This is a genomic window from Serratia liquefaciens ATCC 27592, from assembly GCF_000422085.1.
In the GTDB taxonomy this organism is placed as follows: domain Bacteria; phylum Pseudomonadota; class Gammaproteobacteria; order Enterobacterales; family Enterobacteriaceae; genus Serratia; species Serratia liquefaciens.
Genome location: NC_021741.1, coordinates 3,316,985 through 3,547,670 on the forward strand (window position 1 = coordinate 3,316,985; position 230,686 = coordinate 3,547,670).

191 protein-coding genes, 6 tRNA genes, 2 pseudogenes and 1 riboswitch (2 of these 200 cut by a window edge) are annotated in these 230,686 nt (G+C 56.3%); of the genes and pseudogenes, 93 read left to right on the forward strand and 106 right to left on the reverse strand.

Features of this window, described 5'->3' with window-relative positions; all coding sequences use genetic code 11:
- On the forward strand, positions 1–23 hold the final stretch of the coding sequence (locus M495_RS15650) for a LysR family transcriptional regulator (protein ID WP_020827655.1). Its footprint begins 862 nt before the window's first position; only the last 23 of its 885 coding nucleotides appear in the window; the start codon falls outside the window, past its left edge; it ends in the stop codon at positions 21–23.
- 204 nt (positions 24–227) lie between these two features.
- Here M495_RS15650 and M495_RS15655 read toward each other — a convergent pair whose 3' ends face one another.
- Entirely contained in the window at positions 228–1,268 is a 1,041-nt protein-coding gene (locus M495_RS15655; RefSeq protein ID WP_020827656.1) for a LacI family DNA-binding transcriptional regulator, read from the reverse strand.
- A 219-nt stretch (positions 1,269–1,487) separates the two neighbouring features.
- Between M495_RS15655 and M495_RS15660 the strand changes: the two genes are divergently transcribed.
- From M495_RS15660 to M495_RS15675, 4 genes are all read left to right on the forward strand, one after another.
- The gene (locus M495_RS15660) at positions 1,488–2,516 is read left to right on the forward strand and encodes an ABC transporter substrate-binding protein (RefSeq protein WP_020827657.1); all 1,029 of its coding nucleotides are present in this window, start codon (positions 1,488–1,490) and stop codon (positions 2,514–2,516) included.
- Positions 2,517–2,622: 106 nt separating this feature from the next.
- Positions 2,623–4,851: an ABC transporter permease gene (locus M495_RS15665; RefSeq protein ID WP_020827658.1), complete on the forward strand. Its 2,229-nt coding sequence runs from the start codon at positions 2,623–2,625 to the stop codon at positions 4,849–4,851.
- The gene (locus M495_RS15670) at positions 4,848–5,909 is read left to right on the forward strand and encodes an ABC transporter ATP-binding protein (protein WP_020827659.1); all 1,062 of its coding nucleotides are present in this window, start codon (positions 4,848–4,850) and stop codon (positions 5,907–5,909) included. Before M495_RS15665 ends, M495_RS15670 begins: the two co-directional genes overlap by 4 nt.
- 24 nt (positions 5,910–5,933) lie before the next feature.
- Positions 5,934–6,722 carry an inositol monophosphatase family protein gene (locus tag M495_RS15675; protein ID WP_020827660.1) on the forward strand — a complete coding sequence of 263 codons (789 nt, stop codon included), beginning with the start codon at positions 5,934–5,936 and terminating at the stop codon, positions 6,720–6,722.
- Positions 6,723–6,795: 73 nt separating this feature from the next.
- Here M495_RS15675 and gap read toward each other — a convergent pair whose 3' ends face one another.
- The 3 genes from gap to M495_RS15690 form a co-directional block, all read right to left on the reverse strand.
- A complete protein-coding gene (gap, locus tag M495_RS15680; RefSeq protein ID WP_020827661.1) occupies positions 6,796–7,806 on the reverse strand; it encodes a type I glyceraldehyde-3-phosphate dehydrogenase in 1,011 nt (336 codons plus the stop codon).
- Positions 7,807–7,884: 78 nt separating this feature from the next.
- Positions 7,885–8,859, reverse strand: coding sequence for a GlxA family transcriptional regulator (locus tag M495_RS15685; protein ID WP_041415496.1), 975 nt, complete (start codon positions 8,857–8,859; stop codon positions 7,885–7,887).
- Between the two features lie 67 nt (positions 8,860–8,926).
- Positions 8,927–9,949, reverse strand: a complete 1,023-nt coding sequence (locus tag M495_RS15690) for an LLM class flavin-dependent oxidoreductase (RefSeq protein WP_020827663.1) — start codon at positions 9,947–9,949, stop codon at positions 8,927–8,929.
- 157 nt (positions 9,950–10,106) lie between these two features.
- Positions 10,107–10,209: riboswitch (TPP riboswitch) on the forward strand.
- A gap of 65 nt (positions 10,210–10,274) precedes the next feature.
- Between M495_RS15690 and M495_RS15695 the strand changes: the two genes are divergently transcribed.
- The 4 genes from M495_RS15695 to M495_RS15710 are packed head-to-tail and all read left to right on the forward strand — an operon-like array spanning position 10,275 to position 13,435.
- Positions 10,275–10,955 (forward strand): TenA family protein, encoded by a 681-nt coding sequence (locus tag M495_RS15695; protein WP_020827664.1) that lies wholly within the window; start codon positions 10,275–10,277, stop codon positions 10,953–10,955.
- The gene (locus M495_RS15700) at positions 10,952–11,707 is read left to right on the forward strand and encodes an ABC transporter ATP-binding protein (RefSeq protein WP_020827665.1); all 756 of its coding nucleotides are present in this window, start codon (positions 10,952–10,954) and stop codon (positions 11,705–11,707) included. Before M495_RS15695 ends, M495_RS15700 begins: the two co-directional genes overlap by 4 nt.
- Positions 11,704–12,471: an ABC transporter permease gene (locus tag M495_RS15705; protein WP_020827666.1), complete on the forward strand. Its 768-nt coding sequence runs from the start codon at positions 11,704–11,706 to the stop codon at positions 12,469–12,471. The genes M495_RS15700 and M495_RS15705 overlap by 4 nt, the downstream gene beginning before the upstream one ends.
- A gap of 28 nt (positions 12,472–12,499) precedes the next feature.
- On the forward strand, positions 12,500–13,435 hold the full coding sequence (locus M495_RS15710; protein WP_020827667.1) for an ABC transporter substrate-binding protein: 936 nt from the start codon (positions 12,500–12,502) through the stop codon (positions 13,433–13,435).
- 52 nt (positions 13,436–13,487) lie between these two features.
- On the opposite strand, the gene M495_RS15715 is transcribed toward M495_RS15710, so the two are convergent.
- Positions 13,488–14,219 carry an ABC transporter substrate-binding protein gene (locus M495_RS15715; RefSeq protein WP_020827668.1) on the reverse strand — a complete coding sequence of 244 codons (732 nt, stop codon included), beginning with the start codon at positions 14,217–14,219 and terminating at the stop codon, positions 13,488–13,490.
- Positions 14,220–14,510: 291 nt separating this feature from the next.
- Between M495_RS15715 and opgB the strand changes: the two genes are divergently transcribed.
- The 3 genes from opgB (at position 14,511) to M495_RS15730 (ending at position 19,476) form a co-directional block, all read left to right on the forward strand.
- Positions 14,511–16,814, forward strand: coding sequence for a phosphatidylglycerol--membrane-oligosaccharide glycerophosphotransferase (gene opgB, locus M495_RS15720; protein WP_020827669.1), 2,304 nt, complete (start codon positions 14,511–14,513; stop codon positions 16,812–16,814).
- 164 nt (positions 16,815–16,978) lie between these two features.
- Positions 16,979–18,439, forward strand: a complete 1,461-nt coding sequence (locus M495_RS15725) for an AMP nucleosidase (protein ID WP_020827670.1) — start codon at positions 16,979–16,981, stop codon at positions 18,437–18,439.
- A gap of 119 nt (positions 18,440–18,558) precedes the next feature.
- A complete protein-coding gene (locus tag M495_RS15730) occupies positions 18,559–19,476 on the forward strand; it encodes a bestrophin family protein (RefSeq protein ID WP_041415501.1) in 918 nt (305 codons plus the stop codon).
- Between the two features lie 49 nt (positions 19,477–19,525).
- On the opposite strand, the gene M495_RS15735 is transcribed toward M495_RS15730, so the two are convergent.
- The 3 genes from M495_RS15735 to M495_RS15745 are packed head-to-tail and all read right to left on the reverse strand — an operon-like array spanning position 19,526 to position 25,294.
- Positions 19,526–20,929: an efflux transporter outer membrane subunit gene (locus M495_RS15735; protein ID WP_020827672.1), complete on the reverse strand. Its 1,404-nt coding sequence runs from the start codon at positions 20,927–20,929 to the stop codon at positions 19,526–19,528.
- On the reverse strand, positions 20,926–24,099 hold the full coding sequence (locus tag M495_RS15740; protein WP_020827673.1) for an efflux RND transporter permease subunit: 3,174 nt from the start codon (positions 24,097–24,099) through the stop codon (positions 20,926–20,928). The genes M495_RS15735 and M495_RS15740 overlap by 4 nt, the downstream gene beginning before the upstream one ends.
- A complete protein-coding gene (locus tag M495_RS15745) occupies positions 24,092–25,294 on the reverse strand; it encodes an efflux RND transporter periplasmic adaptor subunit (RefSeq protein ID WP_020827674.1) in 1,203 nt (400 codons plus the stop codon). The genes M495_RS15740 and M495_RS15745 overlap by 8 nt, the downstream gene beginning before the upstream one ends.
- Positions 25,295–25,582: 288 nt before the next feature.
- Between M495_RS15745 and M495_RS15750 the strand changes: the two genes are divergently transcribed.
- Both M495_RS15750 and M495_RS15755 read left to right on the forward strand, forming a co-directional pair.
- Positions 25,583–26,290 (forward strand): heavy metal response regulator transcription factor, encoded by a 708-nt coding sequence (locus M495_RS15750; protein ID WP_020827675.1) that lies wholly within the window; start codon positions 25,583–25,585, stop codon positions 26,288–26,290.
- Positions 26,287–27,744, forward strand: a complete 1,458-nt coding sequence (locus tag M495_RS15755; RefSeq protein WP_041414742.1) for a heavy metal sensor histidine kinase — start codon at positions 26,287–26,289, stop codon at positions 27,742–27,744. Before M495_RS15750 ends, M495_RS15755 begins: the two co-directional genes overlap by 4 nt.
- A gap of 1 nt (position 27,745) precedes the next feature.
- On the opposite strand, the gene nac is transcribed toward M495_RS15755, so the two are convergent.
- Positions 27,746–28,669 carry a nitrogen assimilation transcriptional regulator NAC gene (nac, locus tag M495_RS15760; protein ID WP_020827677.1) on the reverse strand — a complete coding sequence of 308 codons (924 nt, stop codon included), beginning with the start codon at positions 28,667–28,669 and terminating at the stop codon, positions 27,746–27,748.
- Between the two features lie 347 nt (positions 28,670–29,016).
- Here nac and M495_RS15765 point away from each other — a divergent pair.
- A tRNA-Asn gene (locus M495_RS15765) sits at positions 29,017–29,092 on the forward strand.
- Between the two features lie 70 nt (positions 29,093–29,162).
- Here M495_RS15765 and M495_RS25075 read toward each other — a convergent pair.
- Positions 29,163–29,267, reverse strand: a pseudogene (locus tag M495_RS25075) (type II toxin-antitoxin system PemK/MazF family toxin); the annotation flags it as partial.
- Positions 29,268–29,791: 524 nt separating this feature from the next.
- On the opposite strand from M495_RS25075, the gene M495_RS15770 reads away from it, so the two are divergent.
- From M495_RS15770 to M495_RS15785, 3 genes are all read left to right on the forward strand, one after another.
- The gene (locus M495_RS15770; RefSeq protein WP_041415506.1) at positions 29,792–30,769 is read left to right on the forward strand and encodes a DUF1852 domain-containing protein; all 978 of its coding nucleotides are present in this window, start codon (positions 29,792–29,794) and stop codon (positions 30,767–30,769) included.
- Between the two features lie 27 nt (positions 30,770–30,796).
- The gene (locus M495_RS15775; RefSeq protein WP_041414744.1) at positions 30,797–31,828 is read left to right on the forward strand and encodes a methionine synthase; all 1,032 of its coding nucleotides are present in this window, start codon (positions 30,797–30,799) and stop codon (positions 31,826–31,828) included.
- Between the two features lie 592 nt (positions 31,829–32,420).
- Positions 32,421–33,020 carry a hypothetical protein gene (locus M495_RS15785; protein ID WP_041415508.1) on the forward strand — a complete coding sequence of 200 codons (600 nt, stop codon included), beginning with the start codon at positions 32,421–32,423 and terminating at the stop codon, positions 33,018–33,020.
- A gap of 34 nt (positions 33,021–33,054) precedes the next feature.
- Here the strand turns inward: M495_RS15785 and M495_RS15790 are convergent, their stop codons facing one another.
- Entirely contained in the window at positions 33,055–33,987 is a 933-nt protein-coding gene (locus M495_RS15790; protein ID WP_020827682.1) for a LysR family transcriptional regulator, read from the reverse strand.
- A gap of 144 nt (positions 33,988–34,131) precedes the next feature.
- Here M495_RS15790 and M495_RS15795 point away from each other — a divergent pair, with 144 nt between their 5' ends.
- Complete coding sequence (locus M495_RS15795) at positions 34,132–35,019, forward strand: SDR family oxidoreductase (RefSeq protein WP_020827683.1); 888 nt, start codon at positions 34,132–34,134, stop codon at positions 35,017–35,019.
- A 249-nt stretch (positions 35,020–35,268) separates the two neighbouring features.
- Positions 35,269–37,455 (forward strand): TonB-dependent siderophore receptor, encoded by a 2,187-nt coding sequence (locus M495_RS15800; RefSeq protein WP_020827684.1) that lies wholly within the window; start codon positions 35,269–35,271, stop codon positions 37,453–37,455.
- Between the two features lie 52 nt (positions 37,456–37,507).
- Here M495_RS15800 and M495_RS15805 read toward each other — a convergent pair whose 3' ends face one another.
- Positions 37,508–37,957, reverse strand: coding sequence for a DMT family transporter (locus M495_RS15805; protein WP_371078261.1), 450 nt, complete (start codon positions 37,955–37,957; stop codon positions 37,508–37,510).
- Between the two features lie 19 nt (positions 37,958–37,976).
- A complete protein-coding gene (locus M495_RS15810) occupies positions 37,977–38,495 on the reverse strand; it encodes a GNAT family N-acetyltransferase (protein ID WP_020827686.1) in 519 nt (172 codons plus the stop codon).
- A 39-nt stretch (positions 38,496–38,534) separates the two neighbouring features.
- On the opposite strand from M495_RS15810, the gene M495_RS15815 reads away from it, so the two are divergent.
- Positions 38,535–39,104 carry a helix-turn-helix domain-containing protein gene (locus M495_RS15815; RefSeq protein ID WP_020827687.1) on the forward strand — a complete coding sequence of 190 codons (570 nt, stop codon included), beginning with the start codon at positions 38,535–38,537 and terminating at the stop codon, positions 39,102–39,104.
- A gap of 33 nt (positions 39,105–39,137) precedes the next feature.
- Here M495_RS15815 and M495_RS15820 read toward each other — a convergent pair whose 3' ends face one another.
- The 3 genes from M495_RS15820 to M495_RS15830 all read right to left on the reverse strand — a co-directional run bounded on the left by M495_RS15820 (position 39,138) and on the right by M495_RS15830 (position 41,138).
- A complete protein-coding gene (locus M495_RS15820) occupies positions 39,138–39,425 on the reverse strand; it encodes a DUF2623 family protein (protein WP_020827688.1) in 288 nt (95 codons plus the stop codon).
- 156 nt (positions 39,426–39,581) lie between these two features.
- Entirely contained in the window at positions 39,582–40,169 is a 588-nt protein-coding gene (locus M495_RS15825) for a nitroreductase family protein (protein ID WP_020827689.1), read from the reverse strand.
- Positions 40,170–40,256: 87 nt separating this feature from the next.
- Positions 40,257–41,138, reverse strand: coding sequence for a LysR substrate-binding domain-containing protein (locus tag M495_RS15830; RefSeq protein ID WP_020827690.1), 882 nt, complete (start codon positions 41,136–41,138; stop codon positions 40,257–40,259).
- A gap of 121 nt (positions 41,139–41,259) precedes the next feature.
- On the opposite strand from M495_RS15830, the gene M495_RS15835 reads away from it, so the two are divergent.
- Entirely contained in the window at positions 41,260–41,895 is a 636-nt protein-coding gene (locus tag M495_RS15835) for a flavodoxin family protein (protein WP_020827691.1), read from the forward strand.
- A gap of 308 nt (positions 41,896–42,203) precedes the next feature.
- Positions 42,204–43,310 carry a glycosyltransferase family 9 protein gene (locus tag M495_RS15840; protein ID WP_020827692.1) on the forward strand — a complete coding sequence of 369 codons (1,107 nt, stop codon included), beginning with the start codon at positions 42,204–42,206 and terminating at the stop codon, positions 43,308–43,310.
- Here M495_RS15840 and M495_RS15845 read toward each other — a convergent pair.
- The 8 genes from M495_RS15845 to M495_RS15880 all read right to left on the reverse strand — a co-directional run bounded on the left by M495_RS15845 (position 43,291) and on the right by M495_RS15880 (position 52,902).
- Positions 43,291–44,466: an O-antigen ligase family protein gene (locus M495_RS15845; protein ID WP_020827693.1), complete on the reverse strand. Its 1,176-nt coding sequence runs from the start codon at positions 44,464–44,466 to the stop codon at positions 43,291–43,293. The two genes, M495_RS15840 and M495_RS15845, sit on opposite strands and share 20 nt — an antisense overlap.
- Positions 44,444–45,352 carry a sugar glycosyltransferase gene (locus M495_RS15850; RefSeq protein ID WP_020827694.1) on the reverse strand — a complete coding sequence of 303 codons (909 nt, stop codon included), beginning with the start codon at positions 45,350–45,352 and terminating at the stop codon, positions 44,444–44,446. The genes M495_RS15845 and M495_RS15850 overlap by 23 nt, the downstream gene beginning before the upstream one ends.
- Positions 45,353–45,610: 258 nt before the next feature.
- Positions 45,611–46,729 (reverse strand): alkylhydroperoxidase domain protein, encoded by a 1,119-nt coding sequence (locus M495_RS15855; RefSeq protein WP_020827695.1) that lies wholly within the window; start codon positions 46,727–46,729, stop codon positions 45,611–45,613.
- Complete coding sequence (locus tag M495_RS15860) at positions 46,726–47,772, reverse strand: putative FMN-dependent luciferase-like monooxygenase (protein ID WP_020827696.1); 1,047 nt, start codon at positions 47,770–47,772, stop codon at positions 46,726–46,728. The genes M495_RS15855 and M495_RS15860 overlap by 4 nt, the downstream gene beginning before the upstream one ends.
- Positions 47,762–49,438, reverse strand: coding sequence for a dipeptide ABC transporter ATP-binding protein (locus M495_RS15865; protein WP_020827697.1), 1,677 nt, complete (start codon positions 49,436–49,438; stop codon positions 47,762–47,764). Before M495_RS15865 ends, M495_RS15860 begins: the two co-directional genes overlap by 11 nt.
- Positions 49,435–50,325, reverse strand: coding sequence for an ABC transporter permease (locus M495_RS15870; RefSeq protein ID WP_020827698.1), 891 nt, complete (start codon positions 50,323–50,325; stop codon positions 49,435–49,437). Before M495_RS15870 ends, M495_RS15865 begins: the two co-directional genes overlap by 4 nt.
- Positions 50,322–51,266, reverse strand: coding sequence for an ABC transporter permease (locus M495_RS15875; RefSeq protein WP_020827699.1), 945 nt, complete (start codon positions 51,264–51,266; stop codon positions 50,322–50,324). The genes M495_RS15870 and M495_RS15875 overlap by 4 nt, the downstream gene beginning before the upstream one ends.
- Before the next feature lie 10 nt (positions 51,267–51,276).
- Positions 51,277–52,902 (reverse strand): TIGR04028 family ABC transporter substrate-binding protein, encoded by a 1,626-nt coding sequence (locus M495_RS15880; RefSeq protein WP_041414747.1) that lies wholly within the window; start codon positions 52,900–52,902, stop codon positions 51,277–51,279.
- Positions 52,903–53,077: 175 nt separating this feature from the next.
- Here M495_RS15880 and M495_RS15885 point away from each other — a divergent pair, with 175 nt between their 5' ends.
- Entirely contained in the window at positions 53,078–53,326 is a 249-nt protein-coding gene (locus M495_RS15885) for a hypothetical protein (protein WP_020827701.1), read from the forward strand.
- Between the two features lie 16 nt (positions 53,327–53,342).
- Here the strand turns inward: M495_RS15885 and M495_RS15890 are convergent, their stop codons facing one another.
- Positions 53,343–53,972 carry a serine-tRNA(Ala) deacylase AlaX gene (locus M495_RS15890; protein WP_020827702.1) on the reverse strand — a complete coding sequence of 210 codons (630 nt, stop codon included), beginning with the start codon at positions 53,970–53,972 and terminating at the stop codon, positions 53,343–53,345.
- An 84-nt stretch (positions 53,973–54,056) separates the two neighbouring features.
- Between M495_RS15890 and M495_RS15895 the strand changes: the two genes are divergently transcribed.
- Positions 54,057–54,992 carry a LysR family transcriptional regulator gene (locus M495_RS15895; protein WP_020827703.1) on the forward strand — a complete coding sequence of 312 codons (936 nt, stop codon included), beginning with the start codon at positions 54,057–54,059 and terminating at the stop codon, positions 54,990–54,992.
- On the opposite strand, the gene alkB is transcribed toward M495_RS15895, so the two are convergent.
- Positions 54,975–55,622, reverse strand: a complete 648-nt coding sequence (gene alkB / locus M495_RS15900) for a DNA oxidative demethylase AlkB (protein ID WP_020827704.1) — start codon at positions 55,620–55,622, stop codon at positions 54,975–54,977. The two genes, M495_RS15895 and alkB, sit on opposite strands and share 18 nt — an antisense overlap.
- A 139-nt stretch (positions 55,623–55,761) precedes the next feature.
- Here alkB and rarD point away from each other — a divergent pair, with 139 nt between their 5' ends.
- Positions 55,762–56,655, forward strand: a complete 894-nt coding sequence (gene rarD, locus M495_RS15905) for an EamA family transporter RarD (RefSeq protein ID WP_020827705.1) — start codon at positions 55,762–55,764, stop codon at positions 56,653–56,655.
- Between the two features lie 37 nt (positions 56,656–56,692).
- On the opposite strand, the gene M495_RS15910 is transcribed toward rarD, so the two are convergent.
- The 9 genes from M495_RS15910 to citC all read right to left on the reverse strand — a co-directional run bounded on the left by M495_RS15910 (position 56,693) and on the right by citC (position 65,620).
- Positions 56,693–57,388 (reverse strand): 4'-phosphopantetheinyl transferase family protein, encoded by a 696-nt coding sequence (locus tag M495_RS15910; protein ID WP_020827706.1) that lies wholly within the window; start codon positions 57,386–57,388, stop codon positions 56,693–56,695.
- Between the two features lie 104 nt (positions 57,389–57,492).
- The gene (gene agp / locus M495_RS15915) at positions 57,493–58,722 is read right to left on the reverse strand and encodes a bifunctional glucose-1-phosphatase/inositol phosphatase (RefSeq protein WP_020827707.1); all 1,230 of its coding nucleotides are present in this window, start codon (positions 58,720–58,722) and stop codon (positions 57,493–57,495) included.
- A 150-nt stretch (positions 58,723–58,872) separates the two neighbouring features.
- Positions 58,873–60,336 (reverse strand): anion permease, encoded by a 1,464-nt coding sequence (locus M495_RS15920; protein ID WP_020827708.1) that lies wholly within the window; start codon positions 60,334–60,336, stop codon positions 58,873–58,875.
- 39 nt (positions 60,337–60,375) lie between these two features.
- Positions 60,376–61,299, reverse strand: coding sequence for a triphosphoribosyl-dephospho-CoA synthase CitG (citG, locus tag M495_RS15925; RefSeq protein ID WP_051150531.1), 924 nt, complete (start codon positions 61,297–61,299; stop codon positions 60,376–60,378).
- Positions 61,280–61,828: a citrate lyase holo-[acyl-carrier protein] synthase gene (citX, locus tag M495_RS15930; RefSeq protein ID WP_020827710.1), complete on the reverse strand. Its 549-nt coding sequence runs from the start codon at positions 61,826–61,828 to the stop codon at positions 61,280–61,282. Before citX ends, citG begins: the two co-directional genes overlap by 20 nt.
- A 4-nt stretch (positions 61,829–61,832) precedes the next feature.
- A complete protein-coding gene (gene citF / locus M495_RS15935) occupies positions 61,833–63,338 on the reverse strand; it encodes a citrate lyase subunit alpha (protein ID WP_020827711.1) in 1,506 nt (501 codons plus the stop codon).
- A complete protein-coding gene (gene citE / locus M495_RS15940) occupies positions 63,338–64,258 on the reverse strand; it encodes a citrate (pro-3S)-lyase subunit beta (protein WP_020827712.1) in 921 nt (306 codons plus the stop codon). The genes citF and citE overlap by 1 nt, the downstream gene beginning before the upstream one ends.
- Complete coding sequence (gene citD, locus M495_RS15945; RefSeq protein ID WP_020827713.1) at positions 64,242–64,550, reverse strand: citrate lyase acyl carrier protein; 309 nt, start codon at positions 64,548–64,550, stop codon at positions 64,242–64,244. Before citD ends, citE begins: the two co-directional genes overlap by 17 nt.
- A complete protein-coding gene (citC, locus tag M495_RS15950) occupies positions 64,547–65,620 on the reverse strand; it encodes a [citrate (pro-3S)-lyase] ligase (protein ID WP_020827714.1) in 1,074 nt (357 codons plus the stop codon). Before citC ends, citD begins: the two co-directional genes overlap by 4 nt.
- Before the next feature lie 331 nt (positions 65,621–65,951).
- On the opposite strand from citC, the gene dpiA reads away from it, so the two are divergent.
- The 3 genes from dpiA (at position 65,952) to M495_RS15965 (ending at position 70,030) form a co-directional block, all read left to right on the forward strand.
- Positions 65,952–66,638, forward strand: a complete 687-nt coding sequence (gene dpiA, locus M495_RS15955) for a two-component response regulator DpiA (RefSeq protein ID WP_020827715.1) — start codon at positions 65,952–65,954, stop codon at positions 66,636–66,638.
- Positions 66,639–66,751: 113 nt separating this feature from the next.
- On the forward strand, positions 66,752–69,841 hold the full coding sequence (locus tag M495_RS15960) for a beta-galactosidase (protein WP_020827716.1): 3,090 nt from the start codon (positions 66,752–66,754) through the stop codon (positions 69,839–69,841).
- 113 nt (positions 69,842–69,954) lie between these two features.
- Positions 69,955–70,030: transfer RNA gene (locus tag M495_RS15965), tRNA-Asn, on the forward strand.
- Between the two features lie 163 nt (positions 70,031–70,193).
- Here the strand turns inward: M495_RS15965 and M495_RS15970 are convergent.
- The gene (locus tag M495_RS15970; RefSeq protein WP_020827717.1) at positions 70,194–70,529 is read right to left on the reverse strand and encodes a nuclear transport factor 2 family protein; all 336 of its coding nucleotides are present in this window, start codon (positions 70,527–70,529) and stop codon (positions 70,194–70,196) included.
- Between the two features lie 607 nt (positions 70,530–71,136).
- On the opposite strand from M495_RS15970, the gene katG reads away from it, so the two are divergent.
- The gene (katG, locus tag M495_RS15975; protein ID WP_020827718.1) at positions 71,137–73,335 is read left to right on the forward strand and encodes a catalase/peroxidase HPI; all 2,199 of its coding nucleotides are present in this window, start codon (positions 71,137–71,139) and stop codon (positions 73,333–73,335) included.
- A 130-nt stretch (positions 73,336–73,465) separates the two neighbouring features.
- On the opposite strand, the gene M495_RS15980 is transcribed toward katG, so the two are convergent.
- The 4 genes from M495_RS15980 to M495_RS15995 all read right to left on the reverse strand — a co-directional run bounded on the left by M495_RS15980 (position 73,466) and on the right by M495_RS15995 (position 78,573).
- On the reverse strand, positions 73,466–74,887 hold the full coding sequence (locus M495_RS15980; protein WP_020827719.1) for an MFS transporter: 1,422 nt from the start codon (positions 74,885–74,887) through the stop codon (positions 73,466–73,468).
- Positions 74,888–75,077: 190 nt separating this feature from the next.
- Entirely contained in the window at positions 75,078–76,268 is a 1,191-nt protein-coding gene (locus M495_RS15985; protein WP_020827720.1) for a sugar transporter, read from the reverse strand.
- A 161-nt stretch (positions 76,269–76,429) separates the two neighbouring features.
- Positions 76,430–77,371 (reverse strand): sugar phosphate isomerase/epimerase family protein, encoded by a 942-nt coding sequence (locus tag M495_RS15990; protein WP_020827721.1) that lies wholly within the window; start codon positions 77,369–77,371, stop codon positions 76,430–76,432.
- Positions 77,372–77,394: 23 nt separating this feature from the next.
- Positions 77,395–78,573 (reverse strand): Gfo/Idh/MocA family protein, encoded by a 1,179-nt coding sequence (locus M495_RS15995; RefSeq protein WP_041414752.1) that lies wholly within the window; start codon positions 78,571–78,573, stop codon positions 77,395–77,397.
- A 321-nt stretch (positions 78,574–78,894) separates the two neighbouring features.
- On the opposite strand from M495_RS15995, the gene M495_RS16000 reads away from it, so the two are divergent.
- The gene (locus tag M495_RS16000) at positions 78,895–79,929 is read left to right on the forward strand and encodes a LacI family DNA-binding transcriptional regulator (RefSeq protein WP_041414754.1); all 1,035 of its coding nucleotides are present in this window, start codon (positions 78,895–78,897) and stop codon (positions 79,927–79,929) included.
- Between the two features lie 37 nt (positions 79,930–79,966).
- Positions 79,967–80,653: an aspartyl/asparaginyl beta-hydroxylase domain-containing protein gene (locus M495_RS16005; RefSeq protein ID WP_020827724.1), complete on the forward strand. Its 687-nt coding sequence runs from the start codon at positions 79,967–79,969 to the stop codon at positions 80,651–80,653.
- On the opposite strand, the gene M495_RS16010 is transcribed toward M495_RS16005, so the two are convergent.
- The 5 genes from M495_RS16010 to M495_RS16030 form a co-directional block, all read right to left on the reverse strand.
- On the reverse strand, positions 80,650–81,366 hold the full coding sequence (locus M495_RS16010; protein ID WP_020827725.1) for an ABC transporter ATP-binding protein: 717 nt from the start codon (positions 81,364–81,366) through the stop codon (positions 80,650–80,652). The two genes, M495_RS16005 and M495_RS16010, sit on opposite strands and share 4 nt — an antisense overlap.
- A complete protein-coding gene (locus M495_RS16015; RefSeq protein ID WP_020827726.1) occupies positions 81,363–82,238 on the reverse strand; it encodes an ABC transporter ATP-binding protein in 876 nt (291 codons plus the stop codon). The genes M495_RS16010 and M495_RS16015 overlap by 4 nt, the downstream gene beginning before the upstream one ends.
- Positions 82,235–83,521, reverse strand: a complete 1,287-nt coding sequence (gene livM, locus M495_RS16020; RefSeq protein ID WP_020827727.1) for a high-affinity branched-chain amino acid ABC transporter permease LivM — start codon at positions 83,519–83,521, stop codon at positions 82,235–82,237. Before livM ends, M495_RS16015 begins: the two co-directional genes overlap by 4 nt.
- Before the next feature lie 11 nt (positions 83,522–83,532).
- Complete coding sequence (locus tag M495_RS16025) at positions 83,533–84,447, reverse strand: ABC transporter permease subunit (protein WP_020827728.1); 915 nt, start codon at positions 84,445–84,447, stop codon at positions 83,533–83,535.
- 230 nt (positions 84,448–84,677) lie between these two features.
- Entirely contained in the window at positions 84,678–85,796 is a 1,119-nt protein-coding gene (locus tag M495_RS16030; protein WP_020827729.1) for a branched-chain amino acid ABC transporter substrate-binding protein, read from the reverse strand.
- A 490-nt stretch (positions 85,797–86,286) separates the two neighbouring features.
- Between M495_RS16030 and M495_RS16035 the strand changes: the two genes are divergently transcribed.
- A tRNA-Asn gene (locus M495_RS16035) sits at positions 86,287–86,362 on the forward strand.
- 113 nt (positions 86,363–86,475) lie between these two features.
- Here the strand turns inward: M495_RS16035 and M495_RS16040 are convergent.
- The 5 genes and pseudogenes from M495_RS16040 to M495_RS16060 form a co-directional block, all read right to left on the reverse strand.
- A pseudogene (locus M495_RS16040) lies at positions 86,476–87,051 on the reverse strand (PhzF family phenazine biosynthesis protein); the annotation flags it as partial.
- 5 nt (positions 87,052–87,056) lie between these two features.
- The gene (locus M495_RS25350; RefSeq protein ID WP_020827731.1) at positions 87,057–87,599 is read right to left on the reverse strand and encodes a DUF3916 domain-containing protein; all 543 of its coding nucleotides are present in this window, start codon (positions 87,597–87,599) and stop codon (positions 87,057–87,059) included.
- 29 nt (positions 87,600–87,628) lie between these two features.
- Complete coding sequence (locus tag M495_RS16050; RefSeq protein WP_234530161.1) at positions 87,629–88,492, reverse strand: hypothetical protein; 864 nt, start codon at positions 88,490–88,492, stop codon at positions 87,629–87,631.
- 369 nt (positions 88,493–88,861) lie between these two features.
- Positions 88,862–89,653: a PhzF family phenazine biosynthesis protein gene (locus M495_RS16055; RefSeq protein WP_020827733.1), complete on the reverse strand. Its 792-nt coding sequence runs from the start codon at positions 89,651–89,653 to the stop codon at positions 88,862–88,864.
- A 215-nt stretch (positions 89,654–89,868) separates the two neighbouring features.
- Entirely contained in the window at positions 89,869–90,822 is a 954-nt protein-coding gene (locus M495_RS16060) for a LysR family transcriptional regulator (protein ID WP_020827734.1), read from the reverse strand.
- A 139-nt stretch (positions 90,823–90,961) separates the two neighbouring features.
- Here M495_RS16060 and M495_RS16065 point away from each other — a divergent pair, with 139 nt between their 5' ends.
- Together M495_RS16065 and M495_RS16070 are read left to right on the forward strand one after the other, a co-directional pair.
- Positions 90,962–92,131 carry a M20 aminoacylase family protein gene (locus tag M495_RS16065; RefSeq protein WP_020827735.1) on the forward strand — a complete coding sequence of 390 codons (1,170 nt, stop codon included), beginning with the start codon at positions 90,962–90,964 and terminating at the stop codon, positions 92,129–92,131.
- A gap of 35 nt (positions 92,132–92,166) precedes the next feature.
- Positions 92,167–92,955, forward strand: a complete 789-nt coding sequence (locus tag M495_RS16070) for an ABC transporter substrate-binding protein (protein WP_020827736.1) — start codon at positions 92,167–92,169, stop codon at positions 92,953–92,955.
- Between the two features lie 69 nt (positions 92,956–93,024).
- Here M495_RS16070 and tmaR read toward each other — a convergent pair whose 3' ends face one another.
- From tmaR to M495_RS16085, 3 genes are all read right to left on the reverse strand, one after another.
- Positions 93,025–93,342: a PTS system regulator TmaR gene (gene tmaR / locus M495_RS16075; RefSeq protein WP_020827737.1), complete on the reverse strand. Its 318-nt coding sequence runs from the start codon at positions 93,340–93,342 to the stop codon at positions 93,025–93,027.
- A gap of 161 nt (positions 93,343–93,503) precedes the next feature.
- Positions 93,504–94,571 carry an FUSC family protein gene (locus M495_RS16080; RefSeq protein WP_020827738.1) on the reverse strand — a complete coding sequence of 356 codons (1,068 nt, stop codon included), beginning with the start codon at positions 94,569–94,571 and terminating at the stop codon, positions 93,504–93,506.
- Positions 94,572–94,670: 99 nt separating this feature from the next.
- On the reverse strand, positions 94,671–95,438 hold the full coding sequence (locus M495_RS16085) for an N-acetylmuramoyl-L-alanine amidase (protein WP_020827739.1): 768 nt from the start codon (positions 95,436–95,438) through the stop codon (positions 94,671–94,673).
- A 214-nt stretch (positions 95,439–95,652) separates the two neighbouring features.
- Between M495_RS16085 and M495_RS16090 the strand changes: the two genes are divergently transcribed.
- A complete protein-coding gene (locus M495_RS16090) occupies positions 95,653–96,399 on the forward strand; it encodes a LexA family transcriptional regulator (protein WP_020827740.1) in 747 nt (248 codons plus the stop codon).
- A gap of 40 nt (positions 96,400–96,439) precedes the next feature.
- On the opposite strand, the gene M495_RS16095 is transcribed toward M495_RS16090, so the two are convergent.
- Entirely contained in the window at positions 96,440–97,549 is a 1,110-nt protein-coding gene (locus M495_RS16095) for an SDR family oxidoreductase (RefSeq protein WP_041415518.1), read from the reverse strand.
- 257 nt (positions 97,550–97,806) lie between these two features.
- On the opposite strand from M495_RS16095, the gene M495_RS16100 reads away from it, so the two are divergent.
- From M495_RS16100 to sbcB, 3 genes are all read left to right on the forward strand, one after another.
- Positions 97,807–98,013: a hypothetical protein gene (locus M495_RS16100; RefSeq protein WP_020827742.1), complete on the forward strand. Its 207-nt coding sequence runs from the start codon at positions 97,807–97,809 to the stop codon at positions 98,011–98,013.
- A 79-nt stretch (positions 98,014–98,092) separates the two neighbouring features.
- Positions 98,093–98,287, forward strand: coding sequence for a DNA polymerase III subunit theta (locus tag M495_RS16105; protein ID WP_020827743.1), 195 nt, complete (start codon positions 98,093–98,095; stop codon positions 98,285–98,287).
- Between the two features lie 100 nt (positions 98,288–98,387).
- Complete coding sequence (gene sbcB, locus M495_RS16110; RefSeq protein WP_020827744.1) at positions 98,388–99,815, forward strand: exodeoxyribonuclease I; 1,428 nt, start codon at positions 98,388–98,390, stop codon at positions 99,813–99,815.
- A gap of 53 nt (positions 99,816–99,868) precedes the next feature.
- On the opposite strand, the gene M495_RS16115 is transcribed toward sbcB, so the two are convergent.
- Positions 99,869–101,236, reverse strand: coding sequence for an APC family permease (locus M495_RS16115; RefSeq protein ID WP_020827745.1), 1,368 nt, complete (start codon positions 101,234–101,236; stop codon positions 99,869–99,871).
- A gap of 533 nt (positions 101,237–101,769) precedes the next feature.
- The gene (locus tag M495_RS16120; RefSeq protein ID WP_020827746.1) at positions 101,770–103,188 is read right to left on the reverse strand and encodes a glutamine synthetase family protein; all 1,419 of its coding nucleotides are present in this window, start codon (positions 103,186–103,188) and stop codon (positions 101,770–101,772) included.
- A gap of 394 nt (positions 103,189–103,582) precedes the next feature.
- Here M495_RS16120 and puuR point away from each other — a divergent pair, with 394 nt between their 5' ends.
- The 6 genes from puuR (at position 103,583) to M495_RS16150 (ending at position 111,313) form a co-directional block, all read left to right on the forward strand.
- Entirely contained in the window at positions 103,583–104,140 is a 558-nt protein-coding gene (gene puuR, locus M495_RS16125) for an HTH-type transcriptional regulator PuuR (protein WP_020827747.1), read from the forward strand.
- A 20-nt stretch (positions 104,141–104,160) separates the two neighbouring features.
- Positions 104,161–105,441: an NAD(P)/FAD-dependent oxidoreductase gene (locus M495_RS16130; protein ID WP_020827748.1), complete on the forward strand. Its 1,281-nt coding sequence runs from the start codon at positions 104,161–104,163 to the stop codon at positions 105,439–105,441.
- 121 nt (positions 105,442–105,562) lie between these two features.
- Positions 105,563–107,074, forward strand: coding sequence for a sugar ABC transporter ATP-binding protein (locus M495_RS16135; protein WP_041414757.1), 1,512 nt, complete (start codon positions 105,563–105,565; stop codon positions 107,072–107,074).
- On the forward strand, positions 107,071–108,066 hold the full coding sequence (locus tag M495_RS16140) for an ABC transporter permease (RefSeq protein WP_020827750.1): 996 nt from the start codon (positions 107,071–107,073) through the stop codon (positions 108,064–108,066). Before M495_RS16135 ends, M495_RS16140 begins: the two co-directional genes overlap by 4 nt.
- A gap of 246 nt (positions 108,067–108,312) precedes the next feature.
- Positions 108,313–110,307, forward strand: a complete 1,995-nt coding sequence (locus M495_RS16145; protein ID WP_020827751.1) for a ligand-gated channel protein — start codon at positions 108,313–108,315, stop codon at positions 110,305–110,307.
- 58 nt (positions 110,308–110,365) lie between these two features.
- A complete protein-coding gene (locus tag M495_RS16150) occupies positions 110,366–111,313 on the forward strand; it encodes a siderophore ABC transporter substrate-binding protein (RefSeq protein WP_051150515.1) in 948 nt (315 codons plus the stop codon).
- Positions 111,314–111,363: 50 nt separating this feature from the next.
- Here M495_RS16150 and M495_RS16155 read toward each other — a convergent pair whose 3' ends face one another.
- A complete protein-coding gene (locus tag M495_RS16155) occupies positions 111,364–112,152 on the reverse strand; it encodes an ABC transporter ATP-binding protein (protein ID WP_020827753.1) in 789 nt (262 codons plus the stop codon).
- Positions 112,149–113,231 carry a FecCD family ABC transporter permease gene (locus M495_RS16160; RefSeq protein ID WP_020827754.1) on the reverse strand — a complete coding sequence of 361 codons (1,083 nt, stop codon included), beginning with the start codon at positions 113,229–113,231 and terminating at the stop codon, positions 112,149–112,151. The genes M495_RS16155 and M495_RS16160 overlap by 4 nt, the downstream gene beginning before the upstream one ends.
- Positions 113,232–113,583: 352 nt before the next feature.
- Here M495_RS16160 and M495_RS16165 point away from each other — a divergent pair, with 352 nt between their 5' ends.
- Positions 113,584–114,696 carry a GGDEF domain-containing protein gene (locus M495_RS16165; protein ID WP_020827755.1) on the forward strand — a complete coding sequence of 371 codons (1,113 nt, stop codon included), beginning with the start codon at positions 113,584–113,586 and terminating at the stop codon, positions 114,694–114,696.
- Positions 114,697–114,736: 40 nt separating this feature from the next.
- Here M495_RS16165 and M495_RS16170 read toward each other — a convergent pair whose 3' ends face one another.
- Both M495_RS16170 and yieE read right to left on the reverse strand, forming a co-directional pair.
- Complete coding sequence (locus M495_RS16170; RefSeq protein WP_041414759.1) at positions 114,737–116,215, reverse strand: amino acid permease; 1,479 nt, start codon at positions 116,213–116,215, stop codon at positions 114,737–114,739.
- A 200-nt stretch (positions 116,216–116,415) separates the two neighbouring features.
- A complete protein-coding gene (gene yieE / locus M495_RS16175) occupies positions 116,416–117,288 on the reverse strand; it encodes a DNA-binding transcriptional regulator YeiE (protein ID WP_041415520.1) in 873 nt (290 codons plus the stop codon).
- Positions 117,289–117,549: 261 nt separating this feature from the next.
- On the opposite strand from yieE, the gene M495_RS16180 reads away from it, so the two are divergent.
- Entirely contained in the window at positions 117,550–118,638 is a 1,089-nt protein-coding gene (locus M495_RS16180; protein WP_020827758.1) for a YeiH family protein, read from the forward strand.
- A gap of 103 nt (positions 118,639–118,741) precedes the next feature.
- Complete coding sequence (gene nfo, locus M495_RS16185; protein ID WP_020827759.1) at positions 118,742–119,581, forward strand: deoxyribonuclease IV; 840 nt, start codon at positions 118,742–118,744, stop codon at positions 119,579–119,581.
- Positions 119,582–119,638: 57 nt separating this feature from the next.
- On the opposite strand, the gene fruA is transcribed toward nfo, so the two are convergent.
- The 3 genes from fruA to fruB are packed head-to-tail and all read right to left on the reverse strand — an operon-like array spanning position 119,639 to position 123,413.
- Complete coding sequence (fruA, locus tag M495_RS16190) at positions 119,639–121,330, reverse strand: PTS fructose transporter subunit IIBC (RefSeq protein ID WP_020827760.1); 1,692 nt, start codon at positions 121,328–121,330, stop codon at positions 119,639–119,641.
- An 11-nt stretch (positions 121,331–121,341) separates the two neighbouring features.
- Positions 121,342–122,283 (reverse strand): 1-phosphofructokinase, encoded by a 942-nt coding sequence (fruK, locus tag M495_RS16195; RefSeq protein WP_012145945.1) that lies wholly within the window; start codon positions 122,281–122,283, stop codon positions 121,342–121,344.
- Positions 122,280–123,413: a fused PTS fructose transporter subunit IIA/HPr protein gene (fruB, locus tag M495_RS16200; protein ID WP_020827762.1), complete on the reverse strand. Its 1,134-nt coding sequence runs from the start codon at positions 123,411–123,413 to the stop codon at positions 122,280–122,282. The genes fruK and fruB overlap by 4 nt, the downstream gene beginning before the upstream one ends.
- 247 nt (positions 123,414–123,660) lie before the next feature.
- Between fruB and M495_RS16205 the strand changes: the two genes are divergently transcribed.
- The 4 genes from M495_RS16205 to M495_RS16220 all read left to right on the forward strand — a co-directional run bounded on the left by M495_RS16205 (position 123,661) and on the right by M495_RS16220 (position 129,339).
- Positions 123,661–124,083 (forward strand): nucleotide triphosphate diphosphatase NUDT15, encoded by a 423-nt coding sequence (locus M495_RS16205; protein ID WP_020827763.1) that lies wholly within the window; start codon positions 123,661–123,663, stop codon positions 124,081–124,083.
- A gap of 259 nt (positions 124,084–124,342) precedes the next feature.
- Complete coding sequence (locus tag M495_RS16210; RefSeq protein ID WP_020827764.1) at positions 124,343–125,503, forward strand: NapC/NirT family cytochrome c; 1,161 nt, start codon at positions 124,343–124,345, stop codon at positions 125,501–125,503.
- 12 nt (positions 125,504–125,515) lie between these two features.
- Positions 125,516–127,996, forward strand: a complete 2,481-nt coding sequence (gene torA, locus M495_RS16215) for a trimethylamine-N-oxide reductase TorA (RefSeq protein WP_020827765.1) — start codon at positions 125,516–125,518, stop codon at positions 127,994–127,996.
- Between the two features lie 164 nt (positions 127,997–128,160).
- On the forward strand, positions 128,161–129,339 hold the full coding sequence (locus M495_RS16220; RefSeq protein WP_041415523.1) for a sugar efflux transporter: 1,179 nt from the start codon (positions 128,161–128,163) through the stop codon (positions 129,337–129,339).
- Here M495_RS16220 and M495_RS16225 read toward each other — a convergent pair.
- A complete protein-coding gene (locus M495_RS16225) occupies positions 129,336–129,590 on the reverse strand; it encodes a YkgJ family cysteine cluster protein (protein WP_020827767.1) in 255 nt (84 codons plus the stop codon). The genes M495_RS16220 and M495_RS16225 overlap by 4 nt on opposite strands.
- Positions 129,591–129,874: 284 nt before the next feature.
- On the opposite strand from M495_RS16225, the gene mtr reads away from it, so the two are divergent.
- Positions 129,875–131,119, forward strand: coding sequence for a tryptophan permease (mtr, locus tag M495_RS16230; protein WP_020827768.1), 1,245 nt, complete (start codon positions 129,875–129,877; stop codon positions 131,117–131,119).
- A 281-nt stretch (positions 131,120–131,400) separates the two neighbouring features.
- Complete coding sequence (gene yeiP, locus M495_RS16235) at positions 131,401–131,973, forward strand: elongation factor P-like protein YeiP (protein WP_020827769.1); 573 nt, start codon at positions 131,401–131,403, stop codon at positions 131,971–131,973.
- A 38-nt stretch (positions 131,974–132,011) separates the two neighbouring features.
- On the opposite strand, the gene uxuA is transcribed toward yeiP, so the two are convergent.
- The gene (gene uxuA, locus M495_RS16240; RefSeq protein WP_020827770.1) at positions 132,012–133,202 is read right to left on the reverse strand and encodes a mannonate dehydratase; all 1,191 of its coding nucleotides are present in this window, start codon (positions 133,200–133,202) and stop codon (positions 132,012–132,014) included.
- Positions 133,203–133,537: 335 nt separating this feature from the next.
- On the opposite strand from uxuA, the gene M495_RS16245 reads away from it, so the two are divergent.
- Entirely contained in the window at positions 133,538–135,019 is a 1,482-nt protein-coding gene (locus tag M495_RS16245) for a mannitol dehydrogenase family protein (protein ID WP_020827771.1), read from the forward strand.
- A 66-nt stretch (positions 135,020–135,085) separates the two neighbouring features.
- On the opposite strand, the gene M495_RS16250 is transcribed toward M495_RS16245, so the two are convergent.
- The gene (locus M495_RS16250) at positions 135,086–135,394 is read right to left on the reverse strand and encodes a type 1 fimbrial protein (RefSeq protein ID WP_041414761.1); all 309 of its coding nucleotides are present in this window, start codon (positions 135,392–135,394) and stop codon (positions 135,086–135,088) included.
- 317 nt (positions 135,395–135,711) lie between these two features.
- Between M495_RS16250 and M495_RS16255 the strand changes: the two genes are divergently transcribed.
- From M495_RS16255 to yejF, 8 genes are all read left to right on the forward strand, one after another.
- A complete protein-coding gene (locus tag M495_RS16255) occupies positions 135,712–136,686 on the forward strand; it encodes a CobW family GTP-binding protein (protein WP_020827773.1) in 975 nt (324 codons plus the stop codon).
- Between the two features lie 52 nt (positions 136,687–136,738).
- The gene (locus M495_RS16260; RefSeq protein WP_020827774.1) at positions 136,739–137,443 is read left to right on the forward strand and encodes a phosphatase PAP2 family protein; all 705 of its coding nucleotides are present in this window, start codon (positions 136,739–136,741) and stop codon (positions 137,441–137,443) included.
- A 415-nt stretch (positions 137,444–137,858) separates the two neighbouring features.
- A complete protein-coding gene (gene mepS / locus M495_RS16265; RefSeq protein WP_041414762.1) occupies positions 137,859–138,434 on the forward strand; it encodes a bifunctional murein DD-endopeptidase/murein LD-carboxypeptidase in 576 nt (191 codons plus the stop codon).
- 345 nt (positions 138,435–138,779) lie between these two features.
- A complete protein-coding gene (locus M495_RS16270; RefSeq protein ID WP_041414764.1) occupies positions 138,780–140,366 on the forward strand; it encodes a cyclic di-GMP phosphodiesterase in 1,587 nt (528 codons plus the stop codon).
- 89 nt (positions 140,367–140,455) lie between these two features.
- A complete protein-coding gene (locus M495_RS16275; RefSeq protein ID WP_020827777.1) occupies positions 140,456–142,264 on the forward strand; it encodes an extracellular solute-binding protein in 1,809 nt (602 codons plus the stop codon).
- 10 nt (positions 142,265–142,274) lie between these two features.
- Positions 142,275–143,369, forward strand: a complete 1,095-nt coding sequence (locus M495_RS16280) for a microcin C ABC transporter permease YejB (RefSeq protein ID WP_020827778.1) — start codon at positions 142,275–142,277, stop codon at positions 143,367–143,369.
- Entirely contained in the window at positions 143,366–144,391 is a 1,026-nt protein-coding gene (locus tag M495_RS16285; RefSeq protein ID WP_020827779.1) for an ABC transporter permease, read from the forward strand. The genes M495_RS16280 and M495_RS16285 overlap by 4 nt, the downstream gene beginning before the upstream one ends.
- Before the next feature lies 1 nt (position 144,392).
- Positions 144,393–145,985: a microcin C ABC transporter ATP-binding protein YejF gene (yejF, locus tag M495_RS16290; RefSeq protein ID WP_020827780.1), complete on the forward strand. Its 1,593-nt coding sequence runs from the start codon at positions 144,393–144,395 to the stop codon at positions 145,983–145,985.
- Positions 145,986–145,994: 9 nt separating this feature from the next.
- On the opposite strand, the gene M495_RS16295 is transcribed toward yejF, so the two are convergent.
- The 3 genes from M495_RS16295 to rsuA all read right to left on the reverse strand — a co-directional run bounded on the left by M495_RS16295 (position 145,995) and on the right by rsuA (position 148,904).
- Positions 145,995–146,339 (reverse strand): YejG family protein, encoded by a 345-nt coding sequence (locus M495_RS16295; RefSeq protein ID WP_020827781.1) that lies wholly within the window; start codon positions 146,337–146,339, stop codon positions 145,995–145,997.
- Between the two features lie 603 nt (positions 146,340–146,942).
- Positions 146,943–148,151: a Bcr/CflA family multidrug efflux MFS transporter gene (locus M495_RS16300; RefSeq protein WP_041415525.1), complete on the reverse strand. Its 1,209-nt coding sequence runs from the start codon at positions 148,149–148,151 to the stop codon at positions 146,943–146,945.
- A 39-nt stretch (positions 148,152–148,190) separates the two neighbouring features.
- The gene (rsuA, locus tag M495_RS16305) at positions 148,191–148,904 is read right to left on the reverse strand and encodes a 16S rRNA pseudouridine(516) synthase RsuA (protein ID WP_020827783.1); all 714 of its coding nucleotides are present in this window, start codon (positions 148,902–148,904) and stop codon (positions 148,191–148,193) included.
- A gap of 309 nt (positions 148,905–149,213) precedes the next feature.
- Between rsuA and M495_RS16310 the strand changes: the two genes are divergently transcribed.
- Positions 149,214–150,971: a DEAD/DEAH box helicase gene (locus tag M495_RS16310; protein WP_020827784.1), complete on the forward strand. Its 1,758-nt coding sequence runs from the start codon at positions 149,214–149,216 to the stop codon at positions 150,969–150,971.
- A gap of 162 nt (positions 150,972–151,133) precedes the next feature.
- Positions 151,134–151,418, forward strand: coding sequence for a 50S ribosomal protein L25 (gene rplY / locus M495_RS16315; protein WP_020827785.1), 285 nt, complete (start codon positions 151,134–151,136; stop codon positions 151,416–151,418).
- Positions 151,419–151,502: 84 nt separating this feature from the next.
- Here the strand turns inward: rplY and yejK are convergent, their stop codons facing one another.
- Complete coding sequence (gene yejK / locus M495_RS16320; protein WP_020827786.1) at positions 151,503–152,513, reverse strand: nucleoid-associated protein YejK; 1,011 nt, start codon at positions 152,511–152,513, stop codon at positions 151,503–151,505.
- 304 nt (positions 152,514–152,817) lie between these two features.
- Between yejK and M495_RS16325 the strand changes: the two genes are divergently transcribed.
- The 4 genes from M495_RS16325 (at position 152,818) to M495_RS26280 (ending at position 156,191) form a co-directional block, all read left to right on the forward strand.
- The gene (locus M495_RS16325) at positions 152,818–153,045 is read left to right on the forward strand and encodes a YejL family protein (protein ID WP_020827787.1); all 228 of its coding nucleotides are present in this window, start codon (positions 152,818–152,820) and stop codon (positions 153,043–153,045) included.
- A 9-nt stretch (positions 153,046–153,054) separates the two neighbouring features.
- Entirely contained in the window at positions 153,055–154,836 is a 1,782-nt protein-coding gene (gene yejM, locus M495_RS16330; RefSeq protein ID WP_020827788.1) for an LPS biosynthesis-modulating metalloenzyme YejM, read from the forward strand.
- A 78-nt stretch (positions 154,837–154,914) separates the two neighbouring features.
- Positions 154,915–154,991, forward strand: a tRNA-Pro gene (locus tag M495_RS16335).
- A gap of 828 nt (positions 154,992–155,819) precedes the next feature.
- Positions 155,820–156,191, forward strand: coding sequence for a DUF805 domain-containing protein (locus M495_RS26280; RefSeq protein ID WP_020827789.1), 372 nt, complete (start codon positions 155,820–155,822; stop codon positions 156,189–156,191).
- A 753-nt stretch (positions 156,192–156,944) separates the two neighbouring features.
- On the opposite strand, the gene M495_RS16345 is transcribed toward M495_RS26280, so the two are convergent.
- From M495_RS16345 to M495_RS16360, 4 genes are all read right to left on the reverse strand, one after another.
- A tRNA-Thr gene (locus tag M495_RS16345) sits at positions 156,945–157,020 on the reverse strand.
- Between the two features lie 6 nt (positions 157,021–157,026).
- Positions 157,027–157,114 (reverse strand) — tRNA-Ser (locus M495_RS16350).
- Between the two features lie 156 nt (positions 157,115–157,270).
- Positions 157,271–157,600, reverse strand: a complete 330-nt coding sequence (gene osmE, locus M495_RS16355; RefSeq protein ID WP_041414766.1) for an osmotically-inducible lipoprotein OsmE — start codon at positions 157,598–157,600, stop codon at positions 157,271–157,273.
- Positions 157,601–157,667: 67 nt separating this feature from the next.
- Positions 157,668–159,074 (reverse strand): PepSY-associated TM helix domain-containing protein, encoded by a 1,407-nt coding sequence (locus M495_RS16360; protein WP_020827792.1) that lies wholly within the window; start codon positions 159,072–159,074, stop codon positions 157,668–157,670.
- Positions 159,075–159,242: 168 nt separating this feature from the next.
- On the opposite strand from M495_RS16360, the gene M495_RS16365 reads away from it, so the two are divergent.
- A complete protein-coding gene (locus tag M495_RS16365; protein WP_020827793.1) occupies positions 159,243–159,683 on the forward strand; it encodes a DUF2946 domain-containing protein in 441 nt (146 codons plus the stop codon).
- Between the two features lie 60 nt (positions 159,684–159,743).
- Here the strand turns inward: M495_RS16365 and blaSPR are convergent, their stop codons facing one another.
- Positions 159,744–160,640, reverse strand: coding sequence for an SPR family subclass B3 metallo-beta-lactamase (gene blaSPR, locus M495_RS16370; protein WP_041414768.1), 897 nt, complete (start codon positions 160,638–160,640; stop codon positions 159,744–159,746).
- 79 nt (positions 160,641–160,719) lie between these two features.
- Between blaSPR and M495_RS16375 the strand changes: the two genes are divergently transcribed.
- The gene (locus tag M495_RS16375; RefSeq protein ID WP_020827795.1) at positions 160,720–161,622 is read left to right on the forward strand and encodes a LysR family transcriptional regulator; all 903 of its coding nucleotides are present in this window, start codon (positions 160,720–160,722) and stop codon (positions 161,620–161,622) included.
- Between the two features lie 6 nt (positions 161,623–161,628).
- On the opposite strand, the gene M495_RS16380 is transcribed toward M495_RS16375, so the two are convergent.
- The gene (locus tag M495_RS16380) at positions 161,629–162,096 is read right to left on the reverse strand and encodes a nuclear transport factor 2 family protein (RefSeq protein WP_020827796.1); all 468 of its coding nucleotides are present in this window, start codon (positions 162,094–162,096) and stop codon (positions 161,629–161,631) included.
- Positions 162,097–162,208: 112 nt separating this feature from the next.
- On the opposite strand from M495_RS16380, the gene M495_RS16385 reads away from it, so the two are divergent.
- The gene (locus tag M495_RS16385; protein ID WP_020827797.1) at positions 162,209–162,787 is read left to right on the forward strand and encodes a TetR/AcrR family transcriptional regulator; all 579 of its coding nucleotides are present in this window, start codon (positions 162,209–162,211) and stop codon (positions 162,785–162,787) included.
- On the opposite strand, the gene M495_RS16390 is transcribed toward M495_RS16385, so the two are convergent.
- Together M495_RS16390 and ompC are read right to left on the reverse strand one after the other, a co-directional pair.
- Entirely contained in the window at positions 162,781–163,197 is a 417-nt protein-coding gene (locus M495_RS16390) for a VOC family protein (RefSeq protein WP_020827798.1), read from the reverse strand. The genes M495_RS16385 and M495_RS16390 overlap by 7 nt on opposite strands.
- 154 nt (positions 163,198–163,351) lie before the next feature.
- Positions 163,352–164,482, reverse strand: coding sequence for a porin OmpC (gene ompC, locus M495_RS16395; protein WP_020827799.1), 1,131 nt, complete (start codon positions 164,480–164,482; stop codon positions 163,352–163,354).
- Positions 164,483–165,203: 721 nt separating this feature from the next.
- Here ompC and M495_RS16400 point away from each other — a divergent pair.
- From M495_RS16400 to rcsB, 4 genes are read left to right on the forward strand one after another with little or no spacing between them, the layout of a single operon-like run.
- Positions 165,204–165,608 carry a DUF4186 domain-containing protein gene (locus M495_RS16400; protein ID WP_020827800.1) on the forward strand — a complete coding sequence of 135 codons (405 nt, stop codon included), beginning with the start codon at positions 165,204–165,206 and terminating at the stop codon, positions 165,606–165,608.
- 55 nt (positions 165,609–165,663) lie between these two features.
- The gene (locus tag M495_RS16405) at positions 165,664–166,818 is read left to right on the forward strand and encodes an MFS transporter (protein ID WP_020827801.1); all 1,155 of its coding nucleotides are present in this window, start codon (positions 165,664–165,666) and stop codon (positions 166,816–166,818) included.
- Between the two features lie 22 nt (positions 166,819–166,840).
- Entirely contained in the window at positions 166,841–169,543 is a 2,703-nt protein-coding gene (gene rcsD / locus M495_RS16410) for a phosphotransferase RcsD (protein WP_020827802.1), read from the forward strand.
- Positions 169,536–170,186, forward strand: coding sequence for a response regulator transcription factor RcsB (gene rcsB, locus M495_RS16415; RefSeq protein WP_004947156.1), 651 nt, complete (start codon positions 169,536–169,538; stop codon positions 170,184–170,186). Before rcsD ends, rcsB begins: the two co-directional genes overlap by 8 nt.
- Before the next feature lie 50 nt (positions 170,187–170,236).
- Here the strand turns inward: rcsB and rcsC are convergent, their stop codons facing one another.
- Both rcsC and gyrA read right to left on the reverse strand, forming a co-directional pair.
- A complete protein-coding gene (rcsC, locus tag M495_RS16420) occupies positions 170,237–173,107 on the reverse strand; it encodes a two-component system sensor histidine kinase RcsC (protein WP_020827803.1) in 2,871 nt (956 codons plus the stop codon).
- Between the two features lie 164 nt (positions 173,108–173,271).
- Positions 173,272–175,923 (reverse strand): DNA topoisomerase (ATP-hydrolyzing) subunit A, encoded by a 2,652-nt coding sequence (gyrA, locus tag M495_RS16425; RefSeq protein ID WP_020827804.1) that lies wholly within the window; start codon positions 175,921–175,923, stop codon positions 173,272–173,274.
- Positions 175,924–176,135: 212 nt separating this feature from the next.
- Here gyrA and ubiG point away from each other — a divergent pair, with 212 nt between their 5' ends.
- Positions 176,136–176,861 carry a bifunctional 2-polyprenyl-6-hydroxyphenol methylase/3-demethylubiquinol 3-O-methyltransferase UbiG gene (gene ubiG / locus M495_RS16430; RefSeq protein WP_041415529.1) on the forward strand — a complete coding sequence of 242 codons (726 nt, stop codon included), beginning with the start codon at positions 176,136–176,138 and terminating at the stop codon, positions 176,859–176,861.
- Between the two features lie 60 nt (positions 176,862–176,921).
- Here ubiG and M495_RS16435 read toward each other — a convergent pair whose 3' ends face one another.
- Positions 176,922–177,650 carry a FadR/GntR family transcriptional regulator gene (locus tag M495_RS16435; RefSeq protein WP_041414771.1) on the reverse strand — a complete coding sequence of 243 codons (729 nt, stop codon included), beginning with the start codon at positions 177,648–177,650 and terminating at the stop codon, positions 176,922–176,924.
- A 287-nt stretch (positions 177,651–177,937) separates the two neighbouring features.
- On the opposite strand from M495_RS16435, the gene M495_RS16440 reads away from it, so the two are divergent.
- From M495_RS16440 to yfaE, 9 genes are all read left to right on the forward strand, one after another.
- Positions 177,938–178,624, forward strand: coding sequence for an RraA family protein (locus M495_RS16440; RefSeq protein WP_020827807.1), 687 nt, complete (start codon positions 177,938–177,940; stop codon positions 178,622–178,624).
- Between the two features lie 70 nt (positions 178,625–178,694).
- Positions 178,695–179,999, forward strand: coding sequence for an MFS transporter (locus M495_RS16445; protein ID WP_020827808.1), 1,305 nt, complete (start codon positions 178,695–178,697; stop codon positions 179,997–179,999).
- Between the two features lie 2 nt (positions 180,000–180,001).
- Complete coding sequence (locus M495_RS16450) at positions 180,002–181,015, forward strand: zinc-binding alcohol dehydrogenase family protein (protein WP_020827809.1); 1,014 nt, start codon at positions 180,002–180,004, stop codon at positions 181,013–181,015.
- 25 nt (positions 181,016–181,040) lie between these two features.
- Positions 181,041–181,802 carry an SDR family NAD(P)-dependent oxidoreductase gene (locus tag M495_RS16455; RefSeq protein ID WP_020827810.1) on the forward strand — a complete coding sequence of 254 codons (762 nt, stop codon included), beginning with the start codon at positions 181,041–181,043 and terminating at the stop codon, positions 181,800–181,802.
- Positions 181,803–181,875: 73 nt separating this feature from the next.
- Positions 181,876–182,202, forward strand: a complete 327-nt coding sequence (locus tag M495_RS16460) for a UxaA family hydrolase (protein ID WP_020827811.1) — start codon at positions 181,876–181,878, stop codon at positions 182,200–182,202.
- The gene (locus M495_RS16465) at positions 182,195–183,424 is read left to right on the forward strand and encodes a UxaA family hydrolase (RefSeq protein WP_020827812.1); all 1,230 of its coding nucleotides are present in this window, start codon (positions 182,195–182,197) and stop codon (positions 183,422–183,424) included. The genes M495_RS16460 and M495_RS16465 overlap by 8 nt, the downstream gene beginning before the upstream one ends.
- Before the next feature lie 608 nt (positions 183,425–184,032).
- Positions 184,033–186,321 (forward strand): class 1a ribonucleoside-diphosphate reductase subunit alpha, encoded by a 2,289-nt coding sequence (nrdA, locus tag M495_RS16470; RefSeq protein WP_020827813.1) that lies wholly within the window; start codon positions 184,033–184,035, stop codon positions 186,319–186,321.
- Between the two features lie 68 nt (positions 186,322–186,389).
- Complete coding sequence (gene nrdB, locus M495_RS16475) at positions 186,390–187,520, forward strand: class Ia ribonucleoside-diphosphate reductase subunit beta (protein ID WP_020827814.1); 1,131 nt, start codon at positions 186,390–186,392, stop codon at positions 187,518–187,520.
- Positions 187,521–187,523: 3 nt separating this feature from the next.
- Complete coding sequence (gene yfaE, locus M495_RS16480) at positions 187,524–187,784, forward strand: class I ribonucleotide reductase maintenance protein YfaE (protein WP_041414773.1); 261 nt, start codon at positions 187,524–187,526, stop codon at positions 187,782–187,784.
- A 294-nt stretch (positions 187,785–188,078) separates the two neighbouring features.
- Here the strand turns inward: yfaE and M495_RS16485 are convergent, their stop codons facing one another.
- The gene (locus M495_RS16485) at positions 188,079–189,275 is read right to left on the reverse strand and encodes a nicotinamide mononucleotide deamidase-related protein YfaY (protein ID WP_041414774.1); all 1,197 of its coding nucleotides are present in this window, start codon (positions 189,273–189,275) and stop codon (positions 188,079–188,081) included.
- A 244-nt stretch (positions 189,276–189,519) separates the two neighbouring features.
- On the opposite strand from M495_RS16485, the gene tyrP reads away from it, so the two are divergent.
- On the forward strand, positions 189,520–190,728 hold the full coding sequence (tyrP, locus tag M495_RS16490; RefSeq protein ID WP_041414776.1) for a tyrosine transporter TyrP: 1,209 nt from the start codon (positions 189,520–189,522) through the stop codon (positions 190,726–190,728).
- Between the two features lie 50 nt (positions 190,729–190,778).
- On the opposite strand, the gene M495_RS16495 is transcribed toward tyrP, so the two are convergent.
- A complete protein-coding gene (locus M495_RS16495; protein ID WP_020827818.1) occupies positions 190,779–191,321 on the reverse strand; it encodes a YfaZ family outer membrane protein in 543 nt (180 codons plus the stop codon).
- Positions 191,322–191,655: 334 nt separating this feature from the next.
- Between M495_RS16495 and katA the strand changes: the two genes are divergently transcribed.
- Positions 191,656–193,092: a catalase KatA gene (gene katA / locus M495_RS16500; protein ID WP_020827819.1), complete on the forward strand. Its 1,437-nt coding sequence runs from the start codon at positions 191,656–191,658 to the stop codon at positions 193,090–193,092.
- Between the two features lie 179 nt (positions 193,093–193,271).
- Here katA and menE read toward each other — a convergent pair whose 3' ends face one another.
- The 6 genes from menE to menF form a co-directional block, all read right to left on the reverse strand.
- Positions 193,272–194,657 (reverse strand): o-succinylbenzoate--CoA ligase, encoded by a 1,386-nt coding sequence (gene menE / locus M495_RS16505; protein ID WP_020827820.1) that lies wholly within the window; start codon positions 194,655–194,657, stop codon positions 193,272–193,274.
- Positions 194,645–195,616, reverse strand: coding sequence for an o-succinylbenzoate synthase (gene menC / locus M495_RS16510; protein WP_144079335.1), 972 nt, complete (start codon positions 195,614–195,616; stop codon positions 194,645–194,647). Before menC ends, menE begins: the two co-directional genes overlap by 13 nt.
- A gap of 11 nt (positions 195,617–195,627) precedes the next feature.
- A complete protein-coding gene (menB, locus tag M495_RS16515) occupies positions 195,628–196,485 on the reverse strand; it encodes a 1,4-dihydroxy-2-naphthoyl-CoA synthase (protein WP_020827822.1) in 858 nt (285 codons plus the stop codon).
- 11 nt (positions 196,486–196,496) lie between these two features.
- Positions 196,497–197,264, reverse strand: coding sequence for a 2-succinyl-6-hydroxy-2,4-cyclohexadiene-1-carboxylate synthase (gene menH / locus M495_RS16520; protein ID WP_020827823.1), 768 nt, complete (start codon positions 197,262–197,264; stop codon positions 196,497–196,499).
- The gene (gene menD / locus M495_RS16525; RefSeq protein ID WP_041414778.1) at positions 197,264–198,937 is read right to left on the reverse strand and encodes a 2-succinyl-5-enolpyruvyl-6-hydroxy-3-cyclohexene-1-carboxylic-acid synthase; all 1,674 of its coding nucleotides are present in this window, start codon (positions 198,935–198,937) and stop codon (positions 197,264–197,266) included. Before menD ends, menH begins: the two co-directional genes overlap by 1 nt.
- Positions 198,938–199,188: 251 nt before the next feature.
- Positions 199,189–200,481 (reverse strand): isochorismate synthase MenF, encoded by a 1,293-nt coding sequence (menF, locus tag M495_RS16530; RefSeq protein ID WP_041414780.1) that lies wholly within the window; start codon positions 200,479–200,481, stop codon positions 199,189–199,191.
- Between the two features lie 287 nt (positions 200,482–200,768).
- Here menF and M495_RS16535 point away from each other — a divergent pair, with 287 nt between their 5' ends.
- Positions 200,769–209,411, forward strand: a complete 8,643-nt coding sequence (locus M495_RS16535; RefSeq protein ID WP_020827826.1) for a GH36-type glycosyl hydrolase domain-containing protein — start codon at positions 200,769–200,771, stop codon at positions 209,409–209,411.
- Positions 209,412–209,454: 43 nt separating this feature from the next.
- On the opposite strand, the gene elaB is transcribed toward M495_RS16535, so the two are convergent.
- The 3 genes from elaB to idnO all read right to left on the reverse strand — a co-directional run bounded on the left by elaB (position 209,455) and on the right by idnO (position 211,673).
- Entirely contained in the window at positions 209,455–209,766 is a 312-nt protein-coding gene (elaB, locus tag M495_RS16540; protein ID WP_020827827.1) for a stress response protein ElaB, read from the reverse strand.
- 86 nt (positions 209,767–209,852) lie between these two features.
- Positions 209,853–210,884, reverse strand: a complete 1,032-nt coding sequence (idnD, locus tag M495_RS16545) for an L-idonate 5-dehydrogenase (protein ID WP_020827828.1) — start codon at positions 210,882–210,884, stop codon at positions 209,853–209,855.
- A gap of 24 nt (positions 210,885–210,908) precedes the next feature.
- Positions 210,909–211,673: a gluconate 5-dehydrogenase gene (gene idnO / locus M495_RS16550; RefSeq protein ID WP_020827829.1), complete on the reverse strand. Its 765-nt coding sequence runs from the start codon at positions 211,671–211,673 to the stop codon at positions 210,909–210,911.
- A gap of 269 nt (positions 211,674–211,942) precedes the next feature.
- Between idnO and M495_RS16555 the strand changes: the two genes are divergently transcribed.
- A complete protein-coding gene (locus M495_RS16555) occupies positions 211,943–212,926 on the forward strand; it encodes a LacI family DNA-binding transcriptional regulator (RefSeq protein WP_020827830.1) in 984 nt (327 codons plus the stop codon).
- 1 nt (position 212,927) lies between these two features.
- Here the strand turns inward: M495_RS16555 and M495_RS16560 are convergent, their stop codons facing one another.
- The 5 genes from M495_RS16560 to M495_RS16580 all read right to left on the reverse strand — a co-directional run bounded on the left by M495_RS16560 (position 212,928) and on the right by M495_RS16580 (position 218,424).
- Positions 212,928–213,422: a DUF1097 domain-containing protein gene (locus M495_RS16560; RefSeq protein ID WP_020827831.1), complete on the reverse strand. Its 495-nt coding sequence runs from the start codon at positions 213,420–213,422 to the stop codon at positions 212,928–212,930.
- Positions 213,423–213,687: 265 nt separating this feature from the next.
- Complete coding sequence (locus M495_RS16565; protein WP_020827832.1) at positions 213,688–214,932, reverse strand: MFS transporter; 1,245 nt, start codon at positions 214,930–214,932, stop codon at positions 213,688–213,690.
- Between the two features lie 170 nt (positions 214,933–215,102).
- A complete protein-coding gene (locus M495_RS16570) occupies positions 215,103–215,966 on the reverse strand; it encodes a DMT family transporter (RefSeq protein ID WP_020827833.1) in 864 nt (287 codons plus the stop codon).
- A gap of 112 nt (positions 215,967–216,078) precedes the next feature.
- Positions 216,079–216,504 carry a cupin domain-containing protein gene (locus M495_RS16575; RefSeq protein WP_020827834.1) on the reverse strand — a complete coding sequence of 142 codons (426 nt, stop codon included), beginning with the start codon at positions 216,502–216,504 and terminating at the stop codon, positions 216,079–216,081.
- A 90-nt stretch (positions 216,505–216,594) separates the two neighbouring features.
- Complete coding sequence (locus tag M495_RS16580) at positions 216,595–218,424, reverse strand: thiamine pyrophosphate-binding protein (protein ID WP_020827835.1); 1,830 nt, start codon at positions 218,422–218,424, stop codon at positions 216,595–216,597.
- A 338-nt stretch (positions 218,425–218,762) separates the two neighbouring features.
- Between M495_RS16580 and M495_RS16585 the strand changes: the two genes are divergently transcribed.
- From M495_RS16585 to M495_RS16595, 3 genes are all read left to right on the forward strand, one after another.
- A complete protein-coding gene (locus tag M495_RS16585; protein WP_020827837.1) occupies positions 218,763–219,638 on the forward strand; it encodes a LysR family transcriptional regulator in 876 nt (291 codons plus the stop codon).
- Between the two features lie 129 nt (positions 219,639–219,767).
- On the forward strand, positions 219,768–220,028 hold the full coding sequence (locus tag M495_RS16590) for a type II toxin-antitoxin system RelE family toxin (RefSeq protein WP_041415532.1): 261 nt from the start codon (positions 219,768–219,770) through the stop codon (positions 220,026–220,028).
- Positions 220,029–220,067: 39 nt separating this feature from the next.
- Complete coding sequence (locus tag M495_RS16595; RefSeq protein ID WP_020827839.1) at positions 220,068–220,433, forward strand: helix-turn-helix domain-containing protein; 366 nt, start codon at positions 220,068–220,070, stop codon at positions 220,431–220,433.
- A 62-nt stretch (positions 220,434–220,495) separates the two neighbouring features.
- Here M495_RS16595 and nuoN read toward each other — a convergent pair whose 3' ends face one another.
- The 9 genes from nuoN to nuoF all read right to left on the reverse strand — a co-directional run.
- Positions 220,496–221,953 (reverse strand): NADH-quinone oxidoreductase subunit NuoN, encoded by a 1,458-nt coding sequence (nuoN, locus tag M495_RS16600; RefSeq protein WP_020827840.1) that lies wholly within the window; start codon positions 221,951–221,953, stop codon positions 220,496–220,498.
- A 6-nt stretch (positions 221,954–221,959) separates the two neighbouring features.
- Positions 221,960–223,489: an NADH-quinone oxidoreductase subunit M gene (gene nuoM, locus M495_RS16605; RefSeq protein WP_020827841.1), complete on the reverse strand. Its 1,530-nt coding sequence runs from the start codon at positions 223,487–223,489 to the stop codon at positions 221,960–221,962.
- A gap of 100 nt (positions 223,490–223,589) precedes the next feature.
- Positions 223,590–225,437 carry an NADH-quinone oxidoreductase subunit L gene (gene nuoL, locus M495_RS16610; RefSeq protein WP_020827842.1) on the reverse strand — a complete coding sequence of 616 codons (1,848 nt, stop codon included), beginning with the start codon at positions 225,435–225,437 and terminating at the stop codon, positions 223,590–223,592.
- On the reverse strand, positions 225,434–225,736 hold the full coding sequence (nuoK, locus tag M495_RS16615) for an NADH-quinone oxidoreductase subunit NuoK (protein ID WP_012146014.1): 303 nt from the start codon (positions 225,734–225,736) through the stop codon (positions 225,434–225,436). Before nuoK ends, nuoL begins: the two co-directional genes overlap by 4 nt.
- Positions 225,733–226,293, reverse strand: a complete 561-nt coding sequence (gene nuoJ, locus M495_RS16620) for an NADH-quinone oxidoreductase subunit J (protein WP_020827843.1) — start codon at positions 226,291–226,293, stop codon at positions 225,733–225,735. Before nuoJ ends, nuoK begins: the two co-directional genes overlap by 4 nt.
- A gap of 13 nt (positions 226,294–226,306) precedes the next feature.
- Positions 226,307–226,849: an NADH-quinone oxidoreductase subunit NuoI gene (nuoI, locus tag M495_RS16625; RefSeq protein WP_004947256.1), complete on the reverse strand. Its 543-nt coding sequence runs from the start codon at positions 226,847–226,849 to the stop codon at positions 226,307–226,309.
- Positions 226,850–226,863: 14 nt separating this feature from the next.
- Positions 226,864–227,841 carry an NADH-quinone oxidoreductase subunit NuoH gene (gene nuoH / locus M495_RS16630; protein WP_020827844.1) on the reverse strand — a complete coding sequence of 326 codons (978 nt, stop codon included), beginning with the start codon at positions 227,839–227,841 and terminating at the stop codon, positions 226,864–226,866.
- Positions 227,838–230,576: an NADH-quinone oxidoreductase subunit NuoG gene (nuoG, locus tag M495_RS16635; RefSeq protein WP_041415534.1), complete on the reverse strand. Its 2,739-nt coding sequence runs from the start codon at positions 230,574–230,576 to the stop codon at positions 227,838–227,840. The genes nuoH and nuoG overlap by 4 nt, the downstream gene beginning before the upstream one ends.
- Before the next feature lie 79 nt (positions 230,577–230,655).
- A protein-coding gene (nuoF, locus tag M495_RS16640; RefSeq protein WP_020827846.1) for an NADH-quinone oxidoreductase subunit NuoF crosses the window boundary here: on the reverse strand, positions 230,656–230,686 show its 3' end. It continues 1,322 nt past the right edge of the window; 31 of the gene's 1,353 nt are visible here — the last part of the coding sequence; the start codon falls outside the window, past its right edge; it ends in the stop codon at positions 230,656–230,658.

The following is a 230,686-nucleotide window of genomic DNA, read 5'->3' on the forward strand; positions in this document are numbered from 1 at the left end:
TTATCGATACATTGAGAATTTAAGGGATGAAGATAAGGTTACACGCAGGCTGGGGTAAGAGTTGGAAAACAGCACCCGCTCCTGGCACAAAGCAGACTGTCAGAGCCCTTTGAATACGATCCCACTTCGCGCAAACTTTTTGAGGCTCGTTCTAGCTACCCTTCGCTTGCAGAGAACATTGTAGAACGATCGACATATGACAAGCCCGAATGGGTAACGGGTTTGTGTCAGGCACCGCGAATGGTGCCGCGCCAGACGAAATCGGCATGATACAGCCGGGTTTCACCCGGTATCTCCTGGCCCAGCGTCGGCATCGTATTCTCTTCCTTCTGCTCTTCCGCCATCAGCCAGGAAACCGCATCCTGAGCAAATAACGCCACCGGCTGGGTAAAGGTGGTGAGGTTATAAGAGGACCACGCCGCCTGCGGAATATCGTCGTAGCCCGCGACGCATAGATCTTGCGGAATGCGTAGCCCAAAACGATGGCGCGCCTCGTCCATAAAACCGCAGGCCAGCAAATCGGTGACGCAGAATACCGCGTCAGGGCGTTCACGCCGGGTCAGCAAGCGGTGCGCCAGGATCTGGCCGCTCTCATAAGAGGTGGTGCCAAAACGCTCGACGCTCACCTCCAGCCCCGCAGCTTCCGCCGCCTGCAGAAAACCGCGCTCACGCGCCATCAGGCTTGGCGTACCGGCCAATGAGTTGGCGAAGGCAATGCGTCGGCAGCCCGCACGGGCAAACGCCATCACCACCCTGCCAGCCGCCTCTTCGTTATCCAGCCGGATGCTGAGCGAGCCGGGCAAGGTATCGTTACGGTTGATCAGCACCAGCCGCTGTCCGTGTTTGTGGCACAGGCGGGCGATGCCGCTGTCCGGCATGCCGGAGAGTACAAAAGAAGCATCTGCGCGGAAGTTAATCGCCTGCTGCAATGCCTGGGACACGCTGTCATCGGAGCGATCGGTGTTAATCAACATGGCGATTTTTCCCGCATCCTGCAGATGCTGGGTCAGCAATCGCACCAGGCTGGCCCGATAAGGCGTCGCCAGCTCCGAAACGATCAGGCAGACAATGCCGCTGCGGTTGCGCACCAGTCCCCGTGCCAAATGGTTAACGTGATAACCCAGCTCTTCGGCCGCTCGCATCACCCTTTCGCGGGTTGTCGCCGACACGCTTGCGCCGGGCGTATAAGTTCGCGAGACCGCCGAACGGGAGACCCCGGCCAGTTCCGCTACGTCTTTCGCACTGATCATCGCCTTGTCCATCGCCATCTTCACTTCCATCCGTTACGCGCTCTGAGAAAAGTTTGCCGCATTTTGCAAAGCTGTGCAAATTTTTAGCGGTCAATTTGTTTCATTTTTGTGACGAGTAGGTTGAATTGTTTCATCACGCGATTGACAGCACAATTTTTATCCTCTAGTTATTTGCACACACGTGCAAAAAGAATAGGCGACAACGTATCGCCACCCTACACAACCAAGGAGAACACCATGCAACGCGTTACTCTGATGGCGGTCCTCGCCGCCGGCACAGCACTCTCTGCCCTGCCAGCTCAGGCTGCCGGGAAACTGAATATGATCTGCTCCGCCGACGTGGTGGTCTGTGAGCAAATGACCAATCTGTTTGAGAAACAGCACCCGGATATCAAAGTCAGTATGGTGCGCCTCTCCGCCGGGGAAGCCTATGCACGTATTCGTACCGAAGCCCGCAACCCGCGCACCGATATTTGGTGGGCAGGCACCGGCGATCCGCATATGCAGGCCGCCGACGAGGGGTTAACCCAGCCTTATCAGTCACCGCTGCTGGATCAGCAGCACGACTGGGCGCGTAAACAGGCCGAAAGTGCCGGCTACCGTACCGTTGGCGTCTACGCCGGGGCACTGGGCTGGGGCTACAACACCAAACTGCTGGCAGAGAAAAAACTCAAGGTGCCCGCCTGCTGGAGCGATCTGCTGGATCCGGCTTACAAAGGCGAAATCCAAATGGCCAACCCGAACTCTTCCGGCACCGCGTACAACACCCTCGCCACGCTGGTGCAAATCATGGGGGAAGAGCCGGCCTTCGACTACCTGAAAAAGCTTAACGCCAACATCTCGCAGTACACCAAATCCGGCTCGGCACCGGTAAAAGCGGCGGCACGCGGCGAAACCACCGTCGGCATCGTCTTTATGCACGATGCCGTCGCGATGCAGGTCGATGGCTTCCCGATCAAGGCGGTTGCACCTTGCGAAGGGACCGGGTTTGAAATTGGCTCCATGTCGATCGTGAAAGGCGCGCGCAACCTCAAGGAAGCCAAGGTGTGGTACGACTGGGCGCTCAGCGCTGACGCCCAATCGCACATGAAAGACGCCAAATCCTTCCAGTTGCCGTCAAATCGCAACGCGGCTATTTCCGAATACGCACCGCGCTTCGAAAACATCAAGCTGATCGACTACGACTTTAAAACCTACGGTGCGACAGAAAAACGCAAGGCCCTGCTCAGCCGTTGGGATAAAGAGATCGGCGCCAGCGCCCAGTAATTCAAGCCCTTCCCTCCCGCATGCGATGCGCTCTGTAATAAACCGGGCGAGGTCACGCTCGCCCATGCAGGGCGCGGTGAAGGACATATGAACTCTCGAGGTTAAGATGAATGCTCAAAACCGCCGCCTTGACGGGGCCCTCGTGCTGGGCGCACTGGCACTGTTGTTGCTGCCCTGGTACAGCCAGGAAGCCGGGTTCTTCGACTTTGGCTGGCTAACTACGCTGTGGCAGGATCAGGCGAGTGCACCCGCTCTGTGGCAAATACTGACGTTTCAACGCCCGTGGCTGGCGATTGCCCTGCTGATGCTGCTGGTTTGCGCACTGGCTCGCCTGCTGAAAATTGGCCGTTTTCGCTCGCAGTTGCTGATCGCTGCCAGCCTGGTCGGCGTGGTCTTTCTGCTGTTTGAAGGCCATGCCATTGGTTACAGCGGCTGGAACTGGCAGTGGAGCGAACACCTGTTCGGCGCACTCAGCGACGGCCAGCCCGCTTTTGGCGCCGGCGCTATTTTACTGATCACCACATTTTTGCTGCTGTTCTCTTTTGCGCTGGCCGAACGCGGCGTGCTGAAGGGCGATGCCTTTGTGGTCGCCGCCATTGTGCTGCTGGTCGCGCTGGTCACCACTTTCGTGCTTTACCCGGTGCTGAGCATGTTTGTCGCCTCGGTGCAGGACGTGGACGGATCGTTCAAGCCCGACGGCCTGATCGCCAATATGCAGGATCCAGCCATTTGGAGCCTGAGCTGCCTGAAGGGCGGCAGCTGCGGTACCGCCTGGCGCACCCTGACGCTGGCGCTGATGACCGCCAGCGGATCCACGCTGCTCGGCCTGGCTTTTGCCCTGGCCGCCACTCGTACGCCGCTGCCGTTCAAAAAAGGGCTGCGCATGTTGACGGTGCTGCCGATCATTACGCCGCCGTTCGTGATCGGTCTGGCGCTGATGCTGCTGTTTGGCCGTGCCGGGGTGGTGACCGAGCTGCTCGCCGGGGTGTTCGGCATTGAACCCGGCCGCTGGCTTTATGGCCTGACCGGTATCTGGATTGCTCAGGTGCTCTCCTTTACCCCGATTGCCTTTCTGGTGTTGATTGGCGTGGTGGAAGGCGTCAGCCCCTCGCTGGAAGAAGCTTCGCAAACGCTGCGCGCCAACCGCTGGCGCACTTTCCGCTACGTTTCCCTGCCGCTGATGGCGCCCGGGTTGGCCAACGCCTTCCTGATCAGCTTTATAGAAAGCATGGCGGACTTCGGTAACCCGATGGTGCTGGGCGGCAGCCACGGCGTGCTGTCGACCGAAATCTTCTTCTCGGTGGTCGGCGCGCAAAACGATCCGAGCCGCGCCGCCGTGCTGGCGATTATCCTGCTGTGCTTTACCCTCAGCGCCTTTATTTTGCAGCGCCTGTGGTTGGCAGGGAAAAGCTTCGCCACCGTTACCGGCAAAGGGGATTCCGGCACCCACTGTGGATTGCCGCGGGGCTTGCGCTACGGCGTGTACGCGTTGGTGATCCCCTGGGGCCTGTTCACGCTGGTCATCTACGGCATGATCCTGATCGGCGGCTTCGTGCAGTCATGGGGACTCGACAGCAGCCTGACGCTGGGCCATTACGCTCGCGCCTTCGGTTTCCACTGGAACAGCGGCCAGATCGTCTGGACCGGCGTCGCCTGGAACTCGTTCTGGACCACGCTGGAAATCGCGCTGATCGCCGCCCCGCTCACGGCCATCGTCGGCTTGCTCACCGCCTGGCTGATCGTGCGGCAGAAGTTTGCCGGCCGCCAGACCTTCGAGTTTATGTTGATGCTCAGCTTTGCCATCCCCGGCACGGTGATCGGCGTCAGTTACATCATGGCCTACAACCTGCCGCCGCTGGAAATCACCGGCACCGCCCTGATCCTGGTCGCCTGCTTTGTGTTCCGCAATATGCCGGTCGGCGTTCGGGGTGGGATCGCCGCCATGAGTCAGTTGGATCGCAGCCTGGATGAAGCCTCGCTGACCCTGCGCGCCAGCAGTTTCCGTACCCTGCGCAAAGTGATCCTGCCGCTGTTGAAACCGGCCATCAGCGCGGCACTGGTTTACGCCTTTGTGCGCGCGATCACCTCCATCAGCGCGGTGATTTTCCTGGTCAGCGCCCAGTACAACATGGCCACCTCCTACATCGTCGGGCTGGTCGAAAACGGGGAATACGGCGTGGCCATCGCCTACTCCTCCGTGCTTATCGTGGTGATGCTGGCGGTGATCCTCACTTTCCAACTGCTGGTGGGCGAACGTCGCCTGCGCCGTGCCATCCGTATTACCACACCGCCGGTGACGCCACCACCGGCCTTACATCAGGAGAATGCCGTATGACTGCCATTCGTTCCGGCTCGGTGGTGTTTGAGAACGTCACCAAACAGTTTGCCGATTTCACCGCCTTGCCTGGGCTTTCACTCACCGTCGAGCCCGGCACGCTGGTGACGCTGCTTGGCCCTTCCGGCTGCGGCAAGACCACTACCCTGCGCCTGCTGGCCGGTCTGGAACACCCGACCTCAGGCCGTATTCTGATTGGCGGCAAGGAGGTCACGCATCTGCCCGCCAACGAGCGCGACGTCGCGATGGTGTTTCAATCCTACGCGCTGTTCCCGCACATGAACTCTCTGGATAACGTGATGTACGGCCTGCTCGCCAGCGGCCTGTCGCGCAAAGAGGCACAGGATCGGGCACGCGAAGGGCTGAAATTGGTCGGTCTGGAAAGCATGGGCCAACGCCTGCCCTCTGAGCTCTCCGGCGGCCAGCAACAGCGCATCGCCGTGGCGCGTGCCCTGGTGCTGGAACCGCAAGTGCTGCTGCTCGACGAACCCTTATCCAACCTCGACGAGCGGCTGCGTCGCCGCGTCCGCACCGAGATCCGCGATTTGCAGCAGCGCCTCGGCTTCACGGCGGTCTATGTGACCCACGATCAGGAAGAAGCCCTGGCGGTCTCCGATAAGATTATCGTCATGAAAGAAGGGCATATTGCCCAACAGGGCGCGCCGCAGGAGCTTTACCATTCGCCGGCGTCGGTGTTTATCGCCGACTTTATGGGCGAGGCCAATATCCTGCCCTGTGACATACAACAAGTGGTCGGCGGCGAAGCGCTGATCACCCTCGGCAGCCGCCAGTACCGGGTACCGGGTGGTAAGGCGCGTCCCGGCGCAGCGCAACTGTCGGTACGCCCGCAGTTTATCACCCTACTGCCGGAGCAAAGCGGCGCCTTGAACGGCGAAGTCACCCATAGCACCTGGCTTGGGGACCATATCGAATATGAAGTAAAAACCGATCTCGGCGCGCTGTTTATTGTCGATGTGCAGATGGAACGCCAATTGGCACCGACCACCCGCGTGGCCATTGACTTCAAAACTCAGGGTCTGGCACTGATTACCCAGTGATCCTAACAACGTTAAGGAATGAAGATGAACGAACAGATTACCCAGCGCCTGACGCTGGCAGAACAGGCGGCCCGCGAAGCCGGAACCAAGGCGCTGGATTATTTTAACCGCCGCGAGAGCCTGGTGATTGAAACCAAACGCGATGCGCAAGACGTGGTTTCGATTGCCGATCGCGAGGTTGAACTGCTGATCCGTGAACACATCACCCGCCAATTCCCGCAAGACGGTTTTCTGGGCGAAGAGTTTGGCCTGCAACCCGGCGATTCCGGTTACACCTGGGTGGTGGATCCGATCGACGGTACCAGCCCATTCGTTAACGGCATGCCGAACTGGTGCGTGTCCGTGGCGGTGATCCATCTGGGCGAGCCGGTGATCGGCGTAATTGTTGCCCCCTGCCAGCAGGAGTGTTTTAAGGCCGCGCGCGGCGCGGGAGCTACCCTCAACGGCAAACCACTGCGGGTGGATCCCAAGCGCACCATGCAAAACCACGTCACCGGTTTTGGTGCCAACAGCTATGTTAAACCGGAACACGTCGGCGAAATTGCCGCCGCAATCACCGCCGTGGGCGGCAGTTTCTTCCGCAACGGTTCCGGCGCCATGATGTTGGCCTGGGTGGCGGCAGGACGGCTGGTGGGCTATTACGAACCCTACATGCACGCCTGGGACTGTCTGGCGGGTTATTGTCTGGTGAACGAAGCCGGTGGCTGGACCCACCCGTTCAATACCGAAGGGGAACGTTTACTGCGCGGCGGGCCGGTGCTGGCGGTGGCCCCTGGGGCGAAAGAAGAGTTAATGCGTATTGCACAGCTCTGAATTGACGTTGAATAGCCCCCTGATGGGGGCTATTGCTTGAGTGAAAGGACGAACATATTCGACCGCGAGGTATTTACAACCCGCGTTTTTCCATCAACACCGCCAGATCGACCAGGCGGTTAGAGAACCCCCACTCGTTGTCGTACCAGGCAAGCACCTTGACCAACTTGCCGCCGATCACCAGCGTGGAAAGCCCATCAATAATCGACGAGCGCGGATCGCCTTTATAATCGCTCGATACCAAAGGCTCATCGCTGTAACCGAGAATACCCTTCAGTGGCCCTGACTCCGCAGCCTGGCGGAAAGCGGCGTTGATTTCTTCGCTGGTCACTTCGCGTTTCAGCGTGACCGTCAGGTCGACGATAGAGACCACCGGCACCGGTACCCGCAGCGAATAACCGGTCAGGCGGCCATCCAGGCTCGGGATCACCTTGCCGAGCGCTTTCGCCGCACCGCTGGAGTAAGGCACAATCGACTCCGCGGCAGCACGGGCGCCCCGTAAATCTTTTTCCGGCTGATCGTGCAGCGCCTGGCTGTTGGTGTAGGCATGGGTGGTATTCATCAGGCCGTACTCAATACCAAAGGCTTGATGCAGCACCTGCGCGGCGGGCGCCAAACCGTTGGTGGTACAACTGCCGTTGCTGACCACCCGATGCTTGGCCGGATCGTACTGTTCCTGGTTAACGCCCATCACTATCGTAATATCGTCGTCTTTTGCCGGCGCAGAGATAATCACTCGCTTGGCGCCACCACGGGTGATGTGCACTTCCGCCTTGGCTTTGTCGGCAAAAAAACCGGTCGCTTCGATCACCAGGTCTACGCCCACGCTTTTCCATGGAATAGCGCCCGGATCTCTTTCAGAGAAGACATGAATTGGCCTGCCGTCCAGCAGCAGCTGGTTTTCACCGGCCTCGACGCTGGCCGCCAGCCGGCCCGAGAGCGAATCGTATTTCAGCAGATGCGCCAGGGTTTTGCTGTCGGTCAAATCATTGATCGCCACAACTTCAAAGTCGCTGCGACCTAACGCAGCGCGCAAAACATTCCTGCCGATTCTGCCGAATCCATTAATGCCTACTTTGACCATGATCTACTCCTTCGTTATTGGCTCTGGTGTAAATTTAAGCCGCAGGGAGCGTGTCGTAAATGACGTTTGTAGATCAATTTACGCCAAAGTGCGTGAATGGAAGCGATCGCGGTATTCGGTTGGGGTCAGTTGCAGATGCCGTTCGAAAACGCGGCGCAGATTGAGCGCATTGCCGAAACCGCTGCTGGTGGCGATTTGTTCAATGCCTTGTGAGCTCTGTTCCAGACGCTGGCGGGCGATGTACAAGCGCCCTTCTTCGACAAATTTGGCGGGTGAAATACCGGTTTCACGCGTGAACACGCGCGTAAAGTTGCGCGGGCTCATGGCAACCCGTTCGGCCAGTTTCTCAACGGAAAGATCCTCGGCCAGATTCTCCAGGATCCAGCTCTGCAGATCGCGGATAGGGCCCGGTGTTTTGGCCTGATTCAGTGGGTAACGGCTGAACTGCGCCTGCCCGCCGGGGCGGCGTAAAAACATCACCAAATCCTGCGCCACTTCGCGGGCCTGCACGAAACCGTAATCGTCCTCCACCAGCGCCAGCGTGAGATCAAACCCGGAGCTGACGCCGCCAGAGGTCCAGACCGCACCATCCTGCACGTAGATCGGCCCATTTTCGACCTTCACTTTGGGGAAACGGGCCTGCAAGGTTTCCAGCAGCCGCCAATGGGTGGTCGCCCGGCGGCCGTCCAGCAGACCGGCCTCGGCCAGCAGCATCGCCCCACCGCAAACGGAGGCCACGCGCCGCGCTTTGGGGGCCGCACGGCGGAGCCAATCCACCACAAAGGCGCTTTCTTCCTCGGTCGCCCCTTTGCCGGTAACGATGATGGTATCGCGTTCCACCTCAGGGTCGAGATCCGCCAGGCGATGATCGGCCAACAGATTCAAACCGGACGAGCCATGCACCACCCGGTGGGTTTGCGTGGTGACTATCGCCATCTGGTAGAGCGGCGCATCATCGGGCCGCAAGCGGTTGGCCTGCATCAGGATGTCGGCGATCCCCGCCGATTCGAACAGCATGCCCCCTTCGGGGACGATAATCAGAAATGTATGCATGGCCTTAAAATACAAAATCGACAAAATAAGTCAATAACGCTTCCCGGTTTGAGAAGCGTTTCTCTCATCAGCGCCAGCCCAGCGCCGGGGCGACATGAGTCAGGATCGACTCAATCACGTGGGCGTTGTAGTCAACGCCCAGCTGGTTGGGCACGGTCAGCAGCAAGGTATCGGCTTCGGCAATCGCTTCGTCCTGCGCCAACTGCTTGATCAGCAGTTCCGGCTCGGCGGCATAGCTACGGCCGAATACCGCGCGAGTCTGCTGATCGATATACCCCACCTGATCGCTGTCCTGGCCGCTGTTGCCGAAATAGCTGCGATCCTGCTGGTTCATCAGCGCAAAGATGCTGCGGCTGACCGACACCCGCGGCTGGCGTGTATGACCTGCGGCCTTCCAGGCATCGCGATAAGCGCGGATCTGCTTGGCCTGCTGCACGTGGAAGGGCTCGCCGGTTTCGTCGTTTTTCAGCGTAGAGCTTTGCAGATTCATACCCAGCTTCGCCGCCCAGATCGCCGTGGCGTTTGAGCTTGCGCCCCACCAGATGCGATCGCGCAGCCCGGCGGAGAAAGGTTCTACCCGCAGCAAGCCCGGCGGGTTCGGGAACATCGGTTGCGGGTTAGGTTCAGCAAAGCCTTCGCCACGCAGCGCTTCCAACAGGACGTCGGTATGGCGGCGCGCCATATCGGCTTCGGTCTCGCCTTCGGCAGGCGTATAACCAAAATAACGCCAGCCATCAATCACCTGTTCGGGAGAACCGCGGCTGATGCCCAGTTGCAGCCGCCCGCCGGAAATCAGGTCGGCGGCGCAGGCATCTTCAACCATATAAAGCGGATTTTCATAGCGCATGTCGATCACGCCGGTGCCGATCTCAATACGCTGGGTTTTGGCGCCGATGGCCGCCAACAGCGGGAATGGCGAGGCAAGCTGGCGGGCAAAGTGGTGTACGCGAAAATAAGCCCCATCCGCCCCCAGCTCTTCTGCCGCCACGGCAAGATCAATGGATTGCAGCAGCGCGTCTGCCGCCGAACGGGTGCCCGACTGCGACGAAGGCGTCCAGTGGCCGAAAGAAAGGAAGCCGATTTTCTTCATGGGGTGATCCTTAGATTCATTAATGACCGGATTACAGTGACAAAAATCGCCCCCTTCCGGCCAGAAATATCGTGGCCGATCGCACTAAACGGATCCTTTTACGCCACGACGCCACACTGCCTGAGCATTGTAATCAAAAAGTAAATATCGTATAACAGGCTCCTCCGAGGGGTGTCCTGTTACGGGCTGAGATGGCGCAAGCCGAACCCTTTGAACCTGATCTGGGTCATGCCAGCGAAGGGACGGTCGGCAATCCCCTCACGGCGGTTGCCTGTTCATACCTCACCTCAGCGCGCCCGGATCTCCACTCACTTTTGGAGGTCCCATGTTTACTCCCTTATTCGATAACGGTCTTTACGGAAAGCTGCGCCAACAGGCCGGCGGTCACTGGCAGGACTATGTGGCACACCCCTTTATTCAGCAACTGGCCGCCGGTACGCTGCCGGAACCCGCTTTTCGCCGCTACCTGACGCAGGATTATCTGTTCCTGATCCACTTTGCCCGCGCCTATGCCCTACTGGTCAGCAAACTGCGCACCCTGCCGGAAATGCGTGCCGCTACCGCTTCGCTCAATGCGATTGTCGCCGAACTGCCCCTGCACCTGGCCTATTGTGCCGACTGGGGATTGAGCGAACCGCAGATAGCCGCCGAACCCGAAGCGCCGGAAACCCTCAATTACACCCGCTATGTGCTCGATATCGGCCACGCCGGGGATGCCCTGGATCTGCTGGCAGCGTTAATGCCCTGCGTCGCTGGCTATGCCGAAATCGGCCTGCGCCTGCTCAACGATCCCAACACCGTGATGGAAGGCAATCCCTATGCCTCGTGGATCCGCAACTATGGTGATCCTGCCTATCTGAGCGGCGTACAAGCCTCCCTCGACCTGCTGGAAAACGTTGGCCTCCAGCGGGGTGCCCCAAGCCGCCTGAACGAACTGTCGGCGATTTTCACCACCGCCACCCGCCTGGAATCCGCCTTCTGGCAGATGGGGTTGAATGCCCAATGAGCCTCGGCGACACGCAGCACGGCAATGCCCGGCCCGGTATTCAGGTACGGGATCTGACCCTGCGCTTTGGTCAGCAGGTGATTTTCGATGGTCTGAATTTCGATATCGCCGGCGGCAGCTTCGTTGCCCTGCTCGGCGCCAGCGGCGCGGGGAAGACCAGCCTGCTGAAGATCATCGCCGGGCTGGCGAAACCCACCTCCGGTACGGTTATCGGCAGCGACGGCCTGCCGATAACCGGGCGTATCGCCTATATGGGGCAAAAGGATCTGCTCTATCCCTGGCTGACAATTGACGAGAATATTAGCCTCGGTGCGCGGCTGCGCGGCGAAAAGGTCGACCGCGCCTGGGCGGAACATCTGCGGGAACGCGTGGGCTTGACCGGCTATGGCCGCAGCTTGCCTGCCGCGCTGTCCGGTGGCATGCGTCAACGTGCCGCTATTGCCCGCACGCTGTATGAGCGCCAGCCGATTGTGTTGATGGATGAACCCTTCTCCGCGCTGGATACCATTACCCGCGCCATGATCCAGCAGCTGGCCGCCGAACTGCTGGCGCAGCATACCGTGCTGCTGATCACCCACGACCCCATGGAGGCCTGCCGCCTTAGCCACCGCCTGCTGGTGCTGTCCCGTTATCCGGCGGGGCTGGACGACAGTCATGTTATCGGGGGCTTACCGCCGCGAGCGCCGGACAATCCTCAGTTGCTGAAAAGCCAGAGCGAGTTGCTGCTGCAACTGGTGAGGGCCGCCGGATGAAAACCCTTTCTGAAAGCCGTCTGTCGCGGATGCGTCGCAGCCTGACGGTGTTCGCCGGCCTGTTGCTGCTGTGGGCACTGGCCACGCTGGGCGACATCCCCGCCTTCCTGTTGCCCTCCCCCTCGGCGGTGGCACAGGCGCTGTGGGACAACCGGGCGTACCTCGCTTATCACACGCTGATCACCGCCTCGGAGATCGCCTGCGGTTTGCTGGCCGGGGTTTTGCTCGGTGCCACGCTGGCGCTGTGCATGATCTTTTCGCCGCGCCTGCAGCGCTGGTTGATGCCGCTAGTGCTGACCAGCCAGGCGATACCGGTGTTTGCGCTGGCGCCGCTGTTGGTGCTGTGGTTCGGCTTTGGCATGAGCGCCAAAGTGGTGATGGCGGTGCTGGTGATTTTCTTCCCGGTGACTTCCGCCTTCTTCGATGGGCTGCGGCGGGTCAATAACGATTATCTCGATCTGGCCCGAACCCTGCGCGCTTCTCCCTGGGCCCAACTGCGTCACGTACGGCTGATGGCGGCGCTACCGGCTTTCGGTTCCGGGCTGCGGATGGCCGCCGCCGTCGCCCCTATCGGCGCCATCATCGGCGAATGGGTTGGCTCGGCGGAAGGCCTGGGTTACGTCATGCTTAACGCCAACGCGCGCATGCAGACCGACATCTGCTTTGCCGCGCTGTTTATTTTGGTGCTGATGACCGTCTTGCTATGGGTGACGGTAGACGCGCTATTGCTGCGCCTGATCGACTGGGCACCGGAAAATGATTGATCGCCTCACAACAACAAGGGTAACAACCATGCTTAAAAATACCGTCTGCGGGCTGCTGCTCGGCGCCACGCTGGCCAGCCAGGCCAATGCCGCGGAAAAACTGACGCTGGTGCTCGACTGGTATATTAACCCCGACCACGCGCCCATCATGGTGGCCGAGCAGATCGGCGCCTTCAAGGCCGAAGGGTTGGACGTCAAGATTGTGCCCCCTTCCGACCCGGCGCTGCCGCCGCGCCTGGTGGCGGCAAAACAGGCCGATTTGGCCATCACCTACCAGCCGCAGCTGCACTTTTTTGCCGATCAGGGCCTACCGCTGGTACGCGTAGGCACCCTGATTAACTCACCGCTCAATACCGTGATGACGCTGGATAAAAGCATCACCACCCCGGCAGGACTTAAGGGTAAAAAAATCGGCTATTCGGTCAGCGGCATCGAACAAGCCACCTTGGCGACCATGCTTGAGCATGAACACCTCAACCCCAATGAAACCAAACTGATTAACGTTAATTTCCAACTGACCAGCGCCCTGCTGGCGGGCCAGGTCGATGCGGTAATCGGCGGCTATCGCAACATTGAAGCGCTGGAGCTGAAACTGCAGGGCAAAGATCCGGTGGTGTTTAACGTGGAAGACTACGGTGTGCCGAGCTACGACGAGCTGATTATCGTCGCCAATCGCGATTCGCTGGCCGAGCCGAAAATCAAAAAATTCCTCGCGGCGCTGAAAAAAGGCAGCGACTATCTGCACGCCCATCCGCAGGAAAGCTGGCTGGCGTTCGCCAAAGCCCATCCGGAACTCAATACCGAGCTGAACAAACAGGCCTGGCAAGCCAGCCTGCCGCTGTTCGCAACCGATCCGGCGAAGCTGGATAAAGCGCGCTATCAAGCCTACGAACAATTCCTGTTCGACAACAAGCTGATCAAAAAAATCACGCCGGTGGAGCAATACGCGGTGGAGCTGAATTAAAGGTTATTTGCTTTATCAGGGGCGCAGTATGCCGCGCCCCTGCCATTCCCCCTCAGGCAGAAGGCGCGACGGTAACGTCACCCTGACCGCTGCGCTGCAAAGCCTGCAGCACCAGGCCACTCGCCTTGCACCGCTCCACAAAATCACGCACATAGGCCGCCCCCGACGCTTTTTGTCGCGGAACCGCCATGGCCTGCTGGATGGCAGTGAAATGCCCGGCCAGCACCCGATACCCCGGGTTTTGCGCTGCGGCAGCCAGCAACGGTTGACGCACGCCCGCAGCCGCATCCAACCCCTGTTCGAGGAACAAGGCGATCGCGTCGGCGGAGGTATCGGCACGCACCAGTTGCGCCTGCTTTAAGGTTCGCGACAGATACAGGTCGTAAGCCGCTCCCTGGCCTACGGCAATGCGCACCTCGGGCCGGTCAAGTTCGGCAACCTGTTGCCAGGGAGACGCCTGGGCCACCAGGTAGGTCCCCTCAATGATCGCATAAGGCGCACTGAACGCGATCTGCGCCGCCCGCACCGGTTCGATGGCCATAAAGGCGATGTTCCAGTCTCCGGTTTCCAACGCGGCAAAAACCTTGCCTGCGGCATCATAGGTCACCAACTCCAGCGCCACGCCCAACTCGCGGGCCAGCGCGCTGGCCAGCGTCACGGATACCCCCTGAGGTTCGCCGTCTGGCCCCCTCTGCGCCAACACCGGATTGCCCAGATTGATGGCCGCACGCAGGATCCCCTGCGGGGCCAAATCATCGAGTACGACGGCGGGAATGCTATGCATGGCTTTCTCCTGAAAAAAGGGTGTAGGTGTTTCGTCAACGCTCTCCGTTAAGGCTAGAGCCAAACCTCGGATGAGCAACATTCAGCCGCTTTTCGCCTCACCGGCGTGATTCATGTCACACTATTGTCACAAAAACGACCGATCGCACTCTGCCACGCCAGGGCAGCGCAAACACGCATTGACCCTGGCGCTTTCAATGCGCTATACCCTTCCTCTTTCGCGTCGTGCTTGGGTCGGCGGCGTTTGCCAGGGCAGTTAAGATTTCCTTTTTAATCAGACAGGGTACGGTGGATGGTTTCAGCATTAATCTCGTTTGCACTTTTTTTAGCCTCAATTTTAATCTACCGCACCCGTGCCGCCGCCAACCGCTGGTGGCTGGCCACCCTGTTGACGCTGCTGGGCAGCTATCTGATCCTCAACGTGGTGCTGATCGCCAGCAACTACTTTACCGGTGACGGCATTACCGATGCGGTGATCTACACCCTCACCAGCAGCCTGAAGGGCGCCGGCGTCGGCAAATACCTGCTGCCGTTTGTCGGCCTGCTGGCGGTGCTGGCGCTGATCTTCACCCTGCTGACCTGGAGTCTGGTACGGCGCAAGGCGAAAAGCAGCAGCGTGGTTTACAGCGTGCTCGCCGTGCTGCTGGCGCTGTTTTCCGTCGGCACTACTCCCGCCTTTCAGGACATCTCGCTGTTGGTGAAGAGCCAGATTAGCGGCGATACCGCCGACTTTGACACCTATTACAAAGCGCCGAAGAAAACCGTACAGGGCAAAGCGCCGAACCTGGTGTATATCTATGCTGAAAGCCTGGAGAGAACCTACTTCGACCAACAAATCTTCCCCGGCCTGACCGACGAACTGAACCAGCACCGCGAAAACAGCATCGACTTCAGCAATACCCAACAGCTGCCCGGCACCGGTTACACCATCGCCGGTATGGTGTCCTCACAGTGCGGTATCCCATTGTTTGCCCCCTTTGACGGCAACGCCTCCAGCGCGGTATCCACCTTTTACCCGGAAAACGTCTGCCTGGGCGACGTGCTGAAATCCGCCGGGTACGACAACTACTTTTATCAGGGCGCCGAGCTGGCCTTCGCCGGCAAAGACACCTTCCTGAAATCGCACGGTTTTGACCATGCCTACGGCTTTAAGGAATTACGCGGACAGGTCAGCGACCCGGGCTACAAAAATGACTGGGGCTGGTACGACGATACCGTGCTGGACGTGGTGTTCGACAAGTTCGTCGAGCTGTCGAAGCAGAACAAAAAGTTCTCGCTCTTCGCCTTGACCGTGGATACCCATCACCCGGACGGCTTTATCTCCGCCAGCTGCAGCAAAAAGTCGTTCCGTTGGCAGAATAAAGAGAATCGGTCGCTGAGCGCAGTGGCCTGCAGCCAACAGCATATCGCCGCGCTGATCGACAAAATCAAGGCGTCCGAGTACTTCAAAAATACCGTTATCGTGGTGTCTTCTGACCATCTGGCGATGAACAATACCGCCTATGACATCCTGACCAAGCAGAAACGCCGCAACCTGTTCTTTATCATCGACGGTACCCGCCCGCAGACCGCGCTGCATAACGAGAAGCGCAGCACGCTGGACAACGGCGCCACCGTGCTGGACGTGATGGGTGGCGATAACTACATTGGCCTCGGTCGCAGCAGCCTGTCCAGCCCAACGCTGGCGACGTTGTTTTTGAATATCGACGAAAAAATCAACGCCTGGAAACCGGCGGTGGTCAAGCAATGGGGCTTCCCGAACAGCATCACAAACTACAGTCTCGACGATCGGGGCAACCGCTTTACCTTCTCCGGCATCACCTTTAAGGTGCCGTTTATTCTGAAGGTGACGGACAACAAAATTGAGCCGATGTTTAACGTCTACCTGTCCACACCGCTGAAAAAACAGCTTGCCGGGCTGGGCGCAGGCGAGAAATTCGTCTGGGTCGACAAGTGTTATGAAATCGGTCGGGTGTGGTCGCCAGAACTGGCGTTGAGCACCGACACCTGCGTCGCGTCGGGCAGCCTGGCCGCCCCACCGCACATCGTGCAGGCCAAAGGGGGCAGCTATCGCGGCAAAATAGACTTTGAGCGTCCGCCAAACGATAGCATCGCCGCCTACCAAAGCGCCGTCGATAAACTGAAAGTCGACGACGCCGCCGTTAAATATCACGCGGACGCCATCGCCTTTATGCTGCCGGGCATGCCGGAACAGGTGAAAGCGATCACCGGCGTTTCCAGCGTCGAAGACTGGGGCCGTTGGTCAGACGCCAACCTGGCGCCGACGGTGAATATTGATTACGTCGATCCCCTGCCATCAGCATTCGATCTGGTGCTGCGCGCCCGCGCCTACGGTAAAAACGTCGGCGAACCTATCTCGGTGCGCGTCGGCAATCAGGAACAGTTTGTGACGCTCAGCGAACAGGACACCACCGTGACGCTGCGCTTCGACAACCCTGCCGGAGCCAGAAACATCAGCATCACGCCGCCGGCCCCCACGGAGCCACAAGAAGGTGCCAGCGGCGGTTTTGTACCGAAGAAACTGGGTATTGGCCTGGTCTCGCTGAAAGTGGAACAGGCTGCCCCCGCTTCCTGATCATCGCGCTGCATGCGGCGTCCGCGTTATTCGGGGCGAATTTATTCGCCCCCTGCCGTTTCTCCAAAGCTTTTGCGCCCATCTTCGGCTAACCTGTTGCTGTGAATTGATATCGGCATCCGTATGCCTCCCCGCCGCATAGCCGGGAGAACCAAGGAGAGAGTATGAGCAGTCAGCAATCCGGCACCGGCCTCACCCCCGCTCAGGCAGTCGAACAACTGGAAGCGCTGTATGTCGCCTCGGTTGAGGCGCTGCGCCAGGCGGTCGGTGACTTTATCAGCCATGGCAGCCTACCCGATGCGCAGACCCGCGCGGCAGGGCTATTTGTTTACCCTGAGCTGCGCGTCAGCTGGGACGGGAAATCGCCCGGTCAAACCAAAACCCGCGCCTATGGCCGTTTCACCCACACCGGTTGCTATACCACCACCATCACCCGCCCGCACCTGTTCCGCCATTATCTGACCGAACAGTTGACCATGCTGGCCGGGGAGTACGATGCGCATATCGAAGTGCGGCCGTCACAGCAGGAAATACCTTTCCCTTACGTGATCGACGGTTCAAACCTGATGCTGGATCGGTCGATGAGCGCCAGCCTGGCGCAGCATTTCCCCACCACCGAGCTGGCGCAAATTGGCGATGAGACTGCCGATGGCCTGTTTCACGCCACCAGCACCTTCCCGCTTTCGCACTTCGACGCCCTGCGCGCCGACTTTTCGCTGGCGCGGCTGCGGCACTACACCGGCACCCCGGTGGAGCATTTTCAGCCCTTCGTGCTGTTCACCAACTACACCCGCTATGTGGATGAGTTTGTCCGCTGGGCCTGCACCGAAATAGCCGATCCGGCCAGTCCTTATATTGCCCTGTCGAGCGCCGGCGGCATCTATATCACGCCGGAAACCACCGCACCGGATCAGGCGGTCTCCGACCTGGCGTGGAAAAACCACCAGATGCCGGCCTACCACCTGATCTCGCGCACCGGCCAGGGCATCACGCTGATCAATATCGGCGTCGGCCCCTCCAACGCCAAAACCATTTGCGACCATCTGGCGGTGCTGCGCCCCAGCGCCTGGCTGATGATCGGCCACTGCGGCGGCCTGCGCGAAAGCCAGTCGATTGGCGACTACGTGCTGGCGCACGCCTACCTACGGGACGACCACGTGCTGGATTCGGTGCTGCCACCGGATATCCCGATCCCCAGCATTGCCGAAGTACAGCGTGCGCTGTATGACGCCACCAAAATGGTCAGCGGCATGCCCGGCGAAGAGGTAAAACAACGCCTGCGCACCGGCACCGTGGTCACCACAGACGATCGCAACTGGGAGCTGCGCTATTCCGCTTCGGCGCTGCGTTTTAACCTCAGCCGCGCCGTCGCGGTAGATATGGAAAGCGCCACCATCGCCGCTCAGGGCTACCGTTTCCGGGTGCCTTACGGCACGCTGTTGTGCGTATCCGACAAACCGCTGCACGGTGAAATCAAGCTGCCCGGCCAGGCCAACCGCTTTTATGAAGGGGCCATTTCGGAACACCTGCAGATCGGTATCTGTGCTATCGACCTGCTGCGCGCCGAGGGCGATCGCCTGCATTCCCGCAAGCTGCGTACCTTTAACGAGCCGCCGTTCCGCTGATGACGAAGGATCTGGGCCCGCTTCGGCGGGCTTTTTAACTTTTCATACTCAGATCGTTGATGTACCGACCGCAAATCTGTTACAACAGCGGCTCTCATTCCCCGGACATCACCACACATATGATTGTCAGACCTCAGCAACACTGGTTCAGGCGGCTCTTCGTCTGGCACGGTTCAGTGCTATCCAAAATTCTGTTTCGCCTCAGCCTTAACGTGGCGATGTCCATCGTCGCCGTGCTGTGTTTTCAATGGTACGAACATCTGGGGGTCAAACTGACCCTGGCACCTTTCAGCCTGCTGGGCGTGGCGATCGCTATCTTTCTCGGCTTCCGCAACAGCGTCAGCTATGCGCGTTTCACCGAGGCGCGGTTGCTGTGGGGCAGCCTGCTGATCGTTGAGCGCTCGCTGCTGCGCCAGATCAAGAGTCTGCTACCGCAGCAGGATCAGGCGGCACGCGAGTTTGCCGCCCTGCTGATCGCGTTCAGCTACTGCCTGAAACACCAGCTGCGCGGCACCGATAGCAGCGCCGACCTGCAACGACTGCTGCCCAACGTCGATCTGCGAGCGATAGAAAACAGCATGTCCCCCTGCAACCGGCTGCTGTTGATGATGGGCCAATGGCTGGGCGAAAAACGACAATCGGCACAGCTGTCGGACATGCTGTTTCACAGCATCGACCAAAACCTCAACCGGCTGTCGGAGATCCTCGGCGGCTGCGAACGCATCGCCAATACGCCGATCCCCTTTGCCTACAGCCTGATCGTTCATCGTACGGTCTACCTGTTCTGCACCCTGCTGCCTTTCGCGCTGGTGCCGGATCTGCATTACATGACGCCGCTGGTGTCGGTGTTTATCTCCTACACCTTCATCTCGCTGGACTCGCTGGCAGAGGAACTGGAAGATCCGTTCGGCACCGCCGCCAATGACCTGCCGCTCAATGCCATGTGCAACGCGATTGAGATCAACCTGCGCGAAATGAACGACGAAACGGATTTACCGGCGGCCGCACGGCCGGACAGCCGTTACCAGCTCAGCTAACCGGCAACCACGTCAGGCGCGGTGAAGGCCGCGCCTGTTGGCAAAACCCTTATTCGCGCCACCCGCCGCCCAACGCACGGTAAAGATCGACGATATTGGTCAATCGCGCCAGGCGCGTATCCACCAACACCTGCTGCGCCGCATACAGGGAACGCTGGGAATCCAGCACGGTCAGGTAGTTATCCACGCCCTGCTGAAAACGCTGCTGCGACAGGCTGTAAGCGCGTTGATTGGCCGCCACCAACTGCGTTTGCGCCCGGATTTGCTCATCCAGCGTGTCGCGACCGGCCAGCGCATCGGCGGTTTCGCGAAATCCCTGTTGTATCGCCTGCTCATAACGCGCCACCTCAATGCGTTTTTGCACCTCCGCCAGATCCAATCCCGCACGCAAAGAGCCGCCGGAGAAGATAGGCAGCGAGAGCTGCGGCACAAAACTCCAGGCACCGGAACCGGCAGAAAATAAACCGTCCAGGCCGGCGCTGGCCGTGCCGCCGAAACCGGTCAGGCTGAGGGTCGGAAAGAACGCCGCCCGCGCCGCGCCGATATTGGCATTCGCGGCACGTAGCTGATGCTCTGCCGCTCGGATATCCGGCCGCCGGGTCAGCAAATCTGCCGGCAGCCCGGCCGGAATGGTTTCCGGCAACAGGTCGTCCGGCAAGGTGCTGGCTTGCGCCAGACGCGAACTCATCGCCGAGCCCAACGGCTGCCCAACCAACAGCGTCAGGGCATTGGTATCCTGCCGAACCTGACGCCGATACTGAGCCAAATCACGCTGTGCCGTCCGTACCCCAACCTCCGCCTGGCTGCGATCCAGTTCGGTCGCCACACCGAGCTGGAAGCTTTGTTCCACCAGCCCAAAGGCCGCCTGCTGTGAGCTCAGCGTTTCCTGCGCCAGCGCCAGAAGTTCGCTATCGGCGCGTAGCGAAAGATAAGCGTTGGCGGTTTCGGCGATCAGCGCCAGTTGCGCGGCGGCCCGGGTTTCATCCTGTGCCAAATACAATTCCAACGCCTGCTGGTTGAGGCTGCGAAGCCGCCCGAACAGATCCAGCTCCCACGACAGCGCTCCCCCGACCTGATAGCTGCGCCCCACCGCAGACTGCCCGCCTGCGGACAGACTGCCCGGGGTACGCTGTACCGAACCACTGCCCTGCGCCGACAGGGTGGGCAGCGTATCTGCCCGTTGAATGCGGTAGCTGGCGCGAGCCGCCTCCACGTTCAGCGCCGCAATGCGCAAGTCACGGTTATTCGCCAGGGCCTGCGTAATCAGCGTTTGCAGCAGCGGATCGCGGTAAAACTCACGCCAACCGATAGCCGCTGCCGTTCCGTCGACCTGCGCGACGCCATAATCCGGATAGGCTGGCGCTACCGGCGCAGCGGGGCGTTGATAGTCCGGCGTCAACGAGCAGCCCGTCAGGGTGGCAGTGGCCAGCATGATAGCCAAAATTTTTATCATGGCTCGGCTCCCGGCGCCGGGGCAGTTATCTCCGCTTCATCCTCCGCCCGGCGGCGTTCGCTGAGCCGCTTCACCCGAAACAGCCGCAGCATGATGACGAAGAACGCCGGTACGAAGAAAATGGCCAGGAAGGTGCTGGTCAGCATGCCGCCGATTACCCCGGTGCCGATGGCATTCTGACTGCCTGAGCCCGCCCCGCTGGCAATCACCAGCGGCACCACGCCGAGAATAAACGCCAGCGAGGTCATCAGGATCGGCCGCAGCCGCTGTCTGGCGGCCTGCACCGCCGCCTCTACCGGACTGGCGCCGGCTTCGAAGTGCGCCTTGGCGAACTCCACGATCAGAATGGCATTTTTGGCCGCCAGCCCGACGGTGGTCAGCAACCCCACCTGGAAATAAACGTCGTTGGCCAGCCCACGCAGCAACGTGGCCACCACCGCGCCAATCACCCCGAGCGGCACCACCAGCATCACCGCGCTGGGCACGCTCCAGCTTTCATACAGCGCCGCCAGACACAGGAAGACCACCAGCAGTGAAATCGCATAGAGTGCCGGTGCCTGGGCGCCGGACAACCGTTCTTCAAACGACAGTCCGGTCCAGTCGTAGCCCACGCCGGGCGGCATGGTGGCGGCAATGCGTTCCATTTCCGCCATCGCGTCGCCGGAGCTGAAGCCCGCCGCCGGTTCGCCCTGCAGGTTAAACGACGGTGCGCCGTTGTACCGATTGAGTTTTTGCGCACCGTAGGTCCATTCGGCGCTGGCAAAGGCGGAGAACGGCACCATATCGCCGTTGTCGTTACGCACAAACCACTGTTCCAGATCCTGCGGCAGCATGCGCGACGAGGCATCTCCCTGCACATAAACCCGCTTCACCCGACCGCGATCGATAAAGTCGTTCACATAACCCGAGCCCCAGGCCAGCGACAGCGTGCGGTTAATCTCCGTGATCGGCACGCTGAGTGCCCGCGCCTTCTCGCGGTCGATCAGCAGTTCATACTGGGGTGCATCCTCCAGGCCGTTGGCACGCACGTTGTTCAACACCGGACTCTGCCGGGCAGCGGCAAGGAACCTGTCGCGCGCCGCCAGCAATGGCTGATGCCCAATGCCGCCACGATCCATCAGTTGGAAGTTAAAGCCCGCCACGTTGCCCAATTCACGTACGGCCGGGGGCGAGACCACAAAAATACGGGTATCACGAAAGTCACGTGCGAACATGGCATTGAGGCGGGCGGCGATCGCGTCGGCCTTTTGCGAGGCGTCCGGCCGTTGGTCCCAGTCATGCAGGCGAATAAACAGGGTGCCGACGTTCTGCCCGCGCCCGCCGAAGTTAAACCCGGAGATAGCGAACACCGAACGCACACTGTCCTTCTCCATTTTCAACAGGTACTCCGTGGCACCGCGTAAGGTGGCCTGCGTCCGTTCTGCGGTGGCCCCGGCCGGTGCCTGTACCTGCGCGAACAACATGCCCTGATCTTCCTGCGGCAGGAACGAGGTTGGAATGCGGGTAAACAGCCAGCCGGTGGCAATGGCAATCACCAGATAAATCAGCATCAGCCGACGCGGGCGGCCCAGACCGCGCATTACCGAAGCCGCGTAACTGCGGTTGGCCCACTCGACGCGGCGGTTAAACCAGCCAAAGAAACCTTTGCGTGCGGCATGCTCTCCCGGCTTTACCGGCTTGAGCAGCGTAGCGCACAGCGCCGGGGTAAACACCACCGCCACCATCACCGACAGCACCATCGAAGAGACAATGGTGATGGAGAACTGCCGGTAGATCACGCCGGTTGAACCGCCAAAAAACGCCATCGGCACAAATACCGCCGACAGCACCATGGCGATGCCTATCAAGGCACCGGTGATCTGGCTCATCGATTTACGGGTTGCCTGCTTAGGTGAAAGCCCCTCCTCATGCATCAGCCGCTCGACGTTTTCCACCACCACAATGGCGTCATCCACCAGCAGGCCAATCGCCAGCACCATGCCAAACATGGTCAACGTGTTGATCGAGTAACCGAAGGCCGCCAGCACGCCAAAGGTTCCCAGCAGCACCACCGGCACCGCCAGCGTCGGGATCAGCGTGGCCCGGAAGTTCTGCAAAAACAGGTACATCACCGCAAACACCAGCACAACCGCTTCCACCAGCGTACGCACCACGTTTTCGATCGACAGGCTAATGAATGGAATGGTGTCATAGGCATCCACGGCTTCCATTCCCGGCGGGAAGAAGGGTTTCAGCTCCGCCAGCGTGGCACGCACCGCCTGCGCGGTTTGCAGCGCATTGGCACCGGTTGCCAGACGCACGCCCAGCCCGACCGCCGCATTGCCGTTGTAGTAGCTATCAATCGCGTAGTTCTGCGCGCCCAGCTCAATGCGCGCCACGTCGGCCAGGCGAACCCGCGAACCGTCCGGATCGGTTTTCAGCAGGATTTGGCCGAACTCCTCCGGGGTCTGCAAGCGTGAGGGGCCAATTACCGTGGCATTCAGTTCCTGGCCGGGCAACGCCGGTTGTCCCCCCAACTGACCGGATGAAACCTCAACGTTCTGCTCCTGAATCGCATTGCTGACGTCGGTGGCGGTCAGGCTGTAGTTCACCAGCGCAGCAGGATCCAGCCAGATGCGCATCGCATAAGGCGCACCGAACAATTGGAAGTCCCCCACGCCGTTGGTGCGGCTGATCGGATCCTGTACATAGGAGGCGACGTAATCCGCCAGGTCCTGCCGGGTCATACGACCATCCGTCGAGACAAACGCCATCACCATCATAAAGTTGGCGGTGGACTTGGTGACGCGGATCCCCTGCTGCTGTACCTCCAGCGGCAACAGCGGCTGTGCCAGCGCCAACTTGTTTTGCACCTGTACCTGCGCGGTATCGGCATCGGTGCCCTGCGCAAAGGTCAACGCAATGCTCATGCTGCCGTCGGAATTACTTTCGGAGGAAATGTATTGCAGATTGTCGAGACCGTTCATCTGCTGTTCAATCACCTGCACCACCGTATCCTGCACCGTCTTCGCCGAGGCACCGGGATAGTTGACCTGAATGCTGACGGTGGGCGGTGCGATGCTTGGGTACTGCGCCACCGGCAGATTGGCAATCGATAGCAGGCCACACAGCATCATGATGATGGCCAGCACCCAGGCAAACACCGGGCGCTCGATAAAGAATTTAGCCATGCGCCGGCTCCTTACGAGTGCTGCTTAACAGCGTTGTGGCAGCCGGAGCCCACTCCACCGCATTGACCTGTGCGCCAGGCCTGACCTGCTGCACGCCTTCGACAATCACCCGATCGCCCGCCGCCAGCCCGGTCGACACCAGCCAACTGTCCCCCATCGCCCGTTCGGTGGTTAGTTCGCGCAGCTCAACCTTGCCCGTCTCGTTCACCACCAGGGCGGTCGCTTCACCGCGCGGGTTGCGGGTAATGCCCCGCTGCGGCACCAGCAGCCCCCCTTGCGCGGCCATGCCCTCTAACAGCCGGGCTCGCACAAACATGCCCGGCAGCAGCTTGCGTTCCGGATTGGGGAATACCGCGCGCAGCACCACCGAGCCGGTGGAACGATCCACCGTGATTTCTGAAAATTGAAATTTGCCGCCGTGGGCATAGCGAGAGCCGTCTTCCAGTGTCAGAGTGACCGCCGCAGACTGAGGGCCGTCGGCCTGCGCAACCGCACCGCTTTCCAGCGCATTTCTCAACCGCAAAAGTTGGACGCTGGACTGGGTCACGTCCACATAAATCGGATCTATCTGCTGCACCGCCGCCACCGCCTCGGCCTGCTGCGCCGTCACCAGCGCCCCTTCGGTCACCAGCGAACGTCCAATAATGCCGTCGATGGGTGACAGCACCCGGGTATAAACCAGATTGATACGTGCCGTTTCCAACTGCGCCTCCGCAGACTGCACATCGGCCACCGCCTGCTGATGAGCGGCTACTGCGTCGTCATACACCTGACGACTGATGGCCCGGCTCTCTGCCAGCGGCCGGTAACGTTGAATCAACAACGCGGCGGTACGCAGCTGTGCCCGCGCTCGCGCCAAGACCGCATTGCTGCGATCGTATTCCGCCTGAAACAGCCCCGGGTCGATTTGGTAAAGCGGTTGCTGCGCCTTGACCTGTTCCCCTTCGGTAAACAGGCGTTTTTGCACTATGCCCCCGACCTGTGGCCGCACTTCCGCATTGCGAAAGGCGGCAACCCGTCCCGGCAGTTCACTGGTCAGGGGTATAGGTTCGCTTTTCAACGTTACCACCCCGACCCGTGGCGGTGATGGCGGCGCAGTTGGCGGCGTATCGCGAGCGGCCACCACCAGCCACAAAGAGAGCGAAGTAGCGGCCACCACCACGCCGACAGCAAGAGAGGCGATTTTGAGGCTCATGAGTTCGTATCCTTTTAGATGCTGGGTCAAGGGTTGCGCGGCGCGCCACAAAGCGGCCAATGGTTACTGTACGAGCGGCAAACTGACCTCAACGTGACCCGCAGATAACATTCGTGTCAGTTAACGCGTTTTTTATCCGACGGCGGCGTTAGCTGACAAAAATGTCAGCCAGCCGTCAGCTTCACGACCGCATGGCTGTCATAAACTCATCACTGAACATGATGTCTTGTGGCAAGGTGGCGGGTTTCATGATTAATTAATCATCAGGTGATAATGACGGGAGTGGCCATGCGATTACTGTTGGTTGAGGACGAAGAAAAAACCTCGTCCTACGTTAACCGCGCACTGAGCGAACTGGGCTACACCGTAGACGTCGCCGGCGATGGCATTGAGGGCTTGCATCTGGCGGTGCAGCAGGACTATGACGCGGTGATCCTGGATGTGATGCTGCCGGGCAAAGACGGCTATGCGGTATTGGAAGGCCTGCGCGCCAGCAAACAGACGCCGGTGTTGATGCTGTCTGCCCGCGGTTCGGTAGACGAACGCGTCAAGGGCCTGCGCCACGGGGCGGATGATTATCTGCCCAAGCCGTTCTCGCTGATTGAACTGGTCGCCCGCATCCAGGCGTTATTGCGCCGCCGCACCAGCGACGGCATTGACGTCACCCAACTGCAAATCGACGATCTGCACGTGGATCTGCTGGCGCGGCGAGTGACCCGCGGCGGGGAGCGTATCGATCTGACCGCCAAAGAATTTGCTCTGCTCAGCCTGTTGGCGCGCCATCAGGGGGAGATACTGTCCAAAATGATGATCGCCGAACAGGTTTGGGACATGAACTTCGACAGCGACGCCAACGTGGTTGAAGTGGCGATTAAGCGACTGCGCGCCAAAATCGACTCCCCCTATCCGCAAAAGCTGCTGCACACGGTGCGAGGCATGGGCTACGTGCTGGAAAATCGTCCGCTGCATCGCGATGCGCCACGGATAATCGCCTGATGAAAATTTCCATTTCCAGCCGGATGGCATTGATGTTCGCGCTGACCATGGCGCTGATCATGCTGGTGCTGGCGCTGTTTCTGCGCAGTTCGCTGCTGACCTCGTTGCAAAACCAGATGCACAACGAGCTGCATTTTCGCCATTCGCTGGTCTCCCCTTTTATCGAAGCCAAAGGGACCGCTCGCGACTGGCCAATGGTGCAACAAAAGCTCAATACCCTGTCCAACAGCGAAGGCAGCCAGGTGAAATACTGGGTGATCAGCGAGGATCCGCGTTACCGCTTCGGCGGTGCTCCCCCACCGGGTACCCACTGGTCAAAACTGCCGGACGGTTTCGCCATTGCCGCTAATCCTGACGGCGATTGCCCGCTGTATATGCTGATCGCGACGCTGCCGCCGCTGGGCGCTCGCCCAGAGGTGCGCTATGTGGTGGCGATTGATTCTGCCCCCTATATGGGCACGCTGAGAGAGTTCACCCAGGCGCTGGTGGTGATTTCGCTGCTGGGGATTGGGCTGGCGGCCCTGCTGGGCTACGCCATCTCGCGCTTCGGTATGCGACCGGTGCTCAATCTCAGTGAACAGGCGCACCGCTTGGTGCCCGGCACTACCGGCCAGCGGCTGGACAGCGCCACCTTACCGGCCGAACTGCGCAACCTGGCGGAGTCTTTCAATGGCGTGCTGGCGCGCCAGGAAGTGGCCTGGCGGCAGTTGGAGAGCTTTAACGCCGACGTGGCGCATGAGTTGCGCACCCCGCTCACCAATCTGATTGGTCAAACCCAGTTGGCGCTGGCTCGCGAACGCAGCGTACAGGAACTGGAAGAACTGCTGCAGTCGAACCTGGAAGAGCTGGAACGCATGACCTCGATCGTCAACGACATGCTGTTCCTGTCCCACGCTCAGGCCGGACAATACGCTACCCAACTGAGCGAAGTATCGCTGCGGGAAGAATCTCTGAAAACGGCGGAATACGTCGAACCTTCGTTTATGGAAAACGATTTGACCATTGAGATTTCCGGAGAAGTGCGGGCGCAGGTTGACCGGCGGCTGTTCCATCGCGCGCTGGCTAACCTGCTTGAAAACAGTGCGCGCCACGCCGTCGCGGGCAGCGCCGTTTCGGTACTGCTGCAGGAGCAGCGGGGATTTGCCGTCGTCGCCGTTGCCAACCAGGGCGAAACCATCGCCCCCGAGCACCTGAGCCGGCTGTTTGAACGCTTCTACCGTGTCGACTCTTCGCGCGTTCGCAGCGACATGCACCACGGTCTGGGGCTGTCCATCGTCCGCGCTATTGCGCTGATGCACCAGGGGGAGGCCTTCGTCCACAGTCTCGACGGCGTCAACACCTTCGGTTTCTCGCTGGCGCTGTCGCGGCCAGAGGAAAACCTGACGCCACCGGCGCCAAAACCGCTGCCGGCGGCTCCCGCCATCGCCGAGATTAAGCGGGAAAGCCTGTCGTGATTTATTGTACCAACGCCAACACGCGTTTTTCCTGACTGCGGCTTGCGGCGATCGACAGCAGGATCTCTTTCACCACCAACGCCGGCGCCGACAAGGAGTGCTGTGCGGAAATACACAGCGACAGCGGCACGCTAAGCGACGGAGCGTTGATTCGAGCCATCCAGGCCTTGGCTGGGCCAATCATTGCCCGCGCCACCGACTCGGGTAAAATAGTGGCCCCCAGGCCGCTGGCAATGGCCGCGCTCAAGGTGCTGGAGGACTCGATTTCACCAATCACATTGGCGGCCAGCTTGCGCACCGCCATGGCTTCATCCACCTGGGTGCGTACCACATCACCTTCGCGCGGCAGGAACAGATTCAGGCGCGCAACGTCCAGCAGATCAACGCTGTTACCCGGGTTCGGCACCGCACGCGTCGCCACCAGATAGAGATCTTCTCGCATCAGCGCGGTGGCCTGAAGGCCCGCAGGCATTTTGGCACCGTAGATCACCGCCATATCCAGACTTTGACCGGCAACCTGTCCGGCGAGCGTAGAGCCGATGTTCTCATTCAAACTGAGTAAGATACCCGGATGCTGATCGCGTACCGCCTGCAACAGCGGCAGCGCCAACTGTGATGCCAGGCTACCCGGCGCCAGCCCGACGGATACCTGACCGCTCATCGCCTGGCCGGCGCTGTTGACCGCGCTCTGCGCCTGTTCACACTGGCGCAAAATGGTCTGGGCATGGGCATACAGGATGTTTCCGGCCTCGGTCGGCATCACGCCGCGCTTGGTGCGGATCAGCAGTTGCTGTTTCAGCTCCCCTTCCAGGGTGGCCAACTGCTGGCTGAGCGCCGGCTGCGCGATATGCAGCACCTCCGCCGCCTGGGTCAGGCTGCCGATATCGACGATTTTCACAAAATACTTCAGACGTCTGAAATTCATATTGCCTCCGTCATGCCGCTGAACTGCGTTGACAGAACGGCAGCAAGATCCGGGCCAGACCGACGAAATAAGAGAAGCCGTTAACTAATCGCCGGAAAAATAAGAAAAAATGATGCTGGTGCTCAATAACCCCCTGCGATGGTCGACCCAGAACAGAGAAGGTTTGCACCAGCGTGAAGCACGCGGAGTGCAGCCCGTGGTCGCTCCTGAACCATTGCGCAGCAGAGCATCAATAAAAGCCATAAAAAGCAGCAGGTTGAATAATCTTGCAGCAAACGAAACGGCAAGGCGTTTTCAGGCTTTACAAGCCCGCATCACCCCGCTATTATTCGCCCCGTTCACACGATTCCTCTGTAGTTCAGTCGGTAGAACGGCGGACTGTTAATCCGTATGTCACTGGTTCGAGTCCAGTCAGAGGAGCCATATTAAAGACGCCCGCTTAAGGAAACTTAAGCGGGCGTTTTGCTTTTGGTTTTCTATTTAATTAAAAGCTTCAGCTCAGAATAGCTTCCAGGCTGCCCAGCACCTCGTTCATGATACTGTCAGGTATACGTTCCAGTCGTTTGCCGCTACGAGCCCCCAGGTCAATGGTTCTGGGCTATGTGCGATTTTTAGTCAGATTCCTATGGCATTTGCCTTAACGTAACGAGGCGTACGATAGAAAATTATTCTCATGATTCAAATGATTATGACAATCAGATAAACAAAATGCGGCGCAGATTCCAGATCAGGCTGCGCCGGAAATATCTCAGCGATAACGCGAAGGCCTGATTTGCTCTGGTGCGATACCGAGCGCTTCGGCAATCAGCGCCCCCCCACCTGGTCTTTATCCCCTTCCCATTGGCCTGTTCTGTTGCCCGTTTCTGCCCGCAGGATGCCGCTGCGGATTGGTAACCCCGGGGGGGTTGGCAACTCTACCGATACCCGCCGCTGTCAGATCATGAAGATAGCTCATGTGGTAATGAAATTTAGTCGCTTTCACTCATCCGATGGCTCTGGCATAAAATATGCAACATTAACTTATTGACAACATGAAGACTGATGAGTGAACAAACCAGTAACTTCTACGAAATCAAGAAGCCAATTCAGTTTTCATCTCAGAACTTAGGGTGCAACATCGCGATGAGCAGAGACTTTACATTTACGATTAAGCGCAGCCTTTTCGATGAGGATTATAACCCCTCTGAGAATACGCGTATTACCACCAATTTTGCCAATTTGGCCAGAGGAAAAAATCGCCAGGAGAATCTGCGCAACACATTGGTAATGATTGATAATCGTTTCAATACGTTAGCGGATTGGGACAACCCAAAAGGCGATCGTTACTCTGTCGAGCTTGAAATTATTTCTGTCGAGATGAGTGTTGAAGGTAATGGCCATACCTTCCCAGTGATTGAAATATTAAAAACCAACATTATTGATAAAAAAACTCACCAGCGGATTGAAGGCATTGTCGGGAATAACTTCTCTTCTTATGTGCGAGATTATGACTTCAGTGTATTGCTGCTGGAACACAACAAAAACCAACCTGGGTTTAGCATACCAGATGATTTTGGCGACCTGCACGGCAACATATTTAAGTATTTCGTCAACTCAACGGAGTACAAACAGAATTTTAAAAAGTCACCGGTAATCTGCTTAAGCGTCTCAAGTAAAGACACTTATCAGCGGACGGGTAACCAGCATCCTGTATTGGGCATAGAATATCAGCAAAACGACTCCTCTTTGACTGAGAAGTATTTCGAAAAAATGGGATTACAGGTTCGCTACTTTATGCCGAAAAATAGCGTTGCGCCTTTGGCCTTTTATTTCTCCGGTGATTTGCTGAGTGATTACACTGATATTGAGCTTATCAGTACCATCAGCACGATGGAGACTTTCCAAAAAATTTATCGGCCTGAAATTTACAATGCGAACTCTGCCGCAGGGCAATATTATCAGCCAAGCCTGAATCAACAGGATCATTCATTGACGAAAATTGTTTATGACCGAGAAGAACGCAGCCAGTTGGCTATTGAGCAGGGGAAATTTACTGAAGAGCATTTCATCAAACCCTACAAGAATATTCTTGAGCAATGGTCTGCTCACTACGCTCTTTGATTAATCGAAAATAAAAGGTCATTTATTATGAAAATTTTGCTCCCAACTTCTACTGCCGGCAGTTTGCCGAAACCTTCCTGGCTTGCACAACCTGAGACACTTTGGTCACCGTGGAAACTGCAAAATGAGGAATTAATTGAGGGAAAACAAGATGCCCTACGCTTGTCCCTGGAAGATCAACTGCGTGCAGGCATTGATATTGTCAGCGATGGCGAGCAAACGCGCCAACACTTTGTCACTACGTTTATCGAACACCTGAGCGGCGTTGATTTCGAGAAGCGTGAGGTGGTTAAAATCCGTAATCGCTACGATGCGAGCGTACCGACCGTGGTTGGCGCTGTGGCGCGTCAAAAACCCGTTTTTGTGGAAGATGCCAAGTTTTTACGTCAGCTGACCAAGCAACCTATCAAATGGGCCCTGCCAGGCCCGATGACCATGATCGATACGCTCTATGATAACCACTATAAGAGCCGCGAAAAACTGGCCTGGGAATTTGCCAAGATCCTCAATCAGGAAGCCAAAGAATTAGAAGCTGCGGGCGTCGATATTATCCAGTTTGATGAACCCGCCTTTAACGTTTTTTTTGATGAGGTGAACGATTGGGGGATCGCCGCCCTGGAAAGAGCCATTGAAGGGCTTAAATGTGAAACGGCGGTACATATCTGCTACGGCTATGGCATCAAGGCCAATACGGATTGGAAGAAGACGCTGGGGTCAGAGTGGAGACAATACGAAGAAGCGTTCCCCAAACTGCAAACGTCGAATATCGATATCATCTCGCTGGAATGTCATAACTCGCATGTTCCTATGGATCTGCTTGAACTGATCCGCGGTAAAAAAGTGATGGTCGGGGCCATTGACGTGGCGACCAACAGCATAGAAACCCCGGAGGAAGTGGCCAATACATTGCGGAAAGCCCTTCAGTTTGTCGATGCCGACAAACTCTACCCTTCGACCAACTGCGGCATGGCGCCTTTATCTCGTCGGGTAGCCACAGGCAAACTCAATGCCTTAAGCGCAGGTGCAGAGATCATCCGCAGAGAGCTCTCAGCAAAGTAACTTCGCCCAATATCCTGCTTTCGGCGGATAAATGTGCGAAGTGATAAACCCTATTTGAGCCCGCTCAGGGAAACTTGAGCGGGCTTCTCGCATTTTATCCGCCAACGTTGCTACGCGTTGCATCAGTTTGCGCAGTGCTGCGCCTTTTAGTCTTTTCTCCACGCGACACACATTCATCACTTAACTTCACCCTCACTATCGCCAGTAGAGTAAGTGCTATGAAATTTTTCAGACACCTTGTGCGTACGCCAAATTTCGTACAATATACGGAGATAAGATGGGGTTCAGGGACGTAAAAAAGCTCGCTATACGCTGTCTTCAACAAGGCGCGTATGACCATGAGGTACGTGGCAACATCGATGTCAAGAATCTGTTCGCCACTGGTCAGGTTGATAAAAACGAGGTAATCGAACTTATCAGGAAAACTTCCGGAGACGCATATCAGTGCCGTCCACATCATCAGGATGCAGATACTGACGTTCACATTCTTCAACCCTGGAAGTCCGGTTGCTGCTGGTACGTAAAATTTTATTTTATGGAACCCGACGTCATCTTTATCAGCGTGCACCAACAAATCGACAAGGAGTTCAAAGTGAAAATTGTTAAAGAAGGCGATACGCGTGCCGTTCTGTGTCACCACTGCGGGAAATCTATCGCGACTTATCGTTTACGCGATGTGGACTTCAGCGATCGGCGTGGCACGGTGAAGAATATTCTGGCCGCGGTCTGTCACCAGTGCGACGCCGTGGTCAGTGTCCCTGCTCAATCCACACCGCAAATTAAAAGCGAGTTTGAGCAAAGCAAGTCGGCGCTGGAAGTCCGGGTTCCGGCGCACTATCTCGATATTCTTAACGTCGCCACGCAGAAAATAGATGCTTCACTGGGCGAAGATTTTCATAAGACGCTGATCCTGTATTACCTTCATGCGCTGACCACCGGCTACTATCATCAGGAAGGACTGAAAGCGCTGTTAGGCAGCGAGCTGGCAAATGCCAAGGCATCCAAACGGCTGTCAATGAAAGTCACTAAAAAACAGCTGGCTGAAGTCAATAGCCTAATGGAACAACAGAACCTGATGCGAAGCTCCGACGTAGTCAAAGCGGTGATCCTGAAAGTTTGTCAGGATATCGTGCAGGAGAAAAATCTGGGCGTGTTGCCGGAATTGCGCAACCTCGCCGCCGCCATTTCCTGAGACTTTTTTCTGTCGCTGAAGTGCCTAACGAACCTCAGGTGCGCTCTGTCATGCTGCCATCGGGCCCCAGATTGTCAGTCAGGATCTTCAATAACGCGCGAACTTTCGGCAGCGCCTGCCGGCTCTTGAGCCAGGCCAGATTAATCGGTAATCCATCGGTTGCCAGATGAGGCAATACCTCCACCAGCGAACCCTCTGCAAGTTGCCGTTTCACCAACCAGGTAGGCAACTGCGCTATGCCGTGCCCGGCCAAAACCGCGGTAAGCTGCCCTTCTGCATCGCCGATAGCCACCCGCGCCGGTAACACCCTTTTCTCGCTGTTATTCGCCTGCACGCCGGCAAAATGCCAGGGGGTGAGCATACCGTTGCCTTCGCCGTAAACCACGCAGCTGTGATTGTCCAAATCCTGTTCGTTGTTCGGCACGCCGCGCTTTTTCACATAGGCCGGTGAAGCGCAAAAAATGTGCCGCTGCGCCCCCAGATAACAGTGCCCTAAAGTATTCGGCCAAATATCCGCGCCGCCGATACGCACAATAATATCGATCCCCTCTATCACAGGATCGACAAAGCGGTCGGAAAACGAAATATGCGGCATTAACAGCGGATGATGCTCAATTAGCTTGAGGATCACCGGTAAAGCATGCAGACGACCGTAGGCGGCAGGAAGATCGATACGCACCCTTCCCCGTGGCTCGGCATTTTCGGCCTGCATGGCAAGCTCCGCCTCTTCCAGCTCGCCCAATACGCTGGTGCAGGTGCGGTAAAAGGTTTCCCCCGCGTCGGTCAGTGAGAGACGCCGCGTGGTCCGGTTAAACAAGCGAACCTGCAGCCGGCTTTCAAGACGGGCAATGCCTTTGCTGATGGCGGAACCGGTCAAATTCAGGCGTTCTGCGGCGGCCGTAAAGCTGCCCAGATCGGCTACGCAGACAAACAGATCGATACCTTTGAGTCGTTCGGAAGAAAACATAGTCCGTCACCATTAATGAATTTAATTCCATAAACTCGGTAATTTATAGCCTAAATAGGAAATTTATTCCCCGTAAACTCGATCTGGTAATACATCCTCAGGGCCAGGCCCGATTCAACCACAGACCATGACAAGAGTTTATTGATGAGCATAAACAAACCAAGGGTGCTGATTACCGGCGCCACCGGCCAGATAGGCGGCGATACTTTGCGTAACCTGCAGGCAGACACCAACATTGCCCTGGTGGCGGCGGTACGCTCCCCGAAAAAAGCCGAGCCTTTTATCGCTCAGGGCATCAGCACCGTCATTATGGATTTTGATCAAGAAGAAACGCTGGCGCCGGCGCTGCAGGGTATTGACCGCGCCTTTCTGGCGACCGGCTATACCGTCGACATGCTGCGCCAGAGCAAGGTGTTTCTCGATAAGGCGAAACAGGCCGGGGTACAGCATATTGTGCACCTCGGTGCTTGTGGCCGCGACGACACCACCATTGCTCACTGGGCCTGGCATCAATTGATCGAACGTTATATTGAGGCATCAGGTTTCAGCTTTACGCATTTGCGGCCGGAGTGCTTTATGCAAAATCTGATCGGCTACGGTGGCATTCCCGCGGTGGTCAACGGCGTCATTCAGCAATACACCGGTGATGCTCCCTTCAGTTGGGTTGACGGCGAAGACGTCGCGCTGGCGGCAGCCTGTTCACTGCTGCACCCTGAACAGCATGCGGGCAAAACCTATCGACTGGGTTATGACGCAAAATCCTATGGCGAGATTGCGGCCATGTTGACGGAAATACTGGGCCAGCCATTTCGCTATGAAGCGCTCGATTACCGGATTTTCCTGGAGAACATGCGGCAATCTGGCGCCGAAATGGCTTATATGAACTGCGTTGGCGACAACCTACGCCGCATTGCCGAACGCGATATTCCCGGCGTTGAAGAAACCTTTGACAACTTCCCGACAATTGCCGGCAAAGAGCCGGTTCGTTGGCCAGAGTTTATCCGCAAACACCGGGCCGCTTTCGCCTATTAATTCCTTTTTTATCTGGCCCGTTTGGGGAAAACCAGGCGGGCTTTAGCTTTACATCTGCCCTGCGCCACTTAGGCTCATCATCAAAAAAATTTTTTAAATATAAATTTATCAATCAGATAAAAACACACTCCGCCCGAAACGACATTGTGGAGATATTGTGAATTTGCACTTTCCTTACAATAAATGAGAATAGTTATCGTTATCATAATTATTCAATAATATTTGCACATACTTTCAGGGATAAGATGCATGATTTACACACACTCTTTCAAATTGAAACCAGGCGCGATTTTGCTGGCGGGATTAATTAGCGGGAGCGGCTATGCTGCCGATGATTTGGCAGCGGAAAGTGAGGAAATGGTAGTTTTGGCGCCGGCGGAAGAACAATTAAAACAGCAGCCTGGCGTTTCCATTATTACCGCCGAGGACATCGCCAAGGATCCGCCGGTCAACGATTTATCCGACATCATCCGCAAAATGCCCGGCGTGAACCTGACCGGCAACAGCGCCAGCGGCAGCCGTGGCAATAACCGCCAGATCGATATACGCGGCATGGGGCCGGAAAATACGCTGATTTTAATCGACGGCGTCCCCACCACGTCGCGCAATTCGGTTCGCTACAGCTGGCGCGGCGAAAGGGACACCCGCGGCGATACCAACTGGGTGCCGGCGGAAATGGTTGAGCGCATCGAAGTGCTGCGTGGGCCTGCGGCGGCGCGTTACGGTTCCGGTGCCGCCGGCGGCGTGATTAATATCATCACCAAACGCCCCACCAATGACTGGCATGGCAGCCTGTCGCTGTTTACCAATCAGCCTGAAAACGACAAGGAAGGCGCAACGAAACGCACCAACTTTAGCCTCAGCGGCCCGTTGGCCGGCGACGCGCTCACCATGCGCCTGTACGGCAACTTTAACAAGACCGACGCCGATGCGGCGGATATCAACACCGCGCAAAACGGGTCCTATGCTGCCGGTAGCGAAGGCGTACGCAACAAAGACGTCAACGCCCTGTTCTCGTGGAAAATGACCCCGACGCAGATCCTCGATTTTGAGCTGGGCTACAGCCGCCAGGGCAATATCTACGCCGGCGATACCCAGTACAGCAACGGTAATCTCAGCCCGAACGATCTGGTTTCGTCGCTGTACGGACAAGAAACCAACCGCCTGTATCGCCAGACTTACGGCATCACCCATAACGGCATCTGGGATTGGGGCCAGTCACGCGTCGGCGTTTACTACGAAAAAACCAACAATACCCGTCTTCAGGAAGGCTCTACCGGGCGTGTCGAAGGGATGATCAACAGCGACCAATTCAACACCAGTCGGCTGAAAAATGTCAGAACCACCGGTGAAGTGACGCTGCCGCTCAACCTGTGGTTCGAACAAACCATGACCCTGGGGGCCGAGTGGAACCGTGAGCAGCTCGACGATCCGGCCTCTATGCAGGTCACCGATGCCAGCGGCGTCACCATCGGCGATATCTCCGGCGATCCTTCCGGACGCAGCGCCAAAAACAGCGCAGAACTCAGCGCCCTGTACTTCGAAGATAATATCGAAGTCTTGCCCGGCACCCTGCTGATCCCCGGCATGCGTTTTGATTATCACAGCAAATTCGGCAGCAACTGGAGCCCAAGCCTGAATGCCTCGCAGGAACTTGGCGACCATTTCAAACTGAAAGCCGGGATCGCCCGCGTCTTTAAAGCCCCAAATCTGTATCAGTCCAGCGAAGGCTACCTGCTGGCCACCCGCGGCAACGGCTGCCCGGACAACATTGCGACGGGGAGCTGCTACCTGATGGGCAATGCCGACTTGGATCCGGAAGTCAGCATCAACAAAGAGGTCGGCCTGGAGTTCACCTATGAAGGGTTCAACGCCGGTATTACCTATTTCCGCAACGATTATAAAAACAAAATCGTTTCCGGGACCGATCTGGTGGGCTACGCCTCTAACGGCTACAACATTCTGCGTTGGGAAAACGGCGGCAAGGCGGTGGTGGAAGGGCTAGAAGGCAACCTGGTGATCCCGGTAGTGAAAGATCGGCTGAATTGGCGTACCAACGCCACCTATATGATCACATCGGAAAACAAGGATACCGGGAACCCGCTTTCCGTGATCCCGAAATACACCGTTAACACCATGCTGGATTATCAGGTAACCGACAAACTCTCGACCAACCTCACCTGGACATTCTATGGCCGTCAGAAACCCCGCGAATATGCCGAGATCCGTAATGAAGTCGGTTCGCTGGCGACCAATGAAGTGGGAGCTTACACCGTGGCCGCGGTTGGCGTGAATTACGATCTGACCAAGGATCTGCGCCTGAATGCCGGTATCAGTAACCTGTTCGATAAACAGCTGTACCGCGAGAACCAAGGGGCATCAACTTACAACGAACCTGGGCGCGCGTATTACGCCGGTATGACCCTGTCATTCTGATCGAATAAATAAGCAGGCCCGTTCGGGGAAAACCGGGCGGGCTCTTTAGGCTTTAAAAACTTCTTCTGGCCACCAGAAAAGCACCAACCACCAGCAACACGGCCCCCAGCAGCGCGGGCAAATTTTCACGCATTGCCGCCGGCCCGGCCTTATAAATATCGGCCATCAATCCCGCCACCAACTGGCTGGCAACCAGTACGGCAATGGTGGTTGCCGCCCCCAGCTTCTGGTAACCCAAAATGCCAGAAAACACAAAAAACGATCCCAACAAGCCAGGCAACAACATCCACAACCGTAGGGAACCCGTGACTTCGGCCAGAGCCGTGACACCGTTTTTGGCAAACAGCAGGCCCATCAACAACACCAGGCCAACACTGGAGTTGATCACCAGCGTAATCAGCACCGTCGACACGCTCTCTGTAATGCGCACCATCAACAGGTTCTGAATGACCAGGCTGACCCCGGCCGCAACCAGCAGCAATAGCATGATATTCATAGAGATCTCGGTTTTCGCTGTGCCATTAACGCTTCGGTGGGGCGCTGGCCTCGTCGAGCTTCAGCTGCAGGAAGGTCAAATCCAGCCATTTGCCAAACTTGGCACCCACTTCGCTCATGCGGCCGACCATTTCGAAGCCCAGATTAATGTGCAACTGCACAGACGCGTGGTTGCCGGACTCAATGCCCGCCACCATCACGTGTTTGCCGATCGCCCGCGCCTGCTCAATCAGCGCAATCAACAGCGTTTTACCTACCCCGCCGCCGCGGCTGTCTCGCCGAACATACACCGAATGCTCGACGGTGTGTCGATAGCCGTCCCACGCCCGCCAATCGCCAAATGAGGCATAGCCCATCACCTCACCCGCTGCGTCAATCGCCACCAGCACCGGGTAGCCCATCCCCTGCCGTTCTGTTATCCACGCGGCGCGGTTTGCCTCGTCGACGCTAAGTTCATTCCAGATTGCCGTGGTGTTCAGCACGGCGTCGTTATAGATAGCGGCAATGCCTGCGCTATCGGTTATAGTCGCGTTACGGATAAGCATGTTGACCTCTTGGTTGACCGTCTACTATCATACTACGATATGGATAATAAATTAGACAACCTAAATCAGCGCATCGGCGCGAGGATCCGCATCGAACGTGAGGCGCGCCATTGGTCGCTGTCCGATCTGGCGGAACGGGCCGGCGTTTCACGCGCGATGGTGCACAAAATTGAACGCGGCGACAGTAGCCCAACGGCGATGTTGCTGGGGCGGCTTTCCGGCGCATTCGGTCTGAGCATGTCCAAACTGATCGCCCGGGCGGAAACGCAGGAAGGCCGGCTGATGCGTAAGCAGGACCAACCGCTGTGGGTCGATCCCGACAGCGGCTACGTCCGTCGCCATGTGTCGCCGCAGTCGGATATGCCGCTCGATCTGGTGCGCATTGAACTGCCCGCCGGGGCCGCGATCCCCATGCCGGCTTCGGCCTATGCCTTTATGCGGCAATTGATCTGGGTTTTGTCCGGCTCGCTGGTGTTTCAGGAAGGCGAAACCCGCCATGAAATGGGCCAGGGCGATTGCCTGGAGCTTGGCCCACCGACCGACTGCGTGTTCAAGAATGAAAGCGCTGAACTCTGCATCTATTTAGTGGTGGTGATGAACAAGGCCTGAGTCGCTCAGGCCAAAGCGTGGCGATGCTTAAGGTTATCCTTCCCGGTTGTACCCCGCGCAGAAAAACTTTTCGGCCAGGCGGTTGCTGCCGCCGGTGAAGAACTCACTCATCATCTCGCCGTTAAGATCGTAAGCCCGGCAGAGCAAGCCGGCCTCGAACGCAGCCTGATTTTCGTCACCCAGGCTTTCCGCCAGGTGGTGCGCATAGCCCAATACAAAGCCACGTTTGTAGTCACAACAGAAACGGGACAGTTGCGCAGCAGGCTTGGCGTCCCGCGCGGCTAACCCGGCCATCAGCCCCTTACCAAAGTGATTGTCCATGTACCCTCCCCTAATCTTCAACAATCGCTATATAAAATATTATATAGCGATCATCGCACTTATGGACATACTCACAAAGTTTTACCTCATCTACGCAAGGCAATAAAAAAGCCCGCAGAGGGAACCCTGCGGGCCGGATCAGTCTCAGAAAAGCGATTACAGGGTAAAGTTCAGCCCTTCCACCACCGTCTGCTCCAGCGGCAAGCGCCCTGAAGGGATCTCTTTTTGCTGCAGGAATTCAGGCAGCAGGGATTTGTCGCCCGCCTTGCCGATCGCCACCATGCCATGCACCTGATAGTTATCCGGCAGGTTGAGCGCAGCCTTGATTTTATCGTGGTGAACGCCGCCCATGCAGTGGGTCAGCCAGCCTTTCAGATGCGCCTGCAGCGCCAGATTGGCCCAGGCAGCACCGGTATCAAAGGAATGGCTTGGGTTATCCACTTCCTTTTCGCCGTTCAGGCTGGTCGTTTTCGAAATGATCACCACCAACGCCGAAGCGTGCTGCGCCCAGCCGCGGTTGAATTCAATCAGGAAGTCCAGGTAGCTGTCCCAACTGGCCGAACCGTGCTTGCTATAAGCGAAGCGCCACGGCTGGATGTTATACGCCGAAGGCGACCAGCGTGCCGCTTCGAAGAAGCTCAACAGGGTCGTATCGTCGATAGGATCATTCGCCAGCGCGCGCGGCGACCAGCGTTCAATAAACTGCGCATCAATCGGGTGATCGGAAACTCTTGGCTGGCTCATGGACATCTCTCTCATGGGAATGGAATACCAAATTTATCCAATATTCCCATGCCGCACGCCAGAAAAACTTTTATTTTGTGCTCTTCATCAGCCGCCAAGTTCCTGCTGTAGCCAGTCGAGGAATGCCCGTACCGGCGGGTGCCGTTCACGCCCGGGTACACACAACGCGGTGTAGGCCGCTCCCGGCACGCGAATATCCGGCCGATAGGGTACCAGCAAGCCATTACGCACCTGATCGGACACCATTACCGAACTGGCCAGCACCAACCCCTGCCCGGCTACCGCCGCTTGCAGCGCATAATGCTCTTCATCATAGGCCCGCAGCGTCGTGTGGCGCTGCCACCAATCGACCCCGGCAGCCAGGCACCAATCGCGCCAGCGGGTTTCGTAGAGGGTGGAATCCCGCCAGCGCACGGTGATCAAGGTTGGCGCAGGTTGCTCCGCCGCACAAAACCCCGGGGCGCCGTAAACGCCAAAACTCTCTTCCAGCCGCGCCGCCTGGTACAACTGCGGGTAGTTTGCACTGCTGTAACGAATAGCGATGTCTACGCTGGCGTCCTGCTGCAGATCAATCACCTCAGCGCAGGCCTCCAGGCGTACCAAATAGTGCGGATAGGCCTGATAAAAACGCCCCAGGCGCGGTACCAACCACAGCGCCGCGAAGGAATGGGTAACGGAAACGCACAGCGACCCCGCACTGGGCGTTGGTCGCAGAGCATCCAGCACCGTTGCCACGTCGAGCAATGCGCCGTGCACTCCGGCGAACAAACGCTCGCCCTTTGGCGTTAACCGCACGCCCCGCGGTATCCGATCGAATAATGCAAAACCCAGCTGCTGCTCAAGCGCTTTTATCTGATGCGATACCGCCGTCGGCGTCACCGCCAATTCCAGAGCAGCCAGTTTAAAACTACGCAGCCGGGCGGCGGATTCAAAAGTGCGCAATGCGGTAACCGGCAGCGAGGCAAACATGGTCAGGGCTCCCTACAGATGAATTGAACTCATCCTGAAAGAATAGCCGTCATTTGTCACTACAGCTTTACTCACCCTAAATTGATTCTCGTGTTCTACACCCCCATCAATGGAGAACGACATGAATTCATCTCATCAGTCAAAACGACTTATCGTCCTGGTTGGCAGCCCACGTCGCGACGGCAACAGTGCAACCCTGGCGCAGGCCATCATGGCGGGTGCCGCGGAGGCCGGCACCGACGCCAGCCTGTTTTTTTTAGACGATTACATCAACGGTTTTTTGGTGGATGAGCGCCACGCCACCCCGCCTGCCGACCGTTATGGCGAACTGTTCCTTGAGCATTTTCTGCCGGCGGACGCTGCGGTGTTCTGCACCCCGCTTTACTGGTACGGCATGTCGGCGCAAACCAAAGCCTTTTTCGACCGCTCTTTCAGCTACTACTCCAGCGCCTACCCCGATGCGGAACAGGTGCATCAGCGTATGAGCGGCAAACGCATCGGGCTGGCGGTAGCCTCGGAGGAAACCTATCCCGGTGCCGCGATGGGGATTGTGCATCAAATTCAGGAGTTCAGCCGCTATTCGCATTCCGAATTCGTCGGGCTGGTTCATGGCGCGGGCAACAGCCGGGGCGAAATCAGCCGCGATCCGCGTAACCCGCTGCAAGCCGCCCGCGAGCTGGGGCGCGAGATATTCACTCGTCCCTATTCAGACTACCGAATGGATACGCCGCGCAGCCCGCAGGTTTGGCAAAACTGACGCCGCCCAGGGGCAGCCTTGCTGCCTCTCAGACGGCTGACAAACCTGCTAAAAGGCTAAACCGGTAGCGGTCGAACATGTTCGACCCGATTTAACCATTGATTATGCTATTGGGCGCAGCATGCTGCGCCCCTACCATTAAACAACAGAGCACTTTTTCAACGGCCTCAGGGGCAGCCTTGCTGCTCCTTTATCAAGGTTGCGCAAGCATATGTAGCAAGATATTGCCGCCCATTGGCCCACCAGAACAAACGTCATATGATGCCAGGGTTCAGATCGGCATGCCCATCAACCCAAAGCGGAACAAGATGTCAAAACAGTGGAAAATAGCGGCGGCCAACCTTGGCCTGCGGATGTATACCCGGCTGGGTGGCAACTTTAAGGATAAGGCCCATTTTCAGCCTGAGCAGGTTTTTGAACGCATCGTGATTTTTTCCACCAGCGCCCTCGGCGACCTGATGTTTAACACGCCGGCGATCCGCGCGGTGCGTGAACGCTACCCGGCAGCAAACATCACCCTGATTTCCAGCCACAAGAACAAACAGTTGGTCGCGACCAGCCGCTGCTTTAATCAGGTCATTTATTGGGATCATAAAGCGAAAGACATGCTCGGTGTTATTCGCCAACTGCGCCAACACCGGCCTCAGTTGGCGATTATCCTGCACTCCAAATCCCCTTATGATGTGATGGTCGCCATTACTGCCGGTTGCCAATATGTCTTCAAAGACGCTTACGGTAATAAAGCCACCGGCATGGAGCCCTGGCTGTGTGGCGTGAGCCGCAGCACCGGCGGCCATCTGATTCAACGCAAGCTGGATCTGGTGGCTCAGTTGGGCTGCCAAAGCGACAACACCGAGATGTTTATTCCTGTCGAGTTTACGCCAGTGGCTAAAGCCGCAGGAAAAATTTCGATCGGCTTGCAAATGGGGGCTTCTGAAACGCTGCGCTGCTGGCCGGTCGCGCAGTTTATTCGTCTGGCGAAACTGCTGCTGGCATCTTCGCCGCACCACCAGATTGAATTAATCGGCAGCCCCAAAGAACTGTCTATTGAACGGGCGTTTATGGCGGGGCTGACGGCAGCCGAGCAGTTGCGCGTGGTCAGCCATATTGGCAAAACCACCCTGCCGCAACTGCTGGCGGTGATGTCGAACATGCAGGTGCTGGTCACCGGCGACACCGGCCCACTGCACCTGGCCATCGCCCTGAAAACACCGACCGTCAGCCTGTTTGTTACCGCCAATCCACAGCACACCGGCCCCTATCAAAACAGTGAATTGCATCAGGTGATGTACGTCCCGGTGGATGAACAAAAGCTCAATGCCGCGCAACGCCAACAGCCGCTCAGCATCATCACTGAAAATGAGGTGTTTGAAAAAGTGACGAACGCGCTGAAAATTAGCGCTCCGGTGGGCTAATCAGCGGAGGCTGGGCAAAGACCATCGCCAGCGGGAACCAAAACAGGTACCAAAACTCGGCCGGGTTCGCGATGACAAACATGCCCTGTGAACAGTAGAAAATCAGCATAAACAGGTACAAAGCCGCTTCCAGGCGGCGACCGGCCCGGAGATGACGCACGGCCAGCTGTGCGCCAAACGTCAATAAAGCGGCAAACAGGCAAAACCCCACCAACCCGCCTTTGAGCAACGCTCCCAAATACAGGCTATGGGTAGTATGAATAAACTCGCCGGTGTAATTGGTAAAGGTCAGCTGCTTATCAAAGCCATAGCCAAAGAACGGTGCCTGTTCGACCAACAACAGGCTGTGCCGCCAGATGCTCATCCGCACAAAGCTCTGTTGATACAGCTCTTCAAAACGCATAATCAACATTTCACCGATTGGTGAAAACAGCACTGCGCCCACGGCAAATAACACCGCGGCCGTAATGGCCAGCAGCGATTTTTTATTCAGCGCCAGATAGGAGGTGGTTAACGCCAACGCCGCCAATAAGGCCATCAGAGGGCCGCGACTTTGGGTGAACACCATAAAAGCGAACATCAGCGGGATCGCTGACAGCGCCCTTTTCTTCCCGGTATCACGGAACACCATCAGGCTTAGAATGATGCCCAACGCCGCATAGCCGGCCAGGTCGATCACGTTGCGCGGGCCGGGGTTGGCTCCGGAGGTTTCTCGGAGAGTATAAATTTCACGGAAATCAACGCTCGCCAGATACAAACACAGCAGCGTGATGCCGGCGATCACGGCGCAAAGCAGCAGGTTGCGCTCCGGACTTTCCAATACGGTGACCAGCAAGGCCAGATAGAGCAGGATATAAACGCTGTGCGTCAGGGTAGATGCCGTATCATCCGGCGTGCCGCCCCAAAGATTGCTGACGGCATAATAGGCAAGAAAGCAGGCTGCCAGCGCCATTCCCGCGCTTGCGGCACGCCGGTTAAGCCAGGCCGAGCGAACTCCGGGCCGTGTGGCCAGCGTCAGCAGAAAAAAGAATGCCGCGATGTGGAATAAATTATTGACCCGGGTAAAACCGCAAAAAATGGCGCTAAAAAAAGAAAAGGCCAGCATGGCGTAAAAAGAGAGTCGTTCGGTGAACTCAATTATTTTTGAAAAAATCATTACTATCAACCTTTTCAAAAATGCCGGTATCTATTGCGCTGTTTAATGAAAAGTTTCTAATCACCATTTTTCTCATCTTCATTCTCTCGCCGGCATGGCTAAATGCCGGAATAATCAGGTCATCGACCTTCTCCGGCAAAAATGTCGGCAACTTATTTTCATGAGTTTCATAAAAACGCGGCAAATTAAAATTATTCATATCCAGCCCGGCAATAAATAGCTGTTTAAACCCAAGAAAGGCAATGATCTGAAAAGCCCAATACACTACCGTGCCGGCATCAAAAATTCCGTGTCGAATATCGTGGCTGAAGGCGATGGTTTTGTTGCCAGGCGAGAAAAAAACGCTGCGGTCTTTGTGATAATGGTCCCACAATGCCGAGAGAGGAATTTGGGGGCTGTAAATTTTGCAGCTCGCGTCCTCAACCACTGAAAACCGGCATTTCACGCCTGCCAGGGTGAAGCAATCAATAATTTTCGCCACGCCGTGAACCGTGGTGAAAAGGATTAAATTCGGCGCCTGAATAATGTTTTCGATAATATCCGGCCGCCGATCGATAAACCCCATATCGACAATCACATAAAACCGAAAGTTAACCTTTTGGCTTAGACTAAAAGCCCCATTGACCCCGATGGCCGGCATCTCAGGCAGTTCACTAAAGCGAATGGCATTCACCGACGGCCCCGTAGCGGTCAATAATATGGGCCCCTTGCAGCTGTCTTTAACAGCTGACAGCGTCACTATAGGAACAGTCTGCTTTTTATAATGTAATTCGGCAATCTCGCCGCTGTCTGCACGTTCGATTTTTACGTAGGGCCAGAGATTTTCATTGTGCCGATAAGGCCGTGAATGAGAATAACGATACACCTGCTTAAGAAAACTGCCCATCGTATCCCTGCCCTGTAAAAATGTATTTGCGCCGAACAGAACTGTCCTGACCGCATTAGATTTATTGTAGGGCTGAGTATCTGAGCATTAATGAACATGGGCAATTATTGCATTTTGAATTCTTCGTAATGTTAACGAAAAGAGGTGTGTGGATTTGTTAACCGAGTTAAAAACCTGTAGGGAACGGTAATAATTATTCTTTAATTGCCTAGGGGCGAATACTTTCGCCCCATTAACATGGATTGTGCTGAGGGTTGTTTATAGATCGTCGAAAGGCTCGCCGAGCGTCAGCATCAGCCGATTGGCCCAGGCAAAGAACGCGGTCGATTGCACCAGATCCAGCAACGCCAGTTCGTCCAACCCTTGCTCGCGCAACGCCGCCAGATGCCCGGCATTGACCTGCGGCGGCGTGGCGGACAGCGCAGCGGCGAAGTCTATCTGCGTCCGCCACGGCTCCCCTTGCCCCTCGCTCAAAATGCCGCCCGGGAGCACATCCAGCAGCCGCTGTACCTCATCCGTTTGCTTGGACAACTGCGCCGCCTTGCGGGCATGCACCGAAGCGCAATAAATACAGCCATTCACCTTACTGGCCACCGTTGCCGCCAGCTCGCGATCCTTACGTTCCAACCCACCCGGCGTGTAAAAAATGGCGCGATCCGCCAACGTTCTCTGCTCCAGCACCGGATGGTTACGCGCCAGCAGGCGGAAATAATCCGAGTCGCTGTGCCCGAAGCGCGTCAAAAGCGCCTGGCCTTGCTCATCAAACTCTGCCAGCGGCTTGGAGGCAATCCAGGGCTCCCAACCCAGTTCCTGGCGGGTAAACACCGGTGGTGCGTGGCGGCCGCCAAGAGTCGCGGATTCGGTACGCCAACCGCCAGCTCTGACGGGTGCTCCGCCGGAGCTTTCGAGTGGTTTTCCTTCAAGCAGCCGATAACCCGTTAGCAAGCGGCTCTGGAAACTAACAAAGGCGATCAGCTGCGACAGGGTGACGATAGCGTCCAGCGACCAGCCGGCCTGTTGCAATGCCTGCAAATGCTGCGCGTCGGCGCTGGCGGGTTTGAACGCCAGCCTTTCGGCGTGATCGAACGCTGCCTGCAAATGCGGGCCAGGCTGAACGCCCCCCTCCTGCTGCAACAAGGTGCCGTAGTGTGCAGCAAGCAGCTTGTCCGCATGCCATTCGCTGATGCGCTGCGCGAGCTGCAACCGTTGCACGACGGGGAAATCGCCGGCATCAGCGGGTGAGAACAGCGCCAGATAGCTGGCCTGAATCGCATCTGTCGCCGCTTGTCGGGTAGCTCTGGCCTGAGCCAATGCAGAATTGGGGGCGATCTCTGCCAAGTCAGCCAGTAAATCTTTAGGGGGCAATGTTGCAGTCATACCTTTTCCTCAGCGTGATGTTCGTAGGAGACGGATGCGGGATTGCGGCGTTGCCAGCCCAGCTCCGGGGCAACGTGGCGGGCGATCAATTCAATAGAACGCAGGATGGTGGCGTGCGGCGGATCGATAGAGTGCACCTGGAATGCCAGATCGGTCACTCGCGCCAGCGCGCTGTCTTTTTGCAATGAGGCAATCACCTGCTCCGGGGTGCCAAGGTGCACGTCAAAAGCGCGGATCAGCCCATCAAGCGACTCGTCGGACGGCCGGTGGCCACTGGCGCGCAGGCGCTCAAGTCCACGGCTCAACCCTTTGGCGGCAAAGTCCCGCGCCTGTTGGCCATGGTCGGTTACCAATGCGGTGCGCGATCCCATGATGCGCGGCGCAATGCCGGGCGGCAGCGCCGCCAGATAAGCGTCGATAATCGGGTTCTGCAATTCGTCCAGCGGCAAATCCGGCGCATCTGCCGGGCGCGGCTGAGTACGCGACAGCATCAGGCCGTCACCGGCCCGCCCGGCGCGCTCGCCGCCTTCCACCGAAAAAGTCGCCTGCCAGACCCGTTCGGCCAACTGCGGTGCCGCCGGATACAGGCGGTTATCTTCACCACCCAGGGCCTCACCGCGCCAGGCTCGCAGCAGGGTGCTGAAATTGTCGGCAAACACCGCGTGACGCTGTGCGGCGTCGAAACCGAAGGCGCTGAACGAAGAAGGCGTGCCGCCTGCAGCGATACCGACTTCCAACCTGCCGTCGGACAGCAGATCCAGCACCGCAGTGTCTTCGGCCACCCGAATCGCAGACTCCATCGGCAGCGTGATCACCCCGGTGCCGAGCCGGATATGGCGGGTTCGCGCCGCCACCTGCGCCAGAAACACCAGCGGCGAAGGCAGGCCGCCCTCGTCCTCATGAAAATGGTGCTGCGCCACCCAGGCGCTGTCAAAGCCAGCCCGTTCGGCATGCACGATCTGTTCGGTCGCCAGCCGATAACGCTGTTGCGCACTGCCCTGATCCAGCAGCCGGGTGAAAAAACCGAGTCTTTTACTGCTCATAGAATGCACCCTCAATCTGGGGCTGTTCGGCATAAAGCTGACGGCCGGGAATGGCTTCAATCAGCTGACGTGTGTAATCGCTGCCCGGCATGGCGAACAGCTCACCGGTCGCCCCGCTGTCCACCTGCACGCCGCGGTGCAACACCGAAACGCTGTGGGAAATCTGCCTTACCGTGGCCAGGTCGTGTGAGATAAACAAATAGGTCAGCCCCAACTCCTGCTGCAGATCCTGCAGCAACCGCAGGATCTGCGCCTGAACCGTGACATCCAATGCCGAAGTAGCTTCATCCAGCACCAGTACCCGCGGCTGCAGCACCAGCGCCCGGGCGATCGCCACCCTCTGTCGCTGACCACCGGAAAGTTCGCGTGGTTTACGGCTCAGCAATTCGTTCGGCAGCGCCACGCGTTCAAACAAATCTCGCACCCGGCGATAGCGCTCGGCCTGGGTCAGCGGCTCGAAATTCAGCAGCGGCTCTTCAATCACCTGATACAACGTCTGGGACGGATCGAGCGAACCGAATGGGTTCTGATACACCAGCTGAATGCGGCGGCGGAACTGGCGCAGCGCTTCGCCCTTCAAGCGCGTAAAGTCGACGCCGTCGATAATGATTTGCCCGGCGTCCGGCCGTTGGAAACCGAGCAGGCAGCGCGCCAATGTGGTTTTACCGGAGCCGGACTCCCCCACCAGCGCATGGGTAGTGCCGCCAGGCACGCTGAACGACACCTGGTCCAGCGCCCGATAAGTTTTGCCACCGCTACCGGCCAGGGGGAAATCTTTCACCAGCCCATTGACCTGGATCGCCAGCTCCTGCGTGCGGTGACCGGGTTGCGGCACCACTGCACGGCTCAATGAGGGCACGTCAGCAAACAGCCGGCGGGTATAGTCGCTGGCGGGGGCGCGCAGCACCTCGGCAGTCACTCCCTGCTCCTGTACCCGGCCATGGCGAAATACCAGCAGCCGATCGGCGCGTTCCGCCGCCACCGCCAGATCGTGGGTCACCAGCAGCACCGCAGTGCCAAACTCCTGCCGCAGTTCGTCGATCAGATCGAGAATGCGTTTTTGCACCGTGACATCCAGCGCACTGGTCGGCTCATCGGCGATAATCAACGCCGGTTGCAGCGCAATGGCAATGGCGATCAACACCCGCTGTTTCATGCCGCCGGAAAGCTCGTGCGGATACTGACGCGCCCGCAGCTCCGGATGCGTCAAACCGACGCGGGTCAACAACGCCACCACCCGCTGCTGCAGCTGCTTGCGCGGCAGCCGACGGTGAATGTTGATGATCTCTGCCACCTGATCGCCAATGGTTTTCACCGGATTGAGTGAGCTGGAAGGATCTTGTGGGATCAAACTGATTTGCGCCCCGCGTACCGCATCCAGACGCTTTGATGACCAGTGGCTGATGTCGGTGCCGTTCAGCCGTATTGCCCCCTGCTCCAGGCGACCGTTTTCCGTCAGCAAACCAATGATTGCCTGCGCGGTGGTGGTTTTGCCGGAACCGGACTCGCCGACCAGCGCCACCACTTCCCCAGGCTGAATGGCAAACGACACCTGATGCACCACCCGCTGATTGCCAGCCGCGCCCTGATAGGCGATCGAAACCTGTTCCAGCTCCAGTACCGGTGGTGTGGCGCTCGCCCGTTGTAATGCGCTCTGAATACTCATGCTGGCGTTCTCCCCAATGCCCGGCTGATGCGGTTGGCCGCCAGAACCACCGCCACGACCGCCAGCCCCGGGAAGGTGGTTAGCCACCAGGCGGTGGAAATATAGTTGCGCCCTTCGGCGATCAGTAACCCCCACTCTGGCGTCGGCGGTGGCGTGCCGTAACCCAGGAAGCTCAAGGTGGCAATCGCCAGAATCGCGCTGCCGAACTGCAATGCCGAGAAGGCAATTACCGAGGTTAACGAGTTCGGCAAAATGTGCCGCCACAGCACCGCCCAGAAGGTACCGCCGCTGCCATAGGCCGCCTCGACGTAATCGCTGTGGCGTACCCGCACCACCTCGGCGCGCGCCAGGCGGGCAAAATTCGCCACCGAGGTTATCCCCACGGCGATGGCGGCGTTAACCGTGCCGAAGCCCAGCAAAATAATGATGCTCAACGACAGCAGCAGACCGGGAATCGACAGCAACACGTCGACAAGGCGCATCACAGCGTCATCCGAGATGCCGCCCACCGCACCGGCAATCAGCCCCAGCGCGGTGCCCAACAGCAGACCTAAAGCGACCGCCACCAGCGCGGCGGACAGCGTCTGCGAAGCGCCATAAACAATGCGCGCATAGAGGTCGCGCCCCAGTTGATCGGTGCCCAACCAATGTTCGCCCCCCGGTGCCAAACGCTGCGCCCCGGCAATGCCTTCGGTGCCGCTGTAGGCCGTGAACAGCTGCGGTGCCAGCGCCCACAGCACCGCGATGGCAATCACCGCCCAAGCCAGCAACAGCGTCAGCGGTACACGACGGCGGCGCGGACGGTGCGTTGGCAAAGTGCCTTCGCTTTCCACCGCGCCCAGATCGCGCTCTGGCGCGCTGGATTTCTCAAAGGAGATACTGCTCATACGGCGGCTCCTGTATGGGTTTTCAATCGCGGATCCAGCAGCGGGAACAGCAGATCCACCAGCAGATTGAGGGTGACGAAAGCGGCGGCGGAAATCACCACGATCGCTTGCAGCACCGCGACGTCCTGATTCAGCACCGCCTGCAAGGTGAGTTGCCCCAACCCGCTGCGGCCAAACACGGTTTCGGTAATCAACGCACCGGCGATCAGTTCGCCCAGTAAAATACCGGCGATGGTCAGCACCGGCAGCATGGCGTTACGCGCCACATGCCGCCACAGCACCCGGCTGCGGCTGGCGCCTTTGGCACGGGCCACGGCGACAAAGGGTTGGGTTTGTACCTGGTCGATACTGCGGATCAAGATCTGCGCCAGCGGGGCGGAAATCGGTATTGCCAGCGTCACGATCGGCAGGATCAGCCCTTCCCACTCCCCCGGATTGATCACCGGGATCAGCTTGAGCCGAAAAGAAAACAGCTGGATCAGCACAATGCCCAACCAGAAGGTCGGCACCGAGACAAACAGCGATGGCAGCGACTGCAGCAATGACCTCAGCCAGCCAAAACGGGCCAAATTGGAGATAAAGGCCAACGCCAACGCCAGGATCAGCGCCAGCGAAAACCCCAATAGCGCCAGTTGCAGCGTGGCGGGCAAGTTGGTGGCCAACAGCTCCGTCACCGGCACGCCAGCCTGAATGGAATAGCCGAGGTCCCCGCGCAGCACGTTGCCCAGTGCATGCAGATACTGCTGCCACAGCGACACATCGGCGCCATAGGCCGCGCGCATATCGGCGATCTGCGCCGGGCTGAGGCCCATGTCCGGGTTCTGAAACTTAATCAGAATGGCATCACCCGGCAGCACCTGCAGTAAGATAAACGACAGGCTAAAGGTCGCCCACAGCACCAGCAGCGCCTGCCCGATACGCCGTGCCAGATATCGGCTCATCATGGCCTCCTCAGCGTTTTTCCAGCCAGGCGCCGTAGAAACTCGGGCGGCCGACCGCTTCAAAACTTACGCCCTTGAGATAAGGCGCTCCGGCAAACACCTGCGGCTCTTCGAAGAACGGGATCACGTAAGCCTGATCGAGCAGGTAGTTTTGCGCCTCGCCGGCAATCTGCAGGCGTTTTTGGGCATCCACCTCTGAAGCGATGCCCAGCAGCAGCGCGTTCAGCTTGTCATCTTTAAATGCGCTGTTTTTGCCCGTCCCGCCTTGCTGCAACAGCGCATCGCGGTTGGTCGGGTAGAACTGACTTTTAATCACATCCGGATCGGCCCGCCCCACTTCCACCACCGCCGCCGGGGTTTTCTGCGGATCCAGGTTATCCGCCACCTTGCTGCCGGCGTCGCCCGCCAGAATGTTCAAACGCGCACCGACCTTGCCCCACTGCTGTGAAACCAGCTGCAGCACCGCCTTGTTCTGCGGTTGCGGCAGCGATTCATAAACGTTCAGCAACAGTTTTTTGCCGTCCTTCTCACGCAGGCCATCGCCGCCCTTTTTCCAGCCCGCTTCATCCAGCAGGCGGTTAGCCAGCGCCGGGTCGAATTTCAGTTTGGCGGAAAGATCGACAAAACCGGCGGCGGAAGAAGCAATTACCGATTTGGCCTGCGGATAGTTAACGGAGAACAGCGTCTCGACGATCTGCTTGCTGTCGGTGGCGTGCAGCAATGCCTGACGCACGCGCAGGTCGCTCACCAACGGGTTGTCCGGCCGGAAGGCCACGCTGTCATTTACGCCGCGCGTTGGGGCGGCGTAGATAGTGAAACCCTGATCCTGGGTTTGTTTCTCGTCATAGGCCTGGATCTGGCGAATAAAGTCCGCCTGCCCGGCCTGCAATGCGCCAATACGTACGCTGTCTTCGCCGGTCACGATCACCTTGATACCGTCCAGATTGGCGCGCCCCTGCTGCGTCAGCCTGGCCGGGCCCCAGCGGTAATCTTTGCGCACGCTGAGATCCACTTCGCGCCCCAGCGTTTCGGCACTGACCACGAACGGGCCGGAGCCGATGATATGGCGCGCGTCACCCAATTCGTCATAATTACGGTTTAAGGTGCTGAGAGAAACCAGCCCTGACCCTATGGTGGCAGTACCCTGCAGGAAACCCGGCGAAGAGCGCTTGAAGTAGAACTTCACGGTCAAGGGATCGATCACTTCACTGTGGTCATAGTTATTGATCACCTCGGAGACCGGCAGACGTTTCTCTTTGTTGCCCAGGCCGTAGGTATCGAAGTTCTTCGCCACCGCGTTGGCGTCCAGCGGCGTACCGTCCGAGAAGGTCACGCCCGGCCGGAGCTTGAAGGTGTATTCGGTTTTGTCGGCGTTACTGCTCCAGGATTCGGCGATCCACGGCTCAATTTCCAACGTTTTTGGGTTCTGGTAGGTCAGCTTGTCGGTGATCTGGTTGAGGATGCCGCCGTTGGGGTAGAAGCCGCCGGAAGGCGGATAAAGGTTGGTGTGCGCCTGCTGTTCCAGGTAGATCAGCGTGCCGCCCTGCACCGACGCCAGCGCCGGTGTAGCCGCCACCGTCAAGCCCAATGCCACTGTTATTCCGCTGGTTAATCTATTGAAAGAGAACTTAAACATAGTGTGCCACGCCTTCTTTATTTCGGAATGTTATGGATTAGATAACAAACCAAATCGGCGGGGAGTTGAACGAACTAATTTCGCTAACCTATGGCGGAAAATGCACAAGGCAGCGACGGTTGGCAGAATGGGTGTTTTGTTATAACGTATCAGAAATCACATCGGGGAGACGAAAATGAAAATTCAGCTTTCGCTGTTGTTCCTTGGCCTGTTGGCCGGTCGGGCCGCCGCGTTTCAGTCCAAGGTGCCCGAGCCACGGCCTGAACAGGCGCGCGCAGCGGAAAACAGCCTGGAGAATATGTTTTACGGTTTTCACGCGATGGACGCGCAGGCGGTCAATATCGGTACCTGCGCGGCGCTGCCGCAGGCGGGATGCCAGTGCGCGTTCTGCACCATGCTGCGGCAGGCCGGGCCGGCGAAATAGCCACCCGGACGACGTTTTAATCTAGCGCGTACTGAACAATCAACTGGCCTTTTTTCACTTTGAGCGCTGTGATGTTTACCGCGCCCAGCTCCGCCAGCGAGGGCACATGGGTACCGCCGCAGCCATAGGTCGGCAGTTCGCCAAATCCCACCTGCCGCAGGCCGTCAACCGCCACCTGTCTGCGCGGAAGGTCTGCCGCAATCAGCCTTGCCAGCTCCGCCTGAAGAAAATCCTGATCCAGCGTTTGTGGCTCCGCGCCCGGTGTGAAAGTGATCCGCCCTTCGCCCGGCCAGTGGTGCGCCTTCACCGGTTGCCAGCCGCGGGTTTCCCCCAGCCAGCCGATCAGATGCCCGGCGGAGTGCCAACGGGTATGCAACCGCCGCTGTTCGCCATCAATCTGCACGCTCACCGGCCCTGCGGCCAACGGCTCGGCGGTGAAATGCAGCACCTTGTCGCCCTGCTGCGCCACGCGTAGCACCGGGATGCCGCCAAGCTTACCGCCGTCGGCCGGTTGTCCGCCGCCCTGCGGGTGAAACAATGTGGCGTCCAGCTCTATCGCGTATCCACCCTCTTCCATCGGGGTACAGGCCAGCACCTGCGCTGCGCCCTGTAATTCGTCGCTGTAATAATAAAGCCGTTCGGTCATGGTTTTTCTCCTGATTAGAGAGCCCATTATATTCATGCCATAATCAAAGGATAATCCGTCAATAACACAATGGACCTTTGCGCTGTGAGCACAAATCTCTCTCATTCGCTGCTGGCCGAAATGGCCGTGTTTGTCCAGGTGGTGGAGAGCGGCAGTTTTTCCGCCGCCGCCCGTCGACTGGGCACATCCCCCTCTGCCGCCAGCCGCAGCGTGGCTAAACTGGAACAGGCATTAGCATTGCAACTGCTACACCGCACCACGCGCAAATTGCGGCTAAGCGAACAGGGCGAAGAAGTATTTCAACGCTGCCGCAGCATGCTGGACGCCGCGCACTCGGTGATGGAGTTCAGCGGGCGCGGTGCAGTAGAGCCTGAAGGCTTGGTCAGCGTCAGCGTGCCCAAGGCGGTGGGGCGTTATGTGCTGCACCCGCACATACCGGCGTTTTTACGCCGCTATCCCAAAGTCGACGTTCGCCTGCGGCTGGAAGACCGCTATATGGATTTGATTGATGATCGGGTCGATCTGGCGCTGCGCATTACCGAACGCCCTTCCCCTGGGCTGATTGGCCGCCAACTGATGACCATCGACCACCTGCTGTGCGCCACACCGGCTTATCTGGCACAGCAGGGAACGCCGCGGCATCCGCAGGATTTGGCGCAGCACAGCTGCATTTATCTGGGTGAAACGCCGAACGACGCCCGTTGGAAATTCCGCCAGGCCGGGAAAACGGTGACGGTCAACGTACGTGGGCGCTACGCCGCCAACCATACCGGCGTGCGGCTGGATGCGGTGAAACAGCACATTGGCATTGGCAGCCTGCCGTACTTTACCGCCCGTCAGGCGCTGGACGACGGCGAAGTGGTGCAGGTGCTGCCGCAATGGGATTTCCTCAGCAGTTACCACGGCGGGCTGTGGTTGCTGTATGCCCCCAATCAGTACCTGCCGCCCAAGCTGCGGGTGTTTATCGACTATCTGGTGGCCTGCCTGGCGAAAGAGCCGCAGCTAAAGCGCCTTGCGTAAGGTGATATTGATACGGTGCGGCCCCACCAGCGAATGGTAGCCTTCCTTGATCGGCATAATGCCGTGAAAACACAGCCGCGACGGGCCGCCCCACACCACCACGTCGCCGTGCGCCAAAGGAATGCGCTGGGCCCGATCGCTACGTTGCATGCCGCCGAACTGGAATACCGCCGGCAGCCCGAGGGAAACGGAAACGATCGGCGAACCGAAATCATGCTCGTCTTTGTCCTGATGCAATGACAGCTTGCTGCCCGGATCGTAGCGGTTCATCAGGCAGGAATCCGGTACAAACGGGGCAAAGCCCGCCTGCTGTGCCGCTTCATCCGCCAGCGCCATCAGGATATCCGGGATCGGCGGCCAACGTTTGCCGCTGCGCGAATCGCGCTCCGAATAGCGGTAACCGCGGCTGTCGCTGCTCCAGCCGTTGCCGCACCAGCTCATCGCCACCGACATCACATGACCGCCCGGCGTAGTCATGTGCCGCCAGGGCACCTGAGCAATCACCCCATGCACCGCCGCCAGCAGTTCTGGGCCGTGATCGCGCACAAAACCATGCATCACCACCGCGCCTGGCGCAATCTGTTCCCGCCACGGCGGCGGCACGGAGTCTTCAAAAAGATCGAGGGTCATGACAAAACACCTGTATTAATACACAGTGTTTATTTTAACTTGCCGTTGGCGATTGTCCAGCCTGATGCGCCGCATTGTTGTTAGCGCTAAACTTCTCTAGAGTACCGGCAATAAAATCAATAACTTTTCAGGATCGCATGTGATTAAAGGGATCGTTCTTTCCGTCATCGCCTCGGTATTGTTCGGCGTGATGTATTACTACACCTCTACCCTGACGCCGCTTGACGGTGAGCAAGTCTTTGGCTGGCGTACTCTGCTGACGGTGCCGTTTTTGACGCTGTTTATGGTGCTTTCCGCCGACTGGCGCAAGGTCAGCGAGACCTTGAGTTGGATAAAACAGCGGCCGCGCCGCCTGCTGTTTCTGCCGCTGAGTTCGGCGCTGCTGGGGGTTCAGCTCTGGCTGTTTCTCTGGGCACCGCTGCACGGCAAGGCGTTGGAGGTATCGCTCGGCTATTTCCTGCTGCCGCTGACCATGGTGCTGGCAGGACGCCTGATCTTCCGCGATCGCCTTTCGCTGCTGCAAAAACTGGCGGTCAGCTGCGCCATTATCGGCGTCGGCAACGAGTTGTATCAGGTCGGCGGTGTGTCCTGGACCACCTTGCTGGTGGCGCTGGGCTACCCGGTGTACTTTATCCTGCGCCGCCGTTTCGGCACCGACAACCTGGGTGGCTTGTGGTGTGAGCTGACGCTGATGCTGCCGGTCGCCGCCTGGTTCGCTTTCGGGGGCAACGGGCCACTGGCGGCGTTGAGCATCAGCCCGGCACTTTATTGGCAAATCCCGCTGTTGGGGGTGATCAGCGCCGCTGCGCTGGTGTGCTATATCCTGGCCAGCCGTCTGCTGCCGTTCAGCCTGTTCGGCCTGCTGAGCTATGTGGAGCCGGTGCTGTTGGTGGTGGTGGCCTTGCTGCTTGGCGAGAGCATCGGCCGGGATGAATGGCTGACCTATATTCCTATCTGGCTGGCGGTGCTGCTGTTGGTGTCGGAAGGGGCCAGCCACCTGCTGCGTCGCAGGCGAATCCACCGGCAAATGTGACAGTGCAACGCCGAATTTTTATCTTTATTTGATTGATTTACAAATAAATAAAAGTCGTGACATCGTCACCTTTCTGCCAGTAACGTCCGCAAAAACGGCGACCTGCATGGCACTGCGGCGTGAGGGTTTTGAGCAGTTCCAATTCGAACGTCTGTCGTTGCGTATCCAGCGTGACCAGGCGTGCGTCGAGAAAGTCAAAATAGCAGCGCACCTGCGGATATAGCGCTTTGAACAGGCTCTCTTTGGCGGAAAAGGCCAAGGTCAGCAGGTGGTTAAATGGCTGTGAATGAGTGCGCAGTTGGGCAGATTCCGCCTCGCTGACGATAGCTCGCTGCAGCTCCTCCGCACGCCCGGCGGGAATGAACGTTTCAACGTCCAGCCCCACGCCGCCCAACCCGGTTTCCGGATGCACCGCGCAAAGCGCTGTGTCCGCATTGTGGCTGAGCGCACCGGCGATACCCGGCGGCCACTGCGGTGCCCGGTCTTCGCCGCGCAACAGCGTGAAATCCGCAAAACCCAGCGGTGCCAACAAGGTCCGCGCCAGATAACGCCCGGCCAGATATTCCGCCCGCCGCTTTGGCACCGCACGCGCCAGATGTTCGGGGAGCGCCATGCCAATGGCAGCGAAACAGTCATCCTGGTAGTGCGCCACAGAAAAGCGGCAACGGACAACCTGCCCCGGGTAATCGTCCAGGTTCAACCGTTCAAAGGTGGGAATAAAAGAAGAGAACACGGGTTGTCCATATTGGGTGTGCAGAACGCTAATTTTAGACGCCGAGCTCCTGAGCAACAATGATTATTCCTCTCCCCCGTTACCGAGGGAGAGGCACGACGGGATTACAGAATCCCTTTCATGGTTTTTTCGAAGTCGCTCCAGGCGCAGTAGCCCTGCTTATCGATTGGGCAGCCTTTTAACGCCATCGTAACGCGCTGCGGCGGGGTTTTCAGCGTCAGCGGAGTGGCATTGCGCAACTGGTCGGTGGATTGATACACGTACTCGATTTTCAGCAAATCGCGATCGTTTTTCTTATCGTGCCAGCGCTGGAACACCAGCTTGCCGCCAATTGGCGTTTTCTCATACTGGTGCGGCAGTTGGTACGGCTTGAACTCCATCGCCGACAGCAGGGAGGCAATGTTGGAGTCGTGACCCACCAGCACCGTTACCTTCGGCGAATCCGGCTTGCGTTCGCCAATCAATGCGCCGTTGATATACGTCAGCAGCGGTTTGGCCACGTTTTGCGCCACCACCGGCGAGGTGAACAGCGAATCCTGATAGCCGTCTTTCAGCTGCGCCAACTGTTTCCACTGCTGTGGCGTGGTGATTTTGCCCCAGGCCACGGCCTTCATCGGGAAGCCTTCGTAATATTGCAGCATAAAGGCGTCCACCAGCGAGTTCCCTACCCGCAGCGGCCCGGCCACACCCGGCTCTTTGCCCGGCACCGCGCTCATTTTGCTGGCTTCTTTGGTCAGATCGCAGTGCTTGTCGGTTTTACAGGCGCTGGAATCTTTGTAATCGATGATTTTTTCTAATTGCTTGTAGGAGGCGTCCAGCTTCAACGAGGCCAGTTCGGCGTTCATTGCCCCCAGAGCCTGCTGATTGAAAGCTTCGCTGTTGTCAGTGATGATCGGGTTGAAGGTGGGATCCATCTCCCCCATTTTGTCCTGATGATGCACGCTGACGTCACAACCGGGGAAAGCACCGTTGGTAAAGAACTGCGCGGTCGCCACCGTGCGTTGCAAACTGTTGGCATAGACGTAAACGCTGCCGGCGGTCGGGCAGCCTTCCTGCGGCAATACTCCGGTTTGCTTGAGCCACGCATTGAAGTAGTGGCCCATATACACTTCCAGCACCCCGCCCTTGGTGGTCAGCAGGCCACCCGGCGTGTCCCAGGCCGGCCAGGCTTTGGGCGTGGACTGCGCCAATACGCTGCCGTTGTTGGCCAGCGGCGCACGCAGGTTATGGCGGCTCATCACCAGCACCTGATCCAATTGATAGTCGTTGGTTTCCGCCAAGGCAGTCCCGGTCATAAATAACGGCAAGCACAGCAATAAAGTTTTTCTTTTCATCCGCAGAGGCTCCAGGATTGTGATTATTTTTAATGTGTTAGCTATTGCTTCGCTATCATGGAGAGGTTAACGCCGAAAGTGTGTGATGAGCATCACAGGGAAAGGTCTGCTCAGCGACCCTTCGCCGAGGGCCGCCGATAATTTAGAAAATCACATCCACAAACGCATAATCGGCCAGCCGATCAACAACAGCGCGGCGATGTACACCACGCCCAGAATACCGCCCATCCGCCAGTAGTCTTTCGACTTCACATAGCCACAGCCGTAGATGATAACCCCAGGACCGGTGGCGTACGGCGTCAGCACGCCCATGATACCGATCGACAGCACCAGCAGCATCGACAGCTGCTCCATAGGCACGCCCGGCAGGCCTTTACCGACGGCAAGGATCACCGGCAGCAGGGTTGCCGTGTGCGCCGACAGGCTGGCGAACAGGTAGTGAGCGAAATAGAACACCAGGACCAGCGCCACAACCGTCATATCCGGCGAGAATCCGTCCAGATGGGTGCTCATGGTCAGCGCGAACCAGTCGATAAAACCGGAGCGCGTCAGGCCGTTGGCCATCACCACCAGCGTCGCCAGGTTCACCAAGGTGTTCCAGGCGCTGGAGTATTTGGTGATGTCCTTCCACGACACCACGTGCAAGGCCAGCATCAGCGATACCGCCAACAAACAGACCGTGGTGGCATCCAATATCTTGCCGCCAAACACCCACAGACACAGGCTGAGCAGCACCAGGCCAATCAGCGTGTACTCCTTGCGCGTCAGCTTGCCCATTTCCCCCAGCGCGCTATTGGCCCAGGAAGCGACTTCGCTGCTGTGCGTAACGCCCGGTTTGTACAGGTAATAGGAAATCAACGGCGCAATCACCAGCAGCAGCAGACCGACCGGCAGGAAGGCCAGGAACCACTGCATCCAGCTGATATGCACGCCGGCGATTTTGCTGACGAACTCGATACCCAGCACGTTAGGCGCGGCGCCGGTGACAAACATCGAGGAGCTGATGCTGGTCCCGACCACCATCATCCACATCAGGTAACCGCCGATGCGCCGTGAGGAGGGATCGTTGGGGAAGGAATCAAACAGCGGCGGCAGGTTTTTCACCACCGGGAACACGGTGCCACCGGTACGGGCGGTGTTGGACGGGGTAAAAGGTGCCAGCAGGATATCGATGATCACCACCGCATAACCGAGTGTCAGGGTACGCTTGCCCATAAACTTCACCAAAAACAGCGCAATGCGTCGCCCTAGCCCGGTGGCTTCGTAGCCGAGCGCAAAGATAAATGCGCCGAACACAAGCCAGACGGTGGTGCTGGAGAATCCGGCCAGCCCCCATTTCAGCGCCTCTTTACCGGCCTTGAAGCCCGGCTCCGCTAATTCCTGCGCCCCGAACAGCACCCAGTTGGCGCTCAGCACGCTGAGGGTCACGGCGATAAAGCTGATCGCCGTCGCCGGGATCGGCTCCAGGATCATGCCGACAATCATCGCCACAAAAATGGCGAAGTAGCGCCAGGCCTGCGGCGGCATGCCGTCGGGCGTGGGTATCCAGAGCAGGATCGCCAGCACCAACAGCGGCGCCAGCGCTTTCCAGATTTTTTCCTTGGTTTCGGACATAAGTTTCTCCTGAAGACGGGTTATTTTTTTAGCTATGCCCTAGGGATTCCAAGTTGTGGCTTGAAAGGCAGCGGGCTTAGTGGAATTGGGTAATTGCGCCAGCAGCCAGGTGACGATCAACAGATCGGCACTGCCGCCTGGGCTGAGATTGCGGTGAATGCACTCGGCGTCGAACTGCCGCAGGCGTGCTATGCCCTGCTGACCCTGGGCTCCCCCCTGCGCCAGCAGTTCGCCGGCACGCCGCTGCAACCAACGCAGGCCTTCGAGACCGCCGCGTGAGGCGACATTGGTGTCATCGTTGTTGGCCATTAGCCACAGCAGGCTGTCCATCAGCGCCGTTTGCTCATCGCACCCGGCGTTCAGCCGTTGCAGGTACAGCGGCAGCGCACCGTTAATCACCCGCTCGAAGCCGGACTCTGCCTCGCCGCGCGCGCCGCTCAGGCCGTGTTGGGCAAACAGCCTTTGGCCGGCGGTCTGCAACGCATTGCGCTGTTGCAGCTCGCGCGCCACCAGTCCACGACACATCGACGCCACTTCGGCGCACAGCGTGGCGGCGTCAATAGACTGCGGCCTCTGGGACAGGCGACCGAAAGCGGTGCACAGCAGGCCGAGGGAAAATACGCTGCCTTTATGGGTGTTGACGCCACCGGTGGCCTGAAACATGTGGTTTTCGCAGGCCAGCCCCAGCGGACGCAGCCTGACCAACTGCTCGGCAGCCGGGCAACGGGCGTCTTCCTGCCCCTGACGGACAAAGCGCGGCAGCCAGATGCCGATAGCGCGGGCGCTGCGGTAAAAATGGCCGATGTTCATGTCCCGGTGGGCACCGTTGTTGTGGCGATCCACCAGCCCCGGTTTGGGCGTCAGGTTCACCTCGACCAACAGGGCGCGGTAGGCGGCATGGGCAAAGCCACTGACCGGCGCCGGTGGGCTACACCGGGCGAGTTCAACGGGTTGAGAGCGCATCATTGAGCATCCTTTCCATTTCCTGCAGCAGCTGTTCGCTGCTGTGTCGCCGCTGACGGGCGCAGATTTTGGCCGGCTGGCTGCACAGCAGGCAGCGGCGCTCCGCCAGCCCCAGATCGCGGCGCGATAAAATACGGCCCTCGGGATCCAGCACGTCGATATCCCACAGCCGACCTATCGGCTGCTGAACCTCCAACTGCATGGCGCAGTCCTTCACCCGTTGGGCATCGGCCTGCAGCGCCATAAACCCTTCACAACCGGTGGAAAGCGCCAGCGCTTCCGCCTGCAGGCAGTGCCAGTTTTGCTCACGCCCCATTTGCTGCAGCGCCTGCCAGCCGAGGTTGAAGATGTTGCGGGTCAGGGCACTGTCTTTTACCGCACCGGGCACCACCAGCGTCAGCACCAGCAACGTGGAAGCATGCTGAGCCTGCCACGCCTGCTGCCGTGCCTGGCGGCACTCGCGGCTGGTCAGCAGTTCCGGCAGGCTGACGGCGCGGTTGGCGGCCAGTTCAGGAGGGACGCAGGTCATCACGTTACTCCGCCACCTGATGCACCACGTCGATCACCGAACCGTCGCGATAACGCACGACCGCCACCACTTTGTCGGTGAAGGCGATCGGCTGCGGTTCGCCGGTCAGCAACAGCGCACGCTGGCGTAGCCAGTCGATGCCAACCACCGGCAGCCCGGCCTCTTGCAGCCGCTGCGCCAACTCCGGCCGCGCCGGGTTAACGGCAATACCGTGATCGGTAACCAAAATGTCGATGCTGGAGCCCGGCGTGACGCAGGTGGTCACCTGCTCGACCAGCGTTGGAATGCGCCCGCGCACCAGCGGTGCGACGATGATCGCCAACCGTGCCGCCGCGGCGGTGTCGCAGTGACCGCCAGAAGCCCCGCGCAGCACGCCGTCGGAACCGGTCAGCACGTTGACGTTGAAGCCGGTATCGATCTCCAGCGCGCTTAGCACCACCACGTCAAGCCGGTCGACCGAAGCGCCCTTCGAACTGAAGTTGGCATACTGATTGGCGCTGATTTCAATGTGATTGGGATTGCGCGCCAACGACATCGCCGCCGCGCGGTCAAAACTCTGCACGTCCAGCAGGCGAGCAATCAGCCCTTTTTCATGCAGATCCACCATGGTTGAGGTAATGCCGCCGAGGGCGAAACCGGCGCGAACGCCACGCGCGCGCATTTTGTCTTCCAGAAAACGCGTCACCGCCAACGAAGCCCCGCCGGTGCCGGTTTGCAGCGAGAATCCTTCGGTAAAGAAGCCGGAACCGGCAATCACTTCGGCAGCGCGGCGGGCAATCAGTAATTCACGCGGGTTAGAGGTCATGCGGGTGGCATCGGCACCGATCTTGTCGGCGTCCCCCACTCGCTCGAGTTGAACGATCAGATCGACCCGATCCTGCGCCAGGCTGGCCGGATGATGCGGATAAGGCAGGATCGCTTCGGTCAGCAACACCACGGTGCCTGCGGTATCGGCATCCACTTTGGCGTAGCCCAACGAACCGCAGCAGGCTTCGCCGCTGTAGCCGTTAGCATTGCCAAATTCGTCGCAGGCCGGAACCCCAAGGAAAGCGACGTCTATCGCCAGTTCACCGGACTCGATCAGGTTGACGCGGCCACCGTGGGAGTGAATTTGTACCGGTTCGGCCAGCAGGCCGCGTGAGATGGCATCCGCCAGCGGGCCACGCAGGCCGGAGGTGTAAATGCGGCTCACCACCCCGTTGCGGATATGGCCGACCAGCGGCGCATGGCATTCGCTCAGCGAGCTGGAGGCCAGCGTCAGGTTGCGGAACCCCATCGCCGCCAGCGTTTCCATCACCTGATTCAGCGCCAGATCGCCGCCGCGAAATGCATGGTGGAAAGAGATGGTCATTCCGTCCTGCAAACCGCTGCGGCGTACCGCCTGTTCCAGCGTGTCGCAGCGTTTGATATCGCGCGGCTTGCGCGCCTGCAGGTTGGCCTTGGAGGCATCCTGATAGCAGCGCAGGTCCGCCAGGTTGCTCAGGGTCATCAGTCGTTGTTGGCGTTTCATTATGCTTCCTCTCCGTGCTGAACCGACGCTTCGCGGATGCCGGAAAGCGCTGCGCGTTGCAATACCAGCCGCGCGCGTTCAATCACCGGGCTGTCGACCATCTTGCCGTTGAGCGACACTACCCCGCGCCCTTCCTGCTCCGCCGCCGCCGCGGCATCCACCACCCGCTGGGCGTGAGCCACTTCCTTGGCGGTTGGCGCATACAGGTTGTGCAGCAGTTCAATTTGCCGTGGGTTAATCAGGGATTTACCGTCGAAACCGAGCTGTTTGATCAGCGCCGCTTCCTGCAGGAAGCCGGTTTCGTTATTGGCATCGGAATACACGGTGTCGAACGCCTGAATGCCCGCGGCCCGCGCCGCCTGTAATATTGAGCAACGCGCAAACAGCAGCTCAATACCCTCCGGCGAACGTTCGGTACGCAGATTGCGCACGTAGTCTTCCGCGCCGAGCGCGATGCCGATCAATCGCGGTGAGGCATGGGCGATGGCGACCGCCTGGGTGATCCCCGCCGCCGACTCAATCGCCGCCAGCAGGCCGGTGCTGCCCACCGGGCGCCCGCAGTCGGCTTCGATGGCGGCAATTTCGCGATCCATATCCACCACGTCCTGCGCGCTGTCGGTTTTCGGCAGGCGCACGATGTCCGCCCCGCCGCGCACTACCGCCTGCAGATCCGCCAGCCCGTAGGCAGAATCCAGCGCGTTGACGCGCACAATGGTTTCCACTTCCTGATACAGCGGGTGTTGCAACGCGTGATACACCAGCCGCCGCGCGGCGTCTTTTTCGCGCAGGATCACCGAGTCTTCCAGATCGAACATCAGCGCATCGGCCTGATAGATAAAGGCGTTGCTCACCATGGCCGCATTGGCACCGGGCACGAACAGCATGCTGCGGCGCAGACGGTGTTTATTCAGCGTTTTCATGATGCGCCCCCCATGGCAGTAGGCCGTTGTCGCTGGCGCGCATCAGCGCGGTTTCCAGCCGGGCCCGCAGCACGCAGTCGAGCGCGCCTTTGTCGTCGACTATCACCTGCACCGGCTCCACCTGATAACGTTGCAGCACCTCCAGCAACGTTTGGCGGATGGCTTCGCCGAACTGTTTCTCTACGCTGCTGGCGATCAGCAGATCGTGTTCCGGCCCCTCGGCGGGGGCGATGCGCACCATGACATCGCTGGATTCCAGCGTGCCGGCCATTGCTTCTCGGATAATTTTCATCTTTCACCTGATTGTGCGGATTCAAAGGGGTGTGCCGCCGGCTTGGCCCGGCGCTGCGTTTGCAAATCTTGCAGGTAATACAGGGTGTCCGGCGGCACCAGCGGCGCGGCGGCGTGGAAGTCCCCGGCGGCCAGCAGCTTGCGCACCCAGGAGGCGGAGATCGCCGTGCCCTGATATTGCAAACGCTCGATTTCCACCAGCGCGATCGGCGGGCTGGGCAGCGCCGGGGTTTCCAGCCAATAACGCATATCGCGGTTGTACTTGGCGGTGACCGCGCAGAAAGGCTCGTTGCCGACGAAGCGGTGGGTAATGCCCAACGCGGGCGCCAGATACTGACGGAAGATCTTCAGATCGATTTCGGTGTAGCAGTCGTCGGCAATACCTTGATCTTTAATGAAGTAACAGGGGAAGGTGGCGCGTGAAATGACGTATTGCGACCCTTCGTGCACCGTCAGGTTAGGAATGTCTGCGGTGCCCGCCAGCACCAGCCGCCGCCGATCTTCATAGCTGAAGCGCGAAGTATTTTCCTTGACCAAAAACAGGTGCAGCCAGTCGCATTGCGCAGCGGCCTGGCGCACCAGGTATTGGTGGCCGCGGGTAAAGGGGTTGGCGTTCATCACGATACTGCCGATGGTGGTGCCTGGCCGGCGCTGGCCCGCTAACTGAGCGGCATAGCGTTTCAGCCGGCACGGGCTGTTTTCCATTAGCACCACGATGCCCGGCACCCGGGCGATGGGGTAGAAACCGCATTGCTGGAACAGCGGCTCATTTTGGATTTTGGTGTAGATAAACAGCTGGGTGTGATGGCGTTCATAAGCCAGATTCACCAGCTCCGTTGCCAACGTCAGCCCCAAACCTTCGCCGCGCATTTGCGGGCTGATGGCGACGCATTTGATAATATTGTCGGCAATGCCGCCGCAGGCGACCAACTTATCGTTTTGCGTCACGGTAATAAATATTTCAACCGTGGTGTCAATATTCAGATCGTTACTGCGCAGGAAAGCATTAATCTGCGCGATACTTTTATGATCGGACCTTTTGACTCGATTAAATAGGGTGTCGCCCAACATAACACGCTCTCTGGGTTAACTATTAAATAACAAAATAAATACAAAAAAGAGTGTCGATTAACATTTATCACCGAAATTAAAACCTTAAAAACCATGGAGATAAATCCACCAAGGACACTTAATGAAACAATGGTAAACAGAAAAAAATAGCGAATTATTGACCTATTTCACAAACCCCTTTCGGTTAATAAGTTATTTAATGTTCTTTATTTACTTAATTATTTTTATGGTGTTTATTATTGAGATAATCTTTATTTTACGCGGCAATTAACTTACATTTTCGTAGCATATTGATCGCAATCTGCAAGACGACGGGGAGACGGGATTCACTATGGAATGGCTGAATATACTGATCGTCGAAGACGAAACGCCGCTGGCAGAAATGCACGCGGAATTTATCCGGCAAAACGGCGGCTGCCGACAAATCTGGTTGGCGGGTACCCTGGCGCAGGCCCGTACCATGGTCGAGCGCTTCAAGCCGGATCTGATCCTGCTGGATAACTTCCTGCCCGACGGCCAGGGCATTGAGCTGCTGCGCGAACTGACGCTGAGCGGTTATGCCGGCGGTATCGTCTTTATCACCGCCGCCAGCGACATGGACACCGTGGCCGAAGCCCTGCGCTACGGGGTGTTCGATTACCTGATCAAACCGCTGGCCTATGATCGGCTGGCCCACACGCTATTGCGCTTCAGCCAGCGGCACCAGGCGCTGAAGGATAAGGCACACCTTAACCAGCGCCGCATTGATCAGATGTTCAATACCTACGCCCGCGGCGAGCCTATGGCGACATTGCCGGCAGGCATCGATGAGCTGACGCTGGTTAAAATACGCGGCCTGTTCGAACAGCCCTCGGTCAGCCACACCGCTGAAAGCGTTGCGCAACAGATGGGGTTAAGCCGCACCACGGCACGCCGTTATCTGGAGTTTTGTACCGCCGCCCAGCAGCTGCGCGCCGAAATCATTTACGGCAAGGTAGGCCGTCCGCAGCGGATTTACCGGCCTGCTCAGCCAGAATAAGCGGTTATTTGATCGCCCCTGCAAGCTTGAATGTAACCGCTTTACTTTTTGGGTTCTCCTCAGCATCTTATTCGGCATGATGCCCCTCTACTCTGCCGACAGGACGACCGCCGATGAGTGCTCTGCCCTCTCCTTCCCTGAAAGACCTTATTGCCCGCCGGGACTGGCAAAATCCGGCCTGCACCCATTATCAGCGGCTGGCTGCGCATCCGCCTTTTGCGAGCTGGCGCGATCTGAACACGGCGCGTGACGACAGCCCCAGCAGCAGCCAGAAAACGTTAAACGGCGACTGGCAGTTCAGCTATTACCGCAGCCCGCAGGCGGTGCCCGAAGCCTGGCTGCGGCAGGACTTGCCCGATGCCGACCGGCTGGCGGTGCCGTCCAACTGGCAACTTGCCGGTTATGACGCGCCGATCTACACCAACGTCCGCTACCCGATCCCGGTTAACCCGCCGCTGGTCCCGGAAGAAAACCCGACCGGTTGCTATTCCCGCCAGTTTACCGTCGATCCCGCCTGGCTGGCCGAGGGGCAGACGCGCATTATCTTTGACGGCGTCAACTCGGCGTTTTACCTGTGGTGCAACGGCCATTGGGTCGGCTATTCGCAAGACAGCCGCCTGCCCGCCGAATTTGACCTCACTCCCTGGCTGCAGGCTGGTGAGAACCGACTGGCGGTAATGGTGCTGCGCTGGTGCGATGGCAGCTATCTGGAAGATCAGGATATGTGGCGCATGAGCGGGATTTTCCGCGACGTCAGCCTGCTGCATAAACCCGCCATCCACCTGAGCGATATTCGCATCACAACCCCGCTTTACGACGGCTTCCGCCGTGGTGAACTGGTGGTGGAAGCGCACGTCAATCGACCGACACAGCACCGGGTGCAACTGCAGCTGTGGCGCGATGGCCAGCTGATTGGCGAAAAAATCCAGGCGCTCGGCAGCGAGATTATCGACGAGCGCGGCGCCTATGATGACCGCACAACGCTGCGTCTGCCGGTGGAACAGCCTGCGCTTTGGAGCGCTGAAACCCCAACGCTGTACCGGGCCACGCTGGCACTGTTGGCGCCAGACGGGGAAATTATTGAGGTGGAAGCCTATGACGTTGGCTTCCGTCAGGTCGACATCAGCAACGGGTTGCTGAAGCTGAACGGCCAGCCGCTGCTGATCCGCGGCACCAACCGGCATGAACATCATCCGCAGCACGGCCAGGTGATGGATGAAGCCACGATGCGCCACGACATTCTGTTGATGAAACAGCACAACTTCAATGCGGTGCGCTGCTCGCACTACCCGAATCACCCGCTGTGGTACCGGCTATGCGACCGCTATGGGCTGTACGTGGTCGACGAAGCCAATATTGAAACCCACGGCATGCAGCCGATGAACCGGCTTTCCGACGATCCGCTGTGGCTACCGGCGATGAGCGAGCGCGTGACGCGCATGGTGCAGCGGGATCGCAACCACCCCTGCATTATTATCTGGTCGCTGGGCAACGAATCCGGCCACGGCTGCAATCACGACGCGCTTTATCGCTGGGTGAAAAGCCAGGACCCTACTCGCCCGGTGCAGTATGAAGGCGGCGGCGCCAATAGCGCCGCGACCGACATTATCTGCCCGATGTACGCCCGGGTGGATCAGGATCAGCCGTTCCCTGCCGTGCCCAAGTGGTCGATCAAGAAGTGGATCGGCCTGCCGGATGAACAGCGGCCGCTGATCCTGTGCGAATACGCTCACGCGATGGGCAACAGCTTCGGCGGTTTTGACCGTTATTGGCAGGCCTTCCGCCAGTATCCGCGCCTGCAAGGTGGCTTCGTCTGGGACTGGGTCGATCAGGCACTCACCCACCGCGATGACAACGGAGATGAGTACTGGGCCTACGGCGGCGACTTCGGCGACACGCCTAACGATCGGCAATTCTGCCTTAACGGTCTGGTGTTCCCCGATCGCACGCCACATCCGGCGCTGTTCGAGGCGCAACGCGCCCAGCAATTTTTCCAGTTTGCCTTCGATGCCACAACGCTGACGTTGACCGTCAGCAGCGAGTATCTGTTCCGCCATAGCGATAACGAACGGCTGGACTGGCGGCTGGAGCTGGACGGCGTAGAACGCGCCAGCGGCAGCTTTGACCTCGCGCTACCGCCGCAGGGCAGCGCCAGCTTCCACCTGCTAGACCGCTTGCCGATACTTCATCAGCCCGGCGAGCTGTGGCTGAATGTGGCGGTGGTACAGCCCCAGGCCACCGACTGGTCCGAAGCCAACCATCGCTGCGCCTGGGATCAATGGCCGGTACCGCGCACGCTGCATTTGGCGCAGCCAGCGCCGAAAGGCCTTGCCCCACAGCTGAGCCAGAATGACCGGACGATTGAGATTAGCCATGGCAATCAACGCTGGCAGTTTACCCGCGAAAATGGCCTCCTGAGCCAGTGGTGGCAAGATGGCGAAGCGCTGCTGCTGACGCCGCTGCAAGATAACTTTATCCGTGCGCCGTTGGATAATGACATCGGCATCAGCGAAGTGGAACGTATCGATCCCAATGCCTGGGTCGAACGCTGGAAGCAGGCCGGCATGTACCGGCTGGAAGAGCACTGCGTACAGCTTCAGGCCGATCTGCTGAGCGACGGCGTAAGGGTGGTGAGCGAGCACCGGTTCGGGGTAGATGGGGAAACGCTGTTATGCAGCCGCAAACAGTGGTTGTTCGACAGCGAGGGCGCGGTCAGCGTCAGCGTTGACGTCGCAATCGCCGCCAGCTTGCCGCCACCGGCGCGTATCGGCCTGACCTGCCAACTGGCGGACACCCATCCGCAGGCACAATGGCTGGGCCTGGGGCCGCATGAAAACTATCCGGACCGTCGCCTTGCCGCGCAATTCGGGCGCTGGCAACGACCGCTGGAAGAACTGCACACGCCGTACATCTTCCCCGGCGAAAACGGCCTGCGCTGCGACACCCGCCAGTTGCAGTACGGCGACTGGCACGTCGACGGGCAGTTCCACTTTTCACTCAGCCGCTACGGCCTGCGTCAGCTGATGGGCTGTAGCCACCAACACCTGTTGCAGCCGGAAGCCGGTACCTGGCTCAACCTGGACGGCTTCCATATGGGGGTCGGCGGCGACGATTCCTGGAGCCCGAGCGTCAATGCGGACTACCTGCTCAGCCGCAGCCATTACCACTATCAGCTGCGGTTAAAACGCGCGGAACTGGGCTAAATCTGCCAAAACCTCAACGGGTTGCGCATTCTGTAAGCAAACAGTCACAGAATGCGTAATCCGCCTTTGACATGCTGCCAACACCCCGTTATGATTCCGGCCGTTCACACGATTCCTCTGTAGTTCAGTCGGTAGAACGGCGGACTGTTAATCCGTATGTCACTGGTTCGAGTCCAGTCAGAGGAGCCATATTAGAGAAGCCCGCTCAGGGAAACCTGAGCGGGCTTTTTGCTTTTGGGGTTTTGGGGTTTTGGGATTTTGGTTGGCGGCTTGGGGCGAAGAGCGGACCTTCAATAGCGATTCTCATACAATGTGTAAATGGACGGTTGTGAGCTCATTAATTAATATTTATTTATGGGAAATAGAACCATGCGGTTGAAATGAGGCCGTTTTTAATTTCAAAAACAGCAACACTCTCCAAAGGCTGATCAGACAAACCATGTATCAATTCGTGATCGAAAACTTTATTGCCCATTACTATTCTGGAAATAAGTTCTGCTTTAAGTTTCGGATTATTAAAGCGATTATTCACATAGAATTCACGTAAGGATTCTTTCCCTATTGTAGAGGGACTCTCAGCTGGCATCCGATAACCTTTGAAGTCCTCTGAAAAGCAAGAGATGAACGCTTCAATATCACGGGCATTATACGCTTCGAACTGAGCCTTCACTGGTGAATCTACCGACATAAAACCCCTCATAAATGAATTTATATGCAATTAATTTTCATATAAAATCACATTTAGTACATAAAAACAAATCAAAACTTAAGCTGAATTCGATGCTCATCTGGTCAACTTCTGGCACAAAACAGACCTATCATCTTTCCAACCACAACCTCATCGCCATAGTTTGGCTAGAAATTCCTCTATCAGCACACCAACAATTAATTAGCTTATTATTAGGTTAATATTGGACAGGTTATTTCCTCTCAGAGATACCATTTTATAACCTCCCACCAAAGAAGCATTAATCAAGAAATCCCCTTTATTAACGCAACGCCCCGCCCCCCTATCAATAAAACAAAACTCAATAGCTAAAAACTATCACAACATTCAACTATTCCTATTTTATCTATCTGCATCTACTGACTACGCTTAATGCTGAGTGTCGGTAGGCTCCCCGCTGCGAGCCTGACGAAGAGAGCTCATTTTTTATTTTTGTAAATCAGTTGATTAGATAAACCCTTAGCGCAACACCCGATGTGGGCTTTCGCCCGCGATAGCAAGCTAACGGCTCCCTCAGGCATCAGATATTTCGGGCCTGGCGAGCAACCTACGAAGCAGAGAGCGCAACATGACAACTGAAAGCAAATGCCCCTTTTCGGGCGGCGGTAAACTGAATGCACCGCGCCGCGGCCCTTCGAATCAAGACTGGTGGCCCAACCAACTTAGCCTTAAGCCGCTGCACCAACACTCCCCCCTCTCCAACCCGATGGACCCGGACTTCGACTACGCCAAAGCCTTCAACAGCCTTGATCTGGCGGCGGTGAAACAAGACCTGCACGCCCTGATGACCGACTCGCAGGAGTGGTGGCCGGCAGACTTTGGCCACTATGGCGGCCTGTTCATCCGCATGGCCTGGCACAGCGCCGGGACCTACCGCATCGGCGACGGTCGCGGCGGTGCGGGTGAAGGCCAGCAGCGTTTTGCACCGCTCAACAGTTGGCCCGACAACGTCAGCCTCGATAAGGCCCGTCGCCTGCTGTGGCCGATTAAGCAAAAATACGGCCGTAACATTTCCTGGGCCGACCTGATTATCCTGACCGGCAACGTGGCGCTTGAATCCATGGGCTTTAAAACCTTTGGCTACGCGGGCGGTCGCGCCGACACCTGGGAACCGGATGATGTTTACTGGGGCTCGGAAAAAATCTGGCTGGAACTGAGCGGCGGTCAGAACAGCCGCTACTCGGGCGATCGCGACCTTGAAGACCCATTGGCCGCAGTGCAAATGGGCCTGATCTACGTCAACCCGGAAGGCCCGGACGGCAACCCCGATCCGGTCGCTGCGGCGCGCGACATCCGCGAAACCTTCGCCCGCATGGCGATGAACGACGAAGAAACCGTGGCGCTGATTGCCGGCGGCCACACCTTCGGCAAGACCCACGGCGCGGGCCCGGCGTCGCACGTCGGTGACGATCCGGAAAGCGCAGGCCTTGAACTGCAGGGTCTCGGCTGGCATAGCAGCTTCGGTACCGGCAAGGGTAAAGACGCCATCACCAGCGGTTTGGAAGTCACCTGGACCACCACCCCAACCCAGTGGAACCACGACTTCTTCCGGCACCTGTTCGAATACGAGTGGGAATTGACGCAAAGCCCGGCCGGTGCACACCAGTGGGTGGCCAAAGACGTCGGCGAAACCATTCCTGATGCCTTCGATCCCAACAAAAAGCAGCGCCCGACCATGCTGACGACTGACCTGTCGCTGCGTTTCGATCCGGCCTATGAAAAGATCTCACGTCGTTTCTATGAACATCCCGATCAGCTTGCCGATGCCTTCGCTCGCGCCTGGTACAAACTGACCCACCGCGATATGGGGCCGCGCGCTCGCTATCTCGGCCCGGAAGTGCCGGCCGAAGAGCTGATTTGGCAGGATCCGATCCCGGCGGTCGATCATGAGTTGATTAACGATCAGGATATTGCCGATCTTAAAACCCGGATCCTGGCCTCGGGCCTGCCGGTATCGGTGCTGGTTTCCACCGCCTGGGCATCCGCCTCCAGCTTCCGCGGTTCCGACAAACGCGGCGGCGCCAACGGGGCGCGTATTCGTCTGGCGCCACAAAAGGATTGGGCGGTGAACGAGCCTGCTCAGCTGGCACAAACCCTGGCCACGTTGGAAGGTATTCAGCAGGCCTTTAACCAGGCGCAGTCAGGTAACAAACGCGTCTCGCTGGCGGATGTGATCGTGCTGGCCGGTGCGGCCGGCATCGAAAAAGCGGCGATCAGCGCCGGGCACCCGGTGAGCGTTCCCTTCACGCCGGGCCGCATGGACGCAACGCAGGAGCAGACCGACGTCGAATCCTTCGAAGCGATGGAACCGGTGGCCGATGGCTTCCGCAACTACCTGAAGCAGCAATTCAGCGTGCCAGCCGAGGCGCTGTTGGTCGATAAAGCGCAGCTGTTGACGCTGACCGCACCGGAAATGACGGTATTGGTGGGCGGGTTACGGGTGCTGAACGCCAACGTCGGTCAAAGCCAGCACGGCGTGTTGACCCAACGCCCACAGGCGCTGACCAACGACTTCTTCGTCAATTTGCTGGATATGGGTACCACCTGGAAAGCGGCCAACGAAGACGGCGTGTTTGAAGGGCGCGACAACCAAACGGGTGCGCTCAAATGGACGGCGACGCGTGCCGATCTGATCTTCGGTTCGCACTCTCAGCTGCGGGCTTTGTCGGAAGTCTACGCCAGCTCAGACGCCCAGGGCAGCTTCGTACGCGACTTTGTCGCCGCCTGGACTAAGGTGATGAACCTCGATCGTTTTGATCTCGCCTAAGAGATGTAACGGGCGCAGCATGCAGCGCCCCTACGCCAAACACCAGTGAAGGCTTTGTCAGTAGCCTGAAAGCCCGCTTAGGTCAGCTTAAGCGGGCTTTTTATTTCACAGGATCTCGCGCGAGTAGTACTCAAATATTTTCCAGATCGATACCGCGCGTTTTCGGGCCAAACACGCCGATCACCACCATCACAATCAGCATGCTGGCCACGATAAACGCGATAACCCCCACCGAGCCGCCGTATTGCAGGATGATGCCGATGATCAGGCTGCTGAATACCGTCGACAGTCGGCTGAACGAATAGCAGAAGCCGACAGCGCGGGCGCGTATATAAGTCGGGAACACTTCCGATTGATAAGAATGGTAGCTATAGGTCAGCCAGGCATTGGACCAGGTGATGAAGAAACCGCAAAGGATCAGCCAGACGGGGTTGTTTTGCAGGGCAAACAGCGAGCCGAAGATCACCGTCACCAGGCAGGAAAGTACAATCTGCCACTTGTTTTCCATCTTGTCGGCATAGCGGCTGCACAGCAGCGATCCCAACGGGTAAGCCAGAGTAATAAAGAAGGCATACAGCAAGCTGTGGGTGATGGAGGCTCCCTTTCCGGCCAGCAAAGCGGGCAGCCAGTTGCCAAAGCCAAAGAATCCGATGGCCTGGAAGAAATTCATCACCACCAGCATCAGGGTACGACTGCGGTAACGCGGCGACCAAATATCCTTAAAGCTCCCCTGCGCCGGCATTTCGCTGTGTGCTTGCGCGTCATGCGCGGGGAAATCCGCCGTATGGGTGACGCCGCAGCGCCGTTCCATCGCCTGCATCACCTGCCGGACCTCCGGGTAGCGCCGCTGCTGTGCCAGCCAGCGCGGCGATTCCGGCAGGCCTTTACGCACCAGCCAGATCACCAGCGAAGCCACCGCACCGGCGATCACCACGTAACGCCAGCCGCTCAGGCCCAGGATGGTTTGCGGCACCAGCCACCACGACATTAACGCCACCGTCGGCACCGAGAGAAACTGAATGAAGAAAGAAAAGGCAAACGCCCGGGTGCGCAGATGTGCGGGCACCCATTCGGTCAGATAAGTATCGATCGTCACCAGCTCAATACCCAAGCCGACGCCGACCAAAAAGCGCAGGAAGATCACCCATTCGGCCTGATGCTGAAAAGCCAGACACAGCGAAAAGATGCCATACCAGGCCAGGGCAAACATAAAGGTGCTGCGGCGGCCAAAGCGGTCGGCATAGGGGCTGAGCAGGCTGGCGCCGATAAACAGGCCAAGGAAGGTGGCGGAGGCGAATGCCGCCTGGTCGGAGACACCGAACACGCCCTGCGCTCCGGTATGGAAGATGCCTTCGGCGATTAAGCCGGTGCTGATGTATCCGGTCTGGAACAGGTCGTAGAGTTCAAAAAAGCCGCCTAACGCCAGCAAAGCAATAAACCGCCACAGCCCGGCGGAGGTGGGCAATGCATCTATTCTTGCCGACAGATCCCGTTCATGGATCGGCGACTGGGCCGCCCCCACGCTTCCCGCAACCAAAGAATCACTCACCATTAACCTCGCCATAACATAATCGATAGTTTTCTATGCTATCGGCTCGGCGTCGGAGTTAAATATTTAATTAGCAGACTATGAAAAAATTTTAAGCATAAAAAACTGCAGCAATCTGTTTTGCTGAGAGAAAATTCAACCGGAGTAGCAATGCACGACAGCGAACTGATGGCCCGCTGTCGTGCGGTGGGGCTTAGCGGATGTGGTGGTGTTGCAGGCGTTCGCCGCGGTAAAAGTTCAGCACACACCAGCCGAGGGCGATCAGCGCCAGCGGTGCAGCGACAAAACCGATGTTGCCCATGCCCAGATGCCGGCTGACCTGGTTACCCAGCAGCGCGCCGCCGCCGATACCAAAGTTGTACAGCCCGGAGTAGATCGACATCGCCACGTCGGTGGCGTCCGGCGCCAGGTTTAACACCTTGGCCTGCATCGACAGGCCAATCGCCATAATGGCCATGCCCCACACCGCAAACAGCAACGTCAGGTGATTTTCATTGCCGGAGGCCGGCAACAGCAGCAGCAGGCTCAGCATCAACAGCGCGATAGCGCCGATAAAAAAGCCCGACGGAAAACGTTCGCTGAAGCGGCTAAACAGCAGGCTGCCAATGATACCGGCGGCGCCGAACAGCAACAGCATCAGGGTGGTGAAGTTTTCCGACAGCCCGGCCACGGTCTGAATAAAGGGTTCGATATAGCTGTAGGCGGTGAAATTCGCCGTCACCACGATGATGGTCAGCATATACAGGCTAACCAGCGCCGGACGCTTAAACAGCATCGGTACGCTGGACAGTGAACCGGAATGCTCGCTTTTCAGCACCGGCAGCAGACGCCACAGCAGCACCAGCGCCAGGGTGGCGCAAACCGCGATGCCGATAAAGGTCATGCGCCAACCGAGGATCTGACCAATCACGCGGCCCAGCGGCAGGCCGAGCACCATGGCCAGCGCGGTACCGCCGGCCAGCAGGCTCAGCGCCTGCGCCTTTTTGCCCGCCGGGGCGACCCGGATCGCCAGCGAGGCGGTGATCGACCAGAATACCGCGTGGGCCAGCGCCACACCGGCACGGGAAATCACCAGCGTGGTGAAGTTCCAGGCCACGGCGGTCAGCACATGGCTGGCGATAAACAGTATGAACACCCCGATCAGCAGCTTGCGCCGTTCAATTTTGCTGGTGAGCAGCATACACACCAGAGAGGCGGAGGCGACAATCCAGGCGTAAATGGTGATGATCAAACCCACTTGCTCGGTTTGCATTGAGAAACTTTTGGCGATGTCGCTCAGCAACCCCACCGGAATAAATTCGGTGGTATTGAAGATAAAGGCCGAGACGGCAAGGATGACCACGCGCAACCAGGCGGTTGAGCGAGATACCTGGGTTTGTTCCATGTTAAACGGGATCCGGACAGGTGCGGGAAGTAGCGATATTTTAACCAACTGGCGGGGTAAATACGATATAGATCACACTTTTATTGGCCTGTTTTTTTCGACAGTCTTTTGCCGCGCAAAGGCCTGCAAACCTGCAGGCCTTTGGCAGAAATAAACAGGCGTTATTGGCTGATGCAGCGTTGTAACGCCTCAATCGAGGTATTAATACCGGCATCGACCGACATGGTCAGATCTTCCATCTCCAGCGAGACCCAGTCGTTGTAACCCATCATGCGTACCACCGAGAAGAATTCCTTCCACCACTGCAAATCCTGCCCGCACCCGACGGCCACATAGTTCCAGGCACGTTGTGCAACCTGTTCCACCGGCCGGGTTTCCAGCAGCCCGTTGACCGCCACTATCCCCCTTTCCAGCCGCACATCTTTGCCGTGCACGTGGTGGATCGCGTCCCCCAGGCGCCGTGCGACGGCAATCGGATCGGCCCCCATCCAGATCAGATGGCTGGGATCGAGGTTCAAGCCCACCATCGGCCCCACCGCGTCGCGCAGCCTGAACAGCGTGTCCGGGTTCCACACCAGCATCGAGCTGAAATTTTCCAGCGCGAACTTCTCTATGCCGAACGCCTGCGCCTTATCCACCAGCTTCTGCCAATACGGGATCGCCACCTCGTTCCACTGGTAGTCCAGGCAGTTTTTCAGCGTCGGCGGCCAACTGACGGTATAGGTGATCCAGTTAGGGATGCTGTCGCCGGGCGCCGCAGGGGGCAATCCGCTCATCATGACGATTTTTTTCACCCCCAGGCCGGCGGCCAGCGCCAGCGTGTTGTCGGTATCATGGCGGTGTTTTTCGCCCAGCACGCCTGGCTCCAGCGGATTACCGGAAACGTTCAGCGCCGCAATTTTCATGCCGCGGCTTTCCAGCGCCGCCATCAGCCGCCGCCGCTTGCCCGCGTCCTGCAACAGCGCCACGGTGTCCAGATGCGGTGCCGAAGACCAGCCGCCGGTGGTCATTTCCACGCCAAACACCCCCAGTTCGCCCAGGCGATCCAGCATGGCTTCAAACGGCAGGTGGCCCAGGCTATCGGTACAAAAAGAAAGTTTCATGCTTTTGCTCCGGGTAAATAGGTTTATTCAAAGGCCACCCAACGGGCGCCCTGGTTGGCGGAACGCACGCAGTTTTCAATCCAGCGCACGCCCTCGATCCCGGCGTCGATATCCGGATACACCAGTTGCGCCAGCGCCTGCCGATCGCCGCGGCGAGTGGCGTCGATAGCCAGAGCAAATTTCAGGTAGATGTTGGCCCAGGATTCGGTCAGGCCTTCGGTATGCAAAGCCCCCAGCCGTTCCCAGGCGTTACAGGTATCGTCCAGATACGCCATGCCGCGATACAGCGTCTGGTTTGGCTGCCCCTGCACCTCGTAGCGCAGCTCGCTGGGGTTGATGTCGCTCCACTCCAGGCTGGCCTTCGACCCCACGATGCGAATACGCTGGCTGCTCATCGCGCCAGCATTCACCGATGAAGCCCACATCCGCCCTACCGCGCCGCTTTCATAGCGCATCATCACCAGCGCGTTGTCTTCCAACGGTGCTCGTGAGGGAATAAAACTTTGCCGATCGCAGAGCAGCTCGCGGATCTGCATCTGCGGCATGACCAATTGGGAGAGGTAGTAGGTGTGGGTGGAAATATCCCCCAGCACAAAGCTCGGGCCGGAGATCTTGGGGTCAATGCGCCATTTCTGCGCTTCGCTGAGGCGATCCACTTCGTCCGTGGCATTAAAACCGTGGGTATATTGCAGATCCACCATCCGTACTTCGCCAATCTGGCCGTTGGCGATCATCGCGCGCATTTGCAGCAGCAGCGGGTGGCCGGAGAAACCGTAAGTCACGCCGACGATCAGGTTTTTTTCCGCCGCCAGCGCTTTAATTTCATAGGCTTCCTGGCTGGTGAAAAACAGCGGTTTCTCGCAGATGACGTGCAACCCGGCCTGCAGCGCCGCACGGGTAATTTCGTAATGCGTACCGTTCGGCGTCGCTACCGACACCACTTCGATGCCGTCCTCACGCAGCGCCTCTTGAACAAACAACGTACGGTAATCTTCATAGCAGCGTTCGGCCGCTACCCCCAGGTTCACGCCAAACTCGCGGCCGCGATCCGGCACGATATCAAACGCGCCGGCCACCAGCTCAAAAGCGGTATTATCCCGTAGCGCCCCGCAGCGATGCTTGTATCCCACCTGCCCCAACCGCCCGCCGCCGACCATAGCCCAGCGCAGAAGGCGCGCCGTTTTTCTTTCGCCATTTAGCATAGTTGCTCCCGAAATCTTGGATTTCATCGTTTTCGCCGCATTGCACCCGGGTGCAAACTTTAACTGCACCCGGGTGCAAAATTAGGTAGCAACTTGACCGCTCAACAAATGCCACTTGCGATGGACTATTGGAGAGGGTTAAAAATAAGTCAAATGCGCCATAATAAATCTGCCGATCAGGATCACAAAATACCGCTAAAAAGATCCGCTGCGTTGTGCCGATGGCCCGCAGGATCCTCGCGCCAACGTCGGCAATTCCCGCATTCGACTACGCTGTGCTAATCTGTTGAACCCATACCGTTTTTTCATCACGAGCGAAAGATGATGGCGAAGAAACCCGGCTCTACCCCGGCGCCCGCAGCACGCAAGGCGACGGCCAGCGATGTGGCCGCCCGCGCCGGCGTGTCTAAATGGACGGTATCGCGTGCCTTTACCGACGGCGCGTCGATCTCACCGCAGACCATGCAACGGGTTCAAACCGCAGCGCGTGAATTGGGTTATCGCCCTAACCTGCTGGCGCGCAGCCTGTCGAAAAAGAGTACCCGCATCATCGGGCTGGTGGCGGACGAACTGAAAAACCCGCATATCTTTACGCTGCTGGATGAAGTGACCCGGCAGTTGCAAAGCCGCGGTTATATGGCGTTGCTGCTCAATATCACCTCTGAACACGATTATGAGTCGGTGCTGACGCTGGCGGACCAAATGCAGGTGGACGGGCTGCTGTTCCTCGGCACGCTGCTCAATGACCGGCTGATCAGCCTGGCGCAGGACATTCACCGTATTCCGCTGGTAGTGCTGTATCGCTACAGTGAAAGCCCCTATATCCAGGTGCTGGCGACCCACGGTTATCAGGCTGGGTTCGACATCGGCGAGTTGCTGCTCCAGCAAGATTACCCGCGTATGGGCTATCTGGCGGGACCAATCAGCGAATCTACCCAGTTGCGCCGCCTGGACGGTTTCCGTGCCGCGCTGGCGCAACAGCAGCGTGAGGTCAACCTGGTGCTGCAGGCTCCGCACTACCAGCGTCTTTGCGGGATGGAGGCCTTTTCGACCTACCTGGCCGCCACCCCGGCAGAGCAACGGATAGACGCCATTTTTTGCGAGAACGACATTCTGGCGGTCGGCGTTATCGATGCCATACGCGCCAAGCCGGGCTGTGCGCCGATTGCCGTGGTGGGCTTTGACGACATTGAGCTGGCGGCCTCCCCCAGCTACCAGCTAACCACTTACCGCCAGCCGATGCAGCAGCTGATAGCCGATGGCATTCACTGCCTGACGCAGGCCTTCGAACCCGGCGGACAACGGCTGTATACCGGCGAATTGATCGTCCGGCAATCACATCTAAAACAACCCTAAGACGGCGAGAAATCGGCTCACTGCTATTGAGGTCACTATGTCAGCTATCTACGATTGGTCTGTGCTTGCTCTTCGCCGTATTTACGATCGCCGCATCAGCAGTTCACCGGTCCTCGACAGCAACCGGCTGTTTCCCGACGCCCAACGCTTTACCGCTCACTGGCAGCAGATACGCGAGGAAGCGCTGACCGTAGCGCAAGATCTGCGTAATATCCCACGTTTTCACGAGATCATGAGCGAACAGGCGTCGATCTCCGCCAACGACGCTCGCGACTGGCGGATGTTTATCATGCAGGCCTATGGGCAGCCGATAGCGCGCAACCTCGCCCGTTGCCCGCAGCTTGCACAATTGATCGCCTCTTCCCCGGACGTGCTTTCAGCCTCATTGTCGTTCCTGGCACCCGGCAAACAGGTGCCCGCGCACCGTGGCCCATTCCGCGGCATTCTGCGCGGCTATCTGGTGTTGTCGATGCCCAAACGCGCCGACGGTGAACCCGCTGCGGTGTTGAAAGTCGACGGGCGGGAGTACCGGCTGAACGAGGGGGAATTTATGCTGTGGGACGACACCTTCGAACACGAAGTGTGGAACGACAGCGACCAGGTGCGCACCGTGTTGTTGCTGGATATCCGCCGCCGCGATTTGCCCCGCGGCCTGCGGATCTTGTCCAGTGGCATCATCGCTCTGGTACGGCTGAACGTGCGCGTGATCCAGCGCCAGTTTTAAGCGCCGCCCAGATAAGCCTTCCTCACCTCCTGATTGCTTAACAGCTCCGCGCCGCTGCCGGTCAGCCGGATTTGCCCGTTGACCATCACATAACCGCGATCGGACAGCTTGAGCGCATGGTTGGCGTTCTGCTCCACCAGGAACAGCGTCATGCCGCCACGGGTCAATTCGCGCAGAATGCTGAAGATCTGTTTGACGATAATCGGTGCCAGCCCCAGGCTCGGCTCATCCAACAACAGCAGCTTCGGGCGGCTCATCAAGGCTCGGGCAATCGCCAGCATCTGCTGTTCGCCGCCGGACATGGTCATCGCCCGCTGGTTGCGCCGCTCCTTCAGGCGTGGAAACAGCTCGAACATGCGCTGCAGGTCTTCATCCACATAGCGATTGCCGACAGTGATGGTGCCCATCAGCAGGTTTTCCTCCACGCTCATGTCCGGAAAGATCCGTCGCCCCTCCGGCGCCTGGGCGATACCGCTGCTGGCAACGTAATGGGTAGAACGCTGGCTGATATCCTCTCCGCGAAATAGGATCTGCCCGCCGCTGATGCGCGGTTGGCCAAAGATCGACATCAGCAGCGTGGACTTGCCCGCGCCGTTGGCGCCAATCAGCGCCACCGTTTCCCCTTCATTGACCTGTAACGAGACCTGCTGCAACGCCTGGATCGGGCCGTAAAACACGTCCACATTGCGAAATTCCAACATCACATTGCTCATCCCGCCAGCTCCTCTTCATCCGCGCCAAGGTAAGCGGCGATCACCGTGTCGTTATGCTGTATTTCTTTCGGCGTGCCTTCGGCGATCACATCGCCATGGTCCAGCACAATCACCCGATCGGAAATTTCCATCACCATGCCCATATCGTGCTCGATCAGCAGCACCGTGATGCCGTGGTGCTGACGCAGGAAACGGATAATGCGGCTCAGGGTCGCCGTCTCCACCGGGTTCAGCCCGGCGGCGGGTTCGTCAAGGCAGATCATCTCCGGCGTGGTGCACATCGCCCGGGCGATCTCCAGCCGCCGCTGCTGGCCGTAGGACATCTCCCCCGCCAGCCGGTTGGCGCAGTCCACCAGCTCCACCACTTCCAGCCAGTAAAAAGCGCGATCCAGCGCCTGGCTTTCCGCCCGGCGATAGCCCGGCGTATTGAGCACCCCGGCGACCAGATTACGGTTGCTGAGCATGTGCTGCGCCACCAGCAGATTCTCCACCACCGACATTTCGCGGAACAAACGGATGTTCTGGAAGGTGCGTGCCAGCCCGGCGCGATTGACCAGATGGGTCCCGCCGAACATTTTGTAGTACAGGCGCGATCCCAACCGCCTCGGGTTTACCCAGTCGCCGGCGCGAAACTTCTGTCCCAGCACCTGGATCACGTCGGTTGGCCGTTTGTGGGTGTTAAGCAAGATGGCGCCGCCGGTGGCGCGGTAAAAGCCGGTCAGGCAGTTGAACACCGTGGTTTTGCCGGCGCCGTTGGGGCCGATCAACGCGGTGATCGAGCCGCGTTCGACCGCCAGATTCACGTCGTTGAGCGCCTTGATGCCGCCAAAATGCATCATCAGATGCTCAACCTGCAAGATTGCGTCGCTCATGGCGCCACCCCCTTACGCGGCGCAAAGCTGGTTCGGCTGATCCTTACCAGCCCACGCGGTCGCCAAATCATCATCGCCACCATCAGCACGCCAAACAACAGCACGCGGTACTCGGCGAAGCTGCGCAACAGTTCCGGTGCCACCGTGAGTACGAACGCCGCCAGCACCACGCCGATGGTCGATCCCATCCCGCCCAGCACCACGATCGCCAGGATCAACGCCGATTCGAAGAAGGTAAACGAGGTGGGGTTGACGAACCCCTGATAAGTGGCGAAAAACACCCCGGCCAGCCCGGCGGTGGACGCGCCCATCATAAAGGCCGACAGCTTGACCAACACGTGGTTTAAGCCGAGCGAACGACAGGCGATTTCATCCTCGCGCAAGGCTTCCCAGGCGCGACCGATCGGCATGCGCGTCAACCGGTGCTTGATGTACAGCACCAGCAGCACCACCAGGAACAGCACCGCATAGATAAAGATAAATTTCAGGTTAGGGTTATAAGTGATGCCAAGGAATTCATGAATCGGCACGCCGCCGTCCTTCGCGCGTCGGCCAAACTCCAGGCCAAAAATCGTCGGCGCCGGGACCGAGACGCCGTTCGGCCCGCCGGTCAGCGACATCCAGTTGTTCAGCACCAGCCGGATGATCTCGCCAAACCCCAGCGTGACGATCGCCAGATAGTCGCCGTGCATACGCAACACCGGGAACCCCAGCAGCGCGCCGGCCAGCGCCGCCATCAGCGCCCCCAATGGCAACATCGCCCAGAACCCGAGGCCGAGATACTGGTAGCCCAGCGCCAGCCCATAGGCGCCAATGGCGTAGAACGCCACGTAGCCCAGATCGAGCAGCCCGGCGAGCCCGACAACGATGTTCAAGCCCAGCCCGAGCAGCACGTAAATCAGCCCCAGTATCGCCACCGTCAGCAGGTATTTGGTGGCGACAAACGGAAACAGCAGCGCGATGACCGCCATTAACGGAATAATCCAGCGCAGGCTGGTCCTGGCGCCGATCGGCCGGACATACACCCCGTCGTTACCGCCGTCAAAACGCGTCAGTAATTTACGGCCCGGTGCAGTTTGCAGAAACAGGCTCAGTAACAGCCGCCCGGCCATCACCACCGCGATAATCCACACCAGACGATGCGGCTCGAAGTTAAAGCTGTAACCGTTCAGAACGATGCCGACGATCGGCCCAAACACGATCAGGGCAATCAGCCCGGCCAATACGGCGTCCAGCAGGCTGCGCTTAACGTTCAGCCCTGGGTGAACCTCAGAGTGCGACATAAGTTTTCCCCTCAAACCTTAGCGACCATTGGCCGTCCGAGCAGGCCCTGAGGGCGGAAAATCAGGATCACCACCAGCAAACCGAAGGAGAACACGTCTTTGTAATCCGAGTTCACCATGCCGGCGAACTGCGCCTCCGCCACGCCCAGCAGCAGGCCGCCCAGCATCGCGCCGGGTAACGACCCTATCCCGCCCAATACCGCGGCGGTAAAGGCTTTGATGCCGATGATAAAGCCGACGTAGAAATCGAAGGTGCCGTAGTTCATGGTGATCAACACCCCCGCCAGGCCGGCCATGGCGGCGCCGATCACGAACACCAGGGAAATGACCCTATCGGTGTTGATGCCGAGAATTGACGCCATTTTGCGGTCTTGCTGAGTGGCGCGACAAATGCGCCCCAGCCGGGTGTGTTGAATGATGTAAGTGAGGATCGCCATGCCCAGCAGCGACGCGAACAGGATAAACACCTTGGTATAGGTGATTTGAATCACCCCGCCGTCAAAGTTGAGGCGGAACACTCCATCCAGCAGGGTTGGGATCCCCTGCTGGCGTGGTCCCTGGCTGATTTGCGCGTAGTTTTGCAGGATCAGCGACATGCCGATTGCGGAGATCAAGGGAGCTAAACGGGTAGAGTTACGCAAGGGTTTGTAGGCGATACGTTCGATCACCCAGCCATACACGCCGGTGATCACGATGGTAAACACCAGCGTACCGAGGATCAGCAGCGGGAACGACTGCAGGCCGAAGAACGACAGCAGCGCCAGCCCGATGGCGCACAGGTAGGCGGAGATCATATACACCTCGCCGTGGGCGAAGTTGATCATGCCGATAATGCCGTAAACCATGGTGTAGCCGATGGCGATCAGGCCATAAACTGCGCCGAGCGTCAGGCCGTTGATCAATTGTTGCAGAAAGAAAACGTCCATAATGAGCAGTCTCGCCTGGTGGGACCGCAAGCAACAGCAGGCGCGGCCCAAGGGAAGAATCGGCGCGGATCCGCAGCACATGCGGATCCGCTTGCTGGTTAATCCTCAATGGATTTCAAACTGCAGCCAGGCGGCAAGTACGTGAATCCCCAGGAGCTTAGGTCCACTAAGTGACTGGGGTGAACGTAGGCAGCCAACAACGCTGCGGCTTGAAAGACGCCGAGGATTGTTTAGAGTTGGTGATATTTGCCCTTGTCGTCCCACTGATAGACCACGTAATCCGATACCTTCAGGTCACCTTTCTTATCCCAGGCCTTTTTGCCCATCACGGTATCCACATCATGAGATTTCAGCCATTCGCTGGCCTTGGCGCTGTCTTTGCCGCCGGTGGCGTTAAAGGCCGCGGCGATCGCCTGAATAGAGGCGTAGGAGTAGAGGGTGTAACCTTCCGGCTCGAAACCGCTGGCGCGGAATTTGGCGATCACCGCCTTGCCTTCCGGGATTTGACGCGGGTCGTTACCGAAGGTCATCAGCACGCCGTTGGTGTACTGCGGCCCGCCGGCAGCGGTCACCAGCTCTTCGGTCACGATACAGTCGCCGGAGAAGAACTTGGCGGTGACGCCCTGCTCACGCATCTGGCGCACCAATGGTCCGGCTTCTGGGTGGCAGCCGCCGAAATAGACCACGTCGGGTTTGACCGAGGCAATTTTGGTCACCAGCGCGTTAAAGTCTTTTTCACCGCGCGACAGCCCTTCATACAGCACCTCTTTCACGCCGCGCTTGTTCATTTCCGCCCTGGCGGCATCCGCCAGCCCCTGGCCGTAGGTATCCTTGTCGTGGATCACCGCGATACGCTTGGCCTTCAGGGTATTCAGCATGTAATTGGTGGCGATCACCCCTTGCTGATCGTCACGGCCGCACATGCGGAACATGTTGGTCATGCCGCGCTCGGTGATTTGCGGGTTGGTAGAGCCAGGGGTGATGGCGATAATACCGGCTTCGTCATACACCTCGGAGGCCGGCATGGTGGAGGATGAGCAGAAGTGTCCCACCACCGCTGCGACCTTGTCCTGATCGACCAGGCGGTTGGCGACCGAAACCGCCTGTTTGGGTTCACAGGCGTCATCCCCCTGCACCAGCTTAATTTTTTCCCCTTTAATCCCGCCGGCGGCGTTGATATCCGCTGCCGCCTGCGAGGCACCACGCCAGTACTGATCGCCATAGGTCGCATTCGGCCCGGAGAACGGCCCGGCGACGCCGATAACGATATCGGCCTGAGCATAAAAAGCAGAACCTAAACAACCGATAAGCAGAGCAGCGAGCGGACTTTTAATCAATTTCGATGACATTGTTGTATTCCTCAGCACTGTTTTAGCGAAACGCCCAGAGGCGTGGAGCAGTCACTTTATGTGTAGACGGGGAAAATAATTTGCGCGAGAGCGCAGTCGCATTACCCGAATTTAAGCAAGCAAAAATCCAGCCATTGTGACGGCCAATACATATTTTCTGTTTATTCATCCTACATATCAGAGGGAAAACACGGGGCAATCACTGCCGTCAGGTGGCTCTGTGGGGGGCTCTGGCGGCAATTGTGCGAAAAAACTTCTCGGCGATGTTGGCCACATGCAAATCAACCGCGAGATCCTTCGCACCGTAAATGTGCAAAGGCCGGTGCAACATCACGCCAGGGGTTTTACAGTGATAATCAGTGCTGACAGGGGGGATAAATGCCGAAAAACAACGCAACATGTTCATTCCGACAGCAAACGCACTTTTTTCGCAGTTTAGTGCTTTGACAAAGCCGCACCACCCCGCTATTATTCGCCCCGTTCACACGATTCCTCTGTAGTTCAGTCGGTAGAACGGCGGACTGTTAATCCGTATGTCACTGGTTCGAGTCCAGTCAGAGGAGCCATATTAAAGACGCCCGCTTAAGGAAACTTAAGCGGGCGTTTTGCTTTTGGAGATTGGGTGAACGGCGGCTAAGGGTGGCAGCAGACCTTATATTTTGAGCAGCATTCAATAGGTCTAGCGCAACAGCACTTTGCCTATCAGATAGGTTGTTGCCTGTCCGCCGATGTAAACGCGATCGCCCACTAGCTGGCAGCGTAAATCCCCGCCACGCTCTGATCCCTGGTGCGCCAACATCTGCGTTTTATTCAGTTTTTCAGCCCAGTAAGGAATGAGCATGCTATGCGCCGAACCTGTAACAGGGTCTTCCGCTACGGCTTCGCCTGGGCAGAAGAATCGGCTAACAAAATCGTATTCACCGTCACCTGGAGCCGTTATGCACACCATTTTTCCCAGGGGAAGCATGCCATTGATATTCGGGCGTACAGTTTCGACCTGCTGCCGATTCTCCATTACTACCAGGTAATCACGCGCCACGCGCACTTCTTTGCATTCTGTGATGCCCAACGTGTCCAGCAATAATGCCGGTGGCATGACAAGCTTGGTTTCCCATGCAGGAAAATCGAGCGTCAGCCATTTATCGTTGCGCACCACCGTCAGCGGGCCAACAAATCGGGTAGCAAAATGAATAGTCGAACCTGGGTAATCAAGATGTTCAAAGATAACGTGCGCAGCTGCCAGTGTGGCATGCCCACCAATCACTGTAGCTGCCCATAATACCAACGCTCTCCTGAAAACCACTCATCTGGGTCATCGGCTCCATAGTAATCAAGTGTAATACCTAACTCCTGCACGCCATCAGGAAGGATCAGTCCCCATTCCTTAGCAAGACTTCGTTCTCGGAGGAGTACCGATGAACTATTTTCAGAACATCCCTCTGCTATAAAACTTTGGAAATATTCCTCAGAGCGAAATAGACAGACTTCACTTGTAAACATATCCGGGAGGCAAATTACGGCAGTAATTCGAGGAGTGCCATCGCAATCTGCGGTGGAAAGCATCAAGTTGGAACAGGCATTGATCATGGCCTGCGCGCATTCTGCCTTGGTATTCTGTTTACTGTATTTACCCTGAACAAGATTAATTTCTACGGGTATCTTGTAATTCCAGTAATACTGTTCTTCAGAGAAAACAGCACGCTCTGGGTTATGAAAAAATTCGGCCCAGCGATTAAGCGATTTTATACGGCGCGGAATATTTCTGATTTTTGAACGATAATCTCTATTCAAGCGCCTGCTCATTTTAAACTCCTTTTTAGATTTATTTCAAATCAGTAAACATAATTATATTTCACATCAGCATTATGATTGTAAACATGCTCTTTTCCATCTTTATTATTTGCTATTGACGTAGAAATATTCTGTTTGGCATTAGTGCACCTTCCAAATTCATTCCATTTATCACAAATTGTTGTCGTTGTTTCTGTAGTAAAGAATTTTTGAACTTTTTTACTACCTAACTCTCTGTTATCATTTCCATAATTCAAATCCACTGTCGTAGCGTCTGATTTCGTTTGTATTAGACGATTAAGAGCATCATAATGATAAACTGTATTTCCACTATCATTTTTCAATGTGCTAACTCGATTTGATTCAGACACTCTATCTTTATCATCAATTAAAAATACTGTTTCCGCTCGACCTGTTTCCTTTGCTTTTCCAACAAGAATATTAGAGGTATCTTCAGATTTATTTATCTTCCCATTAACATCAGTTAAGAATACCCCCGCCATTTCCTGTTTCATAATATCTTTTTTAGAACCACCCTGTTCAAGATAATACATTTCAAACGTCATGTTATACCTCCATGTTTTATCCTTTTTATCCATTGAGGTGTTGGTTTTGGTTACTAAAAAACCATCTTTATTTCTGCTTTTAATTATTCTATCACCTCGAAGATTCAATAGTGCACCACAGTCATCAAATTCCACATGCGAGTTGTCATTTATATAGTCATCTTCACTATTTATATGCATACTACTTTTTTTCAAAGAGTCACCAAATGATTGTTCTTGAACTAATATGAAATTATTAAAAGCATTAATTGAAATCACATCCTTTGTGCAGATATTTTCGTTTGGATATGCACTATATGGAAAAACAAACACCAGCCATAGCATCAATCTTTTTCTCAAAATAAACCTTCCTTATAATATAAAAACATCACTGTTTAACGATTATACACAGACATAGTTCCTTACTGTAAGGCATAGGGATGTGGCATGCAAATCTGGAGGCTGTAACGTTTAAAGCCTATCTTTATGGTGATAGGCTTTAACTATATAAAATATCTACATCTTGTCGCCTGAACACAACGTTATCAGAGTAAATAGCCTTACCTGCGACAAAACCCACAATAGCGATTATAGGTAAGCTGATAGTAGTGACCCGCTTCCCGTATGTGATCCATACATAATCAGAAATAACCGGTTTTTGGGACTGAGCTACCTGAAGCAGTTATAGCGAACAGCAGACCTTATATTTTGAGCAGCATTCCAGCCGGTTTAGCGCAACAGCACTTTGCCTATCAGATAGGTTGTTGCCTGTCCGCCGATGTAAACGCGATCGCCCACTAGCTGGCAACGTAAATCCCCGCCACGCTCTAATCCCTGGTGCGCCAACATCTGCGTTTTATTCAGTTTTTCAGCCCAGTAAGGAATGAGCATGCTATGCGCCGAACCTGTAACAGGGTCTTCCGCTACGGCTTCGCCTGGGCAGAAGAAACGGCTAACAAAATCGTATTCACCGTCACCTGCAGCCGTTATACACACCATTTTCCCCAGGGGAAGCATGCCATTGATATTCGGGCGTACAGTTTCGACCTGCTGCCGATTCTCCATTACTACCAGGTAATCACGCGCCACGCGCACTTCTTTGCATTCTGTGATGCCCAACGTGTCCAGCAATAATGCCGGTGGCATGACAGGCTTGGTTTCCCATGCAGGAAAATCGAGCGTCAGCCATTTATCGTTGCGCACCACCGTCAGCGGGCCAACAAATCGGGTAGCAAAATGAATAGTCGAACCTGGGTAATCCAGATGTTCAAAGATAACGTGCGCAGCTGCCAGTGTGGCATGCCCACACAGATTTATTTCAGCCAGGGAGGTAAACCATCGCAATTCAAAGCCAGTATCATTTGCGACAAAGAATGCTGTTTCTGACTGGTTATGCTGCTGGGCCATTTTCAATAATGTCTCATCAGGCAACCATTCTGTTAACGGGCATACCGCTGCGGCATTACCGCCAAAAGTCGTGTTGCTAAAGGCATCTATCATGTAAAAATCAATTTGTTGCATGGCGTAAATCTCTAATCGATCTTCGGGCAGCCCACACTCTACCACGCCACGACAACATGCAATTTCGTATTTTTCATGTATCCACATCCCCCCGAAAAATGAAGATAGCGTCTAACTAACACGGAATACGGTATAGCGTTTTCTTGCGATATGAAGACGTCTGCTTCACGCCCTGAATAGCCAGCCCTCCAACCCGCTCGTACCACTCCCTATTCCTAAATCAACAGCCGCACCCGATCATAAATCAGTCGGTCCTCCTGTCGTGCGGAGCGGGCGTGCTGGCGCAGAGTGCGAATCAGGTTATCAATCAGCGCATGGGCGGCGGTGCTGAGAATGCTGTTGCGCCGAGTCACGATATTCAGCCGTGCCGGATCGCAACTTTCCCGCAGCACCAACGGCTGCAAGCGCCCGGCAAACTGCGGCAGGCCGACCAACGGCGCCGGACACCAGGTACACATGTCCGCCGATTCCACCATCGCCTGCAGCATGCCCAGGGAATGCGCATGAATAATACGATTCGGATCGAGGTGAGCGCCGTGTTGGCTGAACAGTTGATGAATTAAATCGTCATGATTTTCCGGTGTGTAGTTCAGCACCCAATCCTGCTCCAGCAACTGGTGAATCGAGGTGCTTTGGCTCAACGAATGCCCCTGCCGCACCATCACCGCCGTTTCATAATCGAGCAAGGGTTCGCAATGAAACTCCTGCGGTGCCATCGAAACCGGAAGCGGCGTGATGGCAAAATCCATCGTGCCCTCACGCAGTTGTGATTGCGCGTTGGCCATCAGGCTTTCAAACAGTTCCAGTTTCACCTTGGGCATCTTTTTGCGAAAGGCCAACACCGCCGTCGGTAACACCGTCAACATCAACCACGGCGTAATGGCCGCTTTCACCTGCTCTTGCGCTAACCCGCGTAACCCCGCCATTTCATTATTAGCCTGTTCCAGCTGATTCAGCACCAACCGGGCATGTGCCAACAGCGTTTTCCCGTACGGCGTAAACCCCAGCCCGCTCGGAGAGCGAAGCAGCAACGGCAGTTCCTGTTGTTGCTCCAGTTCACGCAAAGCGCGCGTAACCGCTGCCTGTGAAAGCCCCAATTGCCTCGCGGCGGCGCGGATACTGCCGCCGTCAGCGCTGGCCACCAATGCCTGTAACTGATGCAGTTTCATGATGCCCCCATGACAACCTATTATTGTCAGCATAACCGAACGGCGGCTCCCCGACCAACGGGTTGTTTGCTAGTGTCGGGAGTATCTTGTTTTCCGCTTATCGAACGTCGGAAATCGAATATTCAATCAGGATACCGCGATGAATAATCCGCTTGTCTTACCTGAAATAGCGGCAGTTAAGCATGAAATGGTCGCTATCCGCCGCCATATTCATGCTCACCCCGAATTGGGGTTCAACGAGTTTGCCACCGGCGAGTTGGTCGCAAAACTGCTGTCCAACTGGGGCTATCAGGTTACTCGGGAATTGGGGCAAACAGGCGTTGTCGCCACCTTGCGGCGAGGCTCGGGAAGATCACTGGGTTTGCGTGCCGATATGGATGCATTGCCGATTGAAGAAACCAGCGGATTAAGCTACACCAGCACCCACCGCGGCGTGATGCATGCCTGCGGTCATGATGGCCACACCACTATGCTGCTGGCAGCGGCGCGTTATCTGGCGCAACACTCTGATTTTACCGGGACTCTGCATCTGATTTTTCAGCCGGCGGAAGAAGGCGGCGGCGGCGCCAGAGTGATGATTGAAGACGGCTTGTTCGACCGGTTTCCCTGTGATGCGGTGTTCGCCATGCACAACGTACCCGGCTTTCCGGTCGGCCAGTTGGGCTTTGCCAGCGGCGCTTTCATGTGTTCGGCCGATACGGTCAATATTACCCTGCACGGTCATGGCGGCCACGGCGCGGTGCCGCAGCACACGGTCGATCCGGTGGTGGTTTGCGCCGCTATTGTGATGAGTCTGCAAACCATCGTCTCGAGAAATATCGATCCGCAGGAAACGGCAATCGTGACGGTTGGCGCGATCCAGGCAGGCCGTGCCGCCAACGTGATCCCTGCCACCGCAACCATGACGCTAAGCGTACGCGCACTGGATGAAGGAGTTCGCCAACGGCTGGAAAACCGCATTACGGCGCTGGTAGAAGCGCAAGCCGCCAGTTTTGGTGCTCGGGCGGACATTGATTACCAACAGGGTTATCCGGTTTTGGTAAATCACGTGGCGGAAACTGAGCTGGCACGCACGGTGGCATTAGACTGGGCGGGTGAACAGCAGTTGATCCCGTCTCTGCGCCCCTTTACCGCCAGCGAAGACTTCGCATTTATGTTGGAAAAATGCCCCGGCAGCTATATCTCGATCGGCAATGGGGAAAGTACGCCCGGCAATTCGCTACATAACGCCGGTTACGATTTTAACGACGAGTGCCTGCCGATTGGCGCCACTTACTGGGTCAAGCTGGTCGAGCGCTTTTTGGCTTGATCCCTTTTGCACACCATTACGCCGAGGAACATAAAATGAAAACAAAGATTAGCCTGGTTCTCCTGCTGCCGCTGGCGTTAAGTTTCGCCGTTTCTGCTGGGGAATTCAGCGGAAAAGTAATTAAACTCGGCGTGGATCCGACCTATCCACCGCTGGAATTTAAAACGCCACAGGGGGCGTTGACCGGATTTGGGGTCGATATTGCACAGGCAATGTGCGATCAAATGCAGGCCAAATGCGTTTGGGTTGAGAGCAGTTGGGACGGAATGATCCCGGGGTTGCTGGCGAAAAAATTTGATGCGATTGCCTCGTCGATGACCATTACGCCGCAGCGCCAGGCGCAGATCGCCTTCTCGGACAAGGTGTCTAATGCGCCTGCACGATTAGTGGCCCGTAAAGGCAGCAACCTGCAACCCACGGCGGCTTCGCTGAAAGGTAAATCCATTGGCGTGCAGCAGGGATCCAGTCAGGAAACTTATGCCAACGCCCTGTGGCGGCCGGCCGGCGTTAACGTGGTGTCCTACCAGAGCCAGCAGGAAGCCAATGAGGATTTGATCAACGGCCGCTTAGATGCTTCGTTGCTGGCCAGCGTCAGTGCCAGTGAGTTTTTCCACACCCCAGCAGGAAAAGACTTTGCCTTTATCGGTGCCGAACTCAGTGACAGCAAATATTTCGGTATCGGTGACGGCATTGGGCTGCGTAAAGAGGATATCGCCCTGCGTAACGCGTTCAATGCTGCGCTGCAGGCGATCATCGCCAACGGCACCTACAAGAAGGTGAACGATAAATACTTTGATTTTGACGTGTACGGCGCAGGCCACTAAAGGGGCTGGAATGGGGATACAGGGAAAACAATAAAAGGGCCAGGCGAATGCCTGACCCGATAAAAACGGTTACTTCACTTCGCCCATAGCCTTCAGCTTTTTGGACAGTTCGCGGCGTTCTTTGGACAAATCGGCATTTTTGATGATGTAATCATCAACGCGATCTTCATAGTCGCTGCGCATATTGGCAATGATGCCCTGAACGTCTTCAATGCTCATGCCCGGCTTGATGTACTCGCTCAGGTTATCGAGCAGCAGCACGCGTTTTTGGTTATCACGAACTTTCTTCTCGTTGTCGACAATTTCACGCTGCAGCTTATTTTTACGTCGGAACATACGCACAAACTCCAGAACGTCCTGGAAACTCGGCTTATTTGCATTATCCATCTTCATACCCTTGCTTTAGTAATACACAGATTCATTTGCTTACGGCCACAATGGTACCAAGATACAGGTTTGTGGCGGTCAGGCACAACACTCATCGCCCTATCTTACTCACTTTGGCGTCATGACAAAAACCCGAAGCGCCCGCTTCATGATCTGACCCCCTATTCACGTCCGCTGGCGGTACACACCTTGAGCAGATCGCCCAGTTCTTCCAACTGTTGCGTCAGTTCCATGCTCAACCATACGTAGCCATAAATTGGCGCTTCGCCGTGCTGACTGAAGCTGGCCTCCTGCATCAGGGTTTTCAATTCGGCGGCAATTTCGCTCAGTTGCCCCGCTTCTGCCGACAACTGTGTCTGCGGGCCGTCACGCATCGTGACTGCCAGCGACTGCAACGAATTCAGCGTTAGCAGTTGCGCACTGCGCAGCGTTTTGGCATTCAGCATAATAAAGTGGGTTTCGCGCGAGGCCCAATAAGCGTCGGCCAGCAATTCCAGCGTACAAACCAGGTTGCGGCTCAGCGTCTGTACCGCCTCGAAAACCGCTTTGGGGATGTGGGTCTCTTTGCTGCTGGGGACAATCAGGCCGCGTAATTTAACGACCTTATTGAGCAGGTCTTTCAGCTGTGGCTCCAGCCGCGGCCGTTCTATCATATTTGGTGACAGGTAAGCGCCGTAGATCTTGCTGACGTTTTCCAGGCAATCCGCCATCTCCATACGCCACAAAATATAAGCACGTTGCGGATAAATGCTGGTGAACAGCAACGCCAACAGCGAACCAAAAATGACGTCACCGCTGCGCCACAGTGCGGTATGCATATCACCGGCCCCCGCACCGCAAACCACCGCCAGCGTGATCCCCACCAGCAGCGCCATATAGGGCCGCTTACCGAGCGTCAGATAGCCACAGAAAAACATCACCACCCCGCACCACACCAGCATCAGCGGCAATGAGTAAAGCTCGAGATACAGGGCAATCAGCCCCGAGGCGGCGCCAAATACCGTACCTGCGATACGCTGCAACGCCCGTTGCAGCACATTGCCCCAGAACGAGATCGGCCCCATCACCACCACCAGCGTAATCAGTGGCCAGGTGCCTTCCGGCACTTCGAGCAGGCGGATCAGCATAAAGGTCAGGATAAACGCCAGCCCAATGCGCACGCCGTGCACAATGCGGTAATGGCGATAGGTCAGACGTTCGAACGAGGATATTTTTCTGTCGAGGCGCACGATGCATCCCGTTATCAGTGGCGAGAAAGAGCATCAGTTTAGCGGAGGAAAGGGTTGGGAGAAAAGGCGGATAAGGCGTCCCTCATCCGCGCTCAAGCCTTAAGCGGCATATTTATCCACCAGCGCGCGTAAAATGGCGGCGGTTTCGGCATCCATCACACCGTCATACTGCCGTTGACGGAAATGCAGTTGGAAGGCGCGAACCAGCTGGCGGTAACCCTCTGCATTGGTCGCCGCCGAGGTGTCGTACCCGTACCTGGCAAATAGCGCCAGTAAATCTTGCTGTGCGGGTACACCCTGGCATTGATACTCATGCTGATAACGCTGCTTCACCGCGTCGTCATACCAGGCACCGACACCGGCCAGGTACAGCTGATGCCATGGAAATTGCGGGCCGGGATCGCTTTTGCGGCCGGGAGCAATATCGGAATGTGCCACTACGTTAACCGGCGTGATATCCGGATAGCGCTGCAAAATATTTTGCGTCAATTGAGTTACCGCCGCGATCTGCTGCGGGTTAAACGGTGGGAAAGTGATGTCTTCACCATCGCCGCTCGCCAGATTGACGATCTCAATGCCAATCGCGGTATCGTTGAGATTCGAACGATTGCCCCACTGGCTGGTGCCGGCGTGCCAGGCCCGCTCGACTTCATCGACCAGATTGAAAATCCTTACGCCGCTAAAGCCTGCCGCCTTATAGGTTGGATCTTCGGGATCCGGCACCAGATAATGGGCGCTGACCGACTTGCCGGTCAATGACTGCACCGAGTCGGCAAAATTCTGCGCGGTATAGTGCAGCACCAAAAAGCGCACTCGGTGGCCGAAGCTGGCTACCGAACGGTAGCTGTTGTAATCCATACTGAACATCGTAGATTCCTTGTGGGTTAAACACGTGTGATCCAACCACTGTAAAGGGCAAGAATATTCGCCCCGGTTCATACTGGCGCAACTTGCAGCGCCCTACAATTCCTTCATGGACCTTGTCCACCTGTCAATGTTTAGCTAATTGCTAAATTTAAAGCAAGCTAAATTTAGCAAAAACGACATTTACCTTTTTGCTAAAGAATGCGATCATCTGGCCATGGAAACCAAAGAAATAAGACGCAATAATTTGCGCGAGCTGATGGCCAGCTACGCCCGGCAGGGTATCAACCAGAATGATTTTGCGGTGCTGGTTGAGTCCTCTTCGCCCACGTTGAGCCAAATCAGCGGTGAAAAGTCCTCCCGTAACCTGGGCGATAATCTCGCCAGGCGGATCGAGGCCAAACTAAACCTGCCCAAGGGCTGGTTCGACGTGTTCCATGAAAAAGAATTGGTGCGCCCGTTCGATAACGTGGCGGCAGAGTCGGATTTTCAACCTGCCCGCCTCAAGCCGGTGGTGTGGGAAGATACCGAACAGGACAAGGAAGAGTTTGTGGAAATTCCCCTGCTGGATATCAATTTTTCTGCCGGCGATGGCTGTTATGAAATTGTCGATCGTGAAGAGTTTTCGCTGATTTTCCGCCGCTACTACCTGCACAAGATGGGGGTGGCGGTGAATGCCGCGCGGATCATCCGCATCTCCGGATCCAGCATGGAGCCCCGGCTGCAAGACGGCGACGTGGTGGGGATCAATACCGATGATACTCGCATCCGCGAAGGGAAAACCTACGCGATTCGCCACGGTAACCTGCTGCGGGTAAAAGTGCTGATCGAACAGCCCGACGGTGGCGTCACTATTCGTTCGTTGAACCGGGAAGAATACCAGGACGAACACCTGAGCTACCCGCAGCGTAAAGACCAACTGGTTGTGCTGGGGCGCGTTTTCTGGTCGTCTTCGTCCTGGTAATGCGAGGATGCAGCAGGCGCCGCTAACCGGCGCCGTGCTGTTATTTGAAATCCACCACCATCTGCTGCTGAATGGACAGGCCCCGGGTCGACTGCACACAACAGGCGATATAGTCGGTAAAACGCGGCGGTTTCGGCATGCCCAGCTTAAGGATTTTGTCATTGCTGAACCGCACGTTGAGCATGGCGAAAGATCCATACAGGCGCATCGCTTTCAGCATCAGGCGTTCATTACATGGCCCGAAAATATCTTTGAGCTGCTTGCGCATTTTCAACAGGGCTTCATAACTGACCTGCGCATAGTGATCGCCGAGCGGAGGCTTCTCCAGCGCAGCGGCAATGGCGCGATCGATGTCCGCGAAGCTAACGCTGCTCTCTTCACCGGCGGAGATATGATAAACGTCGTTATCCAGCGTTTCGCTGTTCAACAGCATCACCATCGCATCAGCACAGTAATCAACCGGGATCACATCGATATTGTCCTGCAGCGAGCACATAAACTTACGCAGCATCAGCGCCATGCTGAACACCCAGAAAATACTGCTGGAAGGCTGACAACCCAGGCGAGTATGCCCTACCACGATCGAAGGACGAGCAATCACCAGCGGTAGCTGCGGGCAATGTTGACGCATGAGCTGCTCAATGGTGGATTTGGAGCGGGTATATTCCACCAAATGCTCGGCCGTTTCTTCAAATTCACCGCTTTCCGCTACCAGTGAACCGGGTTCCGGCGCGCAAGACATTGCCGTCCCAACATGCAGGAAACGTTTTAATCCAGACACCTGCGCCATTCTTTTGGCGAATGCCAAAGTGCCTTCCACGTTAACCTTCCAAATAAGGGGGTTATTACCGAAAGAGGCTACGGCGGCACAATTAATAACGTGCGTTACATTGTTAATCCTTGTGTCTGCTAAAAAGTCAGCTGGCTCACTCAGATCCCCCAACAATATATTTTCTATCGTGATTTTAGAAAATATTTCGGCTTCAATATTAAACTTCTCCATATTCATCCGAATACGGTCTAGCCCCTGCTGTGCATTATCAGCCCGCACTAACAGAAGATAGTTAATCGCCTGATTTTCTTTCAGTAATTTCTCAAGAACTGCACCACCGAGAAAGCCGGTAGCGCCGGTTAACAGCAGAGTTTTCATAATGCGTACCCACATTGGTATTGAATGTTGCTGATTGTATGTGGGGGTAATTAAACGGATATTAAATAAAACTCAGTAGTCTTATCTTATCTTTTCTTAATATTATCTTAAGGAATGTTTTGAAACATCGCAGCGGTATTTGGTAACACATTAATAAAAAACAAACCATAATAAACACCGCCGTTGACAGAGCATTGATATAAACTCTGATTTAATTCCCTGGTCAATATCATTCTCTTTATCCATCAGGAGTTTTTATGAGCTATAACCAAAAAGTCTGGTTGGGCATCCTGGTCCTGTGCAGCCTTTTCTGGCTGGCGGTGATTGGTGGTGTGTTATCGGCCCATAAAGCCTTTGATCGCGCACAGTTGCAAAATCAGCAGGAATATACGGCCAAATACTCTCAGCATTATCAGGGGGCAGCGGCATCAAGCCAGCCCCTGCAGGCACGTTCACACACTTGATGCGCCTCCCCCCTGAATGGGGTAGGGACAAGCTGGGTTAAGGATCCTATGATGCCCCTATGATCACAGGGAGAATAATATGGGTCGAAAGCTGGATAGCTTGCCACAAGCAGAACGTGAAAAAATTGAAGCCGATTTACTCGCTCTCAGCGTTATTTATAACGAACGTTATGGCATCAGCCCCAACAACAACGGTGCCAGTGCCGAAGAACAAGTACCCGATTATTTACGTCCCTACTTTCGTCTGCGCCTGAACTACTACCGCAATGCGTAATGCCGCTCATTTCGGTGATTAACGCTAACGACTGCTTGGCATCGCACATCTCGCCGTTACAATAGAGCAATATTCCCTACGCCACCTGAGAGATGCGATTTTGAGCAGCAAGGCACCGGCCACATTTTATATCCACGACTACGAGACCTTCGGTAAAAGTCCCTCTATGGATCGCCCGGCGCAGTTTGCCGGTGTGCGTACCGATATGGATTTCAACATTATCGAAGAGCCGTTGGTCATCTACTGCACCCCGGCCGATGACTACTTGCCCGATCCTGAAGCGGTGATGATCACCGGTATCACGCCGCAGCTGGCGCTGGCCAAAGGCGTCAACGAGGCCGAATTTGCACGCCAGATCCATCAGGCGTTCAGCGTGCCTGGCACCTGCATTCTCGGTTACAACAACATCCGCTTCGACGACGAAGTCAGCCGTAATATTTTCTACCGCAGCTTCTACGATCCCTACGCCTACAGCTGGCAGAACGGTAATTCGCGTTGGGATCTGCTCGATGTGATGCGCGCCTGCTATGCGCTGCGCCCGGACGGCATCGTGTGGCCAGAAAACGAAGATGGCTTCCCCAGCTTCCGGCTGGAACACCTGACTCGTGCCAACGGCGTCGAGCATGAGCATGCCCATGACGCCATGTCGGACGTTTACGCCACTATCGCCATGGCCAAACTGGTCAAGCAGGCACAACCGCGACTGTTTGATTTCCTGCTGCAACACCGCAATAAGCATAAGCTGAACGCCCTGATCGACATCGCAGAGATGACGCCATTGGTGCACGTTTCCGGCATGTTCGGCGCCGCGCGCGGCAACACCAGTTGGGTATCGCCGCTGGCCTGGCACCCGGATAACAAAAACGCCGTCATCATGTGCGATTTAGCCGGTGACATGACGCCATTACTGACGCTGAGTGCCGATGAACTGCGCGAACGGCTGTATACCCGCCGGGAAGATCTGGCGCCCGAACAATCACCGGTACCGATCAAACTGGTGCATATCAACAAGTGCCCGGTACTGGCGCCGGCCAAGACCTTGTTGCCGGAAAACGCCGAGCGACTGGGGATCGACCGTCAGGCCTGCCTGCAAAACTTGCAGTTGCTGCGCCAGCATCCGGAGGTGCGCGAAAAAGTGGTGGCGTTGTTCGCCGAAGCCGAACCTTTCAAAGGCTCTGACGACGTCGACGCCCGGCTGTATGACGGTTTCTTCAGCGATGCCGACAAGGCTGCGATGAAAATCATCCAGCAAACCAAGCCGCAGAACCTGCCGGCACTGGATCTGACTTTCAGCGATGGGCGCATGAAGGAGCTGTTGTTCCGTTTTCGTGCCCGCAACTACCCCAATACGCTGGACGACGCCGAGCAACGCCGCTGGTTACAGCACCGCCAGGAAGTATTAAGCGCCGAGCGAGTGCAGAGCTACGTGCTGCAACTGGAGTCGTTGTATAACCTGCATGAAGGCGATAAAGAAAAGACCGCGCTGTTGAAAGCGCTGTTTGAATACGGCAAAGAGTTGGTGGGGTAACAAAAACAATAAAGGGCGCCAAGGCGCCCTTTTTAATGCTTAGCGATAAAGGCTTAAGCCACGTCTTCGCTAGCCTGCGGTACCGGCAGACGGAAGCTGCGCGTCACGAAGGCCAGATAAATCAGACCAATCGCCGCCCATACCAGACCCAACGTCATTGAGCTGGCTTCCAGATTGATCCACAGTGCGCCAACAGTTAGCGCCCCCAATACCGGCAGGATCAGGTAGTTGAAGGTATCTTTAACGGTACGGTTCAACTTGTCACGGATATAGAACTGCGAGATAACCGACAGGTTCACGAAGGTGAACGCCACCAGCGCACCGAAGTTAATCAACGCCGTCGCAGTCACCAGGTCAAACGACACCGCAGACAGCGCAATCACGCCGACCAACAGCACGTTCAGCGCTGGAGTACGCCATTTCGGATGCACATAACCGAAGAAGCGCTCCGGGAATACGCCGTCACGGCCCATCACGTACATCAGGCGTGAAACACCGGCGTGCGACGCCATGCCTGAAGCCAGTACGGTTACGCAGGAGAACACCAGGATCACCGACTGGAAGAACTTACCGGCCACGTACAGCATGATTTCCGGCTGGGACGCATCAGGATCTTTGAAGCGCGAGATATCCGGGAAGTACAGCTGCACGAAGTAAGACACCACGATAAAGATGATGCCGCCGATCAATGCCGTCAGGAAGATAGCTTTCGGGATCACATTCTCTGCATCTTTGGTTTCCTCAGACAGCGAACTGATGCCGTCAAAACCGAGGAACGAGAAGCACAAAATGGTCGCGCCGGTAATCATCGGCACCACGTGTGCATTCTCAGACCAGAACGGGCGGCTGCTGATCAGCGTGCCTGCACCTTCGCCATGCGAAATGCCATTCACCACCAGGAACAGGAACACGATCATGATCGCCACCTGCACCACCACGATAATGGAGTTCAGGTTTGCTACCAGCTTAATGCCGCGCAGGTTGAAAATCGTCATCAGCCCAACCAGCGCTGCCACGAAGATCCACGAAGGCACGCCCGGGAAGATGGCTTCCAGGTAAATTTTTGCCAACAGAATGTTGATCATCGGCATGAACAGGTAGTCCAGCAGTGATGACCAGCCCACCATAAAGCCGACGTGCGGGCTGATGGCCTTCTGGGCATAGGTATAAGCAGAACCGGCGGACGGGAATTTCCGTACCAGTTTGCCGTAGCTCAATGCGGTAAACAGAACCGCCAGCAGAGCAAAGGCGTACGCCGTCGCGACGTGACCATCGGTCAGGCCGGAAACGATGCCAAAGGTATCGAAGATGGTCATTGGCTGCAGGTAAGCCAGGCCCATCATCACTACCGGAACTAAAGTCAGGGTTTTACGCAGCTGTGCGCGTTGAGCCGGTGCGGCGCTGATGATGTTATCGGACATTGCGCAGCCCCCCCTTACCTTCTGCCTTGCGGAATATAGACACGCCAAGACTTAAGGTTGCGGGGAAACTTCGCAACTTGCGACTGAATTCAAAAAGAAGGGGATTGGAAGCTGGATAACGAGTCAAGGCTGCCTTGGCTGCTCCATAATCGCTGCGACCGCAGCGGAAACCGGCGGGCACCGGTGCTAAAGTGAAAAATTGCCCCATCTTTCTTATCCTCATGAGTCACGACCATAAAGTTTTGTTTGATCGCGCACGAAACTATTTATCTATCCGGATCGGTGTCCGGCCTCGCTTGGTGTATGAAACGCACAGTTTGTAGAACATAAATGCAAAAAAAATAACCGACGCGTTAAAACGTCGGCTATCTGCATTAGGGATATTTTGCACCAAAAACCCTCCTGATGACAAGATCAGGAAGGCTTCTTAAACAAATTCTTTTCGCGATCGTTCGGAAAACAACCCTTACAGGTGAATTAATCCGCTATCGTTCTATCGCACATCAAGTTAATGCCACACATTTTACGCCCCTTCAGGCATTTTTCAACATCCAATCAATCTCGGTTTCAGTCACCAGACGCTCAAATTGCATCAGTTCATCCATCTTGCAGGCATGGTAAACGTGGGCAAAACGTTCGCCCAGATACTGCGTCAAGGCTTGCTGATGCTCAAACTCGTACAGCGCGTCGCTTTGGCGAATGGGGAACGGCACCCCTTCTTGTTCAAGACCATTACCGGTTACCGGCTCAGGCAATGGCAATTCATTGTCCAGCCCGTAAAGTATGCCTGACAGGATCGCCGCCACCACCAGATAAGGGTTGGCATCTGCCCCCGCTACGCGGTATTCCACGCGATGATTCTCCGGCTCGCCGCAGGGAATGCGCAGCGCCACGGTACGATTGTTGTGCCCCCAGGACGCCTGAGTGGGTACATACATGCCCGGCTGGAAGCGGCGAAAGGCATTCACATTGGGAGCCAGCAGCGCCATCGAGGCCGGCATCAGGGTGATCATCCCCGCCAGGGCACGGTGCAACAGCGCCGAGTCTTCGCCATCGGGTTGCACGAACAGATTATTGCCGTTGCCGTCCAGCATGCTGATATGCACATGCATGCCGCTACCGGCGTATTCCTCATAGGGCTTGGCCATAAAGGTGGCGTGCAGGTGATGATTTTCCGCCACCAGCCGTACCAGGCGTTTCAACGACAGCGCGTGATCGCAGGCCAGCAGCACGTTATCGGTATGCTGCAGATTTACCTCGAACTGGCCGGGTGACGCTTCCGCCACCGCACCGTCCGCCGGTAAACCCTGCATCTGCGCCAGAGTGTCGATGTCGTTGAGTACTTCGGCAAAATGATTCAGATTGTCCAGCGAATAAACCTGGCTCTGCATATTGCGCTCCTGGGTGCCGGGCGCACAGGGCGGTTGCAAATACCCCTCAGAGTCTCGCTGTCGATCAATGAGATAGAACTCCAACTCTACCGCTACCACCGGGAACATGCCGCGCTGGCGCAATGCCTGCCAAACTCGATTCAGGACATTACGGGGTTCAACGTCAAAGGGAGTACCATCTTCATCCAGCATGGTCAGCAACACCTGACCGATATTGTCCGGATCCGCCGCTGACGGCGTCAGCGTTCCTGCCACCGGCATACACACGCGGTCCGGTTCGCCCAGTTCCTGACCCAGGCCCGCCTCTTCCACCACGTTGCCCAAAATATCCATAGCGAATACCGAGGCGGGGAAGTAGCAGCCTTTTTCCAATTTTTTCAGTCCGGAGACGGGAATACGTTTACCGCGGAAGGAACCATTCAGGTCAGTGAGAAGGATGTCGATATACTGCGTTGAGGGATGGCGTTCCAAATAGTGAGCAACTTCACGTTGGAACGCGCTACTTCGCCTCTCTTCATTATGCTGTGCAAAATTTTCAACTGCTGCGATATTGGTTTGCATACATCACCCGCCATTATGCTTTGAGAACGCTGCTGCGTCCGCCTGCCGATAGGTTCAACACATGGTCTGATTTCTCTGTAGACTGCGCCACAGCGGGCGCTCAAAATAACATCCATAATATGAAACATAGCCTTAACACAAATAGTTTGCAAATGTTACAATCCTGTTTGATTATTCGCCACCGGCTGCTAAATTGATAAAATATTGACCGAAAAGGCGTTAACACTCTTTTTACGTGCAGAATTTCGTCCGCCAGAACGGGGGTGGTCATGGGCAATATATTTTCCAATTCCGACACAACTACCGATATCATGCTGTGCCGATATCACTCAGGCAGGCACCTGATACCCATATTCATTTCTGCCTGTCGTCCCTACCAGAAGGAAGTACCGCTATGAGCGAAGTCAGCTTGGCGCCGGGTAAGCGCCTGTCACAGATCCGTCTGCAATTGGGTTTGTCGCAGCGCCGGGTCGCCGAACTGTCCGGGTTAACCCACAGCGCAATCAGCACCATCGAACAGGACAAAGTCAGTCCGGCTATCAGTACGCTGCAAAAGCTGCTGAAAGTTTATGGGCTGTCGCTGTCTGCCTTCTTTGCCGAACCTGAAGCCGCCAATGAGCCCAAAGTGGTCATAGAAGCCGAGGATCTGATTGAGATAGGCAGCCAGGGGGTATCGATGAAGCTGGTGCATAACGGCAGCCCAACGCGCAATCTGGCGATGATGCTGGAAACCTATCAGCCCGGCACCACCACCGGCGAAAAAATAAAGCACCAGGGCGAGGAGATCGGCACCCTGCTGGAAGGTGAGATCATGCTGACGATCAACGGTCAGACCCATTGCCTGACCGCCGGCCAAAGCTATGCCATCAACACCGGCATTCCACACAGCTTCAGCAATACCTCGGCGCGCGTCTGCCGCATCGTCAGCGCACATACCCCGACTACCTTCTGACCTTGTTCGGCGGAGGCCCCATGACGGAACACGTTGCCAGTTATTATGCCGCCACCGCCAACACGTTCGCGCCCTACCCGGCGCTGAACGAGGATATCCGCTGCGACGTCTGCATTATTGGCGGCGGCTTCACTGGCCTGTCGTCGGCGTTGCATCTGGTCGAGGCCGGTTATGACGTGGTGGTATTGGAGGCCGCGCGCATCGGCTGGGGTGCCAGCGGCCGCAACGGCGGGCAGGTAGTCAACTCTTACAGCCGCGATATCGACGTCATTGAAGCGCGTTATGGCGCTGACACCGCCGCCATGCTCGGCAGCATGATGTTCGAAGGCGCAGAGATTATCCGCAAGCGCATCGATCAATACGCCATCGCCTGTGACTACCGGCCCGGCGGTATCTTCGCCGCTTTGAACTCTAAACAAAGCCACGCGCTGCAGCAGCAACAGGCCCGTTGGCGGCGCTATGGCAATGACCAATTGGAATGGCTGGATCGGCAGGCTATCCGCCGCGAGATCGCCAGCGATCGTTACGTCGGCGGTTTGCTGGACCGCAACGGCGGCCATTTGCACCCGCTCAATCTGGCGCTGGGCGAAGCCGACGCGGTGCGCCGTCACGGTGGGCGGTTGTTCGAACAGTCAGCCGCCACGCGCATTGATTACGCGGAACCGGCAAAGGTACACACCGCCCAAGGCTCGGTCAGCGCCAACTTTGTGATCGTTGCCGGCAACGCCTACCTTGGCGATCGGCTTGAGCCGCGGCTCAGCCGGTTGAGCATGCCCTGCGGCTCACAAATCATCGCCACCGAACCGTTATCCAAAGATATGGCGCTGTCGCTGCTGCCCAATAATTTCTGCGTCGAAGACTGCAATTACCTGCTGGACTACTTTCGTCTGACCGCCGACAACCGGCTGCTGTATGGCGGCGGCGTGGTATACGGCGCTCGCGATCCCGCCGATATCGATCCGCTGATCCTGCCCAAAATGCTGAAAACCTTCCCGCAGCTGAAACAGGTGCGCATTGATTACCGCTGGAGCGGCAACTTTCTGCTGACGCTCTCGCGCATGCCGCAATTCGGTCGCCTGGAAAACAATGTCTATTATATGCAGGGCGATAGCGGCCACGGCGTCACCTGCACTCATTTGGCCGGCAAGCTGATCGCCGAAGTGCTGCGCGGTGATGCCGAACGTTTTGACGCCTTCGCTCGCTTGCCACACCTGCCCTTCTTTGGGGGCCGCCAGCTGCGTGTGCCTTTCACCGCCCTGGGAGCGGCCTATTATGCGTTGCGCGACCGCCTGGGGTTCTAGCGTCATCCGCCAGGAATTTTTTCATCTCAGTTATGCCTTTTAGTTTGTTGCGAAATACGCAATCTGTGTTACAAAAGACTTACTTTAGCCATCTAAACACCTAAACGTCTTTAATTACACTATGCCAACCCCTACGCCCTCACGCCTCGAGATGCGCAATATCTCGATCGCCTTTGCCGGCTTCAATGCCCTGCAAAACGTCGATTTCACCCTGCAAGGAGGCTCAACACACGCATTGGTCGGGGCCAACGGGGCAGGAAAATCCACCTTGATGGCGATCCTTTCCGGCGCGCACGACCATTATCGCGGCGAGATTTTTATCGACGGGCAGCAAGTGGATATTCATTCCCCGCTGCAGGCCCGGCAATACGGCATCCACGTGGTGCAGCAGGAAGTGGATGTGGCGTTGATCCCCACGCTATCCGTGGCGGAAAACATCATGCTCGATTGGCTGAACGAACCGGGCCATCTGCTTAACTGGGCGCAACTGTACCGCCAGGCGGCGCAGCTACTGACTCAGCTGGATTTGACTATTAACCTGCGCCAGCGTTTGTCGGAGTGCACCCTGGCGGAAAAACAGCAGGTGCTGCTGGCACGCGCGCTCTCCCACCGCTGTCGTTTTCTGGTGCTCGATGAACCCACTGCCCCGCTCGATCGCGCCGAAAGCGAACGCCTGTTTCGCGTGGTGCGCCGCCTGCAGTCCGAAGGTATCGGCGTGGTGTTTATTTCCCACCGTATCCACGAATTGAGTGAAATTTGCGACCGCCTGACGGTGCTGCGCGATGGCCGTCACGTCAGTGAGGATGCCATGCAGGGCCTGACCGGCGAGCAGATCGTCGAGAAAATGCTCGGTCACCGGTTAGACGATATTTTCCCGCCCCCACGCCCACCGCACGGTTCTCGCCCGCTGCTACGGGTGGAAGGCCTGCACGATCGCCATAAGCTGCGCGACGTCAGCCTGCAACTGCATCAGGGGGAAATTCTTGGCATCGCCGGGCTGGCCGGTGCGGGAAAAACCGAACTGTGCAAGGCGTTATTTGGCGCCTCACCGGCGCGAATTGAACGGGGTGAACTGCGGGGAAAACCCTGGGCCCCCCGCGCTCCACATCTTAGCGTCGAGCAAGGGCTGGCGCTGGTGCCGGAAGAGCGGCGTAAAGAAGGCATTTTTATCGACGAAGCTATTCCGATGAACCTGAGCGTCAGCGCCGACGACAGCTTTTCCCGCTGGAGCCTGTTCAGCCGCCGCCAGGAACTGCGTTGGGCGCGCGACATCATGCTGCGCCTGAATATTCGCGCCTCCGGCCCGCAGCAGAAGCTGGCGCGGCTTTCCGGTGGCAATCAGCAAAAGGTGGCGATTGGCAAATGGTTGCGCGGCGACGCTAGCGTACTGATTTTCGACGAACCAACCAAAGGTGTGGACATCAAGGCCAAACAAGAGCTGTTCACCCTGATCGACGGCCTGGCACGCAACGGCAAAGGCATTATTTATGCTTCCGGCGAGTTCTCGGAGCTGGTCGGCCTGTGCGATCGCATCTGCGTGCTGTGGGATGGCCGGGTCGTCGCGGAACTGAATGCCGCCGACATTGATGAAGAAACCCTATTACTGTATTCCACCGGAGGAACCCCAGCGTGAGTAAAGAATTGTCCCTGCAAACTGCGCAACCCTGGCGCCATCAGCTGTTTGAGTTTCTCTACAAATGGGGGATGTTACTCACCGTTGTCGCGCTGATTGCCCTGTTCGGGATAGCGTCGGACAACTTCCTCGATCCGAACAACATCATCAATATTCTGCGTTCGATTGCCATCGTCACTGTCATCGCCATCGGAGTATCGATATCGCTGTCGGTCGGCGGTTTCGATCTTTCCGTTGGCTCCACCGCTTCACTGGCCAACGCCCTGGTGGTTTCGCTGTTCGTCTGGTACGGCTTCGGCACCACCGGTGCGATTGTGCTGACGTTGCTGATTTGTACCCTGGTCGGCCTGTTCAATGCATTCCTGATCGTGGTGTTGAAAATCCCCGATATGCTGGCGACGCTGGCCAGCCTGTTTGTGATCCAGGGCGTGGCGATGACCTACAGCTACGGCGGATCAATCACCCAGAATATGCTGCTGCCGAACGGCGATATGGCCGAAGGCCTGATACCGGAGGTCTTTTCCTCACTGGGCCAGGTGCCGGTGATCGTGTTGATCATGCTGGCAGTCACGGTAGTGGTGCAGCTTTTCCTGTCGCTGACCAAACATGGCCGCCGCATGTATGCCATTGGCGGTAATCCGGAAGCCGCGCGCCTGTCGGGTATTCGCACAGTACGTTACAGGGTTGCCGCCTATGTTATCTCTGCCCTTCTGGCCTCGCTTGGCGGCATATTACTGGCGTCACGTATCGGCTCTTCGCAGGTGAACGCCGGTGGCGGTTATCTGATGGATGCGGTCGCTGCCGCTTACATTGGTTTCTCGCTGGCCGGGTCCGGCAAGCCCAACGCGCTCGGCACACTGGTGGGCGCGGTGATCCTCGGCGTGTTGCAAAACGGCCTGGTGATGCTCTCCGTTCCCTACTATGCCATGGACATTATCAAAGGTTTGGTGTTGGCCCTGGCGCTGGCAATCACCTACATCCAGAAACGCTAACCCCTCTCTCTCGGCGCAGGTTCTGCTGCGCCCTTTTTCCCTTGTATTCATGCGGTTAATGATTCCCCTCGCCTAAACACATACAAATGATACGAATTATCATTTGCGTTTACATTTTGTCGAAAATCCTTACAATAGCCTGACGAAACGGCGAACCCCGCAATGACGGGGCAAGTTTCTAATTATTATTCAACACGTTAAAACGACACTTTGTCGATTTACATCAGACCAGGAAAGGTTTGCCTCATGGAAAAGCCACGTTATAACAAATTAACCGCATTGATCATTGCTACATTGACCAGCGCCGGCGCCGTCGCTGCGCAACCAGACGCTCAGGACACCATGGTGGTAACCGCTTCCGGTTTCCAGCAGAAAATCCAGGACTCCCCGGCGTCCATTTCGGTCATCCCACGTCAGCAAATTGAAGACAAAGCCTACCGCGATATTACCGATGCGTTGAAGGACGTGCCGGGCGTCGTTGTTACCGGCGGTGGCAGCAGCAGCGATATCAGCATCCGCGGCATGTCCTCCAAATACACCTTGATCCTGGTCGACGGCAAACGCGTAGACACCCGCGGCACCCGCCCGAACAGCGACAACGCAGGCATTGAACAAGGCTGGCTGCCGCCGCTGGAAGCGATTGAACGCATAGAAGTGGTACGCGGCCCGATGTCTTCGCTGTACGGCTCCGACGCCATGGGCGGCGTAATCAACGTCATCACCCGAAAAACCTCCACTACTCAGGCATGGAAAGGTTCACTGCACGGTGACGCCACCTTCCAGGAAAACAGCAATTCCGGCGATATTTTCCAGACCAACGCCTACGCTTCCGGCCCGCTGATTGAAGGCCTGCTGGGCCTGCGGGTCAACGGCCTGCTGTCGCGCCGCGCCGAGGACCAAATCCTCAACGGCTTCAATGAACAGCGCATGCGCAGCGGCACCGCGGTATTTAGCCTGACGCCAAACGAACAGAACGACTTCGATTTCGAAATCGGCCGCTCTTTGCAGGATCGAAACAGTACGCCGGGCAAATCCATGGCGACCGAAAACTGCCGCAACAAAAAGTGTACGCCGAACAGTGCCAGCGACAGCCTGTACACCCGTACCAACTACGCGGTAACCCACAACGGTTATTACGACTTCGGCAACACCACCAGTTATATTCAGCGCGAAGAGACCAACAACCCCGGCCGCGATATGAAGATGTACAACACCATCTTCAATACGCAAACCCAGTTTGATCTCGGCAGCCATATGCTGAACCTGGGCGGCCAGTACCGTTACGAAAAATTGAGTGATGGCGGTAATCAGTTAGCCGCAGCCGATAAGCTGAACCAGCTGACGCGCTGGAGCTGGGCGCTGTTTGCCGAAGACGAATGGGCGATGACCAACGACTTCAGCCTGACCAGCGGTATCCGTATGGATCAGGACCAGAACTACGGCAACCACTGGACGCCGCGCATGTATGGCGTTTGGCACCTGACCGAGCAATTTACGTTGAAAGGCGGCGTCTCCGCGGGCTATCGCTCGCCGGATCTGCGCCAATCCTCCGCTGGCTGGGGGCAAATCACCGGCGGTGGCCGTACTTCAATCATTATCGGTAACCCGGATCTGAAGCCAGAGAAGAGCCTGAGCGAAGAGATCGGCGTGATGTGGGATAACCTGCAAGGTCTGAACGCCAGCGTTACCCTGTTTAACACCGACTTCAAAGACAAAATCACCGAAGTGCGTCGCTGTGACAGCGGCGACGGTGACGCGCAGTGCATGATCGGCAATACGCCGTATTACTTTATCAGCGACCGCACCAACGTCGATAAAGCCAATATGCGCGGCGTAGAAGCCACTTTCGGTTGGGAAATCACCAAAGATTGGCAGTTGACCACCAACTATACCTACACCACCTCCGAACAGAAGAGCGGGGATTTCCAGGGCAAACCGCTGAACCAAATGCCGAAGCATATGGTTAACAGCGTCCTGGACTGGCAGGCCACGCATGACGTCAGCCTGTGGTCGCGCGTTAACTTCCGCAGCAAGACTTCGGACTACATGAGCCGCTCTTCGATGGCCAAGAGCACGCCGTCTTATACCTTTGTTGACGCCGGCCTGAGCTACCAGGCGAATAAAAATCTGATGGTGACCGGCGGGGTTTACAACATCCTCGACAAGACCGTCGATTACGATAACTACAATACCGTGCTGGATGGCCGCCGTTACACCGTCGGCATGACCTACAACTTCTGATGCCACTTTGGGCGCGCGCTGCGCGCCCTTTTTATTTCTCTCACCCAAGGAAGCCACAATGATATTACGCCGCTCCCCTATGGTTCTCGCCCTGCTGGCCTGTATCGCGCTAGCCGGCTGTAACGGCAAGGTTCGCACACCGGCCGCGGATGCCCCTGCGACCGTCAGTTTTCAACATCTGAACGGCACCACCGAAGTGAAAAAGCACCCACAGCGCGTAGTGGTGCTGGACTATGCTTCACTGGAGACATTGCAGTTGCTGGGCGTAGAGCCGCTGGCACTGCCGGGCAACCGCACCATGCTGCCGGACAGCCTGAAACAGTACCAGAATGCCAAATACCTCAATGCCGGGACCCTGTTTGAGCCGGATATGGCCACGCTACGCGCTGCCAAACCGGATCTGATCCTGATCGCCGGTCGTTCCTCCAAGGCCTATGCCGAACTCAGCGGCATTGCGCCGACGTTAAATATGGCAATCGATCCGCAGGATCAACTGGGCAGCCTGAAACAACGCACCCTGCAACTGGGTGAGCTATTCGATAAACAGCCACAGGCTCAGGCTGCAGTAGACAAACTGGACGCCGAGATTGCGGCGATCAAACCGCAGGTGGCCAAAGCCGGGCGTGGCCTGGTGGTGCTGTTCTCCGGCGGGAAAATCAGCGCCTACGCGCCCAAGAGCCGCTTCAGCTTTACCTATGACGCCCTCGGGTTCCAGTCTGCGCTGCAGAGCGACAACGCCGATGTCCGCGGCAATAAACTCACCCCGGAACAAGTGGCTCAGTTGAACCCGGACTGGCTGTTCATTATCGATCGCGATGCAGCCACCGGTCGTCCGAAGGCGGTAGCTCCGCAGAAGATCCTCACCACCACGGCGTTGAAAAATACCGTAGCAGTCAAGAAAGGTCAGGTGGTTTATCTGCCGGCGGCTGAGGTCTATCTTTCCGGCGGCATCATCACCAGCCAGCATATCGTCGAACGCGTCGCCGAGGCACTGAACAAGAAGTAATAAAAAACCCGGCGCTGTGAAGTGCCGGGTTTTTTGCTATCCACCAGGGATCAAATCGACGGTTGGTTCACCAATCCGTCAATCAGCACCTGCGGCGTTCCCTGCGAGCAACGCTCAATGCGCCCACGAACGCCATACACCCGTGCCAGACTCTGCGGCGTGATCACCTCTTCCGGCGCACCGTCGGCAATCAATTCGCCATCCTGCAGCATCAGCACATGATCGCCATGACGCAGCGCTATATTGATGTCATGCACCACCACCACCGTGATGATATTGCGTTTGCGCGTCTCTTTGCGTACCAAATCCATCACGTGGAACTGATAGTTAAGATCGAGCGCGCTCAGCGGTTCATCCAGCAACAGCAACGAAGGCTGACGGATCAGCGACTGCGCCAACCCCACCAACTGTTTCTGTCCGCCGGAAAGCTGATCGAGATAGCTCAGCGCCAGGTGGGCAATGCCAAGCTGCTCCAGCAGCGCCATTACCTCGGCCTCGCTGCCGGCATTGCTGCGGCCGCCCGAAGCGCGTTGCGCCACAATGATCGATTCCAGCACGTGCAGATGCACACCGGCTGGCAAAGACTGTGGCAAATACACCACCTTCTCCGCACGGCGGGCGAATGGCATCTGCATCAAATCGATGTCGTCCAGCCACAGTTTCCCCTGTGCAGGGTTTAAACCCGCCAGCGAGCGCAGCAGCGTTGACTTACCGCTGCCGTTCGGCCCCAGCAGCACGGTGATTTGCCCGCGCGGCAGCATCGGGACCGCCAGGTTGCTGATAACCTGACGCTTGGGGTAGCCAGCGGAGAAGCCTTCAATACGCAATCCCTGATTCATACATTCCCCCGATGACGCAGAATAATGCTCAGGAAGAATGGCACGCCCACCAGCGAGGTAACGATGCCCACCGGAATGATAATGCCCGGGATCAGGTTTTTCGACGCCACGGAGGCCATCGACAGTACCAGCGCGCCAATCAACGCACTGGCCGGCAGATAGAAACGATGATCTTCACCGAAGATCATTCGGGCGATGTGCGGCGCCACCAGCCCAATAAAACCGATAGGCCCAACAAAGGCCACCGCCAGCGCGGAAAGAATGCTGATGCGCAACAGGGTCGTCAGACGCAGACGGCGCACGTCGATACCGAAACTCACCGCACGATCTTCACCCAAACGCAGCGCGGTCAACTTCCACGAGCTCATCATCGACAATGGCAGCAGCACGACGAATACGCCGAGCAAAATGCCTAGTTTGTCCCACGAAGCCCGCGCCAGGCTGCCCATAGTCCAGAACACCAGCCCCTGCAGCGTGTCTTCGCTGGCAATAAACTGCATCATGGAAACCAGGGCGTTAAAGGTGAACACCAGCGCGATGCCAAACAGCACCACGCCAGAGGTGGCCACCCGTGTCCAACGCGTAATGCCGTCCAACATCAATGCGGCGAACAGGGCGAAAATAAACGCGTTAGCGGAAATAAACCATTGATCGGGGATGCCCGGAACGCCAATCCCCAACACGATAGCCAGCGCCGCACCGAAAGCCGCGGCAGAAGAGACGCCGAGGGTAAAGGGACTGGCCAGTGGGTTATTGAGGATGGTCTGCATTTCTGCACCGGCCAGGCCAAGCGCAAAGCCCACCACCACCGCCATCAAGGCGTAAGGCAGGCGGATATCCCAGACGATAACCCGCGTGCCGGCGTCGGCCGCCGCAGGATCAATCAGGGTTTGCCACAGTGAAGACAAAGAGAGCCCGGATGGGCCCATGGTAAAATCCAGCAGCAGCGAACCCATAATCGCCAGTGCCAACACCCCCATCATCAATAAACGGTGGCGGAGAATATGGTGATAACGCCCCATGGCGTTGACGTCGGGTTTACCCTTGGCGTCAGGCATAGGATCGGTGGATACGCTCATTATTTCGGATACCTGTTACGACAATGACCACAGCGGCGCGGAAACGGCCGCCTGAACGGAATAAGCAGCCGCTAACAATAAAGCAAACGATAATACTTATCAATCATATCAATAGCTATTACCTGCCATATAAAGATGTAACACTTTATTTTATAACGTTATTAGCCAAACCCTTGCCATACCCTCGCCTCAGCACCCAGGGTTAACAATTCCGAAAATATCGCCCCACTCTGCACAGCTGTGACAAATTGCAATAAAACCACATAGAATCCAAATCCTGACTGGTCACTGGCGCCCGCGCCGGGCCGGATATTCAGGGCCGGTTTTCGGGACCCTTATCAAAGAGGCTGCAATGAGAAGTCGAACACCTGCGTTAACGCCTAAAAAACCCGCCCTGCTGCACTGGCTGGTGCAAAGCCCACGGCTGGCTGATGACGCCAAATTACAACGCCAGATGCGGCTTACCTTGGTGCCTTCTCCCGCCACGCCATGGTTGAATGCCGCCGGGGTGGCGCTGCTGCTGCTGGGCTATATCTGGCTGAGCCACAAGGCGATCGGCGTGGGTCTGTTGCTGCTGCTGTTGTTGCTGACCGGCGGACGTTGGTGGCTGGCGCGAGCCAATCCGCTCCGTTGGCCCAACGCGATGCTGGTGACGGTACTGCTGTGGTGCGCACTGGTGGGCGCTGTCGCCCTGATGGCCATGCTTTCTGGCCGCATGGTGCTCATCTTGTTTGCCGGCTTGCTGATTACCGGACTGGCCTTCTGGCTGATGCAACGCCACGCCGCAGCACCGCGTTTTGCCCTGCTGGAAATCATGGTGCTGACGCTCCCCTATTTGCTGGCCTCGCCGCTGTCACGCGTGCAAAACCTGTTTTTACTGGCGGATATCATCCCGCTGTGGCTAGTGTTGGCCCATGGGTTGACCACGTCTTATCATCGCCAGCTCGCTGAGCGCGTCACCCTGAGCGCGGAAAAACAGCAAGCCGCCCATCAGGATCATTTGACCGGTTTCCTCAACCGTGCAGGCGGTGAAGCCGTGATGCAGGATATTTGTCGTCCTTCGGCAACGGTGCATCCGCTTTCCCATCTGTTTATTTTCGACTTTACCCCGCTGGCGGCGTTGTATCAGAGCCATGGCGTGCAGATCGGCGATGACGTGCTGCGCACCATCGGCGAACGCCTGAAAATGTTGGTGCGCCCCAGTGATTTTGTCTGCCGCTATACCGGCGGTCAGTTTCTGATCCTGGTTCACGACCTGCCTTACGGTTCCGAAGGTGAATTTTTGGCACGCTTCATTCCGGCACTGGAAGCCCCCTACGCTTTTGGCGCATTCGGTGAGGTATCGCTGCAGCTCAATACCGGCGTATTGGCGTTAACCCAGGATTATCAATCGGTTGACAGTTTGATGACCGCGGCGCAGCGGGCGCTGACGGTAAAAGGGAAGGAACAGGAAGTCAGGGGATAAGGATAACGCGGCGGGCTCCCGCCGCGTTTCATACAAGACGTTAATTCACGTCCATTTTCGGGAATTCCATTTCGCTGTACTTCACGACACGGGTGCCGCGCGTCAGCTTGTAACCGAACCAAATGATCAGGAACAGCGGAATGCCGATGTAGGTCGCGGTCACGCCGTACCAGTCGATTCGATCTTGCAGGAATGCCTGATAGTTCTGACCCAACGTGATGATCAGGCACAGGACAAAGGCAAAGATCGGGCCCAGCGGGAAGAAGCCGGAACGGTAAGGTAAGTCGTTCAGGTCATGCCCCTGGATCATATAGCCACGACGGAAGCGGTAATGGCTGATGGCAATCCCCAACCAAGCAATAAAGCCGGTCATACCCGAGGTGTTCAGCAGCCACAGGTAAACCGACTGGTTGCCGAACATCGAGCTCAGGAAGCACAGGCCCGCAACCACGGTCGTCGCATACAATGCATTACGTGGCACCCCGCCCTTCGACAGTTTGGCGAAGATACGCGGCGCTTTGCCTTCCGACGCCAGAGTAAACAGCATACGGGTTGAGGCGTACATCCCGGAGTTACCGGCAGACAATACCGCCGTCAGGATCACCGCGTTCATCACCGCCGCCGCCGACAGCAAACCGGCATGCTGGAACACCAGGGTGAACGGGCTGACGCTGATATCTTTCACATCATTGCGCAGCAGGCTCGGATCGGTATAAGGAATAATCAGGCTGATAATCAGGATCGCGAAGATATAGAACAGCAGGATACGCCAGAACACCTGACGCACCGCGCGCGGGATATTCTTGCCCGGATTTTCAGATTCGCCGGCCGCGATGCCGATAAGCTCGGTACCCTGGAATGAGAAGCCGACAATCATCGCCACGCCTATCATCGCCGAGAACCCTCCGGCAAACGGCGCGTCGCCGATGGTCCAGTTCTGCCACCCCGCGTGCTCGCCCCCTTTGAGGATGCCGAAAATCATCAGCACGCCAATGGCGATAAAGATGATGACAGTGGTCACTTTGATCAGTGAGAACCAGTATTCTGCTTCGCCGAAACCCTTAACCGAAATGTAGTTCAACAGGAACATCAGGCACAGGAACAGCGCGCTCCAGATCCAACCCGGAGTATCCGGGAACCAATAGGTCATGACCAACTGCGACGCTACCAGGTCAACGGCGATGGTCACCGCCCAGTTGTACCAGTAGTTCCAACCCAGCGCGAAGCCGAAGCCTTCTTCCACATATTTGGCGCCGTAGGTGGAGAAAGAACCGGACACCGGCATAAAGGCCGCCAGTTCACCCAGGCTGGTCATCAAGAAGTACACCATCAGCCCGATCAACGCATAAGACAGCAATGCCCCGCCTGGGCCTGCCTGCGAAACGGTCGCCCCAGAGGCGACAAACAGACCGGTGCCGATAGAACCACCAATAGCAATCATGGTTAAGTGCCGCGCTTTCAGCTCGCGCCGCAATCCGGGTGCTGGTTGCCCCGATGTTTTTATATCCTGCTGAGCCATTCTTACCCTATCTGCTGGTCAAAAAAAATAAGGGCGGATTGTAACAAATACCCGCCGGCGAACTAGTAACATTGCACTGATATAAGATAGCTTCATAATTCAGGGCTAATTATTAGCAACGGCCCTCTAGGCCTTACTTACTGTCATTAATGTGACAGGGTGCAGATTTTTATGCTTCGTTTCTGCTTGCGGAGGCATTTTCAGGACGCAAGCGTGCAGTAGCTGAGAAAACGCTGCAGGGCATTGGAGATGTGCTTTTGCCGGTGATGGATCAGATAAAGCGTTCGCATCAAGGGCGGCAACGGCAGTTGCAGTTCCACCAGCGCGCCGCTGGCCAACTGTTCCCCTATCACCCGCCGCGACAGGCAACTGATACCAATGCCGTGGCGAACCGCATGTTTGATCGCTTCCGAGTTCCCCAGCTCCATCACCAGCTGAAAGTGCGGCAGATGCGCCAGTAACAGATGATCCAACACTTCACGCGTGCCCGAGCCCCGTTCGCGCAGGATCCACGGCGCATTCGCCAACATCGCCAAGGTTAAAGGCTGGCCCGCCAGCGGATTGTCAGGTGCAGCGAACACCACCAGCTCATCCTCCAGCCACGGCTGGGTGACCAGCTCCGGCATATGGCAAGGGCCTTCGATCAGGCCTAAATCGACCCGAAAATCTGCGACCGCGACAATCACGTCCTGACTGTTTCCCACATTGAGCTCCAGCGGCGTGGCGGGAAAATCTTGCCGATAACGGGCAATCATCTCCGGCAACATATAGTTACCGATGGTGCTGCTGGCCGCGATGCGCAGCGCGCCGCCGTCATGGCGGAACAGTTGCTCAATCTCTCCGGCCTGCTCCAGCAACGCCAACGCCTTCGGGTACAGCAGCCGCCCATGCTCATTGATGACCAGACGTTTACCGACACGATCGAACAACTGCACGCCCAACTGCCCTTCGAGGTCGGCCAGCGCCGCACTGACTGCCGATTGCGATAACGCCAGAACGACCGAGGCCTGCGTGGTCGAACCGCTTTTCAGCACTTCGGTAAAAACTTCCAATTGACGTAAGGTGATATGCATAAACTTCTCGATATACAAAAAAGCGGCCTGTCAGTAAAGCCACTGAAACTAATGCTAAATCTGCGCCACTGGCCGGCAGCAACGCACAGGGTGAATAACACTAAGGTTATCACGTTTGCAGAAATCGACATGGGGGTCACTCATGCTTCAGGCCGCAGACTAACCACTTATTCAGATAGGTTATAAATATATAATCAATTTCTCTTTTATGTCGCCAGCACGTAGTCTTTGGCTCAAGGATTTGATGACAAGGGCTGACTTATGGCGACCAATACCACACACGATTTTCCAACGCGGCAATTTCCGCTATTCGGTCTACCTCGGCTGGTGCCGGGGCTGCTGCTAACCGGTGCCATCACTGCGCTGGCGGTCTGGGTAGGTGATATTCCCTGGGTAGCCGGGCTGGGACTGGGCGCGCTGACGCTGGCGATTTTGCTCGGTATTTTAGTCGGCAATACGCTGTATCCCTGGCTACAGCCGAGCTGCCACGGCGGTGTTCAGCTCGCCAAACAGCGTTTATTGCGTCTGGGCATTATCCTTTACGGTTTTCGCCTGACGTTTCAGCAAATTGCTGACGTAGGCACCACCGGCATCATCATTGATGCATTGACCCTGAGCACCACTTTCCTGCTCGCCTGCTGGCTGGGTAAAAAAGTGTTCGGCATCGACAGCCAGACCGCGATGCTGATCGGCGCCGGCAGCAGCATTTGCGGCGCGGCGGCCGTGATGGCGACCGAGCCGGTGCTGAAAGCCGACTCCAACAAGGTGGCGGTGGCGGTAAGCACCGTGGTGGTCTTCGGTACGCTGGCGATCTTCGCTTATCCGTGGCTGTATCAGTTGAACGAGCATTTCCAGTGGCTGCCGTTTAATCAGGAAAGTTTCGGCATCTTTACCGGTTCAACCATTCATGAAGTGGCGCAGGTGGTCGCTGCCGGGCACGCTATCGGGCCGGATGCTGAAAACGCCGCGGTCATCGCCAAAATGATCCGCGTCATGATGCTGGCCCCTTTCCTGCTGCTGCTCTCAGGCTACATCAGCCGCAGCCGTAGCGCAGGAAGCACCGGTAGCCAGGCGGAAAAATCCGCGATAACCATTCCGTGGTTTGCGGTGCTGTTTATCGCCGTTGCCGGGTTGAACTCATTCGACCTGATCCCGGCGGCACTGGTAAAACACCTGATTACCGCCGATACCTGGATGCTGGCGATGGCCATGGCGGCGCTGGGGTTGACCACCCACATCAGCGCGGTGCGCCAGGCCGGGGTTAAGCCAATCCTGCTCGCCACGCTGCTGTTCGTTTGGCTGATTGTTGGCGGCGGCGCCATTAACCTTCTGGTGCAGTATTTTATCTGATTTGCTTCCCTTCAGGCCCGCAACCGCGGGCCTGCGCTTTTCCTGCCATTCAATCCTTCCGCTATCAATGCCATAATGACGCCGATTACACAGGAGAATGAAAATGAAGTTTGTCGGTGCACATGTCAGCGCGTCAGGCGGCGTGGATCAGGCGGTTATCCGCGCGCACGAATTGGAGGCGACCGCATTCGCCCTGTTCACTAAAAATCAGCGTCAATGGAAGGCCGCCCCGCTGCCTGCCGACGTGATCGATAAGTTTAAAAGCGCCTGTGCGCAGTACGGCTACGGCCCAGGGCAGATCCTGCCGCACGACAGCTATCTGATTAACCTTGGCCACCCGGTGACCGAGGCGTTGGAAAAATCCCGCGAAGCCTTTCTTGATGAAATGCAGCGCTGCGAACAGCTGGGGCTGACCCTGCTGAACTTCCACCCCGGCAGCCACCTGTTGCAAATTGAGGAAGACAAATGCCTGGCACGCATCGCTGAATCCATCAACATGGTGCTGGACAAGACCGAGGGCGTGACGGCGGTTATCGAAAACACCGCCGGTCAGGGCAGCAATCTGGGCTTCAAATTTGAACATTTGGCGGCGATTATCGATGGCGTGGAAGACAAGAGCCGCGTCGGCGTTTGCATCGATACCTGTCACGCCTTTGCCGCCGGTTACGATTTGCGTACCGAAGAAACCTGCGAGCAGACGTTTAAAGAGCTCGGCGACATCGTGGGGTTCAAGTACCTGCGCGGCATGCACCTGAACGACGCCAAGAGCGAGTTTGGCAGCCGCGTCGACCGTCACCACAGCCTGGGTGAAGGCAATATCGGTAAAACAGTATTCAGCTATATCATGCGTGACGATCGTTTCAACAATATCCCGCTGATCCTGGAAACCGTAAACCCGGATATCTGGGCGGAAGAGATCGCCTGGCTGAAGGCACAGCAGTAATTGCCAGTTAAAAAAAACCGGAGCCTGAGCTCCGGTTTTTTATTGCCTGCGCCAGCGTTACGCTACCGTAGCCGCAGGGACTTCAGCGCGTTTCAGCAGTGCGTAAGACACCCCCGCCAGCAGCGTACCGGCAACGATCGCCACCAGATACAACAGCACTGGTGTGATAGCGCCAGGGATCAGCAGAACGAACAACCCACCGTGCGGTGCCATCAGCTTGGCGCCGAATGCCATCGACAGTGCGCCGGTCAATGCACCACCCGCGATGCAGCATGGCAACACGCGCATCGGGTCACGGGCGGCGAACGGAATGGCGCCTTCGGAGATAAAGCACAGGCCCAACACCAGCGCTGCTTTACCACCTTCCTGCTCGGACTTCTCGAACTTGCGACGCGCCAGTAATGTTGCCAGCCCCATCGCCAGCGGTGGCACCATACCGGCCGCCATAATGGCCGCCATAGGGGCATATACCGACGAGCTCAGCAGCGCCACACCAAAAGCGTAGGCCGCCTTGTTAACCGGCCCCCCCATATCGGTACACATCATGGCACCGAGGATCGCCCCCAGCAGTACCGCATTGGCGGTACCCAGTGATTGCAGCCAGTGAGTCAGGCCTTCCATAATTTTCGCTACCGGCGTACCGACGATGAAAATCATGATCAAGCCGACAATCAGGCTGGCGACCAAGGGAATGATCAGGATCGGCTTCAGCGCTTCCATACTCTGCGGCAGACGCAGTTTGGTGCTGATAAATTTGGCCACATAGCCCGCCAGGAAACCGGCAATGATACCGCCGAGGAAACCGGCGCCGGTGCTGACGGCCAGCATGCCGCCAATTAACCCCGGCGTCAGGCCCGGACGGTCAGCGATCGAGAAGGCAATAAAACCGGCCAATACCGGCACCATCAGCGCAAAGGCTGAGCCGCCGCCGATCTGCATCAACGCCGCTGCCAGCGTGCCCTTGACTTCGAATGCCTTGATACCGAACACGAACGACAGTGCGATACACAAACCACCCGCCACCACCATCGGCAGCATATAAGACACGCCGGTCAACAGGTGACGATACGGGCCGGCGCTCTCTTTCTTCTTACCGGCGGTGGCCGGCGCACCGCTTTTTTGCGGTTGGAAAATCTCGGCCTCGGCCTGCGCCTTGTCCAGTTCCTGCGCCGTTTTTTTCAGCGCCAGGCCGGTAGAGGTACGGTACATCGGCTTGCCGGCAAACTTATCCAGATCCACTTCAATGTCCGCCGCCACGATCACCAGGTCGGCCGCCGCCACTTCTTCTGGCGTAATGGCATTGCCAGCGCCGACGGAGCCGCGGGTTTCAACTTTCACCCACCAGCCACGCTTTTTGGCTTCACTTTCAATGGCTTCGGCCGCCATAAAGGTATGGGCCACGCCGGTCGGGCAAGCGGTGATCGCCACGATACGTTTTTGACCGGCGGCTTTAGCCGGTTCGACGGCTGCCGCGGCCGGTGCCTGATAGGCTTTCGCTTCGGCCATCGCCTGCGCCAGGAAGGCTTCCGGCTCACGCACCGCATGCGCCACGTCACCCACATAAACCCGTTTGCCGTTCAGCGCGGCGTCAGCAGGTACAGTTTGCCCTGCCACCACCACCAGTTCAGCCTCGGCGGCTGACTCAACCAACGTCAGGCCGGTTTTCACCGCAGCAGCGCCAAGCATGCGTTTCGCCAGGTGACTACGTGCCTGCCCCAGCGAATTGTCTATCATCAGCAGTGTTTTCATTCTGCCTCCTGCTATTGATTAAAAGGTTTCAGATCGACACGCGCCATCATCGCGGCCAACTGTGGACGGTCGGTCACGCCAACGTTGCTCTGGCTTACCGCCAGCGCAGCCACGGCGGTGGCCAAACGCAAAGTGTGTTCACTGGATTCACGCATCAGCAGGCCGTAAATCAGGCCGCCGACCATCGAGTCGCCGGCACCCACGGTGCTGACCACTTCGCAGGCCGGTGGCTTGGCAATCCAGGCGCCGGACGCGTTGACCCACAGCGCGCCTTCGGCACCGAGGGAGATAACCACGTGGGCAATGCCCTGATCGCGCAGCGCATGTGCCGCTTCGACCACGTCAGCCAGCTGCGGCAACGGACGCCCGGCCCAAATTTCCAGTTCGCGGCGATTCGGTTTCACCAACCACGGCGCCGCTTTCAAGCCGGCAACCAGGGCTTCACGGCTGCTGTCGAAAATGATGCACGGGCACTGGGCGCGCAAACGGATCATCCAGTCGGTGAAAGCGTCGGGATCGACCCCCGCCGGCAGGCTGCCGCTGACCGCGACCATGTCGAACTGGCCCAGCCAGCTCAGGGAGTCGGTCACGAAACGTTCCCAGTCCTGCCCGCTGACTTCAAAACCGGAGAAATTGAAATCGGTGACTTCACCGTCTTTTTCGGTCAGTTTGACGTTAATACGGGTCCGTCCCGGCACCACCTGGAAGCGGTTGGCAATGCCCAGATCGCTGAACAGCAGTTGGAAACCGTCCTGGTTGTCTTTTCCCAGGAAGCCGCCCACCGTCACATCAATACCCAGATCCTTCAGCACCTTGGCGACGTTGATGCCTTTCCCGGCGGCGTGAAGGCCGGCGGTTTTGACCAGGTTCACTTCACCGCGCTCGATCTCCGGGCAAAAGCCCACCAGATCGTAAGCCGGATTCAAGGTAATTGTTGCTACTCTTCTGCTCATGCTGCGCCCTCGCCCAGTCCTTCGTTAATCGCTTCACCGATCGCCTTCAGCGCCGTTTCAGCATCTTCACCTTTGGCGGTAAAACGCAGGTGATGTCCTTTCTTCACGCCCAACGCCACCACCTTCATCAGGCTACGTCCGTTGGCCGGTTTGCCACTGCCATCCAGGTTAGTGACGGTAATTTCACTGCTGAATTGCTTGATTACATTGACCAGCGCCGTGCCCGGACGGGCATGCAGGCCGTGTTCGTTACGGATCACGTACTCAGCGCTCAGCGTGGTGTCTTCTTCTTCCACCTCACTGGTCAGCAATGCCAACAGGGTGACGGCATCCGCGTTCAGCAAACGTTCAGCTTTGTTCGCCAACAGCAGATCGCTGAGGTAGTTCAGCACCGCCAGCGGCTGCTGGTCAGCCACCGACAGCGTCAGCAACAGCGCAACCTGCTCGCCCTCTTCGTCAAACGGCTGCGCCGGACGGCTTACCGTAGCCGCGCTAGCCAAGTTGCCTTCGGTGCTGTCGCTCAGCCAAATGCCCTGCCCCAGATTCAGCGGCTTGCGGGTGATGACGTCGCTGACGAATTGAGCGTTAACCGCACCAATTTTCTGCAGACGGCCCGCATTCAGCGCCTGCAGCGTCATCAGGCTGTCGGCGGCCACGTCTAGCGCAATCAAGGAAGCGTCGAACTTGAATTCCGCCGTCAGCTTTTCGCCCATCAACAAGCTGCGTAACTCTTCTGCCGAGGTGGTTTTCGCCAGCTGTTCGGCTACGCTGTCGTCGCTCAGAACGTGGGTCAACTGACGCAACAGCGCCAGGTGTTCATCGGAACGTGCGGCAATGCCGATCACTACGTAAGCAGTTTGGCCTTCGCCCCACTCGATACCCTGAGGGAACTGAAACACCTGCACGCCGGTGTTCAGCACCAGATCGCGGGTATCGGTAGTGCCATGCGGGATGGCGATACCGTTCCCAAGATAAGTGGAAGTTTGCAGCTCACGCTGCAACATGCCGTCCACGTAAGGCGCGCTGACGCAGCCGGCCTTAGTCAGTGCGGCAGCCACCTGACGGATGGCTTCCTGTTTGTTACTCGCGGTAGCACCCAGGTGAATATCTTGCTGTGACAACTGGAACATGATTCTCCTCTCCTGCTGAATTGAATCGTTTCAGCTTCGTTGGGAAAAAGGAGCGTTACCGGTACGACATTATCGCGCCCATAACGCTGAAACGTTTCAAGGAGTGTGTAAGGCCCCATGAGCGAAAGCAAGTTTTCTCAATTTTGACGTGATAGATTTTTGACCTTACGCACACTTTTCCCTTAGGGTTACCCGTTGCAGCGCTAAAATGACATACTGTGCTGAAATTTTGCTGACGGAGAGAAACATGACTGTAGTGGCGGGCGTAGGCGTAATCATTGTCAATGAACAAGGGGAAATTTTGCTGGGCAAACGCTGCGGCAAGCACGCCCCCTTCTGGTCCATCCCCGGCGGGCATCTGGATGCCGGCGAAACCTTTGAACAGTGCGCACAACGTGAGATCGCCGAAGAGACCGGGCTGATCATCGCCCCACCGAGCTTTGTCGGCATCAGCAATAATCTGCAAACCTGGCGCGCCGAGGGAAAGCATACGGTTTCCATCTGTTTGCTGACGCCCCATCCTGGCGGGGAAGCCGAGCTGAAAGAACCGGAAAAATGTGCCGAATGGCGCTGGTGCCTGCCGGATGCATTACCTGAACCGCATTTTGAAGCCAGCCGTAATGCCATTCATCTGTGGCAGACGGGCCAAACTTACCTACCGGCAAAGTAGCTGTTTTCAATCACGGTTTAGCTCTCCTTTCCGTGATCTCGCTCATAGTCTGATAAATCCACATGAAAAATGCGTTATATAATCCAGAACATAACGCTGAAAAATCCCCCGAACGACCATTTTTCTTCTAAAAATACCCCTATAGTATTAGATGACTTTACCAATAGTACCTATACTTCCTCAGGTATGTCGGCGCTCGTCCGGCACTTTTTTTTGGCAAGGTTTTCCTTGGTATTTCATAATTATAAGCGGATTCAATATGACCAATAAACTCACTGGCTTGATAAAAAAGCATCGATGGGGATGGCTGTGGATTTTGCTGCTCGGAATTATCCTCGGGGCAGCATTATTGGCGGGTACCGCCACCGTATTCCATAAAACCAGCGACACCGCCTTCTGCGTCTCCTGCCACACCATGCAACAACCGCTGGCCGAATATCAGGGCAGCGTTCACTTCCAAAATACCAAGGGCATTCGCGCTGAATGTGCCGACTGTCACGTTCCCCATGAGCCACTCGACTACCTGTGGACCAAAATCCGCGCGGTAAAAGACATTTATGGCGAGATGGTGGGCACCATCGATACGCCTGAGAAATACGAGGCGCACAAGCTGGCCATGGCGCAGTCGGTCTGGAAAACGCTCAAAGAAAACGACTCCGCCACCTGCCGCTCTTGCCACAGCTTTGACGCAATGGACATCACTGCCCAACGGCCTGAAGCGCGTATCCAACATCCGGTGGCCATCAAACAGGGTGAAACCTGTATCGACTGCCATAAAGGGGTCGCGCATATCCTGCCGGACATGAGCGGTGCAGCCCAGGCTGGTGCCGCCGAGTTGGCGAAAGCCGCCGCTGAAACCTCGCCAACCGCCACCACGTTGTACACCATTGCCACAGAACCCTTCTTCCTCAAACCGGACGACAGCCACAATGCCGGCAACCTGATGCCATCCACCGAAGTGCAGGTGGTGAAACAGGAAGGCGACAAAGTGCTGGCCAACGTCACCGGCTGGCAGCAAGACGGTGTCGCTGAAGTGTTCTACGCCGCGCAAGGCAAACGCATCCTCAGCGTGCTGCTGGGTGAAGACGCTCGCAAACTGCTGAAAACCGGCACCACCATGACCGATGCCGAAACCGGTCTGGTATGGCATCAGGTTTCTCTGCAAGTTTGGCTGCCGCGCAAACAACTGATCGACGATCAGCAAAAAATCTGGCGCTACACGGCAGATATGATGTCGGCCAACTGCACCGGTTGTCACGGCCTCACGGCCCTCGATCGCTTCAACGCCAACCAGTGGATCGGCGTAATTAAAGGTATGGCTCCACGCACTTCGCTGACGCAGGAACAGCTGCGCGTTCTGACACAGTACGTGCAGAAACACGCCAGTGACATGCAGCCAGCCGCACCAGCCAAGCTTTAAGGGAGAAGCGAAATGAGCAAATATCAACAACAAGCGTTAAAAATGAGCCGCCGCCGCTTCCTGACTGGCGCGACCGCGCTGGCCGCAGCACCGCTACTGGCGGGCCTGTGGCCCAAGTCAGCGTTGGCCCAGGCCATCAGCCAGGCGCTGCCGCAATTCGTCGTGTTGCGTCAGGCACAAAAAGGCATTTTGACCGGCGCGCACTGGGGCGCCTTCGAAGCCATCGTCCAGGACGGTAAAATGGTCGGCGTGCAGCCGGTCAAAGACGATCCTTATCCGAACGAACTGATCACCATGGCGCCCTATCAGGTGCACGCCGAAAACCGTATCAAATACCCGATGGTGCGCAAAAGTTGGCTGGAAGGCGGCCCTGGCAGCCGTACCGAACTGCGTGGTCGTGACGAGTGGGTACGCGTTAGTTGGGACAAGGCGATTGATTTGGTCTGTGGTGAGATCACCCGCTTGCAGAAAGACCATGGCCCGCAGTCCATTTATGCCGGTTCTTATGGCTGGAAAAGCGTCGGGATGCTGCATAACAGCCGCACGCTGCTGCAACGCCTGATGAACCTGACCGGCGGCTTCCTTGGTTACGCGGGCGACTACTCCACCGGTGCCGCGCAGGTGATCATGTCGCACGTGGTGGGCTCCATGGAGGTTTACGAACAGCAGACCGCCTGGCCGAACGTGATTGAAAACAGCCAACTGGTGGTGCTGTGGGGCTGTAACCCGATGATCACGCTGAAAAACAGCTGGAACGTCCCGGACCACTACGGCCAGACGGGCTTTGAGGCGCTGAAGAAGAAAGGTACCCGAGTGATCAGCATTGATCCGGTACACAACGACAGCGCCAAATTCGTCGATGCGCAGTGGATCGCTCCGCGTCCTTATACCGACGGCGCCATGCTGATCGGCATCGCCCACACGCTACTGACCGAGAAGCTGCATAACCCGGACTTCCTGAAAACCTACACCGCCGGTTTCGACAAGTTCCAGGCTTATCTGTTGGGTGAAACCGACGGTACGCCGAAAACTGCCGAATGGGCGGCCGATGTGTGCGGCGTCGATGCTGACGTGCTGCGTCAGTTAGCACGCGACATGGCGAAGAACCGCACCATGATCATGGGCGGCTGGGGGATCCAACGCCAGCATCATGGCGAACAGCAGCATTGGCTGTTGGTTACCGTGGCGGCGATGCTCGGCCAGATTGGCCTGCCGGGCGGCGGCTTCGGCTTCAGCTATCACTACTCCTCCGGCGGCAGCCCGACGGCGAAAGGCGGCATTATTTCCGGTATCTCTGCCGGTAACGCGCCGAAGAACTCACCGGCACCGATCCCGGTGGCGCGCATCGCCGAATGCCTGACCAACCCGGGCAAGACAATTAATTTCAACGGCGCACAGGTCACCTACCCCGAGGTGAAAATGGTCTATGTGGCGGGCGGCAACACCTTCCACCAGCATCAGGACACCAACAATCTGGTCAAGGCCTGGCAGCGGCCGGACACCATCGTGGTGAACGAGCCTTATTGGACCGCCACCGCCAAGCATGCCGATATCGTTCTGCCGGCCACCACCAGCTACGAACGCAACGATCTCGAAATGGGCGGCGATTACTCACAGCTTTATGTGTTCCCGATGCACCAGTGCGTCGCGCCGCAGCATGAATCACGCAGCGATTTCGATATTTTCGCGGCCATGGCGGCTAAGCTGGGGGTGCAGGACGCCTTTACCGAAGGCAAAGATGAAACCCAATGGCTGAAAGGCATGTACGATGACATGAAAACTCAGGCACGTGCTGCACGGGTAGCCCTGCCACCGTTCGATATGTTCTGGGAGTCCAACAACTACGTGCGCTTCCCGGTGCCGGAGGCCAATACCCAATGGGTGCGTTTCGCCGACTATCGCGAAAACCCGCTGCTCAATCCACTGGGGACGCCATCCGGTAAAATCGAGATCTACTCCGACGCCATTGCCAAAATGAAGTATCAGGATTGCCCAGGTATTCCGACATGGATGCCGCCGCATGAATGGTATCGCGGCCCGGAAGCGGTGAAATACCCGCTGTCGCTGAACACCGCGCACCCGATCAACCGCCTGCATTCGCAGCTCGACAACACGCCACTGCGCAAGAAATACGCGGTAGCCGATCGGGAAGCGATTGTGATCCACCCGCAGGACGCCCAGTCACGCGGCATTGCCAATGGCGATCTGGTGCGGGCCTTTAACGATCGCGGCCAGATCCTGGTGGGTGCGGTGGTGAGCGAAGACGTGCGCCCTGGCGTAGTGCGCATCAGCGAAGGTGCCTGGTTCGATCCGGCCGATCCGTCACAGCCGGGTTCGCTGTGCAAGAACGGCAACGTCAACTGCCTGACCTTCGACGTCGGCTCCTCCAGCCTGGCTCAGGGTAACTGCGGGCAAATGGCACAGTTGCAGATCGAGAAGTATCAGGGCGAGGTGCTGAAAAACACCGCGCACGACGTGCCGGCTGGCGCCTAACGTTGAAGTTTGTCATACCCAGGGCGATGGTGACATCGCCCTTTTTTTAGCCTGATGCAGGAAAGAACTTTTTACCATTAAGCAGAATGAAACCGGTTTTTGTTCTTTTTAAACAGGCGTATTATGCGCGCGACTCCCTCATTTACGGCTATTTGCTGACCTCTATGCCTACTTCAACTGCGGTAACGCGACGCTCGCCCGATCTGACTTCGCTGGCCTTTTTAGTGGTGGCGTTCCTCACGGGGATTGCCGGTGCGTTACAAACCCCAACGCTGAGCCTGTTCCTGGCAACCGAGGTAAAGGTGCGCCCTTCCATGGTTGGGTTATTTTTCACCGGCAGCGCGGTGATCGGCATCCTGGTCAGCCAGTTTCTGGCTCGCCGCTCAGATCAAAAAGGGGATCGCAAAACGCTGATCTTCCTCTGCTGCATGTTAGGGGCACTGGGCTGCGTACTGTTCGCCTGGAACCGTAATTATTATCTGTTGCTGGCAGTCGGCGTAATGCTGACCAGCTTCGGCTCCACCGCCAACCCGCAGATGTTCGCTCTGGCGCGCGAACACGCCGACCGCACCGGCCGCGAAGCGGTGATGTTCAGCTCTATCCTGCGGGCTCAGGTTTCTCTCGCCTGGGTTATTGGGCCGCCTATCGCCTTCGCGCTGGCATTGGGATTCGGTTTTAAGGTGATGTATCTGGCCGCCGCCGCAGCGTTTATCCTGTGTGGCGTGCTGGTGTGGAAAATGCTGCCGTCGATGCGTAAAACGCCGGTGGCTTCCAGTACCACGCTGGAAGCTCCGCGGAAAAATCGCCGCGATACGCTGCTGCTGTTTTTAACCTGCACCTTTATGTGGACCGCCAACAGCATGTATTTAATCAATATGCCACTGTATATGGTGCATGAGCTGCAACTGCCGGAAAGGTTGGCCGGAATATTGATGGGGACGGCGGCCGGGCTGGAGATACCGACCATGTTGCTGGCCGGCATGGTAGCGAAGCGCTTCGGTAAACGTTTCCTGATGCGTTGCGCGGTGGCGGCGGGCCTGCTGTTTTACATCGGGTTACTGTTTATCACCGGTACCTGGCAACTGATTGCCCTGCAATTGCTCAACGCGGCGTTTATTGGCGTGCTGGCAGGCATTGGTATGCTCTATTTTCAAGATTTGATGCCCGGTCAGGCCGGGGCGGCAACCACTTTGTTTACCAACACTACGCGCGTGGGCTGGATTTTTGCAGGTTCAATCGCCGGCGTGGTGGCGGAGGTCTGGAACTATCACGCGGTGTTTTATTCCGCGTTGGCGATGGTGGTCGGCGCGGTGCTGTGCCTGTGGAAACTGAAAGACGCTTAAGGTGCAGTATCCGCTTCCAGCTTGATCAGATAGACCAATGCCTGGTCGCGGTGGTCATGGCACATTTCGCGGCTGGCCTGCAGGCTGCCGCAGACCTTGGGCCGCAGCGGTGAATGAAACAGGCCACAACGCAATTGCTCGTTCAGATGAATGCAGCGGGTGTTGGCGGGCTTGCCGTTAGGCATGCCGGGGATCGGGCTGGATATTGAAGGCGCAATACAACAGGCGCCACAGTCGGTACGACAGTCCATCAGCGAGTCTCCCGGTGGGCTGGCGGAATTGAAGCGCGACAATATCAGTCGCGCTCATCGGCCGCCAGCATAATCCGTGTTGGCGCGCGAATCTTTACATCTCGCGTTTTAAATCGTGAATCGCCCCGTTTTCTCACCCGCCCGAAAATTGCCATAAGCTCCCCTTCCGCCGCCAATTAATGCATGAAACAAGCGCATTAGCGGCTTTACATGCGCTAACCGCACATGTACCATTGAGCTAGTACAAAAGAATCCACGGCCAACGAGGCCAATCAGGAGCAAAAATGTCCGCGGACACCATCCAGAAGCTTTCCCGCCCTTCAGTGCTTGGCGGCGCGATGATCATTGCAGGCACCGCCGTCGGCGCCGGCATGTTCTCCATTCCCATCGTCACTTCTGGCGTGTGGTTCAGCGGCTCCGTCGCGCTGCTGGTTTATACCTGGGCCTGCATGCTGATTTCCGGCCTGATGATCCTGGAGGCCGCCCTGCACTACCCAAGCGGCGCCAGCTTCCACACCATCGTCAAAGATCTGCTGGGTAAAGGCTGGAACGCCATTAACGGTATTTCCATCGCCTTTGTCCTGTACATCCTCACCTATGCCTATATCTCCGCCGGTGGCTCGATTATCGCCCATACGCTGGAAGGTATCGTCGGCGTCGGGCAGTCCACCGCCGGGTTGGTGTTTGCCGTGGTAGTGGCGTTTATCGTGTGGCTCTCCACACGCGCCGTTGATCGCCTGAGCACGATCCTGATCGGCGGTATGGTGATCACCTTTGTGATGTCGGTGGGCGACATGTTCACGCATGTGCAGCCGGCAGTACTGTTCAACCGCGGTGACGACCAGGCCAGCTATCTGCCTTACGCCCTGGCGGCGCTGCCTTATCTGCTGACCTCCTTCGGCTACCACGGCAACGTGCCGGGACTGGTGAAGTACTACCACAAAGACAGCGGCGCAGTCGTGCGCAGCCTGGTGTACGGCACCCTGCTGGCGCTGGCGATCTATATCCTGTGGCAGTATGTGATTCAGGGCAACATCGCCCGCGATGCCTTCAAACAGGTGATTGCCGAAGGCGGCAACATTGGCAGCCTGCTCAAGCAGATGGGCAACGTTTCCAGCAGCCAGACCGTCGGCCAGCTACTAAACGCCTTCTCTTATATGGCGCTGGCGAGCTCATTCCTCGGGGTGTCGCTGGGGTTGTTCGATTACCTGGCAGACTTCTTCAAATTCAGCGATGACACCGTCGGACGCAGCAAAACCGCGCTGGTGACCTTCGCGCCGCCGACCATTGCCGCCCTGCTGTTCCCGAACGGCTTCCTTTACGCCATCGGCTTCGCCGGCCTGGCCGCCACCGTTTGGGCGGTAATAGTGCCGGCCATGATGGCGCGTGCCAGCCGCCGCCGCTTTACCGAAGCGCAATATCGCGCTCCCGGTGGCTACGGCATGATCCTGTTCATCATTCTGTTCGGGGTGATCAACGCCGTCGCGCACGTGTTGGCATTGCTGGGTCTGTTACCGGTGTTCCAGTAATACCGTAGGGGATGGCGCCCGCCGTCCCCTTAGTCTGATGACAAACACCCGAAAAACGTGGTTTTCGGATGTTTGAGGTAAATCAGAAGACACCATCCTTTGTTTTTATTTGTCCCAGAACAGAACTTTTAACTGCAAAGGACGTTGTCAGCAATTTGAGGGGATGGCGCCCGCCGTCCCCTTTTTCTGTCACTGTTTTTGCTCGATCTGCTTGCCTGAAATCAGCGGCGCGAGTAACTTGTCGCAACTTCCCAAATACTCTTCATTGCAGGTTATTTTATATGGCAAAAGCTAACGAAATTAAGCGCGGCATGGCGATCAACTACAACGGCAAACTGCTGCTGGTGAAAGACATTGATGTGCAAAGCCCAAGCGCGCGCGGCGCCAGCACCTTGTACAAAATGCGCTTCTCTGACGTCCGCACCGGGCTGAAGGTTGAAGAGCGTTTCAAGGGCGACGATATTCTGGACACCATTAGCCTGTCACGCCGCAAGGTGAACTTTTCTTATATCGACGGCGAAGAATACGTATTTATGGATGACGAGGATTACACCCCGTATATCTTTAAGAAAGACCAGATCGAAGATGAACTGCTGTTTATTCCTGAAGGCGGTCTGCCGGGCATGCAGGTACTGACCCTGGATGGCCAGGTGTTGGCGCTGGAACTGCCGCAGACCGTGGATATGGAAATTGTCGACACCGCACCGGGCATCAAAGGTGCCTCTGCCAGTGCCCGCAACAAGCCGGCCACCATGGCGACCGGCCTGACCATTCAGGTACCGGAATACCTCAGCGCCGGTGACAAAATCCGCATTCATATTGCCGAGCGCCGTTACATGAGCCGCGCTGACTAGTCGATATTCTGGGGCCAATGTGGCCCCTTTTTAATGGCTTAGGGCAAATCCGGGAAGAAGCGGCGTTTAAGCGCCAGCTCCACCCCGCGCAGTTCCGCCAACCCCTTCAAACGACCAATCGCCGAGTAGCCCGGGTTGGTTTTTTTCTTCAGATCGTCCAGCATCTGGTGCCCATGGTCGGGACGCATCGGGATCGGCCGGCGATCGCCTGCCTGATGGCGCCGTTGCTCCTCAGTGAGGATCGCCTCGATCACCGCCACCATGTCCACGTCGCCTTGCAGATGCGCACCCTCATGGAAACTTTTCGGGTTTTCTTCGCGACAGGTAGCACGTAAATGGGTGAAGTGGATGCGATCGCCGAAGGTTTCGATCATCCGCACCAGATCGTTATCCGCCCGTACGCCGTAAGAGCCGGTGCACATGGTGAAGCCGTTATACCGGCTGTCGACCGTTTGCTTGAACCACTGCATATCCTCAATGGTAGAGACGATGCGCGGCAACCCCAAAATCGGCCGCGGCGGATCGTCCGGATGCACTGCCAAACGCACGCCAACCTCCTCCGCCACCGGCACAATGGCGCGCAGGAACACCGCCATATTCTCTCGCAGCTGCGCCTTGTCAATCCCATCGTACTCCGCCAGGCGGGCGCGGAATTGATCGAGGGTATAGCCCTCTTCGGCCCCCGGTAATCCGGCGATAATATTGCCGGTCAGCTTGGCAACCTCCGCCTCGTTCATCGCGGAAAAATAGGTTGCAGCCTGCTCCTGTTCTTGCGGCGTGTAATCCTGCTCTGCGCCAGCGCGTTGCAGGATATGCAGATCAAAAGCCGCGAAGGCGGTCTGATCGAAACGCAACGCTTTCGACCCGTCCGGCAGTAAATACTCCAGATCGGTGCGCGTCCAGTCCAGGATCGGCATAAAGTTGTAGCATACGGTGTCGATGCCGCAGGCCGCTAGGTTACGCAGCGATTGCTGATAGTTAGCGATATGCTGCCGGTAATGGCCGCTGTGGGTTTTGATCTCCTCATGCACCGGGATACTTTCCACTACCGACCACACCAAGCCTTTCTCCGCCAATAGGGCCTGACGGGCCTTGATCTCTTCGACCGGCCACACCTCGCCATTCGGGATATGGTGCAAGGCGGTGACGACGCCAGTGGCGCCGGCCTGGCGCACATCATCAAGAGAGACCGGATCGTTCGGCCCATACCAACGCCATGTTTGTTCCATTATTTATCCTTGTAAAAATTGCCCAGTATCGCGGAAGTGATAAAGATCGCCCTGCTCCAGCCATCTTGTTATACCAAAATAAAATAGATATCGGTTATCTTTCACCTTACTCTTTCGCCAATTGCTGTCAAAAGTGAAACCGCGATTGGTTGATCCACTTCACGGATCTGGCTTATTTTGCACGCGCACATGTAATTAGTGCGCTTACAGCCTTACACTGGCGGCAGAAAATTCGTGCAGCCCCGGCAGAAGGAGTGCCGTATTCTGCACAAAAAACTGGTCTGATAACTTTTAAAGTTAACCGCCAACACATCTACTCAGCCTTGGAGCTTTGCATGAAGACTATCGCCAACACGCCGCTTCCGGATGCCGTCCAGCAGCCAGGTTACGATCGCAGCGCATTACAGAGCCGCATGGTGCACATTGGATTTGGCGCCTTTCACCGTGCCCACCAGGCGCTACTGACCGATCGAGTGTTGAATCGTCAGGGCGGCGACTGGGGGATCTGCGAAATCAGCCTGTTCGGCGGTGATAATTTGTTCCGGACGCTGCGCCAGCAGGACCATCTTTACAGCGTGCTGGAAAAAGGCGCGGCGAGTAATCAGGCTATCGTGATCGGTGCGGTGCATGAGAGCGTACACCGCAAGCTGGAAGGGATTGGCGCCGTATTGGAAAAGCTGGCGGAGCCACAGGTGGCGATTGTCTCGATGACCATTACCGAAAAAGGCTATTGCATTGAACCCGGCAGCGGAAAACTGGATCTTCAACATCAGGCGATCCGCGCCGATCTGGCGAATCCCGGCGAGCCTTCCACCGTGCCGGGGATCCTGGTGGAAGCGCTGCGCCTGCGTCTGGAACGTGGGCTGCCCGCCTTTACCCTGCTCTCTTGCGACAACATCCCGGAAAACGGCCACGTGCTGCGTAACGCGATCGTCGGTTTGGCTCAAGCGCGCGACGGCGCGCTGGCCGACTGGATTGCCCGCGAGGTGAGCTTCCCCAGCACCATGGTAGACCGTATCGTCCCAGCCGCTACGCCAGAGACGCTGGATGAAGTGGCCGAGGCGCTCGGCGGCGTTCGTGATGAATGCGCCATCGCCTGCGAACCCTTTATCCAGTGGGTCGTTGAGGATAACTTTGTCGCCGGCCGCCCAGCCTGGGAACGGGCCGGTGCACAGTTGGTCAATGACGTGCTGCCTTTTGAGCAGATGAAACTGCGCATGCTGAACGGCAGCCACTCTTTCCTGGCCTATCTCGGGTATCTTGGGGGCTATCAGTACATCAACGACTGTATGGGCGATGAGTCTTATCGCCGCGCCGCACTCCACCTGATGCTGGCTGAACAGGCGCCGACGCTGAACGTTAGCGGTATCGATTTGCCCGCCTATGCAGCACAGCTGATTGAGCGCTACAGCAACCCGGCGTTGCAACACCGTACCTGGCAAATCGCCATGGACGGCACGCAAAAATTACCGCAGCGTATGCTGGACTCGGTGCGTTGGCATCTGCAGCATGGCGGCAGCTATGCCGGTCTGGCTCTCGGGGTGGCGGGCTGGATGCGCTATGTCGGCGGCGTGGATGATGCCGGGCAGCCAATAGACATCCGCGATCCGTTATTGGCTACGCTGCAACAGACAGTGGCTTCAACGCCGGATGATGAACAACGGGTAAAAGCCCTGTTGGGTCTAACGGCTATTTTTGGTGAGCAATTGGCGGCCAACGAGGAATTTGTCACGGCGGTCACCCGCGCCTACTTGTCATTACGCGATCGCGGTGCGCGTCAAACGGTGCAAAACTGGGTGTCGACTCAGCTGGCTTAGCCATTGAACAAGGCGTAAAGCGGGGAAAATGACGATGCCGGATATCATCCGGCATCGCCGAACGACTTAACGATAAACTACCGTCATCACTGCAAGTTTTTTCTGTTGATCCACCCACTTCATTTCGGTCGAACCTAAATTCAGCGGCAGTTCTTTGCGTGTAGCATCAAATTTCGACAGGGCCTGTTGGTCTTGATAGTGCTGCCCATTTCGGTAACATTGCGTATTGGCCGTTGAAGCGGTAACTTTCACCGTACAGGGGCTTTCCACAATAGATCCGACAAAACGAATAACTCCGCCAGTGGTTCCTGCATGACTTACTGCCGTCCATGAAAACAACATTCCTGCGATCAAAAATAACCGAAAGACATTCATGGCAACCTCATTTTTTGTTAAGCCAATTTAAACATAGAGGATCTTCTTAGGAATAATCGCAAGGTAAGGGCATTTATTTGGCGGGTAATCGGGCAATTAACAAAGTTAAAACAAGCTACTAACAACTATTTCCCTTAGGTAATATCCGGTTTTTGCTGGGATTTTTCCTAATGATGATCGCCATTTTGTTGCTTTAAAATGACGTATCTCAATCTGTCGGATTTGTGACTTAACGCAGGGAGAGCAGCGCCATCCTGCCTGGTGAAGTAGAATGGCCAAACTATTGCCCTTAAATTCATTAACATCAGGAATAATTAATGACTAAAACTAACCTGATCACCGGTTTTCTCGGCAGCGGCAAAACCACCACCATCCGCCATTTGCTGGCTAACAAGCCGGAACATGAACGCTGGGCGGTGCTGGTGAATGAGTTCGGTGAAATTGGCATCGACGGCGCGCTGCTGGCTGACAGCGGCGCAGTGTTGAAGGAGATCCCCGGTGGCTGCATGTGTTGCGTGAACGGGCTGCCGATGCAGGTCGGGCTGAACATGTTGCTGCAACAAAACAAGCCTGATCGCTTGCTGATCGAACCCACCGGGCTCGGTCATCCGAAACAGATCCTGTCATTGCTGACGCAAGACAGTTACGCCGGTTGGATCGATCTGCAAGCCACGCTGTGCCTGTTGGATGCACGCCAACTCAGCGAACCGCGCTACCGCGACAACGAAAACTTCCGCGATCAACTGGCGGCCGCCGACATTATTCTGGCCAGCAAAAGCGACACCTATCAGCCGCAAGATCTGATGGCCCTGCAGCAATGGATGGAACAGGATGGCCACCAGCGTCCGCTTTATCATATTGAACGCGGTCAGGCCGATGTCGCGTGGCTCGACCAACCTCGCACTAATCGTACAGAATTACCCGACGCACAACATCATCATAGTCATGCCAAAACGCAGGGCCTGGCCGCATTGCGACTGCCGGAAACTTCCCGCTGGCGTCGAGCGCTCAACCAGGGCCAGGGTTTTAACAGCTGTGGTTGGATTTTTGACGCCGATACGGTGTTCGACACCGTTGGCATTATGGAATGGATACGTCTGGCGCCGGTCGAACGCGCCAAAGGTGTGGTACGTATTGCTGAAGGTACACTTTTAATCAACCGTCAGGGGCAAGATCTCAATATCGAAACGCGCCCTGTTACACCGCTGGACAGCCGAATTGAACTGATTCACAGCGAGAATGCGGACTGGAACGCGTTGCAATCCAAGCTGTTTAGTATTCGTTTAAGTTGAGATCTTTACCGTTAATGCCCTTTTACTCTTTAGACAGACTACAGGTTATGCCATGACTCGCCGCAACTTACCCCTCATCATTTTCTTCAATATATTGGGCATTGTGCTGTTCTTGTCCTGGTTCCTGCCGGCGAATCACGGTTATTGGTTTACTCTGGATTCGGAAATTTTCTTCTTCTTTAATCGTCATCTGGCTACCGATCCCGGTTTTCTGCATCTGGTGGCTATCACCAATAACCGCGCCTTTGACGTCATTTCGCTGCTGGCCATGGGGTTGTTGTACCTGTGCTTTTACCTGCAGCAGGATGGCGCCGGCCGTCGCCGCTTGTTGATTACCGGCGTTGTCATGCTGCTGACCGCCGTGGTGCTGAACCAGCTTGGGCATTTACTGCCGGTCAAACACCCTAGCCCGTCGCTGAGTTTTGAGAACATCAACCGCGTCAGCGAACTGACCGGTATTCCGACTAAAGACGCTTCAGGCGACAGCTTCCCCGGCGATCACGGCATGATGCTGATGATATTTTCCTGCTTTATGTTGCGTTACTTCAACCGTCGCGCGTTCGCCGTCGCACTGCTGATTACGGTGGTATTTTCATTGCCGCGCGTGATGATTGGTGCCCACTGGTTTACCGATATTGCCGTCGGCTCGCTGTCGGTGGTGCTGGTTGGCGCCAGTTGGTGTCTGATGACGCCGTTTAGCGATGTGCTGATCCGGGGTCTGAATCGCCTGCTACCCGGTAAACACCGTCCAGCATAGTCATAACCAATAGTTATGATCCCCAGGAGGCCCGCCGGCCTCCTGATTATTTCCCCACCGCATTTCGTTTATTTCCCCATCAGCGCGTTAACGCTTTCGCCACCTGATTTCACGCAAAACCAACACAACGGACAATCAGCGTTTTTTATATGAAGATTTACATTATGTTACATCACAAATTCATATAAAAAAGGGTGGAAAAAGGCTCGCAATCCCCAATTCGTTACGGTAATCTCGGATGCGTTTGTGCCTGGTTTAACCTGACTCAGCTTCAAATCCACTAAAAATGTGCGTTCCAGCACGTTTTCAGAGGTAACTGATTGTCGTTAAAACAGCTGCAGATTAGTCTCGTTCCGTTTGGCATTTTTCAGGTAGCGACTGACGTCGTTAAGGACTTCAAGGGAAAACAATAACAATGGTCAAATCTCAACCGTTTCTGAGATATTTTTTGCGGGTAGTACCTGCAATTGCCGCAGCGGTAATGCTCTCCGCGTGCAGCACGACTCACACTTCGAACTTGAATAACGCACAAACTGAGATGCGTGCAGTTAATGACAAAGACGGTCTTTTACTGCAAGCCTCTCAGGATGAATTCGAAGCAATGGTCCGTAACGTTGACGTCAAGTCAAAGATTATGGATCAGTATGCAGACTGGAAAGGCGTTCGCTACCGTTTAGGCGGTGAAACCAAGCGCGGCATCGATTGCTCAGCGTTTGTACAGCGTACTTTCCGCGAACAGTTTGGCATGGACTTACCGCGTTCGACCTACGAACAGGAAGACATGGGCAAGAAAATTTTGCGCACCAAACTGCGTCCTGGCGATCTGGTGCTGTTCCGCGCCGGCTCAACCGGGCGCCACGTCGGCATCTATTTAGGTAACGATCAATTCGTTCATGCCTCTACCAGCAACGGCGTGATGATTTCGAAACTGAGCGATAACTACTGGAATAAACGTTATCGCGAAGCCCGCCGGGTGCTTACCAGCAGCTGACGGCGCATGACCTGATTGTCCTGAATACCAAACGAGCGATAGAACGCTGCCTTCGGGCAGCGTTTTTTTTTGCACCGCTGTCTGCTCCGGATTGAGATCTTATTATCCGTTCGCAGCGCTTTGCCCCTACCCCAGTATTTCGCGATATTATTTGTAGGAAACTACGCACCGATGAAAAACTCACCTATTATCGTCAAATGGGATAATGGTAGTCATGCCTGATTTAAACGATTAACAACCGTTAAATAATCGATGAATAATGACTGCAACAGCGCCGTTGGGATATATTACGCAGTCACTCTATAACAAAAACAAATTGATACGCCGTGCTCAGGGGGCAGGTTTATGGGCTTGAAAAGGGCATTTGCACGCCACGTCTCTCACAGACGACGCAGTTTGGCTAAAAGCGCCATCGTAGCCCTGGTCTTTTTTATCCTGTTCGTGGCGATTACACTCTCTCTGATTGACCATCAGCGCACGCAATATCAACATCGGGTCGAGCAACGCACGCAAAAATTCACAGCCGATACGCTTAATGATCTGACAACCATCATGCAGCAGTTAATGCCGCTGATTGACCGCCCCTGTTCTGCCAGCCAACCGGATATTACTTACCAGGCCGCTTTCCATTCCGGCGTACGCACTTTTATGCTGGTAAAAAATGGCTTTGCCTATTGCTCTTCGGCCACCGGCGAAATGATGCTGGCGCTGAAAAACATCTATCCGGAGATTGACCCGCATCAGTCGTTGGATCTCAAATTGCAGCAGGGAACGCCGCTGGTACCGGGGAAACCGGCAGTAGCCGTCTGGTTACGTCAACCAGGAAAAGAAGACACCGGTGTGCTGGCGACGCTGGATATCGCGCTTATGCCCTATCAGTTGTTTACCTCTCGCCCGGAGCGGGCACCGGCGATTGCTATTATCTTGGGCGATCGTGCGCTGACCAGCTTTAGTCCGAATTTAATGCCGGTGAACCAGTTACCGAACGAGAAAGCCGATCGCATCTCTATCGCCGGCACGCCGATGACCATTCTGTTTTATAACCAAAAGCTGACGCCCAACGATATTCGCCTCACCCTGATGGGCAGCCTGGTACTGTCATTAATGATCGGCGTACTCTGTTATTACATGCTGTTGCTGCGCCAGAGCCCGGAACGCGCCCTGATGCGCGGTATCAAACGCAACGAATTCTTTATCGAATATCAGCCGGTGTTCCATACCCAAAGCGGCACCATCGGCGGACTGGAAGCCTTGATCCGCTGGCAGCATCCGATTGAAGGCCGCATCCCGCCGGATCTGTTTATTCCCTATGCCGAAAGCGAAGGGCTGATTGTGCCGCTAACGCGCCATCTGTTCCGCCTGATTGCCGAAGATGCACCCAAGTTGGCGACGGCGCTACCGCAGGGGGCCAAGCTCGGTCTGAACATCTCCCCTTCCCACCTTAGCGCCCCCTCCTTCCATCACGACGTGTATGAATTGCTGGCGCAACTGCCGGGCGATTACTTTACGTTGGTCTTTGAGATTACCGAGCGTGGCATGGTGGAAGAAGGCAATGCGCTGGCGGAGTTCGACTGGCTGCACCAGCAGGGCATCGAGATCGCCATTGATGATTTCGGTACCGGCCACAGCGCGCTGATCTATCTGGAACGCTTTAGCATGGATTATCTGAAAATAGATCGTGGTTTCGTTAACTCCATCGGCCAGGACACGGTCACCGCCCCGGTCCTGGACGCGGTGATTTCGCTGGCGAAAAAGCTGAAGATGCAAACCGTAGCGGAAGGCGTAGAAACCGCAGAACAGGTGAGCTTTCTGCAGGAACAGGACGTGAATTTCATGCAGGGATATTATTACAGCAGACCACTGAGCATCGACAACTTCGTGGCCTTCTGCAATGCCCATACCGTGATGGATCATCAGGCGCTAAAGGGCTGATCTTTTAACTTCTTTACCCTGCGGCACGGCGGCAAATGTTATGCTGGCCGCAGGCTTAATTGACTTTACAGCAGGAGCTTACCGTCAAGATGTCCGTGCGCGTTTTTGCTGCCCTGGTGCTCTCAGCACTGAGTTTCGGTCTGCAGGCTGAAACCCTCAATGAAAGCTATGCTTTCGCCCAGCTCGGTGAGCCCAAGTACTCCACCGATTTTAGCCATTACGACTACGTTAACCCGGCGGCGCCCAAAGGTGGCGATGTGCGGCTGGCAGCGATCGGCACCTATGATAACTTCAACCGCTACGCCCCCCGCGGCGTGCCCGGCGAACGCACCGACGCATTGTATGACTCTCTGTTTACTACCTCGGACGATGAAATAGGCAGCTACTACCCGCTGATTGCCGAATCTGCCCGCTTCCCGGCCGACATGCGCTGGGTAGAGATCGATATCAACGCCCGCGCCCGCTTCCACGATAGCACGCCCATCACCGCCGCCGACGTGGCCTTCACCTTTAACAAGTTTATGACCGAGGGCGTACCGCAGTTTCGCGTCGCCTACAAAGGCATTACGGTCAAGGCTATCTCACGTCTGACGGTACGTATCGAATTCCCGCAGCCGGATAAAGACAAACTGCTGGGGCTGTTTAGCCTCCCCATATTGCCGCAAAGCTTCTGGAAAGATCACAAGTTGAATGACCCCCTGAGCACGCCGCCGCTCAGCAGCGGGCCGTACAAGATTGCCAGCTACCGCCTAGGCCAATATATTACCTATCAGCGCGTGCGAGATTATTGGGCGGCTAACCTGCCGGTTAACCGTGGCCGTTTTAACTTCGACAGCATCCGCTACGACTACTACCTGGACGATAAAGTTGCGCTGGAAGCCTTTAAGGCCGGTGCCTATGACTTCCGCATTGAAGGCTCGCCAAAAAACTGGGCAACCCAGTACCAGGGGGGCAATTTCGCACGCAACTATATAATCAAACAGGACGAAACCAACCAGTCGGCGCAAAATACCCGCTGGATGGCCTTCAACATGAGACGCCCGCTGTTTGCCGACCCCAAGATTCGCGAGGCGATCACGCTGGCGTTTGATTTTGACTGGATGAACAAGGCGCTGTATTACAATGCCTATCAACGCACCAACAGCTATTTCCAAAATACGCCTTACGCCGCCAGCGGTTATCCTGACGCGGCTGAATTGGCGCTGCTGGCACCGCTGAAGGGCAAGGTACCGGCGGAAGTCTTCACCAGTATCTACCAGCCACCGTCCTCCGACGGCAGCGGCAACGATCGCCAGAACCTGCTGAAAGCCACGCAATTGCTGAACCAGGCCGGCTGGGAAGTGAAAAACCAGCGGTTGGTGAACAGCAAAACCGGCCAGCCCTTCAGCTTCGAACTGATGCTGCTGAGCGGCAGCAACTTCCAGTACGTATTGCCGTTCCAGCACAACCTGAAACGGCTGGGCATCGATATGCAGATCCGTGAGATCGACATATCCCAATTCACTAAGCGTATGCGAGACGGTGATTTCGACATGATGCCGACGGTCTATTTGGCTATGCCCTTCCCAAGCTCCAGCCTTGAGACGCTTTGGGATTCCAAATACATCAACTCCAGTTGGAATACCCCCGGCGTCACCGATCCGGCCGTCGACAGCCTGGTCAGGCAGATCGCCGCGCACCAGGGCGACGAGAAAGCCCTGCTGCCGCTGGGCAGGGCGTTGGATCGGGTACTGACCTGGAACAGGTACATGCTGCCGATGTGGTATTCCAATCACGATCGCTACGCGTACTGGGACAAATTCTCCACGCCGCCTATCCGCCCGGCCTATGTGATCGGCTTCGATAACTGGTGGTTTGACGTCAATAAGGCGGCGCGTTTGCCGACTCAACAACAATAAGGAATCTGCGATGGCGGCTTATTTAATTCGCAGACTGCTGCTGATTATCCCCACCCTGTGGGCGATCATCACCATTAACTTTTTTATCGTGCAAATTGCGCCCGGTGGCCCGGTCGATCAGGCCATCGCCACTATCGAAATGGGCCAGAGCAGCGGCTTCGGCGGCGGCGGAACAGGCGACGGCCTGGGACATGCGCGTACCGGCGTTGCCAGTGCCACGGACAGTCAATACCGCGGCTCCCGCGGGTTGGATCCGGAAGTGATCGCCGAAATCACCAAACGCTATGGCTTCGACAAGCCGCTGCACGAGCGCTATTTCACCATGTTGTGGAATTACATGCGCCTCGACTTCGGCGACAGCCTGTTCCGCGGCGCGTCGGTGATGCAGCTGGTCGGTCATAGCCTGCCAGTCTCCATTACGCTGGGGCTGTGGAGTACGCTGATCATTTACCTGGTGTCGATCCCGCTGGGGATCCGCAAAGCCGTACATAACGGCAGCGCCTTCGACACCTGGAGCAGTACCCTGATTATCATCGGTTACGCCATTCCCGCTTTTCTGTTCGCCATTCTGATGATTGTGCTGTTCGCCGGTGGCAGCTATCTCGACTGGTTCCCGCTGCGTGGTCTGGTTTCCAGCAATTTCGATACCCTGCCGTGGTACAGCAAAATCACCGACTACCTGTGGCATATCACCCTGCCCGTTCTGGCGACGGTGATTGGCGGTTTCGCCACCCTGACCATGCTGACCAAGAATTCGTTCCTCGACGAGATCCGCAAACAGTACGTGGTTACCGCCCGCGCCAAAGGGTTGGACGAGAACAAAATCCTTTATCGTCACGTGTTTCGCAATGCCATGCTGCTGGTGATCGCCGGCTTCCCGGCGACCTTTGTCAGCATGTTTTTCACCGGCTCTTTACTGATCGAGGTGATGTTCTCGCTTAACGGGCTGGGCCTGTTGGGCTATGACGCCACGCTGCAGCGCGATTATCCGGTGATGTTCGGCACGCTGTATATCTTCACCCTGATTGGCCTGCTGTTGAATATTCTCAGCGATATCACCTATACCCTGGTCGATCCGCGTATTGATTTCGAGGCCCGCCAATGAGCCGCTTAAGCCCAATTAACCAGGCGCGTTGGGCACGTTTTCGCAGCAACCGCCGCGGCTACTGGTCGCTGTGGATTTTTCTGGTGCTGTTTGTCCTCAGCCTGGGGGCCAACCTGATCGCCAACGACAGACCACTGCTGGTGCGCTACGAAGGGCGCCTGTATCTGCCGTTCATCATCGACTACAGCGAGACCACCTTCGGCGGCGAGCTGAACACCGCCACCGACTATCAAGATCCCTTCGTAAAAAAACAGATCGACAGCCACGGCTGGGCGGTTTGGCCGCCGATCCGCTTCAGTTACGACACCATCAATTTCGCTACCGAAGTGCCCTTCCCCTCCGCGCCTTCACGCCACAATCTGTTGGGCACCGACGGTAACGGCAGCGACGTGCTGGCCCGCGTGCTGTATGGCTTTCGTATTTCGATGCTGTTCGGGCTGGCGTTGACGCTGTTCTCCAGCGTGATTGGCGTTTGCGTCGGTGCCGTACAGGGCTACTACGGCGGGCGCATAGACCTGTGGGGCCAGCGCTTTATCGAGGTGTGGTCGGGCATGCCGACGCTGTTTTTGATCATTTTGTTGTCGAGCATCGTACAACCCAATTTCTGGTGGCTGCTCGGCATCACCATTTTATTCGGCTGGATGAGCCTGGTGGGCGTGGTGCGCGCCGAGTTCTTGCGTACCCGCAACTACGACTATATCCGCGCCGCACGCGCCATGGGGGTGCAGGATCGGGTCATTATGTATCGCCATATGCTGCCCAATGCGATGGTGGCGATGCTGACTTTCTTGCCGTTTATTCTGTGCGGCTCCATCACGACCCTGACCTCGCTCGACTTCCTTGGCTTCGGCCTGCCGATAGGTTCCCCGTCGCTCGGCGAACTGCTGCTGCAGGGCAAGAACAACCTTCAGGCGCCGTGGCTCGGCATCACCGCTTTCCTGGTGCTGGCGGTGCTGCTGTCTTTACTCATCTTTATCGGCGAAGCGGTACGCGACGCCTTTGACCCCAGCAAGGCGCATTAATATGGCTAGCACTCCTCTGCTTTCAATTCAGGATCTCGGCGTGGCTTTTCGTCAGGGAGAGGTATTGAACCCGGTGGTCAATGGCCTTTCGCTGCAGATCGAAAAGGCAGAGACGCTGGCGTTGGTGGGTGAGTCCGGTTCAGGCAAAAGCGTCACTGCGCTGTCGGTATTGCGCCTGCTGCCCTCGCCTCCGGTGGTCTATACCGCCGGCGATATCCAGTTCAACGGCAATTCGCTGCTGCATGCGCCAGAGGCCGAGCTGCGCAAGGTGCGCGGCAACCAGATTTCGATGATTTTCCAGGAGCCGATGGTGTCGCTCAATCCGCTGCACACCATTGAAAAACAGCTGGCCGAAGTACTGGCGCTGCATCGCGGCATGCGGCGCGACGTCGCACGCGGCGAGATCATCCAATGCCTGGATCGCGTCGGTATCCGCAATGCCAAAGGACGGTTGAAAGACTATCCGCATCAGCTTTCCGGCGGCGAGCGGCAGCGGGTGATGATCGCCATGGCGGTGCTGACCCAGCCCAAATTGCTGATCGCGGATGAACCCACCACCGCGCTTGATGTGACTATCCAGGCGCAAATTCTACTGCTGCTGAAGGAGCTGAAGCAGGAAATGGGCATGGGGCTGCTGTTTATCACCCACAACCTGAATATTGTGCGTCGCCTGGCGGACAACGTGGCGGTGATGCGCCAGGGCCAATGCGTTGAGCAGAAAGACCGTGTCCGCCTGTTTAGCCAGCCGCAGCATCCTTACACCCAGCAATTGCTGGCGGCGGAGAACGTGGGCGATCCGCTGCCCTTGCCGGCGGATGCCGCTCCGCTGCTGAAGGTGGAAAACCTGCAGGTCAGCTTCCCAATCAAGCGCGGTTTGCTGCGCCGCACGGTCGGTCATCATTATGCACTGAAGGATTTGAGTTTTGAGCTGAAGGCCGGGGAAAGCGTTGGGCTGGTAGGAGAATCAGGTTCGGGGAAAAGCACCACCGGGCTGGCGCTATTGCGTCTGCTGAGTGCCAAAGGCGCTATGTGGTTTAACGGCCAGCCGCTGCACCAGTTCAGCATGAAGCAAATGCTGCCGTACCGCAGCCAGATGCAGATTGTGTTCCAGGATCCTTTCTCGGCGCTGAACCCCCGGCTGAACGTGCTGCAAATTATTGCCGAAGGTCTGGAAGTACACCAGAAACTGAGTGCCGAGCAGCGAGAACAGCGGGTGATCGAGGTATTGCAAGAAGTGGGATTGGATCCTGCTTTGCGCCACCGTTACCCAACCGAGTTTTCCGGCGGCCAACGCCAACGTATCGCCATCGCACGTGCGCTGATTTTACAACCGCAGTTGCTGATCCTGGATGAGCCAACCTCGTCGCTGGACAAATCGGTGCAGGCGCAAATCTTGACGTTGCTGAAATCACTGCAACAACGCCACCGGCTGGCCTATCTGTTTATCAGCCACGATTTACAGGTAGTGCGTTCGCTGTGTCATCAGGTCATTGTATTGCGACAGGGAGAGGTGGTTGAGCAAGGCGATTGTCAGACGATCTTTAACTCGCCCGCCGCCGCTTATACGCAGCAGCTGTTGCAGTTGGCGGACTAGCGGCGGGAGTCAGAAAGGATATTGCGCACTCATGGGTTCGGCGATAGCGGCACCGACGTTTTTGAGCCGGCACAGGGTGGTGCTTTCGTCACAGCGTTGCACAAACAGGCAAGGCTCCCCTTCCCACTCCACGATGGCGCAGTCGACCTGAATCTCCTGCAAAGACAGATTAAGCTGCTGCATGACCTGCCAGGCGTCAGCCCCTTCATGGCTGAGCAGTTTCAGGCCAATCAGGTTGTTATCTTCGTCTATTCCGCTGAGCGGAATCGGTTCGACCTTGACGCCGGTAGAGCCTGATAGCCAACGATAACTTTGCGGCAAGCGATGCACTACCGAAAGTTGGATACTTTCCACATGAAATCCCTAGTTTGAAAAATGAAACGCTTTTAACCTGACAGGGTAACTAAGTTATAGCCGCTGCGTCCCGACTCTGCCGCCCATGAATGTTATTTAAATGTAAATAATGTCACAGACAGTTAACTTACCCCTGCGCTTACTGATGTCCTGCCGTTTTTCAGACACTCTGCGTTGTCGTTTCACAGCATTTTGCGACTCAGCTCGCATTTTTGCGTTATATGTAACCCTTTCCCGCCGCAATCTCAACTCTTTTTTCTCTCAATGCGGTTACTTTTCGCTCTTTATAATTTTACATTGTGGAAACATTTAACTTCTTGACGCCTAGCTCAACCTTAAGTTAATGCCTTGATTATCAATGACCCTAACCTAAACACCCGCCGATTTCCCTTCAAAACCCGGAGTGTAAATACCCGCCGCCGCTTGCCACAGGCAGAGCAATTTATTTAACAAAAAGCACACAGCATGAACGGCAGCCTGTTGATTGGCGTATGGATGCTTAGCAATAAACCGACTGACGTCATTGAAGTTCAGGGAGGCAAAACGGAAGGTGCAACCCACTCAGGCCCAAACGTAACGTTGAGCCTGAGTCAGGGAGGAGAACTACGGCGTATTCGGTGAGGCTTTATGGCGCGGCCGGCTGGCGTATAAATAGAACAGTACCGCAACGATGCTGCACAACGCCATCGAAGAGACCATCGGCCAGGCGCTCTTGCCGGGCGCCATCGCCAGTATCGCGCCCACCAGCGCACCAATACTGAAACGTAGCGTACCGGCCAGAGAGGACGCGGTGCCCGCCATATGCGGGAAATCGTCCAGGATCACTGCCATGGCGTTTGACGAAATCATGGCGATGCAACCCAGATACACCGCCACGCCCAGCACCAACGCCCAGAAGCCGAGGCCGATTGCGCTAACCGCCAGTAACCACAACCCCATCGCCAATTGAACAAACAGGCCCAAACGGAACATTTTGATCGCCCCCAGCCGCCGCACATTGCGGCTGTTGACCAGCGTCGTCAGGAACAAAAACACAATGTTCAGCGCAAAATAGTAACCAAAATGCTGCGGCGATACGTGATTAAGCTCGATATACACAAACGGCCCGGCGCTGAGGAACGAGAACATGCCGGCAAACGAGAAGGCGCTGGCCAGCATGTAGCTCAGCACCCGCTTGTGCCGGAACAATGAAGCGAAGTTGCCCAGCGTGGTTCGCAGATGAAATTTCTGCCGTCGCTCCTTCGGCAGCGTCTCCTTGATAAAGAACGCCACCAGCAACGAACCGATCAGCGCCGCCGCGCCCATGGTCCAGAAAATCGCATGCCAACTGAACCACAGCAGCAGCGCACCGCCGATCATCGGCGCCAGCAAAGGGGCGATGGTCATCACCAGGATGACAAACGACATCATGCGTGAGAATTCGTCCTTGGTGAACATATCGCGCATCAGGGCGTTAATCACCACGCTCGCCGCCGCCGCCGACAGCCCGTGCAGGAAACGCAGGTTGATCAACTGGTCGATCGACTGCGCCATTGCACAGGCGCCGCCGGCAATCGCGAAGATCAGCGTTCCCCACAGGATCACCGGCTTGCGGCCGATACTGTCTGACATTGGCCCGTAGAACAGCTGCCCCAAAGCAAAGCCGAGCATATAGGCGCTGAGCGTCATCTGCACGCTGCCCGCCTCGACGCCGAACTGTTTGGCAATCACCGGCATACTGGGCAAATACATGTCGATAGCCAATGGCATCAGCATGGAAAGCAGGCCCAGAATAAAAATCAAACCGAGGTGAGATGACCGGTTCTGTTGCACGTTCAACGACTCCTTCATCAGCCGTAGTGAAGTAATGAATTAATCCTGCAGGTGCGGTGCGCCCACGCTGGCAATCTCTTCTTCGGTCAGCGGACGGTATTCGCCCTCGGCCAAATCCTCATCCATCACGATGGCACCGATACGTTCGCGGTGCAGTTCGATAACCCGGTTGCCGACCGCCGCAAACATGCGTTTCACCTGGTGATAACGCCCTTCGCTGATGGTCAAACGCACCAGGTTGTCTTCTATCTTTTCCAGTTGCGCAGGGCGGGTCAGATCTTTTTCGTTATGCAACTGCACGCCTTCGGCAAAGCGTTGCGCGGTGTCTTCCGCCAGCGGATGCTCCAGCGTCACCAGATAGGTTTTCTCACAGTGGTGTTTCGGTGAGGTGATGCGATGCGACCATTGACCGTCGTCGGTCATCAGCACCAAGCCGGTGGTATCGATGTCCAGGCGACCGGCGGCGTGCAGCTTATAGGCAACCGGCTCATCGAGGAAATACAGCACCGTCGGATGATCGGGATCGTCCGTAGAACACACGTAACCCTGCGGTTTATTGAGCATAAAGTAGCGCGGGCCCGTGAGCTGCTGCAGCGGGTTGCCGTCAAACGCCACCACCTGCTCCGGAGTCAGTTTCAGGGCTCCGCTCTTAACCACTTCACCGTCGACGGTGACGCGTTTGGCCCGAAGTTCACGCGCTACCAGCGCACGGCTAACACCTAACTGCTGAGATAAAAACTTGTCCAGTCGCATTGAATCTGCTTTGCCTGTCGTTGTTATGATCGCATTGATCGTATTGCTAAAATATGACACCCACCGTTGCACCAGGTGCAACAGGGCAGGTTCGAAGAGGGGGGAACAGCGATTACTGTCACACGAGTATAGCGGCGGAAACGGCCCCCTGACAGAGGTAATTTCCACGCTTCTCGCACCGCGCGCGCTCAGAAGGCATAATAATAGAAATTTTTTAGCCATCAGGGGAGTAGAATGTCACTGTTTTTGTGGGTTCAGATGTTACAAAACCTGTTCCCGATGGCCCTTCTCAATCCACGGCGTTAATTTATGGCCTTTACTCTGCGCCCCTACCAACTGGAAGCGGTCGAAGCCACCATTAAACATTTCCGTCAGCACCCGCAGCCGGCGCTGATTGTGCTGCCGACCGGCGCCGGTAAAAGCCTGGTGATCGCCGAGCTGGCGAAGCGCGCGCGCGGCAGGGTCCTGGTGTTGGCCCACGTGAAAGAACTGGTGGCGCAAAACCACGCCAAATATCGCGCTTACGGACTGGAGGCGGATATCTTTGCCGCCGGTCTGCAGCAAAAAGACAGCGCCGGTAAGGTGGTATTTGGCAGCGTTCAATCGGTGGCGCGCAATCTGTCGCTGTTCGACGGCGCATTTTCCCTGCTGATCATCGACGAATGCCACCGCATCAGTGACGACGACGAAAGCCAGTACCAACAGATTATTCAGCATCTGCAGAAAACCAACCCACAGCTGCGGCTGCTGGGACTGACCGCCACCCCGTACCGGCTGGGAAAAGGCTGGATTTATCAGTATCACTATCACGGCTTTACCCGCGGCGATGCCAGCAGCCTGTTCCGCGACTGCATTTATGAGCTGCCGCTGCGTTACATGATCAAGAACGGCTATTTGGTGCCGCCGGAACGGCTGGACATGCCGATTGTGCAGTATGACTTCAGCCGTCTGGAGGCCAGAAGCAATGGCCTGTTCAGCGAGGTGGACCTGAACCGCGAACTGAAGCAGCAAAATCGCATCACTCCGCATATCATCAGCCAAATCGTGGAATACGCCGAAACGCGTAAGGGGGTGATGATTTTCGCCTCCACCGTTGAGCACGCCCGTGAAGTTCACGGCCTGTTGCCGTCAGGCGAGGCCGCGTTGGTCAGTGCAGAAACCCCTGCCGCCGAGCGCGATGCCCTGATTGAAGCGTTCAAACAGCAGCAATTGCGCTATCTGGTGAATGTGGCGGTACTGACCACCGGTTTTGATGCACCGCACGTTGATCTGATCGCCATCCTGCGCCCAACAGAGTCCGTTAGCCTATATCAACAAATCGTCGGCCGCGGGCTGCGGCTGGCCCCCGGCAAAGAGGATTGTCTGATCCTCGACTACGCCGGGAACCCGCACGACCTGTTCACGCCGGAGGTGGGGGTCAGCAAGCCGCACAGCGATAGCCAACCTGTGCAGGTATTTTGTCCCGGCTGCGGCTTCGCCAACCTGTTCTGGGGCAAGTGCACCGAGAATGGCGATATCATTGAACATTATGGTCGCCGCTGTCAGGGTTGGCTGGAGGACGATGAAGGCCATCGCGAGCAGTGCGATTACCGTTTTCGTTTCAAAAGCTGCCCGCACTGCGGTGCGGAGAACGACATTGCCGCTCGCCGCTGCCATCAGTGTCAGGAGGTGCTGGTCGATCCCGACGATATGCTGAAGGCGGCGCTGAAGCTGAAAGACGCTCTGGTATTACGCTGTGGCGGCATGGAGTTGCAAAGCGGCCGCGATGAAAAAGGCGAGTGGCTAAAGGCGACCTATTACGACGAAGATGGCACCAGCACCAGCGAACGTTTTCGTTTGCAAACGCCGGCGCAGCGCAAAGCCTTTGAAATGCTGTTCCTGCGCCCACATCAGCGTGCGCCTGGGGTGCCGTTCGCTTGGCAAAATGCCGCCGACGTGCTGGCTCAGCAAGCGCTGCTGCGTCATCCGGATTTTGTTGTGGCGCGCAAACGCGGGCAATTCTGGCAGGTACGAGAAAAAGTGTTCGATTATCAAGGACGCTTCCGCCGCGCCAATGAGCTGTACTGATCTTTGCCCCTTGCAAATCAGGCAGGTTTCCATTGCCCTGTGGGCGGCTTTCCGTTAAAATGCCGCCCGCTTTGCCTGGGTTCGCCCGGTGCTAAAGCAGGTTATCGAACTTGCTACTGGGTCGCCTGTAGCAGGGTAAATTTTCTTTTAAGAGAAAAAACAATGTTCACTATCAATGTAGAAGTACGTAAAGACCAGGGTAAGGGTGCGAGCCGCCGCCTGCGTGCAGCAAATAAATTCCCAGCTATCGTTTACGGTGGCGAAGAAGCTCCAGTTTCCATCGAGCTGGACCATGATTCTGTTAAGAACATGGAAGCTAAAGCAGAATTCTACAGCGAAGCTGTAACTCTGGTTATCGACGGTAAAGAAACCAAAGTTAAAGTTCAGGCTGTACAGCGTCACCCGTTCAAGCCGAAGCTGACCCACATCGACTTCGTTCGCGCGTAATCGCAACGTATTCGAGCTTTTCGGGACGCCGAAGTAGAAAACGCCGCAATTGCGGCGTTTTTTATTGTCTGCGATCCGGCGAAATTATTTGTTGCCACCGCCCAAACGACGTTGCAACTGATCGCGCAGGTTCGGCGGCGTGCCTTTAATGGTTAGCGTGTCGGTCGCCGCATCCCAGAATACACGTTCCCCCAGCAGCATGGCGTCAAAGTTCATGCTGATGCCGCCGCCGCTGCCGGCAAACTTGGTTAACTGACGCAGCGTACCGCGATCGGCCGGGAAGCTGTCTTCCAACTGATAGCCCTGCTCGCTGGAAAACTGCAGAAAATCTTTCTCGCCCACCGGCGCAATCTCTTTCGACAGCTCCTGCAGCTCAATCTCTTCGCCTGCCTGCAGCTGTTCGTTGCAATAGCTGTAAACCTGCTGGCGCACCGACTGGCGCTCATTTTTATCCAGCTGCGCATCAGCACAATAATCGTCAACCGCCTGCAGCAAGCCGCGGTTCTGAGCCTTGGTGTCCAGCCCTTCCGCCGCCGCCAGGAAGTCCATAAAGAAATCGGAAACCTTACGGCCCACACGTCCACGCAGGAAGGTCAGGTAACGGGTCGATTCCGGATTGGTTTCCCACTCGGTCAGATCGATACGCGCGACGATGTCGGCGTGGTTGATGTCCAGATAATGGGTGGTGTTGATATCCAGCTCTTCGTTAACGCGCGAACTGTTGCGGCTGTTGAGGACCGCAATCAATAAATACTCCGCCGCCAGATAACGGTACTGGCCAAACAGCACCACGCCACCTTCGGCGAACGGGTACTTGGCCAGCTCATCGCGCAGACGCCCGGTCGCGGCACGGCTGAAAGCCAGAAAGTCTTTGTCTTCCTTGCGGCAGGTGCGCAACGCGTCCGCCAGTTCACTGCCCTCATTGAACAGGCCGTAAGCCTTGCTCTTGGCGCTATAGACACGATGCAGCTCTTCCATCATCTCTTCTACCGCCGCATTGGTGGGCAGCAGAGTATCGCGCAGCACCACGTCCAGCGTTTGTTCGTCACGTTTGATCAACTGGTGCAGAGCAATCTGGTCGATATCCAGACTCATGGTAAATCCTCCTGTTCTTTTAGCGCGTATTCAAACACTGAAGGCCCCTGCGCTGCAACTTTAAAGCAGTGTTCAACCCGTCGACGATCAATATATTTCCACCATCCATACAGGCGCTAAATACCTCGATTCACCGACGTATTACAGGCTATACACCGGCAATCGCGCAGAATCCTTGACGGGGGAACGCAGGTGCCCCCGCCACGCTACGGTTTGAAAGACAAAGGGAATCGATAAAAGAGCAGAAAATCACTGTCCTATACGGTAAGATATGGGACTTTGTCAGGCTTTGAGCGCAATTTTTATGCCACAATCATCCCGTTACAGTGACGAACACGTTGAACAACTGCTCTCCGAGCTGGTTAATGTTCTGGAAAAACACCATACTCCCACCGATCTGTCTTTGATGGTGCTGGGCAACATGGTGACTAATTTGATCAATACCAGCGTTGCTCCAGTTCAGCGGAAAACGTTGGCAAGATCGTTTGCAGAAGCCCTGCAAGCTTCTATTCGTGAAGATAAAGCGCATTAATAATTACTTATGGTGACAAACCGTCAGCGTTATCGTGAAAAAGTCTCCCAGATGATCAGCTGGGGGCACTGGTTCGCCTTATTTAATATCCTGCTCGCCCTCGGGCTGGGTAGCCGCTACCTGTTTGTCACTGACTGGCCCTCTTCCCTGTTGGGCCGGGTTTATGCCCTGGTCAGCTTACTGGGGCATTTCAGCTTTATCGTTTTCGCCGGCTACCTGCTGGTTATTTTCCCGCTCACCTTTGTGGTGATGTCGCAGCGGTTGTTGCGATTTATCTCCGCCGCGCTGGCCACCACCGGCCTGACGCTGTTGCTGGTCGACAGCGAGGTCTTTACGCATTTCCACCTTCACCTTAATCCGGTGGTGTGGGAACTGGTGGTCAACCCGGATCAAAGTGAGCTGGCGCGCGACTGGCAGCTGATGTTTATCTGTGTGCCGGTGATCTTCCTGGTGGAGATGCTGTTTGGCACCTGGAGCTGGCAAAAACTGCGCAGCCTGAACCGCCAACGTTTCGGCAAGCCTCTGGCGGTGCTGTTTATCAGCGCCTTCTTTGCCTCGCACCTGATTTATATCTGGGCCGATGCCAATTTCTATCGCCCGATCACCATGCAGCGGGCGAACCTGCCGCTGTCGTATCCAATGACCGCGCGTAAATTCCTTGAGAAACACGGCCTGCTCGATTCGCAAGAATATGAACGTCGGCTGGTGCAGCAAGGGAACCCGGAAGCCGTTGCGGTGGAGTATCCCCTTAGTGATCTTAGCTACGGCGACAAAGGCAGCGGTTATAATCTGCTGATGATCGTGGTAGACGGCGTTCGCGAACAGGATATGAAGCAGGATATGCCAGCCCTCACCCGCTTCGCGCAGGAAAACATTCGTTTCGGCGATCACTACAGTTCCGGTAATCATGCGGATACCGGCCTGTTTGGCCTGTTCTACGGCATTTCACCGACGTATCTGGACAGCATTCTTGCCGCGCGCAAACCCTCCGCTCTGATCAGTGCGCTAAGCGCCCAGGGTTATCAATTTGGTTTGTTCTCATCCGACGGCTTTAACGCCAGCCTGTATCGCCAGGCGCTGTTGACCGATTTCACACTGCCGGCACCTGCCCAACAAAATGATTCGGTGACTACGCAACAGTGGCAGCGCTGGTTGGCCGATCAGAACAGCAATGCCCCGTGGTTCTCTTACATCAACTTCCGCGGTGCAGAACCGGTAGCCAATGATAAAACACTGGCCCCGGCTGACTTTATTCAACGCTACCGAGCCGGTGCGCAGGATGTGGATACGCAGATTGCCCAAGTGCTCAACACGCTGAAAGAGCGTGGCGTACTGGATAAAACCGTGGTGGTGATCACCGCAGAGCACGGCGTTGAATTTAATGACACCGGTAAAGGCTATTGGGGCGCAGGCAGCAGTTTCAGCCAGCAACAGTTGCAGGTGCCGTTGATTATCCACTGGCCGGGTACGCCAGCGCAGACCATTAATAAATTGACCGGCCACAACGACGTGATGCGGACCCTCATGCAGCGTTTGCTGCACGTAAAAACCGCCCCGAATGATTATTCGCAGGGGGAAGACCTGTTTACTGCCCAACGCAGAAACAATTGGGTAGCAACCGGTGATAACAGCCTGTTGGTGATCACCACCCCAACGCAAACTCTGGTATTGGACAGCAGCGGCAACTACCGTGCGTACGATAAAAATGACAAAGAGATCAAAGACGAAAAACCGCAGCTCGCTCTGTTGCTGCAGGTCTTGACCGATGTGAAACGCTTTATCGCCAACTAATCGCTTAAAATACAAGCAGTCAGGCGAATTCGCTCTTGCTTTGAGATTGGGAAAGGGTAGTATTATTTCCCACAGCGTCGGCATGTAGCGCAGCTTGGTAGCGCACCGTCATGGGGTGTCGGGGGTCGGAGGTTCGAATCCTCTCATGCCGACCAAAAATCCTTAGAGAAACCAACCCTTTGCGGTTGGTTTTTTTTAACAAAATCTTCAATGGTAAAATGGTGGTAAAATTGCCGACAAGACCGCCATTTTTACGACGTTAAATTCAGAAGAGCGTGAAGTTATCATCAAACTCATCAGCATGCCATGCTACGCTTTTCATAATCATGATGTAATCGATCCCCCTAGCTAAGTGACACCGGCCTCTCTATCTCAAAGATGAAGGCATCATCGTATGTCTTATCTAGCCAATAACCACCGCCACATTCTTTTGGCCGTTGAATGAACATTACTCTTCCAAGGGGAATGTAATCCCGCATTTCTCCGCGGTATAAATGTCATAGCCACCGTCTTTGCAACCCATACAATCCTCACGCAACGACTGCTCATACACACATATATAAACATGGCAAAATCATTGCGCGATGATAAATTTACACGGTGAATGATATACTGCTGATAGGCAAAGAAATAAATATGTTCGGGACCTCTCCCGGCCTTATTACTACTCCCTGGCTCCCTCCCCTTGCTCACTTGATGCCAGTTTCGCCACTCTCAGGCTCTGGAAAATTCAATATTAACTGTGATTCATTTTAAATTTAATAAAGATAAAAACACATTTAGAATACCCAGAAAGCTCAAAAGACCATCGGAATCGCCATCATAGACTGTCTATTCGCGGTAGCACATCAGTTGAAGGAGGCAAGTAGAAACGGGACTTCGGGGGTTACGAGAAAGTCCGAATTACTGGCTTCAAAGGTGGAGTAAACGCGCTACTGATGTGATAATCTTTTCTGTGTTTAGACTTGATAACAGGATTTATCATGAAAAATATTTTTCAAGACACCTTTTTGGGCTTCAAAGAAGGAAGACTAAAAAGGCTACGTTATTTCTTATATACTCTCGTTTCATATATTTTCTTAATTATTGCTTTCTATAGCTTTATCAGCAACCCTAAATCAATGTCAATTATCTTTGTTTTTATTTTAACACTCATAATTTTCATGTATTTAAGTATCTTGTTCTTAGCCAAGAGATTTAGAGACATGGGGCTTCCCCCATTAATATCCTCATTAATCTACTGGGCATTCTTCTTCGTTCTATCGTATTTTTCAAGAGAGGATATATATTATGCCATCGCGGCTATTATATCTTTGGCCATATGTTTATCACCTTCGAATTCATTCGCGAAGTAGCCTGTTCGGGTATAACTTACAACAACGATATCTAGTATAAATTGCTGGAATTTCTCCAGGCACTGCTGCCACTCCTTGTTTTATTTGATAGGTGCTAGTGTTTTCACCTGGCACCTTTTCTTGACCTCCCGGTTCGGTTACCTCTGACTGTTAAGGTTCCTGAATAACTTCGCCTTCCAGCCATGGTATGAACTCCGCCTCGTCACCACCAGGCACCTCTACACGTAAATCAATCCAGCGACCCGCAGGGATATCGATTGGTGCCCCCACTTCATATTTGCACCTGATCATCGCTTCTTCAAGGTAAGGAGTTATCAAACGGTCTACCGTGGTTAGGGCTTGTTCTTATCCCCCTTCAAATCTGCTAATCAATCCACTATTTCTTTCCTTTTATCTCGCGTAGCTGATTTTTTAGATTCACCCTTCACGCGATCAACACATTCCATTTCCCAGAAGGTAATTGACGAATTTTAGCCATTTTCAAGACCTCTCATGCCGACCAAATCAATTAAAAAAGTCTGCTTTAAAACAGGCTTTTTTTCGTCTGGTGTTCGAGGGGCTTACGCCTTCTAATCGATAATCTTTCACTGTTGTCGTTAGAAAGCCGTCACTTCTTCCCCATCATGCTATGAGCGTATTCAACCCAACGAAGGCGCGGCTTCCAGAAGTTACGAGGACGTAAAACGAAAAACCCCAGTAACCGTTAAGATTACTGGGGTTCGTGGGCGTGATTAAGCGCCTGTACTGCTTATATGGTGCCGGCTACCGGAATCGAACTGGTGACCTACTGATTACAAGTCAGTTGCTCTACCTACTGAGCTAAGCCGGCTAAATTTGGCGGAAGGACAGAGATTCGAACTCTGGGAGCTGTTACACTCGACGGTTTTCAAGACCGTTGCCTTAAACCACTCGGCCATCCTTCCAATGGGCGCAGATATTAGCGCTACCGTTATGAAATGTCTATCGTTTCATGAAAAAAAATGCAGGAAAAAGTGCGTTTGCTTAAACTTCAAGCCGCTAACGGTTAAAAAATGAAAAACCCCGCAAAAGCGGGGCTGGATTGCTCACTTAATCGGGGATTATTTAGGCTGTGAGTCGTAATCAGAACAGGTCTGATAGCCTTTGTTCATCACATGTCCGGTATCGCTGTAGCTCACAAAATAGGTTTGCACTTTCCCGTCACGCGGCGCTACCGCATAGGTATCGCAAGTCCCCTGAGCGTGAACCAAAGTCGCCGTGGTTGACGGTGGACCGGCAATGGCACGAACCTGCTGTTTGGTCATCCCTACTTTGACATCACTGACCACAGGCTCCTGAACGTAACTGGCGGCCCTGTCATAAGCCGTACAGCCGGCAAGAATAGAAAATGTCGCTGCTGTGCAAACGGCTAAAATCAGCTTGTTCGTCATGACTTGTCCTCTTAGAGTACGTTTGTTGTACTCTAAGTCTAGAAGAGGAAAGGCTTTTCTACAAATTTCACTTTGTCGATAGGTGCGGTTTACGCCACCGCGTAGCCAGATACCACAGCAAATCACACAGCAGAAACATCAGTAAACTGACGCCCATCACCGGCAAACAAATGCCCAGCAGCAGCGTCAGGCAGACTATCAGCAACAGCGGCCCTTTTGGCGTTTTGCGCAGCAACATAAAGGGGGAACGGGCTGGTTTACGTACCACTCGCGTTGGCCGACCTCGCCACCACATCAGGTACCCCATCACCACCATCGCCACCAGCCCGGCGGCAAAAACCACCAGCACCAGCTCATTGACCAGGCCAAACAGGACGCCCATATGCAAATCGATTCCCCAGCGCGTTAATTTTGCCGCGAGCGGGTATTGTTCAAAACTGACGCGATCGGTAATGGCCAGGGTTACGGGATCGATAGCAACAGCATCAACCTGCGTCGGCCAACGGCGATCGATCTCCATGACCGTCCAGGCCTGCCCCGCCATCGCCGGCTGCTTGATTTCAACCCTGGCGGCGTCGATACCGGCCTGCCGTGCACCGGCCAGGGCCCTGTCATACATGGCGCCATCCTGAGGCGGTTCCGCCCTGACCATCATATGCTCATGGTGTTCCGCATGATCGCCGGCAGGTACAGCGTCCTGCCCGTTAATCGCCGTCGACAGCGAGGGTGTTGACCAGCCGAATTGCTGGCGCAGCACGCTGATATTCTCCCCAGCCCACTGTGACCAGGTCAGCCCGGTGGCAGAAAAGAACAGCAGGCCGACCAGCAGCAGTACGCCACTTTTTTCATGTAACCTGCGTAAGCCACCACGCTGACGCGTTACCTTCTTACGCCTGCGCGCCCCCCAGAGGATCAGCCCCCCCAGCGCGGCAATCCATAGCCAGGAGGCTGCCAGTTCGCTGTAATTTCGCCCTACATCCCCCAGCAACAGACTGCGGTGAAATTGGTCCAGCCAGGTGCGCAACGGCAATACGCCGCTGGTACCATAAACCGTCATTACGCCGTGCGTCTGCGCCGTAACCGGATCAACAAACACCGCCAAACGTTCCGAAGCCTGAAGCCCTGCGACGTTAAACAGAACCCGGGTATTCTCGCCCTCTGCCGGAGAAGGACGCACTGCCGACAGAGAGGCTTTTGATGGCGCTATCGCCTGAGCGGCCATAATCTGCTGTTTTAACGGCAGTACCGGACCGGTACTGTCGTTATACAACTGCGGGGCATAAAGCCTTGATTCAATTTGCGGCGTCAAGGCATAAAATATGCCACTCAATGCCGCAATAAGTAAAAACGGCCCAACAAAAAAACCAATATAAAAATGAACCCGCATAGCCAACGGAATAAACCAACTGCGAGTAGTCACCTGCAGGTTAATATTCTGCGCAGCAGCAGGCAACGCAATATTGCGTTCAGACATGATAAGTCATCCGTGGTCAAATGGAATTACCCGGAATCTACCCGAATTAAATTCATTTAACAAACAGATTTCTTCTCTGTTTAGCTTAATTCTCATCAATGTTACAATAGTGGAACAACTGCTGACATTGTCATTCCTTTACGCTTTAACCCTGCAAGGACGCTCCTGGTGAAACTGTCAATTCAACATATGCGCACGCTGGCCTGGCTGGGCCTGTTCGCTATGTTGATGATATTCATCGCGCCATCAATCTCCACCCATCTTGCAAAAAATAGCATGGATAACAGCGAGATGATTGGCATGCCCATGAATGCGGAGCATGCCGAACACAGGACAATGATGAGCCAGAACCTCACCGATAGCCCGCCGGCAGGGCACAACATGGCGGACATGAGCACCGGCGACTGTTTTAACTTCTGCGGCTACTGCAGCCTGTTTCATCATAGCCCGCCACTGGTCATTTTGCCGTCAGCACTCCCGGCGATCAATATTCAACGCGCGCCATCCCTTATTCAAAATCTTTTTCACATTATTATCCCCTCAGTCTTTCCGCCTTATCAAACCCGGGCACCACCTTTTACCCTCATTAATTTTATTAAATATATCTAAATCACATGCCTTATTTTATTGGGCAGGGTTAATTGCGCCAAAATAAAATAGAAAGATAACTTAATCTTTACTTTGCTGCTGTTTTAACTGCGTCTCAAAAGACCGTTGAGACTGCTGCACATATTGCTGTAGCCCCAGCCGATCGACAAAAGCATCCCGATCGCCAGCCTGAAGTCGCGCCATTTTATTTTCCAGATCGAAGCGCGTTCCCTTATTGGCGATAAAAATATCCGCGTGCTGCTGGGCCAAAAGCCTAAAGCTGCTGCGGATGTCCTGCACCAGACTCGGGTAGTTTTTGTTATCGACCAGATAGTAGTCCGGGGTTGCCAAACTGTCGGCATAGACCAGCCGATAGGTTTTGCCGCTCTGCCGCAGCGTGGTCGTCCATGAAGTGGCGCCAGGCAAATGCCCCGGCGTCATTAACGCCGTAAATTTCAGCCCGCCCAAAGTAACGCTATCCCCTTGCCCGACGATAATGTCGACCTTCACCGGAGGGAAACCAAGTGCATCTCCCAAGGCAAAATCCTGCTTTCCTCCCCGTGCCAACTGTTGGGCATTGGCGGCGCTGGCAACCACTTTCGCCCCGCTCCAGGCTTTCAAACGAGCGATGCCTCCAGCCTGATCGAGACGTGCGTGACTGTTAAGAATGAAGCGCAAATCCTTGATGTTGAAGCCCAATGCCTCAATATGGGATTTTATCACCGGGGCACTGGCATCTAACCCCGCATCAATAAGAATCAATCCTTCCGGCGTGCTGAACAGCACGGAAGAAAGGTTGCGTGTGCCGACATAATACACCTGAGGGAACATCTGGAATGGCGCCACCGGCTGCGCCCATTGCTCAAACAGTGAATATGGCGGCGCGCTGGACAACGGTTGCGCAGGATCGAGCTGTGCCTGAGCGTTAAAGCACAGTGAGAATGTCATAGCCATCAGATAACCCATGTTTTTTTTCATGTTTCAGCTCTACGGGGAAAAACAGGGCTGAAGTATACTCAGCCTAATATTGAAGCGTATTCAATTTAAAAGGCTATTAATGAACATTCTGCAAATGGACATGAACCTGCTGAAAGTGCTCTACCTGTTGACCAGCACCGGATCCAGCCAGAAAACGGCGGATAAGCTCGGCATCAGCACTTCTGCCGTCAGTCACGCCCTGGCCCGCTTGCGTGAGGTGCTGGATGAGCCTCTGTTCCGGCGGGAAGGGCATCGCCAGGTGCCGACGCTGTTTGCCCTGTCGCTTAAAGAAACGCTAACGCCCTTGTTCTCTTCGCTGGACAGTGAATTGTTCGGCCATGTGCCGGACGCGCCACGGCATTTCACCCTGGTTGTGCCGCCGGCACTGCATCCGATCTTATTGCCGTTGCTGGCGCAGAAAAGCGCGCTAGCCAATGCCGATATCCGCTGCCAAAATTTTGAGCGACGTTCATGGCGCACTGAGCTGCTGGAAGGCGCGGTAGATATGGTGATTGCCGTTGGCGATCACCAACAGCGCACCAGCGCGCTGCGTTATGAGCTTATTGGCAGCACCCGCCTGGTGGCGGTATTCGGATCGCCGTTGCGCCAGGTATTAGGTCACAAAAACGGGCTGACATTTGGTGAACTGGCAGACTACCCGCACTATTACTGCCATCCCTGGGCACAGGCAGAGAACGAACTTGACCGTCAGTTGGAACGCCAGGGTTTACAACGCAGGATCCAGCTCAGCTGTGCCGATTACGCGCAGTTGCCACCGGTACTGCGCGCAGCGCCACTGATGGCAGTAGTTCCGCAACCCTGGTTCAATGCACAGCAGGACAAGCAGGGACTGTACGCCCTGCCGATCCTGGACGATCTGGCGATTGGTTATCTGTTTTCACACTATCGCCAGGGTGAAATCGAGTGGAAAAAACGGCTGATCTCCGCTCTCCACGCGGAGTTGAAGCCTTATTATCAATAATGGCAATCAGAAGCCAAACTCGCTCAAAGCCGCAATATCATCCGGACGGCGACCGAGCGGCCAGTGGAATTGACGATCCTGCTCGCGGATCGGCATATCATTGATGCAGGCGTGTCTGTTGATCATCTGGCCATCCGTATTGAACTCCCAGTTCTCGTTACCAAAACTGCGGTACCAGTTGCCGGAGTCATCACGCCATTCGTAAGCAAAACGCACTGCGATGCGGGCCCCGTCAAATGCCCATAATTCTTTGATCAGCCGATATTCCAGCTCCTTGGCCCACTTGCGTTGCAAAAAAGCACAGACAGCCTCACGGCCATCAACAAACTCAGCGCGATTACGCCAATGGGTATCGACCGAATAGACCTGCGCTACCCTTTCCGGGTCGCGGCTGTTCCAGGCATCTTCCGCCAAACGGACTTTCTCAATCGCCGATTCACGGGTAAAGGGCGGCAAGGGGGGTTTAATGCTCATAGCTTACCTCGGAGGTTAAATTGATGTAGACAGATTTGTCTACACAATTACGCTAGTGCAAGTAGACAGAGTTGTCTACAATCATCGCAGCCTATTTTATGGAAGTATTTAAATGCACGCAGCTCCCCAACCTCTGCCCCCACGCCAGCGTATCCTGCTGACTGCCCACGATCTGTTTTACCGCGATGGGGTGCGAGCGACCGGTATCGATCGCATCATCAGCGAGTCTGGTGTGGCAAAGGTGACCTTTTATCGCCATTTCCCCAGCAAAAACGAGTTGATTGAGGCGTTTCTGGCTTACCGCCATGAGCAATGGTTGAGCTGGTTCAGTCAGTCACTGGCACAGTATGTCGAGCAGTTCGGGGATGTCTTACCTGCCTTGGTGCCTTGTCTCGAGGAATGGTTTAGCGATCCGCACTACCGCGGCTGCGCTTTTATCAATACGGCGGTTGAACTGGCGGATATGTTGCCGGAAAGCCTGGACATCGCCCGCCGACACAAGCAGCAAATGGCCGAAGAGATCGCCCGCTATTTACCCCTTGGCCCGGAACGAGAACAACGGGCAGAGATGCTGGCGATGCTGATTGACGGGGCGATCGTCAAGGTGCAAATAGCGCAGCAACCGCAGAATGCCTTATTGCTGCTGAGCGAAACGCTGAAGGCCTTAGCCGAAGTTTGGCATCATCAGTAATTGGCCCAAATCCCCGGCGTCACCAGCTCCATCAGATGACCGTCGGGATCGCGGAAGTAGATGCTCTCACCGCCGTGATCCCAGCTCATCCGCCCTTCTATCTCGATCCCCTGAGTCGTCAGATGTTGCTCCCAATGCGGCAACTGTTCTTTCGCCACCGCTAACCCGATATGCAGTGGCCCGCTGCCGTCATGCGGGGGGATATACCCTTCTGGATAATGCGCGCCTTTCAGCGAGTCCCCTTCGATAAACAACAGCAATACGCTTTGCTCACCGACGTTGTAAGCGCGGAAACGCTCGTTCGCCACCATCACCGGTAGTTTTAAAACCTGCTGATAGAATGCACCGGCGCGTTCGATATCCTTGACGTACAGTACGGTTTCAACCACCCGATTTATGCTGAGTTCCATGCTAACCTCCTGATTTATCACTGTGCAGAAAGTTTAGGTAAGCCGCAGGATCTCAGAATGGCAATCCGTGCCTCATTCATGCCAATTCGTGCCAAAGCGCAGGCAAAAAAAAACGCGGCCCGAAGGCCGCGTGGTCACATTCACACTCTGTTGCTTAGAACTGGTAAACCAGGCCCACGGCAACCACGTTGTCGGTATTGATACCGGCAGACTTGGTGAAGTCGTTGTCGTCCAACAGGTTGATTTTGTAGTCAACGTAGGTGGACATGTTTTTGTTGAAGAAGTAAGTCGCACCCAGATCCACAAATTTGACCAGATCTTCGTCGCCGTAATCCTTGCCGTTAGCGGCCAGACCCAGGTTTTTACCTTTGGTTTGGTTATAACCAACGAATGGACGCAGACCGAAGTCAAACTGGTAGTGTGCGTAAGCTTCGATACTTTGCGCCTTGTTGGCATAACCGTAAGCATCGCTGCTGGTAGAACCAAAGCGAGCGGCATTGTAAGACTGCGTGAACATCACGGCCAGGTAAGCGTCGTTGGCGTCATATTTCAGACCACCAGAATAACCTTCTGCACGGTCACCACGGCCCATGATGCCACTGTATGCGCCACCGCCGTTTTGCTCGCTGGTACGTTTGGAACTAAAGAAGGCACCTGCAGCGCTGATGCCATAGCCGATGTCGTAGTTCACCGACATGCCGTAGCCGTCGCCGTTCTGATTGAGAACTTCACGGCCGTTGTTAGACTCTTCGCCGCTGCCGTTTTTACCCTGGTACTGCAGAGCAAAGTTCAGGCCGTCAACCAGACCGAAGAAGTCGGTGTTACGGTAAGTTGCCAAACCGCTGGAGCGTTGGAACATGAATTGGTCGGCACCGTAAGTGGAGCCGTCGAACTCAGGCTGCAAGTCGGTATAAGCCGCAACGTCATACAGCACGCCAGTATTACGGCCGTAGTCAAATGAACCGTAATCGCCAAACTTCAGGCCGGCAAAACCGTAACGGGTAAAGTTTTTGTTGTCTTCGCTTTCAGCGTGATTGAGGTTTGCCTGATATTCCCATTGGCCAAAACCGGTCAGTTGGTCGCTGATTTGTGTTTCACCGCGCAGGCCGAAACGCATATAAGACATATCACCATCAGAGCCATTGTTGTCGGAGAAATAGTGAAGGCCGTCAACCTTGCCGTACAAATCCAGTTTGTTGCCGTCTTTGTTGTAGATTTCTGCCGCGCCTGCGGTGCCTGCAACCAGCAGTGCGGGTACGATCAGAGAAAGAACTCGAAGTTTCATTGTTATTATCCTCGTTTATTTTGTCGAGCTATGGCCACTGCCCTTTTGAGCATTATTAGCACGACTGTGCATTACCATTCTGGTAACAAGGATAATATTAATCCAGAAAGAAAATGATACCAAGTATCCGATAGTGTTTCAGTGTGATTATTAAAGGTTTCTAAATGTAAACTTGAGCGAACTTCCACAGAACATTACAAACACAATAAATAAGGCACGCAATGCCAACAAAAATACTTATAGACATAAAATCATAGAGTTATACAAAAACTTAAGAAAAAAAAGATAGCCATACAAAACTCACTCGCAATAAGCACATTGTGCCAAAAGCATCACATAACGCTGACGTTATAATAATCCCGCTATCATCATTATTTTCATTATTACCTTCATTATCTGTAAGATAATTTTCGTACACTCTGTACAATTCGACCGGCTTATGGCCGGTTTTTTATTGGCTAAAATCTTGCTCACATTTCACCTCAATGCGCACTTTATGCCAAAAAATAATCACACAAAGATATCATTACCCTAATTAACTTCAGCACTAATCGCTAATCTTTTCTCGTATTTTAGACTACTTATTAACCGCATTAATTTTAAACTCCCCCGATTACTGAAATATCTTACACTACGTGCGGCAACCTGTTTGAGGCGACAACATTGGCCGTCCCCCTTCTATTTTGTTAACCTGCCCAAAATGCTCTGAAGAAGATGACCCATGCTATTTCAACCCGAAGCGCTGTGGCGTCGGTTACAAAGTTCCCCTTTCCGCGCCAAATTTCGCCTGAATTCTAAAGACCAGCTTTATTTTGATACCAAAGGGCTCCCGCTGATCCTTAGTCACGCGCGAGATTTCATCGAACAACGCCTGGCGCCGCCTTTTCCGAACAATGACGGCAAGCAGACCCCCATGCGGGGCCACCCGGTGTTTGTCGCCCAGCATGCCACCGCCACGTGCTGTCGCGGTTGTCTGGCCAAGTGGCATAGTATTCCGCAAGGACAGGCACTGGACGAACAGCAAAAGCAGTATATTGTGCACGTCATTAGCCTGTGGCTGGAACGTCGAGCGGCAGCAAAGCCCGATGATGGCGCAAATCCTTTCGACCCGGATCGCGGATTGTGATAAAAACACTCCATAACTTTCAGCCCGCATTTCCACAACAGATCCTGATGCCCACATGACATCCACCTTGTGCAACGAACAGCAAAAACCCGGCGTCCCGGCGCAGATCGCCACGCGATTGGCCTTTTTTGTCGCCGGTTTCGGCATGGCCGCCTGGGCGCCCCTGGTTCCCTTCGCCAAAGCGCGCATCGGCATTGATGATGGCTCCCTGGGTCTGCTGCTGCTGTGCATTGGTGCTGGTTCGATGCTGGCGATGCCGCTCACCGGTTATCTCACCGGCAGATTGGGTTGCCGACCGGTGATCTTGCTGGCCGGTCTGGCCTTGTGCATTGATTTGCCACTGTTGGTGCTGATGGATACCACCACCGGCATGGCGTTGGCGCTGCTGCTGTTTGGCGCGGCTATCGGCATGATCGATGTGGCGATGAACGTGCAAGCCGTGGTGGTCGAACGCGCCAGCGGCAAGGCCATGATGTCCGGTTTTCATGGTTTCTTCAGCGTTGGCGGCATTGCCGGCGCCGGTGGCGTCAGCGTGATGTTGTGGCTGGGGATGCCTCCCTTGCTGGCAACTTGCGTCACAGTCCTGACCATCGCAGCACTGCTGGCCGTTGCCAGCCGAAATTTGTTGCGTGAAAGCGGCGGTGAAGAAGGTGGACCGATGTTCGTCGTGCCACGTGGCTGGGTGATGTTTATCGGCATCCTGTGCTTTATCATGTTCCTGGCCGAAGGTTCGATGCTTGACTGGAGCGCCCTGTTCCTCACTACCCTGCGTGGGGTTGACCACAGCCAGGCCGGTTTAGGCTACGCGCTGTTCTCCATTACCATGACCCTCGGCAGGTTGAACGGTGACCGCATCGTCAACGCCCTGGGCAGATATAAGGTCTTGCTGCTCGGCAGCCTGTGTGCCGCTATCGGTCTGAGCATGGCGATTGTGTTCGATAATGCCATGGTCTCGCTGATCGGGTTTATGCTGGTAGGGTTGGGTGCCTCTAACGTGGTGCCGATCCTGTTCAGTGCCGCAGGCAATCAACATGATATGCCGGCCAATCTGGCTATCGCCTCGGTGACTACCGTAGGCTATGCCGGCATTCTCGCCGGGCCGGCGTTAATCGGCTTTATCGCCCAGTTCTCCAGCCTGACGGTAGCCTTTGCCTGCGTTGCCGTCTTACTCCTGGCTGTTACCGCCAGCGCCCGGGCGATAACCCGTTGATTCAGGAAATGCGCAGCCAACTATGCAAAACAAACAACTGACCATTAGCTCAAGCAATATTACCCGTTGCTTCCTGCTATTTGCCGTGCTGCTGACGATTGCCATTGGCCTGTACGGCTACAACTATACCAACGCCTGGCTGGCGGAGAAAAAATATGCGCTGAACAGCATCGCCAATGGGCTGCAAAAGCGCATCGACAACTATCGCTACGTCACCTATCAGATCTACGATAAATTCGGCAATGCGGCCTCCCTGAACGTCGATCCCAGCCTGCAAGAAACCCGACTGCGGCCAGACGTTTACTATCTGGAAAAACCTCACAAGAAAACCGACGCGGTGATTTTCGGCAGCCATGAAGAAAGCACATTGGCGATGATCGCCAATATTTCAGACTATCTGGATGCCCGCTGGGGGGCCAAGACCGAAAATTACGCCATGTATTACCTTAATGGTCAGGACAACAGCCTGAGTCTGATCACCACTCAGCCTTTAAAAGAGTTGGCCTCTCGCTTCAAGGAAAACTACCTGACGACATCGGCGGAAGATCGTCGCGCCGAAATGCTGCAACAGGCAAATATGCTCGACGAGCGCGAAAGCTTCTCCGCCTTACGCAAGCAGCGTTTCCAAAACGCCTATTCGTTTTCAATCCGTACGACCTTCAATCAACCGGGGCATCTGGCCACGGTGATCGCCTTCGATTTGCCGATTAACGATATCATCCCGATTAATATGGCGCGTGCCAACTTTATGCTGCTGCCCGATAACAGCAATCTGGACGATGGAACTCTGCCGATTGAAGGCACCACCAACGCCGGTATAACGATGAGTGGCAACTGGGTCGACTTCACAGCCTCCTTGCCCAACGCACCGCTAAAAGTGGTTTATCGGGTTTCCGCCATCAGCCTGGCGATCGACCTGCTGCGTAACAATATCTGGTTAATCGCCATCAATCTGTTGCTGTTGGCGCTGTCGCTGGCAGGCATCTACTTTATTCGTCGACAATACATTCGCCCTAGCGAGAACATGGCGGTTGAACTGGAGGCCGAACGCGCGCTGAATCAAGAGATTATCGCCAGCCTGCCTTCCGGCCTGCTGGTGTACAACTTTGCCAGCAATACGGTGATCGCCAGCAATAAGATTGCCCAACATCTGCTGCCTCACCTGAGCCTACAAAAAATTGCCCATATGGCCGAACAGCACCACGGGGTGATTCAAGCGACGGTCAACAATGAGGTGTATGAAATTCGCATTTTCCGCAGCCAGCTCTCAGCGGAAACTTACCTGTTCCTGTTAAACGATCAGGACAAGGAAGTCATGGTCAACAAGCGGTTGCAGCAGGCACAGCGCGAGTACGACAAAAATGTACAGGCACGCAAACTGATGCTGCACAATTTGGGGATCGAGCTCAACCAACCGGTGCGCCAAATGCACGATCTGGCCGATCGCCTGCGTACGCAACCGGATGAAGAACAACAGCAAGCGCTGCTAACAGAGTTGACCGCACAATCGTCTTCGGTGCTGGGCTTGATTGAAAACATCACCCTGCTCACCCGGCTGGAAACTCAGGACTGGCAACCTTCGCGCCACCCGTTCAGCCCCTCGACCCTGATAGATGAATTGCTGCGCGAGGCCCTGCCTTCCATCAATCAAAAAGGACTGTCGCTGTTCAATCATTTCCAGCTTGATGTCGAGCAGCAATACATCGGTGACGCTAACGCGCTACGCAAGGTGATCTCGCTTCTGGTGCATTACGCGATTATCACTACCGCCTGCGGCAAGATTTCTCTGGTGGTTGATCATGAACCCGAGCACCCCGATCGCCTGGTGTTCCACATCAATGATACCGGCTCGGGTATTTCCAACGAGGAAATCAGTAACCTCAACTATCCGTTCCTCAGCCAGACGCTGGTGGATCGCTTTAATCATGGCTCCGGCCTGACCTTCTTCTTGTGCAACCAGCTATGCAAAAAACTCAACGGCCAGTTGGATATTCGCAGCAAGGTCGACATCGGCACCCGCTACACCATTCGCGTGCCGATGGAAATGGAGAAAAAGGAGACGGAAGCGCAGGAAAAACTGCTCGACGGCGTAACCGCCCTGTTGGACATCACGTCCGAAGAAGTGCGCGGCATTGTTACCCACTTGCTGCACGCCTATGGCGCGAGCTGCATCATTGCCGATGAACGCCAGATTAACCGCGACTACGATGTTTTGCTGACCGACAATCCACACAGGGCTGATGATTATACCCTGCTGCTGACCAGCGATGAGGCCGGATGGCAACAGCTTGAGAAACGCTATATTCGAGTAAACTATAACCTGAGTGGCGCAATGATAGACGCCGTGTTGATGCTGATTGAGCAGCAAATGGCCGCCCTGGAACAGCCGGAAAGCCCGCTTTCGCTGACCGCCGACGACATCCAACTCTATGAAAAACAATTGAAATCAAGTGATTACTATGGCCTGTTTGTTGATACAGTACCCGACGATATCAAAAAACTGTATACTGAGGCGGGCAGCAGTGATTTCAATGCTCTGTCACAGACAGCACACCGCCTGAAAGGCGTGTTTGCCATGTTAAATCTGCTTCCCGGCAAGCAACTGTGTGAATCGTTAGAACAGCACATCGCAGACGGTGATGCGCTCAAGATCGAGAATAACATCAGTCAGATTGATTTTTTCGTCAGCAGACTGCTGGAGCAAGGTAGCCAACAACATGAATAACCTGAACGTAATTATTGCTGATGACCATCCTATCGTACTGTTTGGCATCCGGAAGTCACTTGAGCAAATTGAATGGGTGAATGTCGTTGGGGAGTTTGAAGACTCAACAGCACTGATCAACAACCTGTCCAAACTGGACGCCAATGTACTGATCACCGACCTTTCTATGCCAGGCGATAAATATGGCGACGGCATTACGCTGATCAAATACATCAAGCGCCATTATCCACAGTTGTCGATCATCGTTCTGACCATGAACAACAACCCGGCGATTCTGAGCGCCGTGCTAGATCTGGATATCGAAGGTATCGTGCTGAAACAGGGTGCGCCTACCGACCTGCCGAAAGCGCTGGCCGCATTGCAAAAAGGCAAGAAGTTCACGCCGGAAAGCGTCTCCAAACTGTTGGAGAGGATCAGCGCCAGTGGTTACGGTGACAAGCGTCTGTCGCCAAAAGAGAGCGAAGTACTGCGTCTGTTCGCCGAAGGTTTCCTGGTGACCGAGATCGCCAAGAAGCTCAACCGCAGCATCAAAACAATCAGTAGCCAGAAAAAATCGGCAATGATGAAGCTGGGTGTCGAGAACGATATTGCACTGCTCAACTACCTCTCTTCCGTCAGCATGGCACCGCTGGACAAAGAGTAAGCTTCCCGGTAGTTAACGAGGGCGCGGCATAATGCTGCGCCCTTTTGCTTTCAGGCGTTTTCCGATTCGGCACGCATGTTACGCACCTGAAGGCTGTAATACGCCAATGTTTGCTCCAGCGTTTCCAGCGTCACCGGTTTCGACAAGCAGTTATCCATCCCCGCCTCAATACAGCGCTGTTTCTCTTCCGCCAGGGCATTCGCCGTCACACCGATCACCGGAGAGGTAAAGTCCAACTCACGCAGACGCTGAGTCAGGTGATAACCATCCATGTTCGGCATATTGACGTCGGTCAGTACGATGTCGACGGTGTTACGACTGAGTACATCCAACGCGTCGACCCCATCATTGGCCGTCACCACCTGGTAGCCCAGCGAGCTAAGCTGATCGGACAGCAACCGACGGTTGATCGGATGGTCGTCCACCACCAGTAAATGAATATCACCGTTGTCGATCAAGCTAGCCTTGGCCGGCAACGGCAATTGTGCCAGGGTATTGCCGCTTTCACCTTGAGTGCCAAACAGCCGGTTAAGCAGCACCAGGGTTTCACGCGGCGTAGAGGTGCTGTGCATCCAGTAACCCGGGCGCGTTTCCTGCGACGGGCCGATGTGCTCAATGGAAAATTGGATCTGCGCCAGCAGCGGCGTGCTAATCATCAACGGGTGATCGCTGAGCATGACTTCGCCTTCGGCGGTGTCCTGCCCCTGATGGCGTAATACCGTCGCACCATAACCGCCCAGGATCTCCATCAGGTAACTTTCCAGCCGCTGGTTGCGAATATCCAGCCACAGCGTTTTGCCCTGCCAGGTATCGCTCGGCTGCGGGATCGGGAACTGGGCGCTAAACAGAGGAATACGGATGGTGAACAGGCTGCCTAATCCCGGTTCGGATTCAACGGCAATGTCGCCGTCCATCATGTTGATCAGCTTCTCGCAAATCGCCAGCCCCAGTCCGGTACCCTGAAAATGGCGCTGCACACCGCTGCCCACCTGGAAGAATGGGTCAAACAGGCGGGTAATTTCTTTCTCAGGAATACCGACTCCGGTGTCGCGAACGCTGAATTCCAGATAATTGCCACGGGTGCAGACCTGCAGGATGATGCAGCCGGTATCGGTGAACTTAATGGCATTGTTCAACAAGTTGGACAACACCTGCTGCAATCGAACTGGATCGCCGGAAATGCGCTCAGGCACGTTTTGCTCGATAAAGCAGTACAGCCCCAACCGCTTCTTCACCACCAGCGGTAAATAGTTGCCGGCGATGTGGGTAATCACCTCCAGACAGGAGAACTCCCGCGGTTCAATCTTCAACTGCTCGGATTCAATTTTCGAGAAGTCCAGAATATCGCTGATGATCTTCAGCAGCAGCCCGGAAGAATTGTTCATCGCATTGACCAGTCGATCAACGCCCTGCGGCAACGCCTTGGTCTGCAGCAAATCGAGGTTGCCGATAATGCCGTACAGCGGCGTACGTAATTCATGGCTAACGGTCGCCAGGAACATCGATTTCGATTGGCTGGCCTGTTCCGCGGCGGCGGCCATCTCTTGCAGCGATTCTTCCATTTTCACGCGGGCGCTGACATCCACCAGCACACAAATCGCCACATCCTCATTACGATAGCGAGAATGAACGAAGCTGATCTGCAGGTTATTATTATTACTGGTCATCACATCGACAAAATTCACCTGCTGTTCGCAGATGATACGTGTAATGCGATCACGGTCTTCGTGGGTCAGTAAGTTGATGTAATTGTGTGCCAGTTCGTTACTCAGAATATTGGTTCCATCGCTGATGCGCAGAATACAGATGCCCACCGGCGCCGAGGCGACAATTTTGCGGTTAAACTGCTCATGTTCTTCCAGCCGGAAGGCGTTATCCTCTGCCGGCAGGAACATTTTTCGCTCAAACAGCCAGGCCAGCGTAAACAGCACAATGGCGGACAGCAAGTTCAGCAGCACCGCATTGAGAATCAACATCTTGAAGCGCTCAACCACCGTCTTTACCGGCACGGCATAAACGATGCTGAGCGAGGACGGCGGCAAAGCCTTTTTCATTATCAGGTCGTGGTAATTATCGACATAACCAAAGTAGGCCTGATCGGGCGGATAGCTGTCGGGCGCTTGCGCATTGCGTTCACCATCCGCCAGTTGCAGTATCGGTTCGTTGTTTTCGTCCAGCAAGGTCACAGCAATGGGCAAGTTGCCGGTAGTCACGAAGTCTTCCAGACGTATAGTCTGCTCTATGCCCAGCAACGCCTCCAGCTTGGAACCAATATAGATTGGCGTCAGCACATACAAATAGCCGACATCCGGTCGCTGCTGGCTTGGGCTGATCCAGTACAGGTTATTGTCTTTATCCTGGTACTTAGCGTTGCGATATTTAAGGATGCGCTCATGCAGGGTTTTCAAGGCCTCTGCGCGGTTAGCCACGCCGCTGCTGCTGCCGAACTCTGCCATACACAGGCTATCGCCACCGATGAAAAATACCCGGTTGAGATCGTAAGCTGCGACGAAGTTCTCTTTCCAGTACTGGATCAGCCCGCTCAACGCATTGAGCGAGTTGCGATAGGTGGTATTAAGTGAACAGTTAGACTCAGGATACAGCGGGAAAAACTCCGGCGAGCTGGTCTTGCCGGGAAAAATGCCGCTGAACATATCCATACTGCTGACCGAGCCATTGAGGCGGTTTTCTGCCATATATTTGATATCACGAATGATATCGGCCGAATGACGGATATAGCCCTGTGCCTGATCAAAATTGAGATTGTAGTCCTGGCGGATGTCAGATTCTTTCTGATGCAGGATATTCAGGATATAGAAAGTGGTGAGCAACGCCCCCAACGACCACAGCATTATCGCCAGCACCCGGAACAGATAGCGGGAAATCTTTAACGTGGTGCGAAAAGAGGCTAAATATTTCAATCGGATACCATACGAATGTGAGTGGCGACCAGCGCGTTCATAGCAGAGCCGGGAGCTTTAGCTTGAGTTCGCTAATTAAACCATATAACTGAAAAAGGGCCTAGCATCGCTGCCAGGCCCTGTATTCATCTGTGCGATAGGGGCGTTATGCCGCCCACTATGGCTTAGACGTTGTCATCTTCCGCGTCGTCTACCGCTTCAGAATCGTCGTCGCCTTCATCCAGCGGCGTAGCGTCTTCTTCTACGGCTTCTGCGCCGGCTTCCAGACTATCCAGCTCTTCGTCTTCTACCGGTTCGGCAACGCGCTGCAGGCCGACGACATTCTCGTCTTCCGCAGTACGGATCAGCGTAACACCCTGGGTATTACGGCCAACCACGCTGACTTCCGAAACGCGAGTACGCACCAGCGTACCGGCATCGGTGATCATCATGATCTGATCGGTGGTATCCACCTGCACCGCACCCACTACCTGACCATTACGCTCGCTCACCTTGATGGAGATAACCCCTTGGGTGGCACGTGACTTGGTCGGGTATTCGGTGACCGCAGTACGCTTACCGTAGCCGTTCTGGGTAACGGTCAGAATATCGCCTTCACCGCGAGGCACAATCAGGGAGATAACGCTGTCGCCTTCACCCAGGTTGATACCGCGCACGCCGGTAGCAGTACGGCCCATTGAACGCACCTGCGTTTCCGGGAAGCGAACCACTTTACCGTTGGCGGAGAACAGCATGACTTCGTTACTGCCGTCGGTCAGGTCAACGCCAATCAGCTCGTCACCCTCATTGAGGTTAACGGCGATGATGCCGGCGCTGCGTGGGCGGCTAAAGTCGGTCAACGCGGTTTTCTTCACGGTGCCGCTGGCGGTTGCCATGAACACATGACGCCCTTCTTCATACTCGCGCACCGGCAGAATGGCGGTGATACGCTCATTGGCTTCCAGCGGCAGCAAGTTGACGATTGGACGACCACGTGCGCCACGGCTGGCTTCAGGCAGTTGATACACCTTCATCCAGTACAGGCGGCCACGGCTGGAGAAGCACAGGATCGTATCGTGGGTGTTAGCCACCAACAGACGATCGATAAAGTCTTCTTCTTTAATACGTGCAGCGGACTTGCCCTTACCGCCGCGGCGTTGCGCTTCATAGTCGCTCAATGGCTGATACTTCACATAGCCCTGGTGCGACAGCGTAACTACCACGTCTTCCTGGTTGATCAGGTCTTCGATATTGATATCTGAAGTATTGGCGGTGATCTCGGTACGACGGCCGTCGTTGTACAACTCTTTGATTGCAATCAGCTCTTCGCGGATCACTTCCATCAGGCGGTCTGGGTTTTCCAGAATAAAGATCAGCTCGGCAATGGCGGTCAGCAGCTCTTTATACTCGTCCAGCAGCTTTTCGTGCTCCAGGCCGGTCAGTTTCTGCAGGCGCAGATCCAAAATTGCCTGAGCTTGCTGCTCGGTCAGGTGATATTTGCCGTCACGGATGCCGAACTCCGGCTCCAGCCACTCAGGGCGAGCCGCGTCATCACCCGCGCGTTCCAGCATGGCACTCACGTTACCGAGTTCCCATGCCTGAGCAACCAATCCGGCTTTCGCTTCCGCAGGGGTCGGCGCGCGACGGATCAGTTCAATGATCGGATCGATGTTGGCCAGAGCAATAGCTAAGGCTTCCAGAATGTGGGCGCGATCGCGAGCTTTACGCAGTTCAAAGATGGTACGACGGGTGACCACTTCACGGCGGTGACGAACAAACGCCTGCAAAATGTCTTTCAGGTTCAGCAACTTCGGCTGCCCCTGGTGCAATGCCACCATGTTGATACCGAAGGTGACCTGCAATTGCGTCAGTGAGTACAGGTTGTTCAGTACCACTTCGCCAACCGCATCGCGCTTGACTTCAATGACAATACGCATGCCGTCTTTGTCGGACTCGTCACGCAGTGCGCTGATGCCTTCCACGCGCTTTTCTTTAACCAGCTCGGCGATCTTCTCGATCAGACGCGCCTTGTTCACCTGATACGGGATCTCGTGAACAATAATGGTTTCGCGACCAGTTTTGGCATCGGCTTCCACTTCAGCGCGCGCACGGACATAAACTTTACCGCGCCCGGTACGATAGGCCTCTTCGATACCGCGACGACCGTTGATGATCGCCGCCGTAGGGAAGTCCGGCCCCGGAATGTGTTCCATCAGGCCTTCGATGCTGATGTTTTCATCATCGATGTAGGCCAGACAGCCGTTGATAACCTCTGACAGGTTATGCGGCGGAATGTTGGTGGCCATACCCACGGCAATACCCGACGAGCCGTTAACCAGCAGGTTCGGGATCTTGGTTGGCATGACGGCTGGGATCTGCTCGGTGCCATCGTAGTTAGGCACAAAGTCGACGGTTTCTTTTTCCAGATCCGCCAGCAGTTCGTGAGCAATTTTTGACATGCGCACTTCGGTATAACGCATCGCCGCGGCGGAGTCGCCGTCGACAGAACCGAAGTTACCCTGACCGTCCACCAGCATATAGCGCAGTGAGAACGGTTGGGCCAAACGCACGATGGTGTCGTAAACCGCGCTGTCACCGTGTGGGTGATATTTACCGATGACGTCCCCGACGACACGGGCCGATTTCTTGTATGGTTTATTCCAGTCGTTACCCAGTACGTTCATCGCGTACAAAACGCGGCGGTGTACCGGCTTCAGTCCATCACGAACATCTGGCAGCGCACGTCCGACAATTACGGACATCGCGTAGTCCAGATACGAGTTTTTCAACTCGTCTTCGATGTTTACCGGTGTGATTTCTCTGGCAAGGTCGCTCATGGAGCTGCTATCCCTCTACTAATGATTCATCTGCCCGCTGCCATAGTGGCAAAGGTGTAAAACTATATCACAAAGCACGCTTTACGGGAAAATAACCGCCGCCGATTCACTGAAATTGTGCATATATGTGCGCTAAAAATGCATCGGCGCAGACGGCGCTGCGCCGGAACATGTATAATCCGCGCAACGAGAACCAGGAGCCAAATACGCCCATGAATGCAGAATCATCCAGCCAAGCGCAAAACGTAGACCATCAGGAAATCGCCAAGTTCGAGGCCGTGGCCTCTCGCTGGTGGGATTTGGAAGGTGAGTTCAAACCGCTGCACCGTATCAACCCGCTGCGTCTGAATTATATCCTGCAACGTTCAGGCGGCATTTTTGATAAAACCGTCCTCGACGTGGGCTGCGGTGGCGGCATTCTGGCGGAAAGCATGGCGCGTGAAGGTGCCAAAGTGACCGGTTTGGACATGGGCGCCGAGCCATTGCAAGTGGCCCGATTACACGCGCTGGAAACCGGCATGAATGTGGATTACGTGCAGGAAACGGTAGAGAGCCACGCCCAGGCCAACCCGCAAAAATACGACGTCGTGACCTGTATGGAAATGCTGGAACACGTTCCCGATCCGGCTTCGGTGGTGCGCGCCTGCGCTCACCTGGTCAAACCGGGTGGTCATGTGTTCTTCTCCACCATCAACCGCAACACCAAGGCCTGGTTGATGGCGGTCATAGGTGCGGAATATATTCTGAAGATGGTCCCGCAGGGTACCCACGACCATAAGAAATTCATCCGCCCTTCTGAACTGATCGGCTGGATCGACCACACGCCGCTGCGCGAAAAACACATGATTGGCCTGCATTACAACCCGATCACCGACCACTTCAAGCTGGGCGGCAACGTTGATGTGAACTACATGGTACATACTCAACACGAAGGCTGATGCCGCTCTCAAATGCGGTGAGTGTTTAAGCGCTCGCCGCACAAAAATAAATGCCCTTCTTCAGGCCCCGTCATTGGCCTTCTCGCCCTTTTCAATCAAAGAGTTGACCGCCGTATTAAAATGGTTCGTCATCGCTTTCATCGCTCCTTCCGCGTCCTTGGCGCAAACGCAATCGCAAATATCCTGATGCAAAGAGACAATCTGTTTTCTTTCGGCGTCGGTTCCACTTTGCGCCTCAAGGCCAGCATGGATAGAACGTCTGAGTTGTTCATGCAGGGATTGCAATAAAATAGCGGACAGAGGGTTGCGAGATGCCCTGGCAATAATGAGATGGAAGTTAATGTCATGCTGAATGAATTTGTCTGTATCGAAGATACAATCCTCAATCTGCTTCATCTCATCCTGTAACTGGCGAAAATCCTCTTCATTGCCGTTGGTCGCCGCCATGCCGGCACTGCCGATTTCAAGCCACTGACGCACGCTAAGTATTTGGGAGACGGACACCTGATTTGAAGCTATAGCAAAGCCAAAAATAAGCTCAAGCACGCTGCTGTCGAACGCTTTCACTCGCGGGACTTTACCGCTTTTTATCTCCAGAATACCCAGAGCGGATAGCGAACGGTATGCCTCACGGATCACACCACGACTGACACCCAGCTCCTCAATTAATTTTACTTCGCTTGGAACCGCCATCCCCGGCGTCAGCTGTTGCTGGCTTATCATATCCAGCACGTAATGCTTGATTTGCGAGGACAATGTGTGGCTCTGAATCGGCATCTTTGTATCCATTTTAAACGACTCCAAAATTTACAACTTCAAATGAACTAGATGAAAGCAATGCAGAAAACATCACGATATTTTCTTCTCTCAGACCACCACCACAATTCAACACCATCAACGGCCCCTTCCGGGCGGTTCTCGCCGCCATTTTACTAAAAATGTGAGCTTAATATCATATATAAAATCATCCCTATCAACCTGTTTGACAGGTTGATAGGTTGCGCGTAATTTTTCCTGTGCAAACACCCGAGCCTGCTCTTAAGGCCAAATAGAAATTGTCTTTTCAGGAGAAAAAAATGTGGTCGAATGATAAAGAGCTGTTCCAACTGATGCGCACCAAGCTGTTCCCCGCCGTTGTGGGGGATATTCTTGATACTATGGGATTTTTACATCAGTTTTTTGCCCCCTCCATTAAACCGCTTCAGATGAATATGGTGGTTGCCGGCAGAGCAATGCCAGTGCTCGAAGCCGATGTCTACGAGCTCAAATCCAGCTCTGGGCATAACGAAATCACCCAACAGCCTTTTGGGTTAATGTTTGAAGCACTGGACTCGTTGAAAGAAGACGAGGTGTACATCGCCACGGGAAGTTCTCTGCGTTACGCGCTTTGGGGCGGCCTGATGTCAACCCGGGCTCGTCATCTGAAAGCGGCTGGCGCCGTGCTGGATGGTTATGTACGCGACAGCAATGAAATCCTGGAATTAAATTTCCCCACGTTCTCACACGGCACTTATGCACAAGATCAAGGCCCCAGAGGAAAGGTGATCGATTATCGCGTTCCTATTGAATTTAACGGAATAAGGGTAAACCCAGGTGATATCGTCTATGGCGACCGCGATGGTGTATTAATCATCCCGCAAGAAGTTGAACGTGACGCCATTAGTTTGGCATTAGAAAAAGTCTCCACAGAGAATCGCGTCAGGACGGCCATCAGCAATGGCATGAGCACGGTAGAGGCATTCGAAACCTTTGGCGTAATGTAATTTCACTAAGCCCATAATATTGATTGGCAAGGTGGGTTTATATTTAGTCATACAATATGAGTATGCAATTATGAAACAGAGAAATAAAATAATAACACTCTTGTTTATAGCCAGCATTATTAACTACCTGGATCGGGCTGCATTTTCTGTTGCCATGCCCTATATAAAAGATTATCTACAACTCTCTCCTGCTGAAATTGGTGTCATGCTGAGCAGCTTCTTCTTCGGCTATGCCTTATTTAACTTCGTCGGGGGGTACCTGTCTGACATTTACGGCCCGCGCAAAGTGATGGCCATTGCCATGCTTACCTGGTCGTTATTCTGTGGTCTGACAGGGGTCGCTTTCAGCTACATCATCCTATTTATTATTAGAGTCATTTTTGGGATGAGCGAAGGCCCGGTCAGCACCAACATCAATAAGGTCATCACCCACTGGATCCCGATTCACCAGCGCGCACGCGCCATTGGTATTGCCAATGCAGGCAATCCACTCGGAGGGGCTATCGCGGGCCCCATCGTTGGATTCCTGATCATTATGTGGAACTGGCGAGTGGCCTTTATCATCCTCATGTCACTTGGCTTTGTGTGGACCTTCTTCTGGCTGAAAAACTTTACTGACCACCCTAAAGATCACCCGAAGACCCAGCCTATTGAAATTGAAGAGTTTGAAACGGCTCTGCACAATGCGCCGGTAAACCATGATACCCAGACCAAGCTGCCGTTTCGCTTTTATCTGACACAGCCACTGGTTTTGGCGACCGGCATGGCGTTCTTCGCCATCAACTATATTCTTTATTTCTTCCTGACCTGGTTTCCCAGCTACCTCTCAATGGCAAAAGGGCTGAACATTGCTGAAATGAGTATTGCCTCCTCGATCCCATGGTTACTTGGCAGTGTGGGCATGGTCATGGGAGGCGCTGTCTCCGATTATATTTACAAGAAAAGCGGAAGATTACTTTTTTCCAGAAAGCTGCTTATTGTTGTCGGTTTAATTGCCTCGTCTATATGCATCTGTATTGCCGGGATCGTCGACTCCGTGACCTTTGCCGTCATTATGATGTCCTTCGGCATATTCTTTATGTATCTGGCAGCATCATCGCCCTGGTCTATTATTTCCGACAGTATTTCCGCAGATAAAGTGGGTGGCGTGGGCGGCTTTGTTCACCTGCTGGCGAATACTTCAGGCATGATCGCCCCTATTCTGACCGGTTTTATTGTTCAATACAGCGGTGGCAGTTTTATTTCAGCCTTCGTATTAGCCGGTGTCGTAGGTATTTTCGGCGCATTAAGCGTAGCGTTATTTGTCAAACCCATTAATTCAAATAAAAAAGCACAACCTCTCACGGACACCTTAACAAACCTGAGGAAACAATAATAATGAAAGCATTAACCATTGATAAAAATTCCCATACCGAGTTCGTCGATATCCCTGAGGCCGTATGCGGTGATAATGATGTTCTTATTGATGTCCAGCGCGTCGGCCTCTGCGGCTCCGATTTAAATACCTACCGTGGGTTTAACCCCCTGGTTGTCTACCCTTGCATCCCCGGCCATGAAATTAGCGGCGAAGTTATCCGCACAGGGTGCAATGTCACGACGGCCAAACCGGGCGATCGTGTGGTGGTCTTGCCTTGTACAGAATGCGGGGTTTGCAGCAGTTGCCTCGCTGGCAGGCCGAACGCTTGTAAGCACAATCAAACGCTCGGCGTCCAGCGTCAGGGGGGTATGGCGCAAAGGCTGGTTATCCCAGCGAATAAAATTCTTGTTTGCAATGCCCTGAGCTTTGATGAACTGGCTCTGGTTGAACCTCTGGCCGTTGGGCTGCACGCCGCCCGTCGTGGTGCCATTCAGGTTGGAGAATGGGTGGCCGTGATAGGTTGCGGTGTCATTGGTCTGGGGGCCATAGCCGCTGCAGCAGCAATGGGAGCACGGGTGATCGCCATAGACATAGACGATCGCAAACAGGCCGTGGCTCTGGCCTGCGGCGCTTGCTCATTCCTCAATGGGACAAAGGTCGACCTCGCCGACGAGCTGGGCAGGATCGACGAAGGCCGTGGCCCGGCACTGGTCATTGAGGCCGCCGGGCAAACCTCTTCAATAGAGCAATCTCTCGAACTGGTCGCCTTTTCTGGCCGCATCGTTTACGTCGGCTACGCAAAAAAACCGGTTAACTACAACAGCGCGCTTTTTTTGCTGAAAGAGGTGGATATCCGCGGCTCACGAAACGCCACGGTGGCAGATTTTCGCGCCGTTCTGGCCTTGATGGAACAACAGCGCTATCCCCTGCATTCAATTATCACCACTCATTACCCGCTCGACCAGGCAGGTGAAGCCTTTATGGCGTGGGCAGCCGATCCTGGTGCCGTGACCAAAATACTTATCGCCTTTTAACCGCAATTAATCAGAGATTATAACTATGTTAAAAAATGCATTTTCACTCGAAGGTAAAACGGCATTAATTACTGGCGCGGCCAGCGGCTTGGGTTACGCAATGGCTGAATGCATGGTGGCCAGTGGCGCAAAAGTCATCATAGCCGACCTCAATGGTCCACTCGCTCAGCAGGCTGCTGAAAACCTCGGTCCTATGGCAACCTACAGTCAATTTAACGTCAGTGAAACCACCAAAACCCAGGCATGGGTGAACGGTTTGCTCGACCAGGTTGGGCAGATCGACATCCTGGTCAACAACGCGGGCAACCATTGCAAAAAGCCCATCGAGGAGATGAGCGTTGAGGATTTTGAATCCGTTCTTGATGTTCACGTTGTCGCAGCGTTTGCCTTGACCAAAGCGTTAGTCCCGCACATGAAGCAGCATGGCAATGCCAGCGTTCTGTTTACCGCCTCCATGACGTCATTTCTCGGACAGCCCTATGTCGCCGGCTATGCGGCGGCGAAATCGGCCTACCTGGGGCTTATCCGCGCGCTGACCACCGAACTGGCTGGGGCAGGCATACGCGTCAACGGCATCGCCCCGGGCTGGATCGACACACCCATGCTGCGGAAGGCCATTGAAGGAGATGATGAGCGCCGCAATAAAATTCTCGGACGAACCCCGATGAAGAAATTCGGCAAGCCAGAAGACATTGGCTGGGCCGCTACTTATTTGGCTTCAGAGGCAGCCGCCTTTATCAGCGGTCAGGTTCTGGTGGTTGATGGTGGCGCTCTGATTGGTTTCTGATTGATTAGCCAGTGCTATTGCTTGGTGATAGCACTGAATATCCAGTCTAAATAATAAGATCAGGAGGCCTATTATGGAGCAAGTCGCATACAAGATTAATGACGTTGATAATGTCGCTACGGCGCTAACGCCCATACAAACCGGCAAAGTCTCGGTTCGCGGCTGTGGGAATGACACCGTCATCGCCAATGAGAATATCAATATCGGCCATAAAATAGCGTTATGCCCCATTTCCATGGGCGACCCCATCATTAAATACGGCATCAACATAGGCAGTGCGACCCAAGCGATAAAAACCGGCGATTGGGTTCACCTGCACGTTATGCATAGCAACTATGACGAACGCTCATCCCATCTGGATCTGGTGACCGGTGCCCCTAAGGATGTCAAATATGAATAAGTTAGAAAGCCTGAAATCGGTGACGTGGTCAGGTTACCAGCGCCAGAACGGCACCAAGGGGATCCGCAATAAAATATTGGTTATTTACACCGTGGAATGCGCCCATTTTGTGGCCGATAAGATAACCGAAAAAGTGAATGACGCCGAAGTTGAAGCGGTTGGGTTTTCCGGTTGTACCGACAATGAGTACGCCGTAAGAATGCTGATCTCATTAATTCGCCATCCTAATGTCGGTGGTGTCCTTGCCGTAGGGTTAGGGTGTGAGTACATCCAGCCAGAGTGGCTCAGCAATATCGCAAAAGAAGAAGGAAAGCCGACGGCCTGGTTCTATATTCAGCAAACCGGCGGCACAAAAGGCAGTGTGGAGTTAGGCGTTGAGCATGTCAGGAGAATGCAGACAGAATTAACGCGCACCAGCCGAGTGCCTATGGGCTTTGCAGACTTGATTATCGGCAGTGAGTGTGGGGGCAGCGACTATACCAGCGGGCTGGCGGGCAATGTGGCGGTGGGCAACTTTTTTGATTGGTTGGTCGATGCGGGCGGTACGGCAATTTTTGAAGAGATCGTGGAAGCCATAGGCTTGATTGATATTTTGTCCCAGCGCGCGGCATCCGAAAGCGCTAAGGATGAAATCGTTGCCACCTACAATAAGGCGCTCGATTACTGCAAATCGGTGAGGCAATACTCGGTCAGTCCAGGAAACTTTGCCGGTGGACTATCCACAATCGAAGAAAAAAGCATGGGCGCCGTAATAAAGAGCGGCTCTCGCCCCATTCAAGGCGTGCTTAAAGTCAGCGGTTGTCCCCAGCGAAAAGGCCTATGGTTACTTGATAGCACGCCAGATCCTCACTGGATGCAATTTGGCATCACTAACCCTAATGATAATGAAGGGCTGATGGATCTTATCTCCTGCGGTAGCCATATTATCTTTTTTGTCACCGGTCGCGGCAGCGTAGTGGGCTCCGTGGTTGCCCCCGTGATAAAAATCACCGGCAACAGCCAAACGTTTGAAAACATGATTGATGATATGGATGTGGATGCCGGCCGGCTGTTAAGCGGGGCCATATCGCAACAACAGCTTTCTCTGGAGATCGCTCAATTGATAGTGACGATTGCAGCCGGGCAAAAAAGCAAAAGTGAGGAACAGGGCCATAAAGAATATTTTATTCCTTATAAATATCAAAGCAAAGAGGTGCTGATCCCCACGCGATGCGAAAGCTAGCCGTATCAACCGCCGTCAGTCGATGCCTAATAATGATCAATTTACGGGAGTGAGGCGACATGAAAGCTCCCGTAAACCTCTTGTGACGCAAACGCTCTATTGCGAAAGCAAGGGCTGGAGACCGCAATCTCTGGTCTGGTACCTATCACTCCCATCGCACGGACGAGAAACCGTGGTTAATGGCAGCCCTCATTTTGGGGTAAAGTAGCTACGTGGAATCACACAGGCAGACATTGGACAAAAGATTGCGCCAGCCCAGTGTTCTTCTTGTTTATGAATTTTTAGAACTTTGATGGCTAACAATATGCCGTTTTTTTCTAACGTTTAATAAAGCGGCAAACGATCACGTTTTTCTGATTATAGGGAAAATCTTATCCCGCTTATTGACAAGCTTGTCGCACCAGTCACAGCGCGCACTGCGAAAGACAAGTCACATTTCACCCCCAAGTTATCCACAAATTAGGCCACTTTTGTTCACTTGCAAACGCCCTGTTTTCTCACTATCTTGTTACCTCACCGACATACACCCCCTATATATAGTGTTTACATACTGAGCAGAGCTACTACACTTCTGCTTAGGGGCACCATACGGACAGGTAAAACACCACATGAACCAAAGTCTGCTTGTTACTAAACGCGATGGGCGTAAAGAGCGCATCAACCTCGACAAAATCCACCGTGTCATCGACTGGGCCGCGGAAGGGTTAAACAACGTCTCCGTTTCTCAAGTAGAGTTGCGTTCCCATATTCAGTTTTATGACGGCATCAAAACTGCTGATATTCATGAAACCATTATCAAAGCAGCAGCCGATCTGATCTCGCGCGACGCGCCGGATTACCAGTATCTGGCCGCGCGCCTGGCCATCTTCCATCTGCGTAAAAAAGCTTACGGTCAGTTCGAGCCGCCAAAGCTGCTCGCTCACGTGACGCGCATGGTAGAAATGGGCAAGTACGATAAGCATCTGCTGGAAGACTACAGCACTGAAGAGTTCGAGCAGATGGACTCCTTTATCGATCACTGGCGTGATATGAACTTCTCCTACGCGGCCGTTAAGCAGCTGGAAGGGAAGTATCTGGTGCAGAACCGCGTCAGCGGCGAGATCTACGAGAGCGCGCAGTTCTTGTATATCCTGGTGGCCGCGTGCCTGTTCTCCAACTACCCGCGTGAGACCCGTCTGGACTACATTAAACGTTTCTACGACGCGATCTCCACCTTCAAAATCTCACTGCCTACGCCAATCATGTCCGGCGTGCGCACCCCTACCCGCCAGTTCAGCTCTTGCGTGCTGATCGAGTGCGGCGACAGCCTGGATTCCATCAACGCCACTTCCAGCGCCATTGTGAAATACGTTTCGCAACGCGCCGGCATCGGTATCAACGCCGGTCGTATCCGTGCGCTGGGCAGCCCGATCCGTGGTGGTGAAGCCTTCCATACTGGCTGTATCCCGTTCTACAAACACTTCCAGACCGCGGTGAAGTCCTGTTCTCAGGGCGGCGTACGCGGTGGTGCAGCGACGCTGTTCTACCCGATGTGGCATCTGGAAGTTGAAAGCCTGCTGGTGCTGAAAAACAACCGTGGTGTTGAAGGCAACCGCGTTCGTCACATGGACTACGGCGTGCAGTTGAACCGCCTGATGTACCAGCGCCTGATCAAGGGCCAGGACATCACCCTGTTCAGTCCTTCTGACGTCCCGGGCCTGTATGACGCATTCTTCGCCGACCAGGACGAGTTCGAACGTCTGTATACCAAGTACGAGCAAGACGACAGCATTCGCCAGAAACGCGTAAAAGCGGTCGAACTGTTCTCACTGATGATGCAGGAACGCGCCTCTACCGGCCGTATCTACATCCAGAACGTTGACCACTGCAACACCCACAGCCCGTTTGATCCGCAGATCGCGCCGGTGCGCCAGTCCAACCTGTGCCTGGAAATTGCCCTGCCGACCAAACCGCTGGACGACGTCAACGACGAAAACGGCGAAATCGCCCTGTGTACGCTGTCCGCCTTTAACCTAGGCGCCATCGAAAGCCTGGACGATTTGGAAGAGCTGGCTACCCTGGCAGTGCGCGCATTGGACGCCCTGCTGGATTACCAGGACTACCCAATCAAAGCCGCACACCGTGGTGCCATGGGTCGTCGCACCTTGGGTATCGGCGTGATTAACTACGCTTACTATCTGGCGAAGAACGGCGTGCGTTATTCCGATGGCAGCGCCAACAACCTGACTCACAAGACATTCGAAGCTATCCAGTATTACCTGCTGAAGGCCTCGAACCGTCTGGCTCAGGAACAAGGGGCTTGCCCGTGGTTCAATGAAACCACCTATTCGCAGGGGATCCTGCCGATCGACACCTACAAGAAAGATCTGGATGTCATCTGCCAGGAGCCGCTGCACTACGACTGGGAAACCCTGCGTAAAGAGATCAAGGAAACCGGTCTGCGCAACTCGACCCTGTCGGCGCTGATGCCTTCGGAAACCTCTTCGCAGATTTCCAACGCCACCAACGGCATTGAGCCGCCACGTGGTCACATCAGCATCAAAGCGTCGAAAGACGGCATCCTGCGCCAGGTGGTGCCGGAGTACGAACGTCTGAAAAACGACTACGAGCTGCTGTGGGAAATGCCGAACAACGACGGCTACCTGCAACTGGTCGGTCTGATGCAGAAGTTTATCGACCAGTCGATCTCTGCCAACACCAACTATGACCCAACCCGTTTCCCGGGCGGCAAGGTGCCAATGAAGCAGCTGTTGAAAGACCTGCTCACCACCTACAAGTTTGGTGTCAAGACGCTGTACTACCAGAACACCCGCGACGGCGCGGAAGACGTCCAGGAAGATTTGTTGCCGGCCAAGGGCGGCGATGATGACTGCGAAAGCGGCGCCTGCAAGATCTAAAGTTTGAAACAGCGGGCCGGAACTCTTCCGGCCCCTTCATTTAGCCACGATACGATGGACTCAGGCTTATGGCTTACACCACATTTTCTCAGAATAAAAACAACCAGTTGCTGGAACCGATGTTTTTCGGTCAGTCGGTTAACGTTGCGCGTTTCGATCAGCAAAAACATGAAATTTTCGAAAAACTGATTGAGAAGCAACTGTCCTTCTTCTGGCGCCCGGAAGAGGTTGACGTTTCCCGCGACCGTATCGACTACCAGGCGTTGCCGGAACATGAAAAACACATTTTCATCAGCAACCTGAAATACCAGACGCTGCTGGATTCGATTCAGGGCCGCAGCCCGAACGTGGCGCTGCTGCCGCTGATCTCGATCCCGGAATTGGAAACCTGGGTGGAAACCTGGTCATTCTCTGAGACCATCCACTCACGTTCTTACACCCATATCATCCGTAATATCGTTAACGATCCGGCGCTGGTGTTTGACGATATCGTCACCAACGAAGAGATCCTCAAGCGTGCGAAGGACATTTCCGGCTACTACGACGATCTGATCGAGATGACCGGCTATTACCATCTGCTGGGTGAAGGCACGCATCAGGTCAACGGCAACACCGTTACCGTTAGCCTGCGCGCGCTGAAAAAACAGCTGTATCTGTGCCTGATGAGCGTTAACGCGCTGGAAGCCATCCGCTTCTACGTTAGCTTCGCCTGTTCATTTGCCTTCGCGGAACGCGAACTGATGGAAGGCAACGCCAAAATCATCAAGCTGATCGCCCGTGACGAAGCGCTGCACCTGACCGGTACCCAGCACATGCTGAACCTGATGCGCTCCGGTGCCGATGACCCGGAAATGGCAGAAATCGCCGTTGAGTGTCAGCAACAGTGCTACGATCTGTTCGTGTTGGCGGCCGAGCAGGAAAAAGAGTGGGCGGAATACCTGTTCCGTGACGGCTCGATGATCGGCCTGAACAAAGACATTCTGTGCCAGTACGTGGAATACATCACCAATATCCGCATGCAGGCAGTGGGCCTTGGCCTGCCGTTCGCCACCCGCTCTAACCCAATCCCATGGATTAACGCCTGGTTGGTCTCCGACAACGTGCAGGTTGCACCACAGGAAGTGGAAGTCAGCTCCTACCTGGTAGGGCAGATCGACTCGGAAGTCCATGCCGACGACCTGAGCGACTTCGAACTCTAAGCGATGGCATCATCAATCGTGACGCTGCGTACCACGGGTACGCAGCTTACCTGCCCCAAAAGTGAAAATTGCCTGCTCGACGTGCTCGAATTGCACGACGTTGAGGTGGAATATCAGTGCCGTTCCGGCTACTGCGGCGCCTGCCGCCTGAAGCTGGTAAAAGGTGAAGTGACCTACCGCCAACAGCCATTGGCGTTTATCAACCAGGGTGAAATCCTGCCTTGCTGTTGCATGCCGCTGACGGATATCGAGTTGGAAATCTGATTTTCAAGAACATCCTTCCATCACCTGAATATACCCTATGACTTTCGAGTTACAGCCAACAACGCTGCAGCTTGAAAGACGACGGGTATAAATACCAAAATCGTAATACATACAACGGCTAACGAGTGAAACACCTGCTTTAACTGCATGCTTGCCTCCTTGCTGTGAAGAGGCTAGCGTAACGGTGTCTAGGCGGTATGTGCAGCCCCATTCTGATTGAGAGTCAATACAGTTTGGGGCTTTCATCTATCCGCCTTGCCACACAATGCCCAAGACCAATAGTTTCAAGCCTCCCTATTCGATAATCTCCAGCGTCTCCAGCCAGGCATTCCTGCCGCATACCGGCCCACCGTTCAGCCACCGCCGCAGCATGTCTAGCGCCAGCATCGCCACCGACTCTTGCCTTAACCGCAGGCTATGCCGCGCAGCCCGATAACGTACCGTCTGCCCGATGCTGCCTTTTGGCGTATGCAGCCCAATGCTCACCCGATCGCCGCTCATGGCGCTGACCGCCAATGCCAGCTGCGCTCCGGTCAGTTCCGCCAACGAACGAGCGCGCGCCAACGTGGTTTCCAGCGTTTCCACGCAGTGCGACGGCAACAATTCACCACCGGCCAACGGCGCCCCTTCGCTCTGCAGTTGCAGATTGATCAGCCCGGCGCTGAACTGTTCGCTCAGCGCCAACTTCAACCCTTGCTGATTCAACCTCTGTGCCAGCACTGCCGGCAGGCCAAGGGTTCCTTCAAACAGGGTGTTATCACCCGCAACCTGACGAACCCGCTCCCACGCTTGCTCCATCGCCTCACGCTGGGCAACCGGGCCGGTCAGCTTCAGTTCAATGATCGGGCTGGAGGAACGATAACCCAGAACCACATCCGGCGGCAGCGGCATGCCGTCCAGCTCAGCAGCCAGATCGCTTTCCGAAGTACCAAAAGTGGTTAACCGCAGGCACAGCGGTGGTGCCGGTAAGGTAAAACGCTGACGCAGGCGCGGCACAATTTGCTGTTCGACCATCACTTTGAATTCAGATGGCACGCCGGGCGTGAAAAACATCATGCATCGGTTCAGTTGCAAAGAAAAACCACAGGCGGTGCCAACCGGATTGTCGAGCATCTCTGCGTTAGCGGGGATCTGCGCCTGCTTGCGGTTTGAGGCCGCCATCGGCCTGCCGCGTTCAGTAAAATACGCCTCGATACGCGCCATCCATTCAGCATGTTCAACCAGCTCGACGCCGCAGGCGGTCGCGGCCGCCTGAGCACTGAGATCGTCACTGGTCGGCCCCAGACCGCCGTTAACAATCAGCACGTCGGCGATATGACTGCGCTCCTGTAATGTTTCGATCAGAGAGGAGAGACTGTCCCCCACCGTTTCACGGCCGCTCATCGGCATGCCCTGCTGGAACAGATAGTCTGCCAGCCAGGCGGCGTTGGTATCTATAATTTGCCCGTGTAGCACCTCATCACCGGTGCTGAGCATCTCCACCCTTAACATTGATCTCTCCCACATTTTCCGATCTTTCCACTATAGAAGCCTGTAAATAAGTTTTCACTAGGCACCACCAGTTAATTTCGGTTAAAGGCATTTTTTTGCGAGATAGCGCAGCCTGCAACATCGTAAAGATAAGTTAACAGCACCCGTAACGTCCGTTTGACACGAAATATTCCATCAACTATCCTGCCGCACTTAGAATCAGTTACCTATAATTTTCCAAAATCTTTGGTTGATAGAGAAAAACGTGAAAAATCGCACGCTTGGCAGTGTATTTATCGTAGCAGGAACCACCATCGGCGCCGGGATGCTGGCAATGCCGTTGGCGGCGGCCGGTGTAGGCTTCGGCGTCACCCTGGCTCTGTTAGTCGGCCTGTGGCTGTTGATGTGTTATACCGCGCTGCTGCTGGTCGAAGTCTATCAACATGAACAGGCCGATACCGGCCTCGGTACCCTGGCAAAGCGCTACCTCGGCGGCGGCGGTCAATGGCTGACCAGCTTCAGCATGATGTTTTTGATGTATGCCCTGACTGCCGCCTATATCAGCGGCGCCGGTGAATTGCTGGCGGCCAGCATCAGCCAGTGGACGTCGCAGGACTTCCCCACCACGCTTGGCGTATTGCTGTTTACTCTGGTGGCCGGCGGCGTAGTCTGCATCGGTACCCACTCGGTCGATCTGTTTAACCGTATTCTGTTCAGCGCCAAAGTGGTGTTTCTGATTGTCATGCTGGGCCTGATGCTGCCCAATATCCACCAGACCAACCTGATGACGCTCCCGCTGGAGCAAGGGCTGGCGCTGTCGGCCATTCCGGTGATCTTCACGTCGTTCGGCTTTCACGGCAGCGTGCCAAGCATCGTGAACTACATGGGCGGCAACATCCGCAAGCTGCGTTGGGTGTTTATTATCGGCAGCGCCATTCCGCTGATAGCCTATATTTTCTGGCAGTTGGCCACGCTAGGCAGCATCAGCTCCACCACTTTCGTCGGTATCCTGGCACAGCAAGCCGGTCTGAACGGCCTGTTGCAGGCGGTGCGCGACGTCGTGGCTTCCCCACATGTCGAACTGGCGGTGCATTTGTTTGCCGATCTGGCGCTGGCCACCTCCTTCCTGGGGGTAGCGCTCGGGCTGTTTGATTTCCTGGCCGACTTGTTCAAGCGCCAGGATAACGTACGAGGCCGTCTGCAGACCGGTGCCATCACCTTCTTGCCGCCGCTGGCTTTCGCGTTGTTCTATCCACGTGGCTTTGTGCTGGCGCTGGGCTTCGCCGCCATCGCGCTGGCAGTGCTGGCGTTGCTGCTACCGTCAATGCTGGTGTGGAAAACGCGTCAACAGCATCAGGCGAAATACCGCGTCTGGGGGGGAACTCCGGCGCTGGCGGTGGTGTTTGTCTGCGGGGTGACGGTGATTGCCATTCAGGTGGGTATCGCCAGCGGTATCCTGCCGGCCGTCGGCTAATAGATTTTTCGATAAAACGAAGGGGCCAATTGGCCCCTTCGCTGTTTGTATCAGAAGCTCAGACCCACGCCAACATAAGGGCCATCGGCCAAGGTGTTGTCACGACGCCCGTCCTTACCTTGCATCTGAATATAGCGGTAACCCACATCTACGCTAAGCGGGCGGAAAACCGTCCAACGCAGGCCGCCGCTGGCTTCGTTGTAGGCCTTAACGCCACTGGTCAGTGATTCCGGGGCGAAATAGCCTTCGCCATGCAGGCTGAGAGAACGCGTGATTGCCCAGTCAAGACCGCCGCCCAGTGCCAAAGCCCCACCGCTCTTACCGTCCTTCGGGCTCAGATACAGCGCCTTGCCCCCTAACGTCGCAGTCAACGGCCCCAGTGGCAGGCCGAAGTTCAGCCCCAGGCTGCCAACGTTGCCGTTATGATCGCTACGGGCCCAGTTACCCGTTAAACCCAAACCGCTGGTGCCTGTGTCCTGACCGAAGCCGAGGTTGGTGTAATGCTTGCCGGCTTCGCCAGACAGGCTGAGCGCGTTCGCCGCACCGGTCATAAACAGCATGCTTGCCGCGCAGGCGACCAAAGTCTTTTTCATCGTCTATCCCTCTTGCTACTTCATCCATTAAGAATGATATGAGTTAACCCGTAATAATACCGTCACGAGTCTATACCAAACCACAACCAGTCCTTAAGGGATAAAAGCGAAAAAATTCTTCTGTAATCAAATGAATGTAAAGTTTTGCAAGGAAAAGCGTCCTCCCGGGTGGCAATAGCAACGATAACCCAGACCTATTTGCCGAGTGCGTTCAATAGGTCTACAACTAGTAGTGGCATTGATTAGGGTCAGGGTGAGAACGCCCTGGCGGATTATGATGAAAGCTTGAGTCGCCCAAGTCTTCACTCAATTGCAATACGATAAGGAGCAAGTGATGAGCAAGAAAGGACTGACCACCGCAGCCGGAGCCCCGGTTGTCGATAATAATAACGTGATCACCGCAGGTAAACGCGGCCCGATGTTGCTGCAGGACGTTTGGTTCCTGGAAAAGCTGGCTCACTTCGACCGTGAAGTGATCCCCGAGCGCCGCATGCACGCCAAAGGATCCGGCGCCTACGGCACTTTTACCGTCACCCACGATATTACCCAGTACACCCGCGCAAAAATCTTCTCTGAAATCGGCAAGCAAACTGACATGTTTATCCGCTTCTCCACCGTAGCCGGTGAACGCGGGGCCGCCGACGCCGAACGCGACATTCGCGGTTTCGCGATGAAGTTTTATACCGAGGAGGGCAATTGGGACCTGGTGGGTAACGACACCCCGGTGTTTTACCTGCGCGACCCGCTGAAATTCCCCGATCTTAACCACGTGGTCAAACGCGATCCGCGTACCAATCTGCGCAACCCGACTTATAAATGGGATTTCTTCTCGCTGTCGCCGGAAAGCCTGCACCAATTGACCATAGACTTCAGCGACCGCGGCATCCCGAAATCCTACCGCCATATGCACGGCTTCGGCAGCCATACCTTCAGCTTTATCAATGCCAACAATGAACGCTTCTGGGTTAAATTCCACTTCCGCTGCGAACAAGGCATTGAAAACCTGATGGATGACGAAGCCGAGGCGATCATTGCCAAAGACCGTGAAAGCTCACAGCGCGATTTGTATGAAGCCATCGAGCGGGGTGATTACCCGCGCTGGAAACTGCAGATTCAGATCATGCCGGAACACGAAGCCTCGCAGACGCCTTACAACCCCTTCGATCTGACCAAGGTATGGCCGCACGGCGATTACCCGTTAATCGACGTTGGCTTCTTCGAGCTGCACCGCAACCCGGAAAACTACTTCGCGGAAGTGGAACAAGTGGCGTTGAACCCAGCCAACGTAGTGCCTGGGGTCAGCTTCTCGCCGGATAAAATGCTGCAGGGTCGCCTGTTCTCTTACGGGGATGCCCACCGCTACCGTCTGGGCGTTAACCATCATCAAATCCCGGTTAACGGTGCAAAATGCCCGTTCCACAACTACCACCGCGACGGCGCGATGCGCGTGGACGGCAACAGCGGTAACGGCGCGACCTACGAGCCAAACAGCTTTGGCTTGTTCCAGGAGCAACCGGACTTTAGAGAGCCACCGTTGAGCATTGAAGGAGCTGCCGACCACTGGAATCACCGTGAAGACGGGGATTACTTCAGCCAGCCGCGCGCGCTGTTCAACCTGTTGAGCGCGGAAGAACATCAGCGTATGTTCACCCGTATCGCCGGTGAGCTGTCGCAGGTGCCGGAACAGATCCAGCGCCGTCAGGTCGATTTGTTCACCCAAGTGCATCCGGATTACGGCGCTGGCGTAGCCAAAGCGCTGGGGCTGAAATAACCGTCGGCAGTCACTGAGGCCGTTGACAAAGTGCTCTGTTGTTTAATGGTAGGGGCGCTGCATGCTGCGCTCAATAGCATAATCAATGGGTTAAATCGGGTCGAACATGTTCGCCCCCTACTGGTTTAGCCGTTTCGCAGGTTTGTCAGCAGTCTGAGGCCGCCTTTGGGCGGCCTTTTTTATCGATGGGATAACTGTTCAGCCACCCATTGCTGCAGTTGACGGCGGGAGATCTTGATCCCCCCGGTTTTCAACTCGGCGGGCATCGTCAACAAAGCAACCGGCCGTTGGAAATTCACCAGACGATCCTGCGACCACGCCAGCAGCTCTTCCAGCAAAAGCGGTACCCCACTGTCGATCACTGCCACCGGTCGTTGGCCAAACTCGGCGTCATCCACCGGCACCACCACCACCTGCAAGATCTGCGAGTGAGCCGCCAGCACGCGTTCGATATCCTCCGGCTGAATGCCTTCCCCACCGCTGAAAAACAGATTATCCAACCGGCCAATGATCCGCAGTTCACCCTGTTCCATGACGCCGCGATCGCGGGTATGAAACCAGCCTTGATCATCGACGAGCGGCAGCAACGCACCGCGTTGCCAATATCCCAACGCCAGACTCAGCGCACGGATCCACACTTCCTCATTCACCAGCTTAACTTCCCGACCAGCCAATGGCAGCCCAACGCCTGGCAGCCCGTCAGCGCGCTTGGCACACACCGTGGAAGCCAGTTCGGTCAGACCGTAGCCGCACCAACAGCGAATGCCTGCCGCCTCCGCCTGCGCGGTCAGCTCTGGCGGGATCATCGCGCCCCCGAGCAGCACTTTCTTCAACGTCAGCGCCGCCAGAGGCTGCGCCAGCAAACGCCAAAGCTGTGTCGGCACCAGCGAGGCATGGGTACACCCTGCCAATGCGTCAGCCAGAGGATGCATATCACGCACCACCAGTCCGGCCCCCGCCGCCAGCCAGCGCCAGACAATGCCCTGGCCGGAAACGTGAAACAGCGGTAAAGACAGTAGCCAGCGGTCCTGAGGTTGGAAGTCCATCAGCCGCAGTACGCCTTCGGCGCTGGCCAGATGCGCGGCATAGCTGTGCGCAGCGGCCTTTGGTCTGCCGCTGGAGCCCGAGGTCAAGGTCAGCGTCGCCAGCCGTTGCGCATCCCAGCGCGGTGGATTCAGCCAGCGAGATTCGGTAGAGGGAGGGGTTAAAGGGATGATCGTGGCCGGTAAGGTCGGTAACCGGTCCGGACTGAAAGCAAAATCGATATCCAGGTCAGGCAGCAACGTCGCCAACTGGGCCGCGGGCAGCGCCGGATTCAACGGCAGCAGGCGCGCACCGCACTGCAACAGCGCCAAATAAGCCAACAGCAACGGGTAGCTGTTCTTGCCGCATAACGCCACGCCACAGCTGGGCTCGACGCCCTGATGCTGAAAATCTGCCGCCAGCCTATCCACCTGACGGCGCAACACCAGCCAACTCACCGGCTGGTGCCCCACCGTTACCGCCGTCGCCTGTGGCCGTCGCTGCGCCCACTGCCGCCACGGCCAGTCTTTTAGCTGCGCCATAAACACTCCAGCGCTGATGTATCCAATAGCGGCTGTTCGCTGTCCGGCCAGGGGCGTAGCAGCTGCGCCTGCATCAGATCCAGCGTGTCCAGTCCAGGTACGGTATTCGGCGTCAGCCAGTGCGCGATGCGTGCCAGTTGCGTCAACCCCAGGCTCGATTCGATGCTGGAGCTGATCACCGCCGTTAACCCCGCCGCATGGGCCTGCTCCACCAAGGTACGGCAACGAACCAGACTGCCGGTCAAGGTTGGTTTAATGACGATCGCTGCCACGCCCGGTTCAGCCTGTACCACAAAGTCCGCCTCGCGCACGCTTTCGTCCCAGGCGATAGCAATGCCGGTCGCCAGCGCGAAATCCCGCGATTCATCACGGGTTTTGCAAGGCTCTTCAAGGAAAGCAATGCGTTCACGCAGCGCCGGTGCCACGTATTTAGCGAACCCGTCCGCCTTGGCACGAGTCCAACTGCGGTTGGCGTCCAGCCGCAGACGCAAATCGGGCAGGGCTTCCAGCAAGACGTTGACTATCATGCCGTCGCGCACCGCCTCATACAGCCCAACCTTCATCTTGGCAACTTTCTCTCCCGGCAGCGCGGTCAATACCGCGAACAGCTCGTCAGGATCGCCGGTACACAGCGGCGCTTTGCGGTAATCTGCCTGCAGCGGCAACCGCTGTTCCAATTCCGCCAACGCGCAGCTGGTGCCGAACGCTACCGAAGGCAACGGGCTGTCTGACGGCAAGCTCCCGCCTTGCCAGTCCTGTACCCAACGCAGCGCAGCCTGCTCGGCCTGCGCCAGCGTTTCCTGGCTGAACTCCGGCAGCGGCGCTATCTCACCCCAACCTTCCTGCCCGCCCTGCTGCAGATGGATCAGCAAACCATCGCGGGTTTTCAGCCGCTGGTTGCGCAGCACCACGCCAGCCTCCATCGGCAGGCTGTAACGGTAAACGGCGGCGTTACGGATCGGAGCATTCATTACGGATTACGCTTGAATTTGCTGAAGTCCGGCTGGCGTTTTTCGTTGAACGCGTTGCGCCCTTCCTGACCTTCGTCAGTCATGTAGAACAGCATGGTGGCGTTACCCGCCAGCTCCTGCAGACCGGCCTGACCGTCGCAGTCGGCATTCAGGGCCGCTTTCAGGCAGCGCAGCGCCATCGGGCTGTTTTGCAGCATTTCACGACACCAGCGTACGGTTTCTTTTTCCAGGCTCGCCAAGGGCACCACGGTGTTGACCAGGCCCATGTCCAGCGCGGCGGCAGCATCATACTGACGGCACAGGAACCAGATCTCGCGCGCTTTCTTCTGGCCGACGATACGTGCCATGTAAGAAGCGCCCCAACCGCCGTCGAACGACCCCACTTTCGGCCCGGTCTGGCCGAAGATGGCGTTATCCGCCGCGATGGTCAGGTCGCACATCATATGCAATACGTGACCGCCGCCGATCGAATAGCCGGCAACCATCGCCACCACGGGTTTCGGGCAGGTGCGGATCTGGCGCTGGAAGTCGAGCACGTTCAGATGGTGCACGCCGCTTTCATCCTGATAACCGCCGTAGTCGCCGCGCACTTTCTGATCGCCGCCGGAGCAGAAGGCTTTGTCGCCGGCGCCGGTGAGAATAATGGTGCCGATGCCGTCGTCGTAGCGGGCATTGGACAGCGCTTCGATCATCTCTTTCACCGTGTGCGGCCGGAAGGCATTACGCACCTGCGGACGGTTAATGGTGATTTTAGCGATGCCGTCGCTGGACTTGTGGTAGAGGATATCTTCGAAATCACCGGAGCAATCCTGCCACTCGATGGCGGCGTACAGCTGTTCTTCATTCGGATAGAGCATGTTCTGTTCCTTTAACCAGGGTTAACGAGAAAAGTGCGCAGTTCGGCGACGAAATCCTGCGGGTTGGCCAGGTGCGAGTTATGCCCGGCCTGCGGCACGATGCGTAACGGCAACCCGGCGTCACGCGCCAACTGCTGAAATTTGTGATCGTCAGCACCGCACAACACCACCAGCGGTATCGCCAGCTGTTGCAATTGCGGCACCAGACAGGGCTGCTTGCCCAGCGAAGTGGCTTCCAGCATGTCCGCCACTGCCGCGCCGGAATTGTCCTTGCGGGCACCGATCAGCGCATCGCGGTGCACCGCGCTGAGATTGGCGAAGACCGGCTGCTGGTACCAGTCCGCCAGCACCTGTTCAATGGGTTCGTGGCGGAAACGTTCCGCCCAGGCCGCATCATGCGTCAGACGTTGAGCACGCAGGGCCGGATCGGCCAGTCCGGGATTGCCGCCTTCAATAATTACCCCTTGCAGGCCGGTAGTGTCGCCGCAGCAGGCGTGGTACATGGCTATGCGCCCACCCAATGAATAGCCCACCAGCCAATAGCGTTCGATACCGTGCATCTGCAAGGTGCTGCTGATTTGCGTGCTGATATCGTCAAAGCTGCTGCAGGTCACCGCAACGGAATCGCCGTGGCCCGGCAGGTCGATCGCCAGCGACGGCCACTCCGGGCAGCGGGAGGCGATCACCCGCCATTCATTGTTGTTGCCCAACAGGCCATGCAGCCAGATTAACCAGGGCCGATCGGCTTCGCCCTGTTGCAAGACTTTTGTCGCCAGCATTATTGCTCCGCCATCTGTTGCACCAGATGCTGCAACGTCTGTGCACCATCGCTCGGCGGCACCTGCAGCTCAATCAGCGTGGCACCGCTGTGGCGCCACCCCTGTTCCACCGCCTGCAGCAACTGTCCCCAGTTTTCCGGGCGGGCGTAAGCGAGTTGGAACATCGCTGCGGCATGGCTGAACTCCACGTCCTGCGGCATGCAGTAGAAGCGCTGCCGGTCTTCTTCCGGCGTTGGCAGCAATGAAAAAATCTGGCCGCCATTATTATTGACCACGATCAGCACCGTTGGCGCAGAGCATTGACGCAGCAGCGCCAGCGCGTTCAGGTCATACAGGGCGGAAAGATCTCCCACCACCGCCAGCGTTGGTTTGGCGGTGGCCCGCTGCACGCCTGCGGCGGTAGAGATCAGGCCGTCGATGCCGCTGGCACCGCGGTTACTGAACACCGGATAACCCGCCGGCAAGCGGGTCAAGGCATCAATCAAGCGTACGATCAGGCTGTTGCCCAGAAACAGCTGGCCGTTTTCCGGTAGCAGCTCCGGCAGGCGGTGCGCCAACTGCGCCTCGCCAAAGCGGTTGACCAGGTGGCCCGAGACCGCGTCCAGCGCGTTATCCGCCAGCTGCGTCAGTTCATCTGCCCAAGGGGTGTGAGGCTGGGCCGGGTGCAACTCAAGCCACTGCGCCACGCTGGAACGAATGCGCCGCCCCCGGTGGTGCGCCGGGTCGAGTCGCCCCGGTAAATCGTCGATCAACCAATATTCCTGCGGCTGGCACTGCTCCTGCCACTGCAGCAGGCGTTTACCGGTCAGGCTGCTGCCGAACTGCACCACTAGTTGCGCATCCGCCAGCCGTTTTTGCGCCTGCGGCTGAGCCAACCATAAATCGGCACAGGGCAGCGGTTGCCCGGTCTGAGACAAGACGTCGCCTATCAATGGCCAGCCGAGCATGGCGGCCCATTGCGCCACCTGCTCACCCTCCTCCGCACTCATGCGGCCTGCCACTACCACGCCCCGTTTTTGCCGCCAGAAGAACCAGTCTGGCTGTTTGAGCACCACGTGTGGATCCATTTCGCGCAGCCAGGGCTGGCTGCCTTGCCACCAGTCGCCAAGCGTCGCGGACCAATCGTCGTACTGCTGCTCATCGCCGCCGTACAGCGGTTCGGCAAAGGGGCAGTTAATATGCAGCGCGCCGTGATGCAAACGTGCCATGGCGCTGTCGAGGGTGGAAACCAGCCAACTGGCGGAAATATCCGGCGTCGGGCGCGGCAGATCGAGACTCAAAGATGGGTGGCTGGCATACAGGCCGTTTTGGCGGATGGCCTGATTGGCACCGCAGTTGATCAGCTCAGGTGGACGATCGGCAGTGAGAAACACCAGCCGTTCGCCGGTCAGCCCGGCTTCGATCAAGGAAGGGTACAGGTTGGCGGCCGCGGTGCCGGAAGTGACGATGACCGCCACCGGCTCCCGCGACGCCTTCGCCAGGCCAAGCGCCAAATGGCCCAGCCCGCGCTCGTCAAAATGGGTATGGCAGATAAAAGACTTGTTGGCCGCCGCAGCCAGCGTCAAAGGCGTAGAGCGCGATCCCGGAGCGATACAAACATGCCGCACTCCATGGCGAGCCAGCGCTTCCAACAGCAACGCCGCCCACCGGCGATTAAAAACACTTGTCGACATAGTTCGCTCACAAGTCGGTTAACAGAATCTGCCTCTGGCACCCGCCGATCGGCGGCATGCCAAAATGATGTTCTGCATTATATGAGTAGTTATCTTTACGACTTTTGCGCCAGCGCAAAAACGCCGTACATCCCGGTGACTTTATGGTAGACAATTAATTGATTTAGAACAAAAAATAAACATAAAAATCACACGCAGTTTACACTCACCGCGCCGTTCTCTCAATAAATCCGTAACCCAAGCAGGGAAATTCAGGGCAAAGCGTCTGGCTGTAACAACGTCAGCAACCCAGCGGCCTTGTTTTCGATCTCCAGCCACTCTTCAGCGGCGTCGGAACCGCTCACGATACCGGCCCCGGCGTACAGCCGTAATCGGTCGCCGTCTAACTGCGCGCAGCGTAGCGATACGCAAAACTCGCTGCGGGACGCGGACAAATAGCCGGCAGAACCGGCATACCAGCCGCGGGAGAAGGGTTCATGCTGCAGGATAAATTCGCGTGCTGCCTGACGCGGCAAGCCGGCGACCGCCGCCGTAGGCTGTAACCGATGCAAGCAATCGGCATCGTCCTCACGTTTCAGCCGGCCTTCAATACGGCGCCGCAGGTGCTGCACCTTACGCAAACGCACCACTTCCGGCGGTAACACATCCACGGCATTAGCTCCCCCTTGCAGGCGCTGGCAGATGTCGTCCACCACCAGCAGATTTTCACGCCGGTTCTTGCCATCCTGCAGCAGCCATTGCGCCAGGGCCTGAGCCTGTTGGTGTTCGGGGTGATTAGCCACGGTGCCCGCCAGAGCTTCCGTCAGCAGTTGACGCCCCTTGCGTAGATACAGCCTTTCCGGGCTGGAACCGAGAAAGGCGGAATCTGCATCAAATCGCAGCATATAGTGGTAACATCGGTGGTTCACTCTGCGGCTGGCTTCCATCATCGCCGGCGCAAACAGCGGGCCATCCAGCGTCAGTAGCGTACTGCGCGCCAACACCACCTTCTCCATCTGTTGCCGATCTATCGCCTTCAGCGCTTCGTGCAACATGGTTTCCCACCCGGCACGTTCCGGTTGATGCTGCACCTTTCTCACTTTCGCCTTTAATGGCGTCATAGGCCGTGCAGCCACGCTATTTTCCAGCCAGCACTCGGCGACGAGCGCATCGTCGCGTAGCGAGCTTTCAGAAAACAGATTCAGCATTAAATGTGTTTCACCCTCGCGGGTCAAAATTTCCAGGCGTGGCAAAAATAAATGCGCCATGCCATCGAAGGCGTTCAGCCCCCACACACGCGCACCTTCATGCGCCTTGAGAAATGCCTGTGCTTGTTCCGGTTGGGTAAACAGGCGCAGAGCACCGCAGGCCGCGGCCTCTTCATGCCCGTCGCGATGATGCCAGTAAAACTGAGGGAATGTCGGCTGTGCCGCTAACCATGCCAGCAAGGGAGTGGTCAACGGCGCGGGAACGGGAAGTGCAAGCTGGCGGAAGCCGCCCGCCACGGGAAAATGTTGTTCAAACTGTCGGCCTAATAGCCGCAGCAATGCCGAAAGTTGTTCCACGGCCACCTCAATAACCAAACTTAATGTAGGGAATTATACGGTAAATCAAGGATCAACGGCGGAAAAATAGCGTCATAACGCCAACGGCAGGGCCCGCAAATTGTTTATTAAAATTAAACAATCAGCTCAAAAAGCGGCCAAGAATGCATTGTACGACTATACTGAGAAAGCATGTTCCTGCCTGCTGTGAACCCACGCCAGATCTTACTGGCGCTAAAAACAGGATGTTCACGCTCTCCCAGCGGTTTCACCGGCTGTCCTTTGGGTCAGATGTAAGGAGCTTTTGTGTGAAAGAAATACTAATCAATTGGTTAAAAAAACAACGTAAAAATTCGAAAATTAAATCATTGCCGCTGCGGCGTCAAAAAGACGCTCCTGACAACAGCGGCGGTGCCATTAAGGCAGAACTGTTTTCTGTCGATCAAATGGAGCGTTACGGGCAACGCCTGGCGCGTTCCCATAAGCTGGCAACGCGCAAAACGCCCTACTACCTGCTGAAGCGTCTGGACGACAACGAACGCATTTTGGCGGAAAGCTGCCACCAGCTCAGCAACGGCAAGAAAGCCAGCATGACTCCCGCCGGCGAATGGCTGCTGGACAATTACTATCTGATTGAAGAACAAATCCGCGTTGTGCGCCACCACTTGCCGAAAACCTTCGGTCGCGGTCTGCCGCAGCTGGCGCCGCCACATAACTGTCCGCGGATCTATGACGTGGCTGCCGAAGCCATCGCGCACGGTGACGGCCACTGGGACGCCGAAAGCCTCACGCGGTATATCGCCGCCTATCAAAAAGAAGTCAATCTGACGCTCGGCGAACTCTGGGCGCTGCCCGGCATGCTGCGCCTGGCGTTGATCGAAAACCTGCGCCGCGTCAGCGTGGAAGTCGCACAGGCCCAACAGGAACGCAATCTGGCCGACAGCTGGGTGACGAAAATGCTGGAGTCGGCGGAAAACGATCCCGCCAACCTGATCGTGGTGATCGCCGATATGGCGCGATCCAATCCCCCACGCACCAGCGCCTTTGTTGCCGAGCTGGTGCGCCGTCTGCAGGGGCACGGTACCATGCTGGCGCTCCCACTCACCTGGGTAGAGCAGCGTCTGGCGGAAGTCAGCCTGACCTCAGATGAATTGATCCACCGCTTTAACCAGCAACTGGCCGTCAGCCAGCTGTCGGTCAGCAACAGCATCTCCGGCCTGCGCCAGCTAAGCGAAATGGATTGGGCAGAATTTGTCGAAACCATGAGCCAGGTAGAACAGACCCTGCGTGAAGATCCCGCCGGTGTTTACCCTTTGATGCACTTCACGACCCGCGACAACTACCGCCACGTGATCGAAATGCTGGCGCGCCACTGTCCACGTAATGAAGTGCAGGTCGCTCAACACGTGCTTAATATGGCGCGCGTAGCGGCTGAAGACCCGTCGAGCGATCCACGCCGCAATCACATCGGTTACTACCTGGTTGACGATGGTCGCCCCGAACTTGAGCAGCAATTAGAGGTAAAACTCGGACGCATTACCCAATTGCGCCATGCGCTCAGTCAGGCGCCGCTGCTTTCCTGGCTCGGTAGCCTGAGCCTGATCACTACCGCCATCTGCGCGGAACTGCTGCGTCACGCTTACAGCACCGGCATCAGTTGGGGACTGGTACTGCTGTTCTTCCCCATGGCTATCGTGGTCAGCCAGTTCGTGCTCAATTTACTCAGCGAGGTCACTACCCGCAGCCGCACGCCGCAACCCTTGCCGCGGTTAGATTTCTCCTGCGGTATTCCCGCTGAATTCCGCACCCTGGTAGCGATCCCGACGTTAATCGACAGCAAAAGCGGCGTCGATAAACTGATCAATGCGCTTGAGGTTTGTTATCTGGGCAACGCGATGAAACATTTGCACTTTGCCCTGCTCACCGACTTCAACGATGCGCCCCAACAACGGCATGCGGACGACGCAGCCCTGCTGGATTACGCCTGCCGACAGATGGAAGCATTGAACGGACGCTATCCCTGCGAAGGGCCCAGCCACTTTTTCCTGTTTCACCGCGACCGCGAATGGAATGAAAAACAGGGAGTATGGATGGGGTTGGAACGAAAACGCGGCAAACTGAACGCGCTGAACGACTGGCTGCGCAACCGAGGTAACGCCTTCTGCACGCAGATTGGCGATGGGCTGGAGGTGCTGAAAAACGTCAAATATGTCATTACGCTCGACAGCGATACCGTCCTGCCGCGCGAAAGCGCCCATCAGCTGATCGCCGCGATGGCGCACCCGCTCAATCAACCTCAATACGATGCGCGCCAGCAACGGGTGGTTGAAGGTTATGCCATCCTACAACCACGCATGGCCGAAGAAATCCCCAGCTACGGCCAGGGCCGTTATGCCGCCCTGTGCAGCAGCACGCCGGGTAATGACCCCTATACGCTGATGGCCTCGGACATCTATCAGGATCTGTTTGGCGAAGGCTCGTTTATCGGCAAAGGCATTTACGACGTGGACGTGTTCTCCCACAGCCTGGAAGGCACCTGCCCGGCGAACCTGGTACTGAGCCACGATCTGCTGGAGGGCTGTTACGCCCGCTCCGGCCTGCTGAGCGACGTGCTGCTGTACGAGCAATATCCCAGCAATTATCTGGTGGACGTCGCGCGCCGCACGCGCTGGATCCGCGGCGACTGGCAATTGCTCAACTGGCTTCTGCCACGGGTGAAAACCGAGGACGGTACCCGCACCGCCAATCCGCTGAGCACCCTGTCGCGCTGGAAGTTGTTCGATAACCTGCGCCGCAGCCTGGCTGCCCCCAGCCTGTTGCTGTTACTGTTTTGCGGTTTTGTCTGGCTGCCAAACACACGTTACTGGCTCGGGGTGTTCGCCCTTATCCTGCTGCTACCGACCCTGTTGGCGTTGGTGCAGGACATCCTGCGTAAACCGCCGCGCAGGCCCGTCTTGCAACATCTGCTGTTGGCGTTAAACGGTTCGCTGCATCGCCTGGCACAAATCGGACTGCGGCTGGCGACCTTGCCGCATGAAGCGCTGTACAGCCTGAAAGCGATTGCCGTGACCCTGTGGCGCCTGTTGATTAGCAAGCGCAATCTGCAAGAGTGGACCAGCTACGATCAATCCAAGGCTCGTCAGCAGGTCACGCTGGAAAACTTCTATCGTGCGATGTGGATCAACCCAGTCGCCGGTGCCGCACTGCTGTTGTTCAGTTTTCTGCACAATCCAATGGCGCTGTTTATCACACTACCATTCGCCACTCTGTGGATCCTGTCGCCGTTCCTGCTGTACTACCTCAGCCAGGAACCGCAGCGCAGCAAAACCGCCATCAACGATGAACAACGGCGCTTTCTGCGCCACACCAGCCGCCAAACCTGGGACTTCTTCAATACCTTCGTCAACCAGCAGGAAAACTGGCTGCCGCCGGATAACTACCAGGAAATACCGGAGCCGGTGGTGGCGCACCGTACCTCACCGACCAATATCGGGCTGTCGTTATTGGCCAACCTCACCGCCTATGACTTCGGCTATCTGACGCTCAGCGACGCGCTGCGGCGCATCGAACTGACGCTCAACACTCTGGATCGGCTGGAACACTATCGTGGCCATTTGTACAACTGGTACGACACCCGCACCCTGGAGCCGCTGAACCCACGTTATATCTCTAGCGTCGACAGCGGCAACCTGGCCGGTCACCTGCTGACGCTCAGCGCCGGCTTGCCGGCACTGGCCCACCAGCCGGCCATAGATCCGCTGCGGGTGCTGACCGGTCTTGGTGACAGCCTGCAACTGCTGGAACAGCACTGGGGCGACGCCGCACCGAAAAACCTGTCGAAGCTGCGCAACCATTGGGAGCAGGCCCACCACAGCCACCCGGCAGCCCTGCTGGCGGAACTGAATGCCATGCGCAACTACAGCAACGGGCTGCAGGAACCGGCGCTGAATCATGGTGAGGAAACCAAACGCTGGGCCGGAGCCTTGCACCAGCAGCTTAACGAACTGTGTGCCGAATGGGCGCAGTGGTTCGGCTGGCTGAGTGACGGCATGCCCGAACTGGAGCAGGTGCCCAGCCTACACTGGCTGGCTAACCCGCCTGGCCAGTTGACGCTGTCGCCGGAACAGCAAAATCAGCTGAGCGCGGCGGGTGCGCTGGCGCAGGAACGTCTGACGCAGTTGCAAAGCCTGCAGCAGCGGTTGGAAAAAATGGCGCAAATGGATTTCAACTTCCTGTATGACGAATCAACCCATTTGCTGACCGTTGGCTTTAACTGCGATCAAAACAAGATGGACAGCAGTAAATACGACCTGCTGGCCTCCGAGATTCGTTTAACCAACTACGTCGCCATCGCCACCAATCAGGTACCGCAGCGCAGCTGGTTCGCACTTGGCCGCCTGTTCACCGTGATCGACCACGAACCCGCGCTGATGTCGTGGAGTGGGTCGATGTTTGAGTACCTAATGCCACAGTTGGTGATGCCTGCCTACCCTGATTCACTGCTGGTGCAGATGTGCCATGCGGCGGTGGAGCGGCAGATTGCCTGGGGTAAGGAGCGCGGCGTTCCCTGGGGCATTTCCGAATCCGGTTACTTCGGTTTCGACGCCGACCAAAACTACCAGTATCACGCCTTTGGCGTTCCGGGTCTGGGCCTGAGACGCGGGCTGGGTGACGATATGGTGGTGGCGCCTTACGCCACGGTGATGGCGCTGATTGTCGATCCGGACGCCGCTTGCAATAACCTGGTTACGTTGGAGAAAAATGGGGCCAAAGGCCGCTACGGTTTCTACGAAGCGCTGGATTACACCACCGCTCGCCTAAGCCGGGGGCAACTGTATGTCATCATCCGTTCCTATATGGCGCACCACCAGGGCATGAGCTTCCTTGCCCTGTCGCATCTGTTGCTGGATGCGCCTATGGTAGCGCGCTTCGCTGAGTATCCGGCGTTCCAGTCAGCGCGGCTGTTGCTGCAGGAACGGGTGCCGGATGCAGTCGAGCTGTACAGCACCCGTCGCCATTTCGAAACCCACGAGGGTACCATCACCCCGGCCAGCTTCGCCGCACGCGAGTTCAACCGTGTGGACTCCCCGATCCCCGAAGTGCAGTTGCTGTCCAACGCCAACTATCACCTGATGCTCACCCAGGCCGGCGGCAGCTACAGCCGCTGGCAGAATCTGGCCTTGACCCGCTGGCGCGAAGACGCCACCTGCGATAACTGGGGCGCTTTCTGTTACCTGCGCGACCCGCAAACCGGTGAGGTCTGGAGCAATACCTGGCAGCCGATCGGTGGTGCCGCCAAGGGGTACAGCGCCGTGTTCAACGACGCCGGGGCCGAGTTCCAGCGTCAGCAAGGGTCGCTGTCAGTGAAAACGCAGGTGGTGGTATCGCCGGAAGATGATATTGAGCTGCGCCGCGTAACGTTGGTCAACCGCAGCAAGCAACCGCGCACCATCGAAATCACCAGCTATGCAGAAGTGGTGCTGGCACCGGCCGGCAATGACCTGGCCCACCCGGCGTTCAGCAACCTGTTCGTACAAACCGAGCTGTTGCCGGATCAAGACGCCATTTTGTGCCACCGCCGCCCGCGCGAACCGAAAGAAAAATGCCCGTGGTTACTGCACATGATGACGGTGCAAGGCCGCACCAGCCAGACGTCGTTCGAAACCGATCGCGCCAAATTTATCGGCCGCGGCCGCACCCCGGCCAATCCGCAGGCGCTGTATCAAAATACCCCGTTAAGCAACAGCGCCGGACCGGTCATTGATCCGATCATCGCTATCCGTCAGCGCGTGGTGCTGGAACCAAATGTACCGCTCACACTGGATATCTTCTATGGCGTCAGTGAAGACCGCGCCAGCAGCCTGGCGATGCTGGAAAAATACCGCGATCGCCATTTGGCAGACCGGGTGTTTGAACTGGCCTGGTCGCACAGCCAGGTGGTACTGCGTCAACTGAACGCCAATGAGGATGACGCCAACCTGTTCAATCGTCTGGCCAGTGCGGTGGTCTTCCCGGCGCAGGAAATGCGCGCCGCCAGCAGCGAAATCATTAACAACCGCCGTGGCCAGTCTGGGCTGTGGGGATATTCAATCTCCGGCGATCTGCCGATTGTGCTGTTGACCGTGACCGACGGCGAAAACATCGAGCTGGTTCGGCAACTGATCCAGGCGCACAACTACTGGCGTCTGAAAGGGTTGCAGGTGGATCTGGTGATCCTCAACGAAGATATCGGCGGCTACCGTCAGGATCTGCAAAACCAGATCATGGGCCTGATCGCCGCCGGCATGGAGTCGACCCAAACCGATAAGCCGGGCGGTATCTTCGTACGCACCAGCGAACATATGTCACCGGAAGATCATCGTCTGCTGCTCAGCGTCGCGCGTATTTACCTCGACGATCGACGCGGCGGTTTAACCGAGCAGCTCAACCAGCGCCTGCAGTTGCCGCAGATCCTGCAGCAACCGCTGTCGCCGGTGACCGCCTCGTCGAAACTGGCGACGGTGGATAATTTGCCGCGCAACCTGCATTCGCCGCAGTTGCCCGACATTGCCGCGCTGCAGTTCTATAACGGCCTCGGCGGCTTCTCGGAGAATGGCCGCGAATATGTGATTGCGATGAACGAAAGCAAGATCACACCGGCGCCCTGGTCGAACGTGATGGCCAACCCGATGTTCGGCTCGGTGGTTTCGGAAAGCGGCCAGGCCTACACCTGGTACGAAAACGCCCACGAATACCGTCTCACGCCTTGGGACAACGATCCCATCTGTGACCGCAGCGGCGAAGCTTTCTACCTGCGCGACGAAGAGAGCGGCCATTTCTGGTCGCCGACTCCGCTGCCCGCCCGGGGCCGAGGCCATTACCTGACCCGTCACGGTTTCGGCTACAGCGTTTTCGATCACCGCGAAAGCGGCATCGACAGCCAGTTCACCCTGCTGGTGGCCAAAGATGCCCCGGTAAAACTGTTCCTGCTGACGCTGACCAACACCTCAGGACGCACCCGCAAGCTCTCGGCTACCGGTTATGTGGAGTTTATCCTCGGCGATCTGCGGCAAAAGTCGGCCATGCATATCGTCACCCAGGCGGCTACGTCTGAAAACGGCTGCGGTATCCTGGCGACCAACCACTATGGGGGCAACGGCTCGGATCGCACCGCGTTCTTCGGCGTCTCGGGGGCGCATTGTTCGCTCACTGGCGACCGGCGTGAATTTATCGGTCGTAACGGTTCGCTGGCCAATCCGGCGGTGCTAAAACTGCGGCGCCTGTCTGACAAAGTCGGCGCCGGTATGGATCCGTGCGGCGCGGTGCAGTCGGCCATCAGCCTGATCGACGGCGATCAACGCAGCTTTGTGTTCGCCCTCGGGTTGGGGCAAAACGCCGAAGAAGCCGAAGCGCTGCTGCACAAATACCTCCAGGAGGACAACCTGCAGGATGAGTTGCAACAGGTGGCTGCGCACTGGGACGGTATTCTCAACAAAGTGCAGATAGGGACGCCGCAACCAGCCGTTGATTTGCTGGCCAATGGCTGGCTGCTGTACCAGACCCTTGCCTGCCGTATTCAGGCGCGCAGCGGTTACTACCAATCCGGCGGTGCCTTTGGCTTCCGCGATCAACTGCAGGATACTTTGGCACTGACTCACGCCGCCCCGGAACGGCTGCGGGAACAGATCCTGCTGTGCGCTTCGCGCCAGTTCGTCGAAGGCGACGTGCAACACTGGTGGCATCCGCCACAGGGCAACGGCGTGCGCACCCGCTGTTCGGATGACTATTTGTGGTTGCCGCTGGCCATTTGCCACTATCTGGACGCCACCGACGATCAGAGCATCCTGGATGAACAGGTGGGCTATCTGGAGGCGCGCAAACTGGCACCCGGCGAGGAGTCGTCCTATGAACAACCGGCGCAGAGCGCAACGCAAGAAACCTTGTATCAGCATGGCGTCCGGGCGTTAAAACACGGATTGAACTTCGGCGAACACGGTCTGCCGCTGATGGGAGCCGGTGACTGGAACGACGGCATGAATATGGTGGGCCTGGAGGGGCGTGGCGAGAGCGTCTGGCTTGGCTTCTTCCTGTTCCATATCCTGCAGCGTTACGGCAAGTTGGCAACCGCGCGTCATGACGACGAACTGGCGACGCTGTGCCGCCAACAGGCCGAGACGCTGCGCAATAATCTGCGTGACCATGCCTGGGACGGCGAATGGTACCGTCGGGGCTATTTCGACAGCGGGGAACCACTGGGCTCTCATCAGTCGGCGGAGTGCCGTATCGACGCCATTGCCCAAAGTTGGTCAGTACTGTCCGGTGCCGGTGATGCGCCACGCAGCCTGCAAGCCATGCAGTCGCTGGATAAACACCTGGTCGACAACCAGGCCGGCCTGATCAAACTGCTGACGCCGCCTTTTGACGGCAACGGCCCGAATCCGGGCTATATCCGCGGCTATCTGCCTGGCGTGCGGGAAAACGGCGGACAATATACCCATGGCGCGGTGTGGGCGGTGATGGCCTTCGCCGAAATGGGCAATATCGAGCGCGCCTGGGAACTGATGGCGCTGATCAACCCGATCAACCACAGCCTGGACAGTACCGCGGCGGAACGCTACAAGGTCGAGCCGTATGTGGTTACCGCCGATATTTACGCGGTGGCGCCGCACGTCGGTCGCGGCGGCTGGAGCTGGTATACCGGTTCTGCCGGTTGGATGTATCGGCTGATCCTCGAGTCACTGCTGGGTCTGAAACGCCATGGCGATCGGCTGAGCGTCAATACCCGCCTGCCGGCGGACTGGCCACAGGTGACGCTTAACTACCGGGAGGGTAGCAGCGAATATCGGTTGGTTGTTCGTCAGGGGCAAGGCGCGGCGCAGGTCAGCGTCGACGGTGAAAAACAGTCGGAAGCTGTGATAACGCTGGTAGACGATGGCAAAATCCATCAGGTGGAAGTGACATTGGGGCAGTAAATATTGGGGCGCGGCGGGTGCCGCGCCCAACGTCTACAGGCCGTTATTTACGCGCCAGCAACAAGCCCAGTACCAGGCCAACCGTGGCACCAATCCCTACGCTGCACCAGGGGTTTTCACGCACGTAACCGTCGGTTCGGCAAACGGCGTCCTTGGCGCGCGCATAGTAGGACTCGGTGGTGTCAGCCAACCGCGACTTGACCTCACTCAATGCCTCTTCGGCATGAGCTTTGATATCGATATAGGCCTGATCGGCCCGATCGCCGGAGTACTTCAACACTTCTTCCAGCGTGTCGCTCAGCATTCTCAGATCGTCATCGAGCGTGGTTTGATCCGCATCCGTATTTCTCGCCATGGTAAGTTCTCCGTGTTTAAAAAATGAAACGGCCCTTAACTATAGACAAGGATCGCCGATCCCCGCCATCAGACTGATGGCTAAAATCAGAACACCAGTTGGACTTTGGCAGCTCGACTCTTGTCGCCGGCAAACGTCAGCGCCTCAGCCAGTTGACGATTGTCGAACTCGGCGGACAGCAGCGGCAGCGGATTGACTGTCCCCTCGGCCAGCCACGTCACCGCCAGGGCGAACTCTTCAACAAACCGGAAGGATCCCAGCAGATTCAGCTCTTTGGCGATCAACAGCATCAGCGGGAAATCCGGGAAGCTGCTTCCCATACCGACTTGCACCACCGTCCCCTTGGCGCGGGTGACCTCCAGACAACGCTGCAACGACAGTGGATGGCCGGAGACTTCAAAAGCGATATCGAAGTACCCTTTTTCCTGCTGATAGCTGCTGAAATCGTCATTGCCGGCGTGCAGACAGCGGGATGCCCCCATATCTCCGGCGATATCCAGGCAACGCGGGCTGAGATCGGCGCAGACAATTTCGTCGGCGCCCAACGCCTTCAGCGCCGCCACCAGCAGGCAGCCGATCGGGCCGACGCCGGACACAAACACCTTTTTCCCTTTCACTTCACCGGGCTGCCTGGCGGCATGTATCGCCACCGCCAGCGGCTCGGCAAAAACCATCACCTTCTCGTCGCAGTTGGCGTCGAACGCAATGCATTGCGCGCTATCAACCACCTTGTACTGGGTAAAAGCGCCGTCAACATGTGGGAAGTACATCGCGCTGCCGAAAAAGCGCATTTGAGTACATTGGTTTTGTTGATCCGCCAGGCAATACTTACACTGCCCGCAGGGCTTGCTGGGGTTTAACGCCACTTTCTGGCCCAAGGGCAGGCGAGCCGTGTCGCTGGCGACCACTTCACCGATCACCTCATGGCCCAGCACCATCGGCTGACGCACCTGAAAACTGCCGACTTTACCCTCCTGATAATAATGCAGGTCTGATCCGCAGATGCCACCACGGGTGATTTTCACCAGCGTGCCGTGGCCCTGGTACTCAACCTCCTGCTCCACTACCGCCACGTCATATTTGCCGTTGACCACGCAGGATTGGGTTTGAATTTTCATCATCATTTTCTCATAAGCAGGCGGCTATACCGCGGCCGACATTCCGCCATCGACAAACAGCAGGTGACCATTGACAAAATCAGAGGCTTTGGACGACAGGAACACCGCCGCGCCAATCAACTCCTGCGGATCGCCCCAACGGGCAGCCGGGGTACGCTTTGTCAGCCAGGCGGTAAACTCTTGGTTGTCCGCCAGTGCCTGAGTCATTTCGGTTTTGAAGTAGCCCGGGGCAATACCATTGACCTGAATGTTGTAGCGCGCCAGCTCTACGCACATGCCGCGCGTGAGCATTTTCACCGCCCCTTTGGAAGCGGCATAGGGGGTGATGGTGTCGCGGCCCAGTTCGCTCTGCATCGAGCCGATATTGATGATTTTACCGCTTTGACGCTGCACCATATGGCGGGCTACGGCTTGTGACACCATAAATACCGCCTTCTGGTTGACGGCGATAATGTCGTCCCAGTCTTTTTCCGGGAATTCGGTAAACGGGTGGCGACGCTGTATGCCCGCGTTGTTAATCAACACATCGATCCCACCACTTTGCGCCTCAATTTTCTCAATAGCGGCATGAATGGCCTGAGAGTTAGTGACATCAAAGGCCGCGGCATCGGCGCGGAAGCCCTCACGGCGCAGTGCTTCAACGGCTCGCTGGGCGTTTTCTTCGGTGGTCGCATTGACCAATATGTGAGCGCCGTACTCCGCCAGCCCACGCGCCAGCAGAAAACCAATGCCCCGAGAAGCGCCGGTAATCAGTACTTTTTTATTATCCAGTGAAAATAAGTTGTTCATAACGTCCCCGGCAGTGTCATTCAGATAAGACAGGTGCCTATCTCAGCGGATCGCCGCCGGCAAAAACGTGATGACGATCACTTAAAACAGTGTTACTAAAACCTGTTACCTTTAACGTGAAGCCACGCAATCTCACGGGAAACAAACTCAACACATTTCATTGAAAAATAAGATTTTTATACTTTATGTCGTCGATTGTTATCACTAAATCGATTTGTTAACATGGCGTTATTCGCGATTTCGCCGCCCCACCCTGTTAAGGCCTCAGAATGAAGAACCAACGCGTCACGCTGCAAGATATTGCGCTGCTCGCCGGCGTGACCAAAATGACCGTCAGCCGCTATCTGCGAACGCCGGAAAAGGTGGCGGCCGAAACCGCCGAGAAAATTGCCCAGGTGATGAAGGAAGTGAACTTTACCGACGGCGATGAAGCACGCTCAACGCAAAAACCGCGCATTGGCGTTTTGATCCCCTCGTTCAACAACCAAATTTTCGCCGATCTGCTGGCCGGTATCGAATCCATCACTCTGGAACAGGGCTACCAAACGCTGGTAGTGAACTATGACTACAGTCGACAGCGCGAAGAAGAGCATATCGTCCAACTGCTGGCTTACCCAATCGCCGGGCTGATCCTGACGGATTCGGAGCATACTCTGCGGGCGGAAAAGTACCTGACGGCCGCCAAAATCCCGGTGGCGCAGGTGATGGATCTGGAAGGTCCGGAAGGAAGGATCGCCGTGGGGTTCGATAACTTCCAGGCGGGTTACGACATGACCGAAGCGCTGCTGGCCAGCGGTAAACGTCAGGTGGTTTATTTCGGCGCCATGTCCGATGCGCGCGACACCAAACGTTTTCAGGGCTACTGCCGGGCGATGGAAAAACAGGGCCTGACACCGCGCCAAATCACACCGCACCGTGTTTCGTCGGTGACGGTCGGCTCCGACATGCTGGCCATGGCACGGCAGCTCTACCCGGACTTGGACGGTATCTTATGCACCAATGACGATCTGGCCGTTGGGGTCTTACAGGAGTGTCTGCGGCTGGGGCTGCGGGTTCCGCAGGATATCGCTTTGTCGGGATTTCACGGCCTGGATATCGGCAAAGCCACCACGCCGGGCATCGCCAGCGTTATTACACCCAGGTTTGATATCGGCAAGGTGGCCACAGAGATCTTGTTGAAACGCATTAAAGGGGTGCCGTGCATTGAGCGCGTTGATCTGCACTACCGCATCTCACTCGGCGGCACCATTTAACTCAGCGGTTAACATGTTCGGTAACAGCGGCCGCCGGTTTCGGTTTTTCGCTGCGCGCCGCCAGCCACAGGCCGCTGTTTTTCATCGCGTAGCCAAACACTAATCCCACCAACAGGGAAAGGGTCACCAGAGACCAATTGCCGCCGCCGGCGAAGGTGGCGCAAGCGCCGATAAAGGTGCCGGGCACAAAACCCAGCCACTGCTGCTTTGCCTGAATGCACATCAGAAAAGCCACCGCGCCGGTCAGCAGATAACCGAGCAGGCTCCAGCCGGGCGCCAGCTCACTGCCGTGAATGATCGCCATCGCCCAAAATACCCCGCTGCAGCAGGTCAGCGTGCTGATCAACAACCCTTTCAGCCCCCCCTGCGGGCAAGCAAAATAGGCCGTACAGCCCAGGAAACCGGCCCAACTGATCAGCCCCAGGCTAACAGCCACCCATCCCCACACGCCGGAGAGGATCCCGGTAGTCACAGCAATGGCAAAAAGAACGTTCATAAACTGACCCGCAGCAAAGAAAGCGCGCAGTTTACGCGAAAATCGGCAAATTCAAGTGATGTAAATCACAAAAATTTTGTAATGAGAAATACTGAAATTGCAGAATTGAGGAATTTGTCACAAAAAAAACCAGCGTGACTAGCACGCTGGAAATGACACACAACAACACCAGGGAAATCGTTCGCCACCTTGCGTGGCTAAAATCGTTGTTCAGCTACCCTGCTAATTTCACGTTGCCGACGGGCAACCTGAAACTCGGCGGGTATCAGCGCGGGAAGCCCGCGCGGGTCACCATGAAGCTCAAAGATAAGCAAACCACGGCACTGACCAGAAATAACAGATTGACCGCCAGATGCAGGCTGGCATGGTCGATAACCGCCCCCAACAGGATCGGAACCCAGTTGGCGATATAGGCGATTACGTAAAACAGTGAAATCAGTCTCGCATGGCTGGCCTTCGGTGAAATCAGGTTCACCAAGGTGGCACTGCCGACAAAAATCGCCCCGTAGGCGTAACCGGCAATCACCATACCGGCACTGGCCAGAGCCAGCGAGTGGATCTGAATCGCCTCGGCGAACACCACCACTGACAGCGCCTGCGCCAGACAGCCAAACATCAGCGAATGGCGCGCATTAACGCGACGGCTCAGGATCTGGCTAATACCGGCAATCACCAAATAAACCGCAATCACATAGCCGTAAACGCCCCGGCTGTGCATGCCCAATAGCTTTTCCGATACGCTTGGCCCTATCGCCAGAATACTGGCAGCCACTGCCCAGCAGATGAACAACGCGCCAGCACACAAGAAGAACTTGCCTCCGGTAGCGCGCAGGCCATCCGCCAACGAACTTTTTTCTGCCGCGGCTTCTGCTGCCGGTGCCCCGCTGAGAGGTACAACAACGGCTTCAACCGGCCATTTCAGCATCACGCCCAGTGCGGCAACTGCCGCCACCGCCATGATGATAATGAACGGCAGCGAAGTCGTGTGGAACCCGGTTTGCAGCGCCACGCCGCTGAAAATCGGCCCCAAAGCCAGACCGGTGGTGAATGACAGCGTGGCAATCAGCGCCGCATTTTTACCGCCGTCCTTCGGCCCGAAACGCACCAGCGCAATGTTAGCCGCACCGGTCAAAGCCCCGGTGCCGATCCCGGCCAGCAGACGCGCCATAAACATCATCAAAAACGAATCGGCCATCGAGAACAGCAAGGCCCCGGCCAAAACCACCAGCAGCGCCGGTACAATCATGCTACGCAGGTCTTTGACCTTGCCGGCCATGTTGCCCACGCCGAACAGCGAAATCAGCACGCCGGCGGCATAGGCGCCATAAATGACGGTCAGGCTGACCGAGCTTAGCGCCAACTCATGTTGATAAAGCGGGTAAAGCGGTGTCGGCGCACTGCTGTTCAGCAATGCGGACATCAATGCCAGGGCTAAAAACAGCAGGATGGCAAAATGCGACTCACCCGACTTCGCTTTAGCGGCTTCATCAACAGCCACACCTTCAGACATTTTTCTCTCCCGAAACAATCTGGATAAACACCTAACCCTGAAAACCAAACTCCTCAGGAAACGCGTTTATCATACCTTTCGGGTATAACGGTCAAAATAGCCAAGAATGCATCATAGTGATTCATTAATGCATTTGCGCTGACGCCCGCCAGCGCTTAATGCCGTGCTCTTTACACCGCCGCCGCCTTCGAGGTTTTTGCCGGAGCGCGCTTCACTATCGCCAACGCACCGGAGAAAATAATCAGCGCCATGCCGCCCGCAGCAATGTAGGACAGCTTCTCGCCAAACAACAGATAGCCGAGCAGCGTGGAGAAAATGATGGTGCTATAGGAAAGAATGCTGACAATCACCGCATTGCCGCTGCCGTAGGCGCGGGTCATGGTGATTTGCCCCAGGCTGCCGAACACGCCGATGGCGCAAACGCACAGCATCATGGCGCTGTCCAGCGCGGTAAACCCCACCACCGTGGTCATCATGCCGCCCACCAGGGTGCCCACCAACGAGAAGTAAAACACCACTCGCAGTTCGGGTTCGCCGCTGCGCACCAGCTTACCGACGTTAAAATAGGCCAGCGCGGTCAGCAGGCCGGAAAGCAGGCCAATCAGGGTCGCGGCATACTCGCCGTTCGGCGTATCGGGGCGCAGCAGCACCAAAATGCCGATAAAACCCAGCAGTACCGAGAACAGCAGCTTGCCGGTCAGTTGACCTTTGCAAGTGACAAAGGCAATCGCCGACTGAAAGATAGGATTGGTGTAGCCCAACGTGGTTGCCGTGGCGATCGGCAGATGGATTAGTGAGTAGAAACCGCAGTACATCGCCGCATTGCCAATGGCGGCGCGTTTCATGTGCAACCCCAAATGCTGGGTGCGGAAACCGAGATTTTTCACATGGATCAGCGCGGCAACGATCAGGACGTTAATCACAGAGCGGTAAAAAATGATGTCGAAAAAACCGACCTTGGCCGAAGCCAGTTTGATGCTGGCCCCCATCAACGCAAAGAACCCGCTGGCGACGACCATCCACAAAGCAACCATGATTTCCTCGGTATATCACCCCAACGGGCAACAAAATAAAACGGGGCGAATTGATTCGCCCCCTACGGCTAATGCAGTCAACAGCGCCGCAGCTTAAAAAACGGCGGGGATATTATTCGGCAGCTTTCACCGTCAGCGGTTTATTATCAGCGCAGGCGAAGAATACCAGCATCTCCGCGCCTTTATCACCAGAAACCCCTTGGTGAACGATATCTACCGTGTCGGTAAAGGAGTCGCCCTGCTTAAAGGTGTGTTTCACACCGGTTTTCTTGACCGTCAGCGAAACGCTGCCCCCGGTCATATACACCGCGCTGATGCACGGGTGAGTATGCCAGGCGAGCACCTTGTTTGGTTCCACCGTGACCTTCAACATGGTGATCTGCGGAGCGCCGGCCGGATAATGCTGGTACGGCGTCCCCTCCCATGAGGTTTCGGTTTTCAGCAAGGTTTCTTTGTTTATGCCTTCGCCGTGATCCTCTGCGGCCTGTGCAGCGCCTTGAAATGCTATCATTAATGCCAGAAGTGTCAGTTTATACATTGTTATCGCTCCATGACTACGGTGAACAAAATAGAATGGCGTGATACAAAGGACAATGAATGACGACTCCTGGAATCTGGGGTTACGCCTTTACAAGCCTTTGATACGCTGCTCGTATTCTACGATGCTCTCGGCATAGTATCGATTAGGCGCCACATGATTTCCTACCAACACTTCTATCAGGAAAGGCCCCTCGTGCTCAGCCGCGGCGGTCAGCGCTTCGTCCAGTTCCTCCAGCGTCGCCGCTTTGGCGGAGGCAACCCCCAGGCTGTTGGCGAAGGCCTTCCAGTCATGGTTCGGCAACGCGGTATAGTCCGCAGATACCCCACGGTTTTGCAGGGTGTCGATGTGCATTGCTCCGTGAGCGCAGTTGTTCATCACCACAAAGGTCATTTTGACCTGATAACGGGCGGCCGTCTGGATCTCGATGCCGTGCATCAGCATGCAGCCGTCGCCGGTGACCACCACGCAGTCGCGGTGCGGCGCTGCCAGTTTGATGCCAATGCCGGCGCAAATCGCCCAGCCCATCGGCGCCAGGGAGCTTGAGGTATGGTAATCGCCCCGGCCGCTGGCCTGCCAGTGGTGCGCCATAAAGATACGGTGTGCGCCGGAATCGACCACCACGTTGGTGTCCTGATTCATACGGCTGCGGATGCGTTTGATGGCGTCGCCGGGGTACATGTTGGCCTCACCCTCAGCAAGACGCACCTGCAAATCGGGCCGTTGCTGCTCTAGCGGCAGTTGCCCCACCTGCTCAAGCCAGCCGTTACGCAAGCGTTTAATGCTGTTCAGGTGCGCGTCATCGTCGCTGACCGCATCCAGCAGGTGGTGCAACGAGCCGGTCAGGCTGGAGAAAATCTGCATATCCGGTTGATAATGCGAGCTGACCTTATCGAAATCCTCGTCAATCACCACCAGCGTTTTGGTGCCGTGCAGTCGCGGATTCCAGTTCAGGCTATCGCGTTGGCTCAGATCGCAACCCAGCACCAGCAACACATCCACTTCATCGCCATTGATGGTTTCCACCGCCCGGGTATGACCGGCAAAACCGTACAGCCCCAGCGCCAGCTCGTGCCCTTCGGGAAACGCGCCCTTGCCGGACAGCGTAGTGGCAACCGGCAGACGGTATTTCTCCGCCAGGCGCAGCAACAGGGCGGCATCCAGCGGATTATTCATGCGGTTACCCACCAGGCAGGCGACGTTCAGCCCGCGCAGCAGATAGTCATCCAGCACCTGATCCAATGCCTGTGGGTCGATGGCGGCCTCTCGGCACTGGGGCGTGCGTGGCGGGCTAACTTCATGACCGCCAGCCACCTCTTTCTTTTGCATATCGACCGGCACGCTGAGATAGGTGCGACCTTTTCGCTGAGTGTTCAGGCAAGACAAACTGCGCCGCAGCTCGTGCTGCAACGTGAGATTATTTTTCACTTCTATCGCAGCGGAAAGCAGCGGTTTGACGATAGTCAGCTCATCGATGCCACTATTGCTGCCGTCCTGGAAGGCACCCTGCGCTTCATGATAAGTGGCAATGCCGCCGGCCAGATACAACACCGGAATTTTGTCGGCCTGCGCCGCCGCCATCGCCGGCAGGAAATTCATGGTGCCGGGACCGGAGATGCCCAGACAAACGCCAAACTTGCGGCTGGCGCGAGCATAACCGTCCGCCATAAAGCCGCAGGCGGTTTCATGGGCGCCGACGATGCCGGCAATGCCTGAATGTTCAATGGATTTTATCAATGGGTACACCAGCTTGCCGGGTACCAGGAATATGTGCTGAATGCCGCGAGCTTCGAGACTCTGGATAATCGCATCAGCGTTGTTTTGCGTTGCCGCTTTCGCACCGGGGGTTGCAATAACTCTGACACCGTCCGCAGTTGCCAGTGCTACGGGGGTGTATAACTTCTCTGCGTGAGACTCCATTTTCAATGTCCAGTCGTGGTGGGCCAACCTAGATTCAGAGTCGATCCCACCAGGCGATTAGCCCACAGAGACAGGCTCTCATGCGCGTCTGCTTACGCGTTCAGGGTAACATTGGCACAAAATGTGCGCCAGATCACAGCATAAACGTTGATAAGCATAAAGATTGTCGGGTAAAAATAAAGATGCAAAACTGCTTCACGTTGATGCATTTATTCATATCCTGAAACATAATTAATAATTATGATACGTGGGCCTCATTTGCAGCCAAAACCAGAGCCGGTACGGTTGCGCAATAATGAACACAGACAAGACCGATAAGCCTGCACAAAGGAAATGGCATGATGAATTGGGATGATGCACGCTTCTTCCTGGCGGTCGCACGCTGCGGCACTTTACGAAAAGCCGCCAATGAACTACACGTCGACCAAGCCACCGTCGGGCGGCGTATTACCGCTTTTGAAGAGAGCCTGGGATCCAAACTGTTTATCCGTACGCCAAAATCGTTCTCCCTCAGTCCGTTGGGAGAGGAAATGCTGGCGGACGTGATGAACATGGAGAACTCGGTGCAGGCGATTGGCCGCAAAGCCACCAGTGGCGACGACAGCCTGTGCGGTAACGTACGCATCGCCACCACCGATACCATGGCCGAGGCTTTTGTCATCCCGGCGCTGAAGGCGCTGCGAGAACAATACCCGTTAATCACTGTCACCATGCTGACGGCGGTCAATATCTCTGATATTTCGTACCGTGGCGCAGATCTGGCGATCCGCGGCGCCCGTCCCGAATCCGATGAGCTGATTATCAAACGCATGGCCACCATCGAAATGGGGCTGTATGCGACGCAGGACTATCTCGACAAACACGGCATGCCGACCAAGGGCGACCATCTGCGGGGTCATGACCTGCTGATGTTCCCGCGAGAACTGGTGCCCCGTCACTGGAACAACTTCTGTGGCGAAACGCTGATCGATCCTAACGTGGTGCTGCAGTGCAATTCGCAGTTGCTGCTGCGCTCTGCAACGCGCAATGGGTTGGGGATTGGCCTGCTGTCCTCGTTCCTGGCGGATAAGGACCCGGACCTGGTGCGAATTTTCCCGGAAAACAAAGACTGGGTAGATATCTGGCTGGTGCTGCATCCTGACCTGCAGCGTGCCGCCAGGGTGCGTGCCGTAGTCCAGGCGCTGGAAACCTCATTTACAAATAATCCCGGCTGATCCCCCCTACTCAAGGGTTAGGGTGACTTACCCTACCCCTCTTATCCCGTTTCACCACATTGCCATGATTAGATAAAAAGCTTATTATCTAATCAACGCACAGGACGTGCCCCCACAGTCGAGGGAATGATGGCAAAGGTTAACTGGTCGCGCAAAGCAGTTAAACAATTGATGACGCTACCGACTCAGGATCGCTCAGCCATTAGAGACAAGGTCGGGCTGTTAAGCGCGTTCCCGGCCGTCAGACTGGATATCAAAAAATTGCATGGTGCTGACAGCCAATTTCGCCTGCGCGTCGGCAGCTATCGCATTATTTTTGAGATGAGTGATGGTGAACCTATTGTCTGTCTGATCCAACAAGTGAAGCGTAGAACGTCGACAACTTACTAAACCGCGTTGAGCTGAAATTTATAATCCGAGGTATGCCAGATGGCGAAGTTACAATATATCCATGATGAATCAGGCAAACCGCTGTACGTGATATTGCCTCTCGATGAATATAAAAAGCTGGTAGGCCGGCAAGATGACTATGAGTCTGTTCCCTATCATAGCGATGCGCACGATGATGAAACTGTTCCTCATGAAGTGGTCTCTATCATGCTGGATCAGAACATCAGTCTGATAGCCGCATGGCGAATTTTCCGCGGCTTCTCGCAGTACGATGTGGCGACAAAACTGGGGACTACTCAATCTGCCGTTTCTCAGTGGGAAGCCATTGACTCTAAACCGCAAAAAAAAACCCGGGAAAAACTGGCAGAGTTATACCGCTGTAGCCCGTCGCAGATGATGCTCTAATCCGTTCCCCACGCCATAAAAAAAGGTCGCCGAAGCGACCTTTTTTACTGCCCTGATGCCCATCAGAACATCGGCTGTGCCATCTGTACCAGCGTAATCAGCGGCTGCGGATAAACACCCAGCAACAGCACCAACGCGGCGGAGATCAGCACCACTACGCCGCCTGCGGTCAACGCCCAGTTATTTGGGGTATCGCGCTGCAGCGCTTCCGGCGCGCTGAGGAACAGGCTGACGGTGACGCGCAGGTAGTAGTACAAACCAATGGCGCTACCCAGCACCACGGCGCCGGTCAACCACCACAGGTGAGCGCTGACGCACATTGCGATCACGAAGAACTTACCGATAAAGCCCAGGGTCATCGGGATACCGGCCAGTGACAGCATCATCACCGTCATGACGGCGGACAGAATGGGCTTATGCCAGAACAGACCGCGGTAGGAGAACAGTGAATCTGCATCCGGGCCACGGTACGGGCTGGACATCAGGCTGACCACGCCGAACGCGCCCAGGCTGCTGAACAGGTAACCGGCCAGGTAAACCCCGGCGGTTTCCAGCGACAGCTGGTGGGTTTGCACCGCAATCAGCGCCACCAGCAGATAACCCAGGTGGGCAATCGACGAGTAACCCAGCAGACGCTTGATGTTGGTCTGGCTGATGGCCATCAGGTTGCCGAACAGAATCGAACAAACGGCAATGATCGACAGCACCATGCGCAGCGCTTCGTTGTCGGCAGCAGGCGCATACAGGAACAGACGCATAACGACCGCAAAGATAGCAATCTTGCTGGCGGTGGCCAGGAAGGTTGAAACCGGCGCAGGCGCCCCCTGATACACATCCGGCGTCCACAGTTGGAATGGCACCAGCGACAGCTTGAAGCCCAGACCGACAATCATCATGCCCATACCGGCCAGGATCAGCGGCTGGTGCATCATGTTTTCTTGCAGGCTCTTGCCCAGGCCGGCCAGCGACAGGTCACCGGACTCCGCATACAGCAGCGCCATACCGAACAGCAGGAACGACGAAGCCGCGGCGGACAGCAGCATGTACTTGATGGCCGCTTCCAGAGGTCGCTTCTGGCGGTAGGCGTAGCCCACCAGACCAAACAGCGGCAGCGAGATCAGTTCAATACCGAGGAACAGCGAGGCCAGATGGTTGGCGCTCGCCAGCAGAATGCCACCCAGGGTAGCAATCAGCACCAGCAGGTAGAACTCTTCGCGGTTGTCCGGGTAACCGACCAGCCACGGATAGGCAAAGGTACAGGTCGCCAGACTCGCCAATATCACCAGCCCGGTATAGAACATCGAGTAGCCGTCAACCCGCAGCAGCGGGGTGACGTCCATTGGGCCTGCCTGGCCGACAAAGTACAGCGAAAGCAGCGCCAGGTTTAGCCCGATCACGGTCAGGGTGGCGTTGATAAAGTGGTCGCGTCGCCACGCAATGCCTAGCATCACAACCACCACCGTCAATCCGACGATCAACAGCGGCAACAGTGCGATCAGTTGTTGAGGAGTTATTGTCATGGCGAATTACGGCCTTGTTGTTGAAATTGCTGAAACTGACGAACCAAACCAGTGTTGCACGTTGCTCATCGCCGCATTAGAAGTGTCCAGAATCGGTTGTGGGTAGAACCCCAACAGAACCAGCAACACCACCAACAGCAGAATGATGAACAGCTCACGCGCGGTCATGCCCGGCAAAGGTTGGTCAGACTTGGCTTTGCCGTAGTAGGCACGCTGCATCATGATCAACGAGTAAACCGAAGCAAACACCAGACCGAAGGTAGAAATCACGGTGATCACCGGCACAACCTGATAGCTGCCGAACAGGATCATGAATTCACCGACGAAGTTACCGGTACCCGGCATCCCCAACGTAGCCACCGCGAAGAACAGCGACAGCGCAGGGATGTATTTGATACGCCCCCACAGGCCGCCCATTTCACGCATGTCGCGAGTGTGCAGACGTTCGTACAACTGGCCACAGATGATGAACATACCGGCCGCAGACAGGCCGTGTGCAATCATCTGGATCACTGCACCCTGGTAAGCCAGTTGGCTGCCGGTGTAGATGGCGATCAGGACGAAGCCCATATGGGAAACCGAGGTGTAAGCGATCAGACGCTTGATATCGGTCTGCGCAAACGCCATCCAGGCGCCGTAGAAGATACCGATAACACCCAGCCACATGGCGATTGGCGCGAACTCATGCGAAGCTTCCGGGAACAGCGGCAGGCTGAAGCGCAACAGGCCATAGGCCGCAGTCTTCAGCAAGATCCCCGCCAGGTCGACAGAACCTGCGGTAGGAGCCTGGCTGTGCGCATCCGGCAACCAGCCGTGCAACGGCACCACCGGCATTTTCACCGCGAAGGCAATGAAGAAGCCCAGCATCAACAGGTATTGCACGTTGTGCGACATTGGCGTTTGCAGCAGGTCTTCGTAATCGAAGGTCCACACGCCGGTCGCGTTATAGTGCACAAACACCAGGCCCATAATGGCAATCAGCATCACCAGACCGCTGGCCTGGGTATAGATGAAGAACTTGGTGGCCGCAGTGATACGGGTTTTCCCGTCCGACGCCTTGTGACCCCAGAGTGCGATCAGGAAGTACATCGGCACCAACATCATTTCCCAGAAGAAGAAGAACAGGAACATGTCGATGGCGAGGAACACGCCGATAACCCCACCCAGGATCCACAGCAGGTTCAGGTGGAAGAAGCCCTGGTATTTCTGGATTTCACGCCAGGAACAGAGGATAGCCAACACGCCCAGCAGGCCGGTCAGCACTACCATCAGCAGTGAAAGTCCGTCCAGCGCCAGGTGGATGGAAATGCCAAAGCGTGGGATCCACGGCAGCAGGAATTCAGACTGCCACTGCGGAATGCCTTTCGGCGTAGTCAACGTGTAGCCGCCCTGCATCCACAGATGCAGAGAAAGCGCCAATGTCAGCCCCATTGCGATCAACGCAATCCAGCGCGGCACCTTAGTACCGAAGCGCTCAAACTGCCAGCACAGCAGACCGCCAATAAAGGGGATAAGAATTAGCCAAGGTAATAGCATGGCGTTTTGTGTCCCTTATACGAATAATTTCAAACTTTGTACGTAGCGCCTGCCCTGCAGAGCGCTACGCCCGAAAAATGCGTCTGTTTAAATTATTCAATTAAACCAAAATCAACAGAGCCAATACGACCACTGCACCCACACCCATAGACGCTATATACCAACGCACCTGACCGTTCTCGCTCACTGTCAGACCACGGTTCCCCCAGCGGGAGAAAATGGCCGGCAAGTTCATCATCGAGTTCAGCGGATCACGTTGCAGCAACTTCGCAATACCCAGGTACGGCTTGACGAACACTTTGTCGTACAGCCAGTCGAAGCCCCAGGCATGGAACCACCAGGTAGAGAAGAAACGTCCCGGTGCGCTATTGGCGATGCGGGTAACCAGGGTACGTTTGCCCAGCCACAGCGCCGCCGCTAACAGGATGCCAACAATAGCCACTACGCCGGAGGTAATCTCCAGTTGCAGCACGCTACCGTGCGCCAGCTCGGTGGTATCTGGCAGTACGCCCTGCAGTGGCGGAACAATCATCGCGCCAACGAAGGTGGACAGCACAAGCAGAACCAACAGCGGCAGGTGGTGAGTGATGCCTTTACCGGCATGCGCTTTGATTTTCTCTTCGCCATGGAACACGATGAAAATCATACGGAAGGTGTACAGCGAGGTCATGAACGCACCGACCAAGCCGGCAATCATCAGGTTGATGTGACCGTTGGCCATCGCACCCGCCAGGATCTCATCCTTACTGAAGAAGCCTGCGGTGATCAGCGGCAGTGCCGACAGCGCAGCGCCCCCCACCAGGAAGCAGACGTAAACCAGTGGAATGCTCTTGCGCAGGCCGCCCATCTTGAAGATGTTCTGCTCGTGATGGCAAGCCAGGATCACTGAACCGGAGGAGAGGAACAGCAGCGCCTTGAAGAACGCATGGGTCATCAGGTGGAAGATTGCTGCATCCCACGCCTGCACACCCAACGCCAGGAACATGTAACCAATCTGGCTCATGGTGGAGTAGGCAAGTACGCGTTTGATGTCAGTCTGTACCAGCGCGGCAAAGCCAGCCAGCACCAGGGTCACTGCCCCGATAATGCCCACCAGATGCAACACTTCCGGCGCCATCAGGAACAGGCCGTGCGTACGGGCAATCAGGTAAACGCCCGCGGTCACCATGGTCGCCGCGTGGATCAGTGCGGAAACCGGGGTTGGACCCGCCATGGCGTCTGCCAGCCAGGTCTGCAACGGCAGCTGCGCTGATTTACCGACCGCGCCACCCAGCAACATCAGGGTAGCCCAGGTGATCGCCGTATCGCCGACCGCCAGTTTTTGCGGTGCCAGGATCATCAGTTCGCGGATGTTCAGCGTGCCCAGCTCGTTGTAGAGGATGAACAGCGCGAACGCCAGGAACACGTCGCCGACGCGGGTCACGATGAAGGCTTTCATCGCCGCCGCACCGTTGGCCGGATCCTTGTAGTAGAAGCCGATCAGCAGGTAGCTGCACAGGCCCACGCCTTCCCAGCCCAGGTACATCAGCAACAGGTTGTCTGCCAGTACCAATACCACCATGCTGGCGATAAACAGGTTGGTGTAAGCGAAGAAGCGCGAGTAGCCCTCTTCACCGCGCATGTACCAGGACGCGAACATGTGGATGAAGAAGCCCACGCCGGTGACCACGGACAACATGGTCAACGACAGGCCGTCCAGCGTCAGAGTCACGCCGATATTAAAGTTACCGACGGTCATCCAGTTCCACAGGCTCTGCTCAAACAGCTGCACGCCCGTCGCTTTCTGGGCGAAGAAATCCATCGCCACATGCACCGTGACCAACGCAGCCAGGCCGATAGAGCCTACGCCAATGGTTGCCGAGACGTTCTCAGACCAGCGGCCTCGGGAAAAGGCCAACAGCAGGAACCCGATCAGCGGTAGCAGAATAGTTAAATATAATAGGTTCATCCGCGCATCTCACTGACAGTATCAATATTCAGGGTATGACGGCGACGGTAGAGCTGCAGCAGCAACGCCAGACCGATACTGGCCTCGGCTGCCGCCAAACTGATCGCCAGGATGTACATCACCTGCCCATCCGGTTGGCCCCAGTAACTACCCGCCACGATAAACGCCAATGCTGCGGCGTTGATCATCACTTCCAGACTGATCAGCATAAACAGCAGATTACGACGAACCAGCAACCCGGTCAGACCCAGGACGAACAGGATCGCCGCCAGAATCAGGCCATGTTGAAGAGGGATCATGCTTGCTCCTCCGATTTTCTTCTCGCCATTTCGCCACCGACCGGCGCGTTGCTCAACACCTCACCCGGTTTGTGCTCACGGCCAATGTGGAAGGCAACAACCAGACCTGCCAACAGCAGCATTGAAGCCAGCTCAACCGCCAACACGTAAGGACCGAACAGGCTGATCCCCACGGCTTTGGCGTCTACCATCTCACCGCTGATGCCCTGATCGGACACGCTGCGAATCGCGAAAATCAGCACCGCCAGCAGCAGCAACGACAGCAGGCCCGGACCGATCCATACCGACGGCTTCAGCCAGTCGCGCTCTTGCTTTTGTACCGCGCTGCCGAGGTTCAACATCATGACCACGAACACGAACAGCACCATGATGGCACCGGCGTAAACGATGATCTCCAACGCCGCTGCGAAGTACGCGCCGAGTGAGAAGAAGACTGCAGAGATCGCCAACAGCGAGACGATCAGATACAGCAACGCATGCACAGGGTTGGTATGCGAGATCACGCGAATGGTCGCGATCACCGCAATCAAACCTGCCAGATAAAAGGCAATTTCCATGCTTGCTGGCTCCTTAAGGCAACAGACCTTTGACGTCGATCGGTTTGGCTTCGTTTTCGGCTTCGCCCTTGGCTTTGCCGTCAATCGCCATACCGGCCATCCGGTAGAAGTTATATTCCGGATATTTACCCGGCCCCGAGATCAACAGATCTTCTTTTTCGTACACCAGGTCCTGGCGTTTGAACTCACCCATTTCGAAATCCGGCGTCAGCTGGATCGCGGTAGTTGGGCAAGCTTCTTCGCACAGGCCGCAGAAAATGCAGCGCGAGAAGTTGATGCGGAAGAACTCCGGATACCAACGGCCATCTTTCTGTTCTGCTTTTTGCAGCGAGATACAGCCCACCGGGCAGGCAACCGCACACAGGTTACAGGCTACGCAACGCTCTTCACCGTCCGGATCGCGCGTCAGCACGATACGGCCACGGTAACGCGGCGGCAGGTAAACCGGTTCTTCCGGATACATCTGGGTTTCGCGCTTGGCGAAGGCATGCAGGCCTATCATCCAAATGCTGCGCACCTGGGTGCCGAAACCAACCAATAACTCTTTCAATGTCATGGTTTATTCACCCCTTATTGAGCGTTGTACAAAATGACTGCGGCAGTTGCCAGCAGGTTCAGCAGCGTCAGCGGCAGACACACTTTCCAGCCGAAGGCCATTACCTGGTCATAGCGCGGACGTGGCAGAGCAGCACGAATCAGAATGAACATCATCATGAAGAAAGCCGTTTTCAGCGCGAACCAGATGAATGGCGGCAGGAATGGACCCTGCCAGCCACCGAAGAACAACGTCACAATCAGGGCAGAAACGGTGACGATACCGATGTACTCACCCACGAAGAACAGACCGAACTTCATGCCGGAGTATTCAATGTGGTAACCGTCAGCCAGTTCCTGCTCGGCTTCCGGTTGGTCAAACGGGTGACGGTGACACACCGCAACGCCGGCAATCGCAAAGGTCACGAAACCGAAGAATTGCGGGATGACGTTCCACAGATGCGCCTGAGATTCAACAATGGTCTGCATGTTGAAGGAGTCCGCCTGCGCCACCACACCCATCAGCGACAGGCCGATGAACACTTCGTAGCTCAGGGTTTGCGCAGAAGCACGCATCGCCCCCAACAGCGAGTATTTGTTGTTGCTCGACCAGCCGGCAAACAGCACGGCGTATACCGCCAGGCCGGCCATCATCAGGAAGAACAAAATACCGATGTTGAGGTCGGACACCGCCCAGGTCGGACTGACCGGGACGATGGCAAATGCCAGCAACAGGGAAGTGAAGGCGATCATCGGCGCCAGGGTGAAGATCACCCGGTCGGAGAATTTCGGAACCCAGTCTTCCTTGAAGAACATTTTGATCATGTCGGCGACCAGCTGCAACGAACCGCCCCAGCCGACACGGTTTGGTCCGTAACGGTTCTGGAACAGGCCGAGCAGGCGACGTTCGCCGAAGCTCATGAAAGCACCGCAGGTGACGACGACCAGCAGGATCACTACCGCTTTAAGCACGGAGATCAGAATGTCGATCACCTCAGGGGTAAACCAGCTCATCGTGTTGCCTCCCGCAGATTTTCAACCGTCGCACCCACCAATACCGGCGGGATCCCTGGCAAGCCGAGCGGTAAGCCCACCTGGCCCTGGGTCAGCGTTTCACTCAGGCGCACCGGCAGACGCAGCGTCTGGCCCGCACAGCTGAACTCCACCAGCGCACCGGCATTCACGCCAAGCGTAGCGGCATCCGCCGGGTTCACCATCACGTAGGCCTCTGGCATACGCTGCTGGATCACGCCGGAACGCTGTGACATTTCATCACTGCCGAACAGGTGGTAATAAGGCGCGACACGCCAGCCTTGCTCATGATCAAAGGCGGCAGGCACCTGGGTGAAGTAATCCAGCTTGCCCTCCCCTGCTTCGATCAGACGCACGCCCGGATCGCCATGACGCAGCTTGCCGCCCACTTCGGCCTGGAACTTGTTCCATGCCTGCGGTGAGTTCCAACCTGGTGCCCAGGCGAATGGGATCTGCTGACGATCGGCCAGCGGGCTGTTGTTCCCTTCCATCGAGAAGGCGAACATGGTGTCTTTATCCTGCGGCTGACGCGGCTCGTGCACGCTGATGTTGGCGCGCATGGCCGTACGACCACTGGAACGATGTGGCGAACGTGCCAATTTTTGACCGCGAATGCGGAAACTTGCGTCCGGTGCCGCGTCCACAATGCCCTGCAGCTGCGGCAACGCGGTAACACAGGCTTCGATAACGTGATCGAGCTGCGTCCAGTCCACGTGACGGCTGGTATAGGTGGAATGCAGCGAGTGCATCCAACGCCAGCTTTCCAGCATTACGGTGTAAACGTCTTTTTTCGCGTCGTCGTAGTAGGCCGGATCGTAAACCTGGAAGAAACGCTGTGCGCGGCCCTCCTGGTTGACCAGGGTACCGTCGCTTTCTGCAAAACTGGCCGCCGACAGGATCAGGTTGGCCCGATCCATGATCGCGGTGCGCTGATGATCAACCACGATCAGGTTGCTGACCTTGGCCAACGCGGCGTCCACCTTTGCCGCCTGCGCATGCCGGTAGAGATCGTTTTCCATCACGATAGCGGTGTCTGCTTCGCCGTTTTCCAACTGCGACAGCGCTTGATCGAGCGAACCACCGCCAATCATCGACAAACCGATGCTGTTGGCCGCGCTGGCCACGAAGGTGATACCCACATCAGAGCCGCGATCCTTCAGCGCTTTGGCGATGTTGGCCGCCGCTTCGATGATGGCTTCGCTGCCGGCGTTGCTACCGGTGACGATCAGCGGTTTACGTGCGTCGGTCAGCGCCTGCACGATGATATCGACTTTCTTGTTCAGGCCATCAGCCAAATCGTTGACCGCCGGTGCCGCATTATCCAGCCCGTGGGCGATGGCGAAGCCGAGACGCGCTTGCTCATCCACCGGTGCACGGTAGTTCCACGCAGCGATGTCGTCCAGACGGGTGTTGTCCACGTTGGTGACGAACAGTGGGTACTTGGCATGCTGGCCAATGTTTTGTATCGCGGCAATCTGCCAGTCGGCAACGCGCTGGGCTGCCGCCATGGCGCGAGCCTTGCCCTTCACCGCCTGACGTACCGACAAAGCAATACGTGCGCCGGTCTGGGTCAGATCTTCACCCAGCACCAATACCGCGTCGTAGCCTTCAATTTCGCGCAGCGCAGGCGTGTGAACGCCGCTGTTTTGCAGCACGTTCAGCATCAGGTTCAGACGACCCTGTTCCGCCTGTGAAATACCGGTGTAGAAATTCTCGGCACCGACCAGTTCACGCAGTGCGAAGTTGCTTTCCAGACTGGCGCGGGGTGAGCCGATACCGATGGTTTTCTTCGCCTGACGCAGGATGTCCGCCGCGCCCTGCATAGCCTGTTCGGCGTTCAGGGTGATCCAGTCGTTGCCGCGCAGCTGCTGTGGCTGACGTGGACGATCTTTCTGGTTCACGTAGCCATAACCGAAGCGGCCGCGGTCGCACAGGAAGTAGTGGTTCACGCTGCCGTTATAGCGGTTTTCGATGCGACGCAATTCACCATAGCGCTCGCCCGGGCTGGTGTTACAGCCGATGCTGCACTGCTGGCAAATGCTTGGCGCAAACTGCATGTCCCACTTACGGTTATAACGCTCGGAGTGGGTTTTGTCGGTGAACACGCCGGTCGGGCATACTTCTACCAGGTTGCCGGAGAACTCGCTTTCCAGCGTGCCGCTCTCAACACGACCGAAGTAGACGTTATCGTGCGCGCCGTACACACCGAAGTCGGTGCCGTCCGCATAATCCTTGTAATAGCGCACACAACGGTAGCAGGCGATGCAGCGGTTCATCTCATGCGAGATAAACGGCCCCAGTTCCTGGTTATTGTGGGTACGCTTACTGAAGCGGTATTTACGGAAGCTGTGGCCGGTCATTACTGTCATATCCTGCAGGTGACAGTTACCGCCTTCTTCACATACCGGACAGTCGTGCGGGTGGTTGGTCATCAACCACTCAACCACGCTTTCACGGAACTGTTTGGCTTCGGCATCGTCGATGGAAATAAAGGTTCCATCGGATGCCGGTGTCATACAAGACATCACCAAACGGCCACGCGTATCTTCCGCGTTTTGGTATTGCTTTACCGCACATTGGCGGCAAGCGCCGACGCTTCCCAGCGCCGGATGCCAGCAAAAGTAAGGAATATCGAGGCCGAGAGAGAGACAAGCCTGCAACAGGTTGTCAGCTCCATCTACGTCGTATTCTTTGCCGTCTACATGAATCGTAGCCATAGTCAGCATGCTTCCAAGTGGCCTGCCTTGCGGCAGGCGTTAATCAAAAATTCTGGCCGTGTCGTCGGGGCGAGTCGGCTTACCAGCGTTGCTTCAGCAGGTTGTTCGGC

What these genes read in the sequence shown, in the direction of transcription:
- M495_RS16220 (WP_041415523.1), top strand. Translation starts at nt 128,161, where the DNA reads ATGCCTACTTCAACTGCGGTAACGCGACGCTCGCCCGATCTGACTTCG.
- M495_RS16590 (WP_041415532.1), top strand. Translation starts at nt 219,768, where the DNA reads ATGGCAAAGGTTAACTGGTCGCGCAAAGCAGTTAAACAATTGATGACG.
- M495_RS15730 (WP_041415501.1), top strand. Translation starts at nt 18,559, where the DNA reads ATGATTGTCAGACCTCAGCAACACTGGTTCAGGCGGCTCTTCGTCTGG.
- nuoN (WP_020827840.1), bottom strand. Translation starts at nt 221,953, where the DNA reads ATGACAATAACTCCTCAACAACTGATCGCACTGTTGCCGCTGTTGATC.
- citF (WP_020827711.1), bottom strand. Translation starts at nt 63,338, where the DNA reads ATGAAACGCCAACAACGACTGATGACCCTGAGCAACCTGGCGGACCTG.
- nrdB (WP_020827814.1), top strand. Translation starts at nt 186,390, where the DNA reads ATGGCTTACACCACATTTTCTCAGAATAAAAACAACCAGTTGCTGGAA.
- nuoK (WP_012146014.1), bottom strand. Translation starts at nt 225,736, where the DNA reads ATGATCCCTCTTCAACATGGCCTGATTCTGGCGGCGATCCTGTTCGTC.
- M495_RS15715 (WP_020827668.1), bottom strand. Translation starts at nt 14,219, where the DNA reads ATGCATAGCATTCCCGCCGTCGTACTCGATGATTTGGCCCCGCAGGGG.
- M495_RS16105 (WP_020827743.1), top strand. Translation starts at nt 98,093, where the DNA reads ATGGGTCGAAAGCTGGATAGCTTGCCACAAGCAGAACGTGAAAAAATT.
- citD (WP_020827713.1), bottom strand. Translation starts at nt 64,550, where the DNA reads ATGAAAATTATCCGAGAAGCAATGGCCGGCACGCTGGAATCCAGCGAT.
- M495_RS15985 (WP_020827720.1), bottom strand. Translation starts at nt 76,268, where the DNA reads ATGGAACAAACCCAGGTATCTCGCTCAACCGCCTGGTTGCGCGTGGTC.
- M495_RS16440 (WP_020827807.1), top strand. Translation starts at nt 177,938, where the DNA reads ATGTGGTCGAATGATAAAGAGCTGTTCCAACTGATGCGCACCAAGCTG.
- M495_RS15685 (WP_041415496.1), bottom strand. Translation starts at nt 8,859, where the DNA reads ATGCATACATTTCTGATTATCGTCCCCGAAGGGGGCATGCTGTTCGAA.
- M495_RS16445 (WP_020827808.1), top strand. Translation starts at nt 178,695, where the DNA reads ATGAAACAGAGAAATAAAATAATAACACTCTTGTTTATAGCCAGCATT.
- M495_RS15690 (WP_020827663.1), bottom strand. Translation starts at nt 9,949, where the DNA reads ATGAAGAAAATCGGCTTCCTTTCTTTCGGCCACTGGACGCCTTCGTCG.
- yfaE (WP_041414773.1), top strand. Translation starts at nt 187,524, where the DNA reads ATGGCATCATCAATCGTGACGCTGCGTACCACGGGTACGCAGCTTACC.
- M495_RS16575 (WP_020827834.1), bottom strand. Translation starts at nt 216,504, where the DNA reads ATGTATAAACTGACACTTCTGGCATTAATGATAGCATTTCAAGGCGCT.
- M495_RS25350 (WP_020827731.1), bottom strand. Translation starts at nt 87,599, where the DNA reads ATGAGCAGGCGCTTGAATAGAGATTATCGTTCAAAAATCAGAAATATT.
- M495_RS15880 (WP_041414747.1), bottom strand. Translation starts at nt 52,902, where the DNA reads ATGTTTAAGTTCTCTTTCAATAGATTAACCAGCGGAATAACAGTGGCA.
- M495_RS15655 (WP_020827656.1), bottom strand. Translation starts at nt 1,268, where the DNA reads ATGGCGATGGACAAGGCGATGATCAGTGCGAAAGACGTAGCGGAACTG.
- ubiG (WP_041415529.1), top strand. Translation starts at nt 176,136, where the DNA reads ATGAATGCAGAATCATCCAGCCAAGCGCAAAACGTAGACCATCAGGAA.
- yejK (WP_020827786.1), bottom strand. Translation starts at nt 152,513, where the DNA reads ATGAGTCTGGATATCGACCAGATTGCTCTGCACCAGTTGATCAAACGT.
- M495_RS16115 (WP_020827745.1), bottom strand. Translation starts at nt 101,236, where the DNA reads ATGTCCGATAACATCATCAGCGCCGCACCGGCTCAACGCGCACAGCTG.
- idnO (WP_020827829.1), bottom strand. Translation starts at nt 211,673, where the DNA reads ATGAACAACTTATTTTCACTGGATAATAAAAAAGTACTGATTACCGGC.
- M495_RS16275 (WP_020827777.1), top strand. Translation starts at nt 140,456, where the DNA reads ATGTCCGTGCGCGTTTTTGCTGCCCTGGTGCTCTCAGCACTGAGTTTC.
- M495_RS16255 (WP_020827773.1), top strand. Translation starts at nt 135,712, where the DNA reads ATGACTAAAACTAACCTGATCACCGGTTTTCTCGGCAGCGGCAAAACC.
- M495_RS15695 (WP_020827664.1), top strand. Translation starts at nt 10,275, where the DNA reads ATGTTTACTCCCTTATTCGATAACGGTCTTTACGGAAAGCTGCGCCAA.
- M495_RS16090 (WP_020827740.1), top strand. Translation starts at nt 95,653, where the DNA reads ATGGAAACCAAAGAAATAAGACGCAATAATTTGCGCGAGCTGATGGCC.
- M495_RS15990 (WP_020827721.1), bottom strand. Translation starts at nt 77,371, where the DNA reads ATGAAACTTTCTTTTTGTACCGATAGCCTGGGCCACCTGCCGTTTGAA.
- M495_RS15995 (WP_041414752.1), bottom strand. Translation starts at nt 78,573, where the DNA reads ATGCTAAATGGCGAAAGAAAAACGGCGCGCCTTCTGCGCTGGGCTATG.
- nuoG (WP_041415534.1), bottom strand. Translation starts at nt 230,576, where the DNA reads ATGGCTACGATTCATGTAGACGGCAAAGAATACGACGTAGATGGAGCT.
- M495_RS16260 (WP_020827774.1), top strand. Translation starts at nt 136,739, where the DNA reads ATGACTCGCCGCAACTTACCCCTCATCATTTTCTTCAATATATTGGGC.
- M495_RS16055 (WP_020827733.1), bottom strand. Translation starts at nt 89,653, where the DNA reads ATGCAACAAATTGATTTTTACATGATAGATGCCTTTAGCAACACGACT.
- M495_RS15960 (WP_020827716.1), top strand. Translation starts at nt 66,752, where the DNA reads ATGAGTGCTCTGCCCTCTCCTTCCCTGAAAGACCTTATTGCCCGCCGG.
- rplY (WP_020827785.1), top strand. Translation starts at nt 151,134, where the DNA reads ATGTTCACTATCAATGTAGAAGTACGTAAAGACCAGGGTAAGGGTGCG.
- M495_RS15700 (WP_020827665.1), top strand. Translation starts at nt 10,952, where the DNA reads ATGAGCCTCGGCGACACGCAGCACGGCAATGCCCGGCCCGGTATTCAG.
- M495_RS16580 (WP_020827835.1), bottom strand. Translation starts at nt 218,424, where the DNA reads ATGGAGTCTCACGCAGAGAAGTTATACACCCCCGTAGCACTGGCAACT.
- blaSPR (WP_041414768.1), bottom strand. Translation starts at nt 160,640, where the DNA reads ATGAAAAAAAACATGGGTTATCTGATGGCTATGACATTCTCACTGTGC.
- M495_RS15845 (WP_020827693.1), bottom strand. Translation starts at nt 44,466, where the DNA reads ATGATTTTTTCAAAAATAATTGAGTTCACCGAACGACTCTCTTTTTAC.
- yieE (WP_041415520.1), bottom strand. Translation starts at nt 117,288, where the DNA reads ATGCATATCACCTTACGTCAATTGGAAGTTTTTACCGAAGTGCTGAAA.
- M495_RS16595 (WP_020827839.1), top strand. Translation starts at nt 220,068, where the DNA reads ATGGCGAAGTTACAATATATCCATGATGAATCAGGCAAACCGCTGTAC.
- M495_RS15835 (WP_020827691.1), top strand. Translation starts at nt 41,260, where the DNA reads ATGAATTCATCTCATCAGTCAAAACGACTTATCGTCCTGGTTGGCAGC.
- ompC (WP_020827799.1), bottom strand. Translation starts at nt 164,482, where the DNA reads ATGAAACTTCGAGTTCTTTCTCTGATCGTACCCGCACTGCTGGTTGCA.
- gap (WP_020827661.1), bottom strand. Translation starts at nt 7,806, where the DNA reads ATGGTCAAAGTAGGCATTAATGGATTCGGCAGAATCGGCAGGAATGTT.
- rcsD (WP_020827802.1), top strand. Translation starts at nt 166,841, where the DNA reads ATGCAAAACAAACAACTGACCATTAGCTCAAGCAATATTACCCGTTGC.
- M495_RS15675 (WP_020827660.1), top strand. Translation starts at nt 5,934, where the DNA reads ATGAACGAACAGATTACCCAGCGCCTGACGCTGGCAGAACAGGCGGCC.
- rsuA (WP_020827783.1), bottom strand. Translation starts at nt 148,904, where the DNA reads ATGCGACTGGACAAGTTTTTATCTCAGCAGTTAGGTGTTAGCCGTGCG.
- M495_RS15890 (WP_020827702.1), bottom strand. Translation starts at nt 53,972, where the DNA reads ATGACCGAACGGCTTTATTATTACAGCGACGAATTACAGGGCGCAGCG.
- fruA (WP_020827760.1), bottom strand. Translation starts at nt 121,330, where the DNA reads ATGAAAACACTGCTGATGATAGACAATTCGCTGGGGCAGGCACGTAGT.
- nuoL (WP_020827842.1), bottom strand. Translation starts at nt 225,437, where the DNA reads ATGAACCTATTATATTTAACTATTCTGCTACCGCTGATCGGGTTCCTG.
- nrdA (WP_020827813.1), top strand. Translation starts at nt 184,033, where the DNA reads ATGAACCAAAGTCTGCTTGTTACTAAACGCGATGGGCGTAAAGAGCGC.
- M495_RS15885 (WP_020827701.1), top strand. Translation starts at nt 53,078, where the DNA reads ATGAAAATTCAGCTTTCGCTGTTGTTCCTTGGCCTGTTGGCCGGTCGG.
- M495_RS16585 (WP_020827837.1), top strand. Translation starts at nt 218,763, where the DNA reads ATGATGAATTGGGATGATGCACGCTTCTTCCTGGCGGTCGCACGCTGC.
- osmE (WP_041414766.1), bottom strand. Translation starts at nt 157,600, where the DNA reads ATGACGAACAAGCTGATTTTAGCCGTTTGCACAGCAGCGACATTTTCT.
- yeiP (WP_020827769.1), top strand. Translation starts at nt 131,401, where the DNA reads ATGGCAAAAGCTAACGAAATTAAGCGCGGCATGGCGATCAACTACAAC.
- M495_RS15970 (WP_020827717.1), bottom strand. Translation starts at nt 70,529, where the DNA reads ATGTCGGTAGATTCACCAGTGAAGGCTCAGTTCGAAGCGTATAATGCC.
- M495_RS16435 (WP_041414771.1), bottom strand. Translation starts at nt 177,650, where the DNA reads ATGGATACAAAGATGCCGATTCAGAGCCACACATTGTCCTCGCAAATC.
- menH (WP_020827823.1), bottom strand. Translation starts at nt 197,264, where the DNA reads ATGCTGGCGACAAAAGTCTTGCAACAGGGCGAAGCCGATCGGCCCTGG.
- M495_RS16465 (WP_020827812.1), top strand. Translation starts at nt 182,195, where the DNA reads ATGAATAAGTTAGAAAGCCTGAAATCGGTGACGTGGTCAGGTTACCAG.
- M495_RS16225 (WP_020827767.1), bottom strand. Translation starts at nt 129,590, where the DNA reads ATGGACTGTCGTACCGACTGTGGCGCCTGTTGTATTGCGCCTTCAATA.
- M495_RS16565 (WP_020827832.1), bottom strand. Translation starts at nt 214,932, where the DNA reads ATGTCTGAAGGTGTGGCTGTTGATGAAGCCGCTAAAGCGAAGTCGGGT.
- menD (WP_041414778.1), bottom strand. Translation starts at nt 198,937, where the DNA reads ATGTCGACAAGTGTTTTTAATCGCCGGTGGGCGGCGTTGCTGTTGGAA.
- M495_RS16325 (WP_020827787.1), top strand. Translation starts at nt 152,818, where the DNA reads ATGCCACAATCATCCCGTTACAGTGACGAACACGTTGAACAACTGCTC.
- alkB (WP_020827704.1), bottom strand. Translation starts at nt 55,622, where the DNA reads ATGACCCTCGATCTTTTTGAAGACTCCGTGCCGCCGCCGTGGCGGGAA.
- elaB (WP_020827827.1), bottom strand. Translation starts at nt 209,766, where the DNA reads ATGGCGAGAAATACGGATGCGGATCAAACCACGCTCGATGACGATCTG.
- M495_RS15790 (WP_020827682.1), bottom strand. Translation starts at nt 33,987, where the DNA reads ATGTTTTCTTCCGAACGACTCAAAGGTATCGATCTGTTTGTCTGCGTA.
- M495_RS16170 (WP_041414759.1), bottom strand. Translation starts at nt 116,215, where the DNA reads ATGGCTCAGCAGGATATAAAAACATCGGGGCAACCAGCACCCGGATTG.
- M495_RS16245 (WP_020827771.1), top strand. Translation starts at nt 133,538, where the DNA reads ATGAAGACTATCGCCAACACGCCGCTTCCGGATGCCGTCCAGCAGCCA.
- M495_RS15860 (WP_020827696.1), bottom strand. Translation starts at nt 47,772, where the DNA reads ATGAGCAGTAAAAGACTCGGTTTTTTCACCCGGCTGCTGGATCAGGGC.
- tmaR (WP_020827737.1), bottom strand. Translation starts at nt 93,342, where the DNA reads ATGGATAATGCAAATAAGCCGAGTTTCCAGGACGTTCTGGAGTTTGTG.
- M495_RS16385 (WP_020827797.1), top strand. Translation starts at nt 162,209, where the DNA reads ATGCACGCAGCTCCCCAACCTCTGCCCCCACGCCAGCGTATCCTGCTG.
- M495_RS16100 (WP_020827742.1), top strand. Translation starts at nt 97,807, where the DNA reads ATGAGCTATAACCAAAAAGTCTGGTTGGGCATCCTGGTCCTGTGCAGC.
- M495_RS16155 (WP_020827753.1), bottom strand. Translation starts at nt 112,152, where the DNA reads ATGAATCAGGGATTGCGTATTGAAGGCTTCTCCGCTGGCTACCCCAAG.
- M495_RS16065 (WP_020827735.1), top strand. Translation starts at nt 90,962, where the DNA reads ATGAATAATCCGCTTGTCTTACCTGAAATAGCGGCAGTTAAGCATGAA.
- M495_RS16145 (WP_020827751.1), top strand. Translation starts at nt 108,313, where the DNA reads ATGGAAAAGCCACGTTATAACAAATTAACCGCATTGATCATTGCTACA.
- citE (WP_020827712.1), bottom strand. Translation starts at nt 64,258, where the DNA reads ATGAAAACGCTGAATAAACACCGTCTGCGCCGCAGCATGCTGTTCGTG.
- M495_RS15725 (WP_020827670.1), top strand. Translation starts at nt 16,979, where the DNA reads ATGAGCAGTCAGCAATCCGGCACCGGCCTCACCCCCGCTCAGGCAGTC.
- M495_RS15775 (WP_041414744.1), top strand. Translation starts at nt 30,797, where the DNA reads ATGAAAATTTTGCTCCCAACTTCTACTGCCGGCAGTTTGCCGAAACCT.
- dpiA (WP_020827715.1), top strand. Translation starts at nt 65,952, where the DNA reads ATGGAATGGCTGAATATACTGATCGTCGAAGACGAAACGCCGCTGGCA.
- fruK (WP_012145945.1), bottom strand. Translation starts at nt 122,283, where the DNA reads ATGAGCAGAAGAGTAGCAACAATTACCTTGAATCCGGCTTACGATCTG.
- nuoI (WP_004947256.1), bottom strand. Translation starts at nt 226,849, where the DNA reads ATGACATTGAAAGAGTTATTGGTTGGTTTCGGCACCCAGGTGCGCAGC.
- M495_RS16130 (WP_020827748.1), top strand. Translation starts at nt 104,161, where the DNA reads ATGACGGAACACGTTGCCAGTTATTATGCCGCCACCGCCAACACGTTC.
- M495_RS15855 (WP_020827695.1), bottom strand. Translation starts at nt 46,729, where the DNA reads ATGACTGCAACATTGCCCCCTAAAGATTTACTGGCTGACTTGGCAGAG.
- yejF (WP_020827780.1), top strand. Translation starts at nt 144,393, where the DNA reads ATGGCTAGCACTCCTCTGCTTTCAATTCAGGATCTCGGCGTGGCTTTT.
- M495_RS16455 (WP_020827810.1), top strand. Translation starts at nt 181,041, where the DNA reads ATGTTAAAAAATGCATTTTCACTCGAAGGTAAAACGGCATTAATTACT.
- M495_RS15815 (WP_020827687.1), top strand. Translation starts at nt 38,535, where the DNA reads ATGGATAATAAATTAGACAACCTAAATCAGCGCATCGGCGCGAGGATC.
- nac (WP_020827677.1), bottom strand. Translation starts at nt 28,669, where the DNA reads ATGAATTTCAGACGTCTGAAGTATTTTGTGAAAATCGTCGATATCGGC.
- agp (WP_020827707.1), bottom strand. Translation starts at nt 58,722, where the DNA reads ATGAAAAGAAAAACTTTATTGCTGTGCTTGCCGTTATTTATGACCGGG.
- M495_RS15825 (WP_020827689.1), bottom strand. Translation starts at nt 40,169, where the DNA reads ATGAGCCAGCCAAGAGTTTCCGATCACCCGATTGATGCGCAGTTTATT.
- M495_RS15920 (WP_020827708.1), bottom strand. Translation starts at nt 60,336, where the DNA reads ATGTCCGAAACCAAGGAAAAAATCTGGAAAGCGCTGGCGCCGCTGTTG.
- menB (WP_020827822.1), bottom strand. Translation starts at nt 196,485, where the DNA reads ATGCTCTATCCGAATGAAGAACAGCTGTACGCCGCCATCGAGTGGCAG.
- M495_RS16450 (WP_020827809.1), top strand. Translation starts at nt 180,002, where the DNA reads ATGAAAGCATTAACCATTGATAAAAATTCCCATACCGAGTTCGTCGAT.
- M495_RS15980 (WP_020827719.1), bottom strand. Translation starts at nt 74,887, where the DNA reads ATGGTGAGTGATTCTTTGGTTGCGGGAAGCGTGGGGGCGGCCCAGTCG.
- M495_RS16135 (WP_041414757.1), top strand. Translation starts at nt 105,563, where the DNA reads ATGCCAACCCCTACGCCCTCACGCCTCGAGATGCGCAATATCTCGATC.
- M495_RS16180 (WP_020827758.1), top strand. Translation starts at nt 117,550, where the DNA reads ATGGCGACCAATACCACACACGATTTTCCAACGCGGCAATTTCCGCTA.
- M495_RS15710 (WP_020827667.1), top strand. Translation starts at nt 12,500, where the DNA reads ATGCTTAAAAATACCGTCTGCGGGCTGCTGCTCGGCGCCACGCTGGCC.
- M495_RS15840 (WP_020827692.1), top strand. Translation starts at nt 42,204, where the DNA reads ATGTCAAAACAGTGGAAAATAGCGGCGGCCAACCTTGGCCTGCGGATG.
- M495_RS15875 (WP_020827699.1), bottom strand. Translation starts at nt 51,266, where the DNA reads ATGAGCCGATATCTGGCACGGCGTATCGGGCAGGCGCTGCTGGTGCTG.
- M495_RS16380 (WP_020827796.1), bottom strand. Translation starts at nt 162,096, where the DNA reads ATGAGCATTAAACCCCCCTTGCCGCCCTTTACCCGTGAATCGGCGATT.
- M495_RS16375 (WP_020827795.1), top strand. Translation starts at nt 160,720, where the DNA reads ATGAACATTCTGCAAATGGACATGAACCTGCTGAAAGTGCTCTACCTG.
- torA (WP_020827765.1), top strand. Translation starts at nt 125,516, where the DNA reads ATGAGCAAATATCAACAACAAGCGTTAAAAATGAGCCGCCGCCGCTTC.
- M495_RS15865 (WP_020827697.1), bottom strand. Translation starts at nt 49,438, where the DNA reads ATGAGTATTCAGAGCGCATTACAACGGGCGAGCGCCACACCACCGGTA.
- M495_RS16165 (WP_020827755.1), top strand. Translation starts at nt 113,584, where the DNA reads ATGAGAAGTCGAACACCTGCGTTAACGCCTAAAAAACCCGCCCTGCTG.
- M495_RS16405 (WP_020827801.1), top strand. Translation starts at nt 165,664, where the DNA reads ATGACATCCACCTTGTGCAACGAACAGCAAAAACCCGGCGTCCCGGCG.
- M495_RS16390 (WP_020827798.1), bottom strand. Translation starts at nt 163,197, where the DNA reads ATGGAACTCAGCATAAATCGGGTGGTTGAAACCGTACTGTACGTCAAG.
- idnD (WP_020827828.1), bottom strand. Translation starts at nt 210,884, where the DNA reads ATGAAAATTCAAACCCAATCCTGCGTGGTCAACGGCAAATATGACGTG.
- M495_RS16400 (WP_020827800.1), top strand. Translation starts at nt 165,204, where the DNA reads ATGCTATTTCAACCCGAAGCGCTGTGGCGTCGGTTACAAAGTTCCCCT.
- M495_RS15705 (WP_020827666.1), top strand. Translation starts at nt 11,704, where the DNA reads ATGAAAACCCTTTCTGAAAGCCGTCTGTCGCGGATGCGTCGCAGCCTG.
- M495_RS16360 (WP_020827792.1), bottom strand. Translation starts at nt 159,074, where the DNA reads ATGTCTGAACGCAATATTGCGTTGCCTGCTGCTGCGCAGAATATTAAC.
- livM (WP_020827727.1), bottom strand. Translation starts at nt 83,521, where the DNA reads ATGTCGCACTCTGAGGTTCACCCAGGGCTGAACGTTAAGCGCAGCCTG.
- M495_RS16000 (WP_041414754.1), top strand. Translation starts at nt 78,895, where the DNA reads ATGATGGCGAAGAAACCCGGCTCTACCCCGGCGCCCGCAGCACGCAAG.
- M495_RS15830 (WP_020827690.1), bottom strand. Translation starts at nt 41,138, where the DNA reads ATGTTTGCCTCGCTGCCGGTTACCGCATTGCGCACTTTTGAATCCGCC.
- M495_RS16210 (WP_020827764.1), top strand. Translation starts at nt 124,343, where the DNA reads ATGACCAATAAACTCACTGGCTTGATAAAAAAGCATCGATGGGGATGG.
- katA (WP_020827819.1), top strand. Translation starts at nt 191,656, where the DNA reads ATGAGCAAGAAAGGACTGACCACCGCAGCCGGAGCCCCGGTTGTCGAT.
- M495_RS16005 (WP_020827724.1), top strand. Translation starts at nt 79,967, where the DNA reads ATGTCAGCTATCTACGATTGGTCTGTGCTTGCTCTTCGCCGTATTTAC.
- M495_RS16560 (WP_020827831.1), bottom strand. Translation starts at nt 213,422, where the DNA reads ATGAACGTTCTTTTTGCCATTGCTGTGACTACCGGGATCCTCTCCGGC.
- puuR (WP_020827747.1), top strand. Translation starts at nt 103,583, where the DNA reads ATGAGCGAAGTCAGCTTGGCGCCGGGTAAGCGCCTGTCACAGATCCGT.
- M495_RS16120 (WP_020827746.1), bottom strand. Translation starts at nt 103,188, where the DNA reads ATGCAAACCAATATCGCAGCAGTTGAAAATTTTGCACAGCATAATGAA.
- citG (WP_051150531.1), bottom strand. Translation starts at nt 61,299, where the DNA reads ATGCGCTCTCAACCCGTTGAACTCGCCCGGTGTAGCCCACCGGCGCCG.
- M495_RS15745 (WP_020827674.1), bottom strand. Translation starts at nt 25,294, where the DNA reads ATGAGCCTCAAAATCGCCTCTCTTGCTGTCGGCGTGGTGGTGGCCGCT.
- M495_RS16095 (WP_041415518.1), bottom strand. Translation starts at nt 97,549, where the DNA reads ATGAAAACTCTGCTGTTAACCGGCGCTACCGGCTTTCTCGGTGGTGCA.
- M495_RS16460 (WP_020827811.1), top strand. Translation starts at nt 181,876, where the DNA reads ATGGAGCAAGTCGCATACAAGATTAATGACGTTGATAATGTCGCTACG.
- M495_RS15735 (WP_020827672.1), bottom strand. Translation starts at nt 20,929, where the DNA reads ATGATAAAAATTTTGGCTATCATGCTGGCCACTGCCACCCTGACGGGC.
- M495_RS16485 (WP_041414774.1), bottom strand. Translation starts at nt 189,275, where the DNA reads ATGTTAAGGGTGGAGATGCTCAGCACCGGTGATGAGGTGCTACACGGG.
- M495_RS15810 (WP_020827686.1), bottom strand. Translation starts at nt 38,495, where the DNA reads ATGCTTATCCGTAACGCGACTATAACCGATAGCGCAGGCATTGCCGCT.
- nfo (WP_020827759.1), top strand. Translation starts at nt 118,742, where the DNA reads ATGAAGTTTGTCGGTGCACATGTCAGCGCGTCAGGCGGCGTGGATCAG.
- katG (WP_020827718.1), top strand. Translation starts at nt 71,137, where the DNA reads ATGACAACTGAAAGCAAATGCCCCTTTTCGGGCGGCGGTAAACTGAAT.
- M495_RS26280 (WP_020827789.1), top strand. Translation starts at nt 155,820, where the DNA reads ATGAAAAATATTTTTCAAGACACCTTTTTGGGCTTCAAAGAAGGAAGA.
- M495_RS15660 (WP_020827657.1), top strand. Translation starts at nt 1,488, where the DNA reads ATGCAACGCGTTACTCTGATGGCGGTCCTCGCCGCCGGCACAGCACTC.
- uxuA (WP_020827770.1), bottom strand. Translation starts at nt 133,202, where the DNA reads ATGGAACAAACATGGCGTTGGTATGGGCCGAACGATCCGGTCTCTCTT.
- M495_RS16270 (WP_041414764.1), top strand. Translation starts at nt 138,780, where the DNA reads ATGGGCTTGAAAAGGGCATTTGCACGCCACGTCTCTCACAGACGACGC.
- M495_RS15670 (WP_020827659.1), top strand. Translation starts at nt 4,848, where the DNA reads ATGACTGCCATTCGTTCCGGCTCGGTGGTGTTTGAGAACGTCACCAAA.
- yejM (WP_020827788.1), top strand. Translation starts at nt 153,055, where the DNA reads ATGGTGACAAACCGTCAGCGTTATCGTGAAAAAGTCTCCCAGATGATC.
- citX (WP_020827710.1), bottom strand. Translation starts at nt 61,828, where the DNA reads ATGACCTGCGTCCCTCCTGAACTGGCCGCCAACCGCGCCGTCAGCCTG.
- nuoH (WP_020827844.1), bottom strand. Translation starts at nt 227,841, where the DNA reads ATGAGCTGGTTTACCCCTGAGGTGATCGACATTCTGATCTCCGTGCTT.
- M495_RS15800 (WP_020827684.1), top strand. Translation starts at nt 35,269, where the DNA reads ATGATTTACACACACTCTTTCAAATTGAAACCAGGCGCGATTTTGCTG.
- mtr (WP_020827768.1), top strand. Translation starts at nt 129,875, where the DNA reads ATGTCCGCGGACACCATCCAGAAGCTTTCCCGCCCTTCAGTGCTTGGC.
- M495_RS16570 (WP_020827833.1), bottom strand. Translation starts at nt 215,966, where the DNA reads ATGGTTGCTTTGTGGATGGTCGTCGCCAGCGGGTTCTTTGCGTTGATG.
- rcsB (WP_004947156.1), top strand. Translation starts at nt 169,536, where the DNA reads ATGAATAACCTGAACGTAATTATTGCTGATGACCATCCTATCGTACTG.
- M495_RS16010 (WP_020827725.1), bottom strand. Translation starts at nt 81,366, where the DNA reads ATGAGCAATGTGATGTTGGAATTTCGCAATGTGGACGTGTTTTACGGC.
- M495_RS15795 (WP_020827683.1), top strand. Translation starts at nt 34,132, where the DNA reads ATGAGCATAAACAAACCAAGGGTGCTGATTACCGGCGCCACCGGCCAG.
- M495_RS16310 (WP_020827784.1), top strand. Translation starts at nt 149,214, where the DNA reads ATGGCCTTTACTCTGCGCCCCTACCAACTGGAAGCGGTCGAAGCCACC.
- M495_RS16285 (WP_020827779.1), top strand. Translation starts at nt 143,366, where the DNA reads ATGAGCCGCTTAAGCCCAATTAACCAGGCGCGTTGGGCACGTTTTCGC.
- M495_RS15740 (WP_020827673.1), bottom strand. Translation starts at nt 24,099, where the DNA reads ATGGCTAAATTCTTTATCGAGCGCCCGGTGTTTGCCTGGGTGCTGGCC.
- M495_RS15750 (WP_020827675.1), top strand. Translation starts at nt 25,583, where the DNA reads ATGCGATTACTGTTGGTTGAGGACGAAGAAAAAACCTCGTCCTACGTT.
- M495_RS15850 (WP_020827694.1), bottom strand. Translation starts at nt 45,352, where the DNA reads ATGGGCAGTTTTCTTAAGCAGGTGTATCGTTATTCTCATTCACGGCCT.
- menE (WP_020827820.1), bottom strand. Translation starts at nt 194,657, where the DNA reads ATGGCGCAGCTAAAAGACTGGCCGTGGCGGCAGTGGGCGCAGCGACGG.
- M495_RS16085 (WP_020827739.1), bottom strand. Translation starts at nt 95,438, where the DNA reads ATGTTCAGTATGGATTACAACAGCTACCGTTCGGTAGCCAGCTTCGGC.
- fruB (WP_020827762.1), bottom strand. Translation starts at nt 123,413, where the DNA reads ATGTTCCAGTTGTCACAGCAAGATATTCACCTGGGTGCTACCGCGAGT.
- gyrA (WP_020827804.1), bottom strand. Translation starts at nt 175,923, where the DNA reads ATGAGCGACCTTGCCAGAGAAATCACACCGGTAAACATCGAAGACGAG.
- M495_RS16060 (WP_020827734.1), bottom strand. Translation starts at nt 90,822, where the DNA reads ATGAAACTGCATCAGTTACAGGCATTGGTGGCCAGCGCTGACGGCGGC.
- M495_RS16205 (WP_020827763.1), top strand. Translation starts at nt 123,661, where the DNA reads ATGACTGTAGTGGCGGGCGTAGGCGTAATCATTGTCAATGAACAAGGG.
- M495_RS16555 (WP_020827830.1), top strand. Translation starts at nt 211,943, where the DNA reads ATGAAGAACCAACGCGTCACGCTGCAAGATATTGCGCTGCTCGCCGGC.
- M495_RS15770 (WP_041415506.1), top strand. Translation starts at nt 29,792, where the DNA reads ATGAGCAGAGACTTTACATTTACGATTAAGCGCAGCCTTTTCGATGAG.
- M495_RS16150 (WP_051150515.1), top strand. Translation starts at nt 110,366, where the DNA reads ATGATATTACGCCGCTCCCCTATGGTTCTCGCCCTGCTGGCCTGTATC.
- M495_RS15665 (WP_020827658.1), top strand. Translation starts at nt 2,623, where the DNA reads ATGAATGCTCAAAACCGCCGCCTTGACGGGGCCCTCGTGCTGGGCGCA.
- opgB (WP_020827669.1), top strand. Translation starts at nt 14,511, where the DNA reads ATGGTTTCAGCATTAATCTCGTTTGCACTTTTTTTAGCCTCAATTTTA.
- M495_RS16160 (WP_020827754.1), bottom strand. Translation starts at nt 113,231, where the DNA reads ATGAGCGTATCCACCGATCCTATGCCTGACGCCAAGGGTAAACCCGAC.
- citC (WP_020827714.1), bottom strand. Translation starts at nt 65,620, where the DNA reads ATGTTGGGCGACACCCTATTTAATCGAGTCAAAAGGTCCGATCATAAA.
- M495_RS16495 (WP_020827818.1), bottom strand. Translation starts at nt 191,321, where the DNA reads ATGAAAAAGACTTTGGTCGCCTGCGCGGCAAGCATGCTGTTTATGACC.
- M495_RS16030 (WP_020827729.1), bottom strand. Translation starts at nt 85,796, where the DNA reads ATGTCATCGAAATTGATTAAAAGTCCGCTCGCTGCTCTGCTTATCGGT.
- M495_RS15820 (WP_020827688.1), bottom strand. Translation starts at nt 39,425, where the DNA reads ATGGACAATCACTTTGGTAAGGGGCTGATGGCCGGGTTAGCCGCGCGG.
- M495_RS15870 (WP_020827698.1), bottom strand. Translation starts at nt 50,325, where the DNA reads ATGAGCAGTATCTCCTTTGAGAAATCCAGCGCGCCAGAGCGCGATCTG.
- nuoM (WP_020827841.1), bottom strand. Translation starts at nt 223,489, where the DNA reads ATGCTATTACCTTGGCTAATTCTTATCCCCTTTATTGGCGGTCTGCTG.
- M495_RS16015 (WP_020827726.1), bottom strand. Translation starts at nt 82,238, where the DNA reads ATGAGCGACGCAATCTTGCAGGTTGAGCATCTGATGATGCATTTTGGC.
- M495_RS16280 (WP_020827778.1), top strand. Translation starts at nt 142,275, where the DNA reads ATGGCGGCTTATTTAATTCGCAGACTGCTGCTGATTATCCCCACCCTG.
- M495_RS16070 (WP_020827736.1), top strand. Translation starts at nt 92,167, where the DNA reads ATGAAAACAAAGATTAGCCTGGTTCTCCTGCTGCCGCTGGCGTTAAGT.
- M495_RS16250 (WP_041414761.1), bottom strand. Translation starts at nt 135,394, where the DNA reads ATGAATGTCTTTCGGTTATTTTTGATCGCAGGAATGTTGTTTTCATGG.
- nuoJ (WP_020827843.1), bottom strand. Translation starts at nt 226,293, where the DNA reads ATGGAAATTGCCTTTTATCTGGCAGGTTTGATTGCGGTGATCGCGACC.
- mepS (WP_041414762.1), top strand. Translation starts at nt 137,859, where the DNA reads ATGGTCAAATCTCAACCGTTTCTGAGATATTTTTTGCGGGTAGTACCT.
- M495_RS16025 (WP_020827728.1), bottom strand. Translation starts at nt 84,447, where the DNA reads ATGGACGTTTTCTTTCTGCAACAATTGATCAACGGCCTGACGCTCGGC.